220 protein-coding genes, 1 tRNA gene, 1 other RNA gene, 1 pseudogene and 1 riboswitch (1 of these 224 cut by a window edge) are annotated in these 230,686 nt (G+C 31.0%); of the genes and pseudogenes, 136 read left to right on the top strand and 87 right to left on the bottom strand.

The annotated features are described in order from the left end of the window. The 16 genes from prfA to VBY68_RS05430 all read left to right on the top strand — a co-directional run. Nucleotides 1–780, top strand: the 3' portion of a protein-coding gene (gene prfA / locus VBY68_RS05505; protein WP_099215258.1) for a peptide chain release factor 1. Its footprint begins 297 nt before the window's first position; the window shows 780 of its 1,077 coding nt (coding positions 298–1,077); its start codon lies off the left edge, out of view; its stop codon occupies nucleotides 778–780. A 300-nt stretch (nucleotides 781–1,080) separates the two neighbouring features. Beyond that, nucleotides 1,081–1,269: a 30S ribosomal protein S21 gene (gene rpsU / locus VBY68_RS05500; protein WP_099215259.1), complete on the top strand. Its 189-nt coding sequence runs from the start codon at nucleotides 1,081–1,083 to the stop codon at nucleotides 1,267–1,269. 405 nt (nucleotides 1,270–1,674) lie between these two features. Beyond that, the gene (locus tag VBY68_RS05495; RefSeq protein ID WP_415269140.1) at nucleotides 1,675–2,919 is read left to right on the top strand and encodes a tyrosine-type recombinase/integrase; all 1,245 of its coding nucleotides are present in this window, start codon (nucleotides 1,675–1,677) and stop codon (nucleotides 2,917–2,919) included. Between the two features lie 14 nt (nucleotides 2,920–2,933). Next, nucleotides 2,934–3,845, top strand: a complete 912-nt coding sequence (locus VBY68_RS05490) for a hypothetical protein (RefSeq protein WP_115900373.1) — start codon at nucleotides 2,934–2,936, stop codon at nucleotides 3,843–3,845. A 230-nt stretch (nucleotides 3,846–4,075) separates the two neighbouring features. After that, a complete protein-coding gene (locus VBY68_RS05485; RefSeq protein WP_415269139.1) occupies nucleotides 4,076–4,372 on the top strand; it encodes a helix-turn-helix domain-containing protein in 297 nt (98 codons plus the stop codon). A 1-nt stretch (nucleotide 4,373) separates the two neighbouring features. After that, a complete protein-coding gene (locus VBY68_RS05480) occupies nucleotides 4,374–4,694 on the top strand; it encodes a hypothetical protein (protein ID WP_415269138.1) in 321 nt (106 codons plus the stop codon). A 6-nt stretch (nucleotides 4,695–4,700) separates the two neighbouring features. Next, nucleotides 4,701–5,891: a primase-helicase family protein gene (locus VBY68_RS05475; RefSeq protein ID WP_415269137.1), complete on the top strand. Its 1,191-nt coding sequence runs from the start codon at nucleotides 4,701–4,703 to the stop codon at nucleotides 5,889–5,891. A gap of 863 nt (nucleotides 5,892–6,754) precedes the next feature. Further along, nucleotides 6,755–7,312: a JAB domain-containing protein gene (locus VBY68_RS05470; RefSeq protein ID WP_415269136.1), complete on the top strand. Its 558-nt coding sequence runs from the start codon at nucleotides 6,755–6,757 to the stop codon at nucleotides 7,310–7,312. Nucleotides 7,313–7,568: 256 nt separating this feature from the next. Continuing rightward, the gene (locus VBY68_RS05465; RefSeq protein ID WP_415269135.1) at nucleotides 7,569–9,338 is read left to right on the top strand and encodes a T9SS type A sorting domain-containing protein; all 1,770 of its coding nucleotides are present in this window, start codon (nucleotides 7,569–7,571) and stop codon (nucleotides 9,336–9,338) included. Nucleotides 9,339–9,350: 12 nt separating this feature from the next. After that, nucleotides 9,351–15,899 carry an RHS repeat-associated core domain-containing protein gene (locus VBY68_RS05460; protein ID WP_415269134.1) on the top strand — a complete coding sequence of 2,183 codons (6,549 nt, stop codon included), beginning with the start codon at nucleotides 9,351–9,353 and terminating at the stop codon, nucleotides 15,897–15,899. 15 nt (nucleotides 15,900–15,914) lie between these two features. Continuing rightward, the gene (locus tag VBY68_RS05455; protein WP_415269133.1) at nucleotides 15,915–16,430 is read left to right on the top strand and encodes a TPM domain-containing protein; all 516 of its coding nucleotides are present in this window, start codon (nucleotides 15,915–15,917) and stop codon (nucleotides 16,428–16,430) included. A 68-nt stretch (nucleotides 16,431–16,498) separates the two neighbouring features. Next, nucleotides 16,499–16,876 (top strand): hypothetical protein, encoded by a 378-nt coding sequence (locus VBY68_RS05450; protein WP_415269132.1) that lies wholly within the window; start codon nucleotides 16,499–16,501, stop codon nucleotides 16,874–16,876. A gap of 22 nt (nucleotides 16,877–16,898) precedes the next feature. Beyond that, nucleotides 16,899–17,180: a hypothetical protein gene (locus VBY68_RS05445; protein WP_415269131.1), complete on the top strand. Its 282-nt coding sequence runs from the start codon at nucleotides 16,899–16,901 to the stop codon at nucleotides 17,178–17,180. A gap of 244 nt (nucleotides 17,181–17,424) precedes the next feature. Beyond that, nucleotides 17,425–18,123 (top strand): hypothetical protein, encoded by a 699-nt coding sequence (locus tag VBY68_RS05440; protein WP_415269130.1) that lies wholly within the window; start codon nucleotides 17,425–17,427, stop codon nucleotides 18,121–18,123. Between the two features lie 1,108 nt (nucleotides 18,124–19,231). Further along, the gene (locus VBY68_RS05435) at nucleotides 19,232–20,191 is read left to right on the top strand and encodes a phospholipase D family protein (protein WP_415269129.1); all 960 of its coding nucleotides are present in this window, start codon (nucleotides 19,232–19,234) and stop codon (nucleotides 20,189–20,191) included. Nucleotides 20,192–20,474: 283 nt separating this feature from the next. Beyond that, a complete protein-coding gene (locus tag VBY68_RS05430) occupies nucleotides 20,475–22,070 on the top strand; it encodes a hypothetical protein (protein WP_415269128.1) in 1,596 nt (531 codons plus the stop codon). A 23-nt stretch (nucleotides 22,071–22,093) separates the two neighbouring features. On the opposite strand, the gene VBY68_RS05425 is transcribed toward VBY68_RS05430, so the two are convergent. Both VBY68_RS05425 and VBY68_RS05420 read right to left on the bottom strand, forming a co-directional pair. Further along, a complete protein-coding gene (locus tag VBY68_RS05425) occupies nucleotides 22,094–22,285 on the bottom strand; it encodes a hypothetical protein (RefSeq protein ID WP_415269127.1) in 192 nt (63 codons plus the stop codon). After that, a complete protein-coding gene (locus VBY68_RS05420; RefSeq protein WP_415269126.1) occupies nucleotides 22,282–23,778 on the bottom strand; it encodes a cysteine peptidase family C39 domain-containing protein in 1,497 nt (498 codons plus the stop codon). The genes VBY68_RS05425 and VBY68_RS05420 overlap by 4 nt, the downstream gene beginning before the upstream one ends. A 288-nt stretch (nucleotides 23,779–24,066) precedes the next feature. On the opposite strand from VBY68_RS05420, the gene VBY68_RS05415 reads away from it, so the two are divergent. From VBY68_RS05415 to VBY68_RS05375, 9 genes are all read left to right on the top strand, one after another. Continuing rightward, entirely contained in the window at nucleotides 24,067–25,341 is a 1,275-nt protein-coding gene (locus tag VBY68_RS05415; RefSeq protein ID WP_415269125.1) for a phage integrase SAM-like domain-containing protein, read from the top strand. Between the two features lie 124 nt (nucleotides 25,342–25,465). Continuing rightward, the gene (locus VBY68_RS05410; RefSeq protein WP_415269124.1) at nucleotides 25,466–25,612 is read left to right on the top strand and encodes a hypothetical protein; all 147 of its coding nucleotides are present in this window, start codon (nucleotides 25,466–25,468) and stop codon (nucleotides 25,610–25,612) included. 26 nt (nucleotides 25,613–25,638) lie between these two features. Next, nucleotides 25,639–25,809: a hypothetical protein gene (locus VBY68_RS05405; protein ID WP_415269123.1), complete on the top strand. Its 171-nt coding sequence runs from the start codon at nucleotides 25,639–25,641 to the stop codon at nucleotides 25,807–25,809. 522 nt (nucleotides 25,810–26,331) lie between these two features. Then, complete coding sequence (locus VBY68_RS05400) at nucleotides 26,332–26,988, top strand: SLATT domain-containing protein (protein WP_415269122.1); 657 nt, start codon at nucleotides 26,332–26,334, stop codon at nucleotides 26,986–26,988. A 24-nt stretch (nucleotides 26,989–27,012) separates the two neighbouring features. Then, complete coding sequence (locus VBY68_RS05395; RefSeq protein ID WP_415269121.1) at nucleotides 27,013–29,154, top strand: ATP-dependent nuclease; 2,142 nt, start codon at nucleotides 27,013–27,015, stop codon at nucleotides 29,152–29,154. A 1-nt stretch (nucleotide 29,155) separates the two neighbouring features. Then, nucleotides 29,156–30,964, top strand: coding sequence for a UvrD-helicase domain-containing protein (locus VBY68_RS05390; RefSeq protein WP_415269120.1), 1,809 nt, complete (start codon nucleotides 29,156–29,158; stop codon nucleotides 30,962–30,964). A gap of 51 nt (nucleotides 30,965–31,015) precedes the next feature. After that, nucleotides 31,016–31,837: a hypothetical protein gene (locus VBY68_RS05385; RefSeq protein ID WP_415269119.1), complete on the top strand. Its 822-nt coding sequence runs from the start codon at nucleotides 31,016–31,018 to the stop codon at nucleotides 31,835–31,837. An 84-nt stretch (nucleotides 31,838–31,921) separates the two neighbouring features. Continuing rightward, nucleotides 31,922–32,437: a lecithin retinol acyltransferase family protein gene (locus VBY68_RS05380; RefSeq protein WP_415269118.1), complete on the top strand. Its 516-nt coding sequence runs from the start codon at nucleotides 31,922–31,924 to the stop codon at nucleotides 32,435–32,437. A 356-nt stretch (nucleotides 32,438–32,793) separates the two neighbouring features. Then, a complete protein-coding gene (locus VBY68_RS05375) occupies nucleotides 32,794–33,147 on the top strand; it encodes a DUF7222 domain-containing protein (protein ID WP_274639341.1) in 354 nt (117 codons plus the stop codon). An 86-nt stretch (nucleotides 33,148–33,233) separates the two neighbouring features. Here VBY68_RS05375 and VBY68_RS05370 read toward each other — a convergent pair whose 3' ends face one another. Then, nucleotides 33,234–33,485, bottom strand: coding sequence for a helix-turn-helix domain-containing protein (locus VBY68_RS05370; protein WP_415269117.1), 252 nt, complete (start codon nucleotides 33,483–33,485; stop codon nucleotides 33,234–33,236). 87 nt (nucleotides 33,486–33,572) lie between these two features. Here VBY68_RS05370 and VBY68_RS05365 point away from each other — a divergent pair, with 87 nt between their 5' ends. After that, nucleotides 33,573–34,325, top strand: a complete 753-nt coding sequence (locus VBY68_RS05365) for a hypothetical protein (RefSeq protein ID WP_415269116.1) — start codon at nucleotides 33,573–33,575, stop codon at nucleotides 34,323–34,325. A 756-nt stretch (nucleotides 34,326–35,081) separates the two neighbouring features. Here the strand turns inward: VBY68_RS05365 and VBY68_RS05360 are convergent. After that, nucleotides 35,082–36,143: a M12 family metallopeptidase gene (locus VBY68_RS05360; protein ID WP_415269115.1), complete on the bottom strand. Its 1,062-nt coding sequence runs from the start codon at nucleotides 36,141–36,143 to the stop codon at nucleotides 35,082–35,084. Nucleotides 36,144–36,817: 674 nt separating this feature from the next. After that, nucleotides 36,818–37,375 carry a tyrosine-type recombinase/integrase gene (locus tag VBY68_RS05355; RefSeq protein WP_415269114.1) on the bottom strand — a complete coding sequence of 186 codons (558 nt, stop codon included), beginning with the start codon at nucleotides 37,373–37,375 and terminating at the stop codon, nucleotides 36,818–36,820. A 416-nt stretch (nucleotides 37,376–37,791) separates the two neighbouring features. On the opposite strand from VBY68_RS05355, the gene VBY68_RS05350 reads away from it, so the two are divergent. Next, nucleotides 37,792–37,998 (top strand): hypothetical protein, encoded by a 207-nt coding sequence (locus VBY68_RS05350; protein ID WP_415269113.1) that lies wholly within the window; start codon nucleotides 37,792–37,794, stop codon nucleotides 37,996–37,998. A 247-nt stretch (nucleotides 37,999–38,245) separates the two neighbouring features. Then, nucleotides 38,246–38,818, top strand: a complete 573-nt coding sequence (locus VBY68_RS05345; protein WP_415269112.1) for a sce7726 family protein — start codon at nucleotides 38,246–38,248, stop codon at nucleotides 38,816–38,818. Here the strand turns inward: VBY68_RS05345 and VBY68_RS05340 are convergent. From VBY68_RS05340 to VBY68_RS05330, 3 genes are all read right to left on the bottom strand, one after another. After that, nucleotides 38,796–39,851 carry a beta family protein gene (locus VBY68_RS05340; RefSeq protein WP_415269111.1) on the bottom strand — a complete coding sequence of 352 codons (1,056 nt, stop codon included), beginning with the start codon at nucleotides 39,849–39,851 and terminating at the stop codon, nucleotides 38,796–38,798. The genes VBY68_RS05345 and VBY68_RS05340 overlap by 23 nt on opposite strands. Nucleotides 39,852–39,885: 34 nt before the next feature. After that, nucleotides 39,886–40,626, bottom strand: a complete 741-nt coding sequence (locus tag VBY68_RS05335) for a DUF3800 domain-containing protein (RefSeq protein ID WP_415269110.1) — start codon at nucleotides 40,624–40,626, stop codon at nucleotides 39,886–39,888. A gap of 736 nt (nucleotides 40,627–41,362) precedes the next feature. Then, nucleotides 41,363–41,551: a hypothetical protein gene (locus VBY68_RS05330; protein WP_415269109.1), complete on the bottom strand. Its 189-nt coding sequence runs from the start codon at nucleotides 41,549–41,551 to the stop codon at nucleotides 41,363–41,365. 136 nt (nucleotides 41,552–41,687) lie between these two features. On the opposite strand from VBY68_RS05330, the gene VBY68_RS05325 reads away from it, so the two are divergent. Continuing rightward, nucleotides 41,688–42,458 (top strand): helix-turn-helix domain-containing protein, encoded by a 771-nt coding sequence (locus tag VBY68_RS05325; RefSeq protein WP_415269108.1) that lies wholly within the window; start codon nucleotides 41,688–41,690, stop codon nucleotides 42,456–42,458. Between the two features lie 89 nt (nucleotides 42,459–42,547). Here VBY68_RS05325 and ssrA read toward each other — a convergent pair. Then, nucleotides 42,548–42,942: a transfer-messenger RNA gene (gene ssrA / locus VBY68_RS05320) on the bottom strand. Between the two features lie 229 nt (nucleotides 42,943–43,171). On the opposite strand from ssrA, the gene VBY68_RS05315 reads away from it, so the two are divergent. Together VBY68_RS05315 and VBY68_RS05310 are read left to right on the top strand one after the other, a co-directional pair. Continuing rightward, nucleotides 43,172–44,380, top strand: coding sequence for an NAD(P)-dependent oxidoreductase (locus tag VBY68_RS05315; RefSeq protein WP_415269107.1), 1,209 nt, complete (start codon nucleotides 43,172–43,174; stop codon nucleotides 44,378–44,380). A gap of 41 nt (nucleotides 44,381–44,421) precedes the next feature. Next, the gene (locus tag VBY68_RS05310; protein ID WP_099215263.1) at nucleotides 44,422–44,637 is read left to right on the top strand and encodes a DUF3820 family protein; all 216 of its coding nucleotides are present in this window, start codon (nucleotides 44,422–44,424) and stop codon (nucleotides 44,635–44,637) included. On the opposite strand, the gene VBY68_RS05305 is transcribed toward VBY68_RS05310, so the two are convergent. The 4 genes from VBY68_RS05305 to VBY68_RS05290 form a co-directional block, all read right to left on the bottom strand. Further along, nucleotides 44,617–44,997 carry a ribosomal maturation YjgA family protein gene (locus tag VBY68_RS05305; protein ID WP_099215264.1) on the bottom strand — a complete coding sequence of 127 codons (381 nt, stop codon included), beginning with the start codon at nucleotides 44,995–44,997 and terminating at the stop codon, nucleotides 44,617–44,619. The two genes, VBY68_RS05310 and VBY68_RS05305, sit on opposite strands and share 21 nt — an antisense overlap. A 62-nt stretch (nucleotides 44,998–45,059) precedes the next feature. Then, a complete protein-coding gene (gene creD / locus VBY68_RS05300) occupies nucleotides 45,060–46,445 on the bottom strand; it encodes a cell envelope integrity protein CreD (protein ID WP_415269106.1) in 1,386 nt (461 codons plus the stop codon). Between the two features lie 57 nt (nucleotides 46,446–46,502). After that, the gene (locus tag VBY68_RS05295; protein WP_047789877.1) at nucleotides 46,503–46,799 is read right to left on the bottom strand and encodes a winged helix-turn-helix domain-containing protein; all 297 of its coding nucleotides are present in this window, start codon (nucleotides 46,797–46,799) and stop codon (nucleotides 46,503–46,505) included. Nucleotides 46,800–46,831: 32 nt separating this feature from the next. After that, the gene (locus VBY68_RS05290; RefSeq protein WP_124591241.1) at nucleotides 46,832–47,440 is read right to left on the bottom strand and encodes a hypothetical protein; all 609 of its coding nucleotides are present in this window, start codon (nucleotides 47,438–47,440) and stop codon (nucleotides 46,832–46,834) included. Nucleotides 47,441–47,518: 78 nt separating this feature from the next. Here VBY68_RS05290 and VBY68_RS05285 point away from each other — a divergent pair, with 78 nt between their 5' ends. Beyond that, a complete protein-coding gene (locus VBY68_RS05285; protein ID WP_273694011.1) occupies nucleotides 47,519–47,893 on the top strand; it encodes a DUF1801 domain-containing protein in 375 nt (124 codons plus the stop codon). Nucleotides 47,894–48,200: 307 nt separating this feature from the next. On the opposite strand, the gene VBY68_RS05280 is transcribed toward VBY68_RS05285, so the two are convergent. The 3 genes from VBY68_RS05280 to kdsA are packed head-to-tail and all read right to left on the bottom strand — an operon-like array spanning nucleotide 48,201 to nucleotide 50,703. Then, the gene (locus VBY68_RS05280; RefSeq protein WP_415269105.1) at nucleotides 48,201–48,848 is read right to left on the bottom strand and encodes a transglutaminase domain-containing protein; all 648 of its coding nucleotides are present in this window, start codon (nucleotides 48,846–48,848) and stop codon (nucleotides 48,201–48,203) included. Nucleotides 48,849–48,893: 45 nt separating this feature from the next. Then, the gene (locus VBY68_RS05275) at nucleotides 48,894–49,844 is read right to left on the bottom strand and encodes a transglutaminase domain-containing protein (RefSeq protein ID WP_415269104.1); all 951 of its coding nucleotides are present in this window, start codon (nucleotides 49,842–49,844) and stop codon (nucleotides 48,894–48,896) included. A 40-nt stretch (nucleotides 49,845–49,884) separates the two neighbouring features. Then, a complete protein-coding gene (kdsA, locus tag VBY68_RS05270) occupies nucleotides 49,885–50,703 on the bottom strand; it encodes a 3-deoxy-8-phosphooctulonate synthase (RefSeq protein WP_415269103.1) in 819 nt (272 codons plus the stop codon). Between the two features lie 67 nt (nucleotides 50,704–50,770). On the opposite strand from kdsA, the gene VBY68_RS05265 reads away from it, so the two are divergent. From VBY68_RS05265 to VBY68_RS05225, 9 genes are all read left to right on the top strand, one after another. Further along, the gene (locus VBY68_RS05265; RefSeq protein ID WP_415269102.1) at nucleotides 50,771–51,769 is read left to right on the top strand and encodes a M28 family peptidase; all 999 of its coding nucleotides are present in this window, start codon (nucleotides 50,771–50,773) and stop codon (nucleotides 51,767–51,769) included. Nucleotides 51,770–51,947: 178 nt separating this feature from the next. Further along, nucleotides 51,948–53,432 carry a S8 family peptidase gene (locus VBY68_RS05260; protein WP_121145891.1) on the top strand — a complete coding sequence of 495 codons (1,485 nt, stop codon included), beginning with the start codon at nucleotides 51,948–51,950 and terminating at the stop codon, nucleotides 53,430–53,432. Between the two features lie 102 nt (nucleotides 53,433–53,534). Further along, the gene (locus tag VBY68_RS05255; RefSeq protein WP_124591235.1) at nucleotides 53,535–54,050 is read left to right on the top strand and encodes a DUF4136 domain-containing protein; all 516 of its coding nucleotides are present in this window, start codon (nucleotides 53,535–53,537) and stop codon (nucleotides 54,048–54,050) included. Nucleotides 54,051–54,335: 285 nt separating this feature from the next. Beyond that, the gene (locus tag VBY68_RS05250) at nucleotides 54,336–56,051 is read left to right on the top strand and encodes a hypothetical protein (protein WP_415269101.1); all 1,716 of its coding nucleotides are present in this window, start codon (nucleotides 54,336–54,338) and stop codon (nucleotides 56,049–56,051) included. A 76-nt stretch (nucleotides 56,052–56,127) separates the two neighbouring features. Beyond that, the gene (locus VBY68_RS05245) at nucleotides 56,128–56,706 is read left to right on the top strand and encodes a hypothetical protein (protein WP_415269100.1); all 579 of its coding nucleotides are present in this window, start codon (nucleotides 56,128–56,130) and stop codon (nucleotides 56,704–56,706) included. Nucleotides 56,707–56,731: 25 nt separating this feature from the next. Continuing rightward, nucleotides 56,732–57,208, top strand: coding sequence for a hypothetical protein (locus VBY68_RS05240; protein WP_415269099.1), 477 nt, complete (start codon nucleotides 56,732–56,734; stop codon nucleotides 57,206–57,208). 60 nt (nucleotides 57,209–57,268) lie between these two features. After that, nucleotides 57,269–57,859, top strand: coding sequence for a hypothetical protein (locus tag VBY68_RS05235; protein ID WP_415269098.1), 591 nt, complete (start codon nucleotides 57,269–57,271; stop codon nucleotides 57,857–57,859). Between the two features lie 3 nt (nucleotides 57,860–57,862). Continuing rightward, the gene (locus VBY68_RS05230) at nucleotides 57,863–58,378 is read left to right on the top strand and encodes a hypothetical protein (protein WP_415269097.1); all 516 of its coding nucleotides are present in this window, start codon (nucleotides 57,863–57,865) and stop codon (nucleotides 58,376–58,378) included. Nucleotides 58,379–58,394: 16 nt separating this feature from the next. After that, nucleotides 58,395–58,751, top strand: a complete 357-nt coding sequence (locus VBY68_RS05225; protein WP_415269096.1) for a hypothetical protein — start codon at nucleotides 58,395–58,397, stop codon at nucleotides 58,749–58,751. A gap of 45 nt (nucleotides 58,752–58,796) precedes the next feature. On the opposite strand, the gene VBY68_RS05220 is transcribed toward VBY68_RS05225, so the two are convergent. From VBY68_RS05220 to VBY68_RS05200, 5 genes are all read right to left on the bottom strand, one after another. After that, nucleotides 58,797–59,180, bottom strand: a complete 384-nt coding sequence (locus tag VBY68_RS05220; protein WP_124591174.1) for an HU family DNA-binding protein — start codon at nucleotides 59,178–59,180, stop codon at nucleotides 58,797–58,799. 226 nt (nucleotides 59,181–59,406) lie between these two features. After that, nucleotides 59,407–60,480 (bottom strand): phytase, encoded by a 1,074-nt coding sequence (locus VBY68_RS05215; RefSeq protein ID WP_415269095.1) that lies wholly within the window; start codon nucleotides 60,478–60,480, stop codon nucleotides 59,407–59,409. A 2-nt stretch (nucleotides 60,481–60,482) separates the two neighbouring features. Continuing rightward, nucleotides 60,483–63,230, bottom strand: coding sequence for a TonB-dependent receptor (locus tag VBY68_RS05210; protein WP_415269094.1), 2,748 nt, complete (start codon nucleotides 63,228–63,230; stop codon nucleotides 60,483–60,485). 265 nt (nucleotides 63,231–63,495) lie between these two features. Next, complete coding sequence (locus VBY68_RS05205; protein ID WP_121145882.1) at nucleotides 63,496–63,969, bottom strand: hypothetical protein; 474 nt, start codon at nucleotides 63,967–63,969, stop codon at nucleotides 63,496–63,498. Nucleotides 63,970–64,009: 40 nt separating this feature from the next. Then, nucleotides 64,010–70,075, bottom strand: coding sequence for an alpha-2-macroglobulin family protein (locus VBY68_RS05200; protein ID WP_415269093.1), 6,066 nt, complete (start codon nucleotides 70,073–70,075; stop codon nucleotides 64,010–64,012). Between the two features lie 235 nt (nucleotides 70,076–70,310). On the opposite strand from VBY68_RS05200, the gene VBY68_RS05195 reads away from it, so the two are divergent. Beyond that, nucleotides 70,311–71,666: a UDP-N-acetylmuramate--L-alanine ligase gene (locus tag VBY68_RS05195; RefSeq protein ID WP_415269092.1), complete on the top strand. Its 1,356-nt coding sequence runs from the start codon at nucleotides 70,311–70,313 to the stop codon at nucleotides 71,664–71,666. On the opposite strand, the gene VBY68_RS05190 is transcribed toward VBY68_RS05195, so the two are convergent. The 7 genes from VBY68_RS05190 to trkA all read right to left on the bottom strand — a co-directional run bounded on the left by VBY68_RS05190 (nucleotide 71,647) and on the right by trkA (nucleotide 81,599). Further along, nucleotides 71,647–72,714: a nucleotidyltransferase domain-containing protein gene (locus tag VBY68_RS05190; protein WP_415269091.1), complete on the bottom strand. Its 1,068-nt coding sequence runs from the start codon at nucleotides 72,712–72,714 to the stop codon at nucleotides 71,647–71,649. The genes VBY68_RS05195 and VBY68_RS05190 overlap by 20 nt on opposite strands. Further along, on the bottom strand, nucleotides 72,704–73,810 hold the full coding sequence (locus VBY68_RS05185; RefSeq protein WP_415269090.1) for a hypothetical protein: 1,107 nt from the start codon (nucleotides 73,808–73,810) through the stop codon (nucleotides 72,704–72,706). Before VBY68_RS05185 ends, VBY68_RS05190 begins: the two co-directional genes overlap by 11 nt. Nucleotides 73,811–73,876: 66 nt before the next feature. Continuing rightward, nucleotides 73,877–74,056 carry a hypothetical protein gene (locus tag VBY68_RS05180; protein WP_124591181.1) on the bottom strand — a complete coding sequence of 60 codons (180 nt, stop codon included), beginning with the start codon at nucleotides 74,054–74,056 and terminating at the stop codon, nucleotides 73,877–73,879. 24 nt (nucleotides 74,057–74,080) lie between these two features. Beyond that, complete coding sequence (locus VBY68_RS05175; RefSeq protein ID WP_415269089.1) at nucleotides 74,081–77,809, bottom strand: T9SS type A sorting domain-containing protein; 3,729 nt, start codon at nucleotides 77,807–77,809, stop codon at nucleotides 74,081–74,083. A 74-nt stretch (nucleotides 77,810–77,883) separates the two neighbouring features. After that, nucleotides 77,884–78,474, bottom strand: coding sequence for a phage tail protein (locus VBY68_RS05170; RefSeq protein ID WP_415269088.1), 591 nt, complete (start codon nucleotides 78,472–78,474; stop codon nucleotides 77,884–77,886). Nucleotides 78,475–78,753: 279 nt separating this feature from the next. Next, nucleotides 78,754–80,253 (bottom strand): TrkH family potassium uptake protein, encoded by a 1,500-nt coding sequence (locus VBY68_RS05165; protein ID WP_415269087.1) that lies wholly within the window; start codon nucleotides 80,251–80,253, stop codon nucleotides 78,754–78,756. Continuing rightward, on the bottom strand, nucleotides 80,253–81,599 hold the full coding sequence (trkA, locus tag VBY68_RS05160; protein ID WP_099215288.1) for a Trk system potassium transporter TrkA: 1,347 nt from the start codon (nucleotides 81,597–81,599) through the stop codon (nucleotides 80,253–80,255). The genes VBY68_RS05165 and trkA overlap by 1 nt, the downstream gene beginning before the upstream one ends. Before the next feature lie 166 nt (nucleotides 81,600–81,765). Between trkA and radC the strand changes: the two genes are divergently transcribed. From radC to VBY68_RS05140, 4 genes are read left to right on the top strand one after another with little or no spacing between them, the layout of a single operon-like run. Next, nucleotides 81,766–82,452, top strand: a complete 687-nt coding sequence (gene radC / locus VBY68_RS05155; RefSeq protein ID WP_099215289.1) for a RadC family protein — start codon at nucleotides 81,766–81,768, stop codon at nucleotides 82,450–82,452. Nucleotides 82,453–82,479: 27 nt separating this feature from the next. Beyond that, nucleotides 82,480–83,787 (top strand): polysaccharide deacetylase family protein, encoded by a 1,308-nt coding sequence (locus tag VBY68_RS05150; RefSeq protein WP_415269086.1) that lies wholly within the window; start codon nucleotides 82,480–82,482, stop codon nucleotides 83,785–83,787. Then, complete coding sequence (locus tag VBY68_RS05145; protein ID WP_415269085.1) at nucleotides 83,780–84,469, top strand: YjjG family noncanonical pyrimidine nucleotidase; 690 nt, start codon at nucleotides 83,780–83,782, stop codon at nucleotides 84,467–84,469. Before VBY68_RS05150 ends, VBY68_RS05145 begins: the two co-directional genes overlap by 8 nt. A 34-nt stretch (nucleotides 84,470–84,503) precedes the next feature. Continuing rightward, on the top strand, nucleotides 84,504–85,250 hold the full coding sequence (locus tag VBY68_RS05140; RefSeq protein WP_415269084.1) for a hypothetical protein: 747 nt from the start codon (nucleotides 84,504–84,506) through the stop codon (nucleotides 85,248–85,250). Between the two features lie 37 nt (nucleotides 85,251–85,287). On the opposite strand, the gene VBY68_RS05135 is transcribed toward VBY68_RS05140, so the two are convergent. Further along, nucleotides 85,288–86,559: a replication-associated recombination protein A gene (locus VBY68_RS05135; protein ID WP_415269083.1), complete on the bottom strand. Its 1,272-nt coding sequence runs from the start codon at nucleotides 86,557–86,559 to the stop codon at nucleotides 85,288–85,290. Between the two features lie 22 nt (nucleotides 86,560–86,581). Here VBY68_RS05135 and VBY68_RS05130 point away from each other — a divergent pair, with 22 nt between their 5' ends. After that, entirely contained in the window at nucleotides 86,582–87,346 is a 765-nt protein-coding gene (locus tag VBY68_RS05130) for a rhomboid family intramembrane serine protease (RefSeq protein ID WP_244174699.1), read from the top strand. A 32-nt stretch (nucleotides 87,347–87,378) separates the two neighbouring features. Here the strand turns inward: VBY68_RS05130 and rlmB are convergent, their stop codons facing one another. From rlmB to VBY68_RS05105, 5 genes are all read right to left on the bottom strand, one after another. Next, nucleotides 87,379–88,116, bottom strand: a complete 738-nt coding sequence (rlmB, locus tag VBY68_RS05125; RefSeq protein ID WP_415269082.1) for a 23S rRNA (guanosine(2251)-2'-O)-methyltransferase RlmB — start codon at nucleotides 88,114–88,116, stop codon at nucleotides 87,379–87,381. Between the two features lie 73 nt (nucleotides 88,117–88,189). Continuing rightward, nucleotides 88,190–89,557, bottom strand: coding sequence for a RagB/SusD family nutrient uptake outer membrane protein (locus VBY68_RS05120; protein WP_415269081.1), 1,368 nt, complete (start codon nucleotides 89,555–89,557; stop codon nucleotides 88,190–88,192). Between the two features lie 4 nt (nucleotides 89,558–89,561). Continuing rightward, nucleotides 89,562–92,651, bottom strand: a complete 3,090-nt coding sequence (locus tag VBY68_RS05115) for a SusC/RagA family TonB-linked outer membrane protein (RefSeq protein WP_415269080.1) — start codon at nucleotides 92,649–92,651, stop codon at nucleotides 89,562–89,564. Nucleotides 92,652–92,784: 133 nt separating this feature from the next. Further along, the gene (locus VBY68_RS05110; RefSeq protein ID WP_415269079.1) at nucleotides 92,785–94,290 is read right to left on the bottom strand and encodes a SusD/RagB family nutrient-binding outer membrane lipoprotein; all 1,506 of its coding nucleotides are present in this window, start codon (nucleotides 94,288–94,290) and stop codon (nucleotides 92,785–92,787) included. A 13-nt stretch (nucleotides 94,291–94,303) separates the two neighbouring features. Further along, nucleotides 94,304–97,531 carry a SusC/RagA family TonB-linked outer membrane protein gene (locus VBY68_RS05105; RefSeq protein WP_415269078.1) on the bottom strand — a complete coding sequence of 1,076 codons (3,228 nt, stop codon included), beginning with the start codon at nucleotides 97,529–97,531 and terminating at the stop codon, nucleotides 94,304–94,306. Between the two features lie 342 nt (nucleotides 97,532–97,873). On the opposite strand from VBY68_RS05105, the gene rpsL reads away from it, so the two are divergent. From rpsL to VBY68_RS04930, 35 genes are all read left to right on the top strand, one after another. Then, a complete protein-coding gene (rpsL, locus tag VBY68_RS05100; RefSeq protein WP_028890722.1) occupies nucleotides 97,874–98,254 on the top strand; it encodes a 30S ribosomal protein S12 in 381 nt (126 codons plus the stop codon). Between the two features lie 32 nt (nucleotides 98,255–98,286). Then, complete coding sequence (gene rpsG, locus VBY68_RS05095) at nucleotides 98,287–98,763, top strand: 30S ribosomal protein S7 (RefSeq protein ID WP_028890723.1); 477 nt, start codon at nucleotides 98,287–98,289, stop codon at nucleotides 98,761–98,763. A 6-nt stretch (nucleotides 98,764–98,769) separates the two neighbouring features. Continuing rightward, on the top strand, nucleotides 98,770–100,887 hold the full coding sequence (gene fusA, locus VBY68_RS05090) for an elongation factor G (protein ID WP_124591190.1): 2,118 nt from the start codon (nucleotides 98,770–98,772) through the stop codon (nucleotides 100,885–100,887). 5 nt (nucleotides 100,888–100,892) lie between these two features. Then, nucleotides 100,893–101,198 (top strand): 30S ribosomal protein S10, encoded by a 306-nt coding sequence (gene rpsJ / locus VBY68_RS05085; RefSeq protein ID WP_024740605.1) that lies wholly within the window; start codon nucleotides 100,893–100,895, stop codon nucleotides 101,196–101,198. Nucleotides 101,199–101,487: 289 nt separating this feature from the next. Beyond that, nucleotides 101,488–102,105: a 50S ribosomal protein L3 gene (rplC, locus tag VBY68_RS05080; RefSeq protein ID WP_047789835.1), complete on the top strand. Its 618-nt coding sequence runs from the start codon at nucleotides 101,488–101,490 to the stop codon at nucleotides 102,103–102,105. Next, complete coding sequence (rplD, locus tag VBY68_RS05075; protein WP_099215301.1) at nucleotides 102,105–102,734, top strand: 50S ribosomal protein L4; 630 nt, start codon at nucleotides 102,105–102,107, stop codon at nucleotides 102,732–102,734. The genes rplC and rplD overlap by 1 nt, the downstream gene beginning before the upstream one ends. An 8-nt stretch (nucleotides 102,735–102,742) precedes the next feature. After that, complete coding sequence (gene rplW, locus VBY68_RS05070; protein ID WP_047789833.1) at nucleotides 102,743–103,033, top strand: 50S ribosomal protein L23; 291 nt, start codon at nucleotides 102,743–102,745, stop codon at nucleotides 103,031–103,033. 11 nt (nucleotides 103,034–103,044) lie between these two features. Then, the gene (gene rplB / locus VBY68_RS05065) at nucleotides 103,045–103,869 is read left to right on the top strand and encodes a 50S ribosomal protein L2 (RefSeq protein ID WP_099215302.1); all 825 of its coding nucleotides are present in this window, start codon (nucleotides 103,045–103,047) and stop codon (nucleotides 103,867–103,869) included. Nucleotides 103,870–103,875: 6 nt separating this feature from the next. Next, the gene (gene rpsS, locus VBY68_RS05060; RefSeq protein ID WP_028890729.1) at nucleotides 103,876–104,154 is read left to right on the top strand and encodes a 30S ribosomal protein S19; all 279 of its coding nucleotides are present in this window, start codon (nucleotides 103,876–103,878) and stop codon (nucleotides 104,152–104,154) included. Nucleotides 104,155–104,163: 9 nt separating this feature from the next. After that, nucleotides 104,164–104,568 carry a 50S ribosomal protein L22 gene (rplV, locus tag VBY68_RS05055; RefSeq protein ID WP_028890730.1) on the top strand — a complete coding sequence of 135 codons (405 nt, stop codon included), beginning with the start codon at nucleotides 104,164–104,166 and terminating at the stop codon, nucleotides 104,566–104,568. An 11-nt stretch (nucleotides 104,569–104,579) separates the two neighbouring features. After that, nucleotides 104,580–105,296 (top strand): 30S ribosomal protein S3, encoded by a 717-nt coding sequence (gene rpsC, locus VBY68_RS05050; protein WP_099215303.1) that lies wholly within the window; start codon nucleotides 104,580–104,582, stop codon nucleotides 105,294–105,296. 19 nt (nucleotides 105,297–105,315) lie between these two features. After that, on the top strand, nucleotides 105,316–105,747 hold the full coding sequence (gene rplP, locus VBY68_RS05045; protein ID WP_047789830.1) for a 50S ribosomal protein L16: 432 nt from the start codon (nucleotides 105,316–105,318) through the stop codon (nucleotides 105,745–105,747). Between the two features lie 12 nt (nucleotides 105,748–105,759). Next, complete coding sequence (gene rpmC, locus VBY68_RS05040) at nucleotides 105,760–105,951, top strand: 50S ribosomal protein L29 (RefSeq protein ID WP_028890733.1); 192 nt, start codon at nucleotides 105,760–105,762, stop codon at nucleotides 105,949–105,951. 18 nt (nucleotides 105,952–105,969) lie between these two features. Next, complete coding sequence (rpsQ, locus tag VBY68_RS05035) at nucleotides 105,970–106,227, top strand: 30S ribosomal protein S17 (protein ID WP_099215304.1); 258 nt, start codon at nucleotides 105,970–105,972, stop codon at nucleotides 106,225–106,227. 1 nt (nucleotide 106,228) lies between these two features. Then, the gene (gene rplN / locus VBY68_RS05030) at nucleotides 106,229–106,597 is read left to right on the top strand and encodes a 50S ribosomal protein L14 (protein ID WP_099215305.1); all 369 of its coding nucleotides are present in this window, start codon (nucleotides 106,229–106,231) and stop codon (nucleotides 106,595–106,597) included. Nucleotides 106,598–106,611: 14 nt separating this feature from the next. Next, nucleotides 106,612–106,920: a 50S ribosomal protein L24 gene (gene rplX / locus VBY68_RS05025; protein WP_099215306.1), complete on the top strand. Its 309-nt coding sequence runs from the start codon at nucleotides 106,612–106,614 to the stop codon at nucleotides 106,918–106,920. A 2-nt stretch (nucleotides 106,921–106,922) separates the two neighbouring features. Then, a complete protein-coding gene (rplE, locus tag VBY68_RS05020; protein ID WP_028890737.1) occupies nucleotides 106,923–107,474 on the top strand; it encodes a 50S ribosomal protein L5 in 552 nt (183 codons plus the stop codon). 4 nt (nucleotides 107,475–107,478) lie between these two features. Next, complete coding sequence (gene rpsN, locus VBY68_RS05015) at nucleotides 107,479–107,748, top strand: 30S ribosomal protein S14 (protein WP_028890738.1); 270 nt, start codon at nucleotides 107,479–107,481, stop codon at nucleotides 107,746–107,748. A gap of 366 nt (nucleotides 107,749–108,114) precedes the next feature. Beyond that, nucleotides 108,115–108,513 (top strand): 30S ribosomal protein S8, encoded by a 399-nt coding sequence (gene rpsH, locus VBY68_RS05010; RefSeq protein WP_099215307.1) that lies wholly within the window; start codon nucleotides 108,115–108,117, stop codon nucleotides 108,511–108,513. Between the two features lie 15 nt (nucleotides 108,514–108,528). Then, entirely contained in the window at nucleotides 108,529–109,074 is a 546-nt protein-coding gene (gene rplF, locus VBY68_RS05005; RefSeq protein ID WP_099215308.1) for a 50S ribosomal protein L6, read from the top strand. Nucleotides 109,075–109,092: 18 nt separating this feature from the next. Further along, a complete protein-coding gene (gene rplR, locus VBY68_RS05000; protein WP_047789824.1) occupies nucleotides 109,093–109,443 on the top strand; it encodes a 50S ribosomal protein L18 in 351 nt (116 codons plus the stop codon). Nucleotides 109,444–109,451: 8 nt separating this feature from the next. Next, nucleotides 109,452–109,976 carry a 30S ribosomal protein S5 gene (gene rpsE / locus VBY68_RS04995; protein WP_099215310.1) on the top strand — a complete coding sequence of 175 codons (525 nt, stop codon included), beginning with the start codon at nucleotides 109,452–109,454 and terminating at the stop codon, nucleotides 109,974–109,976. An 11-nt stretch (nucleotides 109,977–109,987) separates the two neighbouring features. Continuing rightward, nucleotides 109,988–110,170 (top strand): 50S ribosomal protein L30, encoded by a 183-nt coding sequence (gene rpmD / locus VBY68_RS04990; protein WP_047789822.1) that lies wholly within the window; start codon nucleotides 109,988–109,990, stop codon nucleotides 110,168–110,170. Nucleotides 110,171–110,182: 12 nt separating this feature from the next. Then, a complete protein-coding gene (gene rplO / locus VBY68_RS04985; RefSeq protein WP_047789821.1) occupies nucleotides 110,183–110,632 on the top strand; it encodes a 50S ribosomal protein L15 in 450 nt (149 codons plus the stop codon). Between the two features lie 12 nt (nucleotides 110,633–110,644). Beyond that, entirely contained in the window at nucleotides 110,645–111,964 is a 1,320-nt protein-coding gene (gene secY, locus VBY68_RS04980) for a preprotein translocase subunit SecY (RefSeq protein ID WP_099215311.1), read from the top strand. Nucleotide 111,965: 1 nt separating this feature from the next. Then, nucleotides 111,966–112,181 (top strand): translation initiation factor IF-1, encoded by a 216-nt coding sequence (infA, locus tag VBY68_RS04975; RefSeq protein ID WP_024740627.1) that lies wholly within the window; start codon nucleotides 111,966–111,968, stop codon nucleotides 112,179–112,181. Between the two features lie 12 nt (nucleotides 112,182–112,193). Continuing rightward, complete coding sequence (ykgO, locus tag VBY68_RS04970; protein ID WP_010181906.1) at nucleotides 112,194–112,310, top strand: type B 50S ribosomal protein L36; 117 nt, start codon at nucleotides 112,194–112,196, stop codon at nucleotides 112,308–112,310. Nucleotides 112,311–112,312: 2 nt separating this feature from the next. Next, the gene (rpsM, locus tag VBY68_RS04965) at nucleotides 112,313–112,678 is read left to right on the top strand and encodes a 30S ribosomal protein S13 (RefSeq protein WP_047789819.1); all 366 of its coding nucleotides are present in this window, start codon (nucleotides 112,313–112,315) and stop codon (nucleotides 112,676–112,678) included. 33 nt (nucleotides 112,679–112,711) lie between these two features. Continuing rightward, nucleotides 112,712–113,098, top strand: coding sequence for a 30S ribosomal protein S11 (gene rpsK, locus VBY68_RS04960; protein ID WP_068703467.1), 387 nt, complete (start codon nucleotides 112,712–112,714; stop codon nucleotides 113,096–113,098). A 133-nt stretch (nucleotides 113,099–113,231) separates the two neighbouring features. Further along, nucleotides 113,232–113,837 (top strand): 30S ribosomal protein S4, encoded by a 606-nt coding sequence (rpsD, locus tag VBY68_RS04955; RefSeq protein WP_099215312.1) that lies wholly within the window; start codon nucleotides 113,232–113,234, stop codon nucleotides 113,835–113,837. Between the two features lie 97 nt (nucleotides 113,838–113,934). Beyond that, nucleotides 113,935–114,927, top strand: coding sequence for a DNA-directed RNA polymerase subunit alpha (locus tag VBY68_RS04950; protein WP_099215313.1), 993 nt, complete (start codon nucleotides 113,935–113,937; stop codon nucleotides 114,925–114,927). Between the two features lie 62 nt (nucleotides 114,928–114,989). Further along, a complete protein-coding gene (gene rplQ / locus VBY68_RS04945) occupies nucleotides 114,990–115,466 on the top strand; it encodes a 50S ribosomal protein L17 (protein ID WP_047789815.1) in 477 nt (158 codons plus the stop codon). 96 nt (nucleotides 115,467–115,562) lie between these two features. Further along, nucleotides 115,563–116,672, top strand: coding sequence for a glutamine-hydrolyzing carbamoyl-phosphate synthase small subunit (carA, locus tag VBY68_RS04940; RefSeq protein WP_415269077.1), 1,110 nt, complete (start codon nucleotides 115,563–115,565; stop codon nucleotides 116,670–116,672). 110 nt (nucleotides 116,673–116,782) lie between these two features. After that, nucleotides 116,783–118,072 carry a phosphopyruvate hydratase gene (eno, locus tag VBY68_RS04935; RefSeq protein WP_415269076.1) on the top strand — a complete coding sequence of 430 codons (1,290 nt, stop codon included), beginning with the start codon at nucleotides 116,783–116,785 and terminating at the stop codon, nucleotides 118,070–118,072. Nucleotides 118,073–118,179: 107 nt separating this feature from the next. Further along, nucleotides 118,180–118,773, top strand: a complete 594-nt coding sequence (locus tag VBY68_RS04930) for a hypothetical protein (protein ID WP_124591193.1) — start codon at nucleotides 118,180–118,182, stop codon at nucleotides 118,771–118,773. A 90-nt stretch (nucleotides 118,774–118,863) separates the two neighbouring features. On the opposite strand, the gene VBY68_RS04925 is transcribed toward VBY68_RS04930, so the two are convergent. Further along, complete coding sequence (locus VBY68_RS04925; protein ID WP_415269075.1) at nucleotides 118,864–119,718, bottom strand: neutral zinc metallopeptidase; 855 nt, start codon at nucleotides 119,716–119,718, stop codon at nucleotides 118,864–118,866. A 433-nt stretch (nucleotides 119,719–120,151) separates the two neighbouring features. Here VBY68_RS04925 and VBY68_RS04920 point away from each other — a divergent pair, with 433 nt between their 5' ends. The 20 genes from VBY68_RS04920 to VBY68_RS04825 all read left to right on the top strand — a co-directional run bounded on the left by VBY68_RS04920 (nucleotide 120,152) and on the right by VBY68_RS04825 (nucleotide 154,669). Next, entirely contained in the window at nucleotides 120,152–121,438 is a 1,287-nt protein-coding gene (locus tag VBY68_RS04920; RefSeq protein WP_121145828.1) for a citrate synthase, read from the top strand. Nucleotides 121,439–121,501: 63 nt separating this feature from the next. After that, nucleotides 121,502–122,455, top strand: coding sequence for an arginase (locus VBY68_RS04915; protein ID WP_415269074.1), 954 nt, complete (start codon nucleotides 121,502–121,504; stop codon nucleotides 122,453–122,455). 96 nt (nucleotides 122,456–122,551) lie between these two features. Next, a riboswitch (TPP riboswitch) is annotated at nucleotides 122,552–122,646 on the top strand. Between the two features lie 71 nt (nucleotides 122,647–122,717). After that, a complete protein-coding gene (gene thiS / locus VBY68_RS04910; protein ID WP_120186517.1) occupies nucleotides 122,718–122,921 on the top strand; it encodes a sulfur carrier protein ThiS in 204 nt (67 codons plus the stop codon). A 46-nt stretch (nucleotides 122,922–122,967) separates the two neighbouring features. Next, complete coding sequence (gene thiC, locus VBY68_RS04905) at nucleotides 122,968–124,827, top strand: phosphomethylpyrimidine synthase ThiC (RefSeq protein WP_028890760.1); 1,860 nt, start codon at nucleotides 122,968–122,970, stop codon at nucleotides 124,825–124,827. A 73-nt stretch (nucleotides 124,828–124,900) separates the two neighbouring features. Further along, entirely contained in the window at nucleotides 124,901–125,500 is a 600-nt protein-coding gene (locus VBY68_RS04900) for a thiamine phosphate synthase (RefSeq protein ID WP_415269073.1), read from the top strand. Continuing rightward, nucleotides 125,501–126,256, top strand: a complete 756-nt coding sequence (locus VBY68_RS04895) for a hydroxymethylpyrimidine/phosphomethylpyrimidine kinase (protein ID WP_415269072.1) — start codon at nucleotides 125,501–125,503, stop codon at nucleotides 126,254–126,256. Continuing rightward, nucleotides 126,253–126,903, top strand: coding sequence for a thiamine phosphate synthase (thiE, locus tag VBY68_RS04890; RefSeq protein WP_415269071.1), 651 nt, complete (start codon nucleotides 126,253–126,255; stop codon nucleotides 126,901–126,903). Before VBY68_RS04895 ends, thiE begins: the two co-directional genes overlap by 4 nt. Nucleotides 126,904–126,908: 5 nt before the next feature. Continuing rightward, nucleotides 126,909–127,679, top strand: coding sequence for a thiazole synthase (locus VBY68_RS04885; protein ID WP_415269070.1), 771 nt, complete (start codon nucleotides 126,909–126,911; stop codon nucleotides 127,677–127,679). 22 nt (nucleotides 127,680–127,701) lie between these two features. Then, nucleotides 127,702–128,811 (top strand): 2-iminoacetate synthase ThiH, encoded by a 1,110-nt coding sequence (gene thiH / locus VBY68_RS04880; RefSeq protein WP_415269069.1) that lies wholly within the window; start codon nucleotides 127,702–127,704, stop codon nucleotides 128,809–128,811. Nucleotides 128,812–128,868: 57 nt separating this feature from the next. Next, complete coding sequence (locus tag VBY68_RS04875; protein ID WP_415269068.1) at nucleotides 128,869–129,534, top strand: hypothetical protein; 666 nt, start codon at nucleotides 128,869–128,871, stop codon at nucleotides 129,532–129,534. Between the two features lie 3 nt (nucleotides 129,535–129,537). Continuing rightward, complete coding sequence (moeB, locus tag VBY68_RS04870) at nucleotides 129,538–130,587, top strand: molybdopterin-synthase adenylyltransferase MoeB (RefSeq protein WP_415269067.1); 1,050 nt, start codon at nucleotides 129,538–129,540, stop codon at nucleotides 130,585–130,587. Nucleotides 130,588–130,976: 389 nt separating this feature from the next. After that, nucleotides 130,977–135,797 carry a hypothetical protein gene (locus tag VBY68_RS04865; protein ID WP_415269066.1) on the top strand — a complete coding sequence of 1,607 codons (4,821 nt, stop codon included), beginning with the start codon at nucleotides 130,977–130,979 and terminating at the stop codon, nucleotides 135,795–135,797. Between the two features lie 44 nt (nucleotides 135,798–135,841). Beyond that, complete coding sequence (locus tag VBY68_RS04860) at nucleotides 135,842–137,935, top strand: fibronectin type III domain-containing protein (protein WP_415269065.1); 2,094 nt, start codon at nucleotides 135,842–135,844, stop codon at nucleotides 137,933–137,935. Nucleotides 137,936–137,977: 42 nt separating this feature from the next. Continuing rightward, nucleotides 137,978–143,029 (top strand): T9SS type A sorting domain-containing protein, encoded by a 5,052-nt coding sequence (locus VBY68_RS04855; RefSeq protein ID WP_415269064.1) that lies wholly within the window; start codon nucleotides 137,978–137,980, stop codon nucleotides 143,027–143,029. Between the two features lie 4 nt (nucleotides 143,030–143,033). After that, a complete protein-coding gene (locus tag VBY68_RS04850; protein ID WP_415269063.1) occupies nucleotides 143,034–144,398 on the top strand; it encodes a PKD domain-containing protein in 1,365 nt (454 codons plus the stop codon). A gap of 1 nt (nucleotide 144,399) precedes the next feature. Further along, entirely contained in the window at nucleotides 144,400–150,357 is a 5,958-nt protein-coding gene (locus VBY68_RS04845; protein ID WP_415269062.1) for a DNA/RNA non-specific endonuclease, read from the top strand. 11 nt (nucleotides 150,358–150,368) lie between these two features. Beyond that, entirely contained in the window at nucleotides 150,369–151,085 is a 717-nt protein-coding gene (locus VBY68_RS04840; protein WP_415269061.1) for a hypothetical protein, read from the top strand. Beyond that, nucleotides 151,069–151,509: a DNA/RNA non-specific endonuclease gene (locus VBY68_RS04835; protein ID WP_415269309.1), complete on the top strand. Its 441-nt coding sequence runs from the start codon at nucleotides 151,069–151,071 to the stop codon at nucleotides 151,507–151,509. Before VBY68_RS04840 ends, VBY68_RS04835 begins: the two co-directional genes overlap by 17 nt. A gap of 4 nt (nucleotides 151,510–151,513) precedes the next feature. Next, nucleotides 151,514–152,230 (top strand): hypothetical protein, encoded by a 717-nt coding sequence (locus VBY68_RS04830; protein ID WP_415269060.1) that lies wholly within the window; start codon nucleotides 151,514–151,516, stop codon nucleotides 152,228–152,230. A 30-nt stretch (nucleotides 152,231–152,260) separates the two neighbouring features. Beyond that, entirely contained in the window at nucleotides 152,261–154,669 is a 2,409-nt protein-coding gene (locus VBY68_RS04825; RefSeq protein ID WP_415269059.1) for a hypothetical protein, read from the top strand. Between the two features lie 22 nt (nucleotides 154,670–154,691). Here the strand turns inward: VBY68_RS04825 and VBY68_RS04820 are convergent, their stop codons facing one another. Genes VBY68_RS04820 through meaB form a run of 3 tightly spaced genes read right to left on the bottom strand, consistent with a single transcriptional unit; the run spans nucleotide 154,692 to nucleotide 156,670 of the window. Continuing rightward, on the bottom strand, nucleotides 154,692–155,222 hold the full coding sequence (locus tag VBY68_RS04820) for a hypothetical protein (protein ID WP_415269058.1): 531 nt from the start codon (nucleotides 155,220–155,222) through the stop codon (nucleotides 154,692–154,694). Nucleotides 155,223–155,253: 31 nt separating this feature from the next. Then, nucleotides 155,254–155,598, bottom strand: a complete 345-nt coding sequence (locus VBY68_RS04815; protein ID WP_121145817.1) for a tRNA-binding protein — start codon at nucleotides 155,596–155,598, stop codon at nucleotides 155,254–155,256. After that, nucleotides 155,585–156,670 (bottom strand): methylmalonyl Co-A mutase-associated GTPase MeaB, encoded by a 1,086-nt coding sequence (gene meaB / locus VBY68_RS04810; RefSeq protein WP_415269057.1) that lies wholly within the window; start codon nucleotides 156,668–156,670, stop codon nucleotides 155,585–155,587. Before meaB ends, VBY68_RS04815 begins: the two co-directional genes overlap by 14 nt. Nucleotides 156,671–156,770: 100 nt before the next feature. On the opposite strand from meaB, the gene VBY68_RS04805 reads away from it, so the two are divergent. From VBY68_RS04805 to lgt, 6 genes are all read left to right on the top strand, one after another. Then, nucleotides 156,771–157,319: an RNA polymerase sigma factor gene (locus VBY68_RS04805; RefSeq protein WP_099215331.1), complete on the top strand. Its 549-nt coding sequence runs from the start codon at nucleotides 156,771–156,773 to the stop codon at nucleotides 157,317–157,319. Beyond that, nucleotides 157,312–157,878 carry a hypothetical protein gene (locus tag VBY68_RS04800; protein WP_415269056.1) on the top strand — a complete coding sequence of 189 codons (567 nt, stop codon included), beginning with the start codon at nucleotides 157,312–157,314 and terminating at the stop codon, nucleotides 157,876–157,878. Before VBY68_RS04805 ends, VBY68_RS04800 begins: the two co-directional genes overlap by 8 nt. Continuing rightward, on the top strand, nucleotides 157,859–159,325 hold the full coding sequence (locus VBY68_RS04795) for a hypothetical protein (RefSeq protein ID WP_415269055.1): 1,467 nt from the start codon (nucleotides 157,859–157,861) through the stop codon (nucleotides 159,323–159,325). Before VBY68_RS04800 ends, VBY68_RS04795 begins: the two co-directional genes overlap by 20 nt. A 108-nt stretch (nucleotides 159,326–159,433) precedes the next feature. Beyond that, entirely contained in the window at nucleotides 159,434–160,915 is a 1,482-nt protein-coding gene (gene cysS, locus VBY68_RS04790) for a cysteine--tRNA ligase (RefSeq protein WP_415269054.1), read from the top strand. Beyond that, nucleotides 160,916–161,152 (top strand): membrane protein insertion efficiency factor YidD, encoded by a 237-nt coding sequence (gene yidD / locus VBY68_RS04785; protein WP_073181389.1) that lies wholly within the window; start codon nucleotides 160,916–160,918, stop codon nucleotides 161,150–161,152. 112 nt (nucleotides 161,153–161,264) lie between these two features. Beyond that, nucleotides 161,265–162,125 (top strand): prolipoprotein diacylglyceryl transferase, encoded by an 861-nt coding sequence (gene lgt, locus VBY68_RS04780; RefSeq protein ID WP_099215335.1) that lies wholly within the window; start codon nucleotides 161,265–161,267, stop codon nucleotides 162,123–162,125. Between the two features lie 59 nt (nucleotides 162,126–162,184). Here the strand turns inward: lgt and VBY68_RS04775 are convergent, their stop codons facing one another. The 20 genes from VBY68_RS04775 to VBY68_RS04680 form a co-directional block, all read right to left on the bottom strand. Continuing rightward, complete coding sequence (locus tag VBY68_RS04775; protein WP_415269053.1) at nucleotides 162,185–163,468, bottom strand: glycosyl hydrolase family 18 protein; 1,284 nt, start codon at nucleotides 163,466–163,468, stop codon at nucleotides 162,185–162,187. Nucleotides 163,469–163,638: 170 nt separating this feature from the next. After that, the gene (locus tag VBY68_RS04770) at nucleotides 163,639–164,499 is read right to left on the bottom strand and encodes a coiled-coil domain-containing protein (RefSeq protein ID WP_273694256.1); all 861 of its coding nucleotides are present in this window, start codon (nucleotides 164,497–164,499) and stop codon (nucleotides 163,639–163,641) included. A 165-nt stretch (nucleotides 164,500–164,664) separates the two neighbouring features. Then, nucleotides 164,665–165,138: a 23S rRNA (pseudouridine(1915)-N(3))-methyltransferase RlmH gene (gene rlmH / locus VBY68_RS04765; RefSeq protein WP_415269052.1), complete on the bottom strand. Its 474-nt coding sequence runs from the start codon at nucleotides 165,136–165,138 to the stop codon at nucleotides 164,665–164,667. A 139-nt stretch (nucleotides 165,139–165,277) separates the two neighbouring features. Then, entirely contained in the window at nucleotides 165,278–165,763 is a 486-nt protein-coding gene (locus VBY68_RS04760) for a DinB family protein (RefSeq protein WP_415269051.1), read from the bottom strand. Between the two features lie 201 nt (nucleotides 165,764–165,964). After that, nucleotides 165,965–166,717, bottom strand: a complete 753-nt coding sequence (locus VBY68_RS04755; protein ID WP_415269050.1) for a hypothetical protein — start codon at nucleotides 166,715–166,717, stop codon at nucleotides 165,965–165,967. 246 nt (nucleotides 166,718–166,963) lie between these two features. Next, entirely contained in the window at nucleotides 166,964–167,674 is a 711-nt protein-coding gene (locus VBY68_RS04750; RefSeq protein WP_415269049.1) for an aromatic aminobenezylarsenical efflux permease ArsG family transporter, read from the bottom strand. Beyond that, nucleotides 167,675–168,112 carry a nitrophenyl compound nitroreductase subunit ArsF family protein gene (locus VBY68_RS04745; protein ID WP_415269048.1) on the bottom strand — a complete coding sequence of 146 codons (438 nt, stop codon included), beginning with the start codon at nucleotides 168,110–168,112 and terminating at the stop codon, nucleotides 167,675–167,677. Between the two features lie 12 nt (nucleotides 168,113–168,124). After that, nucleotides 168,125–169,102, bottom strand: coding sequence for a permease (locus VBY68_RS04740; protein ID WP_273694260.1), 978 nt, complete (start codon nucleotides 169,100–169,102; stop codon nucleotides 168,125–168,127). After that, complete coding sequence (locus VBY68_RS04735; protein ID WP_415269047.1) at nucleotides 169,095–169,502, bottom strand: OsmC family protein; 408 nt, start codon at nucleotides 169,500–169,502, stop codon at nucleotides 169,095–169,097. The genes VBY68_RS04740 and VBY68_RS04735 overlap by 8 nt, the downstream gene beginning before the upstream one ends. A gap of 12 nt (nucleotides 169,503–169,514) precedes the next feature. Continuing rightward, on the bottom strand, nucleotides 169,515–169,751 hold the full coding sequence (locus VBY68_RS04730; RefSeq protein ID WP_121145785.1) for a thioredoxin family protein: 237 nt from the start codon (nucleotides 169,749–169,751) through the stop codon (nucleotides 169,515–169,517). 50 nt (nucleotides 169,752–169,801) lie between these two features. Continuing rightward, complete coding sequence (locus VBY68_RS04725; RefSeq protein WP_273694261.1) at nucleotides 169,802–170,107, bottom strand: ArsR/SmtB family transcription factor; 306 nt, start codon at nucleotides 170,105–170,107, stop codon at nucleotides 169,802–169,804. A 148-nt stretch (nucleotides 170,108–170,255) separates the two neighbouring features. Beyond that, complete coding sequence (locus tag VBY68_RS04720; RefSeq protein WP_415269046.1) at nucleotides 170,256–170,678, bottom strand: VOC family protein; 423 nt, start codon at nucleotides 170,676–170,678, stop codon at nucleotides 170,256–170,258. A gap of 125 nt (nucleotides 170,679–170,803) precedes the next feature. Further along, nucleotides 170,804–172,117, bottom strand: a complete 1,314-nt coding sequence (locus tag VBY68_RS04715) for an APC family permease (protein WP_121145779.1) — start codon at nucleotides 172,115–172,117, stop codon at nucleotides 170,804–170,806. A 155-nt stretch (nucleotides 172,118–172,272) separates the two neighbouring features. After that, the gene (locus VBY68_RS04710) at nucleotides 172,273–172,611 is read right to left on the bottom strand and encodes a GIY-YIG nuclease family protein (RefSeq protein WP_274639420.1); all 339 of its coding nucleotides are present in this window, start codon (nucleotides 172,609–172,611) and stop codon (nucleotides 172,273–172,275) included. A gap of 1 nt (nucleotide 172,612) precedes the next feature. Continuing rightward, complete coding sequence (locus VBY68_RS04705) at nucleotides 172,613–173,026, bottom strand: ester cyclase (protein ID WP_415269045.1); 414 nt, start codon at nucleotides 173,024–173,026, stop codon at nucleotides 172,613–172,615. Between the two features lie 88 nt (nucleotides 173,027–173,114). Further along, the gene (locus tag VBY68_RS04700; RefSeq protein ID WP_415269044.1) at nucleotides 173,115–175,550 is read right to left on the bottom strand and encodes a PI-PLC domain-containing protein; all 2,436 of its coding nucleotides are present in this window, start codon (nucleotides 175,548–175,550) and stop codon (nucleotides 173,115–173,117) included. A gap of 17 nt (nucleotides 175,551–175,567) precedes the next feature. Beyond that, nucleotides 175,568–175,975: a hypothetical protein gene (locus VBY68_RS04695; protein ID WP_415269043.1), complete on the bottom strand. Its 408-nt coding sequence runs from the start codon at nucleotides 175,973–175,975 to the stop codon at nucleotides 175,568–175,570. A 109-nt stretch (nucleotides 175,976–176,084) separates the two neighbouring features. Continuing rightward, a complete protein-coding gene (locus tag VBY68_RS04690; RefSeq protein WP_415269042.1) occupies nucleotides 176,085–177,632 on the bottom strand; it encodes a DUF4041 domain-containing protein in 1,548 nt (515 codons plus the stop codon). Between the two features lie 124 nt (nucleotides 177,633–177,756). After that, nucleotides 177,757–178,503, bottom strand: coding sequence for a hypothetical protein (locus VBY68_RS04685; protein ID WP_415269041.1), 747 nt, complete (start codon nucleotides 178,501–178,503; stop codon nucleotides 177,757–177,759). A gap of 687 nt (nucleotides 178,504–179,190) precedes the next feature. Continuing rightward, nucleotides 179,191–179,778 carry a 2OG-Fe(II) oxygenase gene (locus VBY68_RS04680; RefSeq protein ID WP_121145758.1) on the bottom strand — a complete coding sequence of 196 codons (588 nt, stop codon included), beginning with the start codon at nucleotides 179,776–179,778 and terminating at the stop codon, nucleotides 179,191–179,193. A gap of 363 nt (nucleotides 179,779–180,141) precedes the next feature. Between VBY68_RS04680 and nadC the strand changes: the two genes are divergently transcribed. From nadC to folE, 7 genes are all read left to right on the top strand, one after another. Next, nucleotides 180,142–181,002 carry a carboxylating nicotinate-nucleotide diphosphorylase gene (gene nadC, locus VBY68_RS04675; RefSeq protein WP_273694542.1) on the top strand — a complete coding sequence of 287 codons (861 nt, stop codon included), beginning with the start codon at nucleotides 180,142–180,144 and terminating at the stop codon, nucleotides 181,000–181,002. A gap of 16 nt (nucleotides 181,003–181,018) precedes the next feature. Continuing rightward, a complete protein-coding gene (locus VBY68_RS04670) occupies nucleotides 181,019–183,121 on the top strand; it encodes a M3 family metallopeptidase (protein ID WP_415269040.1) in 2,103 nt (700 codons plus the stop codon). Next, nucleotides 183,122–183,691, top strand: coding sequence for a pentapeptide repeat-containing protein (locus VBY68_RS04665; protein WP_415269039.1), 570 nt, complete (start codon nucleotides 183,122–183,124; stop codon nucleotides 183,689–183,691). Between the two features lies 1 nt (nucleotide 183,692). Continuing rightward, nucleotides 183,693–183,842: a four helix bundle protein gene (locus tag VBY68_RS04660; RefSeq protein ID WP_415269038.1), complete on the top strand. Its 150-nt coding sequence runs from the start codon at nucleotides 183,693–183,695 to the stop codon at nucleotides 183,840–183,842. Between the two features lie 72 nt (nucleotides 183,843–183,914). Then, nucleotides 183,915–184,850 (top strand): YihY/virulence factor BrkB family protein, encoded by a 936-nt coding sequence (locus tag VBY68_RS04655; RefSeq protein ID WP_099215354.1) that lies wholly within the window; start codon nucleotides 183,915–183,917, stop codon nucleotides 184,848–184,850. A gap of 123 nt (nucleotides 184,851–184,973) precedes the next feature. Next, nucleotides 184,974–186,338: a histidine--tRNA ligase gene (gene hisS / locus VBY68_RS04650; RefSeq protein ID WP_415269037.1), complete on the top strand. Its 1,365-nt coding sequence runs from the start codon at nucleotides 184,974–184,976 to the stop codon at nucleotides 186,336–186,338. 71 nt (nucleotides 186,339–186,409) lie between these two features. Next, nucleotides 186,410–187,078 (top strand): GTP cyclohydrolase I FolE, encoded by a 669-nt coding sequence (gene folE / locus VBY68_RS04645; protein WP_394342531.1) that lies wholly within the window; start codon nucleotides 186,410–186,412, stop codon nucleotides 187,076–187,078. A 268-nt stretch (nucleotides 187,079–187,346) separates the two neighbouring features. Here folE and VBY68_RS04640 read toward each other — a convergent pair whose 3' ends face one another. The 4 genes from VBY68_RS04640 to mtaB are packed head-to-tail and all read right to left on the bottom strand — an operon-like array spanning nucleotide 187,347 to nucleotide 191,067. After that, nucleotides 187,347–188,249, bottom strand: a complete 903-nt coding sequence (locus VBY68_RS04640) for a lytic transglycosylase domain-containing protein (RefSeq protein ID WP_099215404.1) — start codon at nucleotides 188,247–188,249, stop codon at nucleotides 187,347–187,349. Between the two features lie 35 nt (nucleotides 188,250–188,284). Then, complete coding sequence (locus VBY68_RS04635) at nucleotides 188,285–188,950, bottom strand: lipase family protein (RefSeq protein ID WP_415269036.1); 666 nt, start codon at nucleotides 188,948–188,950, stop codon at nucleotides 188,285–188,287. Continuing rightward, nucleotides 188,950–189,696 carry a DUF6438 domain-containing protein gene (locus VBY68_RS04630; protein WP_121145745.1) on the bottom strand — a complete coding sequence of 249 codons (747 nt, stop codon included), beginning with the start codon at nucleotides 189,694–189,696 and terminating at the stop codon, nucleotides 188,950–188,952. Before VBY68_RS04630 ends, VBY68_RS04635 begins: the two co-directional genes overlap by 1 nt. A gap of 36 nt (nucleotides 189,697–189,732) precedes the next feature. Next, complete coding sequence (mtaB, locus tag VBY68_RS04625) at nucleotides 189,733–191,067, bottom strand: tRNA (N(6)-L-threonylcarbamoyladenosine(37)-C(2))-methylthiotransferase MtaB (protein ID WP_415269035.1); 1,335 nt, start codon at nucleotides 191,065–191,067, stop codon at nucleotides 189,733–189,735. A 127-nt stretch (nucleotides 191,068–191,194) separates the two neighbouring features. Between mtaB and VBY68_RS04620 the strand changes: the two genes are divergently transcribed. From VBY68_RS04620 to VBY68_RS04605, 4 genes are read left to right on the top strand one after another with little or no spacing between them, the layout of a single operon-like run. After that, the gene (locus VBY68_RS04620; RefSeq protein ID WP_124591210.1) at nucleotides 191,195–191,695 is read left to right on the top strand and encodes a GNAT family N-acetyltransferase; all 501 of its coding nucleotides are present in this window, start codon (nucleotides 191,195–191,197) and stop codon (nucleotides 191,693–191,695) included. Continuing rightward, nucleotides 191,692–192,012 (top strand): antibiotic biosynthesis monooxygenase family protein, encoded by a 321-nt coding sequence (locus VBY68_RS04615; protein WP_415269034.1) that lies wholly within the window; start codon nucleotides 191,692–191,694, stop codon nucleotides 192,010–192,012. Before VBY68_RS04620 ends, VBY68_RS04615 begins: the two co-directional genes overlap by 4 nt. Nucleotides 192,013–192,031: 19 nt before the next feature. Beyond that, nucleotides 192,032–192,544 (top strand): DUF4442 domain-containing protein, encoded by a 513-nt coding sequence (locus VBY68_RS04610; RefSeq protein WP_028892963.1) that lies wholly within the window; start codon nucleotides 192,032–192,034, stop codon nucleotides 192,542–192,544. Further along, nucleotides 192,501–194,135, top strand: coding sequence for an ABC transporter substrate-binding protein (locus tag VBY68_RS04605; protein ID WP_415269033.1), 1,635 nt, complete (start codon nucleotides 192,501–192,503; stop codon nucleotides 194,133–194,135). The genes VBY68_RS04610 and VBY68_RS04605 overlap by 44 nt, the downstream gene beginning before the upstream one ends. Here VBY68_RS04605 and VBY68_RS04600 read toward each other — a convergent pair. The 5 genes from VBY68_RS04600 to VBY68_RS04580 all read right to left on the bottom strand — a co-directional run bounded on the left by VBY68_RS04600 (nucleotide 194,132) and on the right by VBY68_RS04580 (nucleotide 196,842). Next, the gene (locus tag VBY68_RS04600; RefSeq protein ID WP_415269032.1) at nucleotides 194,132–194,866 is read right to left on the bottom strand and encodes a YggS family pyridoxal phosphate-dependent enzyme; all 735 of its coding nucleotides are present in this window, start codon (nucleotides 194,864–194,866) and stop codon (nucleotides 194,132–194,134) included. The genes VBY68_RS04605 and VBY68_RS04600 overlap by 4 nt on opposite strands. After that, the gene (locus tag VBY68_RS04595) at nucleotides 194,859–195,584 is read right to left on the bottom strand and encodes an AAA family ATPase (protein ID WP_273694555.1); all 726 of its coding nucleotides are present in this window, start codon (nucleotides 195,582–195,584) and stop codon (nucleotides 194,859–194,861) included. The genes VBY68_RS04600 and VBY68_RS04595 overlap by 8 nt, the downstream gene beginning before the upstream one ends. 91 nt (nucleotides 195,585–195,675) lie before the next feature. Further along, on the bottom strand, nucleotides 195,676–196,278 hold the full coding sequence (locus VBY68_RS04590; protein WP_415269031.1) for a MarR family winged helix-turn-helix transcriptional regulator: 603 nt from the start codon (nucleotides 196,276–196,278) through the stop codon (nucleotides 195,676–195,678). Next, entirely contained in the window at nucleotides 196,278–196,541 is a 264-nt protein-coding gene (locus tag VBY68_RS04585; protein ID WP_121145731.1) for a DUF2024 family protein, read from the bottom strand. Before VBY68_RS04585 ends, VBY68_RS04590 begins: the two co-directional genes overlap by 1 nt. A gap of 67 nt (nucleotides 196,542–196,608) precedes the next feature. Next, nucleotides 196,609–196,842 carry a thioredoxin domain-containing protein gene (locus VBY68_RS04580; protein WP_099215373.1) on the bottom strand — a complete coding sequence of 78 codons (234 nt, stop codon included), beginning with the start codon at nucleotides 196,840–196,842 and terminating at the stop codon, nucleotides 196,609–196,611. A 310-nt stretch (nucleotides 196,843–197,152) separates the two neighbouring features. Here VBY68_RS04580 and VBY68_RS04575 point away from each other — a divergent pair, with 310 nt between their 5' ends. From VBY68_RS04575 to VBY68_RS04555, 5 genes are all read left to right on the top strand, one after another. Then, nucleotides 197,153–198,943: an ATP-binding protein gene (locus tag VBY68_RS04575; RefSeq protein ID WP_415269030.1), complete on the top strand. Its 1,791-nt coding sequence runs from the start codon at nucleotides 197,153–197,155 to the stop codon at nucleotides 198,941–198,943. A gap of 3 nt (nucleotides 198,944–198,946) precedes the next feature. Next, on the top strand, nucleotides 198,947–199,591 hold the full coding sequence (locus tag VBY68_RS04570; RefSeq protein ID WP_274641361.1) for a response regulator: 645 nt from the start codon (nucleotides 198,947–198,949) through the stop codon (nucleotides 199,589–199,591). Between the two features lie 109 nt (nucleotides 199,592–199,700). Next, a complete protein-coding gene (locus VBY68_RS04565; RefSeq protein ID WP_099215376.1) occupies nucleotides 199,701–200,042 on the top strand; it encodes a zinc ribbon domain-containing protein in 342 nt (113 codons plus the stop codon). A gap of 36 nt (nucleotides 200,043–200,078) precedes the next feature. After that, nucleotides 200,079–200,498, top strand: coding sequence for a hypothetical protein (locus VBY68_RS04560; RefSeq protein ID WP_124591213.1), 420 nt, complete (start codon nucleotides 200,079–200,081; stop codon nucleotides 200,496–200,498). A gap of 162 nt (nucleotides 200,499–200,660) precedes the next feature. Then, nucleotides 200,661–201,203: a hypothetical protein gene (locus VBY68_RS04555; RefSeq protein ID WP_099215378.1), complete on the top strand. Its 543-nt coding sequence runs from the start codon at nucleotides 200,661–200,663 to the stop codon at nucleotides 201,201–201,203. Here the strand turns inward: VBY68_RS04555 and VBY68_RS04550 are convergent. The 10 genes from VBY68_RS04550 to VBY68_RS04505 all read right to left on the bottom strand — a co-directional run bounded on the left by VBY68_RS04550 (nucleotide 201,200) and on the right by VBY68_RS04505 (nucleotide 210,561). Beyond that, nucleotides 201,200–202,198: an SAM-dependent methyltransferase gene (locus VBY68_RS04550; RefSeq protein ID WP_415269029.1), complete on the bottom strand. Its 999-nt coding sequence runs from the start codon at nucleotides 202,196–202,198 to the stop codon at nucleotides 201,200–201,202. The genes VBY68_RS04555 and VBY68_RS04550 overlap by 4 nt on opposite strands. Nucleotides 202,199–202,217: 19 nt before the next feature. Next, nucleotides 202,218–202,943 carry an aspartyl/asparaginyl beta-hydroxylase domain-containing protein gene (locus VBY68_RS04545; protein WP_099215380.1) on the bottom strand — a complete coding sequence of 242 codons (726 nt, stop codon included), beginning with the start codon at nucleotides 202,941–202,943 and terminating at the stop codon, nucleotides 202,218–202,220. Between the two features lie 155 nt (nucleotides 202,944–203,098). Then, on the bottom strand, nucleotides 203,099–204,241 hold the full coding sequence (locus VBY68_RS04540; protein WP_415269028.1) for a geranylgeranyl reductase family protein: 1,143 nt from the start codon (nucleotides 204,239–204,241) through the stop codon (nucleotides 203,099–203,101). 55 nt (nucleotides 204,242–204,296) lie between these two features. Next, nucleotides 204,297–205,310, bottom strand: a complete 1,014-nt coding sequence (locus VBY68_RS04535; RefSeq protein WP_415269027.1) for an endonuclease/exonuclease/phosphatase family protein — start codon at nucleotides 205,308–205,310, stop codon at nucleotides 204,297–204,299. Then, a complete protein-coding gene (locus VBY68_RS04530) occupies nucleotides 205,311–206,171 on the bottom strand; it encodes a rhomboid family intramembrane serine protease (RefSeq protein ID WP_099215383.1) in 861 nt (286 codons plus the stop codon). It abuts the gene before it with no gap. 41 nt (nucleotides 206,172–206,212) lie between these two features. Then, on the bottom strand, nucleotides 206,213–206,950 hold the full coding sequence (locus VBY68_RS04525) for a rhomboid family intramembrane serine protease (protein WP_099215384.1): 738 nt from the start codon (nucleotides 206,948–206,950) through the stop codon (nucleotides 206,213–206,215). Between the two features lie 8 nt (nucleotides 206,951–206,958). Beyond that, complete coding sequence (mutL, locus tag VBY68_RS04520; protein WP_099215385.1) at nucleotides 206,959–208,812, bottom strand: DNA mismatch repair endonuclease MutL; 1,854 nt, start codon at nucleotides 208,810–208,812, stop codon at nucleotides 206,959–206,961. Between the two features lie 4 nt (nucleotides 208,813–208,816). Then, nucleotides 208,817–209,095, bottom strand: a complete 279-nt coding sequence (locus VBY68_RS04515; RefSeq protein WP_121145717.1) for a riboflavin synthase subunit beta — start codon at nucleotides 209,093–209,095, stop codon at nucleotides 208,817–208,819. A gap of 177 nt (nucleotides 209,096–209,272) precedes the next feature. After that, entirely contained in the window at nucleotides 209,273–209,779 is a 507-nt protein-coding gene (gene ribH / locus VBY68_RS04510; RefSeq protein WP_121145715.1) for a 6,7-dimethyl-8-ribityllumazine synthase, read from the bottom strand. Further along, a complete protein-coding gene (locus tag VBY68_RS04505) occupies nucleotides 209,779–210,561 on the bottom strand; it encodes a tetratricopeptide repeat protein (protein ID WP_124591222.1) in 783 nt (260 codons plus the stop codon). The genes ribH and VBY68_RS04505 overlap by 1 nt, the downstream gene beginning before the upstream one ends. Before the next feature lie 114 nt (nucleotides 210,562–210,675). Between VBY68_RS04505 and recF (VBY68_RS04500) the strand changes: the two genes are divergently transcribed. After that, nucleotides 210,676–211,755 carry a DNA replication/repair protein RecF gene (recF, locus tag VBY68_RS04500; protein ID WP_121145711.1) on the top strand — a complete coding sequence of 360 codons (1,080 nt, stop codon included), beginning with the start codon at nucleotides 210,676–210,678 and terminating at the stop codon, nucleotides 211,753–211,755. A gap of 34 nt (nucleotides 211,756–211,789) precedes the next feature. After that, nucleotides 211,790–212,089, top strand: coding sequence for a DciA family protein (locus tag VBY68_RS04495; protein ID WP_099215390.1), 300 nt, complete (start codon nucleotides 211,790–211,792; stop codon nucleotides 212,087–212,089). A 100-nt stretch (nucleotides 212,090–212,189) separates the two neighbouring features. Here the strand turns inward: VBY68_RS04495 and gwsS are convergent, their stop codons facing one another. The 4 genes from gwsS to VBY68_RS04475 all read right to left on the bottom strand — a co-directional run bounded on the left by gwsS (nucleotide 212,190) and on the right by VBY68_RS04475 (nucleotide 214,631). Then, nucleotides 212,190–213,203 carry a grasp-with-spasm system SPASM domain peptide maturase gene (gene gwsS / locus VBY68_RS04490; protein WP_415269026.1) on the bottom strand — a complete coding sequence of 338 codons (1,014 nt, stop codon included), beginning with the start codon at nucleotides 213,201–213,203 and terminating at the stop codon, nucleotides 212,190–212,192. 5 nt (nucleotides 213,204–213,208) lie between these two features. Then, nucleotides 213,209–213,406 carry a hypothetical protein gene (locus VBY68_RS04485; protein WP_415269025.1) on the bottom strand — a complete coding sequence of 66 codons (198 nt, stop codon included), beginning with the start codon at nucleotides 213,404–213,406 and terminating at the stop codon, nucleotides 213,209–213,211. Then, nucleotides 213,397–214,371, bottom strand: a complete 975-nt coding sequence (gwsG, locus tag VBY68_RS04480; protein WP_415269024.1) for a grasp-with-spasm system ATP-grasp peptide maturase — start codon at nucleotides 214,369–214,371, stop codon at nucleotides 213,397–213,399. Before gwsG ends, VBY68_RS04485 begins: the two co-directional genes overlap by 10 nt. Nucleotides 214,372–214,433: 62 nt before the next feature. Next, nucleotides 214,434–214,631 (bottom strand): hypothetical protein, encoded by a 198-nt coding sequence (locus tag VBY68_RS04475; protein WP_415269023.1) that lies wholly within the window; start codon nucleotides 214,629–214,631, stop codon nucleotides 214,434–214,436. Nucleotides 214,632–215,179: 548 nt separating this feature from the next. Here VBY68_RS04475 and recF (VBY68_RS04470) point away from each other — a divergent pair. Further along, nucleotides 215,180–215,800, top strand: a pseudogene (gene recF / locus VBY68_RS04470) (DNA replication/repair protein RecF); the annotation flags it as partial. Between the two features lie 36 nt (nucleotides 215,801–215,836). Then, a complete protein-coding gene (locus VBY68_RS04465; protein WP_099215390.1) occupies nucleotides 215,837–216,136 on the top strand; it encodes a DciA family protein in 300 nt (99 codons plus the stop codon). Between the two features lie 185 nt (nucleotides 216,137–216,321). Here VBY68_RS04465 and VBY68_RS04460 read toward each other — a convergent pair whose 3' ends face one another. The 4 genes from VBY68_RS04460 to VBY68_RS04445 form a co-directional block, all read right to left on the bottom strand. Continuing rightward, complete coding sequence (locus VBY68_RS04460) at nucleotides 216,322–217,146, bottom strand: alpha/beta hydrolase (RefSeq protein WP_415269022.1); 825 nt, start codon at nucleotides 217,144–217,146, stop codon at nucleotides 216,322–216,324. Nucleotides 217,147–217,322: 176 nt separating this feature from the next. Then, on the bottom strand, nucleotides 217,323–217,730 hold the full coding sequence (locus tag VBY68_RS04455; RefSeq protein ID WP_415269021.1) for a hypothetical protein: 408 nt from the start codon (nucleotides 217,728–217,730) through the stop codon (nucleotides 217,323–217,325). A gap of 261 nt (nucleotides 217,731–217,991) precedes the next feature. Continuing rightward, entirely contained in the window at nucleotides 217,992–218,411 is a 420-nt protein-coding gene (locus VBY68_RS04450; RefSeq protein WP_028892988.1) for a nucleoside-diphosphate kinase, read from the bottom strand. A 108-nt stretch (nucleotides 218,412–218,519) separates the two neighbouring features. After that, entirely contained in the window at nucleotides 218,520–219,518 is a 999-nt protein-coding gene (locus VBY68_RS04445; RefSeq protein ID WP_121145709.1) for an alkaline phosphatase D family protein, read from the bottom strand. A 90-nt stretch (nucleotides 219,519–219,608) separates the two neighbouring features. On the opposite strand from VBY68_RS04445, the gene VBY68_RS04440 reads away from it, so the two are divergent. The 5 genes from VBY68_RS04440 to VBY68_RS04420 all read left to right on the top strand — a co-directional run bounded on the left by VBY68_RS04440 (nucleotide 219,609) and on the right by VBY68_RS04420 (nucleotide 223,595). Continuing rightward, the gene (locus VBY68_RS04440; RefSeq protein WP_124591226.1) at nucleotides 219,609–220,637 is read left to right on the top strand and encodes a DHH family phosphoesterase; all 1,029 of its coding nucleotides are present in this window, start codon (nucleotides 219,609–219,611) and stop codon (nucleotides 220,635–220,637) included. Beyond that, nucleotides 220,627–221,166 (top strand): gliding motility-associated peptidyl-prolyl isomerase GldI, encoded by a 540-nt coding sequence (gene gldI / locus VBY68_RS04435; RefSeq protein WP_415269020.1) that lies wholly within the window; start codon nucleotides 220,627–220,629, stop codon nucleotides 221,164–221,166. The genes VBY68_RS04440 and gldI overlap by 11 nt, the downstream gene beginning before the upstream one ends. Further along, entirely contained in the window at nucleotides 221,163–221,888 is a 726-nt protein-coding gene (locus VBY68_RS04430; protein ID WP_415269019.1) for an FKBP-type peptidyl-prolyl cis-trans isomerase N-terminal domain-containing protein, read from the top strand. Before gldI ends, VBY68_RS04430 begins: the two co-directional genes overlap by 4 nt. An 82-nt stretch (nucleotides 221,889–221,970) precedes the next feature. Beyond that, a complete protein-coding gene (locus VBY68_RS04425; protein WP_415269018.1) occupies nucleotides 221,971–223,020 on the top strand; it encodes a peptidylprolyl isomerase in 1,050 nt (349 codons plus the stop codon). 2 nt (nucleotides 223,021–223,022) lie between these two features. After that, nucleotides 223,023–223,595, top strand: coding sequence for a phosphatase PAP2 family protein (locus VBY68_RS04420; protein WP_415269017.1), 573 nt, complete (start codon nucleotides 223,023–223,025; stop codon nucleotides 223,593–223,595). A 117-nt stretch (nucleotides 223,596–223,712) separates the two neighbouring features. On the opposite strand, the gene VBY68_RS04415 is transcribed toward VBY68_RS04420, so the two are convergent. Then, a tRNA-Ser gene (locus VBY68_RS04415) sits at nucleotides 223,713–223,797 on the bottom strand. A gap of 295 nt (nucleotides 223,798–224,092) precedes the next feature. Here VBY68_RS04415 and aroC point away from each other — a divergent pair. Next, entirely contained in the window at nucleotides 224,093–225,154 is a 1,062-nt protein-coding gene (aroC, locus tag VBY68_RS04410) for a chorismate synthase (protein WP_415269016.1), read from the top strand. 59 nt (nucleotides 225,155–225,213) lie between these two features. On the opposite strand, the gene VBY68_RS04405 is transcribed toward aroC, so the two are convergent. Beyond that, nucleotides 225,214–226,053 (bottom strand): M57 family metalloprotease, encoded by an 840-nt coding sequence (locus VBY68_RS04405; RefSeq protein ID WP_121145701.1) that lies wholly within the window; start codon nucleotides 226,051–226,053, stop codon nucleotides 225,214–225,216. Between the two features lie 146 nt (nucleotides 226,054–226,199). On the opposite strand from VBY68_RS04405, the gene VBY68_RS04400 reads away from it, so the two are divergent. Together VBY68_RS04400 and VBY68_RS04395 are read left to right on the top strand one after the other, a co-directional pair. Beyond that, on the top strand, nucleotides 226,200–228,950 hold the full coding sequence (locus VBY68_RS04400; RefSeq protein ID WP_415269015.1) for a S8 family serine peptidase: 2,751 nt from the start codon (nucleotides 226,200–226,202) through the stop codon (nucleotides 228,948–228,950). 176 nt (nucleotides 228,951–229,126) lie between these two features. Next, nucleotides 229,127–230,191: a PA0069 family radical SAM protein gene (locus VBY68_RS04395; RefSeq protein ID WP_415269014.1), complete on the top strand. Its 1,065-nt coding sequence runs from the start codon at nucleotides 229,127–229,129 to the stop codon at nucleotides 230,189–230,191. Nucleotides 230,192–230,686 lie beyond the last annotated feature (495 nt).

Genomic DNA, 230,686 nt, shown 5'->3' with positions numbered 1-230,686 from the left:
ATTCCAAAAGATCCAGAAGATTCAAAAAATGCAGTAGTAGAATTACGTGCGGGTACTGGTGGAGATGAAGCGAGTATTTTTGCAGGTGATTTGTTTAGAATGTACACCAAATACTGTGAAAGTAAAGGGTGGAAAGTTTCTACAGTAGATTTTTCTGAAGGAACTAATGGTGGATTTAAAGAAATTCAGTTTGAAGTTACAGGAGAAGATGTATACGGAACGTTAAAGTTTGAAGCAGGTGTACACCGTGTACAACGTGTACCTCAAACAGAAACTCAAGGACGTGTACATACATCGGCAGCAACTTGTATGGTATTTCCAGAAGCAGAAGAGTTTGATGTAGAAATCAACCCAAAAGATGTACGTATCGATTTTTTCTGTTCATCAGGACCAGGAGGTCAGTCGGTAAACACTACGTATTCAGCAGTACGTTTAACCCATATCCCAACAGGATTAGTGGCGCAATGTCAAGATCAAAAGTCGCAGCATAAAAACAAAGAGAAAGCGTTTAAGGTATTACGTTCTCGTTTATACGATATGGAGTTGGCGAAGAAGCAGGAAGCAGATGCTGCAAAACGTGGTTCGATGGTAACTTCAGGAGACCGTTCTGCAAAAATTAGAACGTATAACTATCCTCAAGGACGTGTAACAGACCACAGAATAGGATTGACCTTATACGATTTATCAAACATCGTAAATGGAGATATTCAGAAAATTATAGACGAGTTAATGCTCGCAGAAAATACTTCTAAGTTAAAAGAACTGGGAGAAACTATTTAATTAAAAGGCGTTACTATTTTAGTAACGTCTTTTTTAATGTCTCAAATTCTTGTAGAGCCGATAAATAAAACATACCTTTGCATAATATTAATGTTCTGTCCTTTTAGGAGAAAATCTACAAGTCTTTATACTATTTTTCTGTAACCATCAGATTCTATAGTCTTCAGTTGCTTTACAAAGCGTTTTCAATAGAATTTTTAATCTAAAATAAATATCATGTAAATCATAGTTCATGCTATGTGTAGTATTGCGCTGTAATTTATATGACTTAAAGTATGTCTAATAATAAAACCTTATAGTATGTTAAGAATAGTTGTAAAAGAAGGTGAAAATATCGATAGAGCCTTAAAGCGTTACAAGCGTAAATTTAGAAACGTAAAAGTTTTACAAGAATTAAGAGAAAGAAAGCAATACACTAAGCCTTCTGTAACAAGAAGAGCACAAATTCAAAAAGCAGCTTATAAAGAGCAGTTATTTAAAGAAGAATAGTAGTATAGCTACATAAAATACAAAAGCGCAACCAAATTGGTTGCGCTTTTTGTTTGTATAAACTTAATAGTTATTTCGTTTTCTTTTTAAAAAGTTAGTTAAACCGATAGCAATTGCAAAAGCTATTAATGATATGAGTATAGATTTGAATTGAAACATTTAATAAACGCTGATTTTTGGATATAAAACTATAGTAAATGAAAAATCTCAACTAGTTAGTTAAAAATAGTTGAGATTTTTAAAAAGTGGAGACGCCGAGAATAGACCTTCTTTTATCTTGTTATAGCTAAACCCTTACTGTGTCTACTGAAAACAATGGGTTACTGAAATTTTTATAATTTATTTTATGGTAAATTATATATCAAATACTACCTTTACTGACACCTAAATTGACACCCATTTGCTATGACATGTACATTTAACCTTAAGGATAAAAAGAAAGATGGATTAACCTTAATTTATTTAAAAGCTTATTTTAAAAAAGAAGGAAAAAGATTTGTTTACTCAACAGGTGAGTCTATTCATCCAAAGGAATGGGATTTTAAAAATAGACAGCCTAGTAATTTAACAGGAAGAACTTCGCAAGCAGATAGTCATAGGACTATAAAAAGACAATTAGATAGGTATTCTAATTTGTTTTTGCTCATTACGGAAACTTATAAGAATACAAATCAAGAGTTAACCGTTGAGAAAATTAGACAAGAATTTGATAAAGAATTTAAAAGAGTTACTGCTGGAAAAAATAAATTTTATGAAGCCTATGATGAGTTCATGTCTTTTAAGCAAAAAAATCAAGAATGGTCTAAAGCAACGATAAAAAGATATAATAATATCAAAGCTTTACTAGAAGATTTTGAAAAAACAAAAAAGTACAAAATCACATTTGACACGATTAACCAAAAATTTTATACTGAGTTTACCGATTTTTGTATGGTAAACAGAGGGCATATTAATAATACATTTACCAGAAACGTTGGGTTGGTTAAAACTTTTCTTTTTTGGGCTTTGAAAAATGGTCATACCTATAAAGCAGATTTTATAAGTTTTAAGAAGAAGCCTAAAGTTATTACAAATCAGATAGCTCTTAGAAAAGAAGATTTAGAGATTTTGTTAAAATCTGAGATGCCTTCTAAGAAATTAGAACGTGTGAAGGATGTTTTTATCTTTTCATGTGTTACAGGTATGAGGTTTGGTGAATTAAAGTTTGTTTCTAAAAATATTATAGACGGGAAAACATTATTACTTAAAGAAGAAAAAGGGTCAGGTAAAAAGAGTAGAGAGATTCCTTTGAGTAGTATTGCTTTACATGTTTTAGATAAATATGATTATACTTTGCCAATAATTGCTAATCAGAAATACAATGATTATATAAAAGATGTTTTTGAAGAAGCGGGCTATACTCATAATGTTATGAAAACTTCTACTAGAGGTAAAGAAGTAATACGAGAAGAAATGCCTTTTTACAAGAGAATAAGTTCTCATACAGCTAGAAGAACCTTTATTACTATGATGAAAAGAAATGGTAAGAGTGATAAACTAATAGCGGAAATTTCTGGACATAATGATATGAAAACACTAAATCAATATTACCAAGTTTCAAATGAAGATGTTAAAGATGCTGTAAATGAAACTTTTGATATAAAATTTTAAAAGAATAGTAAATAATGAATTACGGAAAAGAGTTTATAAAACTATACAATGAAGAACTTTCTGCTTTTAAAAAAGTTATTACAGAAAGAATTGAAAAAGACTATGGATCTCCTGAAATGGCAAATGATTTATACTCTAAGTATAACAGCGAAATTCAAAGAAGGGTTAATGATCTTAAAGAAAAGGATAATATAGGTATGAAGGAATCATCTTTAACTGGTATATCCTTAGGTTATATGTATGGTAAAGAGTATAAATTTAATAGAGTAGAAAATATAATAAACAGAGATGTGTATCAATATTTTTTAAGTAATGGAAAATGTTCTCAGTATAAAAACTTTAGTCATTTCATTCAGTGTTTTTCAAAGTCCTTAACTCTTCATAGTTATAGAAGCTTTTTGAACGAAAACAGAAAGCTTTTTTATTCTTTATTAGATGAAGAAAAAGCAAATGAATTTTTTAATATAAAGTATATTAAAGATGATTTAAATGTATTGACTATAAGTAAAAAGCATTTAGAAACTTCTGAAAATAAAAATAAAGAAAACTTTACTTCACAAGAAGTTGATAAAAAAGCAGAAACAAAGAATGTTAACTTGAATAAAGAAAAACATGAAAATCCTTTTACCGAAGAGGAAAAATTTATTTTAATACATTATTTGTTTAAACATGAAAGATCACAAGAAAAGAAGTTATCAGTTTATGAATTAACTCTAATTTTAAAAATTTCTTGTGGGGTATTTACAGATAAAAGACTCGAAAAAGTTAAAGATACTGTTTATGAAAAATATCATAAAGGGTATGATTACTATAGTGTCTCGAAGAAAGAAAAGAGAAATAAATTAAATATTTTAATAGATAAATGTGAAGCCTATGAACTGAAAGTATTTTCACAATATTTATACAATCAGCTTTCAAAAATATAATTTTTTACTCCAAAAGTTACTGATTTTATTAATTAAATATTGTTTAAGTTATTGAAATTTAATTTGTTGTTTTACTCCAAGCTTCCCCCGAGCTTACTCCATCTTCTTTAATTTTACCATTAAACCAATAATCTTTGCGGTAATAAAACATAAATATTCAATCCATGGATATTAGTAATTACTGAATATGATATGTTTTTAAATATTAATTTAAATAAAAAAAGCATATTATGAAAAGTAGTATAATTGTAACAACACCAGAAGAACTTATAGGTTTAATTGATACAGCAGTATCAACAAGAATCAATCCATTAGAAGATTTAATCAACAGTAAGTTAAATCCAAAAAAAGAAAATGTAACGGTTAAAGAAGCAGCAAAAAGGTTAAACGTTACAGAACTTACGATAAGAAACTACATTAAAAAAGGAGTGATTGATGCCTCAAAAATTGGAAGAAGAATTGTTATAAACCTTGAAGCTTTGGAGAATACATTAAAGGAGGTTAAATCTTTAAAATATCGTAGATAGTATGGAAGATTTTAATATGCAAAGTGAATCCTTTAATAATAATTTGATTCTTATCGCTGATAATCTTCAGTCAGAAATGTACAAATTGAAAGTTAACAGAGTATCAGACTTTCTGTTAGGTAAGCATTTAGATTTTTATACTAATGAAATAGATAAGGTTAAAGGTTTGATAGCAAATAATCCGAGGTTTAAATGGCAACTTTTAGAACAAGAAATTGATTCTAATTTTAAAAAAGATAAGTCATTAACGGGAGCAAATATTTTTTTTGACTGGAAACATGATGTAAGTCCTAATAGGGTAGTGTTAAACTTTAAACTATAGGTTGTTATGGATTATGTTAGAATAGGTACAGATTATTACAAGATTTGTAGTGTACCGCTTTATAGTGGAGACGCAATTAGAACATTGCTTAAATGGTCAAAAGGTGAAATAATAACAGATAAGGGCAAAGACTTTTTACAATTAATCAAGAAGTATGATGGCTTTATTACTATACCAAATCATCAAAATTATAAACAAGAGATAAATTCTTTTTATAATCAATATGAGAAGATAGAGCATAATTTAGAAGAGGGTAAGTTTGACAAAACTGAGGAGTTTTTGAAGCATATTTTTGGAGAGCAATATGAGTTGGGTTTGGATTACTTGACAATACTATGGCAAATTCCAACGCAAATTTTACCTATTTTATGTTTAGTGAGTGATTCTCGAAATACAGGAAAAACATCATTCTTGAATTGGTTAAAATTATTATTTCAAGGCAACATGACTATTAATAAAAATGAGGATTTTAGAAGTCGATTTAACAGTGATTGGGCATCTAAATTAATTATTTCTGTTGATGAAGTTCTTTTAGATAGAAGAGAAGATAGTGAGCGAATTAAAAATCTTTCAACAGCTGGTTCTTACAAAGTTGAATCAAAAGGGAAAGATAAAGTTGAAACTAATTTTTTCGGGAAGTTTATTTTATGCTCAAATAATGAAGAAAATTTTATTCAAATAGATGAAAACGAAATTCGCTATTGGGTAATTAAAGTAAACTCTTTTCAAGTAGAAGATGTAGATATGTTGAAGAAGTTAAAAAGTGAAATTCCATATTTTTTACACTTTTTAAATAAACGAAAGATTGTTTCGGAAAGAAAAACAAGAATGTGGTTTACAAAACAACAGATTTACACACCTGCTTTAGATAAAGTTGTAAAAGGAAACAAAACATATTTAAGTAAGGAGATTAAAGAGATTATAATTGATGACTTTATTGTGTTTGAAGTTGATGTTTTGCGTTACACCGCAACAGATTTATTTGAAAAGTTAAGTAAAGGATTAAGAACCACTCGGTCAAAAATATCAAAAAGTTTGAAAGATGATTATAAGTTAGAACCTTTTAATGGAAGTTATAGAAAATACTTTTTAACTCTAAATATTTCACAAAAAACAATAGTCGATTTTGAAACAAAAAAAGGTAGATACTATGAGTTTTTAAAAAGTGATTTTTTAGATAGTTCGTTGATTGGTTGACAAAGCAACCCATTCGTGAGCAAAATAGCAACATTCAGAGGTAAACAAGAGTTCAACAGTTGGTCAACACAAAACGCAAAAAATGCATGTTGACCAACTGTTGATTTTTTGTTGAGCCTGCACCCCTTCATTTCACTTACAGTTATTGTTATTCTTCAACAAGGCAACAGAAATTTAATTATTTTGTTTTTGCATAAAGGTAAATTATTACGTTTTGCGTTAATTGCGTTAATTGCGTAAATTGAATAAAAAACGCAAGAAAGCGCAAAGTCACCTATCAAAAGAAAATTACAACGGCTATCAAGAAATATAAAAAGGACAATTATACTGCAAAAGAACTATACATCTATTTGTGGGTTAACTTGTTGTAAATATATTTCAGGATTAAGCAAAAAAGCGCAACGACAAACGCAAAACTGTAAATTATATTTTTAAAATATATGTAATGTGCTTGTTTATAGTTTTTTAAATGGTGTAAGCTATACTTTTGATGGTTTTTAGAGCAACACAAAAGAGCATACACGGAAAAACGCAAGAAAACATAAAAGTTATATTATCTCATATGTAAACTAGCTTACGGAATAGTTTCTATGATAAATGATATTAATATACTTAATGTAAGAGTATAAATAAAATGATGCAATCCTAAGAAAAAAAATGACTTTTAAGAGACGCAAAAAAATAGCAATAATTAATTCTTGTGATAAGAGTGGCGCTATTATACACAATATTTAATATATAATTAATGAGTGTAATTTACATTAAAAAGAAACAAAATAAAATCTTATTTTTGTTTTTATGGATATAAAATTGACAGAACAAGAAAGATAAAAATCTTAAATTCCGATGATATTTACGGAATAATGCAAAAAATATTACTTCGTGAAAGTAAGATAGACCAAAACCGTGAACACTTTTGGGTTATAGGGCTAGAAAATAACAACCGTATTCTTTTTATTGAGTTAATAAGCTTAGGTACTATCAATGCTACTTTGGTAGAACCTATGGAAGTTTTTAGTCTTGCATTGCAAAAAAGGGCTGTAAAAATTATGTTATGTCATAACCACCCAAGTGGTGAATTAACTCCGTCAGACAATGACAAAAACCTAACAGATAGGTTAATACAAGTAGGTGTTATAGTAAATACACGTGTAATAGACCATTTAATTATTTCTGATAAAAGCTATTTGAGTTTTGCTAATACTGGTCTTTTACAAGAGTTAGAGAAAAGCAAAAAGTATGTCCCTAAATATGTTTTGGAAGAACAGATAAAAAAGGACATGGCTAAAATAATTGAGAGAAATAGAAATATTGAAATAGCTAAATCTTTAAAAAGAAAAGGTATTGATACGAGTACCATTGCAGACTCCACAGGTCTTACTGTTGAAGAGGTGGAGAAGTTGCGTGTTAAAAAGAAATAATAAATTACTTCAATGAGTTAAAAATTATCTTTTAAGAGTTATACTACAATTTAATATACCTTCCTTTACTGTAACGTTAAAACATCTCTATTTGGTTTAAAATAGTAGATGTAGCTAAAAGTATGAATCTCTTTGTTTTTCATGATTACAAATACCTTTATAGTGTGTCTTGTTGGTAAGTTGCTGTTTATCATGAAAATAAGTTTGTTTTTTTTGAAAATAATATTACATTTATACGATTTTTAAAAAAAATTCTATGAAAACAAGACTACCTTATGTGGTTATACTTTGTTGTATAACTTTTTTTACTGCAAATTCTCAAAATTTACTGAATACTAGTTCGTGGACAGTTGGTACAGGTTCTGTATCTGGTTTTAGTCAGAATGGTACTACTTCAGAAAATAGTAGAGAATATGGAATTGGACCTGAAGGAGCAAGTGTATTACTATGGAAAGCTACCCCTGATGCTTCTAGTAACGCAGATGGTGGTTGGAACACATCTCACTATACAATAGACCACACGAAAACCTATCGATTAGTTATTTGGTTAAAAAAGACTAATTCTAATGACGGAAACTCCTATTTTGGATTTCACAGTTACGATGGTACACATCACTCTTTATATCTAAATGGATCTCCTAATAATAACCCCTATTTTTGGTCAGGGGATTTACCTGAGTTAAATAAGTGGTATATGTTAGTAGGCTATGTACATGGAAGTAACCACAGTTCAACTATCAATTATGGAGCTATGTACGATGGAGTTACAGGAGAAAAAATCAGATCTATCACAGACTTTAAGTTTAAGAGCTCAGCAACAAAATTAAGGCATCGAACATATTTATATTATGATACAAATACTTCAGATAGGCAGTATTTTTATAAGCCAAGAATGGAGTTAGTAGATGGAAAAGAACCATCTGTTCAAGAATTGTTAGGATTAAATAAAAGTAATGATCCATCAAATATGTTAGATTATTCTACGTGGGCTGTAGGAACAGGTAGTACTTCAGGGTTTACTAGAAATGGAGCTGAAAATGAAAATGTAAGAGAGTTAGGAAAAAATCATGTAGGAGAAGAAGTTGTATTATGGAAAGCTGTTCCTGGATCGGCTAGCGATGCTGATGGTGGTTGGAGTACTGGATGGATTAATGCATCAGATGATGTGTCTTATCGTTTTAGTGTATGGATAAAAAAAACAAATTCTAATTATGGGTCAACTTATTTAGGTTTTTACGCCAATAATGAAGGTTCTTTAAAACTTGATGGGACATATAATAAAAACCCTTATTTCTGGTCTGGTGATTTACCTAAATTAAATAGATGGTATTTAATTGTAGGCTACGTTCATAAAAGTAGTCATACAGGAACAACAAATACAGGTGGTATTTATGACGGTACTACAGGAGAAAAAATAAGAACAATAACTGATTATAAGCTTAAAAATACAGTAACAGCTTTAAGACACCGTTCATATTTGTATTATGATACAAATATACTAGATAGACAATATTTTTATGCCCCTAGAATAGATAGAATAACAGGTAATGAACCAACAATCGAAGATTTATTAAGAATAAACAATGAATCAAAATTAATTGTAGCTTATGATGTAGCTGGAAATCAAACACAAACTTTTTATTGTGGGGACCCTTCATATTGTTCGCCTCCAGCTGCTAAAAAAGTAAAAGAAGAGGATGAAACTCCTTCTTCAATAATTGTGAGTAATGATGAAGAGAAAGAAGAGAAAGAAGATGTAGAAAAGGAAAAAGAGGTATTTAATAATGATGTACATATTTATCCGAATCCAACATCAGATTATGCCACTCTAAATTTAAGTGATGATTTGTTAAATAATCTACACTCTATAAAACTATACAATTCAAATTCAGTTTTATTAAAAAACATTAAAGTAACAAGTAATAGCATTCAATTAGATATGAGTACTATAGCAGTAGGAATGTATTTTGTTCATATTCATTTGAATAAAGGAAAAAGTATTACAAAAAAAATTGTTAAAAAGTAAAAGTTTAAGAAAATGAAAAGAAATTTATATACCTGTGTTCTATTTTTATTGTTTGTAGGAATACAATTTTCTAATGCACAAGACCCTAATGTAGTAGGAGGCAACTCTTCTGTTAAAATAAAGTATAAAAAGATAAAATTAAAAACAAAGAAAAGTCCTAATGAGCTATTAAATTCCAATAACATAAGGATAGAAGAACCTTGTCTTGTAGATCCCGATACGGGAGAATGTGTTGATCCCGACCCAATAGATCCCGACCCTGTAATTACAACAGAAGCAGGAAGCACCGCAGGTAGTTTATCTGTTTCTTTAACAGGTGCAGCAAGTTACTCAATACCTATAATGGTACCTCCTGGCATTAAAGATGTAGTACCTAATATTAGTGTTAGTTATTCAAGTCAAGGAGCCAATGGTTTAGCTGGATGGGGGTGGAATGTGTCAGGGTTGTCCACAATTAGTAGAATACCCGCCACAAAGTATTATGATGATAAACATGACGGAATTGATTTTAAAAGTGATCGTTTTTCTTTTGATGGACAACGATTAATTTTAAAATCGGGCACTTATGGAGCAAATGGTTCTGTGTACCAAACAGAAAATTATTCAAACATCAAAGTAGTTGCTTATGGAACATCCCCTTACGGAGTTTCTTATGGTCCTGAATACTTTATTGTATATTATCCAAACGGAACTAGAACTTGGTATGGAAAATCAGGAAATTCAAGGAGTAGATTAGAATGGGCTGTTTTTAGATCGCGTGATCCACAAGGTAATTATATAGATTATAATTACCAATCAGATAATGGATTATTAAGCATAAAAACAATTAATTATGGAGGAAGAGTTGGTGGGACATCACCAATGAATCAAATAAACTTCACATATACTACGAGAACTAGATCAGAAAGTGTTTATGTAGGAGGAAATCATTTTAAGAGAACCAATTTGTTAAAAAATATTCAAGTTACTTCTAGTGGTAACCAATATAGAAAATATGAACTGAATCATAGTTCAACATCTTTAGGTTACCAACGGTTAACCTCAGTGAAAGAATACAATTCTGAAAATAAAGGTTTAAACCCTATTACCTTTAATTATGAGAGTACATCAAATACATTAGATATTTATAGTTCTAAATTATATTCAACTACTTCAATAGATATAAAAAAATCAAAAATGGTTGGAGGTGATTTTGATGGTGACTTGAAATCAGATTTTCTAATTTTTGACCCGACTAAAAAAGATAAATTATATGTTTATCAAGATGTGTTTAAGAACTCAAGCCATAACTTGGCATATGAAATAGCTACAGGAAAGTTTGAAGATGTGTTTTCTAACACTATCTTATCTCATAATAATAAAATCTTAACTCAACAAGCTATCACAACAGTTAGTGAAACAGCGAGCTCTACTTCTACTAACTCATCGATAAGGTTTAGAACTTTTGCTATGGCTGCTTATGGACCTGTTCATCAATATGATAAAGTTTGGAATACAAATAAATATAGAAGTGATAGCTATTGTGGAAGTACTCATTATTACACTATTCCTAAAAAATATGTAACAGGAGATTTTAATGGAGATGGGCTAACAGACGTTATTGCAATTGATAAACCTTACACCTCAAGAACATGTTATCAAAAAAGAGATTGTGGAGGTGGTTTAGACGAACCTATTCCTTTGAAGACTTCAGAGGAAAAAGAAAAAATAGAGAATAGTAATGTAGAAGAAGCTAGGTTGCCTATTGAAGAGTGTTGTGAGTGTGATACTTATACTCAAAATAAATATAATGCAAAAGTTCATTTTATTGATTTAAAAAGAGATGTAAATTCAAATTTCGCAAAAGTTTCAGGATACTTAAGAAAAGGAGTAGGTTTAAATGACTTAATAATACCAGGAGATTATAATGGGGATGGTAAAGTAGATATAATTCATGTTTCTGATGGTAAAATTTATGTTTACACATTAAATGATAATAATAATTTAGAGTTATTATATGAGGAATCAGACCCAATAATTAATACTGATTATTCCATTTTACCAGGAGACTATAATGGAGATGGAAAAACAGATTTTGCAATACCAACTAAAGATAAAACTAGTACTTGGAAATTTTTTATTTCAAAAGGTGAAAATGGATTTTATAAGTATGAAAAAGATGTTGTATATTATTTTAAAACTTATGTAGGAGAAGTAAAAACGATTGTTAACGGTTGGTTGATTATTAACCCTTTATATATTGGAAAGTATTATGCTAACGATTTTAATAATGATGGAAAGTCTGATATAATGCAACATTATACTATTTCTCCTTATAATTCAAATATAATAAAACAAGTTCCTGTTCCTGGAAAGCCTCAAAAGTCATATTTGCATTATCATGAAAATTCAGGAAATGAAAATTTCAAAAAGATTCTTACGAAAGAGTTAGATGAAGATTTTTATAGCAAAGATGATGTTAGTTTATACCTAGATATAGATGGGGTTGATGATAAATCTGAGTATTCGTATATTTATGGAAATACATTATATGCATATAAATATTTGAAAGACCACCGAAAAGATGTTTTATTAAAGAGTGTAACAAATAATGGTGTTAAAACAACTGTGGAATATGAACGTTTAGGAATGCCAGAAAATAATTATGGACCAATAATTTATACTGAAAGTTATAATCAAATTTATCCTTACATAAATGTTAATAAATCACCTTCATTTCAGTTGGTAAAAAAACTAACAGAGGAAGGTGCTGGTGTTAAGCGTTATCAAGATTTTAGGTATGAAGGTGCAGTATCTAATGTAGATATAGGGTTTCAGGGTTTTATAAAAACAAAACGGAGTAATTGGTATGGAAATGGTGTAAGTACGTTATGGACAATTTCAAAATACAACCCTTTAAAAAAAGGAGCACTCACAGAACAATGGGTTTCTACTTCCTATAACGAAGGAAGTAATTACATGTCTAAAACCACAAATACCTACAGTTCAAATTTAGCAAGCAATAAGGTGTTTACCATAACTCCTACAAAAATAGTACAACACAATGCTTTAACAGGAGTAACCACAACAAAAATATTAACCTATAATTCCTATAAAAACCTATTAACAGAACATATAACTTATAACGGAGGTAGTGAAAATATTACATATACATACAGTAATAATAGTTCTGTAAACAATGAATATTATCATGTAGGTAGGCTTGTCAAAAAAGTAAAAACCAATACTATTGGAGGGAATGCTTTTACAACTGAAGAAGAATATGTATATAGTAACAATCTTTTAACGCAACAAAAAGTAAAAGGAAATGGCACTTCTTGGAATACAGAAAATTTTACCTACGATGCTTACGGTAATGTGACTGAAAAAACACTAATTCCAAGCGGAGATGTTGTAGCAAGAAAAGAAGAATTCAAGTATGATGCGACGAAGCGTTTTTTAACTGAATCAACTGATATAGAACGACAAGTAACTAAGTTTACTTATGATGTTTTTGGTAACCCATTAACGACAACTAATCCGTACAATCAAATTACTACATTTACCTATGATGGCTGGAATCGTTTAATTTCAGAAAAAAATTACCTTGGAAAAACAACAACTTTTTCTTATACCAAACTAAGTGGAGGTGGGTTGAAAAAAACAACCAACTATCCGCAAGGAGCTGATGATATTGAAGAATATAATGCTTTGGGTTGGGTTACCAAAAGAGGTAGGTTAGGGCTTAATAATAAGTGGACATACAAAAGTGTGCAATATGATGTTGTTGGAAGAGTCATAAAGGAAAGTGAACCATATTTCAGCTTTCCAAGTCAATGGAATACCACTTCATATGATGATTATGGTCGAGCAATAGCTAGAACTAGTTTTAACGGTTTAGTAGCTAACATTAGTTATAGTGGTTTAAGAACTACAGTTGATGATGGAATTAAAACCGTAAAAACAACCAAAGATGGTAGTGGTAATATTGTTAAAATGGAAGACCCTGGCGGAACTATTACTTATTCATATTATGGTAATGGAGTTATGAAATCTGCTAACTATGGTAGCCATGTAGTAAGCACTGAAATAGATGGTTGGGGAAGAAAAACAAAACTAATAGATCCCTCTGCTGGTGTATACACTTATGAATACAACAGTATTGGGGAAGTTTTAAAGGAAACCACTCCAAAAGGATATACAAAATACGATTATGATGAGTATGGTAAGATTATAACAAAGGATATAAAAGGAGATGAAACAAACATATCTCTGAAGTATGAATACAATGCCGATAAGTTGTTAGAATATATACGAGGAAAAAATGTTAAAACTAATGAAGATTACTTATACACTTACCTATATGATAGTCAGAAAAGACCTTATAAAACTAAAGAACAAAACGGCAAAGCATACTTCGAACATCAAGTAATAAGGGATTCATATGGTAGAGTAAATGCTGAGACTTATATTAGTAAAAACTTAGGAAACAACATAAGTAGTACAGTTAAAGTTAAAAACGTATATGATGCAAACTCAGGTGTTTTAACAGAAATACAAGACTTTAATGCGACTACTACCCTTTGGAAAATTAAAGAAGTAAATGAAAGAGGACAAGCCAAAGAGGTGCTATTAGGTAATGGCATGATTAAGAAAAGAACCTATGACCAATATGGTTTTTTGACAAAAATATTAGACCAAACTTCTGATGCATCAAAAAAAGCCTTACATCTTGATTATAGCTTCAACGCAGTTCGAGGGAATTTAAACAGTAGAAAAAACAATAATTTAGGCTGGAATGAAAACTTTAGTTATGATAACTTAGATCGTTTAACCAATATTTCTGGTTCGGTAAGTAGAGCACAAGAATACGATGGTCGAGGTCGTATTACTTCCAATTCAACAATAGGAACGTATAATTATGGCAGTACTACTTCGTATCGTTTACAAGAAGTAGACTTAAATACTCAAGGAGATTTATATTATCAAAATCACCCTTTACAAAAAATTAAATACAATGCTTATAAAAAGCCTATATCAATTTCAGTAAAGGATAAAGCCAAAGTAGATTTTGAATACGGTTTGTTACAGAATAGAAGTCACGCCTATTACGGAGGCAATGAAACTAATAAATTAGATCGTAGGTATCAAAAACACTATTCAGCAATAACTCCAGTTGAAATAGAAGTAGATAAACAAGGAAACACTAAAATAATTACCTACATAGGAGGAGATGCCTATTCAGCCCCTCTAATGCATGTAAAACAAACTGCTTCGGGTAAGGTTAATGGCTATCATTATATACATAGAGACTATCTAAGTAGTATTTTAGCAATATCTGATAGTACAGGCACTGTACAAGAACAGCGACAATTTGGAGCTTGGGGAGAAGTAGATAAATTTAAGAGTTTAAATAGTGAAATTGATTATGAACACGATACAACTTTACTAAGTAGAGGCTATACAGGACACGAACACTTTATGGGAGTGGCTTTAATACATATGAATGGGCGTATGTATGATGCGAAGTTAGGTCGTTTTTTGTCTCCTGATAATTACATACAAGAACCTTTTAGTACGCAAAGTTTTAATCGTTTTGGGTATGTTTGGAATAATCCACTTAAATTCACTGATCCTAGTGGGGAGTTTTTTATAGCAGCTTTAATTGGAGCTTTTATTAGTGTGGCTACCAATGGAATAATAAATATAATAGAAGGGAGATCTTTCTTCCAAGGTGCTGGTTTAGCTGCTATAACAGGAGCAATTGGAGGAGCTTTTGCTAAGATAATAGGTAATGCAGCTCAAGGGCTTAAAGGGATTTTAAAAGTTGGTGTACAAGCTGTAGCACACGGGCATTTAGGAGGCATGATGTCAGCAGTAATGGGAGGAGATTATTTTAGCGGTTTTGCAGCTGGGGCTGTTGGTTCTGTGGTTGCTTCTGGTGCACAAGCGGTATTTAAATCTTCAAGTAACTTTTGGAAAGCAGCAGGAACTATTACTGCAGGTTCTTTATCTGGTGGTACAGGTAGTATAATTGCTGGTGGAAAATTCTGGGATGGTTTTAGAAATGGGGCTATAAGCGCTTCGCTAAATCATGTCGCTCACATGATTCAAAGCAAAAATATAGATATAGAAAAAATAATAGAGAAATATGAAAAGAATGATAAAAAAATGATTAATAATACTATAAAGATAGATGTTTTACGAAACTTAACAAAATATGGTCAATTAGGTAAATTTATAGAGGCTTCTGTGACAGAATGGGGTAATATGGGAGTTGAAACGGATACTGCCAATCAAATATTATCTGACTTAAGTAATGAACTATTAGCCTTAGGTATTTCAGCTACTTCTAGTATTCCTCAAATAAAAATTGTTGCAGGAGGGTTGGCATCCACATATATGGCGGAAAATTTCTACCTTACCTATATAAATGCAAGTTATAAACCTTTAATTGTTCGATATGCCCCTTATTATGCATTAAATAATAAAATGATGTCTTATGAACAAGAACAAAACTATTATAGAAACTGCAATTGTGGAGGAGGTTCTAGTGGAGCTGGATCTGGTGAAAGCTGGTAAAATAAATAAATTAAAATGAAGATAAATAGATTGTTTTTTGTGCTGATAGTTTTTGTCAGTTCTTGTAAATTAGAAAGTAGTAAGAAAGTTAATTTCAGTGATGAAATAAATAGGTATAACTATTTAGATAAACCTCATAAACTTAAGTTTATATATGATTTTGAAAATATTTTTTCTGAAGCACAATCCCAAAACTTATATAATAAAGTATTAGATATATATAGTAAAGATAGCTTAGTCTTTATTTTTATTTCGGATAAAAAACCGTTAAGAAGAAGTTTTAGTGAAAGTACTATAATTATTAACGATATTTTTAAAGAAAAATATGACTTAGACAAAATTATAACTTTAAAAATGAGTAAAAAAACCAGAGAAGTTGCTCTCGCTTATTCTGAGAGTTTATCTCCAAAAATAAACGATAGCATATGTCTTTTAGTTATAAAAAATGTTATAAAACCTAATTTTAAGAAAAATAAATATTTTGATGGTATTAATAATTCAATAGATTCAATCATTAAACACACAAAATAATATGTTTTTAGATTTTATACTTACTCTGTATGATTTCTTTAGAGAAATAAAAAAGTATTTAAAAAAAAATGAAAAATGAGACCTTAATAGTAGTTCTTATTTTGCTAGCTATTTCTTTTATATCCTGCTCATCAAGACAAGAAACGATAGAAGTGAAAATTCAAGCAATTGATATAGTGAAAAATCAACCTAGGAAAAATATAAAAGTTGAAGTGTTAAAGGTCAAGAACCCTCTGTTTTCAATGAGGAGGTTTATTTTACTTCATACGCTAAGAACAAACGATGAAGGCTTTGTTAGTTTTAAAACCAGTGAAAAAGGAGATTATAGTATTCGTTTTTTTAGAGATACTATCCGTACAGACAGAGATTATGTTTCTTTTTACAGGATAGATACGTTAAATATTAAGGATTTAGAAGAAGACAAAGTGTTCAAGTTACGTTGGTAAGACTTCAAATATAATTTGTTCTTTGAAATATTATTCAAATTTATTTGTACAATTAAGTAGCGAAGAAATTGAATTAAATAGATATATAATTAAACCTATTATTAATACAGATAAATATATTGTTCTTAAACCAAATCAAACTATTTCATTTACTTATGAGAAAAAAATAAAGGAAATATATGCAAACATTAAAAACTCACAATCATATGAACTTAAAATTAAGTTTATGGGGAAAATATGCATAGACAACGAAAAGGTAATATTGCCTAACGAGTATATTCTAATTCAACAAATAAAATTATAAAACTTAAGGAATGAGAAATGTCCATAGTAGAACAGGATTATAATGATAATTTTGGGGTTATAATATATCTATAAAGAGAACGAGAAAGCGGATATCGGAATAAAACCTTAATTTTAAGAAAAATAAATATTTTGATGGTATTAATATTTCAATAGATTCAATGATTAAACACACAAAATAATATGTTTTTAGATTTTATACTTATTTTACATGATTTCTTTAGAGAAGTAAAAAAACATTTACCATGATAAAAAAAGTTTTTCTAATATTTTTTTGTGTTATAAACTCTTTAGGGTATTCACAAAATTATACTATCTTTCATAATAATTTTATCTCTTTTCGTCAACCTTTACCTGATAATTTTAATCTAGTTAAAAATGAAATACCTACAGAAATCAATATTTTTCTTATAGAAGATAAAGTTAATGTTCCTGTTTTAATATCAATACACGTTAGAGATGATAAATTCATTAATGGGAAGAAAAAAATTAATGACCAAAAAATAGCATCCTTAAAATCAATTTATGGAGAAAATAGAATTGATAAGGTTTATTCTTATTTTAAATCAATCCCTAGTAAAGGAAATGCTTTTGTTCATGGAAGAGAAAAAATTAAAAATAATCTTTTTCTCTATTTATATTCTAAAGAGTTTAGAGGTCTAACAGAAGGTTTTTTATTATTGGCTAACTCCAATTATATTTTGGGTTATGTTAAAGTTTTTGAAAGCATGGATGAGAATCCTTATTTCTTTAAGACATACTTTATAGATAACAATATTGTTAATGTTCTAGTGTATGATGAAGGTTATGATATAGATGATGGGACAGATGATTCTAAATATTCTTATTCTGTTTTGTCTATAAGTGAAAAAGGTGTTATAACTAATCTTGATAAAGAAAAATCAATTAAAGTTCTTAAGAAGAATAAAAAGTATATTAATTGATTTTTTAGTAGATGGTTTGTATGATCTCTATAATTTAAAAAAAGAAATCAATTATAAATTAGAGATCAGTTATACTGGGTATGTTAGAATAAGTAATAAGCAAAGGAAAGCAGACCTAAAATCGGAGTTTATAATAAATACAAAATAAGATATTTGTTCCGTAAGAATATTCTCATATGAAAAATACCTAAAGATAAAGTATGTAGTAAACAGTTCTACTGTAACTATTGAGAAGATTCTTTTAGTGTAAAAGGAGAAAATAGTTAATTTTGAAACTATGAAAGTGAGGTGTTATGGGGTTGAAAAAGAAAGATTTTATAGAAATACTGTTGATTATTGACAAATCTATTTATTAACTAGTGATACGGTAATATTCAGAGGTAAACAATAGTTGAACAGTTGGTCAACATAAAACGCAAAAAACGGATGTTGACCAACTGTTGATTTTTTGTAGAACCTGTAACCTCTCTTTTACATAGGGTTATAGTTATTATTCAACACAGCAACGAAAATTTAACTATTAGTTTCTTTCTTTCTTAATTAAGTAAATTATTGCGTTTTGCGTTATTTACGCAAATTGAAGAAAAAAGACATTCAATCATCACTATAAGCTACAATTACCTTTCTTTGGTATGGGTAACACGTATTCTTATTAGTTCATAATACTTTTTGCGTTTTTGTTTTTTTTTTGCGCTTTTAACGCAAAAAAGTTAAAGATGTGAAAAGAGTTGAATTATAATGTGTTGCGGTTATTGTAATGCACTTTTTTGTTAATTCCGTTTTTATAAAAAAGCGCAAAACTCATGTGAAGAATTTGACTAAAAGTAAAAAGAGTTGCTTAATTACCAGAAGACTCCAATTGTCAAAGGTTTAAACAACTCTTAATGGTGTAAAATTAGTGATTTTATTTTAGATTATGGGAATTAAGTAAACCTGTTTAATTCATTACTTTATTACCAAAATAAGTTGTTATGTTTATAATAAAGGGCATAGGTTTTTATCTGTCAGAAAGAATAAAAATAATACCATAAATAACTTATTTTTAATAATAATTGCACATTGTTTTTTTTAAAGTAATTTTAGAGGTAATAAAAATAGCTAAAAAAAAATGAGTAGATTTTTAACAGGAAAACAATTAGAAGATAAACTAACAGATATAATCTGGAATGCAAAAAAGTACATTGTTATAGTATCGCCATTCATTAAGTTAGATGATTATGTAAAAAACATATTAGAAAAGGTAAAAAGCCACCACGACATTAAGTTCTACCTTTTGTTTGGTAAAAATGAAAATAGTCGCAACCGCAGTATAAGTAAAGAAGATTTTAAATACTTCACAGAGTTTAAAAATATAACCATTCTTTATAACAAAGATTTACACGCTAAACATTATTGTAATGAAAATGAGGGGTTAATAACTTCATTAAATTTATACGATTATTCTATGATAAATAATGTAGAATATGGAGTGCATTTTACAGATAGTCTTATAAGTACAGATAAACTTTTTCGAGAAACAGAAGCATTTACAGATGAATTGATGTATGCAAAGTCAAATGTTATTTATCTGAAAAAACCGCAATATTCTAAGGGGCTTTTAGGTTTAGGTAAAAAGTATCAAGATTCTAAAATTATATATGATATTTCAGAAGATTTCTTTGCAAACAATGAAAATTATGAAAAAAGAATTCTTGATAGCTTTGATTTAGAGGTTGAATCTATAGTTGAAAAGAAATTTAGCATTAAACCTACTAGAGAAGTTAAAAAAGAAAAGGTCTCAGAAGAAAATATAAACTCTAATGAGAATTTAAAAGAAACAATTGAAGTTGATAAAGAGTTGCAATTTTCAAAAACAACAAATGATTATAAAGAAGAAGTAGGTTACTGTATAAGAACAGGTAGAGAAATACCTTTTAATCCAGATAAACCATTTTCTTTAAGTGCTTACCGTATGTGGGATGTTTATGGGAATTATGATTACCCAGAAAATTATTGTCATAAAACAGGGAAAGAATCGTACGGTAAAACTAGTATGGCAAGTCCAATATTAAAAGGGATTTATAAATAAAGAAGTCAAAGTAAAAACAAAATGAGTTTGAAAATTCTGGACAGAAGAATGATAAAAGGAACATATTCTTATTAATGGAAAGGGTAGTTGAAAATAGTATTAGTTTTGTGTGTCTGTGACAAAATCTATATTAAAAAGCGTTTTTTATTAATGAAAAACAAACTTGTTTGTTTTTTTAATACATTGATATGCAGGTGTTTGTAATTTAAGAATTCAATTGAGATTAAAAATTTAACTTGCCTAACTTTAATTTTAAATATATAAGTGCAGTGTGACATTTGCTATGGCTAAATTAAATAAATATGAATTTTTTATTCTGCAAAATCTTCAAGATAAGAGTATAAAAGTAAGTAGTGAATTGTGCCAACTTTTGGAAGATTCATTTCAAGTAACAAATAGTTATGCACGCAAATTATTAGAACGTGCAACTAAAAAAGAGATTATAAAATCTTCAAGCCCTCTAACTTTTGGTAAAGGTCAATACGCTTATTGTAAGCCTAGTACCAATTTTACAAAAGATAGAATTAAAATGCTTTGTAAAAAGCATAGACCTACACTTTATCGATTATTAGTAGCACTAGATGTGAATAACGGTATTTTATCATACTATGAAGCTTTAAAAATAACAGCTTCACCTCTTTTAAATGGTATATCAAAAGTTGATTATCTCGATGATTTAATTTCGTTATTGTTGAAGTTTGAAATTGCATACCAAAAAATAGATAAGAATTTAGTTAAGTATATTATACTAAAAAGAAATGAAGAAGATGAAGAGAGTCTAATGGACTCTCATTTTGCTAAAATGAATACAGACACAGCATTTATAAAGGATATTATTGATTGGATAGTTAAATCCAATTTGATTGATAATAAGAATATTATTTATAGAAATAAAAGAAATCCTTCAAAAGGAGCTAAGCATAACAATTTAGTTTGGGATGCTTTTGGTTATACAAAGACTACAGGTATAAACACTTCTCTTGCTAAAGACTCCAATACGACAGAGAAGCAAACTTTAGTCGTACTGGATATATTAATAAGTAGAGATTATGAACAAATTGATTTAGATGGTTTTTTAAATCGCATACAGATTAATCTTAACTCAGTTTCTAAAGGAAAGCGTAAAGTTGTGCCAATAATTGTGTATAAGAAGTGTTCGGGTTTAATTTTAAACAAGATTAAAAAATTAGGTTTTTTAAGTTATGATGTTGGGTCAATATACGGTTCTAACATATTTAGTGTTTTAGAGAATATATCAAAACTTCAAATAAGTAAAAAATTGTTAGAGGAAGATGATTTTGAAAAAATTATTGAAGACACTCTAAAAACAATAGATGTTTCAGGTCAAGGTGATCAGTTGAAAGCTCTTAAAGGAACTCTATTTGAAGTGATTATGTATCAGGTATTAAAGTATCAGTATCCAAGTGCAGAGATAAAGCCTAATTTTTATTTCTCTAGAGATATTACTAATAAAGAAGATAATACAATTACAACTGAAGGTTATGAGTATGATTATGTAATTAAATCCTCAAATCCTAAAGAAATAATAGTTGTTGAGTTAAAAGGGTATAAATCAAATTATGAAATACCATTAGGTGATTATAAGACAAAAAATACCACAAATTGGTTTTTTAAGAGAACATTACCATTTCTAAAAGAGAGATTTAAAATGGATATTGGTGAAGGTTATGCTTTTAAAGGTTGTTATATAACATCAAGTGAATATACTAAAGAAGCTATTGAAGATTTAGATAAATTAAAAGAAGGTAGTTTTAAGCCAAAGAAATTAGATATTTATTACAATAGGCAAAAACTGTTTGATTTTCTAATTGAAAATGACTTTAAAAATTTGAAAAGTATAATTGAAAAATTTTATTAATTAGAAAGGTTTAGATTAAATAATTATCCGTTAAGAACAATATTTGAAGCCTTTTCAATAGATATTTTTTGTTTCTTTTGAAAATCTCTATTAACAGATTTCATAGTATTAGTAACTCTTATGTTAAAATCAGTGACAGATTGAGCAGGCATTATACTGTAGTTTGCTCCTATACTTATGCTACTTTTTACGATATGTGATTTTCTTTGACTCAACTTAGATTGTTATTAAACCTATAATAGGTTTTAAAACCTTTATGCAAACATATGAATTTTTCTCCAATTTTAAAAATACATTGATTTGGATAAGCAGTAAATAAAATAGCATTCTTTTTTGTTTCACTTGCTTCGGTCGCATCTAATACAACTATTCCATCTGCAATATCCTTGCTATAATTGCCTTTGGTGTAGATTTCTGAAATCCAAACAAACTTAGGCATTTTGGTGGCAATTATATTGTTTGCTATTTCATTATCAATTTCTTGTAAATTGGATATATGTGCTTTAAATGATCTACTTGATGTAAGAAAAAATCTAAAAACAAAGTCATTGTCAAAATTATAGCCAAAATTTACATCGCTAATTATTTCTAGAGAAAGTCTTTTAGCCATTTCAGCTTCTAAATAAATTTTTCTGTATAGAGGCACAACTAATGAGTTAACTTTGCATTTTTGCCATTCAGGAAAATCATCTGCATCATAATGAACTGTTGGGTTATTAAGTTTTATTTGCATTTGAGGTGTTGTATTATCGTCTTGTATGATATAACTTCTTTCGACATCTGAATAATCTATATAGTTATAAGTTTGATTATTGTGACTTATATCTCGTTTTTTTTGGGTATTAAAATCAATGTATTCTTCTCTTTTATATCCAATTGCAATTATAGCGTGTCCAATAGTATCATTTTCTAATGCTACTATAGTAGGTATCCCACTTTCTATATATATTGATAAAATATTTTCAATTTCATTTTCGTAAGCTTCATCTCTTGAATATATATATGTTCCAAAACCAAACTCTTTCAGAGCGTAGCTTATTTGGTCTACTGTTAATCCTCCAGAGGGGAGCATTCTTTTTTTTGAATATTTTGTTAATGCAGTTATAATACTTGAAATGGCTACAGGTCTATAATCTGGGTACTTACTTCCAAAGTATTCCATAATAGCCCATATAGTAGTTTCTGCACATTTAATTGATTCACCATCTTGCGAACTATGAGGAAACCCCATTACTTCAAGCTTTATTCCGTTAAGCAATATGTTTGATTTATACTCACATATTTGATAACCATTTTCAATAAACGCATTTTTAGCAATAATGGAACGCCCAAATATATTGGGGATTGTAGGTCTTAAAATTGAATAACCAAGAAATTTATCTTGTAGTTCTTTAAATAAATCATTGTCTCTGAAATGTTCTGGAGTAATTTCATTTGAAAAAAAAGAAATTCTTATACAATCTTTAGAATATTCTCTATGTTTTGAAGCGAAATAAGTATAATAACTATCTCTATAGAATTTATCTACATAAGGTGTTTCGATTACGATGTATAGTTCTTCCTTAAGCTCATCTAATAAACCATCAATATGATTTTGTAATTCGTTTATTCCCTCATCTTTTTCAAGCTTAAAAGTATCAGTCAGAGTTTGTAATATTGCCTTAGAGGCATATTCTATTGGTATTATTTGTATTTCAATTAAGTCCATTTGGCTAATATAATATTTAGTAATGAATATTATTAATTGATACCAAAACTGACACCTTGAAATAAAAACCCATATAAACACTGGGTTTATATGGGTTAATAGTGGAGACGCCGAGACTACAATACTTTGTTTTATTTAATTCTATTTTATTATTGAAAAACATTAACACTAATAAGTACGGGGTTTTTGGTGCTTTTTGTTTACTTATTTATTAAATAAGATAAAATAGAATAAATGATTGGCTGACTAAATGCTGACTAAATATTCTTATCTTTGTTTAAAAATGATATGGCAAAGATTAAGTTTATTCTACAGGGGAAATCTAATAATTCTCAAATCTATTTAAGATTGTCTCTGAGTAAGAGTATTTCTTTCAAGAGAAAGACAGGATATTTTATTGATTCTAAAGAATGGAGTAAAGCAACAGGATATCCAAAGACGAACAATCCTTTTAATAAGAACTTAAAAGTAGACCTTAAGAATTTAGAGGTTTATATAGAAAAAGAGCTTAACACGAGTAATACAAAAGGAGTAGAGGTGACTTCTTTATGGTTGCAAGAATCAATCGCTAAATTTTTAGGGAAGTCAGAGATAAAGGAAATAGATTATTTAATTGCTTATACCGAGCAATATATTGAGAGGCTTAAATATAATGCTAATAAAGACGGTAAGAAAGGAGTTTCGGAATCTACTATAAAGAAGAGAACTACAATTCTTAATAAGTTGATTAAGTTTCAAGAAAAGAAGAAAATAAAGTTTAGAGTAAAAGATGTTGATTTAAGATTTAGGGAAGATTTTATAGATTTCTTAGATGAAGAAGAGAAATTATCGGAAGGAACAATAGGTAGGTATTTGAAGGAGGTTAAAACGATTTGTACAGATGCTCAAAAGAATAATATTGAAGTAAGTTCACAATTAATACATTTTAAAGGTTTTACTTCAAAATCTTACAAAGTAACATTGACCTTTGAAGAAATCGAAGAGATTCAGAAAGTAAAGTTTAAAGAAGATGCTTTATCTGTTGCTAGAGATTGGTTAGTTATTGGTTGTTTTACTGGTCAAAGAGTTTCTGATTTAATGAGGATGAATAAATCCATGATAGAAGAGCATCATGGGTTTGAATTCATAGTGTTAACTCAAAAGAAAACAGGTAAAATTGTTCAGATACCTGTTCATAAGAAAGTGAAAGCTATTTTAGATGCTCGTGAGGGTAATTTTCCTCCTGTATTTAGTAATAATGAAAGTAGTAATTCAGCTTTGTTTAATAGATATCTTAAACTAGTTTGCAAAGAAGCTAAGTTAACTTATTTAATAGAGGGAAAGCTTAGAAATGAAGAGACAGGAAGGCTAGAAGAAGGAAAATTTTCGAAGTACAAATTAGTTTCCTCTCATATCTGTAGGAGGTCATTTGCGACTAACTTCTATGCGCAAAAGAAATATCCTACCCCTCTATTAATGAATATTACAGCTCATGGAACAGAAAAAATGTTTTTGAGTTATATAGGGAAGAAGCCTATTGACTACGGAGTGCAATTAGCTAAAATTTGGTCGGAAGAAATTTAATAAAGATAGGTGTAATTTATTTTACTTTGGTGATCAATAGTTAAAACCTATTTATTTAAGGGTTTTGTTTTCTTTTTAAGTATAATTACCTAAAACCATGTAAAGTCGCTTAAAAGCGCTTAAAATGACTTTTAGGAACAGGTACAGTATAGGTTCTATTTCTATGTATAATTTAACATTAAGTATGTTTGCTGATCAGTTTGGTGTATGGAATAATTATATGAAATTTCTCAATTTAGGATTAGATAGAATAAGTAAGAGCTTATCGTAAGAGTTATCCCATAAGAGTATGATAACATGGGTTTACTGATTTATGAAGATATTAGAAGTAAAGTCGATAAAGGCTTTCCTTGTGGTGATCGATTTAAAATGATAACGTATTGGTTGTTTAAAAAGCATAGAAGAATCAATCATAATTTAAAAAACTCCAAACAGATTAGAGCTTCTGTTATTACTCATTGGTTGTAACATCATAATATTAGAGAAGTTCAATATATGGTGGGACATCGTTGTATTTCTTCTACTGAACGTTATGTTTAAGATAACCTTGAAAATCTACAGGAGGTTATTGAGAGTTTGCATCCAATAAATTAAAACATGAATGAGCTCTTCTTTTTGCGGAAAAACACATTTTGAATTACGGATATCCCATTTTTTTATTTATTTGAAATAGTATAAGTTTACAGTTGGTGAACTGTAAACTGCTAAACATGAAAAAAACTACTATTGTTTTCAAATTACTCAAGAATTATAAATATAGATTCTTATAAGAGTAAACTTATCCATAGCACCTCCTTGATCACTTTTACTTTTTAAAATAAGTGTATGTGGAGTTGTGGTTTTCCGTAATGAAAAAAATGGTAAATCTAATATATTTAAAGGAATTAAATGATAGTATTTCTAGGTTGTTTATCTGTTTGTTAACTAAGTTTTTAGTGTTTGTGGTTTTAAGGGAAATTAAATCAAATTGAACTTTTATAAGTAAAATACATGGAAGGAAAAAAGAAAAGAATTAAATCCAAAGAGTATTTAGATAAAACATTTTTAGAAGAGTTAAATCATAAAATTTGGAGCACAAAAGGGACAAGGTTTAGCGCCGATAGTAGGTTCAAGAAAAAATCAAAATGGTCGAATATCAGTATTTCATTTTTGTCTGCATACTTAATCATTGCTAGTTTAATTTCTGTTTATAATATTAATCAAAATTCAGATCATAATATAATTAACTACTTGGTTACCGCTTTATCTATATTATTACTGGTAGTTAGCATGCATGAAAATAATCAAGATTATAAACTTAGAGCTTCTAACCATCATAATTGTGGTCTTGAATTGTCTAAAATCTATAATAGATTAAGGACTTTCAAGACTTTAAAAAAGGAGAAAGGCGAAAAAGAAATAGAAGATTTTTGTACTGAAATAAATAGAGAGTACCAGCTTATTTTAAATAAATATAGTAATCATGATGATATCGATTATGATACATTTAGAATTAAAAATTTAGATTATTTCAGGGAGGAATTCACAGATAAAGAAATAACGAAAATAAAAAGGAAATTATATTGGAATATTTATGGGTGGTATTTATTGATGATTGCAGGCACACCAATTATGATAGTTTCTCTAATCATATTTACTTCAAAATAAAAATATTTTAAATAAATCATATAAATGTATATTTCTAAAGTAAGTCTTATTAATTATAAGAATTTTTCCAACGCAAAATTTTTATTCAATAAAGGAATTAATACTATCATAGGTGAAAATGGATCAGGGAAAACGAATGTTTTCAAAGCTATTAGATTACTCCTTGAAGATACTTCTTTACATTACTCCTATAAATTAAAAGAAAATGATTTTAATAGAACATTATCTGGTGATTCGTGGAAAGGACATTGGATAATTATAAGTATAGAATTTTCAGATTTAACTAATGAAGAAGCTATTCAATCATTATTTATTCATGGAGCAGGAATAGCCGAAGAAGATTATGTGAAAAATGCTTCTTATAATTTATTTTTTAGACCTAAAGCAGATATTAGACAAAGCCTTTCTGAATTAGAAAGAGGTGATAAAGCAGGTTTAAATAGAATACTAGATGAAATATCAATAGAAGAAAATTATGAAACTTTTTTTACGGGTAAAAGTACTGCTGACTTTAATGATCCAGAAGTTTATAAGGAATTAGTAGGAGATTTTGATAATGTTGTTTTTCCTGCGAAAATAGATTCTTCAAAATTTGGAACAAAAATACCTCATCAACTTTCTATATCAAAAGAAGTGTCATTTACTTTTATACAAGCGTTGAGAGATGTGGTAAGCGATTTTCATAATAACAGAACTAACCCTTTATTAACCCTCTTAAAAAATAAAAGTGGAGAAATAAAAGATGAAGATTATAAACCAATTAGTGAGTTGGTTGAGAGTTTAAATAAAGAGATTGAAGAGTTGAATGATGTACAAAACATAAGAAGAGATATAAAAAGTACTATTCAAGATGCAGTTGGCTTAACTTACTCTCCTTCTTCTTTGTCTATCAAATCTAATTTACCTAGTGAAGCGGATAAATTACTTCAATCATTGAAATTATATATCGGAGAACCCAATGAAGAGTATGAGGGAGGAATACACGAGCTTAGCTTAGGGGGAGCTAATTTGATTTTTTTAACACTTAAATTATTAGAGTTTAAATATCAAAAATCAAAAGATACGTTTGCTAATTTTTTAATAATAGAGGAGCCAGAAGCTCATATTCATAATCACATTCAAAAAACATTATTTGATAAATTAGACTATGGAGATACTCAAATTATTTATTCTACACATTCAACTCAAATTTCTGAAGTTAGTAATGTAGATAATATTAATATTCTTGCTAAAAAATTAAACTTTGCTGAAGTCTATCAGCCATCTAAAGGTCTATCTCCAAAAGAAATAAATCAAATTCAAAGGTACTTAGACGCAATAAGAACCAATTTATTATTTGCTAAAGGTGTAATTCTAGTTGAAGGAGATGCAGAAGAAATATTAATTCCACAAATGATAAAGGAAGTATATGGAGTAAGTCTTGATGAATTAGGGATTAGTCTTATAAATATTAGAAGTACTGGTTTTAAAAATGTAGCCCAATTATTTCATGATAATAGGATCAGAAGAAAATGTAGTATACTAACAGATTTAGATAAGGCTATTTGTGACACGACCATAAATGATGGAGACAGTAAATCTTTAGTAAAGTATAAGAAAAAAGTAGAGAAATCTCAAAAAAGTGGTTTAGAGAGAAAGAAAATTCTCGATGAATTTGAAAAAGATAATGATTGGATTAAAACTTTTTATGCAGAATATACCTTTGAAGTAGATTTTTTATATGAAGATAACGAAGAAGAAGTATGCGCAATAGTTGATGATGTTTATTCTGATAAAAATACCATAAAAAAATCTAAAAAAGAGTTGAAAAATACTGATGTATCTATTTTTGGAAAAAGAATTTTAACGATGGCAAAGCAAGAAGGTAAAGGATGGTTTGCTATAATGTTAGGAAAATATGTTTCTTATAAAACTATAATTCCAGAGTATATCGTTGATGCAATATTATTTGCCAAAAAATCATATCCGAATAATGTAATTGCGAATATAATTGAATATAGAATATCTAAATATTCTGAAGACAACGATAAACTTGACTTTAATTCTTTAGAGGAAATTCTTGTTAGATATAGAGGGAGTGATGCATCAATTAATGATGTAATTATAGAAGTTAAAGCTGTAATACCTGATGATCAAGTATTAACTTTTCTAAATAAGGTAAAATAAAATGTTTATTTGGGATAAAGGAGACTTAAATGAAGAACAAGAGCAAGCGGTTCTTGATGATGAAAGTATTTTATTAATTGCTTGCCCTGGAAGTGGAAAAACAAGAACGTTAACTTATAAAATAGCTTATGAGTTAACGAGATTAAAGTCGAATAAAGAATTTATTATAGCAATAACCTACACTAATAATGCAGCGGATGAAATAAAAGATAGAGTTGAATTGTTAGGTGTTGATACTAGTCAATTATGGATTGGAACTATACATTCCTTTTGTATGGAATGGATTTTAAAGCCTTATCATTTATACTCTGATCGATTAAAAAATGGATTTAGAGTTATTAACTCATATGAATCTGAGGAAATTCTAACAGAGTTATGTAAACCATATAAAAAAGAAGAAATCACTTATTGGGATTGTGGTTTGCTAGCTAAACCTGATAAGTTTTATTTAACCTGTTTAGATAGTAAGAAACATGAATCTCTTTTTAAAATAATGCCAGAGTACTTTTCTATTTTAGAAAAAAACAATCAAATTGATTTTGAACAAATACTCTTCTTTAGTTATCAAATATTAAAAACTAAACCTATTATATCTAATATTTTATGTAAACTTTTTCCATTTATATTAATCGATGAATATCAAGACACAAAAGAAATTCAATATCATATAATTTCTACTATACTTAAATCTAACAAGGGAGTTACTAAAGCATTGATTGTAGGTGACCCTAACCAATCCATTTATGATTCATTAGGTGGGTATCCTATGGAAAAAGAAGATCTAGAGAAGTTATTGGGGTTTAAATTAAGTCAAAGAAGTCTAACAAATAATTATCGCTCTTCATCTAAAATTATTGATTACTTTGATAATTACAGAACATTTGATAGTGAAATTAACCCAAGTGGATCTTATAAAGATTATCCTAGTAAGATAACTTTTAATTCAAGTATTACTGTCAAGAATCTAATTGATGAATTAGTCAAGTTAATTAAATATAATGTTGTTGAAGAAAATATCTCTCCAAATGAAATTTGTATAGTTGCCCCTCAGTGGATTCATTTAGCGGCTATTACAAGACAGTTAATGATAAAAATGCCCGATTATAGTTTTGATGGTCCAGGAATGGCACCATTTTCTAGAGATATAGAAAATTTCTGGTATAAATTATCTAGAATAGTTTTAACAGAGCCTTCTCCTTATATGTATATGAGAAGATTAAGATGGAGTAAGGAGATTATAAATAGCTTAGAATCATCTGGAGTAGATGTTTCTAATTTAACTAGTAAACAACTTTTAAAAATTTGTAATTCAATAGAGGTTGAAGAGCAACAAGGGTTAGTTTACTTAGAGAAGTTCTTTTATAAAATATGTACTTATCTATCAATCGATATAAATAGATATCCTTCACTATTAGAGCATCATACTTCTTTTTTTCAAAGCTCTGAGAAAAGAATTAGAAAGTTAGAGAAAGAAGGAAATGAATTTATAGGAGAAATTGAAAATTTTAGAAAAGTTTTTAAGCAAAGAGAAGGAATTACAGTTTCTACTATCCATGGAGTAAAAGGAGAAGAATACGATACAATGATTGGTTTTGCTCTTCTTGATGATTATATTCCTCACTTCAATGATGATAATGGAGATTTGAATTCAAAAAAACTTCTCTATGTCTTAGCTTCTAGAGCAAGAAAAAATTTACATTTGATTTCAGAAAAAAATAGAGCTATACATGAATATTATGCGCCTGAAGGGAAAATACCAACTCCACATTTATCGAATTACCACTATAAATATGATAATTTAGATTTTTAGAAAGGTACTTAGTTTTTTAGACATAAATAATATTTCAACTTATTACTATTAATGAAGGTAGATACATTGTCCCCAATAGAGCAAATTTTAGAAGAGATCTATTCTAATGATATTAAACTTGCTGTAGAGTCTCTTAAAAAATATCAGCTTTATGAAATTATTCAAAAAAGTACATCCATATTAGAAGAGAAAAAAGAAAAACCTGTTAAGGTTATAACACACTTGGCTGGAGTTTTTCTTAGTTCCGTAAATAAAAAAATAATTAATATTGATAATTTAGAAGATAAGATGTTTTTAAAATGTCTTATTTCTGATATAGGTGTTTATTTAATTAAAGATCAATTTAAAAAGAATAAAATTGATAAGTTTGATATAAAAGAGATAAACAATCAATTAAAAACAGTTTGTGAATTAGAAAATTATGATTTTTATGAATTGAAAAGTCTTCTTAATCTTGAACATATTTATGATTTTCTCGAGGTTTCTGATGAAAAATCAGTAGGGCAAACATCATATTATGAATGGTTAGCTGATCCTAATGTTTTTCACGAAGTAATAGGTAATTTAAAAAGTGAAAAAATGATTGACTCAGTAAAAGATTTTAAAAAACTTTTTACTAGTAATCCTGTCAAAATAAAATTTAATGTTCAGCACAAAGACTTTTTAGTAGTATTTATTGATTATTTGTTTCAAAAAAAATATTTAAAAACTAAAATTAAAAGAGGGCATTTTACACCTATTAAAAACTTTGTAGTTGACCATGAAAATAATTTTTTATTCAATGGTAAGGTTAAATATGATAAAGCTAGAATTAAAAAAAATGAAGAGTTAAATAACCAATTGTTGAGGAAAGTAAAGAATTGGGTTGAATAAGAGTTTTGACTTTTACTAGACCTTTGTGAAGGTCATTAGGAGACGCTTGTGTCTTTAATCTATTTTTGAAGAAAAATTTTATATATGATATTAAGTCAATTTGTTAAACAAAACCAATTACGACCAGCCGATGCTATCGTTTTAAGAAAAAAATTCATGGGTATGGTAGATCATTATGCTATTTATTTAGGAGATAATCCACAGTCAGGAAGCCCTGAGTTTGTAGCAAATTTCACTAAAGGTGTTCAAATAATACCTGAAAAAGAAATTGTAAATCAATTAAAAACTTATGTTCCTAAAAAAATAGAAAGATTTGAAGGAACAACACACCAAAGAAGAAGTGCAATAGAAAGAGCTTGGCTCAAAATAGGAGATGAAGCCTATAATCTTTTAGGAAATAATTGCGAGCATTTTAAAAATTGGGTTCACTATGGCAAGGAAATAAGTGGACAAGTTAATAAGGCAGGTAATATATCAGCTGTTTTAGGCACAGGGGTAACAATTGCTGGATTAGTTTCAAATAATAATAAAAATGTATTCAAAGGTTTGGGATTACTAACCTTAGGGTTAATTTTAAAAAATTTATCAAAAAAAGAATAGAATTAAAAAGAGGAAAAATAAAAACATAATCTTTTTCATAAGGTTGTGTTTTTATTTGTGAAACAATTAGAGTATAAATATCCAAAGAATTACTTTAGTTCGTAGTTTAACGAAAGTTCATTGAAATAGTCCTCCTGAAAAAAAACAAGTCATTGATAGAAAAAGTTAAAAAGGTGTAAAAAATTACGGGTAGTTACTATCCCTTCAGTTTAAAATATAGTAAAGGGAATAATATCTAGATTGTTACAAGTATTAGTTACAGCAAATAACTCAGAAGATGGTAAGTGTGATAAAACTCTTTTCAATTTCCTAAGGTCTTATTTATAGATGATTAGCCTTATAAGAAATCGAAAAGTATGTCTAAATTTAAAAAGAAAAATTTTTTAGAAAACTTCAGTTCCTTCCCTTATTTCCATATAAAACTTTTAGAACAAGGAAATGTTGAGTGGTCTTTATTAATAAATAACCCTGATGATTATTATTCTGCAAATAATGGTTCTATTCCTGGCTTAATTTATTATAGTGATACTGTATCCTTTGCAAAAAGATATCATTTATCCATTTTGCAAATTTTAGATGAATTTGAAGTAAATTGTGGGAAGATAAAAAATAAACCTAGCCCACATGATGAAACGCAATATTTTAATTGGCTTTCTTGGTTTGCTTGGGAGAATATGATGGGAGAGATTATATCATTTTCAGAATATTGAACGAGATTCAATGTATTAGAAATAATAAGCACTTACAATAATTGTAGGTGTTTATTTGTTTGCTCATAAGCTAAATAAAAAGACATTTAAATTTCAATATTGAAGAACTCCTTTAGGGGAACTTCCATAGCTATTGCTAATGCTGATATTGTTACTACGTTAGGTGTAACTACAGCTTTCTCTATTTTATATAGGTATTGTCTATCTTTTCCTACTAATTCAGCAAGTTGTGTCTGGGTTAAGCCTTTTTGTTTTCTAATTTCTTTAACACGGTTACCAATTTTTATTGGTATCTCAGATTTTAATGCCTCTAATTTTTTTTCTGATAACTCTATCATATTGTAAATGTCCAATATGATAAATGATATTTTGTAACCTTAAATAACTGCATTTTTGTATATTTGACCGAATTAAAATAAAATCTTATGAAAAAATATTTAGCAAGTATTATGATTGCTTTTCTAGTGTCGTGTGGAACAACAACTAAAGAAGAAACCCCTAAGGAGAACTCTGAGAAAGATAACTCAACAGAGAAGGTTATTCAAGCTGAAAAGGAAGAAGAATTAGCAAAGGAAAAGAGAGAGGAAAAGAAGTTGGAAAAGCTTCGCTATTACATGAATAACTCTTCTGTAACAGATGAAAATGGGATTTCTTACAAGCTAGAGGTTGTTAAAACTATTATTGGTCAGGAAAATATGTATACTTCTAAAAAGATGTATGTTACTGAAGGGGATATAGGCTTTGATAAATATGTTGTAGTAAGTTCTTATCGTATTAAAACTCTTTTTAAACTTAAATCTAATGGAAAAGCTATTGATAACATTGAGCTAGAAGGTTTTTTAGTTAAATCTCAACTCAATGGAGATACTAAATACAATTTTTGGGATTCAAAATTGAATAAATGGGTTGTTAAAACTAAACAAGATGTAATAATGTTACGTAATATGAGCTGTAATGATAGTTTTATATATTATCCTCAACTCGATTCAAAAAAACACAGAAAAAATAGAATTACTGAATTTACAAGTGTTTGGTGTAATTTTGGTATTGGTGATGATGTAAAGAATGCAAAAATAGAAGCAATAAATAAATGCGGAATGCTTGAAGATAATCTTAAAAATATTGAATATACAACTGATAATCTTTTGGATATTAATAATGTTTTTAAAAGTAATTAGTTTAGATGAGTCTAATGAATAAGCTAAAGCAAAATCATTTAAATTAACAGTTGAGAATGTAAGTTTTAAGCTCTCTAATTATTTGCAAAAGTTGTCACTCTGTATTTTTATTATTATAAGTAAAAGAACATTATGACAACTTTTGCAATGATAAAATTAACTTTTGAAAATTTTGAAATGATCCGAAAAGGGTCATTTTTTTATTTAGTGAGTTAATTCTAATTCTTTAAATAGTTTTGCAAAATCTGTCACTCTGTATTTTTATTATTATAAGTAAAAGAACATTATGACAACTTTTGTAATAAAAAAATTAACCTTTGAAACCTTAAAATGATCCGTTTGAGGTCTGATAATGTTTTTATATTTTTAAGGTCACAAAAAATTACACTACACAAAAAACATCTATGAATATAAAAGCCAAACTCTTTAAAGTTTTTTCTATAATTGAAAACTCTTTGATAAAATACTATAATTTAACTGTATATTAATTACTACTCTTTTACTAATACTTCCTTTTTCAAAACTTGAAAACCATCTATATCTGTCTTGCTATCTTGTGCTTACTCAAAATTTAAATTATTAAAAGGTTTTCATAACCTAACTGTTTTTTTAGTGTGTGTTTTGGTATGTTAAAGTTATATCCCATTTTATTTATTTTAATGTAACTATTATAACCATCTAGAAACGTGCTTAATAAAAAAAAACCAGTGAATTAATTCACTGGTAAAAATATTAAACAAAAAGAAATTTATTTACTTAGGCATAATACCATTGATTATCTCTATATACTACTTGTAGCCATTGGCCATTGTTGTCTTTTACCCACCAAAGGTCGTGGTATCTGTATACACGAAGCCCTTGAACAGTGTACCAAAGCCCATTTGTGTAAGTTGGGGTTTCGCTGTCTGTTCCAGTGGCAGGGTACATTTTATTTATACCTTGTATGTCTAGATTAGATAGTCCATCTCTTTGGCTTTGATATAATTCTCCATTTAATTTAGTAATTGTAGGGTTACCATTTTTTGAAAAAGAGTAAGGATGGTACATCATGATTGAATTAAAATCAAAAGTTGTATTTTCCTGCCCTCGGTATCCTCTATCAAAGTATGTGTAAAAATTATATTTAGAATTAGGGATAATGTTTTGTTCATGAATTAATACATAATTATCTCTATCTGTTCTAGATTGTTCGTGAAAAAGTCCTATTGCATGTCCTATTTCATGAATTGCGGCACCAGTAGGACAACCATCTGCTAAAGAAATTTCTTGCTTTCCTCCTTGCATCCCAACACTAGAACTACAACCAGACCCTCTGTAAAAGTAAATGTAATTAGGTTGATTGGTTCTTTCTATAAAATTTAAATTTGTGTTATTTTGCCAGTGCTGTATTGCTTCCGTAGCTCTATGTTTAGAAGGTAAATTAGGATCAATAGAGTAATAAACAGTATTATTAGGCCACTTTCCATAAGTTATACCAGCACTTCTTTTAGAAGAAGATTTTTGACCAGGTTGCAAAATTACATTTTCCATTGAGCTATATACTTGATTTTTAGGAAGTATAATATCTCCGTCAATGATGTATTGATCATCAATTACTTCATAAGTAACAGGTACTCCTAAATAATAACCTTTTTTAATTTCACCCGATTTGTTAGGGTATGCTAATTCAGTGTTATTAAGGTTTTGTTCATCTATATTTGTGTTTTCAATATGCTCTTTCTCATTACAAGATATAATTAATAAATTTATAAAAAAGACAAAAAGCCACTTGAATTGTGTCGACATTATTTGTTTTTGAAGGGATTTACTTTTTTTCATTGTTGTTTGTTTTTGAAGGGATATACTTTTTTTCATTGTTGTTTGTTTTTTCGTGTAAAATCACATATTTGTTTAATATTTAACATGTAGAACGATAGTTGTATGTAGTTATTGTATATTTATTTTTTTTTATTATATAGGTAGAAATTTAAAAGCCAGTATTGATTTAGTTTTAATAAACAGAGGAGCTAGGAAATAAAGAACCCTGCTAATTTGTATGTTATTTTATTGTAAATGTTTTTAAGACTAAAGTTTCCAGTTATTCTAAGAAATCAATTAATTTATTACCTAAAAGGTTTTCTGTTAGAGTCTAAAAAGAAGCAATATAGAAGATGTTTTTACGTATTGTAATAATAGTTATACGTATTACAAGATATTGAAAACAAGGGTATTAGAAAGCGTAAAATCTCAAAATTTACAGAGTTAATTGTGGTTTAGGGAAGGAGATTAACAATAAAGTAAGAAACGTAAGGATTAAAGCGGTAGAAGCTTGTGGAATGCTTAAATAAAGAATATCTTTATTCCTATTTAAGCTCTCTAATTATTTGCAAAAGTTGTCACTCTGTATTTTTATTATTATAAGTAAAAGAACATTATGACAACTTTTGTAATCAAAAAAATAACCTTTGAAAACCTTGAAATGACCCGAAAGGGGTCATTTTTTATTTAGTGGGTTAATTCTGATTCTTTGAATACATTTCTTTAAATTGTTTAGCGTAATCATATGAGGTTTTACCAATATAACCTAGAAAGGTTTTCTCGCTAGAATGTCCTGTAACACTCATAATTAAATAATTTGGAAGCCTTCCGAAGTTGTTCGTACAGAAGGTTCTTCTACAGGTATGAGTTGAAATTAATTTCCATTTCTCATACTTACCATATTCTTTACTTTTAGTATCTTTATTAAATAGAAATCCTTCCGTTAATTGATTAATTCCAGCAAGCTTACATACTTCTTTCATATACTGATTAAACTTCTGTTGGTTAATCTTATGAGGAAACCCATTAGATATAATTTCTTTTACTTCTTCAAGTACAGGAATAGTAACTAAATTACCCGTTTTTTGTTGCTTTAATTCGATAACTTCTAGGTCATTTCTAGTATGAAAATTATCTAAAGTTATGTTGAGTAAATCTCCTGCTCTTTGACCTGTATAACAGCCTAAAAGAAGCCATTTACGGACGTTTTTAAGGCTTTTTAAAGGAAGTTCTATCTCTTTTATAGATTCCAATTCTTCTGGTCTTAAAACGATTATATATTCGTTTTTTGTTTTATGTCCTGATACTTTAAGTAGCTGTGAATGTGTTTCTAAACCGTTAGATGATGAATTATAAACAGTATTTGAGATTAGAAGGTTATTCAGAAGCTAGTGTAAGCAGATTTAACAAGAGAATTGAACATTTTGTACTTGGTGTAAGAACAAGGGTTTAAAGGCAAATAAAGTCAGTTATAAAGACTTGATAAGTCTGGGAAAGATTACAAGAAAAGAAGGTTAAAAGACAGTACAATAAATATTGAACTAAATAGTATTAGCAGGTATTTTGAATATTTAATTGCTTGTGAGAAGGGGAAAGATAAACTAGTTAAAAATTTAAAGATTAAACCCCTTCACATAGGTAACTGTATAAACTATTAACTGAGTTAGAATTGGAAGATTTATATCATAGCTATGAAGTAAAAGGGCAAGATGAATATATCAGAGCGACAGCTTTTAGGAATAAGATAATTACAGGACTAATGGTGTTTCAAGGAGTAAATAATGCAGGATTAGAAGCACTAAAATTAGCCCATTTAAAGATGAATAAAGGCAAGATATACATTCCATCTACTACGGGACTAAAGCAAGAAATTTAGAGTTTAAAAGCGCTCAAATCATGGATTTAACACACTGTAAAAAGGAGGTGATTCCAATACTGTATTAGTGTAAAAAGACCATATTGAGAAGCTACAAAATATGATAGATAAGTTTCATCCGTTGGGTGATTTTTAAACGGGTGTATCTATAACCTAAATTAGACTTAAAAACACGTATAAGTATTTTTTTATTATTTTTATTAAATCAATTGCTTATAATTTTGAATTATAAAAATATATTTGCCCCATGAAAGATGCTGAAATTCGTGATGTTTTAAGAGGAAGTCTCTTGAAGAAATATATAGATGATTCTGATTCTAAAGTTGTAGATGAATTGACTATTTCTGTAACTAATTCAAGAGTTGATATTGCAGTTGTTAATGGTCATCTACATGGATATGAAATAAAAGGAGCTAATGATACATTAAAAAGAATTACTCATCAGATAGAAGGCTACAAACAAGTTTTTGATTATGTTACTGTAGTAACAGAAAGTAATCACCTAGAAAAATTAGAAAAAAAAATACCTGATTGGGTTGGAATTGTTTTATGTATTGAAGGTAAAAAAAGAATAAAAACATATAGAAAACCTAGATTTAATAGAGAGAAAAGAGGATTTCATTTAGCTCGTCTATTATGGAAAGATGAAATAAAGGAGGTCTTAAGAGAAAATTCTATACCATTCCGTACTAAAAATACTGTCTGGCAATTAAGTGAAGTGGTGGAAAAAAATATATCTGTTCCTAAGCTTTCAAAAATTGTAAGAGAAAAACTTAAGAACAGATTAGATTGGAAAGTTAAAGATTATTATGTATCATAGTGATATGATGATTTTGACTTATTTGTACCCAAGTGGTTGCATTTCCTGTTTTATTATCTGGGTTGTTTTCATCAAGCCTTGAGTATTTGTAATAATTTAAGTCACCCCAACTAAAATCTCTTCCATAAAATAAATTATCATCAATTAAATTTTTGCAATGAACAATAAATTGCCTATGCCCCAATCTGTGATTTTGGGTTAGTTCACCTCTATAAAAAACAAACTCATCTTTAAAACTATATTTTAAACTTACTGTTCCTGGGAAGTTTATTCTCTCATATTTTGCAGACTTTGTACCATAATCACTATACTTGACTTTATCAGAAAAATTATGTTTTTTAATTGCACTCCACAATTTTTCTTCTAACCTTTCTAATTTTTGTACAGGAGGTGATAGAGCTATGTTACCTAGATTACTAGGAAAAGAACTAGAAGAAACAAAAATATCATGATAACTGACCTCTTCAAGCTTTAGCAAATCTATAGCAGATGTAGTATTAATAGAAATTCTAGGAAAATCATCCTCAATTATATCTCCATAATCTAAATGGATTATTACATTTTCTTCTTTAGTTTTAAATTTCCTTAAAAAAAACTCTATATCATGATTTAAATCATTGAAACCTGCTATTCTGCCAGAGAGCTTAAAGCAAATATTTAAATTATAAGTTTGTGTTAAATCAATGACTAAGTCAGAATAAATTTTTGGAGAATTATTATTTACTGACAGAACTACGTTTACATTATTATAGATAAGTTCTTCAGTTAATCTTTTGATACCATCAAAATAATAATCCCAATTTTCAAGATATGTGAAGTCTAATATTAGTTGATTTCCGAAAAAAGACCAATGCCTAATGAAGAAATTTTCTAGGAAATTGTTATAAACAGGTTGCCCTTTTACTTTTTTTTCGAGATTTAAACCTAAAACTTGTATAACTGGTGTTATTTCTTCTTTTACTTTTTGCTCCAAATGTTGAAGAGCCACAATTTCACCTTTTTTAGAAACTAAAATTGGAAAGTATTTTTTCATAATTTATTTTTATTAAATTGGTTACATATTTTTTTTAAGGAAAATATTTCAACCCCCATCCTTCTTTTTTTCCATATTTATTAGCAAATATTTTGTCTTGAATAACATTATATGTTTTCTGTTCTAGTTCTGGGTGGATTGATTTTCTTGCTATTGGGTAAGCAATTAAATCTGCTAATTGCAATCCATTGATGTTTTGATTTTTGCCTCTAAAAAATAATTTAGGATTGCATACTAAGAAATCACTTGTAGACTTATAATCTGTACCAAATCTAACTATTTCAGTATATGATTTTCTTAATGATAAATCTTTTTTCTTTCCTCTCTTTTCAACACAAAAGAAAAGAGAATTTCTTTTGTTTGATGCATTAATACATGACATTGACCTTTCTACAATAAATTTTAGACAATCTTCATATACTTCATCTACACCTTTATATCTAGATTTATATTTCTCTTTATCTATTATGCTAGAAATAATAACATAATTTGAATTTCTTAATAAATTTTCTATATCTACATAGAAATTCATCAATACTTTTTTGTCTTTGAAAATTTCAAATACACCTAAACTTTTCCTCATTTCGTAAGAATGAAGAATTACATCTGAACAGTTGAAATATTTTAATTTCAAATTTTTCAGCATTTCATCGAAGTTTAAATAACTTCTCTCATCAAAAAGAACTGCTCCTAAAACAAATACGTTATGTCTAGGGTCATTGTTTTTCATGCTTGCATCACCTGATTCATCAATGAATACAAAATATTTACTCATCTATAAATATCTATAGCTTATAAAATAATAAGTTAGAAAAGAGAAAAAATTAGCAATTATTTTTTCATGTAGTTTTCCTATACACTCTAAAATTAGAAATATTTTCCTAATATTAAAGTTTTAAGAAAAGATATTTTTCTTCTTTATTAATTATATTTTTTCAATAGTATACTTTAAGTTTTAAATTATATTACTGAAACCTGTAATATTCTTTAATAAAAATTTTTGAAACTTATTTTTAGACTATCTATTTGGTTAAAAGTTCATTGAAAAAAATTGCATGAAGATTTACAAGAGTTTCAACGGAAAAGTTGACTAACACCTTACAATTCTTTAACCACCGAAGATAATCTTTAGGATATTAATAATGTTTTTAAAAGTAATTAGTTTAGGTGAGTCTAATTAATAAGCTAAAGCAAAATCATTTAAATTAACAGTTGAGAATGTAAGTTTTAAGCTCTCTAATTATTTGCAAAAGTTGTCACTCTGTATTTTTATTATTATAAGTAAAAGAACATTATGACAACTTTTGCAATCAAAAAATAACCTTTGAAACATTAAAGTTATCCTTTTGTGATAGAATTTACAAATTAGAAAACAATAGTATTCTAAGCTAGAGAAAGCCAATTATTTTGATTTTATATGAACTATGTCTGAGTTTTGAAAAACTTTTTTCGTTTCATTTTGTATGGAAGTTTTGTTCAACTTTTTAGGTCTAATTAGTTTAGGAAAGACCTTAGTTGTAACTTAATAATATATCACCAAATATGAATGAAGAAAAAAATAAAGCAAGTGCAGTTATCACAATGGTTAGTGCGTCTGGTGCATCAGTTGGATTCGGTTTAGCGGTTGCGGTAGGAATTCCTTTAACAGTTCCTATGGCAATAGGAGCAGGAATTAGTTGTTTAGCTTTTAGTATAATCAAGGTTTGCAGAAAGAATTAAAGTAGTTGAATATTCAACTACTTTAATTTAATTTTTAATTAGCTCTCTTATAAGTAAAAATAGGGAGTTATAGTGCTTGAAAAATACTTTACTTTTGTTTGTATATTTATAAAACAAATGAAGTCTAATAAAAGTAATATTAAATCAATAAACAGTATAATTTTTAAGGAGAATAAGTTTTCTGCTGAAGAGGAAGAAGGATGGTGTAGAGTCTATGTTGATTTATTAGAATATAAGAATTCGAAAACAATATGGACGGTGTATTTTAGCCATGTATATTGTGATTTGTTATATAAGATTGGTGAGGCTTTAGGTATGTCGCATCTTTTTTCTTTTGTTCCTCATGATTCAGTTATTGATAACATCATATTTTATGGTGAAAAAACAAAAAAAATTAAGAATAAAGAATTAATAATTAGACAAAGTGCATATTTACAGTATATAGTAAAAACTTACGAAAATAATAATTATGATATTTTTAATTCTAGTTCGATTCATGCGATTTTTGCTTATGATGATATCAAAATTATTGAAATAGTTAGGAATGTTATTGTAGAGTTCTTAATAAAGAGCTCAAGTTTAGGGATTTCAGAAAGAGTCAGGATTTTTATTGAGATTACAGGAGAAGCACTAAAAGTAAAGAAAGAGAATGATTTTTTAATACAAGATAAATCTTCAAGTAAAGAAAAAGTTGAGGTTGTTAAAAATGTTCAACCTATTATAGATAAAGATTTATTAACTCGAAATGAAGCAAAAGACTTTCTTAATATATCTTTACCAACGTTAAATAATTGGACAAAGAAAGGAATGATTAAATCATACGGAATAGGAGGTAGGGTATACTATAAGAAAAACGAAATATTAGAGTTACTTGAAGAATTGAAGTAGTATTTATTTTATAAAGCTGACTAAATACTGGCTAAAAAATAAATTAAAAAACCTCAATTTACTGTTTTGCAGTTGGTTGAGGTTTTTAATTGTGGAGACGCCGAGAATCGAACTCGGGTCCAAACAAGTAGCTCAAAAGCTTTCTACATACTTAGTTTTTGTTTAATTTTCGATTAAGACCTGACCAAAAACTGCCCAATCTTAACTTATCTTCTTTAGTTTCGAAAACCTATCGAAGCTCTAAGTTCTCTATGTTTACTTTTACGATGCCCAAAAATGAAACGCCGTAAACCAAGGCTTTTCGTGGACATTTAGCTTGCGCACCTTGTGCGCCGAGGCAAATCTTACTGTTAATTCAGATTATGCAGCTAAAGCGTAGTTATCTTCGCCGTTTAAATGTTTGAAATAAGTTTAACGAGTTATCATTTCACTCCTCGGTATGCTTACATTTTCACTAATCTCGCTGTCAAAACCAGTCGTCCCCAATATGTCAAAGATGCTATAAATATCTCTGCAAAAAATATACCAGATAATCTTTGCAATTCTATGCAATTTAGTTTGGCAGTACTATAAAGATATACTACTTAAACAAGAGAATGCAAATATAAAAAAATACTACTTGTACAATCATTTTAAAACGAGTATTTTCGCTGCAATTGTTATAAACTATAACATTATATGTGAAATTGTTTAATTTTAATACAAAATCAATTATGAAATTCGGAATTATAAAAGAGCGTAAAAACCCACCTGATAGAAGAGTCGTATTTTCTCCAGAAAAACTGCAAGAGTTTAAACAACAGTTTCCTCAAGCAGAAATAGTGGTAGAAAGTTCAGATATCCGAGTTTTTTCTGATGAGGCTTACGCAAAAGCAGGTTTTGAAGTAACAAATGATGTTTCTGATTGTGATGTATTATTAGGAGTAAAAGAAGTTCCTGTAGACAATTTAATACCAAATAAAAAATACTTTTTCTTTAGTCATACTATAAAAAAGCAACCATACAATCGTAAGTTGTTAAAAGCTATGTTAGAAAAAAATATTGAAATGTTCGATCATGAAACTATTATAAAAGAAAACGGAGCTCGTTTAATTGGTTTTGGTCGTTATGCAGGTTTAGTAGGTGCATATAATGGTTTCAGAGCTTTGGGCTTACGTGAAGGTTTATTCAATTTACCTAAAGTAGAAACCTTAGCCGATTTAGATGCGGTAAAAGCTGAATTAGATAAAATAAGCTTACCAAACATTAAAATATTATTAACAGGAACAGGAAAAGTAGCTAAGGGGGCTCAAGAAATATTAGACCATCTAAAAATTAAACAAGTAAGTGATGCTTTGTATTTAACAAGTGAGTTTACTGAGCCAGTATATTGTATAGCTGATGTAATGGAATATGCAAAACGTAAAGATGGTAAAGTAGGAGATAAGTTTGAGTTTTATAAAGATCCAACTGGTTACGAAAGTAATTTTATGGCGTATGCTAAACAAACTGATTTCTTTATAGCGGGACATTTTTATGGAGATGGAGCACCGTATTTATTTACACGTGAAGATGCTAAACATCCTGAGTTTAGAATAAAGTATGTAGCTGATATTTCATGTGATATTGATGGACCTGTGGCATCAACATTAAGAGCTTCTACAATAGCTGATCCTATTTATGGTTACAATCCAGAAACGGAATCAGAAATTGATTATAAAGATGAAAAAGCAATCACGGTAATGGCTGTAGATAATTTACCTTGTGAGTTACCAAAAGATGCTAGTGAAGGTTTTGGAGAAATGTTTTTAGAGCATGTAATTCCTGCATTTTATAACAATGATAAAGATGGAATTTTAGCTAGATCAAAAATGACAACTAATACTGGTAAATTAACCGAACGTTATGCATATTTGCAAGATTACGTAGACGGAAAAGAATAATATAAATTAACTCCCGCTTCGGCGGGATTTTTTATTTACATATGATACCAGACAAACAATTTTTAATTGATACAGCAAACATGAGAATGCCTTTTGGTAAATATAAAGGAACGTATTTAATTGAAATTCCTGAATATTATATTGTTTGGTATAAAAATAAAGGCTTTCCTAAAGGTAAGTTAGGTACGATGCTAGAGTTGGTTTATGAATTGAAATTAAACGGACTAGAAGACATCTTACGAAAGATTAGAAGATAATTTATGAGTTAAAATTTTTTCTAAAAGTAGAATAGTGCCAACTCCCAGCGTATAAGCTATTAAATCACCAATACTAAAAGTAGCACCAAATATAATTATAGCCAATCGGTTATTTTCTAAACCGAGAAATTCTAAGAGGGGAGTTAATTGTAAAAACTCTACGATATAAGCAAACATTAGTACTGAAATTCCGACAGTTTTATTAGAGAGATTAAAGAAAGCTTTTACTAAATAAAAGAGTAAGATAACTACTAAAAAGTCACCAAAAGTATGTCTTATAAACCCTGAAGTTTGAGCTATTGCAATTTCTAGTAGTAAAAGAAAAGCAAAAACAAGAAAGTTTTTCAAACTAAATTTCATAGTTGTTTATGTAAAAGCAAACTACCATAAAGTATGATAGTTTGCTTATTAAGTATTATTAATTAATCGTTTTGCCAGTCTATTTTTCTTGAGGTATACATTACTGAAGCAAGAATAATAAATAGTCCAACACTACCTACTAATAGAGCATAATTTTCTAGCTGAATAATTACAAAAATAAAGACGTATAATGTGGTAAGAGAAGCTCCAACAAATAATGGGAATTTAATACTTTTTAAAATGGATTTAGAATACAACGTAATCAATAGCACTACTGCTATAGAAGCAATTAAATATGCCTTTAAGAAGCTGCTATGTTCAGAGATTGATATTAGTAAGGTATAAAACATAGTTAAGGCAACACCAATCATTAAATATTGAAATGGATGAATGGATATTTTACTCATTGTTTGAATTAAAAAGAAGATTAAAAAGGTAAGCCCAATCACCAAGAATCCATATTTAGCCGATCGTTCACTTTTTTGATATTCGTCTACAGGAATCATAAAGTTTACACCAAAAGCATATTCTTTTAAGTTAGGAATTCCATTAAAAGATTGTTGAGAAAATGGTCTGTTGATATCTAGTATTTTCCATTTAGCATCAAAACCATTATCAGAGATTTTGTCAGAGTTAAAAGGAAGATATTCTCCAATAAAATTAGCAGTTTTCCAGTCAGAGTTTATATGAACGGATGTCTCTTTTCCAATAGGAATAAAACGAATTTGTTTACTTCCATTAATACTTAGTGATAGACTAAAGTTTGTATCTGATTTTTTAGGGAGGTCTTCTTCATTTAAAAATTTACTTTCTAATTTATGAAGGTTTAAATAGTTGTAGTATGCTTTTTCATTACTAGCATCACCTTCATATTTAGAAGTAAAAGCGTAGGTGTTTTTATGCAGTTTTATTTCAACTAAATTGTTAACTCCTTTTAAATTAGAAGTTTTTATAATTAATCGAGTTTTGTTCCAAAGTATGTCTTCTTCATTAATATCTTTTTCACTAAAATCAGGCTTAGTAAAGCTTCCATCAATATCTATGTTGCTATTATACACAGCTGTTTTATAAATACCACGTTTTTTCTCTTCAGGATTTATAGATGATTTAATATTTAATTTCTTCGGAAAAAAGTAAGCATATTTAATTTTTTCTTCAATCTCGGTTTGAGTTTCTTTTGTTTTTTGATTTCTAACAAATTTCTCTTTATATGTTTTGTACGGAACTTTTAAAATAGGACCGTATAACAATACTTCTTTACCCCATTTTTGATTGATTTCTTGTACAACTTCTTGCTGTCGATTCATTCGCTCAACAATTAAGCTCTTAATGAAGGATAAAGGAATTAAAAGTATGAGAATTAAAAATCCAATCATTAACATTCTAGCTGTGATTGATGTTTTTACCCACTTTCCGAACCTTCCGCTTTGTTTGTTTGATGTTTCCATAGTTTGTTATTTTAAAAGAACTTTGAATTTCAAAGTTAAATAATAAAAAAATTAGTGTTATTTATTTTTAATCAGTTTTTCTAAAGCGTCAATATGTTTTTTAAATTCTTGTTTGCCAAGCTCTGTAGCGTAGTATCTAGTATTGGGTTTTCTACCAATAAATTGTTTTTCTATCCTAATAAATTCAACTTTTTCTAATGCTTTAGTATGGCTTGCTAAATTACCATCTGTAGCACCTAATAATTCTTTTAGGGTAGTAAATTCAGCATATTCATTTACCATAAGAACAGACATAATTCCCAGTCTAATTCTATGATCAAAAGCTTTATTTATATTTAGAATAATGTTTTTCAAAAAAGGTAAATTTTAAAGTACGAAAATAGTTCTTATTTTCTATCATGTTTAAAATACATAAGTGTACCGTAAACAATATGCATGATTCCAAACCCTATAACCCAAAACCAAAAACCATAACCAGGTAACATTGCAGCAGTAAGTCCTAAAACAACTTCAGTATAGCCTAAATACTTAATATCTCCAACAGTATATTTTGAAGCATTAATCAACGCTAAGCCATAAAAAAGTAACATTAATGCACCCGTTTGCCCATATTTTTGATGTCCTAGTATGATAATGATATAGATTGCACCAGAAACTAGAGGGATAAGGAAATTTAAGAGTAACCTTCTTGTGGTGGCATCCCAAATTTTTTCTCCATTCTTTTTAGCTTTTCTTGTGGTTAAAAAGATAGCTGTAGCAATACTTAAAAAGCCAACTAACAATAAATCAAAGATGACCATTTGGAAAATTTTTCCATCTAGCATCAAATAACCATTAGAATTGTTGTTAACTAACCAATATGCATAAGCTGCACCAATTAGTGCATATATTCCTGCTAAAACACCAGATAAACCACTTAATGATATAAATCGAGAGGATTTACTCATTAGGTTCTTAATTTCTGATATGTCTTTTAAATAATCTTCTGAACTCATTTTTAAAGAACTTTGAAAAACAAAGTAAAAGTAATTTTATGAAACAGACAAATAAAATTTTAATGTATTTTTGAAATAATGAAACCAGCTGAAGAATATATACTCAAACAACCAGAACCATTCAAGTCTATTTTACTGCATCTGCAGGTATTGATAGAAAGTAATTTTCAGGATTTAGAACTAAAGTATAAGTGGAAAATACCAGTATATTATATTAACGGAAAACAACTGTGCTATATGAATGCATCCCATAAAAAAGGTTTTGTTGATGTTGGGTTTTGGGCAAAAGGTATTTTAGAAGATTTTGATGCTTTTTTAGTTTCAGAAGGAAGAGCAGTTGTAAAATCACTTCGCTATTCATCAATAGAAGAAATTAACGAAGAAATACTACTACAAGTTTTAGAAGAAGTAGCAAAACACAATCATAAAGGTTTTTGGAGGAAAGCTAATTAACTTTAACTTTATATTCTAACGATAGTTCATTATTTACATATATATGTAAAGTTGTGTTCTTTTTGGGAGGTTTAAGATAAATTGAAGAGAAAGTTTCTTTATTAATAATCTTTGCATTATGTATTTTGTAGTTGCTAGAAAATAAATATTTCACATCTCTTATTTTGTCTGTCTTTTTAAGTTTTATATGAATTCTGTTGCTATTACTTGTGACAATTTTACCTGATTTAGGAGTTAAAACTTCTAGTTTGTTTTTTAGAAAACCTTTTTTGTATAGAGGAGCATAACAGAATTCCTTTAAAGGTTTTTACTTTAAGAATTGTCGCCATTTAATATCAACAGGAAAATGAGTTAGTTTAAGTTTACTTCTTTTTACATTAAAATACTCTAAGTTAAGATGCCTTTGCCAGACATCTTTGTATAAGTACCCAGAACCAAAAGTAACATCCATTAGAAGCCATTTGTTGTTTATTTTGACAGCATTCCATACATGATTTTTTTCTTTGGGAATTATCCCAATTCTGTCAGCAGAAGTTTTTGTATAACCATAAATTAACTCACTTTTAATATTAATTAGGTCACATATGTTATGAAAGAGATAAGCAAAACCTATGCAAACCCCTTTTTTTGTTCTAAATGTTTTTTGTGCTGCATGCTTTATTTTTCTCTGTTGTATTCTTTTTAAATCACCATCATTATTATAGACAAAAAGGTCAGGAGATTTTAATAGCCTAGAAGGAAAATAATCATACTCAATATTTAGAGCAATCCATGTATAAATAGCCCTTACTTTTTCTATATCAGTTTTAAAATCATAATCTATTCTTTCAGATAATTCCTTTATTGAAGTTATTCCGTTGTAAGAATACATAATCTTATCAACCTTAGTTAAGTCTTGAGAAAATGAAGCATTACTAAAGAAAAGAAATAAAACAAGAAAGGATAAAGTTTTCATTATAGAACAATTTATTGCAATATAAACAATAAAAGTAGAAAATAATTACTGAATCAAGAATTCAAGCACGACCTCTTTATCTATAATTAAAAATAGCCGTTTGCTATTTTCAAGAGGAGAGGTTGTAATTGTAGCAACATTATTTTTGATAGATATGCTGTGTGGTTTTACTGCATATCGGTATCCACTATATCCAAAGGAAACTGATTGATTAGGACGTAGATTTTTTATTTTTAATTCAATAATAGAATCTTTTTCTAACAGCCCTTTAGAAGGAGTTATTAATTCTAAATCTGATTTTAAAAAGGCAGCATCATAAATTGGTTGGTTGTAAAAATCTTTTTTATCCATTCTACCAACTCTTAACTGCCAAAGTTTTTTTTCAGGAAAATGTGTTTTAAAATATTTTTCTTTTGGAAAGTTGAAGTAGTATGCATTAAATAAAGGTTGCCATCTGTTATTATTTACAACTCCAGCTGCCCAAGTAGCATCAATATAAATCCATTTACCATTTAATTTAACAGCATTCCAAGCATGATTTGAGTTGGTTTTAGGATTAGCTATATCGTTTGAGGAATTTCTGATATATCCTTTTATAACTTTATTCTCAATTTGAAGCATAGAGCATATTTTCGCAAAAGTTTGCGCATATCCCTCACAAATGGCTTTTCGAGTCAATAAAGTTTCGTTAACAATATTATCTTTTATAGCCTGTAATTTTTCTAATCTTTCTTGCTCGTTCCTGTACCTAAAAGAAATTCTTTTTTGCTTTGGATTGTAATACTCGTCTAAATCATATCTGATATTATGAGCTAGCCAATAAAAAGCGGCTTTTACTTGCTGTTCTTCAATTTTAAAGTCGCTTGCTATCTGTTGAGCTAAATTTTCTACTTTATTAAATTTAGGGTAACTATTAACTTTTTTTTCAACTAAAGAAAAGTTTTGCGCGCTAACAAGGTTAGTTATTAGAAAGAATAAAAAAAGAAGTTGTTTCATATATGAGTTTAAAAACAACTTTATAAAACAAAAATTGTGCCTATAAATTATTAATGGTTTTTCTAATTGTTACTAAGTTGGTAAGTAAACCTTCTAAATAATCAAGGTGTAACATGTTTGCTCCATCACTCTTTGCATTGGCAGGATCAAAATGAGTTTCAATAAATAATCCGTCAACATTGTTAACCACACCTGCACGAGCAATAGTTTCAATCATATCTGGACGCCCACCAGTAACACCACTTGATTGGTTAGGTTGTTGTAATGAGTGTGTAACATCCAATACCGTAGGAGCGTATTCACGCATAGTAGGAATTCCGCGGAAATCAACAATCATATCTTGGTATCCAAACATAGTACCTCTATCAGTTATCCATGCTTTTTGGTTACCAGCATCATGTACTTTTTTTACCGCATGTTGCATAGCTTCAGGACTCATAAATTGTCCTTTTTTCAAATTCACAACTTTACCAGTTTTTGCAGCAGCAACTACTAAATCGGTTTGACGAACTAAGAAAGCAGGTATCTGTAATACATCTACATATTGAGCTGCTTTTTCTGCATCAGAAACTTCATGAATGTCGGTTACGGTAGGAATATTAAAAGTTTCAGAAACTTTACGTAAAATTTTTAATGCTTTTTCGTCACCAATTCCTGTAAAACTATCAATTCTACTGCGATTTGCTTTTTTAAAACTTCCTTTAAATACGTAAGGGATTTCTAATTTGTCGGTAATAGAAATTGCTCTTTCAGCAATTCGCATAGCCATATCTTCTCCTTCAATGGCACAAGGACCAGCAAGTAAGAAAAAATTGTTTGAATTAGTATGTTTTATGTTTGGAATATCAGTTAAAGCCATCCTTAAAAATTTTCAACAAAATTAAGAAATTAAATTGGCTATATTTAGGCTTTTAAATAAATAAAGAATGAAAAAAGTTTTATATCCATTAGCACTTGTAAGTGTATCAGTTTTACTGTCGTGTAAGCAAACTAAAAATACTAGTAGCGAGGTTGCTATGAATACTGTTGAGGTAACTCAGAAAAAAGAAAATAAAGAAGAGTTAATTGATTCTATTTTAGTAAGAAAACACTTATATACACTTGCTTCAGATGAAATGGAAGGTAGGAAACCAGGAACTGAGGGAATGGAAAAAGCAACTCAGTATATAGAAAATGAATACAAAAGAATTGGTTTAAAAACTTTTGATACATTAACTACGTATCGTCAAAATTTTGAATACAAGGGTATTAAAATGAGCAATATTATAGGTTTATTAGAAGGAAAGTCTAAAAAAGATGAGTTTGTTATTGTATCTGCACATCATGATCATTTAGGGGTAAAGAAAGACGGAGAAGGGGATAGAATTTTTAATGGTGCGAATGATGATGCTTCTGGTGTTACCGGTGTATTATCATTAGCTGAATATTATGCTAAAAAGGGAAATAATGAACGTAGTATTTTGTTTGTATGTTTTACAGCTGAAGAAATGGGATTGGTAGGCTCTGAATACTTTGGAAAAGGAATTGATGCTAGTAAATTTGTAGCTGGAATTAATTTAGAGTTAATAGGAAAACAACCAAAAACAGGACCTAAAACTGCATGGTTAACTGGTTTTGATAAATCAGATTTTGGTAAAATAATTCAGAAGAACTTAGAAGGATCAGGATACAAGTTATTTCCAGATCCATACCCTAAATTTCAATTGTTCTTACGATCAGATAATGCTTCTTTAGCACGTTTAGGTGTGCCGTCTCATACATTTTCAACCACTCCAATTGATATTGATGCTGATTATCATAAAGTAACAGATGAGGCTGAAACGTTAAATATGACTGTTTTAACAGAAACTGTAAAAGCAGTTGCTAGAGGTACTCAAAGTATTATTGAAGGAAAAGATACACCCACTAGAGTAAATATGGAGTAAACATATTGAAAACTTAAAGTAAAGAAGGAGCTATAGGCTCCTTTTTTTATTGGCTTTCTATATGTAGGTTTTAAGATAATGTTAATTATCGTGAGCTTTAATTGTGTTAAGTGTTAAAATTATATTAAAATTTTAGTATATTCGAAAAAATAAATTTAATCTTTAACCCCTTCAGAAAATGAAAAAAACACTTTTAAGCCTAACGGTTGTTTTAACTATGATCTCATGTTCTAATAATGATGAAACATTAGACATAAAACAAGATCAAGATTTACTTACCAAAAAAGAGATCAATTCAAAAATCAAGGAATCTTTACAAAAGACAGGAGATTTTAAATGGATGTCACAAGATGCTCATACAATATGGAGTGCAGTGAATCATGGAGAGAATATCTTGACTATAGGCTACGGTACTTCAAAAAATAACTATGCGAAGAGTGAAGAAAGCGCTAATATTAAAAATGAGTTACTAGCCTTAGTAAGAAGTTTTGAACCTACTTCAGCAAAAGGAGAAACGGAATTATATGTAAACGAAAGTATTAATGTATTAGACATTAAAGTTACCAACAAGGAAACAATAAATGTTTTATTAAAAGACAGCAGAGTTCGTTATATAGAACCAGGAGGATATAGTTTTTTAGAGTCAACTGCTCAAGCTAAATCAGATTCATCAGGTTCTTCAGGATGTGGGTATGGTACAGCAACTTTAAATACGAGTGATTATCGTACAGTATCACCAGGTGCTAGGTTACCATGGTCTTTCGATGCACACAATATTTCACAAGCTTGGAATTACAGTACAGGTTCAGGAGTAACTGTAGCTGTAGTTGATTCTGGTTTATCACCAGAGCAAAAATGGATGAATCAATATTTTAATGATGGATATTCATCAGGAAGAACAGTTCAGAAATATGGAACGTTTGTAGATTCTTGGTGGGCTTGGTCTAATAATTATGATGGAGTAAATGACAAGTGTGGTCATGGAACTAAAATGGCAGCAGTAGCTACTGCTCCAAGAAATAATGATAATTTACCTGTAGGTGTTGCTTATAACGCAAACTTAGTAACGTATAGAGCTGTTGAAAATGTAGTAATTGACGATTACCATGAAAAAAGAGGTGTTGTTGAAGCATTAACAGCATTGGCAAATAGGAGTGATGTGAAAGTTATTTCTATGTCATTAGGTTCTCCGTTTAGTATTGGTAATGTATCAGATGCAGTAAAGTATGCACATAGCAAAGGAAAGATGATTTTAGCAGCAGGAGGAACTTCTACTTCATTTACTACTTGGTATGGAGTAATTTTTCCAGCAAGTATGTCTGAAACTGTTGCGGTAACAGGTGTTAAAGAAGGACAATATAGCAAGTGTGATGTATGTCATACAGGATCACAAATTGATTTTACTGTACAAATGCAACGTACTAACGGAACGGATAATAAAATACCTGTATTAAGTTATTATGACGGGCAGGAAAATTATATTGGAGGTTCATCTGTAGCTACAGCTACTACAGCAGGTATTGCTGCATTGGTATGGGCAAAAAATCCTTCTTGGTCAAGAGAACAAGTTTTACAAAAAATGAAAGAGTCTGCTGATTTTTATCCAAACAAGCATTCAGAGTTTGGATATGGAAATATTGATGCTTTAAAAGCGGTTCAATAAAAAATCAACTAACTAACCTTAGAAAAAGTCTCGTTTACGCGAGGCTTTTTGTATTTTTATAAGGTATAGTTTTTGATTAAATACACCGTAAAGAATTTATATATGAAGTATTACAAATATTTTTTTCTGCTAGTTATTATTGGGTGCTCCTCTTCTAAAGTAGTATATGACTACGATAGTCAAACAGATTTTAGTCAGTATAAAACCTTTAATTTTTTTGAAGATGCTGGTAAAGGTTTAAATGAGTTGGATATAAAAAGGGTTACTTACGAAGTAACAGTAGCTTTGGAAGCTAAAGGAATGCAATTGACTGAAAACCCAGATATGTATATTAATATTTTATCTGAAGAAAGAGAGTCTCTTAATAGAAATACGATAGGTGTTGGCTTAGGAAGTGGAGGAAGAAATGTTGGATTTGGAATTTCAGGGGGTATACCTATTGAGAGTAGAAAAATAAATCAGCAATTAACCATTGATTTTGTTGAGAGTAAAGACAATCAGTTAATATGGCAAGGAATTGTTACTAGCGAATTAAGAGAAAAAGCGACTCCAGAACAAAAGAAATTACATTTTCAAAAAGTAGTTGGTAAAGTAATCAATAATTATCCGCCGAAATAGCCTCCTCTTTTTGTTTTAAAATACTGATTACCGTACAGTTGACGTACTGAAAAAGTAAGTCAGTGACTTACTAAAAGTAGGTCACTGACTTACCTTTTTCTAATTTTTTATGCTTTACTTTGAATTCAAGTATCAGATTATTAGATTTTTATACTAAAATGTTAAAGAAAACTCAGGGTTATCCCTGAGAAGAACTTAAAATGACTAGGGAAAACCCTTATTGTGCAAAAAACCATGAACAACTACTTTTAAATAAAAATTGTAATTAATTTAAATTTATATACCATGAAAAAAAGAAAAAGACTAAACCTTTTAAAACTAGGTGTTTTCTTGTTTGGGATTTCACTGTTGTTGTGGAATTGTGAAAAGCAAGAAGAAGTTAATCACGGATTAGAAAATGAACATTTTGGAATTCCTCAAAAATACTTTAAAAAGAAAATAACATTAGAGGAAGTTTTATCAAATGAAGAATTATACAATGTACTTGAAAAAAACTTTATAAGGAGTGGTGAGCAAAAAAAGGTAAATGAGTTTATACCTTATAATTATATATTAAAGGTGTATACCTCACAAGGAATTTTATTTTATAATGATACGATAAAAACCTATACTTTTCCTATAATTACTAATTTAGAGAAAGAAGAACATAGTTTTTTTAATTTGTTACTTCAAGAATATAAAGGAAAATTATATGTAGGTGTGATTAAGTATATACCGTCTTCTAATTGGTTATCAAATAAAAATGAGAAGTATGAAGGAAGTTTTGAGTTAATAGATAAAGAAGGGCATTCCAAAAAGAGTTATGCTTCAAAATCGTCTTGTGAAACTATATTAAAAGCTTTTTATGCACCTTGTGGCTGTGGTGGAAGTGCCAATGGTCATGCTCCTTCAGGAGCATGGTGTTGTAAAGGAAGTCCTTTGTTAGGGTACGATATGGAGTTTAGTTGTAGTGGAGGAGGCAGTAATGGGGAACCTGGAGATTTAGATGGAGTAAGTGGAGGGTTAGATTCAGGAGGCTCATCAGGTTCAGCACAAACTGATCCTACGGAAGCTATTTATACAGATACAGCATTAGGAATAAATAAATCTTTAGGAGGTACATTAAGTGATTCAGAATTAGAATGGATAGATACACATCCACTAGAGTCTTTTAAAATAGTAAACTTTATTATAGCAAATGAAGATGAAAATAAACAACTTACCTCAGAAGCCAAAACATTTGCTGAACAAGCTATTAAAGCTATAAAAGATGGTGGTGAAGTAGATTTTGATGATAGAATTATTAATAAACTTATAAATAAATGCGCCAAGACAATTTTTTCTGAACTTGAATATGGAATTTTTGAAAATGACCCTATTAAGCCTGAAGTACAAGTAACAACTGAAAATTTCACTAAATTGAACTTTTCTGAATCAATATTAAAATTGTTTGATGATAGTACTAAAACCGATTATACTATACAAAATGGAGCAACGAATGGTTCAGCAGCTACAACTCTAGGAGCAACTACAACCATATCTGATAATTATTTATCTAACGCAACAAAACTTTCCATTGCTCGAACAATGATACATGAATCGGTTCATGCTTACATAAATGCTTTATATTCTAACGTTATTCAGTTCAATAGCTTTACTTTCAGGCAAAAGATAGAGGAATATGCAAAAAATAATGGTTATACGATAGGAACAAATAGGTTTCATCATGAATTTATGGGGCAGTATGTGAATGCTATGGCATATTCTTTATATGAATGGGATATGCGTTATGGTTCAGGTAAAGGAAAAATGAATATTACAAAACCAGATGATTTACTGGGGTGGGATTATTATTATGCAATGGCTTTTGGAGGACTTTTTTATAAGGACTCAAGTGGTAATTTAATAGAAACAGACTCATTTAAAAAACTAATTCCTAATCAATCGGATAGAGATAAAATAAAACAAATACTAAAAAATGAACAAAATGGAAACTCGAGCGCTAAAGGTCAAAAATGCTAATAAAGTAATATTACTTTGTTTTTTTATAATATCTAGTTTTCATTGTTTTTCGCAAAGCAAATTAACAGGAGCTTATTTGCGTGACTATTCAATGGATGATTTTTATGAACATTATGAGTTTAAAGCAAATAATGTGTTCGAGTACCATTCCGGAGGTCATTTAGGAGATTCAGAATATGGTAAAGGGCATTATTATATAAAAAAAGATAGTTTAATTTTAAATTATGATTTAACAGAACTGAAAGAGAATAGTTTTCATAAAGAAAAACTATATAAAAATTCTAAAAATATTATTCAAGTAAAATTAAATATTTATGATTTAGATGAAAAACCTTTATCAGATATAACAGTAATTGGAAATCTAAAAGAGCATTATGGAAAAACATCGGATAAAAACGGAGAGGTATTATTAATGTTTGATAAAGAAAAAGGAAAACGAGAAATAGAGGTTTCTGATGTATGTTGTGGTAACTATTCTTTTGTATTAAATGGTGAGTTTAATTATGAAATTAAAGTGTTTTTAAAAAAGAGGTTTAACAATCCAATAGCTGTGAAAAACGAGATAAAGAAATTTAAAATAATTACTTTAAAGAAAGAAGAAATTAAGCTAAAAACAAAAACAGGTATGGTAGTTTTTAAAAAGAAAATACATTAACGATTATATTAAACATATAATGGCAATGAATATAATTAGTTATAAACTCATAATAACTTTATTTTTCTTTTCATCTATACTATACTCCCAAACAAATAATGATGATGCTTATTATATATTGAATGAAAATCATGAAGAATATATCTTGAAAACTAATGGAAAAAATAACAAGATTAGTAGATTTAGCTTGTATAATAGAATTGAGTACGAGAAAAGAGAACAACAAGTATTAAAAGATAAAAAAGAAGGAAAGTTTTATAATTATCAGCTTTACAAAAGACCACAAGAGTTTATTTTTAGCAAAGTATATGGAAGTAAGGTAGAAACAATTAATCATTGTGATACACATTTTTTAAATTTAGTTAATTATGAATGGTTAGTTCAAAATAGTTGGAAACAAAACAATCCTAATATTTTATTTAAAGATTTATATTTTTTACTTAAAGTTGAAAAAGATAAATATTTGAAATTTAAAGTAAGAAGAACTGTAATTGCGCGTTAAATGAAAGTAAACTATTTTTTAATCATAATTTTTCTTCTGACTTTTTCATCTTGTAAAAAAATGAAAACAAGAAATTACGAAGAAGAAAACACCTATCAAATTATTACTTTTTTAACTGAGGATGCTAAAGATTTTTTAGTTATGCCCCCAGTTCTTTCTATACCTCCATTACCAAATGCTAAAAACTATAATGTTAGAACAATGACATGTCAAGATAGTGTAAGAGGCTATGAATATCATTACAAACAATTAACTAAAAAGAAAACTATTGCTATAATTGATAGTTTATTTAGCTTAAAAAAAACGCATAGTTTTAGAGGTGAATGTGATTTGGTTGATAATCAATTGCTAAAGGAGTTTAATAATTTAAGAGTAAGTAAAAAACTAGATATTTCAAAAGTTACTGTTTACGATAAAGATACATTAATACAATACAAAGAGGAATTTAGAAAGTTACCTTGGAAAGGTTTTGATAAAATGGACTTATTATTAAGTTTTTCAAGAATAGCTTTTAATGATAATTTTGATAAAGCAATTGTAACTGTAGGGATGAGTAAAGGTAGTTTAGACGGTGTTTCAATTTTAGTATATTTAGAAAAAGAAAATTACCACTGGACAATAAAATGTGAAAAAGTGTTATCTATTTCCTAAAGAATGAAAAAAATATTATTTATAACTAGTTTTTTAACCTGTTTCATATGTTCATCATGTAAAACAGATAAGAAAAGTGAAGTAAAAGAAGTAAATAGCGGATACTTTTATGATATAATTCTCAATGAAATTAGAGAAGTTGATACTGACAAGTATTTGATAGAGTATTTAATAAATAGTGATTATGAAAAAGAGAATAGTTTTAAGTTAAAAAGCACTAATAGTTATTTAAAATTAGATTCTTGTAAAGTATATAAATTCTTTTCTAAAGAAATTTCCTCAGAAAATAAGAACATAATAGATCAATCCACAAAAGAAAAAAAGGATAAAGAAAAAATAATATATGAATTTTCATTGCCTTGCAAGGTTAATGAAGATCAGGTATTGGTCTTTAACAAAATTAAGTTTGTTTCTTCAAATACTAATAGAGTTAAAGGAGGAGGAGAAAGAGTTTTTCATTTTATTAAAAATAATAATAAATGGGAAATTAATGAAACCATCCAATTAGAAGATTATTAGTTTAATAAGATAAATAATGAAAAAAACAATAATTCCTATTTTAATACTAGTACTTATACTTTGTATTGGTTGTTACAGTGATAATGTAAAACTTATTGTAGTTAATAAATCGATAGTGGAATTAGACAGTATAAAAATAGGCTCTTCTAAAGAAAATCAAACTTTAGTAACAAAATTAGCTCAAGGACAAAAAGTAAGTAAGAAAATAACTTTTAATGGTATAGAAGGTGATGGAAACTATTTTTTAGAAGTTTATAATAAGGGTGAGTTAATTCAATCTAAAAGATTTGGTTATTACACGAACGGTTCTCCACTAAACAATTCATTTAAAATAAAAATATATAAGGATTCTACATTAATTGTTCATCATTAAAAACAAAAATCCCTATCATAAAAAATGATAGGGATTTTTTACGGCTTACGCTTTCTTTTCAAAAGTAGCCAACTTTAAAGCATTTTTAATGAGTTTACCAGGTCTAAAAATAGTACGGACACTTTTTATGTTACTAGCAGTTACCTTATCGGCAGTTTCACTACCTTCACTACTACCACCTGCTTGTAAGGTAAAATAATCGCCAGCATATACAATTTTACCATCAGCTACATCATTAGCTATTTTAGTAAATACTGTTTCTAGCACAGCAAGAATATCTCCCTTGCTAACCGTAGAGGTTTCAGAAGCATATTTAGCTAAGTCATTTAACGAGGTTTTACCATTTCCTACAATATTTGCATAAAACTTTTCAGGTACTTGAGGGTCTCTTGGATTTCTTCTTTTTACTACAGTGAATTTCACAGCCATAATTTTTAATTTTTTAAGTTATTATTGTTTTGAAAATAACAAAAGTCATACCAAAATAACAGCTACTTTTCTAATACTTAACAACCTATAAAAACAAAACACTAAGAAGACTTACAAAAAAGACCTTGACGTTTTTACAAAAACATCAAGGTCTTTTCATCAAAACATCAAGGTCTTTTTTAAAGACTATATTTTAAGCTACTTTTTTAATTACACAACAAATACACTAATTTGACGAATCTAAATGTAGACTTTTAGAAATTTTTTGCCAATCCACCAGTTTAAAATTTTGATGTAAGCTGTCTTTGTCTTGGGTATTTGCACCATCTTGCGCAATAAAGAATCCTTTAGGATATTTTGTGCCAAAATTAACAGAGGTTACATCAATTCCGTCCGTATCGTAGGTACCATCAATCACACCATCTTTTAATGAGAAACTTCCTAGGTATTGATTGCTAATTCTATCAAAAACAGCATAACTGTTATTTCCTTGTGACGATAAAATAATATATCCTTTTCCATTTCCAGCATCGTATAAGGTAACGCCTTCAAAATCATCTTTCATATTCAAACCGTTGGTGCTGATAACCTTTACACGGTTGTTTTCAGCATTGGGTTCTGCATCATATTTCCATAAGGCTTTATCTTCTTCACCAATATATACCTTAGCATGTACATCATCGGCAACAATACCTTCACCTTGACTTCCTAATGAAAATTCACGGACTAACTTGGCGTCAATTTGAGTATTGTTTTCAAACAATTCCCATTGCTCAACACCGCCTTTTTTACCAACCATAAAAACATATAATTTGTTAGTTTTAGGGCTTTTATACATTCCTAAACCGTATACTTCTTTTAAGTTAGAAGATATTTTTCGTGCAGCAGCATCTTCTAATTCACCTGTAGGTCTTACAATCAATATAGAAATAGTATTGTGTGTTCTATTACTAGCAGTAACAACCGAAACTTCTTTTCCGTTTAATGAAAATCCGTCACGAATATCAACATTGTTTACACGTCCTATTTTATAAGAATACAAACGTTCTCCTTCTAAATTATAAACTTCTAAACCTTCTTTTTTGTTTGTACCAATTATGGTTGATTTTGTTACATCAGTAGGGTTTACCCACACACACGGATCATCAGCAGCGTCGTCAAAAGAAGTAACGGGTTCTGTTTCAGCGTCAGCAACTAAAGCTACTACTGGTTTAGTTTGTGGGTTTTGATGTACTATTTTTTCAACCTTACAAGCACTTAAAACAAGGCAAGTAAGTGTTATTTTATATAAATTATTCATTCTTAAAAATTGTATTTTAAACCAGCATTCCAATTATAGTTATAAAACTCAGCTTGCATTGTTTGGTGTTTTGTACCTTGGTAAAAACGTAATTCTTGATTGGTTAAGTTTTTTGCTTCAGCAAAGACTTGTAAGTTTTTAGTAATACGGTAAGAAGCATTTAAGTCTACAAACAATTGTTCGTCATAAAACACATCTGTAAAAGCATCGTCTCCGTATTCAAAAATATAATCATCAGCAAAGTTTAAAGAGGCTCTAATTGATAGTTTAGAACTTTCATAGGCCAACGATCCGTTAAACATGTTTTTAACAGCACCAGCCAAAGGCAATCCATCTTCTCTATCGGCAATACCATCTGTTTTAGAATCAGTGTAGGTATAGTTACCATATACTGTTAAGTTTCTTAAGAAACCTGGTAAGAAGTTTAATTTGCGTTGTAAAGAAACTTCAAAACCATAAATTTCTGCAGTACCTCCGTTGAAAGGCCTTGTTACATCATAAGTTTCTGTAACATCCCCAACGGTAATTGGTTCGTCAGTAACTGAATTGTAAATAAATTTATCTAAATCTTTGTAAAAAACTCCTGCTGATATAATTCCTACATTGCTAAAGTAGTGTTCAAACATTAAATCAAAGTTCATAGCCTCAGTAGGGTCTAAATTTGGGTTTCCATACTCAGCTTCAATATCATCACTATTAATGTTTCTATAAGGTACTAAATCGTAATAATTAGGCCTAGCAATTGTGTTTGTCCAAGCAGCTCTAACAATGGTGTTTTTATCAATATTGTATTTTGCTTGTAAGTTTGGTAACCAGTTTGTGTAGTTTCTAGTTCCTGATGTTTTAGTTACATCGCTTAAATCTTCAGCAGTTTCAACATCAATAGCAAAACCATTGTAGTCAGTTGTTGTTTTTTCAACTCTTACACCTGCAATAAAAGAAAAGTTATTATTAATGTTTTGTTGCAACATTCCGTAAAAAGCATAAATATTTTCTTTAGCATTGTAGTTTTCAGGAACAAATTCATCTAGTACAAGTTCACCTCCTGTTAAGTTTAAACTCCCTAAAAATTCTTTTGAAACAAAAAGCCCTGATTTATAATCATCACCTGCTAAATAACCATTAATAGTATAATCTTTAGTAGTGGTGGTATTCATGGTTGGAAATTGATTTTCTAAATCATACTCATAAAAATTATTGTCTCTTACTTTTTCTTTGTATTTGTGCTTAAATCCAAATTTTAAAGAGTTTTTATAAGCTCCTGTAGCATTAATTGGAACTAAAACATCAAAATTAGAACTGATTTTACGTTCTTGTGTAAACCCTTGCTGTTGGGTTACTTCTTTATATTCAAAAGTTGAAGGATCGTTAAAATCATTATTTGTTGGTCGTAATACAGGGAAGTTTGTTCGCGAAAAGTCTTGCATAACTTCAATATCATCATTCTCAAAGCTTATGTAACGTTCGTCTGGACGCTCTTCTTTTGCTTTGGCAGTTCCTGTTTTCCAGTTCAACTTAATGTTTCCCAAAATAATATGTTCTCCACCTACAGATATATTGTAAGTACTTTGACGCTCTAAACGCGTGTTGTCGTTTGTATTGTTGTTGATACCACCTTTAGTTTGACGACGTACTTCAGCTTTTGATAATCCAGTAGCATCAGGTTCATCTATTTTTCTAAAACGCACTCTGTAACGATTTTCATAATCGTTTCGTTGGTTGTACATAGACTTGAAGAAAATTGTATTGTTGTTGTCTGGTGTCCAGTCTAAGTTAGCAGAAACGCTCATTCTATTTCTTTTTACGTCGTAGCGTCTAATATCGTGTTCACCAATGTAGACTTTACCATTTTCTTTTTCCCATTCAAACTCAACATTATCTGAACCATAATCATTAGAGTTATAAGAAGCATTGATAACATACCCTAGTTTGTCTTTAAAAGTTCTGTTGGCAACTAATGCAGAAACATTATAGTTAGGTGTGTTTCTTACAGGGTTTTGTCCGTAAGAACCAGCAACGAAAGCTCTAAAAGTAGTAGGAGCAGAGCGTGTAACTAAATTAACAGAGCCACCAATAGCGTCTCCTTCCATATCTGGAGTTACTGCTTTGTTAACTTCAATAGTTTGAATCATGTCAGAAGGAATTAAATCCATTTGAACTCTACGATTATCTCCTTCAGCAGAAGGAATTCTGTCACCATTTAAAGTTACCGAGTTTAATTGAGGTGCTAATCCACGAATAACAATATCTCTAGCTTCTCCTTGATCATTTTGCATAGAAATACCAGGAACACGCTTTAAGGCATCACCAATATTTGCGTCTGGAAACTTTCCTACTTGATCTGCAGAAATAATATTAGTTATATTCTCTTTGTTTTTTTGTTGGTTAAGGGCTTTGGCTTGTCCTTTACCAATACTTCCTTTAATAACAACTTCATCTAATCTATCTATTTTAGGTGTTAGAGAAAAGTTTTTAGATTGAATGTTGTTTGTAAGTGTAATGGTTTCTGTTAAGGTCTGATAACCTAAGAAAGATATTTGAACTTCATAATTTCCCATTGGTAGATTTAAAAGTTCGTAGTTTCCATTAAAGTCGGTAGAAAATCCAACTTGTAAAGAAGGGATACTAATTGTAGCTCCGGGTAAAGGTTGATTTGTTTCGTCTAAAACTCTTCCTTTTAATCCAGATTTACTTTGTGAGTATCCTAAAATACTAACAAAGTATAAAGTAATTAAAATTATTTTTTTCATTTTGAAATCTTTAGTGAATTATCCACGGCGAAATTATTTATGATAACTAGCAACCAGATTTCAAATTTGTTAGTAAAAAATTATTAAAATGTATTTATAAAGTTGATTATACGTTAATTAGTTAAGGTTTTAATGATGTTTTGGTGTTTTTGAATTAAAGTAAAAATTACTTTATAAAAACATTTAACGTTTAAATTATAAGGGTATAAAAAGAAAAACCTCCAAGTTAACTTGGAGGTTTTTTATAAATTTTATTACTGTCTTTTTAGAATTGGTAACGGATACCTAAACCGAAGTCAGAGTTAAAGTCTTTATAATAATCACCGAATCCTATGTCAGGTCTGTAATCTAAAGAAATCATTAAAGGGATATCAAAACTATATTCGATTCCAATTACACCAGAAACAAAAACGTATGTTTCTGACACATCTACATTCTTTGCATTCCAGTGACCTAAACCACCACCAGCACCAGCGAACCAGTTAAAGCGGTTTTCTAATTGCCATACCCATTGGTATAAAGCAGTAGCTTTAAATCCATCATAGCCACTACCATTTCTTAAACCTAAATCAAGTTCTAAACGATTGTTATCGCTTAATCTACGTTGGTAAGAGATTTCAGCTCCAAAACCATCATTATCTCCTAAACGAAGACCAATAGCGTTGTCAGAGATTTCTTGGGCATTAGCTGTAAAAAACGAAAGGGTTAAAAATCCGATAAATAAAAAGATTTTTTTCATAATTTTTAATTTAATGTTATGTGTTGCTAAGATAGTTATTTTATTTAATTAGTAATCTTTCTCCTTTTGAATGACTAGTAAACTCAGGGGCATACATACTTTGAATTGTTGTAATACCATTGCTGAAATTTCCTGCATTATTTACACGAACATCATATTCAAATACATATATTCCTTTAGGTAAACGCTCAAAAAAGAAATTTGTTGCAGCATCTTTTGTGCTTTCATAATAGCCTAGTCCATCTTGCCACTTGTATTGTGATAATACATTAATCGGTTCAACTCCGCTTGCTCTCATATCTTTCATGTGTACAAATTCCATATCTCTATCAGAGCGAAGTTCAATCCTAACAGTAATTAAATCTCCAACATTTAACTGTGTGTTTTCTGTAACTTCTTGGAGTTGCTTACCAGTATTAGTATTAACTTTTTTAAATAGTTTTTTATTTAATTGTAAAGGAGTTTTAGCAGAAGTAATTTTATCTAGGTCCTCAAAATACTGCCAATACAATCCACCCCAAGCGATACCTTTTCCTTTTTTACGAATACTAACAGTACTCATATTAGGAGTAATTTCAGAACCATTCCATGAGGTTTTAAAATAACCAGTACCCGCCTCAACTTTTGTGTTTTCTAATTTTGTTGGATTGATAGTCTGGTTTCCTATTTTAATATCTAACATATCAGTTACTGAAATCCAATCACTACCTTGTAATAATAATGCATATACAGCTTCAGTAGTTGCTTTGGTAGTTTTCCAACGGTTGGTTTGCTTATTTTTTAGTAGCCATATTTTTAAGTTATCAATCGTTTCTGTGTTATTTTCAATTTCAGAAAAAGCTTCAATTAATAACGATTGTGTTTCAATAGGGGCTTGGTACCAGTACCAACTCGGTTGGTTTTCTTTCCAGTACATTCCTAATTCATCAGAAGTAATACTGTTCTCTCTTAAAGATTTTAAAATTTTAGAAGAAATTTGTGTATTATCATTTCTAAACTGTAGCAGGGCAATTTGTCCTTTTCCGTATAAACTAAACTCTTTCCAATAAGTTGCTGTTTGACTTTTATAGTATTCAAAAGCGGTTTTTGTCGTATCGTTAATTTCAATATTAGTATAAAAAGAACGCATGTATAAATACTGAATAATGAAATAGTTTAGATGGTTTTTCTTTAAGTACTCAGTATATTTTTTTTGACCTTTTTCAGCTTTAATACGTTCAGCGCTTTCTAATAATTTCTTGTAGGTATGTTCAATTTCAGTATCTAAAAAGTGAATAGCATCCACAAGCATTTTTTGTAAAGAATCATCTTTATTATCAATACCTAATTTTTGTAAATGTCCAAAACCAGTAGCAATATGATTCGTGATATAAACATTAGGATTATCATTCCCTTTAAACCAAGGGAACCCTCCATTGTTTAATTGCATTTGCAATAGTTTATTAATGGCGTTTTGTTGCTCGTTTTTCATTTTGTTTAAATCAAATAACAAAGCAATACGCTTCTTTTGTTCGGTTTCAGATTGAGCATCACGTAACCAAGGAGTCTCTTGGATAATCAATGATTTTATTTCTTGATTTTTTTCTAAGTTACTCAACAAAGCATCTGAAGATTTCCAAGTATTGAATACCTCTTGTATTCTTGGATTTGAATTTGCAATATGACTAGCTAATGTGTTTGCATAATAACGTGCAAAGGTTTGTTCACTACATTCGTATGGATATTCCATTAAATACGGTAAAGCTTGCACAGCATACCATGCAGGGTTTGAGGTAACTTCTAACGTTAATTTATGGTGACTGAGCGTAGTCGAAGTTTGATTTTTAAGCTTATCTAATGTAAATGTTTTGGTTTGATTTGAACGAATCCACATAGGTAGCGTTTCTGTAACCAACATTCGGTTTGATAATACTGGTAACACATTTTGTTCACCGTCTGAAAAATCTCCTGCCTTGGCAATTACTTTATATTGAATTGCTTGATAAGTATCAGGAATTGATAAGTTCCAAGAAACCTGAGTGTTTCCGTTAGAACCAACACTGAAAGATTGATTTTTCGTAGAATTGTCTAACAAGTTGATTTCTTTTCCTGTAATAGCATCAGTTAATATAAGTAACGCTGTCCCTTGTAAGTTTTTATCAGAGATGTTAGCTATTTTGGTATTTAATGTAATTTGATCTCCTTCTCTTAAAAATCTTGGAGCGTTAGGGATTACCATCAACTCTTTTTGAGTTACAGTAGTTAATGTCTTGGTAGTCGACTGTAATTCTTTTGTATGTGCTAGTAACTGCAGTTTCCAGCGTGTTAAAGCTTCTGGAGTGGTAAAATTAAACGTAATATTACCTTCTTTATCAGTTTGTAAATGCGGATAGAAAAAGGCAGTTTCTTGTAGGTTTTTACGAATTTGTACTCCGTCTAAAGAAACTTTTTCTTCCTTTTTTTCTTTTATACCTAGAGCAGTTACAACCGTTTCATTCAGTGAGTCAGCTTGAGTATCTAGAAGAGCTTCTTCTTCAACAATCTCTCTTTCAGGTGAAGGTTGCATTTTAGAACTCATAGCTAAGCCTCTTAAACGAATATTTCTATTTATTCCGAAGTAAAAACCAAACCAATTTAATTGGTCGTATCGTTGAGTTTTAAATGAAGCAGGGTAGTTATTATTAAAAACTCTGAAACGTTCATTACCAAAACTTTGATAAGCATTAGCGTTACCACTATAAGAGTAATATGTAGAAGTTGAGATAGGTGAAAACATCCAATTATGAGGTTTAAACTCATCTAAAGAAGCATCATACATACTCGCTAACACCTCTGCAGCTACTTTGTTGTTTTTATCGTTTTTAATGGTAAAACTCCAGGTTTCTTGGGTTCCAGGTTGTAATTTATCTCTAAATGTATTGGTTTCTATAGTAATGCTATTTTGTTCATTTGGAACAGAAATAGGAATTATTCCACTAACGAAACTGTTGTAATTCACAAAGTAATATTTGATAACAAACCCGCCAACATCTTGTTTCGTAACAGGAACTTCAATTGTTTTGATTTTGTTATTTAAATGAATAAGCTCTGTGTTTACGATGGTATGATTCTTTTCTATTTGAACTATAACCGTAACATTTTTTGAAGCAGAACCAATTTGTAACTTAGCAATGTCATTTGGTTTATAAGTTGTTTTATTTGTGTTATACGTGAACAACTGATTGTCGGTTACACTTTTTTCTTTGTTATCAATTATTGTAAAAAGAGCTTTGTCTGTAACATCTTGTCCAAACTTATCTTTAGAACTTAATACGGTTATGTATTTACCAGAAGCCCATTTTTTATAGTTATTAAGTATAATTTGTTTAGATTCTTCTGTATTGAAATTTTGCTCAAATACTAATTTTTCTTTTTTCCAATTATGAGGATTTTGTTCTTCCGAAGTGTAAGCTTCATGAGGAAATAAGTTTCTAAAATCACTTTCTGAAATATCTTGATAATCTGGAGTATCCCAAGGTCTTTTACGTAACGGATTTTTATGAGCTTGTAATTTGTATATTTTAATGCTTCCTTTAGCAGGTGCAAATTCCCCGTTTAAATTTTTACTTGATATTTCAATTGTTGTTTCCTTGTCCGATTTATGTATTGTAGAAGGAATTTGTAAAGTAGCAAGTAATGCATGATACCCAACTTTTACAATAGAGGTTGCTGAGCGAGTTTCTCCATTAACATCGGTAACATCAGCTGTGATTTCATATTCAAAAACAGGTAAGTTTTCTTTGTTTACACTTTCATCAGGTAAGGCTTTGAAAGTAATTGAAAAGTTACCTTGTGCATCAGTTGTTAATTCACCGTGTGTAATTTCTTGTGCTTCTGAAGTAAACTGAGGTTTACGCCAGTACCACCAAATAGGGTATTGTACTTTACGATGCACGCGATATACTACTTTAGCATCTGTGATAGTTGAACCAGCAAAAGCTTTTGCAAATCCGTTTACTGTAATGCTGTCATGTAACTTATAGGTTTTTGTTACAGGTTTAAATTCTGTTTTAAACTTAGGACGTTTATATTCTTCTACTTGAAAAGGGAAAAAGTTTAGTTGATTTTCTACACTAGTTCTAATAGAAAATTCGCCAGTTAACCCATTGTTGGGAATAACAAATGTTCCAGAAAAAGAACCAAAATCATTAGTTTTTAATTTTAGGTCTGTAACATTATTTCTAGAGGCATCGACAACTTTTATATTTACATCTTTATTAGATAAAGCATTAGAGTTGTTTTTAGAAAATTTTATAGAAATTCCTTTAAAGTATACAGTTTGTCCTGGTCGATAAATGCTTCTATCAGTAAAAATAAAAGATTTAATATTTATACGATTATCATTTGTAGTAGGAGAGGCTTGTTTTTGATATTTATTCAGGTAATAGTTACCAAAAACTGCTGAATCGTTTTTGTGAGTTACAGTAACGTACACATTACCATAACTAACATCACTTTTAAAAGAAGCAAATCCGTTTTTATCAGTTGTTAGTTTTTTATGAATCGATTTTCCATACCTATGTTGCTTGTTTTGTAATAATAATTCAGCGTCTTTAACAGGCTTTCCAGTATTTCTATCAACAACTTGGTAGGTTTTTACACCATCATTATTATTTTCTACTAAAACTAAATTGGTTGCTTGTAAATGAGCAGTAGCATATAAATCTTTAGAATTAAAAGTAGTGTTTTGGTGCGCTACAATTAAATAATTCCCTTGAGTTAATTGGGGAACTACTACTTCAGTTGTGTGTAATAAATAATCTTTTTCATTTCGTAAATTACTGTTCCATGAAGTAGCTTTTGTAAGTTTTTTTATAAAGCTAAAGCGTTCTTCTGCTTTATAAATTTTTTGAAGTTCTTCTAATTGTTTTTGGTCAATTTTATAAGCAGAAAAGTACAGTTTATCAATATTGTTATAGGTAACTAGTAATCTAGAGTGAGATTGAATAGGGACAAATTTTTCAGAAAGAATACTTAGCGATGTAGTTTTGATTTGTTGTTGTAAGTACTCAGATTTTTCAGCAGCTAAGCTTTTAGGGAATTGTTCAATAACCTTTTTACAAATAGCAAGTGCCTCTCTGTTTTTAAAACGAAACTCTTCATTTTTTCCAGCTTTATAAGATCCAGCTTGTTGATTATAAATTCTAGCTATTTCATAGCTATATAATCCAGAAATTTCATTGTTTTTATAATTACTAACTGATGCTTTTAGCGTTTGTAAGAGTAATTCTTGTTTGTTATTTAAAGTTATATGTTGCTTAACAAACTGTAATCGTTGAATATCTACATCAGCAAAGGCATCGAGGTTATTGTTTTTTAAATGAAAGGTTATTAATTTTTGATAAATTTTCAAGGCATTAAACTGTAATGATAAATCATCTTTCGTGGTAAGGTTTAATCCAGAAAACTTGTTAGCTTCACTAAGGTATAAAGTGTCATCAATTTTAAATTGATAAGTAGGTTTTGTAATGTTAGTTTCTGTAGTTTTATAAAATTCTAAGGCATTATGTGCTAAGAAATCAAATAGGGTAGGACGGTATTTTTTTGAATCCTTTTTTGTTTGGATAATATCTTTAAAAGTATGAATAGCTATTTTTTGTAATTGAGTTTCATTATCCAAAGAATTTTGATAATGGCAATGAATTTCTGCAAATAGCGTATTTAAATCCCATGTTCTAAAATCATTTTCATCAACTTTTTGTTGAGTTTGAGTACGATTGTAAAATTTCCATCTGTTCTGATTAAAATATTGCCAGTATAAGTTAGCTAATACATTTTCTAGCACATTTTTTGTTGGAAAATCACTTTGATTAATTTGTTGTTTAAACTCATCAATAATTTTTAATTGAGCATTTTCTTCTAAAGTTAAAGAGTACTTACTTTTATAAAATAATGATTTTATAATCTGAGGAGCATTATTACTTTTTTCAGCTTTATCGTAAATAGTGTTTACTATTTTTAAAGCAGATTTAGGTAAGTTGTCTGACTCAAACTTGTGAACTTTTTCCCATAGGCTGTTATAATTTTCTTGGGCGTGTACTAATGTTGAAAATAAAATCATTAGTAAAACGGGGGTTATTCTTTTCATCTATCTAAATTTTATATTTTTTTGAATAGTTCAATAATCTTAATTTTTTGATACTAGTCGTGAGTGTACTTATATGAACAAAGCACTAAAAAATAGTGGTTTTTTACAAGTTGAAGTTTGTAAAGGTACTATTTGAGTGAGTGAACATAGCTATTTAAAGAGTTTCGATTTAAAGATACTTAAAATTCTCACTTGGTTTTGTATTTTTGACGCTTATATCACAGATAACAACACTATGAAAATTCACTTTATAGCTATCGGCGGTAGCGCAATGCACAACTTAGCAATCGCATTACAACAAAAAGGATACCAAATTACGGGTAGTGACGATACGATTCATGATCCGTCAAAAACCCGTTTAGCAAACAAAGGTTTGTTGCCAGAAGAGTTTGGATGGTATCCAGAAAAAATAACTACCGATTTAGATGCTGTAATTTTAGGAATGCATGCAAAAAAAGACAATCCTGAGTTATTAAAGGCGCAGGAACTTGGAGTGAAAATTTATTCGTATCCAGAGTTTTTGTATGAACAATCTAAAGATAAAACACGTGTGGTTATAGGTGGTTCTCATGGGAAAACAACTATAACGTCAATGATTCTACATGTGTTAAATTATCATGATAGAGAAGTGGATTACATGGTAGGTGCACAGTTGGAAGGTTTTGATACTATGGTGCATTTAACAGAAGAAAATGAGTTTATTGTTTTAGAAGGGGATGAGTATTTGAGTTCTCCTGTAGATATGCGTCCGAAGTTTCATCTGTACAAACCGAATATAGCGTTGTTAAGTGGAATTGCCTGGGATCATATCAATGTGTTTCCAACGTTTGAAAATTATGTAGAACAATTTTCAATTTTTACTGATTCTTTGACGAATGGTGGAATTATGGTGTATAATGAGGAAGATGAGGAGTTAAAAGAGGTTGTTGAAAGTTCAAATCACCCAATAAAAAAATACCCTTATAATACTCCTGATTGTTTTATTGATAACGGAATTACTTATCTGGAAACAGAAGAAGGTGATTTACCATTAGAAATTTTCGGGAATCATAATTTACAAAATCTAGCAGGGGCAAAATGGATTTGTCAGCATATGGGAATTGATGAAGATGAGTTTTATGAGGCGATTGCTAGCTTTAAAGGCGCTAGTAAGCGTTTAGAAAAGATTGCTGAAAATTCTTCAACAGTTGTGTTTAAAGATTTTGCACATTCACCATCTAAAGTTGAAGCAACTACAGCTGCGGTTAAAGATCAATATTCAAATAGAACTTTGTTAGCATGTTTAGAGCTACATACTTATTCGAGCTTAAATGCTGAGTTTTTATCAGAATACAAAGGAGCTTTAGATAAAGCAGATAAAGCAGTAGTTTTTTATTCTCCACACGCTGTAAAAATTAAACAGTTGGAAGAAGTTTCAGAAGAACAAATAGCTAAAGCGTTTGAACGTAACGATTTGATTATTTACACAAATCCAGAAAAGTTTAAAGAGTTTTTATTCAATGAGAACCTTGAAAATACAGCTTTGTTATTAATGAGTTCTGGTAACTACGGAGGGTTAGATTTTGATGAGGTTAAGGCTTTGGTTGATTAAAAAACTTATCAAATAAATATTTTCTATACTTTTTTAAATAAAAAGATTTTAAAATAACAGAAAAGCGATGTTTATATAAAAAATATAGGTCCCATTTTTTTTTGTTATCAGCACTTTCTTTTGGGTTGTTAATGAAAAAAAGTACTTTTTTGATGTAGCTCTCAGTCTTATGTGTTTTTACATATTCGAGTGATTCAGGAGAGCCAAAAATATAATTAGTAATAGCAAGAAAGTTTTTTAAATAGTCAGATTCAGAATGATAAAACTTGTTTAAAACTGTCTTAATCGAAGCTCTTTTAGATAACATATAAAGATCATAAGAGTTTCTTAGAGAGATTGTTTTAGTCCATTGAGCTTTCTCGTTAATTTGCTTGTTAAAACAAGTTAAAAGAACTTGATTTTCATACGAAAGGATATTTATGTTATTCGTCAATTTTTTTAGGCTATTTTCAACAAAATTATAGTCGAATCCTTTTTCATTTGTAATCATTTTATAATGTACTTCAACGGCAGCAATTTTTTCTTTTTTGGTTATTTTGGGGTAATGCCTATTTAAAACTGTATTATCTAAATAATCAGAAGTCTTCTCTTTATACCCATTTTCTTTGAGAATATTAACAGTAAGCTTAAACTTTTCTGGATTGACTAAAAAATCAATATCACCCACCATACGTTCAGCGATATCTTCGTATAGTCCTTCTAGTAAATTACCTGTTCCTTTTAAAAAAATAGGGATAATATTATTTGAGAGTAGCAATTCGTTAATTTCTTTGGCTTCTGCAATAATTTGTTGATTACGCTCTCTGTTTAAGTCAGTAATATGTTTCATATACTCGACTAAATCTGTAGGTAGGAATTGCAAAAAATTTACACATTTTAAGTTGCAATATAATGCGGGGAAAACATAGTGGGTTGTACTTACTTTAACTACAGCTTCCCAATCGACTAAACCGGATTTTATTTTTTGTTCAACTAAATTTCGATTCTTTACTTCATGGGTTATAGTTAAACACTTACTAATAAATAATAATGTTTCTTTATAATTCATCCGCAAATATTTTTTTTACAGTTTCAGTCATTTTTTCATTATTAGAATAGGTTAGTTGGTAGCAAGGTAATTTTTCAAACCAATCTAAAAAGAGTTCAGCATTTTGAGGTATTGGAGATAACCAAGAATCAGGAACCAATTGTTCAAAAGCTGTAATGTTTGAAATTTTATTAATGATTAAGTCACTATCTTTTTGATATTTAATAAAAATTAGAGCTTTGCAAGGAGTTTTTAGCGAGTAATCATGGTTATTTGTAGGTAAGTAGCGAACAATTTTATTTAGCTTTTTAAAATGATATTCAGCAGATGTTTTTAATTCAGGATAAATTGGAAGTAGCGTTTCTAAACTATTTTTTTTAATAGATATAGCAGAAGGAAAGCTATGTACATTTAAAGAATTATCAACAGGTACAAAATCATCGGCTAAACAAGTAAAACCATTGGCTTGTAATAATGCTAAAGAAGTACTCTTTCCATTTCCAGAATCACCTAAAAATAAAATAGAATTATTGTTCTTACTAACTGCGGAAGCATGAAAAACTCCTATCCATTCATTTTCATTTTTTTGATGTATTTTTTGCACTAGTTCCATTGAGAATTTTCCTTGAAAGTAATGCACTTCTTTTAAACTCCATGTACCAATAAGGCTATCGTCAACAGAAAAAGAAATAGATTTAGAATCATTATACACTTCAAAATGATGATGTGTTTTGACTGTTTCCTGAATTTCTAAATGAGCAAATTTTGGGTGTATTAAAAAGGCTTCAGTATTAGATGCATAACTTACTTTAAAATATAAACTATTTATACTATAGTATTTTACAACTTCAAAAGTCTTAGGCTTAGTTACAGGTATTAGCTTTTTATTGTTTTTATTTTCTGAAGAAATAAGTAAAGCTTCAATATCAGTAACAAGTTCTACTGCTTGTTGGTAAGGAATGCTAACTTGCTTAATTACTTGATTAATAATTTCTTTTTTGTCAATTTTTTTATTTAAAAGAGATAGTGTTTCTGCTATCAAAGGGTCTACAACAAGATATTCATTATTGTCTTGAAACCAAATAACTTGCTTATTCTCTATTTGTTTATTAGTCATGTACTTATAAAAGTAATAAAACCTCGAGATATTCTCGAGGTTTTAGAGTGAAATAATTTTTTGATATTAAAAATCTAGTCCTGGATCTTCAGGGCTCTGTGCCTGTGCTTTTTGCGGATTTAAGATCATATAAGTTCCTAATGCTGTTAAAGCTGCATATTTACCATAACTCCCTATTTTTTTTATAGCCTCTTTACGAGTAATGTCTTTAGAACTTTTATCAGTGTTTTTTATGTCTTTTTTCATGATTGCTCGATTTTGATAGCTTACTTATTTTAAAATTACTTTTTTAGAAACCTCTCCTAAATTAGAATTTAGTTTTACAATGTATACTCCGGAAGCTACGCTAGGGATACTTACTTTACTAACTCCGTTAGAAATTATGTTTCGATTTATAATTTCTTTACCTAAGATTGAATATACAGCTATATTCGCTTCTGTTTGTAAACCAGTAATGGTTATTTCATTATTAGAAGAGCTGTAAATGCTAATATTATCTAAAGAAGGTTCAATGATTGATGTTGGTTTTTTTGAATCTTTATACAAGTAAAATTGCCCAATACCGTTGGAATCTTTATTAAGAGTAGCAGTATAGTTTTCTTCAGATAAATTGGTGAATTCTCCAGTATTTTTATCTTCTAAATAGATGTTTAAACCATCAGGTAACTGTAATTTTTTTATAGAAAAGGTTAACTTGCTACCTGCTTTGGCAGTGATACCCACTGGTATTGCTGAGGTATTATCTTTAGGTAACGTTTGAATTGCTAAGTTTTCACCTTCGTTTTCAGTAATAAGTTGTGTAAAAACAGAAAAATTATGATCTACACCACTAAACATTTTTGAATCATATCCATAATCAAAACCAGTAGATTTACCTTCAATATAAAACACACTTGTAGAATATGAATTTTCTCCATTACTAACCTGTAACTCAAAATTAGTTTTAGGTTCTTGTTTCATAAAAGTATCAGAACCTTGGTGACTCTGGTTTGATGTAAAAAATATAACATTACTATTTGAATTAGCTTCTACGAAAAAACCTTGTGAAGGAGCTATTTCTATTGGGTTAGCATTGTTATGTGTTATGTACTTAGTACCATCCCAAAGCCAAAAAGTTGCATTATTAATTACAGGGTTACTTCCAGCCAAAGTAGCTGAATTTATATAATTAGTATATGGATTACCTAATAAGTTATAGTTAGTCCTGGTACCAGTACCTATTGGAACTCCATAATTAGTTGTAACCAAGTTTCCAGTAATCGAAACATCACCAGGAGCAGCAAGTTTTATAGAAAAACCATAGCCAGGTATTGTACTTCCAGTTAAAATAGGGGTAGCATACGACCAAGGACTAGCTCCATTGTTATCATATGAACCAATACCTAAATTACTTCCAGATCCACTAGCAAATGTATGATTAGCAATAATATCTTCCAGTGTTTCTCCAGAAACAGCAGGGCCAAATAAGTGCCAATTAGTGTCAGCTATATTTCTTTTATAAGTAACACTTGCAGTAACACTTGAAGTTGCAATTAATGATGCTCCAGAATTAATAGTGATACTGTTAACAGTAATTGGAGATGAAATTGTTGGGTAGTTTGTTACACCAGAAGGAATTACAACATCTGCATTTGTTGGAGGAGTTACACTAGGACTCCAGTTTGATGCTGTATTCCAATCGTTATTCATAGACCCTGTCCAAGTAACGGTTTCTATACCAACTAGAACATTGGTGGTACTACCTACACTGTTTAATGTCAAAACAGCATCGTTAGAAGCGGCATCTTTTAACGTCCCTCCATTTGCAGCTAATGTACCAACAGCTATACCATCAGTATCTGAATCACCTGATTGTACTGTGTATCTAAAAACTAAGGCATTTGTCCCACTTCCACTTTGGTAAGCTGCTTGATGAGTAGTGGCTCCAATAGTGATAGCTATTTGAGGAGTTCCCCCTGTAGTGTTTACAGTTATATTCTCATCAAAATTTACAGTAAAGTCCAAGTTTTGACCTGTGAGATAATTACTGTTTATAGGAACACTAACACTTGTAACAGTTGGAGAAACAGCATCTACTAAAACAGAGGCTGTAGAACCTACACTATTTAAAGTTAGATTAGCATCGTTAGAAGCAGCATCTTTTAACGTCCCTCCATTTGCAGCTAATGTACCAACAGTAATACCGTCGGTATCTAAATCGCCAGATTGTAAGGTATATCTAAAAACTAAGGCAGTTGTTCCACTTCCACTTAGGTAAGTTGCTTGACGCGTAGTTGCTCCAATAGTAATAGCTATTTGGGGAGTTCCTCCAGTGGTGTTAACAGTAACATTTTCATTAAAGTTAACGGTAAAATCTAAATTTTGTCCTGCACTATAGGTGCCATTAGCGGGTACACTAACATTTGTTACCGTTGGAGCAACAGCATCTACTAAAACACCAGTGGTACTACCTACACTGTTTAATGTCAAAACAGCATCGTTAGAAGCGGCATCTTTTAATGTTCCTCCATTTGCAGCTAATGTACCAACAGCTATACCATCAGTATCTGAATCACCTGATTGTACTGTGTATCTAAAAACTAAGGCACTAGTTCCGCTTCCGCTTTGGTAAACTGCTTGACGCGTAGTTGCTCCAATAGTGATAGCTATTTGAGGAGTTCCCCCTGTAGTATTTACAGTTATATTCTCATCAAAATTTACAGTAAAGTCCAAGTTTTGACCTGTAAGATAATTACCGTTTGCAGGAACACTAACACTTGTTACAGTTGGAGCAGCAGCATCTACTAAAACAGCGGCTGTAGAACCTACACTATTTAAAGTTAGGTTTGCATCTTTTCCTCCAGCATCTTTTAAAGTGCTTCCATTTGCAGCTAACGAACCAACAGCAATACCGTCAGTATCAAGATCTCCTGTAAGAACAGTATGTCTAAAAACTAAAGCACTTGTTCCGCTACCGCTAATATAAGTTGCTTGGCGTGTGGTAGCTCCGATAGTAATAGCTATTTGCGGTATTCCTCCTGTAGTATTTACAGTTATATTTTCATCAAAGTTTACGGTAAAATCTAAATTTTCCCCTGTTACATAAGTGGCATTGGCAGGTACACTTACACTAGAAACAGTAGGTGCAACTGCATTTGAAATTACAGTTGTAGTGTTATCCGTATCATCAGTGGTACCATCATTAATAACTACTGTAAAAGTGGTGGTTTCTGAGGTTGCTGTTCTGTTATCTGTAGGGTTAAAAGATAATGCACTTAGTTTTGATTGTAAATCACCAGGTGTGGTACTCGCTATGGTATAAGGACCAGAACCAGAAAGCCCTGTACCCGATAAAACACCTTTTGCATTATTATCTAAAGTAATAGTTGCAGATAAGTTATCTCCATCAGCATCAGTTGTTGTAATAGATGAAAAAGGAGAAATAGTGCTATTATCATTTACACTTTGACCAGCGGTTGTTCCTCCAATTATTGGAGCTGTGTTTGCTACGCCAGCGGTAGTAATATCAAAAACAACTGTTCCCATATTTCCAAGTCCATAATCTTGGGCAAAGTCTTTATCTTGTATGCCAGATATAGTAACACTGGTAGCCGTAAAAGATGCTGAGACACCACTAGTATTTGTTCCTGTAGAAGCTCCAGAATTAAATGAAGCTCCTATTATACTGCTAAAAGTTCCCCCAGAAAAGTTAAAAGTTATTGAGTTTACAGCAGATATTACAGTACCATTTCTAGCTCCAATAATTATTTTATCACCATCTACATCGACATAATAATTTTCTCCTGAAACTTTAAATTCTACATCATATGTTGCCTGTGCTGGAGTTGCATCAAGTGATTGATCAGAACCATTAACAGTTTTTGTTTGACTTAATTCTACAAACTCGACTGAAGCGCCTGAAAGAGTTTGTGAAAAACAAGGAACTGACATTAGACAAAGCATAATAAAAAAAGCAGGATATAGCCTTTTTATATAGAAAACATAAGTAGTTTTTTTCATAATTTCCAGATTGATTCAATAAGATAAATAGATAAAAAAATACTCTTATCATGAATAAGAGTACTTGTAGACGTTTAATTTCTAGAAGGAAAAATACCTACCAAAGCAATAATATAATTAACAGCTAAATAAGGCTGTACATTAGTATGTGGTAGATTTCCACCTGTATTAAGTATGTTTAAACCAGCGTTAGCACTAATGGTTTGTCCATTTACTGTATTTGTTGCAGGACCAAAGTTTTTTACTTTTTGGGTAGTTACCCCATCAGCAAAATTTCCTATAGCAGGAACATCTCCTGGAGCAGGTGTTTCATTTACAGCATCATCAGCACTTAATTGAATATGTTGGTCAGCAGCTGTGTTGTTTTGAGTTGCATGATTATGACTTGGCATTTGAGTAATGTTTAAGGTAACCGTTTCTACACCTCCTCTTTGTCCTAATCTATAATCAGATAAACCAGGTCCCTGTCTAGGACCTATTGGGGCTCTACCTCTTAAATCAGGTAAAGCAAAAGTTGTTCTCCCGTCCCCACCATAAGTGGTTCCTAAAATTGAAAATAAAGCAGTGTTTTGTGCAATTGATAATAATTGGCCATCGCAAAATGCCCAACCTCTTGGAGCGAAGTTTCCTCCGAACATAACAATTTCTCCGATAAATGGATCCATAAATAATAAAGTTTAGTAGTTAATGTTTAGAACAACAATTTAGTAAAAAAAACAATATGCTTGGTGTAACTGTTTAATTATTTGTTGATTACAGTGTTGGTGCAAACTTGTGAAATTACTAAATGTTGAATATTTGTTTTCTAAAATCAAATTTAAAAACAAACTAAGCTAAACTTTAATTCTATTGTTTAAGCGTGTTTGATTGATATGCGAACGTGTATTTTTAAGGTATATACGTTTAAGGAGAAATGTTATTTATTGGTAAGTGTATTAGCTAAGTTAGTTTTTTCTCCAGAAGAAAGGAGTCAATAAAATTAATACGGTAAATAGTTCTAAACGGCCAATTAACATTAAAAAAGAACAAAACCATTTTGCGCCTGCTGATAAATGGTTAAAGTTGTCAACAGGACTAACACTACCTATTGCAGGTCCAATGTTTCCTAATGAAGAAGCACATGCACCTAAAGCAGACTTTATATCTAAACCTAAAAGGGCTAGTACAACAGTACCAATTATAAAAATTAACATATACAGTACAAAAAACGAAAGTATATTAAATATAATAGTTTGGTTTACTGCTTTGCCATCATAACGAACAGGTATTATAGCATTTGGATGTAGTGATTTTTTGAATTCTAAAAAGCTATTTTTTAGCATGATTATATGACGAACAACTTTTACACCTCCTGATGTAGACCCCGCTGACCCTCCTAAGAAAAATAAAGAGAAAAATATAGCAGTAACAAAAAAGCTCCACATAGTAAAATCAGCAGTAACAAAACCAGTGGTTGTTACTACAGAAATAACAGAGAATAAAGAATGTCTTATAGCACTTTCTATTTCTCCCCATACTTTAGGGTGTTCTATACTGGTTTGGAGGTTTGGATCCTGAAAGAAGATAATCATTAAAGCTACTATGGTTGATATTCCAATAATTCCGAAGAAATAGTATTTGAATTCTTCACTTTGTATAACCTTTCTAACTTTTCCTTTTAAAGCAAAGTATGTAAGTACAAAATTGGTTCCTGCAATAAACATAAAGAAAATGATTATGTATTGAATTAAAGGAGTCCCATTCCAATGAGCTACACTAGCATTTTTGGTAGAAAAACCACCAGTACTTACGGTTGCCATTGCATGATTAATAGCATCAAACCAAGTCATACCAGCTACTTTTAGTAGTAAAAATTCAACAGCAGTTAATAATACATAAATTAACCATAAACGTTTTGCAGTATCAGTAATTCTTGGGTGTAATTTATCTGCTGAAGGTCCAGGAGCTTCTGCCATAAAAAGTTGCATTCCTCCAATACCTAATAAAGGTAAAATAGCTATGGTAAGTACAATAATTCCCATACCACCAATCCAATGAGTACAGCTACGCCAAAATAAAATACCTTTTGGCATTGATTCAATATCCGTTAAAATAGATGATCCTGTTGTTGAGTACCCTGAAATAGTTTCAAAAAAGGCATTGGTAACATTTGGAATACTTTCTGTGAGTAAATAAGGAAGCATTCCTGTAAATGATAAGATAAGCCATCCTAAAGTAACAATAAGGTATCCTTCTTTTTTATGTATGTTTTTATTATCAGGTTTGTTAAAAAAAAATAACAAAGACCCAATTGCAATAGTAATAATACCAGCATTTAATATTCCTAACTTTGCTGAATCATCATAATAAAAACTTAGGGGTAGAGCAAGCCACATAAATAACCCGTTAAGGATGGCTGTAACTCCTAAAAATCGATAAACTAATTTAAGGTTGAGATTTTCCATTATTTGAATAAATCTTCTACAGTATTTATGGCTTCAGGTAAACAAAAAACTATGGCTTTATCGCCGCTTTGCATCTGAAAATCACCAAAAGACATTAATGCTTCTCCGTTTCTAATTACACCACCAATAATAGCCTCTCTAGGAAAACGTAATTCTCTAATTATTTTTTGAGTTACTTTAGCACCAGGATGTACTTCAAATTCAAAAACTTCAGCATCAACATTATGTAGATTGGCTAAGGCTACAATTTCTCCTTTTCTAATATGACGGAAAATATTACTTGCAGCAATTAACTTTTTATTAATTAAAGTATCAATACCAATAGTTTGAGAAATATTGATGTAATCCATGTTCTCCACTAAAGCTACTGTTTTTTTTACACCTTTAGATTTTGCTACTAAACAAGACATGATATTAGTTTCAGAGTCTCCCGTAACAGCTACAAAAGCATCCATTTCTCTAATACTTTCTTCCTCTAATAATTCTAAATCTCTACCATCACCATAAATGACTAATGTATTACGTAGGTCTTCAGCAAGTTGTAAAGCTTTATCTTTATCTTTTTCTATTAGTTTTACTTTAAAATTATCTTTACAAAGCTTTCTCGCTGTTTTTCTTCCAACACGGCTTCCTCCTAAAATCATCACATTTGTAATGTCGATATATTCTTTCCCGATGATAGGATATAGTTTATCAATACTGTATTTAGGAACAGAGAAATATACTTGATCGTTTATTTTATACTCAGTATCTCCACGAGGAATAATTGTTTGAGAAGTTCCTTCGCGTTTTATAGCAATGGTAATAAAGTCTACTAAACAAAACTTTTCTTTAGTTTCTTTAACTGTTAGGTCAAGAATAGGAGATTTATACCCAAGAGTTGTACCCATGATATTGAAAACCCCATTTTCAAAGGCAACTGTATCATTAAAAGAAGATTGGTTAAGTAGTGATTTAATTTCTTCAGCAGCTAATTCTTCTGGAGAAATCATAAAGTCTACACCATAGTCTTTAAAGTTGATACAAGGGTTGTTTAAGAATTCAGGGTTACTAATTCGAGCAATTGTTTTCTTTACACCCAATGCTTTACCTATTACAGAAATAGTAAAGTTTGTATTAGGACTTTCAGTTACTGCTAATAATAAATCTGCAGAGCTTACACCTATTTCTTTCAATAGTTTTATAGAGGTAGCGTCTCCTTTTTTGGTGATAACATCTAAATGATTATTTAGATATTCTAATTTTTCACCATCAAAATCGACTACATATGTGTCTTGTGCTTCGTAAGAAAGGAGTTTAGCCAAATGAAAACCAACGTCTCCAGCCCCGGCTATAATAATCTTCATATTAAAAATTAAAAAAGATAGGAGGCAAAGATACTGTGCTTCTTTTGGTTGTGCAAAAAATGAATTATATTTATAAATCTATAAGAAAAAGTAATTAAAAACTCATAGTCAAACGACCAAATTTATACACGAAGAGTTTTGTAAGGCTGTGAAAAAGAAAACAAATATGAATAAGATTTCTATTAAATCATGGGCATTAGATGATAGGCCAAGAGAAAAACTAATGTCTAAAGGAAAGACAGTATTATCAGATGCTGAGTTAGTCGCTATTTTAATAGGTTCTGGAAACAGAGATGAAAGTGCAGTTGCTTTAGCTAAAAGAATATTACTATCAGTAAATAATGATCTAAATACACTGGCAAAATTATCGGTAGAGGAGTTGATGAAATTTAAAGGAATAGGAGAGGCAAAAGCGATATCGGTAGTAACTGCTTTAGAATTTGGAAAAAGAAGACAATTTGAAGATAGAGCAAGTGTACCCAAAATAAAGAGTTCTAAAGATGTAGCAAAAATTATGCAACCACTTATAGGTGATTTGCAGTACGAAGAGTTTTGGGTATTGTATCTTAATAACTCAAATAAAGTATTAGCAAAACATCAGTTAAGTAAAGGTGGCTTTACAGCTACATTGGTAGATGTAAGATTGTTATATAAAAGAGCCTTAGAACTTTCTGCAGTAGGAATAATTGTTTGTCATAATCATCCTTCAGGAAAATTATCACCAAGTAAATCAGATGTTGATATAACTGAGAAGATTAAACAAGCAGGCGTTACTTTAGATATTAAATTATTAGATCACTTAATAGTTACTGAAAAAGCTTATTTTAGCTTTGCAGATGAAGGAATTTTATAATCGTTTTACGATTACTAGTTAATGTTTATGATACTTATTTACACCCACAAAGTTACTCCGAGAGTACGTTATATTTTCAAACACATTTTTACTCGTATTTTACAAGTTCAAATTGATTTTACAGGTAAAGTAGAAGAGTTTGTAGCTTATAATGGGCCTAAGTTTTCATATACAAATGTCCCTTTAGGAAAAGAATTCTTTGTTCAGAGTAATGAGTTGTTGTTTCAGCAAGGAATAAAAGATGTAGAGGTAGTTATTCAAAAATGGGATGAGATTCCTTGTTTCTTTCCAACTGTTGAAGCTTCTGAAATTCCGTTTGATATTTTTGCTGCAAGCTTCTTCTTAGTTTCAAGATATGAAGAATATTTGCCACATATAAAAGATAAGCATGGACGTTTTACGGCAAGTGAAAGTATAGCTTATAAAAATGGTTTTTTAGAGAAACCCTTGGTTGATATTTGGTCCTATAAATTTTTGGAGACTTTGAAACAAAAATTCCCTGATTTTGAAAATACTACAAGAAAATTTGAATATATATCTACAATTGATGTTGACAATGCATACGCATATAAGCATAAAAGTTTTATTAGAACAATTGGAGGCTTTTTAAAGGACGCTTCTCAGTTCAAGGTTTTTACTATTTGGGATAGGTTTGCTGTACTTTTTAATATTAAAAAAGACCCTTTTGATACATTTGAAAAAGCTATTGAATTAAAGAAAACCCATAATGTAAGAACCATATTTTTCTTTTTAATAGGTGATTATACTACATTTGATACCAATGTGTCAGCTTCAAAAAGAAAATTCAAATTACTAATAAAAGATATGGTTGATTACGCTCGTGTAGGATTACATCCGTCATATTACACGATGAATGATTCCCTAATGTTGAAAAAAGAAAAAGAACGTTTGGAGGCGATAACGAATATGCCTATTAAACGATCAAGACAACATTATTTAAGAGTGTCTTTACCGGAAACCTATCAACAGTTAATAGATTTAGAAATAGAAGAGGATTATTCTATGGGGTATGCAACGCATGTGGGTTTCCGTGCAAGTACTTGTACACCTTTTTACTTTTACGATTTAGATTTTGAAATTCAAACACCCTTAAAAATATTTCCATTTGCTTTGATGGATACAACGTTAAACGATTATATGAAGTTGACACCAAAGCAATCTTTAGGGAAAATTAGAGATTTAAAAAATGAAGTAAAGGCAGTAAATGGTACTTTAATAACAGTGTTTCATAATGAAAGTTTGAGTAATTATTTAAGATGGAGAGGATGGAATAGATTATATAACTCAATGCTTAAAATAGTAGGAAATGTTTAGAGAAGAAATGGAAATAAAGCATTTGTTTTTTGATTTAGATCACACGTTATGGGATTTTGATAGAAATTCTAAATTAACCTTTCAACAGATTTTCGAAGAACAAAAAATTAATATACCAATACATGACTTTTTAGAAGCGTATATTCCTGTGAATTTAAAATACTGGAAACTCTATAGGGAAGATAAAGTAGAAAAATCAGCACTAAGATATCATAGGTTAAAAGAAACATTTGATAGTTTAGAGTATAGAGTTTCTGATAATTTAATTAATCTAATATCTGAAGATTACATTCGTTATTTACCTAATTTCAACTATCTGTTTGATGATGCTATTGAGGTTTTACAGTATTTAGAGAAAAAGTATCATTTACATATTATTACAAACGGTTTTGAAGAAGTACAAAATTTGAAATTAGAAAAATCAGGAATTCATACTTTTTTTAGAGAAATAATTACATCTGAATGTGTCGGAGTTAAAAAGCCAAACCCTAAAGTTTTTGAATTCGCATTAGGCAAAGCAGGAGCAAAGGCACATCAATCGGTTATGATTGGAGATAGTTATGAGGCAGATGTGATGGGGGCGATAAATTCTGGTATGAGAGCTATTCACTTTTCACAAGAAAATAAAGGTGCTGAAGGACAACGAGTAACTACCTTGGTAGAGTTAAAAAAATATTTATAGTTTTAAAGATACATTTAATAAAAAACAACAAGAAATGAAAAAAACACTTTTTATAGCGTTATTTATAACAACAGCAAGTTTTGCGCAAAAAGCAATTAATAATTATAAGTACGTTATAGTTCCAACTAAGTTTGATTTTGTAAAAGAAAAAGATAAGTATCAAACAAGTTCATTAACAAAATTCTTATTTAATAAGTACGGTTTTAAAGCTTTTTTAGAAGATGAAAAATTACCAGAAGAGACTGAAAACAATAGATGTTTGGTTTTAACAGGGGTAGTTAAAGATGATTCTGGGTTGTTTACAACAAAAAGTATTGTAGAATTAAGAGACTGTTATAATAAGGTGGTGTTTACTTCGCAAGTAGGAAGAAGTAAAGAAAAAGAATATAAAAAAGCGTATCATGAAGCCATTCGTAATGCTTTTAAATCGATTGAAGCTTTAAAGTATAAATATGTTCCGTTACAAGAAGGTGTTGTAACTAAAGCCCAAGAAGTACCAGCGGTAACTGTCGTGCCAACTGTAGTTGAAAGCAAAATAGCTGAGGTTATTAAAAAACCAGCCAATACTAAAGAACAATTATTTGCACAGCCTGTAGCTAGTGGATTTCAATTAGTAAACATGAAACCAGAGGTTGTTTTTCAAGTATTAAAAACCAATGTAGAGGGCGTTTTTATCATCAAAAATAAAAATGGAATTCTATATAAAAACAGAAACTCTTGGTTTGCTGAATATTATAATAAAGGTGATAAAATTGAAAAACAATATCAGATAAAGTTTTAAAAATAGTATTAAAAGAGAGTTTGTAAAACTCTCTTTTTTAATAATTATACTTGTCTTTCCAACGTTGTTTTAACAATTCTCTAAACTGATTTTCACGAACGTTATTTCCAGGTTCGTACAATTTAGTGTTTTTTATTTCATCAGGTAAAAATTCTTGGTTCACAAAATTCCCCGCATAGTTGTGCGAGTACTGATACTCTTTTCCGTAGTCTAAATCTTTCATTAGTTTAGTAGGAGCATTTCTTAAGTGAAGAGGAACGGACAAATCTCCTGTAGTTTTTACCAAGTTTTGAGCTTCGCCAATCGCCATATAAGAAGCATTACTTTTAGCTGAATTAGCTAAATAAACAGCACATTGACTTAAAATAATCCTAGATTCTGGATAACCAATAACTGAAACAGCTTGAAACGTATTATTAGCTAGAATCAAAGCCGTAGGATTTGCATTGCCAATATCTTCAGAAGCTGCAATTAACATTCTTCTAGCAATAAATTTCACATCTTCACCTCCTTCAATCATTCGTGCCAACCAGTATACAGCAGCATTGGGGTCACTACCTCTTATAGATTTTATAAAGGCAGAAACAATATCGTAATGTTGTTCGCCAGTCTTATCATAACGAACAGTATTTTTTTGAATTTTAGATAACACTAATTCATTAGTAACCTCAATTTCATCATCAGCAGCGACCAATAACTCAAAAATATTCAGAAGTTTTCTGGCATCACCACCAGAAACCTGAAGAAGTGCGTCGGTTTCCTTTAAATTGATTTTTTTTTGAGAAATGATTTCATCTTTTTCCATAGCTCTATGTAAAAGAGCAATCAAGTCATTTTTATCAAAAGAATTTAATATATAAACTTGGCATCGAGAGAGTAGGGCAGGTATAACTTCAAAACTTGGATTCTCAGTAGTTGCACCAACCAAAGTTACCCAACCTTTTTCAACAGCACCTAATAAAGAATCTTGTTGTGATTTACTAAATCGGTGAATTTCATCAATAAATAAAATTGGATTTTTCTGAGTAAATAGTCCCCCGCTTTTTTTAGCTTTTTCAATAACTTCACGAACATCTTTTACTCCTGAGCTAATAGCGCTTAAAGTATAGAAAGGACGTCCAGATTCATTAGCAATAATATTTGCTAAAGTAGTTTTACCAATTCCTGGAGGACCCCATAAAATTAAGGAAGGAATAATTCCTTGTTTAATATGATTAGTTAAAATGCCATTTTCACCCACCAAATGTTGTTGACTAATATAGTCACCTAAACTTTGTGGACGAATTCTTTCTGCCAAAGGTTGATTCATAATGTAAAAATAGCAAAGATTTATGACAGAAGTTCATAAATACTACTTTGGATTTATTTTTGTTATTTTCAGCATTATGAAAACTGAACAACAACTAAAATTTTCTCCGACTGTCTTTACAATTCCACTTCTATTTGTATTTGTAATATGGTTTGTATACTGGTTGGAAATAAAATTTGGATGGAATTTTAACAAGTTAGGTGTGTATCCAAGAAATTTTAGTGGTTTAAAAGGGGTTTTTTGCTCTCCTTTCATTCATAGTGATACTAATCATCTTTTTAATAATTCTGTTCCGTTATTTGTACTCTCTGCGTGTATTTTTTATTTTTATAAAGAAGTAGCAGTAAAAGTTTTGTTGTATGGAGGAGTTATAACTGGATTATTAACTTGGATAATTGCTCGTGAGTCATATCACATTGGTGCAAGTGGAATTGTATATTTACTTTTTAGTTTTGTGCTTTTTAGTGGGATAATAAAAAAGAATTATAGATTAGTAGCTGTTTCATTTATTACTATTTTTTTATATGGAAGTATGGTTTGGTATGTATTACCTATTAAAGAAGGTATGTCTTGGGAAGGTCATTTATCAGGTTTAATCACTGGAATAATATTGGCTTTGTTATATAGAAATAAAGGAATAGTTAAGGAAAGATTTGAATTTTCCAAAACAGAATTTGATGATATGTTTGATGAAGATGGGAACTATGTTCCACCAATTGTTGAAGAAGAAGAGATTGAGTTAAAGGAAATAAAGTACCGTTATATTTATAAAAAAGAAGAGGAATAAAAAATCCCGCTATTAAGCAGGATTTTTAAATTTTATAAACGTTGTCTTACGGCTTCGTATAAAAATGCGCCACATGCAACCGATACATTAAGAGATTCTATTTCTCCTAGTAATGGCAATTTAGCTTTATAGTCCGCCATTTTTAAAACAGAGTTACTTACTCCTTTGTGTTCTGACCCCATAACAATTGCAATAGGTTGATTAAAATCAATATCAAAAACCGAATCTTCAGTTTTTTCAGTAGCAGCAGCTAATTTAATATCAGCAGCTTTTAGTTGAAAAATAGCGTCTTTTATATGATCTACTTTACAAATAGGTACTTTAAAAGCAGCCCCAGCTGAAGTTTTGATAGTTTCAGCATTTACAGGAGCACTACCACTCTTTTGAATAATAATTCCATTTACACCAGTACATTCTGCAGTTCTAATAATAGCTCCAAAGTTTCTTACGTCTGATACTTGATCAAGTAATAGGAATAAAGGAGTATTGTCTGATTCTAATGTTTCTTCAATTAAGCTTTCTAAATCATAAAAGTCAATAGGAGAGATCTTAGCAACAGCACCTTGATGGTTATTATGTTTAGATAAACGGTCTAACTTCTCTGTAGGAACTACACTAGTTGAAATCTTATTTTTTTTCAAGAGCTTATCTAATTGAAAAAATAAGTCTCCTCTTAAGCCTTTCTGAAGGTATACTTTATTAATAGAAGCTCCACTTTCTATGGCTTCAATAATGGCTCTAATACCAAAAATGTTTGTGTTTTGTTCCATGCTGCAAATGTAGTTGATTTTATGGTATAAAAAAACCACCTCGAAAAGAGGTGGTTTAAATCATAAGAAAACCTTATTGATTATAACCGGTATTTTGAACCATGTTAGAATTGGCATCCATTTCATCAATAGGAATTGGCATTGCCAATTTATGATCTCCATAAGGTATTGTAGCTTCAATATTTTGTAAAATAGAAATCTTTTCTATCCCTTTCCCTGTTCTTAATAAGTCATCATATCTGAAACCTTCAAAGATTAACTCTTTCCTTCTTTCATTTAAAATATCTTCCTTAGTCACTGTAGTATAAGGATCAGCATTTCTATTTGAAGTTATTTTATTTAACTCAGTTAAGGCATCACCACCTGTTTCAAATAAAGCTTCGGCGTAATTTAAAATAACTTCTTCAAAACGAATTATGGCAACATTATCATAACCATTTAATTCAGGATATTTACCTAGGTTTCTTAGTTTAGATCCTTCATAACCTAAAATATCAGCTCTAACATCACCTGCTGTGTAAATATTTTCTACTTCAGGTAAAACTTGTATATCTCCATAAGTATCACCTTTATACATAAAACCTAAACTATTACCTGCAAGATTATCTACATTACTAAAAGCAAGCTCAAAGATAGAGTTTTGAGACCCGTCTGAAGCAAAAGAAGCTACATAATTAGAAGCGGGAATTATAGAGTAAACACCTGAATCTATAACCGCTTTAGCTGCAGCTTTAGCTTCTTCCCACATACCAAAATATATAGCAACCTTAGATTCTAAAGCTTTAGCTGTAAATTTAGATACAGTTTGTTTTGATGAGTCAAAATAATTATTTTGCATCATGTTAAAAGCAGTTTGTAAATCTTCAATAATGAAAGATTTAACCTCTTCAATAGTATTTCTAGAAGGGGAAGTAGCTTCACTTGAGAACTCTTTAATGTAAGGTACACCTAGAGTACCTCCCGTATGCTGCTGACCATAATTACGTAATAAGTCAAAATGAGCTAAAGCTCTAATAGCATAAGCTTCTCCTTGTAAATGTTTAGCAAAGTCCTTATCACCAGATAAAGAAGTAATATCTGTGCCAATAACTATGTTGGCAGAGGCTATTACAGCATAAGCTGGTGTCCATACACCATCAGAAGTAGAAGGGAGGTAACCAAAAGCTCCTTGAGTTAAGAAACGACCAGAATTACCATTTGCAAATGTATTATCTGTTCTTACTTCGTTATTAATTATAAAATCTCTACCATAATAATTAGACTGAGTCATTTGATCATAGGCACCAAACATAATACCTTGTAGGTCATTAACAGTGTTTATATTTCCGGTAAGATCTTTATCCTGAGCTAGTGTTGGGTCCAAATCTTCAGTTCCACATGAAGAAAGAAACACTAAAAAAACAAAGGAAAATGTATATAGTATTTTATTCAAATTTTTCATAATATTAAAATTTAAAATTAAATCCAACAGATATAGTTTTAACTGGAGGAGTTGTTAAACTTGTAAAACCATTAGCTTGAACTTCAGGGTCATACTTTAAGTTTTTGTCTTTAACCCATGTATATAAATTAGTACCTCTTAAAAATACTCTAGCACCATCTAAAAAACCAACATTATCTAATATTTGAGGAGCGAAATCATAACCAAAAGTTACATTTTTAAGTCTTATATAATCTCCATCATACAAATATTTTGTGTGCTGTTGTTGTGGCCAACTTTTAGTTCCATAAATAACCTTTGAAACTCTTGTAATATCCCCAGGCTCTTGCCATCTGTCAAGAACAGTGTTTATTGCATTAAATAAATCTAATCCATACCTGTCATTACCATTTGTATATCTAGTCCAATCTTCAAACACTTGATGACCTCCAGCATAATAAGCATTAGCATCTAAGAAGAATCCTTTATAATCTAAATGAATATTCATACCAGCCGTTAATGTAGGTAAAGCTGAAGTACCCTGAAAAGCTCTTTCTGCTTCAGAAATATTCATAGTTGTAGCACCATCCTTTCCATTTACGTAAAATGTATCTTCACCAGTAGCAGGGTCAACACCAGCAAACTTACGCATATACCACTCGTATACTGTATGGCCTGATTGAACTCTTCTAGTACCTGTAACAATATTAATTTCTTCTCCATTTCCATCTACAGCCATCTCTAATACTTCGTTATCAACAGTAGCTAAATTACCACCGATACTAAAGTTAAAATTATCAGAACGTATGATTTCATAGTTTAATTCAAATTCTAAACCAGAGTTTTCCATTTTACCAATGTTTCTAGTTTGAACAACATCGCCATTAGCATCAACAATACCAGTAGTTATAGAAAGAGGAACATCTAGTAATAAATCTTCAGTATTTCGTTTGTAATATGATACACTACCAGATAATCTGTTTTGGAAAAAACCAAAGTCAATACCTGTGTCAAAAGTACTTGCTGTTTCCCAAGATAAATCAGGGTTACCTAATGTGCTTACATAAGGAGCAGGCTGATCGGCATAACCTCCATCAAAACTTAACTTTGATTGAAATGTATTTAATCCAATATTAGCATTACCAGAAACCCCGTATGATGCACGGACTTTAAGATTATTTATAACATTACTGTCTGCAGCAAAAGCTTCATTATGAATATTCCAAGCTACACCAGCAGACCAAAAGTTACCCCATCTACCTTTTCTAGGGAATCTAGAATTTCCTTCTCTTCTAAATGTAAGGTTAGTTATATATCTATTATCATAAGAGTAATTAAGCATAGCTAGATAAGAAGCAACACTCCAATCAGTAAATTGAGCATCAGCATCTTTATTACTTGAAGCAGAATTAATATTAGTTAAGCCGTCAGCACCAAAATTTTCTGCATATGCATATAAATAGTTACGTTTGTTTTCTTGATATTCTTGCAATAACTTAACATCAAATTTATGAGATCCTCCTAATATGAAATTATAATCTAAAGAATTTTGATATACTGTATTTGTAATAGTTCTGTTAGTTCTAGTTCCGCTACCATTAACGTCCATACCATCACCGTGAACTCTGTTTTGATATTCTTTATAATCAAAAACTTGATAATCAACATTGATTCTTGTGGTAAAAGACAAGTTTTCAATAGGAGTTTCCCATGTCAATGAATTGTTAGATATAAACCTTGCTAATTTAGTTTCATTAATATCATTTTCAGCAATCCATAAAGGGTTTCTAACATTAGTATAGCTTAAAATATCTTGAGTATTTATTGAACCGTCAGCGTTATAAGGATTAACTAAAGGACTCATAAAATATTTAGCGGTCCTAGGAGAAGAGAAATACGCACTTTGTTCTAATAGTCCATCTTGAATAGTATTAGAAAAACTATTATTAGTACTTAATTTAAGTTTACTGGTTAAATCTCTATCATATTTAAAAGAAGCAGATAATCTCTCAAAATCAGATCCAATTACCGTAGCTTCAGATTGGTATAAACCTAAAGAAGCATAAAACCTAGAAACATCATCACCTCCAGTAGCAGATAAGTTATATTCTTTTGTTACAGCATCTTTATTTTTAATAACATCAGCCCAATTATAAACTTGTCTACCAGCATTGTTCCAGTCAGTATATTCAGTACCAAAAGCACCAGGGTTAGACTGATAAAAATCCTTAGCCTCATCTTTACTAAACCCATAATCTGCACCATAAGTATTGTAAAGAGATTCATAGTAAAGCATCTCTCTTTCAGCTGCGGTAAGCATAACAGGACCTTCGACTGCGTCATTTGAAAAACCAACAGAAGTGTTAAAGTTAAAAGAGGTTTTTCCACTTTTACCTTTTTTAGTTGTAATAACTATTACACCGTTAGCACCTCTTGCACCATAAGCTGCAGTAGCAGAAGCGTCTTTCAAAACAGTAATGCTTTGAATATCATTGCTGTTTATACTAGAAAGTGTAGAGAAAGTTGAGGTAGCCGTTGATGCAGCAAGATCAGTGTTAGTTAAAGGTACTCCATCAACAACATATAAAGGTTGGTTACCAGCAGTAATTGAACTAATACCTCTAATTCTGATATCTTGAGTAGAACCAGGGGTACCAGAAGTACCTGAAATAGCTAAACCAGCTACTTTTCCTTGAAGTACTTGGTCAACTGACGCAACAGGGACTTGAGATATTTCATCTGAGTTGATCTGTACTGTAGATCCCGTCAACTCGCTTTTACTTTTGCTACCATACCCTAGTACAACTACTTCTTCAAGTAAATTATCACCTTTTAAAAGTGCGTTTATTTGATTTGAGTTACCAACAGTTTTTTCAATAGTTTGCATACCTACAAAACTAAAAACTAAAACATCTCCTGTTTTTGCTTGAATAGAGTAATTTCCATCAAAATCTGTTTCAGTACCCTGAGTAGTACCCTTTTTTAAAATTGTAACTCCAGGTAGAGGACCTGTCTCATCTGAAACAGTACCTGAAATTGTTCTTTCTTGTGCAAAGGATATTTGCACAATTAACGCTAGGAATAGCGTTAAAATTCCATTAAACTTTGTTCTCATTATGTAATTATTTGAATTAATTAGCTGCTAAAATCATAAATATATCTTAAATAAACAATTTTTTAACATAAAAAAGTGCCTTGATATCAAGACACTTTTAAAGTTACAGTTTATGTTCAGTTATGTGTAAATATTAATTTACATCCCAAAACAATTTTGATATCATGGTATCACCATCAGAGAACCCCTGTCTAGCAGCATCCCAATTAGATCGATTTAATAATTGTTCTTTTTGTGGGTAACTTACTCTATTAGGTATAGTGTTTAATCCTGGAACTAAAGTAGTGAAAGTAGCAGACCCAAAAGTATCTCCAGGTACAGATAAAGTATTAGGGTACCCAGTTCTTCTATATTCAGTCCAAGCTTCCAATCCATCCATATATAGAGCAATATACTTTTGAGTTAAGACATTTTCTTCATTAGCAACAGGTAACATTGCTACATAGTTGTCAGCATTAGATGAAGGAACTCCCCAAGATTCCATTGAAGCTTTTACTCCGTTTTCATAATTTGTTTGATCCCAGCCATTGAATTCAGACCTTATAAATTCTATTTCAGCGTAAGATAATAGAATTTGGTTGTAGTCTGGTTTGATTATTTCAGAACTAGGTATACTTTCATTTTCAACAGCTCGGGCAACAGCATTACCAAAACCATAAGGAATACCAACAATTTCAGTTGTACCTAATCGTGTATCAAAATATTTAGTAACTCTAGGGTCTTCTTCAGTAATTGTAGAGAATGGTCCAACACGGTTGTATAATAAATCTGTAAAAGATAATGCAGGAGCAAAATCTCTTCGAGATTCAACTGTAAATGCATTATGCCAAGGTCCACCAGTTATGTCATCGGTGCCATATTTAAAAGTGGCATTGTCTGCATTAGAAGTAAAAGCTTTGGAGTTAGATTCATTAAATACCGTCATAGCTAAAGCATTATTGTAATTGTAAATATGGCTAGCTAATCTTAATCTTATAGAATGGGCAAACTTAACCCATAAAGTAGGTTCTCCACTATAAATGTTATCTCCTGAAGTAAATACAGTTTTAGAAGTATCCATTTTATTTGCAGCATCTAATAATTCAGTCAATAAGTCTTCATAAATAGTTTCAGCATCAGTATATGCTGGACTATTTATTCCTTCTTCTAGGCGTAAAGCTTCAAAAGCAGTATTATCCTTTTGTCCATAACTCCAGTAAGGTACGTTCCCAAAAGTGTCAACTAATTTAGAGAAAGTGAATGCCATCATTATTCTTGAAGCCTGTATCTGATTATTGTTATCGCCATAAGCAGACATTAAAACAGCAGTTTGAGAGTCTTCATTCAATTCGATAACTTTTTTTAAGTCAGTTAAAATTAAATAAGGATCCTGCCATAGATCATTTATTTGTGAAATTCTTAGAGCATATCTGTTTTCGTCAGTGTAAAATTCACCAGCCCAGTATTGAGCAAACCCTAACATACCTCTTCCACCAGTCCATTGGTCATTTAGCTCATAGGCTAAATTAAATTGAGCACTTGTTACTAGTTGAGTTGAAGGAGCTATCTCAGGATTGTCAGGATCGTTAATGTAATCTGTATCACATGCTAAAAAAGAACTTAGCAAAAGTGAAGCGAATATATATTTTATTTTTTTCATCTTATAATTAGTTTTAGAAAGATAAGTTTAAGTTCATACCAAAAGATCTAACAGAAGGTTGTAAACCTCCTTCTAAACCTTGAATATTCCCTGAACCTGTTGATACTGTTTCTGGGTCAATTCCATCGTAATCAAGTCCCCAAGTATATAGATTTCTACCGAATAAACTAACTCTAGCTTTATCAAAAACTTTCAAAAATTCTCCTTTAAAAGTATAACCTAGAGATACCTCTCTTATTTTGTAAAAGTCAGCATCAAACACATTTTGGGCATCAGGTGTTCCAAAACCACCGTAGTGTGAAGTACCATAAGTTTGACCAGATATTCTAGTTGTGTTAGGAGCGGTATTAGTAACAGTATAGCTTCCATCGTCATTATAAGTTACAGTACCAGTAACTCCAGGTAATACAATACCATCTTCTCTTATGTTATTATCAACTGTTTTTTGTAGCATACCAGAGTACATACCCCACATGTGTGAAGTAGAAAAGTATTTTCCTCCTTTACTCATTTCTAGTAATATACCTAAATCAAAGTTTTTATATTTAAAACTATTTCTTAACCCAGCACTGAAGTCAGGGTTAGCTGAACCTAAAGCAACTAAATCATTAGTCGCTGCATACGTACCATCACTAGTAATTACTTTATTTCCTTGATCATCATAAATAAAGTCAGTACCCATAATTGAACCGTAAGCTTTACCTACAGTAGCAGCTAATTGAGCTTGGAAAGGAGCGTTTGTTAAAAGAACAGAACTTAAGCCTTCTTTTAATTCAACCAATTCATTTTCATTTTTAGCGAAATTTACATCAATGTTCCAAGTAAAGTTTTCATTAACTATTGGTTTCAAACCTAGTTGAATCTCAACCCCTTTGTTAGTCATTTTACCAGCGTTAATCCATTGAGAACCATAACCTGTACCATAAGAAAGATCTACAGGTATAATTTGATCTGTTGTTTCATTGTTGTAATACGTAACATCTAAGTTTACTCTTCTGTTTAAAAAGTTTAATTCAGTTCCAACCTCCCATGTGGTAGTTGTTTCATTAACTAAGTCAGAATTTAAAAGACTAGAAGGAACTGTAACTCTACCATCACCTTTAAAAGGAGTGTCTAAAGTTAAGGTACTGATAACTCTATATGGATCAGTATCATTTCCTACTTGCGCCCAACCAAATCTTAGTTTACCATAGTTGAACCAGTTTGATTCAGGGAATAAAACATCGTTGAATACCCATGCAACAGAAGCAGAAGGGTAAAAATATGAGTTGTTGTCTTCAGGCAAAGTAGAAGACCAGTCGTTTCTACCTGTTAAATCAATGAATAATTGATTTGCAAAAGATAAGCTAACACTTCCAAATAAACTATTTACTACTTTGTCTATGTTATCAACATTTTTTTCTAAAGGTCCCTTACCATTGTTAATATTGTAAATGTTTGGAACCGATAAACCACCAGTAGTTTGATTGAATCGGTAATTTAAGGTATGATTTCTTTTATTAGCTCCAAATAAAGCAGATAGTTTAAAATTGTCTGAAAAATCTTTCTTATAATTAGCTGTAAATTCGTAGTTGTACTCTTTAAAATTGTATGCTCTTTCTAAGAATTCAGACTGAGCTTGAGATCCCTCAGCAACTTGTTCTGTGTTTCTAAAATTATATGTGTCAGCATATATGCTACCTTTAATGTTTAAATCATCTGTTATTTGATAATTTAAACTAGCATTTCCATATACGCGAGTTCTTCGGTCGGTAGGTAAGTTTTCGTTTACAGTCCAGTAAGGGTTATCAGAGTATTTAGGTTTAGGATTGTCCCATGAATTTCTATTCCAAGTTCTTTGGGTTCCGTCATCATTTTTATAATTCTGTAGTCTTTTATAGTCTAATTGTCTTTGCCCCCATTGAAAAAACTTTTGGGTAACACTATTGTCATCATAACCAATAACAGGTCTAGATCCAGATGTTTGAACATAATTTATACTACTAACAGCAGTTAAATCATCAGATAGTTTTTGATTGATGCTAAACTTTGCAAAATGACGATTAACTTCTGTGTTTGGTACTATACCACTGTTTTCTTGAATACCAGCAGAAAAAAGAACATTTCCTTTGTCGCTTGCAGAAGTTAATGTTAATGTGTTATTTGTAGAGATACCAGTTTTGAAAAATGAATCTACATCATTTTCAGGAGCTACCCAAGCTCTTGGTTTTAAATAGTCATCGGGGAAACTAGCTTGATCAAAAGCATCCCAGTGTAGTACTTTTAAGTTAGGGTTGTATTTAGGACCCCAGCTTTCGTCAGTATTGTATTGAACTAACATGTATTCAGTTCCACCGATGTTTTGTACAGCAAAACCATTGCGACCTATTCTGTTTCCATCATCATCAAAATCAGGAATTATAGATCCTCCACCATATTCTCTTTGAAGATTAGGTAAGATTGCTACTTCGGAAAAAGTGATTGAAGAGCTAACACTTACTCCTAGTTTTTTTGAGTTTTTACCAGTCTTAGTTGTGATTAAAACAACACCGTTAGAAGCTCTAGAGCCATACAGAGCTGCTGCTGCTCCTTTTAAAACGGTAACAGTTTCGATATTACTAGGATCAATATCATTAATAGTACTACCAAAGTCAACACCACCAGCACCTCTTTGAGCGTTAGAACTATTAAAATTTGAGTTGTCCATAGGGATTCCATCAATAACGAATAAAGGTTGGTTTTCACCAGTAACAGAATTTGATCCTCTAATTAAAATTCTTTGAGAACCACCGATGTTACCAGAAGGAGAATTAATTTTTAAACCAGCTACTTTTCCAGACAAAGCGCTTATGGCATTGTCATTTTGAGCAGCATTTAATTCAGCAGCTTTTACTTTAGGGGCAGCAAAAGCTAAAGCTCTTTCACTCCTTGATTGTCCAAGTGCGGTAACAACAACTTCATCAAGTAGGCTGTCAGTAGTCATTGTTAGATTAATTGTGTTAGAATTTGTAACTGTTCTTTCAGTAGTTTTCATACCAACAAAACTAAAAACAAGAATGTCTCCGATTTTTGCCTTAATAGAAAATTTACCGTCAAAATCTGTTTCTACTCCAGAAGTAGTTCCCTTTATTAATACATTAACTCCAGGTAGTGGACCTGTTCCGTCGGAAACAGTACCTGAAATCATTTTTTCTTGCGCAAAGGATACTTGCACAATCAACGCTAAGAGTAGCGTTAAAATTCCATTAAACTTTGTTTTCATTATGTAATTATTTGAATTAATTGAGCCAAAAATCATAAATAAAACTTAAAAAAACAAGGTATTTGTTAAAATATTCTAAAAATAAGTGATTAAGTTTGATGTAAAATTGGTGTTTGTTGTTTTGTTTTAGTAAATATTTAGTTTTTTAACGAGTTGAGGTTGGTTTGTGTATTTTTTTTAAATAAAGGAGAGGTTGAGAAGAGGTGAAGTATTCAGGGTGGTTTTTAAATGTTGTTAAAAATAACTTCTTGATATTTGAATAAATAGAAAATTATCGTACATTTGCACACTCTTAAAATTAGAGTAATTTAAGTACAAATTAAAAACAAGTAATAATTTAGTATGCCAACTATTCAACAATTAGTTCGTAAAGGAAGAGCCAAAATAACTAAGAAGAGTAAATCGGCTGCTTTACAAGCATGTCCACAAAGACGTGGAGTTTGTACGCGTGTGTATACCACTACACCTAAGAAACCTAACTCAGCAATGCGTAAGGTAGCAAGGGTTCGTTTAACAAATGGTAACGAAATCAACGCGTATATTCCAGGTGAGGGGCACAACTTGCAAGAGCACTCGATAGTATTAGTTAGAGGTGGAAGGGTAAAAGATTTACCAGGTGTTAAATATCACGTGGTACGTGGAGCATTAGATACTGCAGGAGTTGAGGGTAGAACCCAACGTAGATCTAAGTACGGTGCAAAACGCCCAAAAGACAAAAAGTAAAAATTAATTAGTAACTTTTTTAATGTAAAGACATGAGGAAAAGAAGAGCTAAAAAAAGAGTTTTGTTACCGGATCCTAGATTCAACGATCAATTAGTTACACGTTTTGTGAATAACTTAATGTGGGACGGTAAGAAATCTGTAGCGTTCAAAGTGTTTTACGATGCAATGGATATCGTAAATGAAAAGAAAACTGACGAAGAAAAGTCGGCTTTAGAAGTGTGGAAAGATGGTTTATCTAACGTGATGCCTCACGTAGAAGTTCGTTCTCGCCGTGTTGGTGGTGCAACTTTCCAAATTCCAATGCAAATTCGTCCAGACCGTAAAGTGTCTATGGCGATTAAATGGATGATCTCTTATGCGCGTAAGCGTAATGAAAAAACAATGGCACAACGATTAGCTGCAGAGATTTTAGCTGCTGCTAAAGAGGAAGGAGCTGCTGTTAAGAAAAGAGTTGATACTCATAAGATGGCTGAAGCAAATAAAGCATTCTCACACTTTAGATTTTAATAAGAAATGGCAAGAGATTTAAAATATACAAGAAATATAGGTATTGCTGCTCATATTGATGCTGGTAAAACAACAACAACTGAGCGTATCCTTTTCTATACAGGAGTGTCTCATAAAATTGGAGAAGTACACGATGGAGCTTCTACAATGGACTGGATGGAGCAAGAGGCAGAGAGAGGTATTACAATTACTTCTGCTGCAACTACTTGTACTTGGCAATTTCCTTTGGAAAATGCAAAGCCATTACCTGAAACAAAAGGATATCATTTTAATATTATTGATACTCCAGGTCACGTTGATTTTACCGTAGAGGTAAATCGTTCATTACGTGTATTAGATGGGTTAGTGTTCTTATTCTCTGCAGTTGATGGAGTTGAGCCACAGTCTGAAACTAACTGGAGATTAGCTGATAACTATAAAGTGCCTCGTATCGGTTTCGTTAACAAAATGGATCGTCAAGGAGCTAACTTTTTAGCGGTTTGTCAGCAAGTAAAAGACATGTTAAAGTCTAATGCAGTGCCAATCGTATTAAATATTGGTGATGAAGCAGATTTTAAAGGGATTGTTGATTTAGTTAAAAACCGTGCTATTGTATGGCATGATGATAATTATGGATCAACTTTCGATGTTGTAGATATTCCAGAAGAATTAAAAGAAGAAGCTCGTGAGTTACGTGGTAAGTTAATCGAAGAGGTTGCTGCTTATGACGAAAACTTATTAGAGAAGTACATGGAAGATGAAGATTCAATTACAGAAGAAGAAGTGCATGCTGCATTAAGAGCTGCTGTAATGGATATGTCTATCATTCCAATGGTATGTGGGTCTTCATTTAAAAATAAAGGTGTACAGTTCTTATTAGATGCTGTATGTCGTTACTTACCTTCTCCTGTAGATAGAGATAATATCATCGGTACTAACCCTGATACAGGTGAAGAAGAAATGCGTAAGCCAGATGCAAAAGCACCATTCTCAGCTTTAGCATTTAAAATTGCTACCGATCCTTTCGTAGGTCGTTTAGCGTTCTTCCGTGCTTATTCTGGTCACTTAGATGCAGGTTCTTATGTGTTAAATAACCGTTCAGGTAAAAAAGAACGTATTTCACGTATTTACCAAATGCACTCTAATAAGCAAAACGCAATCGATTTTATCGAAGCTGGAGATATTGGAGCAGCAGTAGGATTTAAAGATATTAAAACAGGTGATACGTTATCTGACGAAAAACACCCAATCGTTTTAGAATCTATGGATTTCCCAGATCCAGTAATCGGTATCGCTGTTGAGCCTAAAACTAAGGCTGATGTAGATAAGCTAGGTATGGCTTTAGCTAAATTAGCCGAAGAAGATCCAACGTTTACTGTAAAAACAGATGAAGCTTCAGGGCAAACTGTTATTTCAGGAATGGGTGAGTTACACTTAGATATTATTGTAGACCGTTTAAAGCGTGAGTTTAAGGTTGAAGTAAATCAAGGACAACCACAAGTAGAGTACAAAGAAGCTTTAACTGCTACTGCAGATCACAGAGAGGTTTACAAAAAGCAATCTGGTGGACGTGGTAAGTTTGCTGATATTGTATTTACTATGGAGCCTGCTGATGAAGGTGTAACAGGATTACAATTTGAGTCTATTATTAAAGGTGGTAACGTTCCTAAGGAATTTGTACCGTCAGTAGAAAAAGGATTCAAAGAAGCAATGAAAAATGGTCCTTTAGCTGGTTACGAAATGGATTCGATGAAGATTACTTTAAAGGATGGATCTTTCCACCCTGTAGATTCTGATCAATTATCATTCGAATTAGCGGCTAAGTTAGGTTATAAAGCTGCTGCAAAAGCTGCAAGAGCTGTAATCATGGAACCAATGATGAAATTAGAAGTGTTAACTCCAGAGGAGAACATGGGAGATATCGTTGGAGACTTAAACAGAAGAAGAGGACAAGTAAACGATATGAGCGATCGTGCTGGATCTAAAGTAGTTAGAGCAATCGTTCCTTTATCAGAAATGTTTGGATATGTTACTTCTTTAAGAACATTATCTTCAGGTAGAGCAACTTCTACAATGGAATTTTCTCACTATGCAGAAACTCCAAGCAACATTTCAGAAGAAGTAATCGCAAACGCTAAAGGTTAATTAAGATGAGTCAAAAAATTAGAATAAAGTTAAAATCTTACGATTATAATTTAGTAGACAAGTCTGCTGAGAAAATCGTAAAGACAGTAAAGAGTACTGGAGCTGTAGTAAACGGTCCAATTCCTTTACCAACAAATAAAAAGATTTTTACAGTGTTACGTTCACCACACGTAAACAAAAAATCTAGAGAGCAATTTCAATTATCTGCTTACAAGAGATTATTAGACATTTATAGTTCTTCTTCAAAAACTATTGATGCGTTAATGAAACTTGAGTTACCAAGTGGAGTTGAAGTTGAGATCAAAGTATAAGTAAATCAATAACTTTCGGTTTAATTTTGTTAAGCCGAAAGTTTTTTATACTTTTGCACACCGAAATTTTAGTTTTCGGAGTGTGTAAATTTCTGGAAAGTATTCAGAAATGACATGTCCTGAGGGTTTCGCGAAGGAAAAACGGTAAAACAAATTCAAAGAGTGAAGATGTTTTTCGCTCTTTTTTTTTGAGAAATTTGAAGGAAAACAAGAAACATTTGTTTCAAAAATTTATTTTATTAATAGACGCGCTGGATAAATTAAATCTATCGTCTGAAAATTAACAAATATGTCTGGGTTAATAGGAAGAAAAGTAGGAATGACCAGCTTATTCGATGAAAACGGGAAGAATATTCCTTGTACTGTAATCGAAGCAGGTCCTTGCGTTGTTACCCAAGTCAGAACCGAAGAGGTTGACGGCTATAACGCGTTACAACTTGGTTTCGATGACAAAAAAGCAAAAAGCTCTAATAAAGCTTTAGATGGTCACTTTAAAAAAGCTGGTACATCTGCTAAGAGAAAAGTCGTTGAGTTCCAAGGATTCGAAGGTGAGTACAAATTAGGTGACTCAATTACTGTTGAACACTTTGCTGAAGGAGAATTCGTTGATGTATCAGGAGTTTCTAAAGGTAAAGGTTTTCAAGGTGTTGTTAAACGTCATGGTTTTGGCGGGGTTGGACAAGCAACTCACGGTCAACATAACCGTTTAAGAGCTCCAGGTTCAATTGGTGCAGCATCATACCCTGCAAGAGTATTCAAAGGAATGCGTATGGCAGGTCGTATGGGTGGAGACAAAGTAAAAGTTCAAAATTTAAGAGTTTTAAAAGTGGTTGCAGATAAGAATCTTATCGTTGTAAAAGGAGCGATTCCTGGTCACAAAAACTCTTATGTAACTATCGAGAAATAATGAAAGTAGCAGTATTAGATATTACAGGAAAAGATACTGGTAGAAAAGTTGAACTTTCTAGCGAGGTATTCGGAATTGAGCCAAATGATCACGCGATTTATTTAGATGTAAAGCAGTATTTGGCTAATCAAAGACAAGGTACTCATAAATCGAAAGAAAGAGCTGAGATTGCTGGTAGTACAAGAAAGATAAAAAAACAAAAAGGAACTGGTACAGCTCGTGCGGGTAGTATCAAGTCTGGTGTTTTTAGAGGTGGTGGACGTATGTTTGGTCCAAGACCAAGAAACTATTCTTTTAAGTTAAATAAAAACTTAAAGCGTTTAGCACGTAAGTCAGCTTTAAGTATTCAAGCAAAAGAAAACAATTTAGTAGTTGTAGAAGACTTCAATTTTGAAGCTCCAAAAACTAAAGAGTTTATCAATGTATTAAAAGCTTTAGAATTAGACGCTAAAAAGTCTTTATTCGTATTAGGTGAAGAAAGTAAGAACGTTTACTTATCATCTCGTAACTTAAAAGGTTCTAAAGTAGTAGATGCTTCAGGTATTAACACATATAGCGTTTTAAATGCTAATAAAGTTGTTATTTCTGAAAGCTCTCTAGAAGGAATTGAGTCTAATTTAAGTAAATAGGGAACAAGATGAGTATTTTAATTAAACCTATTATTACAGAAAAAGCTACAAATGATAGCGAGTTAAACAACCGTTATACATTTGTTGTAAATAAGAAAGCTAACAAATTAGAAATCAAAGGAGCTGTAGAAGCTGCTTATGGTGTAGCGATTGAATCTGTAAAAACAATGAATTATCCAGCACAAAGAAAAACTAAATACACTAAAAAAGGTTTAGTTACTGGATTAACAGGTGGATACAAGAAAGCAATCGTTCAGTTAGCTGAAGGAGAAACTATTGATTTTTATAACAATCTTTAAGAAAAGACAGAATGTCAGTTAGAAAATTAAAACCAATAACACCAGGTCAGCGTTTTAGAGTTGTAAATGGGTTCGACACCATTACTACTGATAAGCCGGAGAAATCTTTATTAGCTCCGAAAAAACGATCTGGAGGTCGAAACAACCAGGGTAGAATGACTACACGTAATATCGGTGGAGGTCATAAACAAAAATACCGTATTATCGATTTTAAAAGAGATAAGCAAGGTGTTCCTGCAACAGTAAAAACTATTGAGTACGATCCAAACCGTACTGCATTTATTGCATTAGTTAGTTATGCTGATGGTGAGAAGCGTTATGTAATTGCGCAAAACGGATTAAAAGTAGGTCAAACAATCATTTCAGGAAAAGAAGCGTCTCCAGAAGTTGGAAATGCTATGTACTTAAGTGAAATTCCATTAGGTACTACAATTTCTTGTATTGAATTACACCCAGGTCAAGGAGCTGTTATGGCTCGTTCTGCTGGAGCTTTTGCTCAGTTAGTTGCAAAAGAAGGTAAATATGCAACAGTTAAATTACCTTCTGGAGAAACAAGATTTATCTTATTAACTTGTATGGCTACAATTGGAGTAGTGTCTAACTCAGACCACCAGTTATTAGTTTCAGGTAAAGCAGGTAGAAGTAGATGGTTAGGAAGAAGACCAAGAACAAATGCTGTTAGAATGAACCCAGTTGATCACCCAATGGGAGGTGGTGAAGGACGTTCTTCTGGAGGGCATCCAAGATCTAGAAACGGTATTCCTGCTAAAGGATTTAAGACTAGATCAAAGACCAAAGCTAGTAATAAGTATATCGTAGAACGTAGAAAGAAATAATAAACCATGGCAAGATCATTAAAAAAAGGACCTTACGTTCACTATAAGTTAGAGAAAAAAGTGTTAGCTAACGTAGAAGCAGGTAGTAAGTCAGTTATCAAAACTTGGTCTAGAGCAAGTATGATTACTCCTGATTTCGTAGGGCAAACAATTGCAGTTCACAACGGACGTCAGTTTGTACCAGTTTACGTTACTGAAAACATGGTAGGTCATAAATTAGGCGAATTTTCACCAACACGCTCATTTAGAGGACATGCTGGTGCAAAAAATAAAGGTAAAAAATAGTAGGAAATTATGGGAAGTCGTAAACATAACATGGCAACACAGTTAAAAGAAGCTAGAAAGTCTAGAGCTTTCGCTAAGTTAACTAATTGTCCTACATCACCAAGAAAAATGCGCTTGGTAGCAGATTTAGTAAGAGGAGTTGAAGTTGAAAAAGCTTTACAAATCTTAAAGTTCAGTCCAAAAGAAGCATCACGTAACTTAGAAAAGTTATTATTATCAGCTATTGCTAACTGGCAAGCTAAAAATGAAGATGCAAGTATCGAAGATGCTGGATTATACGTAAAATCAATTTGTGTTGATAGCGCAGGTATGTTAAAAAGGTTAAGACCAGCTCCACAAGGTCGTGCACACAGAATTCGTAAGCGTTCTAATCACGTAACTTTAGAGTTAGGAACTAAAAATAACAGTAATTAATCAAAGTAGAAATGGGACAAAAGACAAATCCAATAGGAAATCGTTTAGGAATTATCAGAGGATGGGAATCTAACTGGTATGGTGGAAATGACTACGGAGATAAGATTGCTGAAGATGATAAGATAAGAAAGTATTTATACGCTAGATTATCTAAAGCAAGTGTATCAAGAGTTATTATTGAGCGTACTTTAAAACTTGTAACCGTTACTATCACTACTGCACGTCCAGGTATCATTATTGGTAAAGGAGGTCAAGAGGTAGACAAGTTAAAAGAAGAGCTTAAGAAAATTACTGGTAAAGAAGTTCAAATTAACATTTTCGAAATTAAACGTCCAGAATTAGATGCAAAATTAGTTGCAGCTAGTATTGCACGTCAAATCGAAAACAGAATTTCTTATAAGAGAGCTACTAAAATGGCTATTGCTGCTGCAATGAGAATGAATGCAGAAGGAATTAAAGTGCAATTATCAGGTCGTTTAAACGGAGCTGAAATGGCACGTTCTGAGCATTACAAAGAAGGAAGAATTCCTCTTTCTACCTTCAGAGCAGATATCGATTATGCACTTGTTGAAGCACATACTACATACGGAAGAATCGGTGTGAAAGTATGGATTATGAAAGGTGAGGTTTATGGAAAACGTGAATTATCTCCATTAGTTGGACTATCTAAGCAAAAAGGTAGTGGAAACAAAGGTGGTGGTAAACGTCAACCTCGCAGAAGAAAATAATTTTTAAAAGAAATTAACAATGTTACAGCCAAAAAGAGTAAAATACCGTAAGGTACAGAAGGCGAAAGGAAATATGAAAGGTAACTCTGGTAGAGGTACTCAACTTTCTAACGGAATGTTTGGTATCAAATCATTAGACCAGAACTTACTTACCTCTCGTCAAATAGAGGCAGCTCGTATTGCGGCAACTCGTTATATGAAAAGAGAGGGGCAACTTTGGATTAAAATTTTCCCAGACAAACCAATAACTAAGAAACCTTTAGAGGTACGTATGGGTAAAGGTAAAGGTGCGCCAGACCACTTTGTAGCAGTTGTAAAACCAGGTAGAATTTTGTTTGAAATTGGTGGTGTACCAATGGAAGTAGCAAAAGAAGCTTTACGTTTAGCAGCGCAAAAACTTCCTGTAAAAACGAAGTTTGTAATAGCAAGAGATTTTGATTATAACGCTTAATTCTATTAGATCATGAAACAATCAGAAATTAAAGAATTATCAACAGCTGACTTACAAGAAAAGCTAGGGGCGTTGAAGAAAAATTATACTGATCTTAAGATGGCTCACGCCATAACTCCATTGGAAAACCCATTAGAGTTACGTAGCTTAAGAAAAACTGTAGCAAGAATTGCTACAGAGTTAACTAAAAGAGAATTACAATAATTCTAGTCAGTTTTAAAGATGGAAAAAAGAAATCTTAGAAAAGAGAGAATCGGTGTAGTATCTAGTAACAAAATGGAGAAATCTATTGTTGTAAACGAGGTAAAAAGAGTAAAGCACCCAATGTACGGAAAGTTCGTATTAAAGACTAAGAAGTACGTTGCACATGACGAGAATAACGATTGCAACGAAGGTGATACTGTAAGGATCATGGAAACACGTCCTATGAGTAAATCTAAACGTTGGAGATTAGTAGAAATCCTAGAAAGAGCTAAATAATATGTTACAGACAGAATCAAGATTAAAAGTCGCAGATAACACTGGAGCAAAAGAAGTTTTAGTGATTAGAGTTTTAGGAGGAACAAAAAAGCGTTACGCTAGCGTTGGAGATAAAATCGTAGTATCGGTAAAATCTGCAACTCCAAACGGAACTGTAAAGAAAGGTCAAGTATCTCGTGCAGTTGTTGTTCGTACTAAGAAAGAAGTTAGACGTAAAGACGGATCATATATCAGATTTGATGATAATGCTTGTGTACTTTTAAATCCTACTGAGGAAATGAGAGGAACTCGTGTATTCGGACCTGTGGCTCGTGAATTACGTGAGAAACAATTTATGAAAATAGTATCATTAGCACCTGAGGTGTTATAAAATCAGATTTTAAAATGAAAAAATTTAAAATTAAATCAGGAGATACTGTTAAAGTTATAGCAGGAGATCACAAAGGATCTGAAGGAAAAGTTTTACAAATTCTTAAAGATAAGGATAGAGTAGTAGTAGAAGGTGTAAACATGGTGTCTAAACACACTAAACCAAGCGCTGCAAATCCACAAGGAGGAATTGTAAAGAAAGAAGCTCCATTACACGTATCAAACGTTGCTTTAATCGAAAACGGTGAAGCAGTAAGAGTTGGATATAAAGTAGAAGGAGATAAGAAAGTAAGAGTTTCAAGAAAATCAGATAAAGCAATATAACAATGAGTTACGTACCAAGATTAAAAGAAGAGTACAAGAGCAGAGTTATCAAAGCTCTTACTGATGAATTTGGTTATAGCAATGTAATGCAAGTACCTAAATTACAAAAGATCGTTGTAAGTAAAGGTGTTGGTGCAGCTATAGCAGATAAGAAATTAATAGAATACGCTATTGACGAGTTAACTACTATTACAGGTCAAAAAGCAGTATCTACAATCTCTAAAAAAGACGTTGCAAACTTCAAATTACGTAAAGGAATGCCAATTGGTGCAAAAGTTACGTTAAGAGGTGATAAAATGTATGAATTTTTAGATAGATTAGTTACAGCTTCTTTACCACGTGTAAGAGACTTTAACGGAATCAAAGCAAATGGTTTTGATGGTAGAGGTAATTACAATTTAGGTATTACTGAACAAATCATCTACCCAGAGATTAATATTGATCAAGTGAAAAAAATTAGTGGTATGGATATTACATTTGTAACATCTGCAAACACTGATAAAGAAGCTAAATCATTATTAGGAGAATTAGGATTACCATTTAAAAAGAATTAATAAGATGGCTAAAGAATCAATGAAAGCGCGTGAGCGCAAAAGAGCTAAAATGGTTGCTAAGTATGCTGAAAAGAGAAAAGCTTTAAAAGAAGCTGGAGACTATGAAGCATTACAAAAGTTACCAAAAAACGCATCACCAATTAGAATGCACAACCGTTGTAAACTAACTGGACGTCCAAAAGGATATATGCGTCAGTTCGGAATTTCACGTGTTACTTTCCGTGAAATGGCTAACCAAGGATTAATTCCAGGAGTAAAAAAGGCAAGCTGGTAACAGCTCTTTAATATGTAAACAAAAGGTGTATAACTATAAAATGTTATACGCCTTTTTTGCTTATAAAGGTAATAGTTGCCGAATATGTAAACTTTATTTTAGATTAAAATAGGCTTACTTAAACGTAATATTTTGATACTAAAAATGATAATGATTAAAAAGGTTTGATTTTTAAAAAGTTTATGTATATTTGCACACTGTTTTTATAGGGTAAATTATGCCTTGTAAGTAAATACCAATCAAACGGTATAATGCCTACGAGATTTTATTCAAAAAACAATTAAATAAATATTAACTGGTTTCAGGTTTAGTATTTGTATTGATAAAATAAAGATACTAAAAACCAAAACCGAAAATTAATTAACTATGTATACAGATCCAATCGCGGATTTTCTTACTCGAGTGAGAAATGCTATTGCAGCAAATCACAGAGTAGTTGAAGTTCCTGCTTCAAAGTTGAAGAAGGAAATGACGAAGATTTTGTTCGATCAAGGTTACATTTTAAGTTATCAGTTCAATGAAGATAAAGTTCAAGGAACTATTAAGATAGCTTTAAAATACGATCGTGATACGAAAGAATCAGTAATCAGAAAGATTCAAAGAATTTCAACACCAGGTTTACGTAGATACGTTGGCGCTAAAGAAATGCCAAGAGTATTAAACGGATTAGGTATTGCTATTGTTTCTACATCAAAAGGTGTAATGACAAACAAAAAAGCAAGACAAGAGAACGTTGGTGGAGAAGTATTATGTTACGTTTACTAAAAAACATTTTGTAAGATGAGTAGAATAGGAAAGAATCCAATCGCATTGCCACAAGGTGTTGAAGTAAAAGTAGACGGAAATGTGGTTACAGTAAAAGGAAAATTAGGAGAGTTAACTCAAGAAATTAAGTCTGGAATTACTGTAAAAGTTGAAGATGGTACTGTCACTTTAGAAAGACCATCAGAAAGTAAAGATCATAGAGCTGCACATGGTTTATACCGTGCTTTAATCAATAATATGGTTGAAGGAGTAAGCAAAGGATTTACTAAAGAGTTAGAGTTAGTAGGTGTTGGTTATAGAGCATCTAACCAAGGTCAAAAGTTAGATTTAGCCTTAGGTTTCTCTCACAATATTGTAATAGATTTAGCTCCAGAAGTTAAGGTTGAAACAGTATCTGAAAAAGGTAAGAATCCAATCGTAAAATTAACTTCACATGACAAACAATTAGTTGGTCAAGTTGCAGCAAAAATTCGTTCATTCCGTAAGCCAGAACCTTACAAAGGAAAAGGAATTAAGTTTGTAGGAGAAGTATTAAGAAGAAAAGCAGGTAAATCTGCATAATAAATAAGAGAAATTATTATGGCATTATCAAAGCTTGAAAGAAGACAACGAATTAAGCATAGAATTAGAAAGATTGTTACAGGTACAGCTGAAAAACCAAGGTTATCAGTTTTTAGAAGTAACAAAGAAATCTATGCTCAGTTAATCGATGACGTTGCTGGTGTTACATTAGCATCTGCATCATCAAGAGATAAAGAAATTACATCTAGTTCTAAAGCAGAAGCGGCTACAGCTGTAGGTAAAGCTATTGCTGAAAAAGCTGTAAAGGCTGGTGTTGATACTGTTGCTTTTGACCGTAACGGATATTTATACCACGGAAGAGTTAAAGTATTAGCAGACGCTGCAAGAGAAGCTGGTTTAAAATTTTAAGAAATTATATTATGTTAGGATATAAAAACGTAGAAAGAGTAAAACCAAGCGGATTAGAGCTTGTAGATAAATTAGTAGGTGTACAACGTGTTACCAAAGTAACTAAAGGGGGTAGAGCATTCGGATTCTCTGCAATCGTAGTAGTAGGAGATGGTAACGGTGTTGTAGGTCACGGATTAGGAAAGTCTAAAGACGTTTCTTCTGCAATTGCTAAAGCAGTAGAAGATGCAAAGAAAAATTTAGTACGTATCCCTATTTTAGAAGGAACATTACCACACGAACAAAAAGGTAAATTTGGTGGAGCAAAAGTATTCATCAAGCCTGCTTCACACGGTACCGGGGTTATTGCCGGTGGTGCTGTACGTTTAGTATTAGAAGCTGTAGGTATTAAAGACGTATTATCAAAGTCTCAAGGATCATCAAACCCTCACAACGTAGTAAAAGCAACTTTTGATGCTTTATTACAATTACGTAGTGCTGCTACTATTGCTAAGCAAAGAGGTATATCTTTAGAGAAAGTTTTTAACGGTTAAAATTTAAGACGATGAGTAAAATTAGAGTTACACAAGTAAAAAGTCAAATCGGTCGCCTTAAAAATCAAAAAAGAACGTTAGAGGCGTTAGGTTTACGTAAAATGAACCAAACTGTAGAACATGAAGCATCAGCTACAATTTTGGGTATGGTAAGTAAAGTTTCACACTTAGTTTCTGTAGAAGAAATTAAATAAGACAATATAAAGATGAGTTTACACAACTTAAAACCAGCAGCAGGATCTACAAAAAGCGGTAAAAGAATCGCTCGTGGAGAAGGTTCTGGTCACGGAGGTACCTCTACAAGAGGACATAAAGGAGCTAAATCTCGTTCTGGTTATTCTCGTAAAATAGGATTTGAAGGAGGACAAATGCCACTTCAAAGACGTGTGCCTAAATTTGGTTTCACTAACATTAATCGTAAAGAGTATGTTGGTGTAAATTTAGACAAGTTACAATCATTAGTAGATAACGGAAAGATAACAGATACAGTAAATTTAGATGTTTTAGTAGAAAACAGATTAGCTCGTAAAAACGACTTAGTAAAAATATTAGGTGGTGGAGAGTTAAAAGCTAAATTAAATATAACTGTACATAAATTTACAGCATCAGCTAAAGCAGCTATCGAAGCAGCAGGAGGTGAAGCAGTAACATTATAAGAATTGTAAATGATGAATTTTATAAATACTTTAAAAGACATTTGGAAGATTGAAGAGTTAAAAGAGAAATTACTTTTAACCTTAGGTTTAATCGCTGTTTACCGTTTCATGGCAGCAGTTCCATTACCAGGAATTGATCCTACTCAGTTAGCAGCATTAAAAGACAGTACTGACGGTGGACTTTTAGGTTTATTAAACGCATTTACAGGTGGGGCATTTGCTAGAGCGTCAGTTATGGCACTTGGTATAATGCCTTATATTTCTGCTTCTATTGTAGTTCAGTTAATGGGTATTGCGGTACCATATTTACAAAAATTACAAAAGGATGGAGAAAGTGGACGTAAGAAGATTACGCAAATAACAAGATGGCTTACGATTGCTATTACTTTGTTTCAAGCGCCAACCTATATTGGAGTAATCCAAAATCAAATGGGATTGCCGCAAGAAGCATTTTTAGTAACAGGAGCAACATTTTGGATATCATCAATTATTCTTTTAAGTGCAGGAACAATTTTTGCGATGTGGTTAGGAGAGCGTATTACTGATAAAGGTGTTGGTAATGGAATATCATTATTAATTACTGTAGGTATCATCGCGAACTTCCCAGCAGCATTTATCCAAGAATTAGTTTCAAAGCAAACTGCAGGTGCTGGAGGAATTATGATGATTTTAATCGAATTAATAGTTTGGTTTGTAGTAATCTTGTTAACCGTATTATTAGTTACAGCAGTACGTAAAGTAGCCGTTCAATACGCACGTCGTACAGCAGTTACAAACATTAAAGATGTTGATGGCGCAAGACAGTACATTCCATTAAAGTTGAATGCAGCTGGAGTAATGCCAATTATTTTTGCACAAGCTATTATGTTTTTACCAATAGCATTAGGTCAAAAGTATCCAGCATTAAACAGTTTAACTGATAATTTCGGTTTATGGTATAACGTTATATTTGCTTTATTAATTATTGTCTTTAGTTACTTTTATACTGCGATTACTATTCCAACGAATAAAATGGCAGAAGACTTAAAGAGAAGTAATGGTTTTGTTCCAGGATATAAACCAGGTGAAGAAACAGCGAACTTTTTAGATTCAGTATTGTCGAAAATTACATTACCAGGATCTATATTCTTAGCTGCTTTATCTATTTTACCTGCAATTGTTGTAAAGTTTGGAGTTACTCAAAACTGGGCAATGTTTTATGGAGGAACATCATTAATCATTATGGTAGGGGTAGCAATAGACACTATTCAGCAAATAAACTCGTATTTATTAAACAGTCGTTATGATGGTTTAATGAAAACAGGTAACAGTAACAGAAAATCATTAAAATAATATGGCTAAACAACCAGCAATTCAACAAGACGGAACCATTACAGAAGCATTATCAAATGCAATGTTTCGAGTAGAATTAGAGAACGGACATATTGTTACGGCTCACATTTCAGGAAAAATGCGTATGCATTATATCAAACTATTACCAGGAGATAAGGTAAAGTTAGAAATGAGTCCGTATGATTTATCAAAGGCAAGAATTACTTACAGATATTAAAAACACACACTGATGAAAGTAAGAGCATCATTAAAGAAAAGAAGTGCCGACTGCAAAATTGTACGCAGAAAAGGCAGATTATATGTAATTAACAAAAAGAATCCTAGATTTAAACAAAGACAAGGGTAGTTATGGCAAGAATCGCAGGTATAGATATTCCAAAGAATAAAAGAGGTGTTATCGCTTTAACTTACATCTTTGGTATAGGAAGAAGCAGAGCTAAAGAAGTTTTAGCTGCTGCCAATATAGATGAAAGTATCAAAGTTCAAGACTGGACTGATGATCAAATTGCAGCAATTCGTGAGCAAGTTGGAACTTACACTATTGAAGGTGAGTTACGTTCTGAGGTTCAATTAAGCATTAAACGTTTAATGGACATCGGATGTCAAAGAGGTATTCGTCACAGACTTGGTTTACCATTACGTGGACAAAGAACAAAGAATAACTCTCGTACAAGAAAAGGTAAGAGAAAAACTGTAGCTAACAAGAAAAAATAATCAATGATTATTTTTTACTAATAGTAAAGAATTATGGCAAAGTCTAAAGTAACAAAAAAACGTAAAGTTGTAATAGAGTCAGTTGGTGAAGCGCACGTAACTGCATCTTTCAACAATATTATTATTTCTTTAACAAACAAAAAAGGTGACGTTATTTCTTGGTCATCTGCAGGGAAAATGGGCTTCAGAGGTTCTAAAAAGAACACTCCTTACGCAGCTCAGTTAGCGGCAGAAGATTGTGCAAACGTTGCTAAAGAAGCAGGTTTACGTAAAGTAAAAGTGTATGTTAAAGGACCAGGTAACGGTAGAGAATCTGCAATCAGATCTATCCACAATGCTGGTATCGAAGTAACAGAAATCATTGATGTTACTCCAATTCCTCACAACGGATGTCGTCCACCTAAAAGAAGAAGAGTATAAGTTGAATTAATTCAACTTATACTTTATTTGGCGTACTTTTGTGCGCAAAAAATAAGTATTTTAACACAGTAGGATTTAAAGATTATCGAAGGAGTAAGCCTTAATTCATAATCCCTACTAATTTTTATTAGAAATGGCAAGATATACAGGACCAAAAACTAAAATTGCTCGTAAATTTGGCGAGGCAATTTTCGGAGACGATAAGAACTTCGAAAAAAGAAATTACCCTCCAGGACAACATGGAGTTGGTAAAAGAAGAGGTAAAAAATCAGAATATGCAATCCAGTTAATGGAGAAGCAAAAAGCTAAATATACCTATGGTATTTTAGAGCGTCAGTTCCGTAACCTTTTCAAAAAAGCATCAGCTTCTCAAGGAGTAACAGGTGAAATCTTATTACAATTATGTGAATCTCGTTTAGATAACGTAGTATACCGTTTAGGAGTTGCTAATTCACGTAGAGCTGCACGTCAGTTAGTATCTCACCGTCACATTACAGTTAACGGAGATATCGTTAACATTCCATCTTATAGATTAAAAGAGGGAGATGTAGTAGCAGTAAGAGAAAAATCTAAGTCGTTAGAAGCTATTGAAAATGCTTTAGCAGCTAATAGTAATGTTTACGAATGGTTAACTTGGAACGCTGATCAAAAATCTGGAACATTTGTAAAAGTACCAGAAAGATTACAAATTCCTGAGAATATCAAAGAGCAGTTAATCGTAGAATTATACTCTAAGTAATAAATTAATAATATTGGTATTCAGCCAAAGGGTTTATTCGTATTTCTTCACACTTATAAACCGCGCAACTGGATAACAATTAAAACGAAGAAAAAATATGGCAATTTTAAATTTTCAAAAGCCTGATAAAGTAATAATGATTGAATCTACTGATTTTTCAGGGAGATTCGAGTTCAGACCTCTTGAACCAGGTTTTGGATTAACAGTTGGTAACGCTTTAAGAAGAGTATTATTATCTTCTCTAGAAGGATTTGCCATTACATCATTACGTATTGACGGAGTTGATCATGAGTTTTCAACAATTCAAGGTGTTGTAGAAGATGTAACTGAAATCATCTTAAACTTAAAGCAAGTACGTTTTAAGAAACAGATTGAAGAATCAGATAGAGAAACAGTTTCTATAGCAATATCAGGGCAAGAGCAATTAACAGCTGGTGACTTACAAAAGTTCATTTCAGGTTTCCAAGTACTAAATCCAGATTTAGTAATTTGTAACATGGATAAATCGGTAACGTTAAATGCTGAAATTACCATTGAAAAAGGTAGAGGTTTTGTACCAGCAGAAGAAAACAAAAGAGCTGGTGCTCCTTTAGGAACAATTTTTACAGATTCTATTTACACTCCAATAAAGAATGTAAAATATGCTGTTGAAAATTTCCGTGTAGAACAAAAGACCGATTACGAAAAATTAGTTTTCGATATCGATACTGATGGATCTATCAATCCTAAAGATGCCTTAACTGAAGCAGCTAAGATTTTAATCCACCACTTTATGTTATTCTCTGACGAGCGTATCACTTTAGAGGCAGATGAAATCGCACAAACTGAAACATATGATGAAGAATCATTACATATGCGTCAGTTATTAAAGACGAAATTAGTTGATATGGATTTATCTGTTCGTGCTTTAAACTGTTTAAAAGCTGCAGAAGTAGATACTTTAGGAGATTTAGTATCATTCAACAAAAGCGATTTAATGAAGTTCAGAAACTTTGGTAAAAAATCATTAACTGAATTAGATGAGTTAGTGGCTAACAAAGGTTTAAGTTTCGGAATGGATTTAAGCAAATACAAATTAGATAAAGATTAACCTTTCATAGTTTGCTCCTCTAAAATAGGGTAGTAGCAAGATGAGAGCTAAAACCAAATGTCATGAGACACGGAAAGAAATTTAATCATTTAGGAAGAAAAACAGCGCACAGAAAAGCGATGTTATCTAACATGGCTTGTTCTTTAATCGAGCACAAGCGAATTAATACTACTGAAGCTAAAGCGAAAGCTTTACGTAAGTTTGTAGAGCCTTTAATTACAAAATCTAAAGACGATACAACTCACAACCGTCGTGTAGTATTTAGTTACTTACGTAGCAAGGAAGCTGTTACAGAATTATTCAAAGAAATTTCTGTAAAAGTAGCAGACAGACCAGGAGGATATGTTCGTATTATCAAGTTAGGAAACCGTCAAGGAGATAACGCTCCTATGGCAATGGTAGAATTAGTTGATTACAACGAGTTATACAATCCAAAAGGAAACAAAGCTAAAAAGAGTACTCGTCGTAGCCGTCGTGGTGGAGCGAAGAAAACTGAAGCTGCAGCTGTTGAAACTCAAACTTCACAAGAAGAAGAATAAAAATGAGAATTTTTATAAATTATATCAAAGGGATAAACATTTAATGTTTGTCCCTTTTTTTATATATTTTTGCAAACAAATTACACAACACACTAAATGAAATATCAAACACGTAAAAAAGCACTAGTTTTGTTAGCAGACGGAACTATTTTCTACGGGAAATCTATTGGAATAGAAGGAACCGCAACAGGAGAAATTTGTTTTAATACCGGTATGACAGGATACCAAGAAATTTTCACAGATCCTTCTTACTTCGGACAATTAATGGTAGCTACTAATGCTCATATTGGTAATTACGGAGTTAATAATGAAGAAGTAGAATCAGACGGAATCAAAATTTCAGGTTTAATTTGTCGTAACTTTAGTTTTACACATTCTCGTGTAGATTCTGACGGTAACTTATTCGATTGGTTTGAAAAGCACAATTTAGTAGCTATTTCAGATGTTGATACACGTGCGTTAGTATCTTACATTAGAGATAATGGAGCTATGAACGCTATTATATCAACAGAAGTAGATAAAATTGATGAACTTAAGAAGCAATTAGCTGAGATTCCTAATATGGAAGGGTTAGAGTTAGCTTCAAAAGTATCAACCAAAGAACCTTATTTTGTAGGTGACAAAAATGCTCCAATTAAAATATCAGCCTTAGATATAGGTATTAAGAAAAATATCTTACGAAATTTAGCAAAAAGAGGAGCATACATTAAAGTATATCCATACAATGCAAGTTTCGATCAAATGAGCGATTTTAATCCAGATGGATATTTTATTTCTAACGGTCCTGGTGACCCTGAGCCTTTAGAAGAAGCTCAAAAGACAGCAAAAGAGATTATAGATAAAGATTTACCATTGTTCGGAATCTGTTTAGGGCATCAAGTTATTGCATTAGCTAATGGTATTTCAACATATAAAATGCACAATGGTCACAGAGGAATTAATCATCCTGTTAAAAATTTATTGACAGGAAAAGGAGAAATTACTTCTCAAAACCACGGTTTTGCTATCAATAGAGAAGAAACAGAAGCGCATTCTGATGTGGAAATTACACATGTACATTTAAATGATAATACAGTAGCAGGTATTAGAATGAAATCTAAAAATGTATTTTCGGTACAATATCACCCGGAAGCAAGTCCAGGTCCACACGATGCAGAATACTTATTTGATCAGTTTATAGAAAACATCAAAAAAGTAAAAGCTTAAAATAAATAAAAAATAAAGAAATTCCCGTGAATATTAGTTCACGGGAATCTATAATTAAAAATAAATTTCACACCACTCTTAGCTTAGTACAAGAGTAAAAAATAAACACTATGAGTATCATAATAAACATTCATGCACGTCAAATTTTTGATTCAAGAGGAAATCCAACAGTTGAAGTAGATGTAACTACTGAAAACGGTGTTGTAGGTAGAGCAGCGGTACCATCAGGAGCTTCTACAGGAGAACATGAAGCTGTTGAGTTACGTGATGGAGGTGATAGTTATATGGGTAAAGGTGTACTAAAGGCAGTTGAAAACGTAAACACTGTTATAGCACAAGAGTTATTAGGAGTATCAGTATTTGAACAAAACATGATCGATCAATTAATGATTGATTTAGATGGAACTCCAAATAAATCAGTTTTAGGAGCAAATGCTATTTTAGGTGTTTCATTAGCAGCAGCAAAAGCAGCAGCAAATGAATTAGGATTACCTTTATATCGATATGTTGGTGGAGTTTCAGCAAATACATTACCAGTTCCTATGATGAACATCATCAATGGAGGTTCACATTCAGATGCTCCGATTGCATTCCAAGAATTTATGGTTATGCCAGTAAAGGCTCAAAACTTTACTGAAGCAATGCAAGTTGGTTCTGAAATTTTCCATAATTTAAAGAAGGTATTGCATGATCGTAACTTGTCTACAGCAGTAGGTGATGAAGGAGGTTTTGCCCCAACTTTAGAAGGAACTGAAGATGCTATTGAAACGATTGCTTTGGCAACTAAAAATGCAGGATATAAATTTGGAGAAGAAGTTATGATTGCATTGGATTGTGCTTCAGCTGAATTTTTTGTAGATGGAAAATACGACTACACCAAGTTTGAAGGAAACAAAGGAGCAGTTAGAACTTTTGAAGAACAAGCAACTTATTTAGCAGAGTTATGTGAGAAATATCCTATTATTTCTATTGAAGATGGAATGGATGAAAATGATTGGGATGGATGGAAAATGTTAACGGAGAAAGTAGGAAATAAAGTTCAGTTAGTAGGAGACGATTTATTTGTTACTAATGTTGAGCGTTTGTCAAAAGGAATTGAAAATGGTATTGCAAATTCAATTTTAATTAAAGTAAATCAAATAGGTACCTTAACAGAAACAATTGCAGCAGTAAACATGGCACATAATGCAGGGTATACTTCTGTAATGAGTCACCGCTCAGGAGAAACAGAAGATAATACCATTGCAGATTTAGCAGTAGCATTAAACTGTGGGCAAATCAAAACAGGTTCAGCTTCACGTTCAGATCGTATGGCAAAATACAATCAATTATTACGTATTGAAGAAGAATTAGCGGATGTAGCTTATTATCCACAAGAAAAAGCATTTAAAGTAAAATAATACTTTTTAATATAGTCTTTAAAGCCCGTACTTTTAAGTACGGGCTTTTTTAGTTATAAAATGGTATCTTTTTTGATAAGAAAAGAAAAAATATAAACTTAGCTACTATGAAAAAGACATTATTGTTGTCTTTCAGTCTAATTACAATAATTTTGACTTCTTGCCATTCAACAAAGTTTACGCATTCAGGAAATGTAAATTCAAGATTAAATCTAATGAAAGGTAAATGGCTACTAAATAGAATAGATGCACCTTTAGGAGTTAGATATGACCTAAATGAAATTGTAGTAAAAGAATTTAGGTCAATGTTTGGAGATAGATTTTTAGTTATTAATACTACTTCAGGAATACTGACTCCAGACAATATTTCTAACAATCCTAGTAAAGCTGTTTTAAGTGATATTAAAAATGGAACAGGTTATGATTTTTTAATAAACATTAGTGTAAAAATAATAGCTGATGAAATACAGATTTTAGAATTAGGAGGTAGAGATATTCCTGCTGAGAACAAAGGTGAAGTAATAGTTGATATTTATGATTTAAACTTACTCGAAAAGTCATACTCTCATTCAGTTACAGGGAAAGTGTATGCTACTAAAAATTCACAAGACGTGGTTTTTACAAAAACCACCAAAATGATCATTATAAGTGGTTTTGAGAAAATTATAAAAAAGATTAAAAGAAATCAGATTGAAGACTAATTAGATTTATAATAGTTATTAAAACAAAGGCTGTCTTACATTTTAAGACAGCCTTTTAAATTCAATTCGTAATTTTTTAGTTAGTTGTTTTTAATTTAAGTTTAAGAATTCCTCTTCAGAAATTTCACCTGTATAAATTTTATGTAATTCTTCTAGGTGAGCAACAATATTCTCATGTTGATTTTGTTCTATAGACGCTGGCTTTTTTAACTCTAATTTTAGTCTACCACCTACAACATAATAGTCATAGTAATAAAAAAAGTTTCTGTCAAAATTTCTGTTGCTATAAGTTCCGTTATCTCCTAATAAATATCCTAATCTAAAAGCAGATCTTCTTTGAGAAGCAGTACCGTGAGAGCTTCCATTAGGTCCAGCTAAAGTTTGTGAAAAATTATAAGCACTAGCAGCAGTATTCCAGTTACTAGTATAAGTTCTTCGGATAAAATATCCTCCAAATCCATCAGCTTCTAATTCAGTAGCACTTACATGATTACCACTAGGTATAGTATTATCTCTAAATTGTACCTGATGTCCCATTTCATGTGCAGCAACGTAAGCAATGGCAGCATTACCATAACTTAAAGCACTTGCTAACAATTCCTCTCCCCATACAATATAACCGTTTGAAAAAGAAAGAGCATTGAAAGTTCCGTCACCACCTGCTAAGTATAAAGGTACATTACCCATTCCAAAAAAGCTTGCAGCTTCGTTGTGTTCAGTCTTTAAAAAATTAGTAGTAGATTGGTTAACTATATATTCAGCCCAATAAGAGTTAGGACCAAAACCATCAACTGTGTAGTGATCAGCGTCGTTAACATCTAGCATACTTGGTGAACTAATACCTGTAGGAGCATTGTCATTTGTAAGGTTATTTTCTTCTTGGGTACATTGTACAGTAAGAAAGGATATGCATAATAATGCAATAATAAATTTGATTTTTTTCATTGTGAAAGGGTTTTATGAATTGAATTTATTTTTCCGAAAAATATACACTAACTGACTATTAATAAAATAATAACAAAAAATTAACATTTTATTTTATAATGTTATTTTTTGTTAAAGAGGGAGATCATTAAATAATATTAATCCTTTTTTCAAGGAAAAAGCATGTATCTAAAACTAAGAAGATGTTTTTTGAGGAAAGAATAAGAAAGTATAATGGTCAATAAGTTAGAAAGAATCCAAGGGAAATAAAAGAAATCAGATAAAGAAAATTTGCATATAAACCTTACATTATAGATAAGCGAGGCTTTAGTTTATTTTATATAAGATAAACTGATTTTTTTATATTAAAAATCTATCTATTCGCTCTTTTAAAATAATTCAAAAAATGGTATCTTCGCAACTCACTTCAATCATAAAAAATTATAGTTAAAAAATGTCAGATATAGCAAAATTACAAATTGGCGAAAATACGTATGAGTTTCCTTTAGTAAAAGGAACAGAAAATGAAACTGCAATTGATATTAAAGCCTTAAGAGGAGTCACGGATGGAGTTATAACCATTGATCCAGGATACAAGAATACAGGCTCATGCCAAAGTGCTATAACATTTTTAAATGGTGAAGAAGGTATTTTAAGATACCGTGGATATTCAATTGAAGAATTAGCAGAAAAAGCAGACTTTTTAGAAGTTGCTTATGCTTTAATCTTTGGAGAATTACCAACTAAGGAACAATTAGAAAAATTTTATGGTGATATCTTAGATGAAGCTATAGTTGATGATGACATCAAAAAAATAATTGATGCTTTTCCAAAGAATGCGCATCCAATGGGAGTGTTATCATCATTAACGTCTGCATTAACAGCTTTTAATCCATCTTCTGTAAATGTTGATTCAGAAGAAGATATGTATAAAGCTATAGTTAAAATTATGGGGAAATTCCCTGTATTGGTAGCTTGGACTTTGCGTAAGAAACAAGGTTTACCATTAAATTATGGGTCTCGTAAATTAGGTTATGTTGAAAATATCTTAACAATGATGTTTCAAAAGCCAAACGATGAGTATGAGTTAAACCCAATAGTAAAAGATGCTTTAGATAAATTATTAATCTTACATGCAGATCATGAACAAAACTGTTCTACTTCTACAGTACGTATTGTAGGATCATCACATGCAGGTTTATTCGCATCATTATCAGCAGGTATTTCTGCTTTATGGGGACCTTTACATGGAGGAGCTAACCAAGCGGTACTTGAAATGTTAGAAGCTATTAAAGAAGATGGAGGAGATACTAAAAAGTACATGGCTAAAGCTAAAGATAAAAATGATCCTTTTCGTTTAATGGGATTCGGACACCGTGTATATAAAAACTTCGATCCAAGAGCAAGAATTATTAAAAAAGCAGCTGATGAAGTGTTAAATGACTTAGGTGTTGAAGACCCAATTTTAGATATCGCAAAAGGATTAGAACAAGAAGCATTAAATGATCCATATTTTGTTGAAAGAAAATTATATCCAAACGTAGATTTCTATTCAGGAATTATTTATAGAGCTATGGGAATTCCTGTAGAAATGTTTACAGTTATGTTTGCTTTAGGACGTTTACCAGGATGGATAGCACAATGGAGAGAAATGCGTTTAAACAAAGAACCAATAGGTCGTCCACGTCAAGTTTACGTTGGAGAGAACTTAAGGGAGTTCGTAGAATTAGACAAGAGATAAACTATTTAAAAAGTGTCATTTAAAATAATTAAATGACATTTTTTTTATGTAAAATAACTGATGATGAAAGAAATTAAAATTATCAAAAACAGATCAGATATTGGAGCAGGAACTCGGGGATCTGATATGGGGGTTGATGCAATTGAAATTGCAGCAATAAATAAAAAAAGTAATTATTTCGATTCTTATGATTTTGAAGATGTAATTACAGAAAATGAATCTATTTATAATAAAGTAAATAACTCATTTGCAAAACGAATTGATAGCGTTTTTAATCAATGTAAACGTTTAAGCAATCATGTAAAAGTTAATTTACAAGAAGGAAAGTTCCCAATAGTTTTGTCAGGAGATCATTCTTCAGCGTTAGGAACTATCAGTGGAGTAAAAGCAGCAAACCCAACTAAAAGAGTTGGAGTAGTTTGGATTGATGCTCACGGAGACTTACATTCACCTTATACGTCGCCATCTGGGAATATTCACGGTATGCCTTTGTCTGCTGCAATTTCAGATGACAATTTAGATTGTCAAATTAATGATGTAGACAGAGAAACGTCAGAGTTATGGGAACGTATGAAAAATATAGGTACTCCAGGACAAAAAGTTTTACCAGAAGACATCATTTTCTTTGGGGTTCGTGATACAGAAGAGCCAGAAGACAAACAAATGGAAAAATATGGTATTAAAAACTATATGGTTGCTGAAGTTCGTTATCGAGGATTAGATGTTTGTGTAAACGAAGCTTTAGATAAACTTTCTAATTGTGATGTTATTTATGTGTCGTTTGATGTAGATTCAATGGATTGTGATATGATTTCTTATGGAACAGGAACACCTGTGCCTAAAGGATTTGATCAATATGAAATCATTAATATTATCAATGGATTATTAGCAAGTAAAAAAGTAGCTTGTGTAGAATTTGTTGAAGTAAATCCGTTATTAGATTTCAAAGGAAATAAAATGGCTGAAACTGCTTTTGAAGTACTTGAAGAAGTAACTAAAAAAGTAAAGACCTTATAAAAAAATATAAAACAAAATAAAAAAGCGAGTATGTACATACTCGCTTTTTTATTTTTATAAAGGAAGTTTAGAAAAATAAACACTTATATTTGCTTCAGTAAACTTTAGGAGTAGCTAGTTCACTAGTTTGAGAAACATCCTTAGAACCTGATATGGTTAACACCAGCGTAGGGAAAAGTTGTAATATTTTATTCAGTGTCGTTTTTCTTTTAAAGAAACGATTCTGAACTTCTTCTACAGTTTACTTTAAAATAAGTTTTATATGATAACCTTAAAAGTAAACGACACTCAAAAAGAATTTTCTAGAACACTTTCGTTACAAGATTTAGTTAATGAGCTAAAAGTTAAAACGAATGGTATTGCTATTGCAGTTAATAGTAACGTAGTGAAAAAGGAAGAGTGGACTTCACGTATGCTCCAAAATAATGATAATATTTTAATCATTAAATCTACACAAGGAGGTTAATATTTTCAGCAAACAAAATTCACAAGAATAAACAAACAACCCTAAAATGAAGAAAAAAGATACAGCACCAAAACAAGATGGTGTAACAAGGCAACCGTTTCCGAATTCAAAAAAAATATATGTTCAAGGAAAAATCCACCCGCAGATAAAAGTAGCAATGCGTGAAATTGAATTGAGCGACACTGTGGATTCGATGACTAAAAAAAGAACACCAAACGAACCCGTAACAGTGTATGATACTTCTGGACCATATACAGATCCAACAAAAGAAATTAATATTCATAATGGATTAGAGCGTATTCGTGAACAGTGGATTTTAGATAGAGGTGATGTAGAAGAGCTTAATGAATTTACTTCGGAGTATTGCAACGAACGATTAAATGATAAAAGTTTAGACCATTTACGTTTCAACTTAAAAAGTAAACCAAAAAGAGCTAAAAAAGGACATAATGTAACACAGTTACATTATGCAAAAAAAGGAATTATTACTCCAGAAATGGAATATATTGCTATTCGTGAAAATCAGCGAATAGATGAAATGACACGTTTGTCAGAGCAGCATCCAGGACAAGATTTCGGAGCGAGTATTCCTGCAAAAATTACTCCAGAATTTGTTAGAGAAGAGGTTGCTAGAGGACGTGCGGTAATTCCTTCGAATATAAACCACCCAGAAGCCGAACCTATGATTTTAGGACGTAATTTCTTGGTGAAGATAAATGCGAATATTGGTAATTCAGCCACCACCTCATCAATAGAAGAAGAAGTAGAAAAAGCAGTTTGGGCATGTCGTTGGGGAGCAGATAATATCATGGATTTATCTACAGGAAAAAATATTCATGAAACTCGTGAATGGATTATCCGTAATTCACCAGTACCAGTAGGAACTGTACCTATTTATCAAGCCTTAGAAAAAGTAAATGGAGTTGCTGAAGATTTAACTTGGGAAATATTTAGAGACACATTAATAGAACAAGCAGAGCAAGGAGTAGATTACTTTACGATTCATGCAGGAGTTCGTTTGCGTTATGTACCTATGACGGCAAAACGTATTACAGGAATTGTATCAAGAGGAGGATCTATCATGGCAAAATGGTGTTTAGCACATCATAAAGAGAGCTTTTTATACACACATTTTGAAGAGATTTGTGAAATTATGAAAGCTTATGATGTCGCTTTTTCATTAGGAGATGGTTTACGTCCTGGCTCAATTGCAGATGCAAATGACGAAGCACAGTTTGCTGAATTAGAAACCTTAGGGGAGTTAACAAAAATAGCACGTAAACATGAAGTACAATGTTTTATTGAAGGGCCTGGTCACGTACCGATGCATATGATTAAAGCGAATATGGATAAACAATTAGAAGCTTGTGATGAAGCTCCGTTTTATACCTTAGGACCTTTAACTACGGATATTGCACCAGGATACGATCATATTACCTCAGGTATTGGAGCGGCGATGATTGGATGGTTTGGTTGTGCTATGTTGTGTTATGTTACGCCAAAAGAACATTTAGGTTTGCCAAATAAAGAAGATGTACGTACAGGAGTAGTTACTTATAAATTAGCAGCTCATGCAGCTGATTTAGCAAAAGGACACCCAGGAGCGCAACACAGAGATGATGCTTTAAGTAAAGCACGTTTTGAATTCCGCTGGGAAGATCAATTCAATTTAGGATTGGATCCAGAACTAGCAAGAGAGTATCACGATGAAACCTTACCTGCTGAGGGAGCTAAAATTGCGCATTTTTGCTCGATGTGTGGCCCAAAATTTTGTTCTATGAAAATATCACAAGAAGTACGTGATTTTGCAGCTGAGAATAAAGTAGAAGGAGATGAAGTATTTGCAAAAGGAATGGAGGAAAAGTCTAAAGAATTTAAAGATAAAGGATCAGAAGTATACCTATAAATTCTGAACATAGAATTATGAATTACGAGTTGACAATTTCTAAATTCGTAATTCATAATTTAAAACCGATTATATGATTGTTTTAATAGCTCCAGAAAAAGACATTCCGAATGAAATTGAAATCCTTCAGCAATTATTTGAAGAAGGATTGGAATATTATCATTTCAGAAAACCTGACAAGAATTATGAAGAGCATGTAGCTTATTTGAATCAGATAGATGAAAAGTATCATGACAGAATAGTCACTCATTATTTTCATGAGCTCATCAATGAATTCAATTTAAAAGGCATTCATTTTCAAGAACAAAAAAGAATTGATGCTTTAGAGAATGGAAATGAATATTTTATAGGGTTAGATATGATAGGAAAAACAATGAGTAGTTCCTTTCATGAGCCTTCGGCATTAGAAAATTGTGATATTGAATTTGATTATCATTTATTAAGCCCTGTTTTTTCATCTATTTCAAAGAAAGGCTATGAAGGAAGAGGTTTTGATGTAAATCATATAGATAAAACGATTATAGGAATGGGAGGAATCAATATCGATACCATTGAAAAAACGTTAGCATTAGGTTTTCAAGGAATAGGAGTTTTAGGTGGAGTTTGGAATGCAGAAAAAACTGTTGAAAGTTTTAAAAATATTAAACGTCATTACGAAATTCATAATTCATAATTGAAAAATAAGACATACATATTAACGATTGCAGGTCATGACCCGTCGGGAGGAGCAGGATTGACTTCTGATGTCAAAACTTTTGAAGCACATGGTTTATATGGACTTTCGGTATGTACAGCAGTAACAGTCCAAAATGATGTGGACTTTAAAGAATGTGTTTGGATTGAAAAAGAAGTAATCATCAACCAAATTACATCTCTATTTGAACGCTTTGAAATATCAGTAGTAAAAATAGGAATCATCCAGTCTTGGAAAGTATTATTAGAAGTCGTTCATGTTCTAAAAAAACATAATCCATCCATAAAAATAGTAGTAGACCCTGTTTTAAAAGCGAGTGCAGGGTTTGATTTTCATTCTAAAGAAGAGGTAAAGGTGTTTGAAGAAGTATTACAACATTGTGACTTTATCACTCCAAATTATGATGAAATCAAGGCTTTATTTCCTGACAAATCCGTTGAAGAAACCATTGATTTTATTTCAGAAAAGACTAATGTTTATTTAAAAGGTGGACACAGAGAAGACAAAAAAGGATGGGATGAAGTATATCATAGTAAGATAGTACAGTTGAATATTCCACCGAAAGCTACATCCGTTTTTGAAAAACACGGAAGTGGTTGTGTGTTGTCTTCCGCTTTAGCTTCAAACATAGCAAAAAAACTTTCTTTAGAAGATGCATGTATACATGCGAAATGGTATACAGAACAATTTTTAAACTCTAATAAAACGCTCTTAGGAGAGCATAACTATAAATGATAAGTAAATTACATTATATAACTCAAGGGAAAACTCCAGAAGAACATTTAGAAAATATTCAAAAAGCATGTGCTTCTGGAGCAGAGTGGGTACAACTTCGATTAAAGAATCTGGATCCGAAAACTGTTTTAGAAACAGCACAAAAAGCGAGAGAAATTACGAGTCACTTTCAAACACGGTTAATTATAAACGATTACTACAAAGTAGCTAAAGAAGTCAATGCAGATGGAGTTCATTTAGGAAAAACCGATACATGTCCGTTAAAAGCTCGTGAGTATTTAGGGAAATGGTATTCCATTGGTGGGACTGCTAATACTTTAGAAGATTGTAAAATTCTATTAGAGAAAAAAGTAGATTATATTGGTTTGGGGCCTTTTCAATTTACAGAAACTAAAAAGAATTTGAGTCCTGTTTTAGGAGCTGTCGGATATCAAGTAATTTTAGAAGCGTTAAATACAACTACTCCCATCATAGCTATTGGGGGAATTACTATAGAAAATGTACCTGAAATTATAAATACAGGAGTGTATGGTGTTGCTGTGTCAGGAGCGATTACTCAAAATTTTAACTCGATTTCTACATTTCATAAAATATTAAAAGCACCTAGTACCAACGAACAAGTGTATAAGTTAGGTGATAACAAATAGTAAAAATGAACACAAAATTAACAATAGCCGATAAAATATTTACCTCTCGATTATTTACAGGAACAGGAAAATTCAGTTCTTCTGAATTAATGAGAGAAGCTTTGTTAGCTTCAGAAAGTGAACTGATAACAGTTGCTTTAAAAAGAGTAGATGTTCAAGATGAAGAAGATGATATTTTATCACATTTAAATCATTCTCGAATTAACTTATTACCGAATACCTCAGGAGTAAGAACTGCAAAGGAAGCTGTTTTTGCCGCAGAGTTATCTAGAGAAGCTTTGGAAACAAATTGGGTGAAGTTAGAAATACATCCAGATCCGAGGTATTTATTACCTGATCCTATTGAAACTTTAAAAGCGGCAGAAGAGTTAGTAAAAAAAGGATTTGTGGTAATGCCTTATATACATGCTGACCCAGTTTTATGTAAACGATTAGAAGAAGTAGGAACGCAATGTGTGATGCCTTTAGGAGCTCCCATTGGAAGTAACAAAGGATTAAAAACGTTGGAGTTTTTAGAAATTATTATTGAGCAATCAAATGTTCCAGTAGTAGTAGATGCGGGTATTGGAGCGCCTTCTCATGCAGCGTATGCTATGGAATTAGGAGCCGATGCTGTTTTGGTAAATACCGCTATTGCCGTCTCACAAAATCCAGTAGCCATGGCAAAAGCTTTTAAAAAGGCAGTAAAAGCAGGAAGAATGGCGTACGAAGCAAAACTAGCACCTGTAAGAACACAAGCAGAAGCAAGTAGTCCGTTAACGAGTTTTTTAAGTTAGCTAATAAAACTAACAATATATTATGAGTAGTTTCAAAACAGTATTCAATCAATACAATTGGGATGATACGTTGCAAAGCATTTTTAATAAAACAGCTGCAGATGTAGAAAATGCTTTATCAAAGAATAAACTTGATTTGGAAGATTTTAAAGCGCTCATTTCACCTGCAGCAAAACCTTTTTTAGAACAGATGGCTCAAAAAAGTCGTATGTTGACTAAAAAGCGCTTTGGAAATACCATTCAAATGTATGCTCCGATGTATTTGAGTAATGAATGTCAGAACATATGTACCTATTGTGGATTCAGTTTTACAAACAAGATTCCGAGGAGAACCTTAACTGATACTGAAATATTGAAAGAAGTTGCCTTTTTAAAAGAGAAAGGTTACGATCATATTTTATTGGTAACAGGTGAAGCCAATAGAACAGTAGGGGTTGATTATATTAAAAATGTAATTCAGTTGATTCGTTCTCAATTTTCAAATATTACCATTGAAGTTCAACCTTTGGATCAGGATGAATATGAATTACTAATTGAAAGTGGATTGTATGCTGTATTGGTATATCAGGAAACCTATCATCAACAAGAATATAAAAAGCATCATCCGAAAGGTAAAAAGTCAAATTTTGAGTACCGTTTGGAAACGCCTGACAGGTTAGGAAAAGCAGGAATTCATAAAATTGGTTTAGGGGCTTTGTTTGGATTAGAAGATTGGCGAGCTGATAGCTTTTTTACCGCATTACATTTGAAATATTTACAGAAAACCTATTGGAAAACGAAGTATTCAATTTCATTTCCACGATTAAGACCTCATTCAGGAGGATTAGAACCTAAGGTTGAAATGACAGATGCAGATTTGGTGCAATTAATCTGTGCATTTAGAATGCTGGATGAAGATGTAGAGTTGTCTATGTCGACCCGAGAAAGTGAAGTTTTTAGAAATAATATTGTTAATTTAGGGGCTACCTCAATGAGTGCAGAATCTAAAACAAACCCTGGGGGATATAGCGTTGAACCTCAATCGTTAGAACAATTTGAAATTTCAGACGAACGAAGTACCAAAGAAATTGTAGTAATGTTAAAAGGTCAAGGACTGGAAGTAGTTTGGAAAGATTGGGAGCATTTTAATTAAGGTAAATATACTTGTCTTGTTTTTGAATTGAAATGTAGGGAATAAAGGAATGATTAGATGAATCAGAAAATTAATAAAGTAATAAACTTAAATAGTTCAGAGTTTAAATATGATCTTATATTTATACCTATAAGATCTTATATATCTCATACAGAGAAAGCTTTAAACGAATATAAAAAGAAACTTAAAGAAGAATCTGAAATATTAGAGGCAGAAAAAGGACATAATCCAAAATCTTTAGAGATATACATTTGTAATTACTTTTCTAATATTCAATTAGAATCAATTTTCACAACTCTCTTTTCTATGCTTGAACAAGAATTAAAAAAAATTTGCGAGCTGGCTCAATCTATTAAATTATATAATTTAAAATTAAAAGATTTATCAGGGAATAATGATGTTGAAAAAGCAAGAAAATATATAGTGAAAGTTATGGATGTTAATCTTGATAGGTTTAATGATGATTGGATATTAATAAAAAAGCATCAAGAAATAAGAAATTCATTTACACATAGACAAGGCAAATTAAGAGAAAATAATGAAATAGAAAAGTTTAGAAGACAATATGAAAAATTAAAAATTTCTATAAATGAAGATCGGGTTTTTATTATTGAATCTTCAAAATTCCTTTTAGAATTTATAGATTTAACAGTTCGTTTTTTATATAGGGTGTGTGATGAAATTGTTGATAAGAATGAGGATTTAATGTTATTAAGAGAATAATAAATGTTAACCAAAGAAGAACAAAAACAATACAATCGTCATTTAATTCTCGATAAAATAGGAGAAGAAGGGCAACTAAAACTAAAACAAGCCAAGGTATTAGTAATAGGAGCAGGTGGACTGGGTTGTCCTGTACTACAATATTTAACAGCAGCTGGTATCGGAACGATTGGAATTATAGATGATGATGTAATAGATCAAAGTAATTTACAGCGTCAGGTTTTATATACGATAGATGATATAGGAAAGTCAAAAGCGCAAACAGCGGCAAATAGGTTATCAAAATTAAATCCGTTTGTTCAGTTTCATGTCTATCAAGAGAAATTAACCAATCAGAACGCCATTTCTTTATTTGAAAAATATGATGTAATTGTAGATGGGAGCGATAATTTTGCTACTCGTTATTTAACCAACGATGCCGCAGTACTTACTCAAAAACCATTAGTATATGGAGCTATTTTTAAATTTGAAGGACAAGTAAGTGTGTTCAATTATCAAGGAAGTGCTACGTATCGATGTTTATATCCAACGCCACCCAAACCAGAAGAATCACCCAATTGTTCAGAAATTGGTGTTATAGGAGTGTTACCCGGAATTATAGGGAGTTTACAAGCCAATGAAACCATTAAAATTATTTGTGGAATAGGAGAAGTGTTAGCAAACAAATTATTGATGTATGATACCTTAAGCATGCGTCAAATGATCTTAAAATTTGAAAAGACTGATAAAGCAGAGGTTAATGAGTTAGATAAAGATTATGAATTCTTTTGCGGAATTAAATCAACTACCCATGAAATAACTTTGGAAGAACTACAAAAGAATCAGTCAGCATATAATTTACTAGATGTTCGGGAAGATTGGGAACGAGAACAACATCATATTGGTGGACAACATATTCCGTTAGGAGAACTTTCTAATAGATATCAAGAAATAGCAACAGACAAACCTGTAGTGGTTTATTGCAAATCAGGAGTACGTAGCCAACGAGCGATTGAATTTTTAGAGGAAAAATACGATATTGTTACTTTTATAAACTTAAAGGGAGGGCTATAAGTTTTATTGCGTATGGTTTATCGCAAGTAGTGACGCTTTATTTTGAAAGATCTGCCTTGCTACTGAGCAAATGCTTTTAATTGCTTCGCAAGGTTTATTATAGTATATAAAAAATTCCTACCACTAAAATAATGAGTAAAATCTATTGGAGTTGTATCTAAATGCAAAATAAATTTCTGTTTTTTTTAAGTTAATAATTTTATTCTACAATAAAGGCTTAAAATTATTTATGTACAGAATTATTTTGTCAATAGAAATTAACAGTATTTTAAGTAATTTTTATATAAAAAAGTATTATAAAGTAATAAAGCTTTGTTGTGATTACATTTTTCACTTAATTTGCAGACTATTAAAGGGGAATAAAAGATTAAGTCTACTATATAAAAACTATGTTAAAGAAAATTGCTGTTTTCTTTCTTTTGTGGTTGTTTACTATTCAGGTAACGATTGCATCAGAAGGCCATAATGCTGTTAAAGAAACAATTAAAGATAGCTTAAAAGTTAAGCGAGTAATAAACTCTTTTTCTAATTCTTTATTAAAAGAAACTTATGAAATAGAGACTTCACAAAAAGTAAAAGAATTTTCTTGGCCCAATATTAAAAAGTGGTATCCAACTTCTTCACTTGTAGTTAATGATAGAGATAAAGCGTTAGCTTCATTTGAACAAATTGAAAAACATGAATCTTGGGTAGACAATTTTTCTAATGAAGATATAAAAGAACTTCCTGTTGGTGTTAAGCATACTAGAGAGAATATTCAATATGCCATAGGAATAACACAAGCTAATATTTATAAAGACTATACAGAGTTAACTGTTTTTGCAAGGGTGCGTTTGCCGCAAACTAATGAAAACGGTTATCCTGTAGAGCTATTTTTTGGAGCTAATAATGTGAAGTTATCCCATGATGGAGGTATTGTCGGAGACGCCAACTTAGTATTGTTAGGAGATATGCATATACCTTTTAATGGAGGCAAATGGATGCTAACTTTAAAAGGAGGGTTTGATTATAGAACAGGTGTAACACAAAATAAAACATATGTAACAATTAATTGTGATGGTGTTAAAGAGCTGGGGATAGAAGGAGAGGTCGAGTTTTCAAGAGAATTGATTGTACCTTTAGAGGAAAATGGAGAAGTAAACGAAGGTAAAACAAAAGTTCCTTATAAAGTAGAAACAGAAAACGGAACGCAAACCCTCCAGGTACCTTATCGTGTAAAAGGAGCTTTTAAAGCTATTGCTTCAGATTGGAATGATTTATTGGTTGGAATAAGTTTACAACCTTTTGTTTTAGCTAAAAAGAGAAATAAAAAAGATTATGATGGTAATTTTCAATTCTATTTAAATGAAGCTGTTTTAGATTTTAGTGACTTACGAAATTCTCCTAGTGTTAAATTCCCTGAACATTATCATAAAAACGGATTATTACTACCAAATCAAAATATTTGGAGAGGAGTTTATGTAAACACCTTAGATGTAAAACTACCTAAAGAGTTTAAAACTTCAAAAACTATTTCTAAAGGAGATAAGAGAATAGCTTTCGGAGCTCATAACTTATTAATTGACGGTCATGGAGTTTCAGGTTCTTTTTATGCAGAAAACATTTTTCCATTAAATGAAGGAAGAACAAATAAAGAAAAAGCTTGGGCATACTCTTTAGATAAAATAGAAATATCGTTAGCAGCAAATAAATTAATTGGGGCGTCTTTTGATGGACGTATTCAGTTACCCATTTCAAAATCTGAAAAGAAAAATGAAAAATTAGGTTTAAGATATACGGGTATTATCTCTGAAGAAGAATACCTATTGAATGTACGTAATGATTCTGTTATTGATTTTAATATATGGAAAGCTAAAGGGGAGCTATTACCCAACAGTGCTATTGAATTAAAAATAAAAGAAGGAGAGTTCAAGCCAAAAGCAACGTTACATGGTCGTTTAGCAATTAGTGCAAATCAAGTAAAAAGTCTAGAGAACGAAGGAGACTCGTTAGTAGATAGTTTAGGTAAAAAGAAATTAGTTGAGTTTAAAGGAATAGTTTTTCAAAACTTAGTTTTACAGACTGAAAGTCCAGTCTTTTCGGTTGATTATATGGGGTATCGAGATAAGGTAGCTCTAGCTGGATTCCCAGTTTCTATAGAAAATATAGGAATTACAGCAAATAAAACAAATGCAAACTTATATTTTGACCTAGGGATTAACCTAATGGGAGAAAGTAATGGTTTTGCAGCAAAAACTAGTTTAGGTATTATAGGGGCTTATGAGGAAGAAAATTACAGACAAAAATGGAAGTTTCAGCAAATAGAACTTAATGCTATAGCCTTAAAAGCTGACTTAGGAGGCTTCTCTATGGAAGGAAACCTAACATTAATGAATGACGACCCAGAGTATGGTAACGGTTTTGCAGCTAATTTGAAGGCTGAGTTTAAGTCAGGAAATGGGATCAAGGTAGGGGCTAAAGGAGTTTTCGGAAAAACTACTTTTAGGTATTGGCAATTTGAAGCGATGGTGGATAATTTACCTCCTGGGACAGGGTCAGGAATATTGAATTTAGAAGGTTTTTCAGGGGGGGCTTCTTATCGAATGAAGCGTACAGATTTTTCATCTTCTTTTTCACCTTCAGGTATAGGTTATGTTCCAGATAGCAAGGTTGGTTTAGGAGTTAAAGCTATGGTAATGTTTAATGCAGTTAAGAAAGAATTAGTAAAAGGAGGAGCGGGGTTTGAAATAGTTTTTAACAGCAAAGGAGGTGTTGATTTTTTAGGTTTTTATGGGCAAGCAACGCTTATGGGAGTGGAGATTCCAGGAATGGGAAAAGTAAGTGAGTTAATGTCAAAGCTGAAGGAAAATACTGTAGCCAAAGAAAAATTTTTAGGGGTAACTAAAGAGAATATAGATAATTCTTGGACAGGAAGAAATCTCTTAAATAAAGCATCAGGAGATTTCCCACAGGTGCCAACAGATAAGATGGCCATTAGTGCCAAAGTTGGAATTACCTATGACTTTCAAAATGATGTACTTCACGGTGAGTTAGATGCTTATGTAAATGTAGCTGGTGGTTTTGTAGAAGGAAGAGGAACTGGTGGTAGAGCAGGTTGGGCGGTGTTACACTTTTCACCAGAAGATTGGTATATATATGTAGGTACACCCGAGGATCGTTTAGGTTTACGTATAGGCGTTGGCCCTGTAAGTGTAGAGTCAGGAGGGTACTTTATGGTAGGGTCTAAATTACCGGGATCGCCACCACCTCCACCTATAGTTGCTGAAATTTTAGGAGTTGATGCCAATGAACTTGATTACATGCGAGATGAAAATAGTTTAAGTAATGGGGGAGGTTTTGCTTTTGGAGCAGATATATCGATAGATACAGGAGATTTACGCTTTTTAATCTTTTATGCTCGTTTTCAGGCCGGAGCAGGTTTTGATATTATGTTAAAAGATTATAAAGAAGCTCGATGTTCTAATACAGGTGATCAGGTTGGAATTAATGGGTGGTATGCTAATGGACAAGCGTATGTATACTTACAAGGAGAATTAGGTATTCATGTTAAATTATTTTTTGTCAATAAAAAAATTCCAATAATTAAAGCAGGAGCTGCTGTTTTACTTCAAGCAAAAGCTCCAAACCCTGTATGGATGAGAGGGTATGTTGGTGGACATTTCAGTGTACTAGGAGGTTTAGTAAAGGGAAGGTTTAGATTCAAATTAACATTAGGAGAAGAATGTGTATTTGAAAATGCATCGCCGTTAGGTGGACTCAAAATAATTACAGATGTAACACCAGATGATGGAGGCAAAGATGTAGATGTATTTGCTATACCTCAGGCTACTTTTAGTATGAAGGTTGGGGAGCCAATTGTTATACCAGAAGACGAAGGAGATAAAACGTATAAAATCATTCTTGAAAAATACAGAATACTACATAAAGGGAAAGAGATACCGGGAGTAATAGAATGGTCTAATTATAAAGATAGAGCCAACTTTATTTCTACTGATATTTTACCACCTAATGAAGAATTAACTGTTGAAGTGGAAGTAAGTTTTAAAGAAAAAGTAAAAGGAATCTTTAAAACAATAATGATTGATGGTAAAAAAGCTATTGAAATAGAAGAAAGAACCTTTGTTACAGGAGGAGCACCAACAGTAATTCCACTACATAATATTACATATGCATATCCTGTTTTAGATCAAAAGTATTTTTTAGAGAAAGAATATGATAAAGGGTATATCCAATTAAAAAGAGGACAAGACTATCTATTCGATGATACGCAATGGAAGAGTCATATAGCGTATGAAAAAGAAGGAGAATTACCCGTGAAAAATGAGTTTAATTACAATACATCAGATAATGTACTTACATACGATTTACCTAATGTAGTACAATCATCTAAATATCATTTAAGTATTGTAAGTGAGCCAAAAGGTGCTATATCTAGCACCAAGGTTGCATCAAAAGAGAATAATACTTCTGAAAATGAAAGCTCTTATAATAATAATGTAGAAAGTACTGAAGTAGAAGTTAAACAAAGTAAAGCTGAAAATATTTCAAAGGATGGAGAGATAGAAAGATTAGCTTATGATTTTAGTACTTCGAAATATAAAACGTTCAAGGATAAAATAAACTCAATAAATACAAAGGAATATAACTGGGGAAAACTTTATTCAGATGTTATTTATTTAAGTAATAGAATAGAGAGCCATGAACCATTTGATATAGTAGAACTGTTAGGAACAAGCTACACAGATAATGTTCCTTTAGTAACTATAGAAGCAACTTTACAAGACGATTATTTTGAAGAAGATATAAATCCACCATTGTATGCAAAATATCCTTTAGGAGGTTACCGAGTAAAAAGACGTGACGAAAGCGAATTGGGAGCGCCTCCAAAATATGCACTTCCATTATTAAACAGCTATGTAAGTAATGCAGAGTATGAAGTAAATAAAAAGATGCTAGAAACGACGTTTCCTTTCAGATATAATTTAGGGTACGTATATAAACAAGACTGGATAGATATACAATCACAAATAGTAAATGATTACAGTGACGGAATTATAAACGATGGAAATTCAGTATTGGAATTTTTAGATAAGAATTATCTATTTATGAGGTATGGAGAGTATAAAATAAAACTGATCTATACATTACCAAGTGGTATTAAAGGAACCAATACTATTTATAAGTTTAAAAACCCTAATAAGTTTAGGTAGTAATTTAAAATATTAATTAGAGGCTTTAAAAAAGATAAAAGAACATGAAAAAACAGTTTATTGTTTGTAAGATATTGTTTTTCGTAGCTATGAGTTTTTTGTTTCCTATGAGTTCTTTAGCTCAAATAAATGAAACAAATGTACAAATACTTGCTAGAGTGCAAAAAGATAAAGTTTTATTACGATGGGCGGCAACTACAGCAAATGCATGGAAGAAGACAAACAAGAGTGGTTTTACATTAGAAAAATACGTGCTTTCTCGTGATGGTAAACGATTACCAAGTCTAGAAAAAGTATGGGCAAAAAACATACAAGCAGACCCTATTGAAACTTGGCAAGAAATTGTAGAAAAAGATAACAATGCAGCAATCATAGCACAAGCATTATTCGGTGAAAGTTTTTTTATACAAGGAGGAAGTGAAGGGCAATTGGCAGATATTTACAATTTAGTGAATGAAAATGAACAACGTTTTTCATTTTCTTTATTAGCGGCTGATATGAGTTTTGAAGCAGCAAAAAAAGCAGGTTGGGGGTTTGAAGACACGGATGTAAAGCTTCATGAGAAATATGTGTACAAGATTAAACCAGCAATTATAGAAAGCGCTTCAAAAACTATTAAAATAAAAGGGACAGCTGCTATAGCTAGTATTAAAGATTATGAACCGCTACCAGCCCCTATAGATTTTCAGGGGATTTTTGGAGATAAAAATGTAATTCTAACATGGGAATACCAACTGTTTAAAACTATATATACCTCCTATAATTTAGAGCGTTCAGAAGATGGTGTAAATTTCAGACCTTTAAGCAAAGAACCTTTGGTGAACTTGAATGATAAACCTGAAGCTCCAGCAAAACGTATGTTTTATATTGATTCCTTAGCAAATAATACAAAGGCGTATTATTATAGAGTTAACGGAATTTCCCCGTTTGGAGAAAAAGGATTGTATTCTAAAATAATTTCAGGAGAAGGAAAACCTATTTTGCCTTACACGCCTAGAGTTTTTGATGTACAACTTACCAAAAATACCAATGAAGCAATAATTACATGGGAGTTTCCCAAAAAAGGAGAAACATTGCTAGAAAAATTCCAACTACTAATCGCCCCAATGGATAAAGGTCCTTACATCGTGGCTGTAGATAACATTTCTCCGCAACAACGTAAACTTACCTATTCCAAACTACAAGCTTCAAACTATGTTAAAATAAAAGCAATAGGAAAAGATCCAAAACAAGAAAAAACATCGTTTTCAACACTGATACAACCTTTAGATAGGACTCCTCCAGCTATACCTACAGAATTAAGCGGAAAGATAGATAGTTTAGGTGTGGTTCACATAACTTGGAAACAAAATATAGAACCTGATTTCTTAGGGTATAGAGTTTTTAGAGGTTTCTTAAAAGATGAAGAACCTTCTCAAATAACAGTATCACCTATAACTCAAAACAGTTTTATTGATACAGTAAAAGTGAAAAATTTAAATTCAGAGGTTTTTTACAGTATAGTAGCTGTTGATAAACGTTACAATCACTCCGAAAAATCAGAGGTGTTAATATTAGAAAAGCCTGATTTAATACCACCAACAGCTCCAGTTTTTTCAGGATATAAAATAAAAGAAGGAAAAATCATAATAGAATGGATACCTTCTTCAGAAGAAAAAGCAACACATGTTTTACTAAGAGAAAACCTTACTGAAAATAAGGAACGAGAAACTGTATTTAGTACTAATGACTCAGTTCGTCAATACATAGATACTAAATTGAAACCTAATAATAGATATCGATATCATATCAAAGCCATTGATAAAAGTGGGTTGACTTCACTTCCTTCAACTCCTTTAACTATTGAAATGGTCAACTTAGTACCAAAAGAATATGTACGAGGGTTAGATTACGTGGTGAATAGAGAAACAAATCATATAGAACTTTTTTGGAGAGCAAATAAAGAGGAAATAGCTGAATACACTATTTATAAACAGTTAAAAGAGAAACAACCGAGTACCTGGCGTATTTTACCAGCTAACATTAAAACAGTTATAGATAAAGAAGTAAGCCCTAATGAAACTTACGTTTATTACATAAGAGCAACACTGAAACAAGGTGGTTATGCAAAAGTTAAAAAAATTGAAGTAAAATTTTAGAAGATGAAAAGGATTTTGTTTTTTATATTCTGCTTAGTTTCTATGAATTCTCTTCTAGGACAAGAATATAGGTTAAGAATTAATGGTAATATTACGACAATAGGAGCGTCAGCTACATGTAGACATCAGTTTTTAATACAGAAAAAATCAAATAATGGTAAAAAAGAAACCATTTTAGATAAATATTTAGAGAAAAAAAGAAATCATACTTTTGAGATTGATGTTACTAAAACTTATCCTATAGGCGAAATAAGAAATTTGAAAACCATTGTTTTTTCTGCTAAGAGAGGAAGACGAGGTTTTTGGGGTGGATGTAAAAATTATGGTAGCTCTTATCAAGAATATACAACAGACTCGAAATGTGATTTATATACAATAAATGATGTTTTTAAAGGAGACAGAGATCCTCTTACTACAAACAATACGCTAACAGTTTCTTTAAATCCTATAATTAACATAAAGCAATCTATTAATGATTTAATAGGTTACGAAGATAATGTAACTGTAAGTGTAGAAACTAATTCCGTAGGTTTTGACTCATCGGTATACAATTGGCAATATCAAGTAGTAGCAAGCGGTCCTATAAATAATAATGCGTGGATAAACATGTCTGCTCATACTAATGTAAATGGAAAATCATCATTTACAATAAAACCATCGTCATTTTTACCTGCAGATGCTATAGGTAAAAAAATATATTTTAGAATTACCACTTGTAATTCTCAAGAGTCAGAAAATATTATTTTTTATAGACTAACAAAGTCTGCACCTCACTTTGAAAATGCATTAACAAAAGATGTGACATGTTTCGAAGAGACAGATGGAAATGTAACTTTCTTATTTGACAGGAATCCTAGTTCAAATGAAAAATTGAGTATAAGTGTAAAGAATATTACTGAAAATACAGATCATAGTGTTTCTAATATTGAAAATGATATTCTAAATAAAGAGTATAGTATAAACAATTTACCTCCAGGTGACTATGAAGCAGAAGTAATAGGTGGAGGAATATTAGCTTATAATGGTGAACTCTGGAATACTTTTAGTGAGTCCTCAACTCATAAAATTAATTTTACTGTACGAGAACCTAAACCAGTAGAATTTTCTGTTACTCCAACCAATGTTTGGTGTCATGGAGGTAGTGATGGTGCTATAATTATAAAAGCTAAAGGAGGGCAAGACAGAGCAAAATACAAATACTTACTGAGAGAAACAGGAGATATAAGTCCGGTAGTAGAAAGTGATTGGGTTGAATTTACAAATTTGGCAACATTTACAGGAACATTTCCAAATGTTACTTTTGAAGCTACAGAAGTAATTACTGGAAAACTAGCGGGCAATTACACCTTACAAATAAAAGATGCCAATAATTGTATAGCCAAAAGAATTGTTAGAGACGGTGCAGGGAATATTATTGGTTTAGCAGAAGAAAAAATTGAAATTATAGAAATTAAGCAGCCTGAAAAACCTGTAAGCATAGATTTTGTATATGAAAAGCAACCCACAGCTTTTGGGTTTTCTGATGGAGAAATTCGTGCACAAATAACAGGAGGAACTTCATTACCTAATGGGAAGTACAATTATACGTGGAAACACGAAAATGGTACCACATGGAACACCTTTAGTGATATTGTAAATGCAGATGGTTGGTATTTAACGTTAACAAATGCTATTGCAGGAAAATATAGTCTAACTATAACAGATGCAAATTATAATAGTGCTACAAATAAAGAAGGTTGTACAGTAGCAAATGCAGAGTATGTATTGCAAGAACCACCAAAGTTAATGTTGAAAATAGAAGAAACTAATTTCATTTCTTGTAATAGTAGCAATACTTATGGAGATCCATCTAGTGATGGAGAACTTACAGCTATAGCTTCAGGAGGAGTCCATTTTAGCCCACTTATACAAGGTGAGTACAAATATAAATACACATGGAAAAAGAAAGACGCATCTGGTGTTTATCAAATCATACCTGGAGAAATAGGAAACGTACTTGAAAATAGAGGAGCAGGAGAATATGCAGTTAATATTGAAGATGCTAATGGAATTATTATAGGAAGTTATAACAAAAATACATTAGTGAGTCCAACAGATAAAGAATACGAGCTACAGCAGCCAGAGTTATTAAAAATAACATACACTAAACAAGATGTATTTTGTCATAAAGGAACTGACGGAGCTATTAATGCAACAATAACAGGAGGAACGGGGAACTATACCATCTCTTGGAATACAGGAGAAACTATAGAAGATATATCTAATCTAGTAGCTGGAGACTATACTATTGAAGTAACTGATGAAAGAGGTTGTCAAGTTCAAGAAACAATAACAATTGAAGAACCTCAGAATCCTATTAATATAAATTATAACTTTTTTGAACCAACATTCGCTGGTGCTACAAACGGATGGATTAAAGCAACAATAACAGGCGGTACTCCTCTAAACGATGGCTCTTATACTTATACATGGCAAGATGCGAATGGAAATAATTTAAATACTCAGGTAACTGCAAGATTTAATGCTGGGAGTTATGAATTAACACTCAATAATATTGGTGAAGGAACGTATAAGTTAACAATTCAAGATAAAAACTACTCTTTAGCAGTTGATAAAAAAGGGTGTACTGTAATAGAAAGTGAATATTATATTGAAGATCCTGAACCGTTAAAAGCAAGTATTGAATTAAGAAAACCAATTTCATGTAATAGTAGTAATAGTTACGGAGACCCTTTTTCTGATGGCGTTTTAGAAGTAATAGCTGAAGGAGGAATAAAACTACAACCCAATGAAAATAATGGTTTACCTTATTACTATACTTGGAAAAAAGAAACAAGTCCAGGAGTATGGACAATATTGACTACACAAACATCAAATATAGCAAGCGGTTTAGATGCAGGAAATTATGCAGTAAATATAAAAGATGCTAATGGAATTATTTTAGGTGTATATAAAAATAATGTATTAGAAACCCCAACAGATGTAACATATAATTTTGAAGAACCACCATTGCTGGAATTAACTTTTGAAAAGCAAGATGTGTATTGTTACGAAGGTAGTGATGGTTGGGCAAAAGCAATCATTAAAGGAGGAATACCTCCATATAACATCGAGTGGGAAAGAGGAAACAAAGTAGCACAAATAAATTCCTTAACAAAAGGAGAGTATAGTGTAACGGTTACAGATACTAGAGGTTGTCAAGTAACGGGGAGTATTTTAATAAAACAACCAGAGAATCCAATAAGTATAGATTTTACAGCTTTTGCTACGCCTTCTACTGGAGGAGCATCTGATGGTTGGATACAAGCAGAGATAGAAGGAGGAACCTCTTTTACAGATGGTAGTTATACTTACTATTGGCAAGATGAAAAAGGAACAATATTGAATGGACAAACTGAAACAAGTATTGTAAACGGTAAATTTCAAATAAAAATGAATAACATACCGAAGGGGATTTATCATTTAACGATTGAAGATGCAAATTATGTTTCAGCTACTACAAAAGAAGGGTGTACCCATATAGAAGAAGAGTTTATTTTATACGATCCCATAGAAGCTACTATTAGTATTGAAAATCCTATTTCATGTAATCAGAATAATAAGTTTAACAATCCTTATGCCGATGGGGCTTTGAAGGCGAGTGTAACTGGAGGTTTACCTTTTAGTACAGGACAGTCGTACATATATTATTGGAAAAAGAAAAACAGTAGTGGAGTATATGAAGATTTTAATCAAAATAATCCAATAGCTACTGATTTATCAACAGGAGAATATGCTTTAAATGTAGAAGATAGCAGAGGAGTTATAATAGGTGTTTATGAAAGTTTACAGTTAATCAATCCATCAGATGTATTGTTTAGCTTTGAAGAACCAGAATTACTTGCACTATCGTTATCTGCTACAGAAATTTCTTGTGATACAGGAAATGATGGAACAGCAACTGTAGCTATTTCAGGAGGAATACCTCCTTATAATATACAGTGGTCTAATGGAGCAACAACAGCAACAGCAGAACATTTAATAGCAGGAAACCATTTGGTATTTGTTACTGATGCTAGAGGTTGTGAAGTAACAGGAAGTATTACAATCGGACAGCCAGGAGGATTAAAAATTGAAGTAAATAAAAAGAATCCTACTTGTTATGGAGCAAATGATGGAACCATTTATCTTGATATTTCAGGAGGAGAAGCGCCATATACTTACATGTGGGACACAGGAGAAAAAGCTACAAGCTTACTGAATTTGATAGAAGGAATTTATAAGTTTTCATTAATAGATGCTAATGGATGTAAAGCTTTTGCAGAAGTAAAATTAGAGAATCCTGAAAAATTAATTATGGACTTGGGGAGTGACAAGACCTTATGTATAGATCAAACCTATGTTTTAGATGCTAGTATTGATGATGAAAATGCAACATACAGTTGGATATCAAGTAATGGGTTTAACTCAAAAGAAGCATCAATAACTATAACAAAAGAAGGGACTTATACTGCTACTGTAACATCTTCATTGGGTTGTGTGGCAACTGATACCATAATAATTAATTACAGTAACCAAGAAATAAACGCTGAGTTTTTAATGTCGTCACAAGCGTATATTAATGAAGAAGTGGTTGTGTTTCATACAAGTAATCCTACTCCTGAATCTTTTGAATGGATGTTGCCAGACGAAGCAAAAGTAGTAGAAGAGAAGGAAAATACAGTAGTTCTTAGTTTTTCTAAAGCAGGAGCCTATGAAGTTGGATTATTAACAAAAGTTGGCGACTGTGTACAAGAAATATACAAAAAAGTAGTAGTTGAAGAGGAAAGTAGTTTAGTCGACCCAGGAGATACAGAAACTCCATTTATTGAAGCGTTTAGTATTTCTCCAAATCCAAATAAAGGAAGTTTTTCGGTTAGTATAGATTTAGTAGAAGCGACACCTATTTCTCTCCGTATTTTTAACACACAAGGGCAATTTATAACGAAGTATATACCTAATGAGACATTAGAAGAATATAGTATTCCGTTTACAATGAATTTAGCTTCAGGAATGTATGTTGTAGTGTTAGAAACAGCAAAGCAAACACAGGTAAAAAGAATGATTGTAGATTAAAAGAATGAAGAAAGCTTACAACTATACATATATTTTACTAGCAGTAGTTTTTGTGATGACTGCATGTTATAAAGAGACTCCAATTTTTATAAAAACGGATTTTGAAACTTCTTTTGTTAATGATGATGAGTCTGTGCCTGTACAAATAAGTATTCGAAACAAAACTGAAGGGGCAGATACTTATGAATGGGTTTTTGAAGGAGCAACAGTAGCTTCTTCATCAGATAAAAACCCAGGAGGTATTGAATATACGAAAGCAGGAACATACACAATAACCTTAAAAGCCTCTAATGTTGACGGTTTGGAAGAAACGTTAACAAAAGAGATTACTATTGTAGAAGGAATAGATATACAGTTTTCAACAGAAATAATTAAAAGTAATTATCCTCCAGTAGAAGTAAAACTAACAAATAATACAATTGGAGAAGATTTAACGTATCAATGGACCTTTGAAGGAGGAAAACCAGCAAATTCATCTGATAAAAATCCGACTAATGTAGTATTTGAAACCCCAGGAGATCACCGTATACAAGTTGAGGTGTCAAATGGTTTTGAAATTATTACCAAAGAAGAAACTATAACAGTTTTACCAGATATTGATATAGATTTTGGATGGGAAGTTGATTTTTTTGATGATGATTATCAAGCTCCAGTAACTATTACTTTACAAAATAAAACAACCGATGCTTTAAGTTATCAATGGGCTTTTGAAGGTGGAACACCTAGTAACAGTATAGAAGAAAATCCAGAGATTACTTTTCAAAATGTAGGGACATATACAATTAAGTTGATTGCTTCTAATGGGAAGGCAGAAAAAACAATAACAAAAACTATACAGGTTAAACCAAATACAAATTTAAGAACATTCACAGATGTTAAGTTAGGAATTAACTCTGCTCATAGTAGCAATAATGTGGGCGCCTTTTTTTCAACAGAATTAAGAAAAATAGTTACAGCAAGTGAAGTTACTGAAGAAAACGGATCTAAAATAGATCTCGTTTTTCTGGGACTTAGTAATGGTTTTACCTATAATAAATTTCTGTCACCAACCGAAGCAGGTTCCAATGGTTTTGTAGCAATCCCTAATGCACAACACACGAAATTAATTAACTCTCAAGAAACCTGTAGCTGTGGGGTAAGTTTTAGTGTTGCTCAATTTGATGCAATGAAAAATGACATTCCTTTACAAACTATAACAATTACGGAAACTCCAAACGGATTATTACATTTTGATAGTACCATGAAACCAAGAATTGTACTGTTTCAAACTGCTGATGGAAGAAAAGGAGCCATAAAAATAAAGGAGTTTGTAGATAACGGAAGTAACTCATACATCCTTTGTGATATTAAAGTTCAAAAATTGCCTTAGAATGAATTTATCGAAATTAAAATATAGATTAAAACAAGCATTATTTTTTTATTGCTTACTTCTAGTTGTAGGAGTATATGCGCAACGTTATCCAGTACAAGTAACTCAAACCATTATTCCACCATATTCAACAAAATTAAGTGACTATGCAACGGCAAGCGATGTTAAGTTTCGTTTAAACCTATTGTTAACCGATGTGGTAGCTAATAACAAACAAGTACGATTAAAGCTACGTATAAAAGGAAATGGTTTTGATATTCAATCAACAGACTTTGTTGCAGGAGCTTCGCAGGTAATTTTGAATGGAGGAGTACTACAGCAGTTTACAAATATAGATTTAGCTGCTTACTTTCAACCTAATAATTTAATAGGTATTTCACCTCAGCAGTATAATAAACCTTTGCCAGAAGGAATGTACTCCTTTTGTTGGGAAGTGTACGATGCATATTCAAATCAACAATTAAATCATCCAACAGCAGGCTGCTCTAATGTATATTTATTATTAAACGATCCACCGTTTTTAAATTTACCATATAAAGGAGACCAAATAGTGGCGCAAGATCCGATGAATATTATTTTTCAATGGACGCCAAGACATACCAATGCTACTAATGTATCGTACGAATTTGAGTTACGAGAATTATGGGATACACAAATAAATCCGCAAGCAGCTTTTTTAGCATCGCCTAACTATTACTCAGAAACTACGTATACAACTACTTTATTATACAATATAGGAAAACCTACTTTATTACCTAATAGAAGATATGGTTGGCGAGTAAAAGCCAAATCTACTACAGGAGTTAGTGAAAACTCAATTTTTAAAAATGATGGTTATAGCGAAATTTATTACTTTACCTATACCAATGCCTGTTATCCACCAACTTTTGTATTGTCAGAAGTAGTAGCCAAAGATAGAGTTAAACTTACTTGGCAAGGACACCCAGACCATAAAAAATACCATGTACAATATAAAAGAGCAGATATACCCGATGCTGAATGGTTTGAAGTATATACTTATAACACACAAGCACAAATAAGTAATTTACGAGAAGGAAAAACGTATATGTTTCGAGTTGGAGGTACTTGTAATGAACTGACAGATTTTGACCAAAACTATTCATACAGTCATATGAGTCAGTTTACCATGCCTGCAAAAGACGAAATGGGGAGTAGTTATAACTGCGGAATTATTCCAGAAATACAAATTGATAATAACGATCCACTAAAAAATATAGGGATAAATGAAACCTTCACCGCAGGTGATTTTCCTGTAACAGTTAAACAAGTACAAGGAGGAAACGGAATCTTTACAGGAGTAGGGTACATCGTAGTTCCTTATTTAGGGGACACTAAAATAGCGGTAACCTTTGATGCTATAAGTATCAATACCGATTATCAATTGATAGAAGGTGTAGTAAAAACGACCTACGACCCAACTTGGGGAGACATGGAAGATACTAATGACTGGACTCATGGTGGAACCGGAAACTCAGAATCAACTAAGGTAGATTTCCCAGTTTCAGATGTACAGATAGATCCGAATGGAGATATATTAGTTATAGGAGAAAATGGAGAAGTGGTAGAGTTACCTGGAGGGGAAGATATTGTAATAACAGATAGTAACGGACAAGTTTGGGCGGTTGATGAAGAAGGTAATGTAACTCCGCAAGGAACACAAGCGGAAGGGGGAGCTAGCAATCCAGAAAATACCAATGGTGTTAATACCAATGGTCAAGCTACTGCCATATCAGCCAAAGGAGTAATAGTAACCTTTAAAAAAGCATCCAATAGTAAATATGGGTTTGATAGCTACGAAAGTAACTATAGTGCTACGAAAGATTTATACAAAAAATTAGGTAACAATTATTATGTTCCTTATAAAGCTGTTGCAAAAAACGATACAGAAACTATTGTAGCGAATTTAGCTATTACAGATAGCAAAATTAAACCTCAAGACATTGTTTTTAAAACAAAAGAAGGAGTAGCTATTACAAAAATAGATAGTACAGCTACTTCTTACACCTTACAATTAAAAGGAATTTTTGACGATGCTGAAATAGAAACCCAAGCCTTAGTAAAACAAGGAACTAAATATGAGGTTGCAGGTGCTCTTATACAATACCAAGCAACTTCTAAAAACGTAAAAGTAGTTTTAGTCAATACAAGTAATAGTAATACAAGGAACATAAAAGAATCGTTACAAAACATATATCAACAAGCAATGGTAAACCTTACCATTACTGAAATTAACGATTTTAAAAACGATTTAGAAACCTTAACTCCAAACGGAATCATACAAAGTGGAGAAAGTGGTTTCGCAGCACAATATACCGAACAACAACGTCAAATAAATAATAAGCTAAAGCAGCATCCACAATACCAGCAAGATGCTTATTATTTGATTGTAACAGACAAAACACCTTCTTCTACTAGCGAAAAAGGATTAATGCCTTTAGGTAGGCAGTTTGGGTATGTGTATACTACCAACTGTTCAACTGTAGACTGTGTAGCATTGACTGCTGCTCACGAGTTAGGGCACGGAGCTTTCCAATTAAAGCACCCGTTCTCTTCACATAGCTATCAATATGCGCAAAAAGCTACTAATTGGTTACTTGATTATAAAGATGGAACAAAACTTCCTTTTGTACATTGGCAAGCCATACACAACCCTAAATTACGTATCGGAGTTTTTGATAGAGATAGTGAGGGGCAAAATACAGTTATATCAGGTATTCCAAAAGAATTTGCAAACCCTGATGGTACTTTTACTTTCTTAACTATGAATGGAAGTTATGTAACACTTCCTAAAAAAGTTAGAAAATTGAGTTTTGTGACTGGTGTGGATAAGTTAAATCCTTATGTGCACTATCCTACAGGTGCATTACAATCTTTTGAAATAGATAGTGTAAAGTATTCTGCGAGTATAGATAAAATAACGACTCAAGGTGAATACACTATTGAGGATTTTGGGTTTGTTTATAAAGGTTTTAAAGAGTATGATGTTGAAAAAAGAAAAGAATACCATAAAAATATAATTACAGTAGTTCCTGATGGAGATTCAAGACGACTCTTAAAGTCAAAAGTTGAAGCCTTAAGCTTTAAAGAGAACGAAGAGGTAAATATACTTAAACCTAGTACTTATAATAAATTACAGACTGTAACAAATAGATCATTTAAAATATATGAAAAGAACTATAAGTATGGAGTTACTACTCCTTATGATGAATCTTACAAGTTAAATCAAGAATTAGTACAACAATTTTTTGGGGAGCATATAGATTGGGGTACTAAATATTTTATAGTATCGAAACTTGCATTTTTAAATAATTCATATCCAGATATTGTTAAAGTAAAGTTTCCTCAGTTAGCTTTAAAAAAAGATAGCACTCAATCTCATATTCCTTCTGATAAAGCATATGTGGTTTTAAAAGAGTTAGATGAACAAAAATTAATTGATGTTTATGTTAAACTAATAAATGGAGTTAAGAGTGGATTAGGTAACTGTAAAGAAACATTAGATAATTTAACAGAAAACTCTTCATTTAGCAGAGTTAAGAACTGTATTGATAATTTATCCAATCAAGAGTTAAAAGAAGTTAGTGTTGCTAACAAAATAATAGCTATAAGTATTTTAACTCAACGAGGTATATCAACAAATAATAGTGCGGAGATAGAAATTATCAGGTTGTTGAAATTTACAAAAAATGAGGATGTAGATAATTTACTTACAGCTTTATTAGGTAAATCTAAAATTAACACTGAAGACTTTTTATTAAAGAGGTTAGCATATAAAATAGACAATGATCATACATGGTTAACAGACGATAACTACAAAAAATTTGTTGAAGTACTGATTGGTTTATCGTCAAAATCAGATTTATTTAAACAGAAAGCTTTAGAGTATACAGATGAAGAGTTTGCAGACCGAATTATAAACTTTTATCATAGAGGTTTTTGGGATTTTATGAAAGAAGTGGGCTCAAATGTGCCAACAGCTTTTTTCTATACTTGTACTTTAGATACTAAAGTAGATTGGGATTCGGAAAAAACAGTTGACATTTCTATACATAATGAAATGAGTTGTAATGCTCAAAATGTTTATAAAGAAACCCCAGTTCCTTTATCGCCTTTAGATCCTATATGGTTTGTTAATAAATCATCACTAAGCATGCTTAGTGATTATAACAAAGAAACTCCAGTAATTGCTCCAGCAATGCTTGCGTATTATGCAAATGATGTTGGAGATACTAAAAATACCATAGATGGAATTGAAGCAGCAATAGACGTAGTAAGTTTAGCTACTGGAGCTGGAGCATTAGCTAAAGCACCTTCAACCTTACGTAAAGTTTATATAATTGCTGATATGGTAGGGTCTGGTGTTAATATTACATTAACATCGTCGTCGAAAAATTTATCTCCTAACGCAAAAATATTTTTAGAATCATTAAATATTTTAACAGCAACAATTGCTATTGATGAGTTTTTAAAAGATGGTGTAAAGAGTATTAACAAACTGTATAAAAAAGTAGCTAAGCAGAATACCAAACCTTTACCATCTAAACAACAAGTTAATGATTTTATTGATAATATCTTAACCGAAGATTTAACAGCAACTCAAATTGCCGAGATAGGAGCTAATAAATTAAGAGAATCTGAAAAATGGTTAGATAATATTATAGCAGAAGGAAAAATTAATAGTGAATTAACAAATTTAGCAGTAAGAGCTAGAAGTGCTAAAGCAAAAATATTAGCAGTTAAGAAGTTATTAAAGATTGATGCAAAACATCTAAAAAACAGTATTATTGATTTAGTAGGCCCACCACCAGTGGATATAAACAAAGTAAAGAGTTTTATTAATGAAGGAGATAACTATATAGATATTATAGTCCATTCAGATGATGCAGGGGAAAATTTTTCGATGTTGATTGAGGTTGCAGGAAAAGTAGAAAATACAACTTTAACAGCTAGTGAATTTGCAAATGCATTGCGAAATGTATCAAAAGAAAAGCAAATACGTTTATTAAGTTGTAATAATGCTGAAAGTGCACAAGAAATAGCTGCTGTTATAGGAAGAAATGTTATAGGCTCTAATGGAGAAATGAGGATTTATGAAAACGGAGTTGTAAAAGCAGAAGATTGGTATAATGCTAAACCTAACGGACAAATTGATGAACTTACCATAAATTCTGGTACACCATCAGGAGAGTCGGTATTATTAAAACAAAAGTTTGTTGATAACTTATCTCCGCAGATTAAAGATGACCTTGTAAAAATGTTTAAAGGCACAGAAGGTAGGTATAAAGAATTTGAAGAAATGCTTACACGAAGTAATTTACCAGGTACATGGAAATTAGAAAAAGTAGGAGAGAAAATACAATTGGTAGATAAAAAAGGAACTGTATGGGCAACGATTACAGATGGTAAAATTGTAGCCAAAGCAGGAGGTAAAGGAGATGGATGGAACCACCTATTAAATGTAGACCCACCACTTATGAAAGGGTTTAATTATGAAGTAGATAACGGACGCTTTATATTTGAAACAGATGAATTGGGTCGAGTAAAAAAGATAACAGACAATGATGTTCGATACGATGCAGGTTATAAAAGAAACGAACCAGCCCAACAAAGAGCGAAAGAGGTAAAAGATGGAGTAAATCCTGGAGATGATGGAGGGCACATGGCAAGTGCAGAAAGTGGAGGACCAGCAGAACAAATTAATTACTTTCCACAGAATCCAAAATATAATCAGCCTGGAGACCCTGGTACTTGGAGAAAAATGGAGGTATATATACAAAACTTAAAACAAAGTAGCCCCAATGATAAGATTAAATTGGAAATTAGACCAAATTTTATAGGAAATTCAAAAAGGCCAGATAGTTTTGATGTAAGAGTAACCATTAATGGAAAGTTACATGAACTTCCAGAAAAATTTATAAGCATACCTAATCCTTTATAGAGTGTAAAAAAATGAATTATTTAGAGCTAGTAGAATATTTAAAAAATCAGGTAGAAAACCAAAAGTGGGAAGAAATAAAAGCTACTATTATTTTTGGAATTGGGAACAGTTTTGGGTGCAGTAGCATGATATACAAAAATGTCGATAAACAAGAGAAGATAGTTTTAGATAGCTTTGATGTTTCTCCTATTTTGAGAGGAATTTTTCAAGATTATATAAAAGGAATAAAAAAAAGAGATTTTAACAAAGTAATTATAACCATTACAAAAGAAGACTATTCAGTAGAATATGAGATGGAAGAAGAAAAGGTAATAGAAGAAAAACAAAGCAGTGCACTTCTTTTTTCTAATTATTTATACGAACGCATGCGTTCTCAAATTTTTGAGTATGAACAAGCCAATAATTTGCTTATACCTACTTATAATGAAGATGGAGAGTTTTTAGAGTATAAAGACACATGGGATAAGGGAATTTTTACATTTATAGTAAATAGTAAAACGGAAGAAATAAAATATACAATAGAATTATTTAAAAATGGTATTAAGCGTTTGGTTCCTATAGAATTAAATAAAGATTATAAAGAATCTATTTTATATCATCATAAGTTAACACATAATGAATTAAAAAAATATTGGGAACCGTGGAATAAAATAATATTAAAAGCTCCAGGAGATTTCATTCCTTTAGGTAAAGAACAAGAGTATATAGAGTATTCACAAGAAGTTTAATTTTTTTGTTCAATTAGGTAGAGTATTTAAAGCAAAAATGTACCCTGTTACTATTGATAAATCTGTAAAAAGAAGTGAATCTTTTCAGGTAAAAACAAAAGAAGTAAAAGATGGTTCTAAAGTGAATACTGATGATGGAGGACATATTTTTAGAAATGAATGGAATGGTCCCAGCGAGCAAATTAATTACTTTCCTCAGGCAAAATCTCAAAATCAGCCGCCAGGAGAATGGTATACGATGGAAAAATTCGTATCTCAATTAAAAAATGATAATCCTACAAAAAAAAATGATGTGGATGTTTTTCCTGATTTCAATGGTTCATCAAAAAGACCAATCGGCTTTGAAGTAGAAGTAAGAGTTGATGGAGAGTTAATAAAATTACCTAATAATAATCAAACCTATTTTCCTAACCCAAAAATTTAATTAAATGGATAATAAAGAACTTTTTAATAAGGTCAGTGAATTAACAGAAAAATATGAATGGGATTCAATTAAACTGATAATAAGCTTTACAGAAAGTGGGGGTTATGGTTTAGAACTATTTTATAAATATAGTAGTGATGAATATAAAGAAATTATTGTATCTACAAGAGAATTAAGAACTAATATAGAAGGTATAGTAAGTAAATATCATGTTTTAAAAAATTCGAAAGAAAAATTTAACAAGGTATTTATTCTAATTAATAAAAATTGTCAAATAGATATAACTTATAAATATGATTTAGAAAAGCTAAGAGTAGAAAAACTTAATAATTCATTGGTTTTTTATCAATGGGCAAATGAAACTTTGATGAACCGTATTTTTGATTATGAAAAAGAACATAATTTATTAAAACCAATTTATGATGAAGATGATGATTTAGTAGATTATGAAAACTCTTGGGATTCGGGGGTATTTACATTCAAGATTGTAAATAATAAGTTAGATTATAATATAGAGTTAATCAAAGATGGTATTTCTAGAAACTTACCCATGCCATTACCAGAATATTTTATCAAAGGGCTATTAGAACATTATAAAATAACCAATGAAGAATTAAAAGAAGAGTGGCAACCATGGAATACCCTAGTAATAAAATCACCAAACAATGATATTCCTTATAATAGTTGGGAAGAGTATGTAACCTATAGTTTAGAGAGATAGAAAAACTACAGAAGAAGAAAAAAAGAAGTATTGAAAAGGGGGAAACAGTACATATTAGTAAGCTTGCTATGTTTAGTAAGTAGTATAAGTTTAGCGCAAAATTTAGATATAGAAACCATTACAAAATCTACCAAGGTTAAAGTAAGTGGTAATGTTAATGCCAATATGGTGTATTACAATTCAAATACTCGTAATGCACGTATTCCATTCACGTATTTTTTACAAGGAACTGTGAATGTAAGTTGGTTAAGTTTTAACCTCCCTTTTACCTATAGTTTTTCTAATCAAGGAGATAACTTTGATTATCAATTACCTTTTAAGTTTAACAGGTTGAGCTTACACCCAAAATACAAATGGATACAAGCGCATATTGGAGATGTTACTATGAATTTTTCTCCTTATACCTTAAACGGGCATCAATTTACAGGGGGAGGTATAGAGTTAACTCCTAATAAGCCAATAAAGTTTAGTGCCATGTATGGACGTTTATTAAAAGCAACAGAAGATGATGGAAATCCACAAACTTTACCAGCTTTTGAGCGCACAGGGTATGGAGCAAGAGTAGCTTGGGAAAAACCAAATTATAAGTTAGGACTAATAGGTTTTTATGCAAAGGATGCAGAAAACTCTATTGCAGCAATACCAGAAGAAAGAAATATCAAGCCCAAAGAAAATTTAGTGATAAGTCTTACGGGAGAAACCACTATTGCAAAAAAATACACCATAAGAGCAGAATACGCATCAACTGCCATTACACAAGATTTAAGAGCAGATAAAAGTAGTAATACCTCTAACAATTTAGCAGGTTTTTTATTTAACAATCGTACATCAACCGAGTATTACAATGCGATTAAAGCAGATTTAGATGTAAAATTAGGACAAATGAAAGTTGGTTTGGGCTATGAACGTATTGATCCTAATTATGAAACCTTAGGAGCCTATTATTTTAATAATGACTTTGAGAACATCACACTAAATATGGCTCGATCATTATTTAAAAACAAGTTGAACTTATCGTTTAATATAGGATACCAAAGAGATAATTTAAACAATCAAAAAGCACAATCTACAGGGAGAAATATAGGGAGCGTTAATGCAACGTATCAAATGACAGATGCGATTACTTTATCAGGGATGTATTCTAATTTCACCACGTTTACGAACAAAAGTTTAAATCAGTTTGACGATATTAACGACAATGATTTAACTGATGAAGAACAAGAAGCATTAAATTTTAAACAATTGTCACAAAATGCCAATATAAACTTGAATTGGATGTTGGTTAAAAAGAAAAATGTTACACAGAATGTTAATCTAAACTATTCATTAGCATCTTCAGCAAATAAAGAGAATGGTATTATTAGAATTGGTCAAGCGAATAATTTTCATAATGGAAATGTAGTTTATACATTAGGATTTCCTGAAAAAGCGCTAACAATTTCGCCTTCACTTAACTATAACTATAGCGATATTGGTAGAGATGATAGCAAAGCATATGGAGCGTCTTTAAATATGAATAAACTATTTTTTAAAAACGTATTAAATACCACCCTAGGAGCTTCGTATAATAGTAATGTAAACAAAGAAATTACAAGTAATGTTTTAAATTTTAGGGCAAGTGCTTCTACAACTATTGCACAAAACCATAATTTAAATTTAAATGCAATACAGTTATTCAGAGAATCTACACAGCAAGAAAAACTAGGTGAATTAACTATAACTTTCGGTTATAGTTATAGCTTCGGCTTGAAAAAACCGAAATTCAGATTTGAAAAAAGAGAAAGAAACAAAAAAGTAAAAGAATTTTCATTCTCGTATAAAGAGCATACTTTTAGTGGAGAACATTCTAAAATTACCTCAGAGATTAAACAGTTATTAAAAGATCCTGTTTTCGCAAGTATAAAAAGTATAGAAAAAGTAAGAAATGATTTAAATTTATTAGAAACAGATGTTGTAAATAATGAAAATGTAAGTAATAAACATTATAAGAAGGCAGCAGTAAATTATTTAGACTATTTATATAAACACAAAGATTTTATAGATACGTATCATAAATTAGCGTTTAAAAGTTTAAAGAAGCTTTACGATCAAGCAGTCTTACTAGATGAAGAAGTAAAAGCTAGTTATAATCGTTTACTACACTTGATGAAACAAGAAGCAAAAAGAGGAAACTTTATATCTAAAAGTGATAAAAAAGATTTACAAACTAGAAAAATAAAAATGGAGGCGCATCAATGGATGCAATTAGAATTGCAAAAGTTAACATATCAGGATGTAGTGACTAATAATGGAATCCTCAATGAGTTTAAAAATAATCATATATCAACTATTTTTAAAATGATAGAAGAAAAGAAAACAGAAGAAGAAATTGAAAACTTTTTAGCTTTAGAATTCGCTAAATTCTATCATAAAAAAAGTATTAAGAAATCGCAAAAGTAATTTTTTTATTTGGGATGATTAGTTAAGCTAAACATATAGTGATACATTCTTTAAGAAAAATAAGATCACTTTTTAGAAACTGATGTTCATCATTTGTAAAAGTGATAAGTTTTTTATGTCCTTTTATGGTTATTATTTCCAAATACCCAGTACAGTTGATACTTTCATCGTATTCAATTTTATAAATTGTTTTCAAAATTTCGTTTTTAGAGAAAAATTGATTGTTGATAGTAATTCCGTTTGATGATATAATTTTTTTATCATCATTTTCTTTTAAGTTGTAGTATATGATAAGGTTTTTAATCCCAAAAGCACCGATTCCTCCAGATAAGAAATAATTGATTACTCTTCCGAATGGAATATTAAGAAAAACTAAGGAAAATAAGCTAGCCAAAGAAAGAACTACCCCTGTTATACCAATGAATAATTTTGAGCTAGTATTTTTGGATTTTCCAATTATAAGTTCCCTAGTATTTTTATTGTACGCAAAATTTATTTTATGTCTTGTTAATTTAAGTTCTAATGTTCTTAAATCAGCTTCAGTTAAATTCATTTATAAGAATAATAGGTGAAGTTTAGATATGTTACGCAATCTTCGTCCCATTTTTAACGGTACGTTCAGCAGTTAATAAGGTTACTTCTTTATCATCACCTAAGCCACCTAATACTAAGCATTCGCTCATCATATTCGCAATTTGTTTTTTTGGAAAGTTTACCACAGCAACCACTTGTTTTCCTATTAAATCTTCAGGTTGATACAGTTTAGTAATCTGAGCTGAGGTTTTTTTAATTCCGTAGTCGCCAAAATCAACTTGCATTTTATAGGCAGGGTTTTTAACCTCTTTAAAAATTTCCGCAGAAATAATGGTGCCAATACGCATTTCTACTTTCGTAAAATCGTTCCAAGTTAAATTGTTATTGTCTTCCATAGTTTTTATTTAATAATCGTTTCGCAGCAGTAAATGGAGTAGTTTTCCCGTTTTCCAGTTTAGTTACTTCCTGCTGTAAGCGTTCTTTAATTTTTGGATTATTGTAAAAGTTATTTTTCAATTGTTGATTAATGGTTTCTAACAACCAATAATTATTTTGTTCATTTCTTTTCTGTTGAAAGTAGCCAGATTTTTTTACTAAGTTCATGTACTCTTCAATCATAGCGTAAATAGCGTCAATTCCTTGATGATTTAGCGCACTTGCTAATAAAACTTTAGGTTGCCAACCACTTTCTTTAGCAGGGTATAAGTGTAAGGCTCTATTGAACTCTACTTTTGCTAGTTTAGCATTTTTCTCATTACCACTATCAGCTTTATTAATCACAATAGCATCTGCCATTTCAATAATTCCGCGTTTAATACCTTGTAATTCGTCACCAGCTCCAGCCAATTTCAATAATAAAAAGAAATCAGTCATAGAATGTACAGCAGTTTCCGACTGTCCCACACCCACCGTTTCAATAATAATAGTATCAAAACCAGCAGCTTCACATAAAATAATACTTTCACGTGTTTTTTGAGCAACACCACCCAACGAAGTTCCAGAAGGAGAAGGACGAATAAAAGCGTTCTCATCGGTTACTAACTCTTCCATACGTGTTTTATCTCCTAAAATACTTCCTTTGTTAACAGAACTACTCGGGTCTACAGCTAAAACAGCAACTTTTTTACCTAATGAAGTTAAATGCTTACCAAAAGATTCAATAAATGTACTTTTTCCTACACCAGGAACACCTGTAATTCCAATTCTAACCGATTTATTGGCATGAGGTAAACAAGCTTCTAAAATTTCATTGGCTTGTTGTTGATGTTTTGGATTGGTACTTTCCACTAACGTAATAGCTCTACTTAAAAAAGGAATATTTCCAGCTATTATTTGAGTAACAAAATCTTCGGTAGAGGTAGTTTTTCTTCTATTACGTTTTATTTTTTCTGCAGATGATTTACTAGTGGTTTCAGGCTGGGAAACCCCGTCTTTTTCAGAGAGTGCAGATGTGTCTTTATTGGTCATTATGTAGGTAAAACAAAATAATAACGTAAATTTAGAAATAAAAATGCAGGAAAATGCAACACGAAGGAAAAAGTGTCGTATTTAGGGTAAGAAATCAATAATGAAATCAACTAAACAGTTACATCAATCGGTAATAGATGCCTGTAAAAACAATGATGCAAAAGCACAAATGCAATTGTATGACTTGTATTGTGACGCCATGTATACAGTGGCATTACGCTACGTGAAAGATTCATTTATAGCAGAAGATGTTATGCAAGAAGCATTTATAAAAGCATTTAAAAATATTGATTCATATAAAGAAGGAGTAGCGTTTGGAGCTTGGTTAAAAAGAATTGTCATCAATCAAAGTATTGATTATTTAAAAAAGAAGAAACTAGAACTGGTTTCTATTAACGAAGAAATTACCACAGTAGCAGACGATGATAATTGGAATGTAGCATCTACTATATCGTATCAAGATATTGTAAACTGCATTCAGCAATTAAAAGAAAAATATAGAGTTGTGTTAACCCTGTTTTTGTTAGAAGGGTATGATCATGGAGAGATTTCGCAAATATTAGGAATTTCTGAAGTGAGTTCAAGAACACATTTATTAAGAGGGAAAAGACAAGTGCAGGAACAATTAAAAGCAGTACATCATGTCTAAAGATATTAGAGAAATACTAAAAAACAATGTTGAAAACACGGAGAGGTTATCAACAAATCACAGACAACGTTTTCAACAAAGGTTGCAAGATGAATTGCATTCAACACCATCAACAAAAAAATCATACCAATGGCTGTATATAGCAGCATCAATAGTGTTGTTCGTGAGTTTGGGAATTCAATTTTATCCAACAAATACTTTAGATCCAATAATAACTGAGCTTCCAAAAGAAACTCAAAATCAAATTAGTTTAGGAGCAATTTCACCTGAATTAAAAACAGTAGAAGATTATTATGTAAACACCATTAATTACGAATTAAGTCAGTTAGAATTAACTGACGATAATAAAGAACTTTTTGATGGTTACTTGAACAAAATAGGAGAATTAACCAAAGAATATAAATCGTTAACCGAAGAGCTCAATACAAAAGGAATTAACGACGATACTATCAATGCATTGATTGGAAACCTGCAATTACGTTTACAGCTGTTAAAACGTATGCAAAAACAATTACAAGAATTTAAAAATCCAACTCAAAATGACATTCAAACAATTTAAAATCAGTGTTTTTTTACTGTTAGTAACTGGCGTTGTATCTGCACAGAAATACAACAAAAAGTTTAGTGAAAATTTTAAAACAAATAAAGACGTAGTAGTTAATATTAATGCATCTAATGCAGATGTAGATGTGACTACATGGAATAAAAACGAAGTTTCAGTAGAAGCAGTTGTAGAAGTTGAAGGGCTAGATAAAAAAGAAGCTCAAAAATATTTAGACAACTGGAAATTTGAAGCTTTAGGGAATAAAAGTAAGGTACAAATTAATGCCAATAAAAATAGCTTTAGAATAGGAGGAGACAATATTGTGTTCTTTAATTCATCAGACAATAATTATCCAAGAGTATTTCAATTTGATGGTGATGATGAAGTTGTCGTAATTCCAGAAGTAAGAATACCAGAGATTCCTGAAATACCTGAACTTCCAGAAATAAAAATCCCTGAAGTTAACTTTGAAGAAATAGTAACAGGTTTAGAGGATATTGAATTTGACTTTGATAAGTATGCAAAAGATGGAGGAAACTACTTTTTTCAATGGAAAGATGGTGTGAATGATATTACCATTAAGTCGAAAAAAGAATGGGAAGAATTTAAGAAAACAGATAAGTATAAAGAGTTTAAAAAACACCAAGAAGAACGAAAAAGAGAAATTAAAAAAGAATTAGAAAGAGTTAAAAAAGAGCGAATAAATGAAAGTGAGTTAAGAAGAGAAATGGCTAAAGCAAGAGCAGAAATAAGAAAAATTAATAGAGAAGAAATAAGAAAAGAACTTGCCAAAGCTAGAAAAGAAATGCACAAGGCAAGAAAAGAGATGAGAAAAGTTCGTATGAATTATTCTTACTCTTCTGATAGTGATAATCTTATGATTAATGGAAAAAAAGTAAAAATCACAAAGAAGATTATTATAAAGGTTCCAAAATCAGCAACCTTTGACTTAAACACCCGTCACTGTAAAGTAAAACTACCAAAAACTAAAGCTTCAGGAAAGGTAAGTTATGGAACCTTTAAAGCTGATGCACTTGACGGAGGAAAGTTAAATATTTCATATTCGCCAGTAAACATAAGCTCATTAAACGCTTGTACCTTGTTCTTAAATAATGTAACCGATGCTCAATTAGCATCGGTTACCAATACAATAGTAAACTCTAATTCATCAGGATTGGTAGTAAGTAATGTGCATAATAATGTGGAGGTGAATAATAAATTTGGAAATTTAACTATTGTAAAAGTACATCCAAACCATAATAATTTAAAAGTGTTTTTAAGTTATTCTGACGCTGGAGTTGATTTAAAAGGAGTTAATAAGAAATTTAATATTCAAGGAGACAAGGCTAAGAAATTAAAAGATGGAACTGTAGAATATAATGGTGAGTTTATTTTAATTTCAAATGATAAAAAAATTGAAATAGATGGTAAATACAGCCAATTAAAAGTTAAAAATCAATAAGAAATACAAACAAAATTACTTTTTATTTCTACGAAATTGCTACCAAATTCTTTTTCTATATTCCTTATAAAGTGCCTATATTAGCGATTGCAAATAGTCACTTTTACTATGGAATTATACAAAGAAAATCAACTTAAAATATATAACTCTTTAACCAAATCAAAAGAGCTTTTTAAACCAGTAATTGAAGGACGCGTAGGTATGTACGTATGTGGTCCTACAGTATATAGCAACGCCCATTTAGGAAACGTAAGAACTTTTATGTTTTTTGATGTGGTGTATCGTTATTTATTACACCTTGGGTATAAAGTACGTTATGTACGTAATATTACAGATGCTGGTCACTTAGAAAATGATGCTGATGAGGGTGAAGACAGAATTGCAAAAAAAGCACGACTAGAGGAAATTGAACCTATGGAAGTGGTGCAACGTTATACAGTTGATTTCCATAATGTATTAAATAACTATAATTTTTTACCACCAAGTATAGAACCTACCGCAACCGGTCATATTGTAGAGCAGATTGAAATGATTAAAGAAATCATGGATAAAGGTTTTGCTTATGAAGTAAACGGTTCTGTATATTTTGATGTGTTAAAATATAACGAAACAGGTAACTACGGAATCTTATCTGGAAGAAAAATAGAAGACGCTATTCACAATACAAGAGCTTTGGATGGACAGTCAGACAAAAGAAATCCACAAGACTTTGCACTTTGGAAAAAAGCCGATGAACGTCATATCATGCGTTGGCCTTCTCCTTGGAGTGATGGTTTCCCAGGTTGGCATTTAGAATGTTCAGTAATGAGTACAAAGTATTTGGGCGAACAATTCGATATTCATGGTGGAGGAATGGACTTAAAATTCCCGCATCACGAGTGTGAAATTGCACAATCACAAACTTGTAGTGGTGTAAAGCCAGTAAACTACTGGATGCATACCAACATGCTATTGTTGAACAGTCAAAAAATGGCAAAATCAACAGGTAACTTTATTTTACCAAATGAAATTTTAACAGGAGAAAATAACATTTTAGGGAAAGCGTTTTCTGCAAGTGTAGTTCGTTTTTTCAATATGCAAGCTAACTATAGAAGCATTTTAGATTTTTCTGGAGAAGCTTTAGAGGCTGCTGAAAAAGGACATGCAAAGTTGATGGAAGCTGTAGATTTCTTAGATAAAATAGAAGCAGGTAGTTCTTCTTCATTTGATGTTGAAAAATGGAGACAAGATTGCTACGATGCTATGAATGATGATTTTAATACACCAATTTTAATATCACATTTATTTGAAGCTGTAAGAGTTATCAATCAAATAAAAGAAGGAAAAGCGATTTTAACTACTGAAGATCTAGAAGTATTTAAAAATACAATCAATGCATTTGTTTTTGATGTATTAGGATTAATGAATGAAACTTCAGAAGGAAACAATTCTGATAAATTAAGTGGTGTAGTTGAAATGTTAATTAGCATGCGTAAAGAAGCACGTGAAAATAAAGACTGGGCATTATCTGATGAAATTCGTGATAGATTATTGGAGTTAGGTATTCAATTAAAAGACGGTAGGGAAGGAACAACATTTACAGTTAACTAATTGAAAAAAATATTAACATATCCATTTATATTGTTAGTTCGATTTTATCAAACAGCAATATCTCCGTTTACACCAGCAACATGTAGATATTCACCAACGTGTTCAAGCTATACAATTGAAGCATTGCAAAAGCATGGATTGTTTTACGGTGGTTGGTTGGCATTAAAAAGAATTTTTAGTTGTCACCCATGGGGCGGAAGTGGTTACGATCCTGTTCCAGAGAAAAAAGAAAAATAATAATTGTCATTAAGGAGCTTATTAAGTAGTAATCTTAGAGATTATTTCATTTTAACTTGTCTTTAGCGACAGCCGAAAGGTTCGTAATGGCACAAAAACTAAATTAAAGTAGATGAATTTTTTATCCATAGTGTGGGATTGGAACCCAGAAATAATAAATTTAGGAGGTTTTGGTATTCGTTGGTACAGTTTAATGTTTGTAGCAGCGTTTATTTTAGGACTTCAATTAATGAAAAAGATATACATTAACGACAATATTTCTGTAGAGAAACTAGATCCGTTATTTATGTACGTGTTTGTTTCTATGTTGGTAGGAATGCGTTTAGGAGACGTTTTCTTTTATAGTTGGGATTATTATCAAAACCATTTATTGGAAATCATATTACCATTTAAAAAACAAGAAGGAGCTTCGGCTTTATTCGGATTGTTAGATGGATGGAAATTTACAGGGTTTACAGGATTCGCAAGTCACGGAGCAGCAATAGCAATTCCAATTGCAATGTATTTTTACGCTAAGAAACACTTACAAAAACCATGGTTGTTTATTTTAGATAGATTAGGAATTATGGTGGCCTTAGCAGGATTTTTTATCCGTTTCGGAAACTTCTTTAATTCTGAAATTTACGGAAAACCAACGGGAAGCAGCTTTGGTGTAATCTTTAAAAGAGCAGGAGAGACGGTACCACGTCACCCAACCCAATTATATGAAGCATTTAGTTACTTAGTATTGTTCTTTGCTTTATGGTATTTTTATTGGAAAACAGACAAGAAAAACCAAACAGGATTTTTATTCGGACTGTTTATGGTAGTATTGTGGTCGTTACGTTTTGTAATAGAATTCTTAAAAGAAGCACAAGTAGAAGGAAGAGAAGATTGGGTGTTTAATACCTTAAATACAGGTCAAGTATTAAGTATTCCGTTAGTATTAATCGGTTTTTGGTTAATGTTTAGAAAACCCAAAGCAACTGCATAAAAATAATAAAAAACTCCAAGTGTACACTTGGAGTTTTTTATTATTAAAAAGTAACTGTTTTACTCTTTAGAAAACTTTTCAGCTAGCAAATCCCATAGCTGAGAATAGCCATTGTCATAACCCAACGCCCAAATACCTACACCGCCTATTTTATTGTGTTTTATCCAGTCGTATTTCAAAGCAAGAGATTGTACGTCTTCAAAAAACAACTGTCTATACTCTTGGTTACTATCTTTAATAATTATATAGCTAGAAGCACTTTTAGGATCAAATTTAACGGGGATTTGTAAAGAATCAATGTAAATATCTCGTATGGTATGGTAACGAGGATGCGATTTGAACTTGGTTACTTTAGCACCCATTTCAGATTTTTTTGTATACCATTCAGCACCGTAATAAGGGAGTCCGGCAATTAATTTATGTAGCGGAACACCTTTATTTTTATAATAATTAACGGAAGCTTTTAAACCATTTCCGAATTTTTCACTGTATTTAAAAGGAGTTACAGGTCCAGTAGTTTTGCTAAAACTACCGTAGTAATCGTACCCCATTAGCGTGTAAAAATCAATATGCGGATTGATAGTAGGAATATCAAAAACATTGTTCCAGTCAATAGCATACAAACATAAAGAAACCATATAATTAGGATTTTTCTCTTTTAGTTTTTTAGAAACGTTAATGATAAATTGTGTAAACTGATTCCTGTCTTCTTTAGCAACACCTTCAAAATCTATATTAATTCCATTAGCATTTCTTAACGCAAGTAACTCAGCTAGGTTCTCTATTAATCTTGTTTGAGCTTTTGAGTTTTTTAAAAATACAGCATTGTTTTTGCTTCCAAAGCTAGTAACAGACAAAAAGACTTTACAACCTTTTGTTTTTGCGCTGTCAATTAACGGAGTAGTTTTCCATTGATGTATACTTTTATAATTACCTGTTTTGGGTTCAACAGAATATGAAAAATATGAAATTCCCCAGAGCATGGAAAAATTATAACTTTTATAAGCAGAACCATTTGAGTATACGTGCCATCCAAATGTGCGATATTTTGGATGTACGGTTCCTTTTTTATGAGTTATAGGTTTGTAAGAAATATTGTTTAAACTATCCCATTGACGCTCGGTAGAAAAGTTGAGGTTACCATACTTTTGCTCGTGTAAATGACGTTGGCTTATGAATTCACGGCTGTCAGAAATTCTAGCTGTTTTTTCATGTTTTAATGATGGTTGATTATTGTTATTAGGGGGTGTCTTCTCTTTCTTATTTGAACAAGAAGTAATTAATACGATTAAAAACAAGAGGCTAGTTAATAACCTAATTTGTTTATTTTGGGGGTGCTTCATTTTTAACAAAAAGATAGATTAGTCAAATTCATAGTTTATTACAAACTATAAGAGTTACTAAAATACAATAAGTTTTCTAAGCAAGTTTTTGTTTAAAAGTAGATGTTTAGAAAAATAAAAAACTCCAAGCTTTTCGCTTGGAGTTTTTTATTGTATTAAGACAGGATTTTTTATCCTTTAATTTTAGCTAACTCTTGTTTTTTAGCATCAATTTCATTCTCAATTTTTAACAAGCGATTTTCAATTTTATTAACAATAGCTTGTTTTCTTTCAATGCTTTCTTTTGAATTAGAAGGATCTTTTTTAGCCTCTTCTAATTTAGACTTCATTCTAGCTAACCCTTCCTTACCACTAATTAAAATTTCTTCATTAATACTAATATCATCTTCAAGGTCGCTAATTAAAGTGTTTTTCTCTTTACTAATGTTTTTTTCTTTAGCTTTAATTTGGTTACTTAATTGTTTAAGTTTTTCTTCTTCTAAACGTAAAGCTTCTTGCTCTTTTAAATAAGCAAGCTCTCTAGCTTTTCTTTCTTCGTCTAATTTTTTACGAGCCTCTTCAAGCTTTTGTTTTTGTAAAAGAACCTCTTTCTGCTCATCACTTATATTATCTTCATACACAACAAGACCAGTGTTAGCAGCAGTAGATTTAGCTTTAGCCTCTTCTTTAGGCTGTTCTTTCTTTTCTTTTCTAGCTAATTTTCTTTCTAAAGAAGCTAAATCTTTTTTATGCAAATCAATTTGATTGTTAAGCTTGCTAAGTCTTTGTTGCATGTTAGCAACAATTTTCTCTTTTCTCTCTACTTCTTGTTTTGTAGCTTTTTTACTATTTTTAAAACGTTCTAAGTTTCCTTTTACACGTTTTAAAGCATCAACACCACTAATTAAAATCTCTTCATTAGCACTAATTTGATCTTTCTTATTCTTTACCTGAATCTTTAAAGTTTTAATATCATTTTGAGCATTTACCTGTTGTAGGGAAGCAAACGTTATGAAAAAAGTTAAAGTAACTAAGAATCTTAATGTTTTCATTTTAATCTATGTTATTAAGTATATGTTTTTTTGGGGCGCAAAAGTATGGCTAATTGCAAAAAAAAAATAACTTTTTAACATGTTTTTTATCATGTTTTTCAGGAAATTAAAAACATAATGCTTTGAGTAACATAAAATTTGATGTAAATAAAAGTTTTAGAGTTTTTACTCGTGATGATAAGGTTCGTTTCTAAGAATAGTAAACCCGCGGTAAACTTGTTCAACTATAAATAAGCGAATCATTTGGTGAGAAAATGTCATTTTAGATAACGATAACTTTCCTTGTGCTTTATTGTATACAGCATCAGAAAAACCATAGGGACCTCCAATAACCAACACTAGTTGTTTAATACCAGAGTTCATTTTCTTTTGTAAATATTTTGAAAATTCTACTGAAGTATGCTGTTTTCCTTTATCATCCAATAAAACTAATTGATCTGTAGGTTGTAGTTTAGATAGAATTAACTCTCCTTCTTTTTCTTTTTGTTGCACTTCGCTCAAGTTTTTAACGTTTTTTATATCTGGAATAATTTCCAACTCAAACTTTACGTAATGTTTTAATCGGTTTTGATATTCGTCAATTAATTGCTGTAACTGTTTATTGTCAGTTTTGCCTATGGCGAGTAATTTTATTTTCATAGGACAAAATTACGAATGTTTTATAAACTCTTAAAGGGATAGGTTTAAGTGTAAGAAACAAGTTTTTGTATAGATAATACTGAGAGAAATAGAAGAGTAGTCGAACCTATCATAATTGTGGTTACACATTGTTGAGCTTTTATTTTTTTAATGCTTTCAAGTACAAGTTTTCTATTGTTTTAATATGATGTAATTCGTGTCCGAGAATATGATATCCCAGAGCTCTTGCACTTGCTCTATTTCCGTTTGCAATCCCGATACGTTTTAATGATTTGTCAGATAACGCATTAAACAAAGCAATTGTAGACAATCTTAAAGCTTCGTATTCCTCTAATATATTCTCAATTGTTCTTTCCGATGTGTCAGAATAATAATTATAATCTTCTTGTTCAAATCCTGGGAGATTTGTTTTATCATTTCTAGCAAATGAAAGAGCCCTATATCCATATATTCTTTCGTCATCAATTATGTGAACTAAAACTTCTTTAATTGACCACTTATTCTTTTCATACCTATAGTCTAATTCATCATTCGATAAGTTATTTATTAAAGACTTTGTTTTATGTAAACTCGATTTCAATTGTTCAATAAGACTTCCATCTTTTTTAACTAGTTTCATGTACATTCCGGCATAACTAGGATATTCATTTTCTAATGGAAATTCAATATATTTAATCATATAGCTTTTTTTATGTTGTTGTCAACGATCTTGACTATGAGTAGTTAGGTGCTTAAGCAATTAATTTAGCAAATACTAACCCGAATAGAAAACTTGAGAGGATTTTAGTAAGGTAGTTAGAACTATATATATTGTGCTAGCTACTGTTTATTTATAAGTTACCAATTTTATTTTATTATCCTTTATTTCGATATACTCATCTTTCTGGAAATTTCTTCTCAAATATAAAAAAATATGATTATCGCTAATCTTATCTAATGTATGATGACTCCATATTCTATTTGTTGAAAATTTATCCACAACAACTATTTTTGAATTCTTAATTGTTGTTATAAATATGTCATCATTAATGTCCATTATATGATATAGAGTATTTTTATATAAAAAACTTAAAATTGTCAAAATCCCTTGTTTACTCCAAATTACATTGACTCCAATTCTTGATTTAGACTCTAATTCTCGAACAGATAAAAGAGAATATCCTTTTTTATCTTTTCGTACTGAAGACTTTTTGTGTTGCTCTAGTTTTTTTGGGTCATCAATTATAATTATTTCTGAATACCCGTTCATATGGGATAATGAATTTGTAATTAGATACTTTCCATTGATTTTATTTATTGATTTTACACAAGTGGATTGGCATGAATAAACTATCCCGCTTTTTTTACTTTTAAACCAAATTGAACCACCCCATTCACCAGAACAACTTTTAGTTATCAAATAACTTTCGTCTTCTAATAATTTTTCTTTCTCTACAAATTCAACTTTATGATATTTTCTAGTTTTTGGTCTCTCAATTAGAATTTCTTTTATCTCAAAGACACTTTTATTTTGAGTATATATAAAATTATACTTAAGGAGCATAATAGTAAATATGAGTAAAGTTATTTTTCTTTTCATTTCAAAATTGTAGCTAACTCGTTTTATACCAAACTTTACTTCTTTTACAACGATAAAAGCATATGATATAATAAAGCTTAGCAATTTTTTACGCTATCAAATATATAAAAAACGAATACTTTATCTAAGGTAAAGTTATCAATGATTTTTGATGTCGCTTTTAAGTCGTTGCTATCAGGCATGCTTTTAAACACCTAATTTAACAAATACTAACTGAATTGTAAATATGTGTTTTTTTAGTGTTGGTTATTGTAATATTCCCACAAAAATGAAAGCATAATACAGTCCTGTTAATATAAAAACAATACCTGCAATTGTTCGCATTACTTTTTCGATTTTCGTAATTCTTTTATAGAATACTCCCACTTTTCCTACTGTAAAAGCTATTAAATAAGTGAAGAGAATTACAGGTAAACCTGTTCCAAGTGCAAATACAATTGGTAAATAAAGTCCGTTTACAGAAGCAATGGTCATTGGAATTAACATTCCAAAAAATAAAGCACCACTATAAGGGCAAAATGCCAAAGCAAAAATAATCCCTATTAAAAAAGAGCCTATAAGACCTTTATTTTTAAATTTTTCGGATAGTTTTTCTTGAAAATTTGATTTACTTAAAAAATTAAGCTTGATAATATTTAGCATTATTAAACCAATAATTATCAATAAAGGTCCTAGGTATTTCTCTCCATTCTGATTGAAAAATCGAGCGATATGGAATTTACTAGCCCCAAAATATAATATCAAGCCAATTGCTGTATAACTAAAACCTCTACCTAAAGAGTATAGCAATCCGCTTAAAAACACTTTACGTTTACTCGAAATGTTTTTAGAAATAAAAGCAGTTGCAGTTATGTTGGTTGCCAAAGGACACGGACTAATAGCTGTCATTAGCCCAAGAACAAATGCCGATAAAATGGGAATATTGTAACTTTCTAAAAGCGATTGTAAAAAATCCATTTAGAGTTTTTTTAATTCCGTTTCGATTTTTGTTTTCAATTCTTTAGAAAATTCCTCTTGATTGTTTCCATTCATAAAAGCAAAATTGGTTAAATTTATTTGTGTTTCCTTTCCATTTTTAATCACATTTAAAAACAAAGCTGTTCCTGTTGCTTCAAATTTTTCTGCAATTTTTTCGTTTTCCTTTTTATCTACATTAACTACCTGAAACGTAATTTTTTCTTCTTTTAGTTCAGGTGCAAAATAAGTGTTCAACGTATACTTTGTGTTTGCTTCAATTGCATTGCAGGTCATACACCTGTGAGTAGAGTGAAAATCGAACACCTCAATTTTAGAAACAGATTTATCTATAGAAGTTGATTTGTTTTTATTTTGATTGTTACACGAAATAAGTATAAAACTAATAGCCAAAGCTGTTAAAAATTTAATTGCTTTCATTTTGTTTTTGATTTATATAATAATGTTAAATAAGTAGCCTGAAATGATAATACAAAGTGTAACGACACTAAAAAAGATGGCAATTAACTTAAAGGTCATTACTTTTTTTAAAAGCATAGCTTCGGGTAACGAAAGCCCAACTACTCCCATCATAAATGCAATTGCAGTTCCTAATGGAATACCTTTAGCAACCAATACCTGGACTACTGGGAGTATTCCTGATGCGTTTGAATACATTGGTACTGCAAGAATGGTAGCTATAGGAACAGCAAAAAGATTGTCTTTGTTCATATATTTCTCAAAAAAACCTTCTGGAATATAGCCGTGCATTAGTCCGCCAATTGCAATTCCTACAATTACATATAAAATAATGCCTTTAAGAATTTGTATAACTTCAGACCAAATAATTGGCAAGCGTTGTTGTAATGTTTGTTTTTCTTCTTTAAATATTTCTTGTTCTCTCTGAGCGTTTTTTAAAACTTCTTTTACCCAAGGTGTTAAATAAGTTTCTAATTTTAATTTTTGAAGAATAACCCCTGAAATGGTACCTAATAAAACACCACTAATTACATAAATTAAAGTTGTTTTAATACCAAACAAGCCAACAAAAAGACCAATCGCAACTTCATTTACCAATGGGGAAGTGATTAAGAAAGAAAAAGTTACACCTAAAGGAATACCACCTCTTACAAAACCAATAAATAGCGGAACAGATGAACAAGAACAAAAAGGTGTTACCACACCAAAAAGGCTCGCTATAAGGTATTCCAAGCCATATAATTTATGACGAGATAAATAGTTTTTAACCTTGTCTATAGGAAAATAACTATTCACAATTCCCATAAAAAAGATGACAACAAAAAGTAGTATTAAAATTTTAGTAGTATCATAAATAAAGAAATTTAAGGCTTTTGCTAAGTGTTGACCTTTTTCTAAATTCAAAACATCAAAAACCAACCAATCTGCTATGTTTTGTATCCAATCAAACATTTTCAACAGTGTTAATAGTACCTGAAATTGAACACGATAGTTTTACCGTATTATAAATAGTACCAAACTTTTCAATGTTCTTCTTAAGTAAATTTGAATTCAGTTTTTTATCATTGCTGTAAATTGTCAGATTGTAAGAGATGTTTTCCATTCTTGGCGGACTCTCAAGGCGTGTGGCAGTAACCTCAATAGTTGCTTTAGAGTACGAGAATTTCATCATGCCCGAAAATCGTTCTAGGTTTTTCAATATACAAGAAGCGAATGCACCTAAGAATATTTCAGCAGGATTTGGCAAGGTTTCGGCAGTTTTTAAAGTTGTACCAAAATCTATATTCGATTGCTTTATTTGTAAAACAGCATCTTCATTAGAAATGGAAGAGGCTTTTATTTGATAGTACATAGTAGGTTCTAATTAGTTTAAAAGCTCCAATACTTCATCTTTAGAAGGCACTCTACCTTTTATTGTTATCACATCGTCTATTACCAAAGCTGGTGTAGTCATTACGTTAAATTTTATAATTTCCATTATATCTTCCACTTTTTCAATAGTTGCATCTATGTTGTTTGCTGAAACTACATCTTTAACTACGCCAGCCATTGATTGGCATTTTGGACATCCTGTTCCTAAAATTTTAATTACTCTAGTCATGTTATTTCTGTTTGTTTATCGCAACAAGCGATAAGGTTATTGAGAAAATATCAATCAAAAAATTGTTGAAATAATGTTTTAGCTATTTTCCAGTTTTCTTGATTGATACAATATTTTATTTTTGGGGGTTTTAATTCGCCTTGAATTAAACCTACATTTTTTAATTCTTTTAAATGTTGAGAAACTGTTGATTGAGAAATGGGCAATACATCAACCAAATCTCCAGTAAAACAACACGATTGATTTTCGAGATGCTTTAAAATTGCAATGCGAGTGGGATGTCCTAGCGCTTTAGCAAATTTTGCTAAAAGTTCGGTGTCCTCTTTATATTCTATTTGTTCTAAAGTTCTTTTCATATTGTTTATCGCAAATTTACGATTGGTTTTTAGATTGAAATATGATTTTTATCATGTTCTATTATTTAGTGTGTTAGTGTTTTATGTTTGTGAAAAAATGTACTGTTTGTATGGTAAGCTTAGTATGCAGATAATATATGTATAGCTTTTACTTATAAAAATCTTCTTCACTTACTTTAATAGTAGTCAGTTCAACCGTATGCCCATCAAGGTCTTTAGTATATATTGAATCAAAATAATAATGATCTTGAATAGTAAATTTCAAATTTAGTTCGGTATATCTTTTTTTAGCTTTTTCAAAGTTTTCATTAGTCACATTAAATGCAAAATGGTCAATTTTTACATTTTTTGAACTTGAATCAAGTTTAGTGTTAGCTGTATTTGCAGGAAACAATGCAATACCTGATTTCCCAGAAAGTAAAAAGATAGGGAAGTCTCCCCATTCTGGTAATTGATATCGCTTTAATCCTAATACTTTTTCATACCATCTTGCAGATGCTTCCAAATCGGTAACTCTAATTGCAACGTGGTCTAAAAACTCAATTTCTATGGTATGCTCTTTATCTGCCATATCTTAAATTACACACAACTTATTTGTGTATGATTTCGTTGCGTGTTTCTGCAACTAATTTAGCAAATACAAACCGAATAGAAAATCCGAGAAGATTTTGCAGGGTAACTAGAACTAGCAATAAATTATGCACGTTGTTGGGCGTTCGTTTTCTTCTTTGAATAAAAAAAAGCTCCTATTCCAAGTAGAATGTAAATGATAATTATATAAATAAATTGCTCTTTGTTTTCGGTGAATTCAAAATATATTATTAGCAAACCTGCGAGTAATAATCCCAGGAATGAAGTAGCAGTTATTATTAGAGATGAATTTGTTTCAACACGTTTTCTGTAATTGGTATAAGCCATTAACATTGAAACAATAATAAAGGTGATACTTCCAAATTCTAATATAACCTGTAAACCACCAGTAGCTAATAATACATAAGCAAAAACACTCATTGTTATTATAGCTTTGTTTGGAATATGAGTTTTAATCTTTTGGCCTAATTGTTTTGGAAAGTAGCCATCATTGGCTATTACTGCCATTAGGCGTGAGGCACCAAAAAGCGTTCCACTTATGGCACTTGAAGTAGCTAACAATGCCCCAAAGATTACGATAAACTGTCCGAATTGCCCCAGATAGGTTTTAGTACCAGCAGCAAGGGCGTATTCTTTATCTGCAATAATTATTTCTTTTGGAATGGCAGATAATGCAGCGATTGAAAGAATTACATAAAGCAAAGTGGCAATCACAATTGATGAATAAATAGCTCTTGGAATATTTTTTTGAGGATTATCCATTTCATTATAGGCATGAATAACCAATTGAAATCCTTCATAGGCTACAAAAGTTATAGCTGATACAATTAATATTTGAGTGAGTGTGGTTTGATTTTCAAATACAGGAATTAGATTTTGAATATCTCCTTTTCCTGCTAGTAAGCCAGATATAAATAACAAAATCACAATTTTTGAATAGACTAATATATCTTCCAATTTGCCCATTCCTTTTACGCTAACTAAATTGATTATCGCAAAAAAGGTAATAATAAGTCCTGCGATTATTTTTTGCCAGATTGGATGATTTAGGGTATCAAATTGACTACAGAAATAGGATGCAAACGTAAAGGCATACAAAGCTAAGGTGCTGATGTATCCAAAAACAATTAACCACCCGATTACCGATGAAGCAAGCTCACTATTTGGAAAAGATTTTTTGAAAAATGAATACGTTGCCCCTTCGTCTTTATAAAGCAGTGCTAGCTTTACATAAGAATAAGCTGCACACAATGCCAGAACACCTCCAATCAGGATTGCATAAGGTGTTGCGTTTCCTATATTTTCTGTAGCTATACCTAAAATTGAGAAAATGCCCCCACCAACCATTCCGCCCAAGGCAATTGCAATTAACTCTCCCAATCCAAGCTCCTTATTCCTTTGTCGTGTGAGTTTATTCATCTTTTATTCTAGTGACGTTCAGCATGATTGTATATGGTTAGGTACATGTTTAAACATTAAATTTAGCAAATAAAAACCGAACAGAGAATCCGTAAGGATTTTCGTAAGCAAGCCAGAACTAACAAAAAAATATATGCGATGTTAGCACCTGCTTTTTATTTATATATGTTTTCAATATTCAACTCTTCCATTACCAGATTTTGAAGAGTTTTCAATTCTTTATTGTAGTTAATATTTTCCTCTTCACTTTTTTTTAATTCGGATAAAACGTCAAAAACAAAATTTTCTTCTCCATATTCATTCCATTCTTTTTGGAAGCTTCTATTCCTATGGTTTCCGAATTTGAGTTCCATTTTATGTCTGTTCCATTTAGATTCCATATCAATACTATGGTCAATCAGAAATTTATTGTTTTTAATGTTTTTTATTTGAAAAACTCCCATTGGAATTTTCATTTGTTTGTATTCTTCTTTAAGTTCTTTTTTTGTTTTCATATTACATAAATCCTAATTGTTTCATAACTGTTATTCTGTCAAAAACTTGAGTATGTCCATTAATCAAATTGTCTTTAAAATGATAAATTGTTAAGCCTTTTGTATTTATAGATTTTTTAGTTGGTGGATATCCTCCAATCATACCAAGGTTTGTTCCAGTTAAAATCCAAGTTATAGCAACATGATTTTCTTCAGGAATTGCAGATGTTATTTCAAAATTCATATCAGGAAATGAATTGAATGAAAAACTTAATCGTTCTATGAATTCAGAATGAGATAAGGTTTTTCCCTCCCAAGGGTCAGTTGTGTCAAGGTGAATTGTATATTCTGGATGAACGTATTGCTCAATTTTATCAAAATTCTTTTTATTCCAAATTTCAGTCATAAATTCCCGTAGGAAAGATTCTTTATTCATTGTCTTTTTTTAAGTTGGTGCTAACGTTCCGTGTAAAATGCGTTTTAATACATTTTAAAAAGTGTTGGATAACGTTTATATCTAGCGTTTATAAAAAAAGTCCTTTCTTCCATTCAACAGTATCTGTTGATTCAATTAACCAAATTCTACCATCTCCATTTAATATTTGCAATTGTGTAATGCCACCTGATGTTTTTTTACTTTTATATATTCCAACACTATGAGCAGTTTCAATAAATTTCGGAGACAATTTTGTATTTAATGTAGTGTTTTCTTCTAAGTTTTTTTTGATTAACCATACTTCTCCATTTTTATCCACAGCTGTAATAATTATACCGCTATTACTTGCGGTTATGCCTGCTTTATGATAGGTTTTCCACTCTCGGTCCTTTAAAAGGTGACGCCTAGAATAGTTCTTCTCGTCTGTAGTCGATAATATAAAGATCCTTTTGCTATACTTGCCAATAGCCGTTAGATAAATTTTATTCTTCCTTGTAGTAATACCTATTGGATAAAAGGTTTGAAAATCAGAAACAGCATTTTTTTCAAAATCCTTTCCATTCTTAGTGGATAATAGCCAAATTTTACCATCATCTGTTGCAGTGGTTAGATATAATTTATCCTTGGTCGAACTTATGCCAATTTCATGATTTGTACGCCATTTTTCTTTCTTAAGAACCCTATGAGAGGTGAAATTCTTACCATCTTCTGAGGACAAAATCCATACTTTTCCTGAATTATACCCAAACACGCTTAGGTATAGTTTATTTTTCCAGACATGAATTCCAACGGGTCGGTTGGTTTTCCATTCAGCCCTGCCAATAATTATTTGATGATTTGTATAATTAACCCCATCAGATGAACTAAGTACCCTTATTTTCTTATCAGTTCCTACGAATGACAGATATTGTTTGTCATTGAAGTAACAACCATTTACAGTTAATCTTGTTTTCCATCCTTTTTGGCCATTTACTGTTAAATTAATAATATCCTCTTTTTCTTCTGGTATTTGAATCTTATTTTGGCGGATGCAAGTTTGAATAAAATCTCCGTACTGTACAAAATCAGCGTGAACAATTCCTATGTTAGATTGCCACATTTCATTGCGTACTAATCTTTCGGCCATGAATACTGAACCATTTCCATTATTTTTTCCACTGTTAGAAGTAGGGTCGTTCGGTTTTTGATCTTCGTTGCTAACAGCATATCCTTTTACTCCAGTTCCTATCCCATCTGGAGTTAAAAGCATTTCTTTAATTAAGAATAGTTTAAATTGAATTTTTGGTTTTCTAAACTTTCCAAATTGAGTAGCCTTAAGTTCCCTGTCAACTAGATCTACCATACTTGTAGACATAGGATAAGCCACAGCTGCAATGTCATTCTTTGACCACGCATATCTATAAATACCCATATCCTTAAGCCCTAAGTATTTGGATTTTTCAATATATAAGGAAAGTAATACCCTTTGATTATTTTTTATGTATTCTTCAAAGGGTTGTTCAGACAGATTAACTCCCTTTTGTTTCTGTTTGTCACATTCCCATGTTGGATTCACAAAATAGGAATCAAAGTACTTTTTGAGTATTTTGTCAAACTTTCTATTAATATTGTCTGTCCATTCATTGAGTACAGTAGAAGTGGTTGTTCCATCATTTGCCATTGAGTTAAACCACACAAATACAAATTCCTTAGGTTGTTTTTTTAGGAAGTCTGAGATATCCTTTAGCATGGGTTCAATTTTGGCATCTGAATCTGATTGGCCATGATACACATAGAAATCCAAATCGTCATTATTTTTCTGGTATTTGACTCGAAAATCAAAGGACCTGATACCATAATCTAATTGTTCTTTAATATTCAGAGATTGGCATTGTGATATCCCGTTTTTGCTAAAAATTCCACCAATCCTATGAAAGGGAACGTAAGTGGCAGCATCATGTGCTCCAGGAATACATATTTGGGGTAATGTTTTATTTTTAATCAATTCAAAATTATACTTCATCCAAGATGGGTTTCGTGGTATTGATTTTTGCTGTAACCCTTCAGATTCGGCAAAGCCATACCTACTTGCAGGATACCATTGAGGATCTTCCCACCAGCCCGAACTTTGGCTAAAGACTTGATAATATAATTTTAGGTTATGAGGAGACTCTCCACTATACTTATGATAACTCCTCAAACCAGTCAATTCACTGCCTTCTGCTTTAAGTCCATATCCAGTAAAATTGTCATACCAATTTTGATAAAACCCAAAACGCATTTTAATTTTCTTCCCACTCTTAAATAAGTTATCTGTTTCATAAACCAGACCAGCAGGGTCATCATCTGTTAAAACGAACGAGGCTTTTTCTCTTGCTGGAATTGATGTAGGTAATTTTTTACCCTTCCAATAATCATAAATATCATGGTTCAATACTTTACCATTTTCCCAATCTTTATCATTGTCGTGCCAAATTTCTTTGATTGTTAGTTCACTTGGATTTAGTGAATTATCTATTACTATAGTTACTCTTCCTTCACTCACAATATTTTCTTTTTTATTTAATTATCAAAACATTTTAACTCCGGAAAAACCTTATCTCCTTCTTCCCAGCAGGCTTTGTTAGGTTCTCCTATTTTATAGTGAACCTTAAAAGTTTCTCCACCCCATCTGTCATAATGCTGAAGACCACAAAATTCACTACCTTGAGCTTTTGAAGCCGAAGAAGGATTTATAAAAGCCATTTTTAAATTTAATGCTCTACCATTTCCATAAGGGTACATGATATAATGCAATCCCCCTCGTTCATCACTGTTTAAAATAATGTCAATTTTTTCTCCTGGTTCTATGTCTTTAACGCTATTATTGCTTTGCCAAGAAGCATCACCGTTATAAGACCATCGCCCTACATACTTTAGTTTAAACTTACAATTACTATTATCTATTGTGACTATTACTTTTCTGCTCATGTATGTTTTTTTATATTCTTATTCTATTTCTAATACAGATTATTATAAGTTTCTTATCTCAATTTCGCGCCGGAATCACCCAAATGTTGCCTAACGTGTTTGTATATGGTTAGTTATTTATTTTTTCTAAATGTCTTTTTTTCATTTCTACACTTTCTCTGTATTCTAAAGCTTCTGCTTTCATTGTCCAATGTGTTTCTAATTCAAATGAGTCAACTTTAGCCTTAATTTCGCTAATAGGAATTGAGAAAAATTCCTTTCTGTAATTTACTTTATTAACTCTTTCTGAGTTAAATGTTTCGTGTAATTCTTTTTCTAATTTTGGCGCATCTTCTGAATGAATCATTGCGTGAACATCAAATGTAAAAGGAACAGAAGCATCTCCTAATTCTTTAACTCTGTCTAAAGGTTCTAGTCTTCTTGTAAGTCCAATTTTAAACACATTTTCTCCAAATGAACCAACATTGGAAATTATGTAAACGTGCCCTCTTTTTGTTTGTTGAGCCATTGACATAGCTCTTTGTCCTTTCTCCTCCGCAATTAATAGTTTTTGCTTAATATTTTCTAGTTCTTGCTCAAATTTTGCTCTGTCTTCGTCTGCAACTTTTAATAATTTGGCTTCAATTTCCTTTCTTGCTTTTTCAAGCATTTTTTCCTCTTTTTCAGCTTCTTTTCTTGCTCTTTCAAAATCTCGTCTTGCCTTTTCTTCTTCTCGAATAGCTTCTCTTATTGCTCTTTGCTCTTCCAAATCGCGTTTCTTTATTTCGTGTACAGTAACCGCAAGTTTTAATTGTTCTAAGACGACATCAAAATATCTATTCGTAATTCTTGCATTTCTAAAAGCTTTACCGTTGTGGTTTACTAGGCGGAAAGCATCTTTTAAGGCTTGTAATAACTTTCCATAGTTGTCGTGTTTGACTTTAGACATTATAGTATCAACTTTTCCATTAAATGCATCTAAAACAAATTCAATTGCAGTTGTTTTTCTATGAGTTTCAACATAGTCACAATCTGCAACTTCATTGTTTTTAATCATAGATTTTATAAGTGTCCTAACTTGCGCAAGTTCCTGCCCTGCTTTTTTGTGATTATATTCTTCTGCTAAATCGTCTAAAAGTGAATGATTGGGGATTAAATATTCGTCTCCATATCCTTTTATAATGTTTTTCATTGCTTTCACAGTTTTTTGATACTGTTCAGCGTTATTTTTTGCTTCCCAAGCCTCACCAGCTATATTTTCTGCTTTTGCATTAGCTTCATTTTCAATTTTCGTTGCAATTTGATGGGCATTTTCTAAAATAGTTTCAGCCCTATTTTTGGTTTCTGTAGCTTTTTCGCGAGCTTCTTTTTTTATTGCATTAGCTTCTGATTTTGAAGTTTTAATAACTTCTTCCATTTCAATCGCAGTTTTTGCAATCTTTTCTTCAATTTCGCTAGAAACTCTTTTCAGTTCTTCTTCAATGTTTCTAATTGGCTCATATTTCTTTAAATATTCTGTAGAATCTTTATAAACTGAAAAGTCATTTTTTTCTTTTTCTAATTCTTGATTTAAGTTTAAGTTTTCCTTCTCCTTTTTATCTCTTTCTTTTTTTATTTTAGAGTTTTTCGAGAGTAAAACAATAATAATTATAATGCAAATAATAAGTAAAAATGTCATTTCTATTTCGTTTTTTTAATTAACTACAACGGTCGCGGCTATGAACAGTTGCGTGGTTTAGCACTTAACTTCACAAGTAGGCAAGAAGCCAGCAATAAATTATATATGGTGTTGTACATAGTGCTTATTCTTCTTTCCATCTTTTAATATAATATTTCAATCCTGTTTTTTCTCCGCCTTGAAAATATCCTCCAGAATTTACTTTGTCAATTAATTTAATTACATCATTCGCATTATCAGAATCCCAATTCAATTCTGCTGTTAGAAAAGAGAATATTTCCTGCGAATTCAAATCATAATCATACTTTTTCAACGCTCGTATGTAAGTTTTACATCTATTATTGTCGTCCGATTGAACAATTCCTGTTGACATATTAATAGCATTGGTTAAGTCTTGAAATGCTTTTTGAATTACTAAACCAGGTTTTTTTGTTTTCTCAATTTCTTGATTTGTGTCAATATCAATTGCTCCATAAGTTTTTGCCCAATTTTTAACATCAGGTTCAACCCATTGATGAGCAACAATTCCAATTACACTTTCAAAATCCTCGTATTTATATATTTCTTCAGAACGAAGTCCAAAAGTAACAACTACATATTTTGATTGATGATTGTCGTTAAAAGTCTTTAAAGTTTCTATACGAATTGGTGGATAATTTGGGTCAATTTTTATTCCACTAAATAATTTTTTTATATTCCTTGTGTCAAAAATTCGCTCAATATAACCTGTATTATTTTTTGTGTGAATTAATAAAATTATAGAATCAACATCTTTTTCAGAATTGCAAATACTCAATGCTTTTTGAAATGCTTTTATTTCATTTTCCTTTATTGGACCTGTATTATTATTAAAAAATCTATATTTTGTCATTTTCTCTTTGTTTTTCATGCATTATGTACAACTTATTTATATAGATGTATAATACACCGTTATACAACTACTTTAGTAAGGCTATAATTGTATTCTGTGTTTATATCCCTGCTAACCTAACACAAAGCATGTATACATTCTTACGGAATCCCATAAGTCCAACTATTTAAGTAATAAAAGTAGTTTTAGGTGTCATTAACGATTTCAGATGTAGTAGTCAAGGTCGCTAACATCACGGCATGCTCCGAAGACACCACGGTACGGGTCGCTAATATTACGGCATGCTCCGCAGACACCACGGCACGGGTCGCTGATATCACGGCATGCTCCGAAGATACCACGGCATGGGTCGCTGATATCACGGCATGCTCCGCAGACACCACGGCACGGGTCGCTGATATCACGGCGTGCTCCGAAGACACCGCGGCACGGGTCGCTAATATCACGGCATGCTCCGCAGACACCACGGCACGGGTCGCTGATATCACGGCATGCTCCGCAGACACCGCGGCACGGGTCGCTAATATCACGGTATGCTCCGCAGACACTACGGCGCAGACCTTTTTATCAAAAGTAATTGCCGTAACATCATAAGAACTTTGCATAGAAATAAACCGCTAACTCCCAAGAACTAACAACTAAGCATTAAAAACTAAAAACTAATAACTAACAACTAGCGATTAACCACTACCTGTACGGAGGACCCGCAACCCAACCAACAATAGACTTACGAACCCCTTTAGTAATAGGAGTAACACGATGCATCATAAAAGAAGGAAAAACAATGATGGTACCTTTCTCTCTAGGAGCACTTACAATTTTCTGATTAAACATAAACTGTAAATCACCACCCTCATACTCATCTGGGTCAGATAACTGCATAGAAATACTCAACTTTCTATCAGAAATTTCACCCGCACCAAAATCCAAATGCCAATCAAAAAAATCACCCTCAGTATAGCTAGCCAATTGCAAACAATTATGAAACCCCAATAAATCAAACCAATACCGTTCGTTATTACATTTAATAGCCAAACCAGCCAATCGGTTGTAAATCCATTCGTTTTCAGGAGTATTATCAATAAACATCACATCACTTTTTCGAAGCTCATCATCATAAGTGTCTGCTCCGCTCAGCGTAGCTTTAATTTTTTCATTATCATCCCATAAATTAAGAATTCGTTCCGTTTCATGCGGAAGAAATAACCCATTATAATGCACAAATTCAGCAAAATTATGTTTCAACGGAAGACCAAAAGGATAGTTTATTGCCATAGTATTTAAGTAGTTAAAAGCGAAGAAAAAGTAAGTTTCTCGTTATAAAAATTAGGTTTTTAACAGCAAAGTATAAAAAAACAACCAATAACCATAAAAAGCATTCCGTAAAAGCAAGTATTTTAACCAAGAGTGTCAAGTAGTAAGTAATAGCTCTCAGTTTTTTTAAAATAATGGCAACCCTATTAGCCCAAAAAACAAGAGTCATTTTAATAATTATAAAGCTATTAAACATTAGAAAAAAACTGTAGAAGTTGTAGAACTTTGTTAGCAAAGGAGTGATGAAAATTATCAAACAATAAACTAATAACTCAAAACGGAGAACTAAAAATAGTTGTATTTTTACGTCAATAATTCAAAACTATGATTTCAAAAGAACAATTTAATAAAGAGTTAGATTTAATTATAGCCAATGCTATTAGAGAAGATATAGGAGACGGAGATCATACCTCTTTATCATGTATTCCTGCCGATGCAAAAGGTAAAGCAAAGCTATTAGTAAAAGACGAAGGAGTAATTGCTGGGGTAGAATTTGCTAAAATGGTGTTTAATTATGTTGATCCAGAATTAGAAGTTGAAACCTTAATAAATGATGGAGAAGAAGTGAAGTATGGAGACATTGTTTTTTACGTATCAGGAAAATCACAATCCATATTAATGGCAGAACGTTTGGTACTAAATGCCATGCAACGTATGAGTGCTATAGCAACCAAAACCAAGTTTTTTGCAGACCTGTTAGAAGGAACCAAAACTAAGGTGTTAGACACCCGTAAAACAACACCAGGAATCCGTGCTTTAGAAAAATGGGCAGTAAAAATAGGGGGTGGAGAAAACCATCGATTTGCCTTATACGATATGGTAATGATTAAAGACAATCATATTGATTTTGCAGGCGGAATTACACAAGCAATAACCAAGACTAAGAAATACCTAGCGGAAAAAGGACTAGATATTAAAATTATTGTTGAAGCACGCAGTTTAGAAGAAATTGAAGAAATTTTACAAAACGAAGGGGTGTATAGAATTTTGATAGATAATTTTAACTATGAAGATACCCGAAAGGCGGTAGCAATGATAGGAGATACATGTTTAACAGAATCTTCTGGAGGAATTAACGAAAAGACTATTAGAGAGTATGCAGAGTGTGGTGTTGATTTTATTTCGTCTGGAGCCTTAACACATTCAGTATATAATATGGATTTAAGCTTAAAAGCAGTCGATTAATATAACTTACTACATCATGAAAAAACAACTATTACTCATAGCAACGCTAGTAGTAGCTATGTCGTGTAAAACAGAGCAAACTAAAAAAGAAACCACTTCAAACATGGTAGAAAACCCATTATTAGTAAAAAGCAGTTTACCTTATGGTGCACCTGATTTTACCAAAATAAAAAACGAACACTTTATGCCTGCAATTTTAAAAGGTATGGAAGTTCAAAATGAAGAAATTGCTAAAATTATAGCAAATACAGAAACTCCAACATTTGAAAATACAATTATAGCTTTTGAAGAAAGTAGCAAAACGTTAGATAATGTTGAGGCAGTTTTTTATGCTTTAGCAGGTGCACATACGAACGATACAATTAAAGACAATCAAAAAGAATTAGCTCCAAAGTTTTCTAAACACAACGATGAAATTTTATTAAACACCAAGTTGTTTGAAAAAATAAAAGCGGTACACGATAATTTAGACAACTTAGAGTTGGATGCAGAGTCTAAACACTTGGTAAAAGAACAATATAAAAAGTTTGTAAAAGCAGGTGCTAACTTATCTGAAGAAAAGAAAAACGAGTTAAAAGAAATTAATGCAGAGTTAGCAAGCTTATCTAACGACTTCGGAAAAAAGTTATTAGATGCTAGTAAAAAAGGAGGTTTAACGGTTACGGATAAAGAACAGTTAAAAGGACTTTCAGAAGAAACAATTAAAGGATTAGAGAAAGACGGAAAGTACGAAATCCAATTAATCAATACTACGCAACAACCTTTATTACAAACTTTAGAAAATAGAGAAGTTCGTAAACAATTGTTCGAAAAATCTATTCACAGAACAGATGCAGGTGAGTACGATACAAGTGATTTAGTAAAGAAAATGGCTTCGTTGCGTGCTAAGAAAGCACAAATTTTAGGTTTTGACAACTTTGCTAGTTGGAGCTTACAAGGAACAATGGCTTCTACACCAGATAAAGTTTTTGAAATGTTCAACGGATTAATTCCTGGTTCATTAGAAAAAGTAGCTGCTGAAACAAAAGAAATTCAAGCAGAAATCAACAAAGAAGGAAACGATTTTACTTTAGCTCCATACGATTGGAATCATTTTGCTGAAAAAGTACGTAAGTCTAAGTACAACTTAAATGAAGATGAGGTAAAACCATACTTTGAGTTAACCAACGTGTTAGAAAAAGGAGTGTTTTATGCGGCAACAAAATTATACGGAATTACCTTTAAAAAGCGCACAGATATTCCAACATATCACCCAGATGTGGTAGTGTATGAAATTTTTGAAGAAGATGGTAGTAAGTTAGGATTGTTCTACGGAGACTTCTTTGCAAGAGATAGTAAAAGAGGAGGAGCGTGGATGAGTGCTTTTGTAAAGCAATCTAAATTAAGAGGTCAAAAGCCAGTAATCTACAACGTTTGTAATTATCCAAAACCAGCAGAAGGAGAACCAGCATTAATTAGTTTTGATAATGTAGAAACTACCTTCCATGAGTTCGGACATGCGTTACACGGTTTATTCGGAAATCAAAAATATGCATCAATTTCAGGAACAAGTACGGCAAGAGATTTTGTAGAGTTCCCGTCGCAGTTTAACGAAAACTGGGCAACACATCCAGAGGTATTAAACAACTATGCATTGCATTATAAAACAGGAGAAGTAATTCCTGATGCATTATTACAAAAAATTAAAGATGCAGGAACGTTCAATCAAGGATATTCAATTATAGAAAACTTAGCATCTTCTAATTTAGATATGCAATGGCACACTATTTCAGCAGACACTACTATTGAAGATGTAGCTAAATTTGAAGAAGAAGCTTTGGCTAAAATGAAGTTAAAGATTGATGAGGTACCACCAAGATATCGTTCAACGTATTTTGCACATATTTTTAGTGGAGGATATGGAGCAGGATATTACTCGTATTTATGGACAGAAATGTTAAGTCACGATGCGTACGATTGGTTTAAAAACAACGGATTGTTAACTAGAGAAAACGGTCAGAAGTTTAGAGAGCAAATCTTATCGAAAGGAAACACGATGGATTATGCAGAAATGTATAGAGTTTTTGCAGGAAGAGATCCACAGGCAGAACCAATGCTAAAAGCAAGAGGGTTACAATAAATGAATGATTTCTTTGACAACGAAACATTTACAAAAGTTGATTTTACAGTAACAAAAATCAACAAAGGAGAATATGACAGCTGTACGTTCGAGAATTGCAATTTCGAGAACGTACATGCTTCAAATATTGAATTTTTAGAGTGTGAGTTTATCAACTGTAATTTTAGTAATACAGTGGTAAACCACACTTTTTTTAAAGATTGCACTTTTGAAAATTGTAAAATGGTTGGGGTAAAGTTTAATGAATGCAACAACTTTTTGCTAGAAATGAGCTTTCATAACTGCCAGCTAAACTTATCTTCTTTTTACCAATTAAAAATTCCCACTACAAAATTTATAAGTTGTAATTTGCAAGAAGTAGATTTTGTTGAAGCTGACTTAAGTAGAGGTCTCTTTAAAGATTGTGATTTAAAAGGAGCAATTTTTGATCAGACGAATTTAGAAAAAGCAGATTTTACAACTGCTACTAATTTTGCAATTGATCCTGAAAATAATAGAGTAAAAAAAACGAAATTTTCCAAAGAGAATATTGCTGGACTATTGTATAAATATGATATTGTAGTGGAGTAATGTGGTAGCCTCGTTGTTTGAATTACAAACGCAACTTGAAATTTCTTCAAACTTAGAGTATATTTCAAAGGAATCTTTTGACAGACTTTATGGGGAATCAAGAGAGAGAATGCTATCAAGTTTAATAAGAAAGCTAAAAGAAAAACGATAAAAATTTTGCAACTAAAAACACTTAGCATCTTTGAGTCTCATAAATTAGAAACACTTTGCAACTAAAAAGAAAATGACTAAACAGATAGAAGAAAACCTTGAGAAAATTCCAGTAATTAACTGGCTCGTGGCCTTTGGAAAGAAAATTAAAATTCCGGGGTTAGAAGGAATGTCTTTGTACGATGTACTTGAAATGTATGTTATTGGTATTGTAAAAGGAGCATTAACTACAAGGGCAGGAGGTATTGCTTTTAGTTTCTTTATGGCAATCTTTCCATTCTTATTATTCATTTTAACATTGATTCCTTACATCCCGATTGATGGATTTCAAGACGGGTTACTTTCATTAATGCAAGAAGCATTACCACCAAAAACCTTTGAGGCGGTAGATTTTGTTATAAAAGATATTATTAACAATCAATACGGTGGATTATTGTCATTCGGTTTCTTAGCCTCTATTTTTTTAATGACCAATGGTGTAAATGCAATATTTGGTGGGTTTGAATATTCTTATCATGTAACCGAAGTAAGAAATGTTTTAAGAGCCTATTTTATTTCGTTAGCAGTATCGTTGCTAATGTCATTTTTCTTAATCGTAACGGTAACACTCATTATTTTTTATCAAATAGCCTTAACAAGAATTCACAAAATTGGATGGTTAAACACAGGAGATTTAGACTTGTTTTACTACGGAAGAGGTTTCTTGTTTTTAGTAATGATTTTTACCATTGTATCTTTACTCTTTAGGTACGGAACCAAACAAGGTAAAGATGTGAAATTCTTTTCTCCAGGTGCTATTTTAACTACAGTAGTATCTATGTTTACCTTTTACTTATTTGGAATTTATGTAGTTAAGTTTGCTCAATACAATCAACTATACGGCTCAATTGGTACCCTGTTAATTTTAATGTTGTTCGTATGGTTAAATGCTATTATTTTACTCTTAGGTTTTGAGTTAAACGCCACGATTTATCGTTTAAAACGTAAAAATAAAGCGACCGCTAAATAACATTATTCTTCATATTTTTTCGGATATTTGCAGGCTAAAACGCAAATCAAATTACGAATTAATAATTACGAATTATCAATAAATTCATAATTAAAAATTCATAATTAAAAATTCATAAAAAAAATGAAACCAGGAATCCCAAAAGGAACAAGAGATTTTTCATCAACAGAAGTAGCAAAAAGAAACTATATTTTCAATACAATTAAACATTCGTTTGAAAATTTCGGATTTCAACCTATTGAAACACCAAGTTTTGAAAACTCTTCTACATTGATGGGGAAATATGGTGAAGAAGGGGATAGATTGATTTTTAAAATCTTGAATTCTGGTGATTATTTAAAGAAAGTAGATGAAAACTTATTGGCAGATAAAGACAGTCAAAAAGTTACTTCAAAAATTTCTGAAAAAGCATTGCGTTACGATTTAACAGTTCCGTTTGCACGTTACGTAGTACAACACCAAAACGAAATTACATTTCCATTTAAACGTTACCAAATTCAACCAGTTTGGAGAGCAGATAGACCACAAAAAGGACGTTTCCGTGAGTTTTATCAATGTGATGCCGATGTGGTAGGAAGTACTTCGTTATGGCAAGAAGTTGAGTTTGTGCAATTATATGATACTGTTTTTAGTAAGTTAGGATTAAAAGGTACGACTATCAAAATCAACAACCGAAAAATCTTATCAGGAATTGCTGAGGTAATTGGTGCATCAGACAAACTGATTGATTTTACAGTGGCTTTAGATAAGTTAGATAAAATAGGAAAAGACGGTGTAGTTAAGGAGATGTTGGAGAAAGGAATTTCTGCTGAAGCGATAGAAAAAGTTGATCCGTTATTTAATTTTTCTGGAAGTAATCAAGATAAGTTAGCTTCTTTAGAGGCTATGTTACAAGGTTCGGAAGAAGGATTACAAGGTGTAGCTGATTTGAGAACCGTAGTTAATAACGTAGAAAGTTTAGGACTAGATTCAGCAAGCTTAGAATTAGATGTAACCTTAGCTAGAGGACTGAACTATTACACAGGGGCTATTTATGAAGTAACAGCTCCAGAAGGTGTAAAAATGGGTTCTATTGGTGGTGGAGGTCGTTATGACGACTTGACAGGTATTTTTGGTTTAAAAGATGTTTCTGGAGTAGGAATTTCTTTTGGATTGGATAGAATTTACTTGGTAATGGAAGAGTTAGGATTGTTTGAAGCAGTAGAATTACCAAAGCCTAAAGTATTGTTTTTAAATTTTGAAGAAAGCGAGAGTTTAGATAAAGTAAAAGCCATAAAAACATTAAGACAAAACAACATAAAGTCAGAAATGTATCCAGATGTGGCAAGCAGTAACAACCAGCAAAAAAAGCAGTGGAAATATGCTACAAATAGAGAAATTGAGTTTGTAGTGACAACTGTTGAAAATGGTACGCTTGTTGTTAAAAATATGTCGACGGGAGAGCAAACTACTTGTTCTTTAGACGAATTGATAAATAAAGTGCAGTAAATTACCAACAATGTTGTAAATTTGCGCCCTACTAATTTTAGATAGAAATGTTTGAAGTGAACAACAACAAAATGAATGACGATAGCATAGATGAAATAGGAGAGAACCACATTGGTACGTCGGCCAAAACGCCTTTACGTGCGGATGCTTTCGATATTTCTGACAAAGAAAAAATTGAAAAAATTCAAGAGAACGTTAAAGAAATTCTTGAAACGTTAGGAATGGATTTAACTGACGATAGCATGCAAGGTACTCCTAAAAGGGTTGCAAAAGCTTTCGTAAATGAGTTGTTTATGGGGTTAAACCCACAAAATAAACCAGAAGCGTCAACATTTGACAATACTTATAAGTATGGTGAAATGTTAGTTGAAAAAAACATTATTGTATATTCAACATGTGAGCATCACTTATTACCAATTATTGGTAGAGCTCACGTTGCGTATATTTCTAATGGTAAAGTAATCGGTTTATCTAAGATGAATCGTATTGTTGAGTATTATGCTAAGCGCCCACAAGTACAAGAGCGTTTAACTATGCAGGTAGTACAAGCAATGCAAGAAGCTTTAGGAACTCAAGATGTTGCATGTGTTATAGATGCAAAACATTTATGTGTTAACTCAAGAGGTATTAAAGATATTGAAAGTAGTACAGTTACTGCTGAGTTTGGTGGAGCATTTAAAAACAAAGAAACCAAACGTGAATTCTTAGATTACATAAAATTAAATACTGATTTTCAATAGAAAATAAAGTTTAAATAAATAAAAAAGCTCATTCGAAAGAATGAGCTTTTTTATTATGATTCGGTTTTATTTTGTTTCAATTTTTTAACGCCATCAACTATAAACCAAGAAGCAAACAAAACTCTAACGAGTAAGAAAACATATTGGTTTTCGGTTGTGAAGTTGAATAGGAGTCGATACACTTCTCTTTTTTGAGAAAAGGCAGAAAACGTATTAATTAAAATAAATATACCTATAAATAGATATATATAAGGAAGTGCTTTTTTCACTATTTAACTGGAATTTTAATTTCGTATAGTTTTCTACTACGGTTGTTTAATTTGTTTTCTCGTAACCAAGAGTTATGTAGCTTAAGCTCTTTGTAGGTAATTCCGAATTTTTTAGCAAATAAGGCGATATTACTAATAGCAGTATCTACTTTAACAGTATAGGTTTCAGGAAGGGTATATAAATCTTCTTGATCGAAAACAAAACCATACTCTTTTGGGTTAGTTATAATTTCTTTTAAAGCTAAGATTCTAAAAACGTAACGCTCGGTTTCATCAGGTAACAATGCATCGTAATAGCTGGTTACACCTTGAGCATCTAATCTTTTAGAAATACCATAGTTACCCGCATTATAAGCCGCAGCGGCAAGCGTCCAAGAACCAAAACGTTCTTTCGATTTTTTTAAATACTCAGCAGCTACTTTAGTAGATTTTTCTATATGATAACGTTCATCAACATTACTATTAATTTCTAAACCATATTCTTTACCTGTTTGTTTCATAAAGTGCCACATACCAGCTGCACCAACATGGGATGTTTCATCAATAAAACCACTTTCAGCTAAGGCTAAGAATTTGAAATCGTCAGGTAAACCATATTTTTCTAACAAAGGCTCTAAAATAGGAAAGTATTTATTTGCACGTTTTATAAGTAACAATCCATTAGACTGCCAATAGGTGTTTACTAATAACTCGCGGTCCATTCGTTCTCTAATGTCAGGTTTTTCAATAGGAACTCGTTCTCCTGCTAAATTTAAATCGTTAGGTAATTTTAGAGCTTTAACCTCGTAACTTTCCGCTACATTTTTAATGGTTGGTTCGTTTGATTTGCTTATAGTATTGGTAAATAAAATTCCAACAAATACTATAGTTAAGATAGATAAGAAGCGGATTGATTTGTTCATTTCTCTTTTAGTTTTTGTCAAGTTGTGTAATGATGTTAATCCATCAAAAAACATTCCTTTTTTAGTATTTCAGAAATTGTTTTTGCTTTGTTCAAAATCATTACATGCGTGCCATTTTCAATTTCAATTGAATTTTTAATATATTTTATAGGAAAAACTTCATCTTTTTTTCCGTGAATGTGAATTATATCGGGAATAGATTCTTTTTGTTTCCAGTGTAATACGTTGTATATAGCCCATTGCAAATATTCTTTGTTTCTAACTGATAGGTATATTTTATATAACTCAGCTCGTTTTTTTAAATAATCATTAAAAAAATAGCGTTCGTAACTTTCAATATTTGAAATAACTTTTGAAGGGAAAAGTTTATAGGCTTTTGTTACTTGTACTAGTTTAAAACGTTTAGGAAACTCTTTATTGCTTTTAACACTTGATATTATGATTATTTTTTTGCAATCAATAATTTTACTCATTTCCTGTACCATAATACCTCCAAAAGAAACTCCAATTAACACAGGGTTTTTGTGTTGAATTTTAGCACACATTCGTTGAGCATATTCTTCAATGCTTTCGTTAATAGAGGTTGGTAGCATCCAATCTAAAAAGTGCAGTTCAAAATGTTCTTCAGGTAAAGAAATACGCTCAAATATTTTGGTATTGGCAGCTAAACCAGGGACAAAATACAAGTGAGTTTTAGGCATTATTCAATAAACTTTTTGTCTAATAAAATACCGTCAATATATTCGTGTACGTCAATAAGCTCATCAGGAATATCTTTCCATAAACGAATTAAGATTTGTTTTCCATCATGAACTATATAAGTACTAGATAAATCTGGAATTTTAGGGTTGCTATAAACATCTTTAAAACTAGCAAAATCCTTTTTGTTAAGCTTATTGTTTAGCTCTTGCAGTTGTTTTTCTGATAGTGTAAATTTTTGTGTTCCTTTTACTAATACATATTCAATTCCGTTGTAAAGAACATTTCCTTCTTTATCAATAGAAACAGAATATACGGGACAGTCACCAAAACAAGGAGTTTTGATAATTCTTAAAAGGTTATTTTTTTCTTCGGAAATAATGTTAGTTAATTTTTCTTCGGAGTTGGCATCAACCAATCTAAACTCTCCGCTTTCCTGAAGTTTATCAATCCAAAAATCACGCTTTCCTTCAGGAACTTCAACAATACCTATTTTTGAAGCATCTGTTTCATAAGCCATTTTACTCCAAGTTAAGCCGCTATTTTTTATAAGTGATTTTACATCATCAATGCTTTTAGCGTTTTTAAGAACAATAATTAACTCATTTTGAGAAGCTATAGGTTTTATAACTTCTTCTTCAATAATTGTTTCTTTTTCTATTGGCTCTGTTAATTTGGTTTCAGAACTTTTTTTAGGAATACCACAAGAGATTCCTAAGGCTAAAAAAGAGTATAATAGGTACTTCATAAATGAGTTTTTTGATTGTGTGAACTAGTTGACAAGTTAAGCAATAACTCCAGCATCCACAAAATCAAAACGAACTAAACCGTCTTCATCTATTTTTGTTAACGTAACAGTATGTAATGTATTTACCAATTTAGGATTCCAAGGAGCCTTAACTTTTACATAGTTTTCTGTAAAACCGTGGATATATCCTTCTTTATTTTCACTTTCAAATAAAACTGTTAAGGTATTACCTAACTGACTTTCATAAAAAGCTCTACGTTTTTTAACAGATAATCCGCGTAGCATTTTACTACGTTTTGCACGTGTTTTCTTAGGTACCACACCGTCCATTTCAACAGCTTCTGTGTTTGGTCTTTCAGAATAAGTGAAAACGTGTAAGTAAGAAATATCTAAGTCTGCTAAATAGTTGTAGGTTTCTAAAAATAATTCATCTGTTTCACCAGGAAAACCAACAATAACATCTACACCAATACAAGCGTTAGGCATTACTTCTTTAATCTTAGCAACTCTATCAGTATATACTTTACGTAAATAACGACGCTTCATTTTCTTTAACAGTTCATCACTACCAGATTGTAGTGGAATGTGAAAATGTGGAACAAATGTGTTTGAGTTTGAAACAAAATCAATCGTTTCATCTTTTAATAAATTAGGTTCAATAGAAGAGATTCGTAAACGATTAATTCCCTCAACTTTATCAAGTGCTTGTACCAACTCTAAAAAAGTATGTTCGTGCTTTTTGTTACCGAATTCTCCTTTTCCGTAGTCACCAATATTTACTCCTGTTAAAACAATTTCTTTAATTCCTTTCTCAGAAATTTCTTTAGCGTTTTTTAATACGTTTTCTAACGTATCACTTCGTGAAATTCCACGTGCTAACGGAATGGTACAATAAGTACACTTATAATCACATCCATCTTGTACTTTTAAGAAAGCACGAGTACGATCTCCAATAGAATAAGAACCTACATAAAAATCGGCATCTTCAATCTCACAAGAATGTACTTCACCAATATCATTTTTGGTTAAGTCGTTAATATAGCTAGTTACATTAAACTTTTCAGTAGCACCCAATACTAAGTCTACACCATCAACAGCAGCTAATTCTTCAGGTTTTAATTGCGCATAACAACCTACACCAATAACAAAAGCCTCTTCATTTTTCTTTAATGCAGATTTTACAATACTTTTAAAACGTTTATCAGCATTGTCTGTTACCGAACAGGTGTTAATTACATATATGTCTGCTTTTTCTTCAAACTCAACACGCTCAAACCCTTCATTAACAAAGTTTCTGGCAATGGTTGAGGTTTCTGAAAAATTTAATTTACAACCTAATGTGTAAAAAGCTACTTTCTTATCTACATTCATCTTTTCTCTGTCCTAAATAAAAAACAAAAGCCTTGTACAAGTCTTTAATTTTTTAGAAGTTCGTATAGTTTATTTAATCTACTACTGCCTAAAGCAGTTTTGGGTTTGCAAAAGTACGATAATATTCATGATTTTTGAAACGAAAAGATTACTTATTCGAAAGCTTCAAGTTGTTGATATAGAACCTTTTTATGAGTTAGAAAGTAACCCTAAAGTATTGCAATATGCAACTGGAGAACCTAAAAATTTAGAAGAAAGTAAAGAGGATTTAAAACAGCTGATAGCACGATACACTAATAAAAAAAATGATTTTTGGATATATGCCATAGAACGTAAATCAGACAATGAATTTGTAGGTACGGTTGCTTTGGTAAAAGATGAAGAGGGAAATGATGAAATAGGATATCGGTTTATAGAACGATACTGGGGTAATGGCTTTGCAACTGAACTTTGTGAAGGATTAATACAGTACTGTAAATCGGTAGGAATGAAAAAACTTATTGGGTGTGTGGTGGATGAAAATATAGCTTCCGCTAAAATATTAGAACGATTTAACTTTGTTGTGATAGAGAAATTTATAAGTGACGATATTGGCTTACCAGAAACAAAATATGAACTAATTTTATGATAGTAGATAATTTAAAACCTCCGTATTACGCAGTAATTTTTAGCACAACTCTTTCAGATGATACAGAAGGATATTATGAAATGGCTGAAAAAATGGACAATTTAGCTAAAGAACAAGAAGGGTATTTAGGAGTAGAATCAGCGAGAAGTGATGTAGGGATTACGGTTTCTTATTGGGAAAGTTTGGATGCTATCTTAAAATGGAAAAATAATATAGAGCATGCTGAAGCTAGAAATATAGGAAGAGAGAGATGGTATAAAAAATATCAACTTCGAATAAGCAAAGTAGAAAGAGAGTATGGATTTGATAAAGGTTAATAGATAAGGTAGTAAATTTATGTACGCAGCACTAAATAAGTTTTTAAGTAAGTTTTTTAAGAAAAGTACCATATTTAAGTATGGGTTTAACTTATCTCCAATGTACAAAAGGTCTACAGGAAAAATAATATATGTATCTGATGACTTATTGAATGTGAAAGTGAAAATTCCTGTTAGTTATAAAAACAAGAACTATGTAGGATCTATATTTGGTGGAAGTTTATTTTCGGCAACAGATCCAATTTATATGATTCAATTAATTAATATTTTAGGAAATGATTATGTTGTTTGGGATAAAAGTTCATCTATTAAGTTTATAAAACCTGTTTATGAAGATGGCTTTATAGATTTTATTTTTTCTACTGATGAAATTGAAGAAATAAAGAAGAGAATAGAAGTAGAGAAAAAAATAGATTTAATTAAAGAGCTAGAAATAGTAAGTAAAGATAAATCTACTGTTTTTACAAAAATTGATAAAACCATATACATTGCAGATAAAACGTACTATAAAAATAGACGAAAGAATAAATAATTTTTTATTAGTTCTTATAGTTTTATTAGTTATAACTTCTTGTAAAAAAGAAAAAAGTAATTTTACTGATAAACAAGTTTTTCGCTATAACGAGCATTCAAATATTACTTCATTAGATCCTGCTTTTGCAAAAGACCAACGAAATATTTGGGCTGTAAATCAATTGTATAATGGATTGGTAGAGTTGGATGATAGTTTACAAGTACAACCTTCAATAGCTAAGAATTGGACAATTTCTGAAGATGGAAAAACCTATCAGTTTCATTTAAGGAATGATGTATTATTTCACAAACACGAACTGTTTGGAAAAGACTCTACAAGAAATGTAATAGCCAAAGATTTTGAATATTCTTTTAATAGATTGCTCGATAAGAATGTGGCGTCTCCAGGAGGCTGGGTATTACAAAATGTTGCTAATTTCAAAGCAGAGAGTGATTCTGTTTTTACAATCAATTTAAAGCAACCTTTTCCACCTTTTTTAGGATTGTTAGCCATGAAGTATTGTTCTGTAGTTCCAAAAGAAGCAGTTGATTATTTTGGAAATGAGTTTAGAGCAAACCCGATAGGAACTGGTCCTTTTCATTTTAAACTTTGGGTAGAAAATACCAAGTTGGTATTGAGAAAAAATCCACTATTTTTTGAAAAGGACGAGAATGGAAATCAACTTCCGTATTTAGAAGCAGTAGCTGTAACTTTTTTACCAGATAAACAAAGTGAGTTTTTACAGTTTATTCAAGGAAATATCGATTTTATGAAAAGTTTAGATGCTTCGTATAAAGATGACATTCTAAATACTGATGGAACCTTAAAAGAGAAGTATGTTTCTAAAATCAATATGAAAACAGGGGCGTATTTAAACACAGAATATTTAGGGATTTATTTAGATGGAGAAGATGAGCACCCAACAAAATCGAAATTGATACGACAAGCTATAAATTTTGGTTTTGATAGGGAGAAGATGATTAAGTTTTTGAGAAACGGAATCGGGAGTCCTGCTACAAGTGGATTTATCCCGAAAGGATTGCCTTCATTCAATAATCAACAAGGATATTCATACAATCCTGAAGAAGCAAAGAAGTTGGTAGCAGAATACAAAGAAGAGACAGGAGATGAGAATCCGCAAATAGCAATTACAACGAACAGCAACTATTTAGATTTGTGTGAGTTTATTCAACGTGAATTACAAAAAATAGGAATAGTAACTAAAGTAGATGTAATTCCACCTTCAACGTTACGCCAAGGAAAAGCAAATGGTAAGTTACCTATTTTTAGAGCAAGTTGGATTGCAGATTATCCTGATGCTGAAAATTATTTATCGCTTTTTTATAGCAAAAATTTTACACCAAACGGCCCTAATTATACACACTTTAAAAATGATTTTTTTGATAGGTTGTATGAACAATCCATTAAAGAAGTAAATGTAAAAAAGCGTTATACCCTATACCAAAAAATGGATAGTATTATTATTGCTGAGGCTCCAATTGTACCATTATATTATGATGAGGTAATCCGCTTTACACAAAAGAATGTTACAGGTTTAGGAATTAACCCTATTGATTTATTGAATTTAAAAAGAGTACAGAAAAATTAAGAGCTACTTTTTGCTTCATTCCAGTAGTAGCTATCAGGGTAGATACGTTCTCCAAAAATAGCTGTTCCAACTCGTACAATAGTAGCACCTTCTTCAATAGCGATTTCTAAATCACCACTCATTCCCATGGAGAGTTCTTTCATAGCTACATTAGGAATTTGTAGTGCTTTTATTTCTTCTTGAAGCTGTTTTAAAAGGCGAAAACATTTTCGAACTTCATCGGATTCTGAGCTTAGTAAACCAATGGTCATTAATCCCTTTATATGAATGTTTTTAAACTTAGATATTTCTTTTACAAGCTCAATCGTTTCCTCTGGATTGGCTCCGAATTTACTTTCTTCAAAAGAGGTGTTTACTTGTATGTATACATCAATTTCTTTTTCTTCAAAAATCAACCGTTGATGTAATTTTTCAGCAACTGATAAACGATCGATAGATTCAATACAACTAGCCCATTTTATAACTTCTTTAATCTTGTTACTTTGTAAATGACCTATAAAATGTACTTCAGGTTGTAAGTGCTTTATTGCATTACATTTTTGCTTTAATTCTTGTACTTTATTTTCACCCACAAGAGTTTCACCTTGTTCTAAAGCAAAATTTATTTTATCAGTATTTACTGTTTTTGTAGCTAGTAACAATCGAACATCTTTTGGGTTTCTGTTAGCTTTCTTACAAGCAAATTGTATTCTTTGATGAATAATGCTAAGGTTGTTTTGAATATTATCCATTTATGAATTGATTGTTCAGTTCTTCTTTTTCAATAATTTTATTTTTTACAGCTCTAAAAGTAATGTCTTTTGCTTCTGCATATGATATATCGTACACACGATTTACTTTTCTAAACTCTTCTGGGAATTGTTGCAGTAACGTTTCGTAATAGCTGTCTAAGTCTGATTCACTAGGTGCTTCGAATTTAAGTTTTAACTGAAAACGTCTTAAAAGTGCGGTATCAATAACACTAGAGTGATTGGTAGCAGCAATTAATAAAACATCGTTAGGTAATTGATCTATTAATTGAATTACAGTATTAACTAATCGTTTCATCTCGCTAGAGTCTTTGCTGTCATAATCACGAGCTTTACCGATGTAATCAAATTCATCTAAAAATAACACAGCACTTTCTCTTGTAGCTTTTTTAAAAACTTCGGAAATATTTTTAGCGGTTTCTCCTAGTTTTGAAGAAACAATGCTACCCAAATTAAGTATGATAATTTTTTTATCAAGCTTTTTGGCAATAGCTCTAGCGGTGGTAGTTTTACCACAACCAGTATGTCCGAATAATAAGATTTTATTATCAACGGGGAGTTTGTATTGATTCAAAACAGCTACGTGTTTAAATTCTTTTAGTAGTTGCTGTAGCGTATTTTTGTTTTCATTACTAAGATGAACTTCATCTAGTTCTATAGTTGTTTCTTTCGTTTGAAGAATCAAGTTATGTATAGCCATTTTATAATTTTTTGTCAAAAATAAAAGGTTATAGGTAATAAAGTAAACCTTTTAACATACAGTTAAGAAGTAGGGTTGATGTTTTAAAATATTAACTCTTAAATTCATGTTCAGGACAATCAATTCTCAACTCTTTAGAAGCTAATTTAGATTGTAAAAGTTTACAAAAATGTTCGTTGTTTTCATTTTGGTAATAAGAGCAAGTAAAGCACATCCTTTGAATAGTTATAACTCCTGCTTTATTTAGTTGGTATATTACTTTTAAAAGCCCTGCTAGTATATCTTTCTTCTGGTCTTCAGGTAATGAACTTAAAGGTTGCTCTATATTAAGTGTAAAATTAGCTGATTTCTCTGCTATTTGTTTTCCTTGATTGGTTAAACCAATAATATAACTTCTAGTATCGCTAGGGTTATGAAACTTTTGAACTAATTCTTTTTTTAATAAAACTCTAATACTATCACTAATGGTAGCTTTAGTCATATTGAACTCTTCAGCTAAATAACTCACTTTGCATTTTTCTTCTGAATGAAACAGTAAAAAAATTAGAATTTGAATTTGGATAGGGCTTAAAGAGTTCTCCTTACTTTCGCTCCAAAGAAGTACTCTGAAAGCTTCAGAAATTCGCTCTAAAGCCACAACTATTTTACTTTCAATTTTTGTGTTTTGCTGATTTAAGTCAAAAGGAGATTTCATTAATTACAGTTTTCCATTTCGTATATAAAATACCCTTTTTTATGTATAGAGTCTTCCCATTCGGGTTTGAGTATTTCAATATGGCAAAATACACATTCTTTTGAAGATATTTCCAGGTTTTCTAGACCTTTAGTTCTTAAATATTCTTTACCATAATTAAAAATTATGGTAGTGTCTTTATTGTTAGAAGGTGCAATAATATCAAAATGCATTATTTTACCATCTTTCTTAGTTACATAAGTATCCCAAACAGCTACTTCCATTTTTATATAATTTAAAATATTAAAAGCTCTACAAAATTAGGATTCCTAACTTTATAGAGCAAAAAAATTACCCTTTCACTTCTTCCATTGAAGCTCCAAAATTAATATGAAGTACATTGCCAGTAGGAGTTACCAAAGCAGGGACAGATTTTACACCAGCATTTTCTGCTTCTAAAATTCGATTTTTGTCTTCACCGAAGTGAACTACTTCAACATTGTCTAAACCAATTAGATTTATAATGTCTTGTTCTGCACTAACACAAACAGGGCAACCTGCGTGATAAAAAATAGATTTACTCATAATTATATAGATTTTAAATTTCATTGCAAATATAGTTAGGTTTCCTAACTAATAAAAATTATCAAGAATAAATTTTAAAATGAAGTACTAACAAAAGAGTTTTGTTTCTTTTATAAGGTTGTATGGTAAAGAATAAAATCGCTAATAGTTAATTAAGAAATAAAAATGTTATGTAATTTTAGCGGTTCTAATTGTTTAGAGAAAAGATTTAATAATTGAGATGAGAATAGGTTACTTAAAAAAAGGAACAAGGTTGTTATTTGTAAAACAAGTTATAATCACAGTCCTTTTGTTTTTTACTTTTAAAGCAATGTCACAGTCGGAAGGTGTGCAAGGGTTTAAAGCTTTTGGAGTAAACCCTACAATACCTAACGATTCTCTTTTTTTTAAAATTAATACTGCAGAAAATTTTAAAGCTAAATATGACGCCACATTTGATCTTATAGAATTTCATAGAGAAAAAGGAAACTTAGATTCTATAATATACTATGGGAATAAACTGTATACAGAAACAACTAAGAATAAATTAATAGACAAAGAAAATCATTTATCAAAGGTTTCAAGTATAGTTGCTGAAGGAAAGTTAGAAAAAGGACTTTTTGACGAGGCTTTGAAGTGGTTTTTTAAAGGAATAGAACATTCAAATAGTGAGTTGAATGATGAGTTGTTTATCAAAAATAGAATAGGACTAGGAATAGTAAAATATGTTAGAGGAAAAGAAGAGGAAGGAAAAGCAATCTTAGAAGAATGTATTGAAAATGCTCCAAACGAAAAGCTAAAGCACGATGCTATTTTTGAGCTAGGTTTTATTTATTACACAAGAAAAGAGTTTGAAAAAGCAAAGGAAAACTATGAGAGAGCAAGATTATTTTATGTAGCAGAAGGCTTTGTAAAAGAAGCATTGAAAACTGACTTATGGCTTGGTAGAATATTACAAAAGGAAGGTAAAATAGATGAGGCATTAGATCTTTGTTATAATGTTTTTAACAAATCGTTATCCAGAGGCTTCTATACCTTATATGCTAAAGCAGGGAATGTAGTAGGTAATTTTTATTTAAAAGAGAAAGACTATGAAAATGCCAAAACTATATTATCTACAGTATATATAAACTCTATTCAGTGGAGAAATTTAGAAATAGAAAGAAGAGCTATTTTAGGTCTTCAAAATGCTTATGCTGAAACAGGAGATTATAAAAACGCACATGCTTTAATGACACAATTAAACCGTGTAAACAATGAAATTTTAGTAAGCCAAAATAAACAGCAAGTCAATGAGCTGGAAGTACAGTATAAAACACTAGAGCAAAAACAAGAAATAGAGCGACAAAAAACAATGAAAGCGTATATTTTAATAGTCTTTCTTATTGTATTAATACCTGTACTTGCTCTATTATATGTTTACTATCAAAAGCTTCAAACACAAAGTAAACTTAATAAGACTTTAGAAGAAGTAAACCAACAAAAAATAACTACGTTACTTAAAGATCAAGAGTTAAAGTTGGTAAAAGCTTCACTGGAAGGGCAGAATAATGAAAGAAAGCGTATTGCTAGAGAGTTACATGACAGTATTGGAGGGAACTTAGCAACCATAAAATTGCAACTATCTAATAAGAGTAAATTAGAACAAGAAAGTCTTATTAAACAAGTAGATGAAACGTATAATCAGGTAAGAGAATTGTCTCATAATTTAATGCCTAAAAAGTTTAAAGATTCCGCTTTTACAACAATTATAACAGAGTATATAAACAATGTTAAAGAGCTATCTAAAGAACGAATAACGCTACAAATTCATCCGGCAGATGAGGTGGATCAAATAGATGAGAACTTGAAAGTAGAACTTTATAAAATAATTCAAGAATTATTGACTAATGCATTAAAGCATGCCAAGGCAACACAAATAGATATTCAACTTTCCGTATTTAATAATATAATACAATTACTTTTTGAAGATGATGGTGTTGGGTTTGATCAAGAAAAAGTAAGGTACGGACTTGGGTTTCAAAATTTAAAAGATAGATTAAAAACAATTAAGGGAAATATTTTAATTAACTCTTTTCCAACTAGAGGAACAGTGATAGATATTGATGTACCTTTAAATTAATATATGATGACTTATAATATTATTTTAGTTGATGACCATAAAATGTTTTTAGACGGATTGTTGAACATTTTTAATAATGAAGATGTTTACAATATCTTATTAACGGCAAACAGTGGTGAAAATGTAATAAAGTACATAAAAACAAATCCAGATCAACATATAGATATTGTTATTAGTGATATTTCTATGCCAGATATAGATGGTATTACATTGAACGATTATATAAAAAAAGAACGTTCAGATATCAAAACATTAATTGTTAGTATGCATACAGATACAGGGATGATAGATGCATTAATAAAGAATAATGTTGACGGATACCTGTCTAAAAATGCAACACAATCTGAATTGCTACAAGCAGTACAAACTATTCTTAATGGTGAAAAGTACTTCTCACAATCTGTACGAGAAGCTTACATGGAAAATGTTTTTAATAAAAGAAAAGAAACGTCTGTAATGTTAACGGCAAGAGAAAAAGACGTACTTAAATTAATTGCTGAAGAATATACTACACAAGAAATAGCAGATAAACTCTTTTTAAGTAAGCATACTATTGAAAGTTACAGGAAGAATTTAATATCAAAACTCAACGTAAAAAACCTAGCAGGATTAACAAAATACGCAATAAAACTAGGGCTTGTAGAGTAATAATTTAGCATACCCCCTGAAAACAGGGTAATAACTTTCACTAGTTTCAGTCTATTTAAATAATAGATACTCCCTCATCTTTGTACCGTAATTAATAAGTAATAAAGTTATGGTCATTTTTGGATGGCGAGAAGCCAAAATAAACATACAACCAGTAAACAATCATAGTTGCAATTATTGTAATACACCAGAACGATTGTTTATACAAGTAAACAGACTGTATGCACATATATTTTGGATTCCTGTTTTTCCATTATTCAAAAAAACATACAGTATTTGCGGACATTGTAAATTAGAAATGAGCAAAAGTCAAATGCCACCAGATTTACAGCGAAAAGCAAAAGAATATAAGCAAACCAGTAAAACTCCTTGGTGGATGTTTTCAGGGCTTATCATCGCAACTTTTTTAATGCTGTTTATGTTTTCTTCAGCACTTTTAATTCATAAATAATAAAATCAATATAAACCATTTAAATTTTAATTAAACATGATTTACGGAATCTCATTAGTATTTTTAAGTATTGTGGCAGTGCCATCTTTAATCTTATCAAAAAAACCAAATGCTAAAGAATTATTAGAAAAAATAGAGCCTTACCAAGGATGGATTGGTCTTATCTTCTGTATTTGGGGAATTTGGGGAATTATTTCAGCTATTTTAAACATAGGTTGGTTAACTACGGCACCAATATGGTGGGGAACTTTCTTAGCAGGTAGTATTGTTGAGGCAGGGTTAGGTTTTATGTTAGGATACGGAATGATAAACAAATTATTATTATCAAAAAATCCTGAAGCTAGAGAAAAAGCAGAAATATTGAGAGGGAAGATTGCACCGAAACAAGGAAAGTTAGGGTTATTAGGAATAGCTGTAGGAGTGTGGATGATTGTTGCTTCATTCATCTTTATATAAGCTAACTAAAATAAAGAAAGAGAAAAAATATAACATTGTAAACTAAGGCTTAAATAAGGTAGGGGTGTGGGGTTTCTATCAAAAAATCAAAAAAGCCTTGTTTGCAATGTTTTTACATAAACGTCAAGAATTTATTTTATAACCTGATAAAAGATATTTGAAATGAAAAGGGTAAATAATATTTTAGGGGTAATTGTAGTATTTATAATGTTTGCAAGTTGTCAGAAAGAAACTCCGCAAAAAGTTGTTGAAAAAACAGTACTAAAAGCCAATCTATTGATGGCTAATTATGGTATAGGGTATTTTGAGCAACTTAAAGAATTACAAAAAAATGAATATCTAAAGTACTATGATAATGATGGAGAAGAATATGCAGCAACATATTCTCAATATCTTCATAAAGTCACCATACCAGACCTTGAAAGAAGTTTAAGAGATATTCAGAATTTAGAGGTAAATGAAGATTCAAAAGAGTTAATAAATGCTTCAATTGAATTATTTGAGTTTTGTATAGACTTTTATAAAAAGGACTATGCAGAAATAGCATATATGTATGATGAGGGAAAATCTCAACAAGAAATTAACCAGTTAATCAAAGAGTTTAAAGCCAAGAGCCTAGAAGAGTTTGAAGAAAAAAACTTAGAACTAGACGAGGCAGCAAAGAAATATGCTGAGAAAAAAGGAGTAAGCTTGAAGTTTGTTTAAACAATTTTTAAATCAAGCTTAGGATTAACACCAATTACATATTGAGATTTAATAGTTAAGGATTCTTTTTTGTTGTTGGAAACATCCTTAATATACTTAGGAATAGTTAAGCCACTTTCATTTATAATAAGTTCCTCATTTTTATAAATTGTAATTTCTGTCATCACCACAATTTCACTAGCTGTAGAAAGTTCTTTCTCTTTTAAAACCGTATGCTTTTTAGTAAAACTTAATTTGTTTGAAGTTTTTTCAAACAACCAATCATTCGAGTTCATGGCTTCTTTACTAACTTCAAAAACCTTGTCATGTTCGCGATAATATTTTTGTTGAATGTCGGGTTTAATATTTTCAGAAGAGCTTGTACCAATAGCTAACGTAATTTTCTCAGGAATAAAAACAGTATCTGAATTAGACTGACTCATTAAGTTATAAAAAACAGAAACTTGTTGCTCACTATCCAATGCACGTTGCATAGTTTCACTCACAATAATATCTGGAGAAAAGTTTTTAGGGAATTGGTATTTTGTAGCGTCTTGATTTATAAAGTTGATATTATTGGTTTCTAAACCTAACTTTTTAATTGTACTTTTCAAAACTTCAAAACTTAGAGGATTTACCTCTAAAAGTGTGTATGTTATATTCCAATCAGCATACTTCAATATAAAAGGAAGTATAAGCGAAGCAAAAGGGCCAGTACCAGCATAAAGAATATGTAGTGAGTCTTTTTGATAGATTTTCTCTTGAATAGCAACCTCAATTCCTCTAATAAACTTATAGGTTCTTACCAAATCATCAAGACAATTTGCAGCCCATAAAGTGCCTATCGCTACACCATTTTCAAGTTGAACATTATTTCGATGTTCTACATTATTTATAGCTTCATTTGAAATTCTAAAGAGTAATTGTTTATACTCTTTTAAAGCAGAAGAATAATCAGACGTTTCTTCAAAGAATTGAGAGGTAATATGTAGTAACTCTTTTTTAAAATTTATCATAAGCTATTATAAGAGTAGTTTATTTTGATGTAAGTTTTAATAACTTCTGTTCCATTTCCATAATAAGTTTTTCTGAAGCAGGCTCATTGTTACGCTTTAGTTCGTTTAAGATAAGACGTATTGTTTCTGGTGAGTCAATTTCTTCTTGTATAGGTTGAAAGCTATCTTTTGGAGCAAGTGAAAAGAACAAAGAATCTGACCACTCGTTCCTTTCTGCATCAATAACTAAGTGTACACGATCTTTATTTCCTTTGTTGGCAACAGAATGCACATAATTTACATTCGTATACCAACATTCTCCAGGTAACATATTCAGTTGCTTATCATTTAAAATAAATTCAACCTTGTTATTTGTAATAATCGGAATATGTAAGCGAAAGTTGCCATCTTCATAACCAAGTTTGTAATCACGATGAGGTTTTATTTCTGCACCAACATTCAAACGAAGCAAGCGAGCAGATAAAATAGGGCATTGAAAAGAGTTAATGACCTCTCTAAAATAATTACAATTATTCATTATGGGAGTTTCCTGGATAGTACCATTATCATTTTGAAAAGCAAAAATGTTAGAAGTGTCACCATTATTAGTATATAAAGGAATTGCTTTCCACTCACCTTCATATCCAGATTTGTTAAAATGAGGAATCCAATGTTGATTTACAACTAAAGAATAATCATGTAATAATTTATCTGCATCAAACAGAAAAGGAAGTTTTAAAGATGTAGTAGTTTTAATTTCTTTCACTAGAATGTAAAATTTAGAGATGTAATAGTTTTACAGCAAGTTAAAGTAAAAAAAGCAGACAAAATATTTTTTGAGAATAAGTGCTAACTTTTTAAGTATAAATGAAAGAATATTAAAAATAAAAAAAGCAACCTTTTTAGGGTTGCTCTCTATTTTTAAGAAACTAAATCTTTAATTCGTTTCGTAATTGTTTTTTTAATGTCTTTAGGATAACTTCTATCCCCGTGAAAAACATCAGCCATAGCTTCGCTAAACTGTTGACCGTATTTTTTTAACACAATATTTCGAATACTTTTTTGTTCGTAAAACCACTTAGAAAGCCATAAGCCAGTTTTTATTTCAGGAAGTAGGTTTTCAGATATTTTTTCTAGGTATAATTTTGCAGCTAATTCAGGCTCTTTTTTACTCTCAATTATAGCTTCAGCAGCCAATTTACCACTGTAAATAGCATTAGAAATTCCTTCTGCAGTAATAGGATCAGCAAAACCAGCAGCATCACCAATTAAAAACACATTGTTTTTAACAAATCCGTCTGTTCGAGGAGAAACAGGAATTTGAAATCCATGCTGAGATTCGCTAACAATATTTGTAATATTTAAAGTTTTTAAATATTGTTGATAGTGTTCCTTTAAGTTAATTTTAGTTCTTCTAGCGGAAGCAACTCCGATAGACAAATGTTTTTTCTTCGGAAAATTCCAAGCATAACCATAAGGAATAGCATCAATATCAAAACGAACTTCTTTAGATAAACGTTCAAAGTCTTCATCAGAAACCTCTACTTCATATTCTAAAGCAGGAATTAATTTACGAGTATCTTCTTTCCATCCAGCCATTTTTGCGGTTGGACTTAAAGCTCCGTCTGCAGCAATAACAAAATTAGCAGTAAAATTCCCCTGAGAAGTTTCTAGAGTAATAATATCATCAGAAAAAGATAATCCTTTTAATTTATGATTTTCTAATAACGTAGCTCCAAATTCTTTTGCTTTTTGAGTAATTAGATTGTCAAAAGAATCACGCATAATCATAGAAATAGTTGGTTTTTCTCTATGCGTTTTAAAATGAAGTTTTTCTCCAAGATAAATATCAACAGTATGGAACTCTTTTTCAACTACCTCCTTAATATCAAAAGGTAGATTTTTACGTCCTCTAAAAACAAAACCTCCTCCGCATGTTTTATAGCGAGGTAAAGTTTCTTTTTCAATAATAACAGTTGAAATACCTTTTTGTGCTAAATAAAAGGCTGTTGAAGCTCCTGATGGTCCGCTGCCAATAACAGCAACATCGTAATGTTGTTTCATAGGTTAGTTTTTAAATCGGTTAAAAATACACTTTTATACCGAAATAAAAATAAAATTACCAATGTAAGCGAGCCATAACAGGGTAGTGGTCTGAAAGTTTTATGTCTCCGTAAGTTTTAAATTGGTTAATGGTAGCTTCTTTATCCGTTAAAACAAAGTCGATACGCATAGGGTAGATGTATCGGAAAGATTTACCTAAACCAATTCCACATTCAATAAAAGCATCTTTTTTATCAGTAGCCAATTGTTTATACGCCCAAGAATAAGCTGTGTTATTAAAGTCGCCACAAACAATTTTTTTGCCTTTCCAAGAATACTCATGTTGTTGGATTAATTCAACCTGACTTACTTGTTTTACAAAACCATTTTCTAAACGTTTAAATAAACGCTCTGAACTTTTTTCTCCAAAATTTTCTTTTTTCGGGTTCAGTTTTAACGATTCCAAATGTACATTGTATACACGAATAGTGTCATTTTTAACAAGAATATCAGCAAAAATAGTGTTGTTAGCACTTTGTTTAAAATCAAGAGAACCGGAATTTATAATTGGGTGTTTAGAGTAAATAGCTAGTCCGAATTTATTCGTTTTCGTCTTTGTTTTTATGTATTTGTACGGAAGTTTAATATCTAACATTTTAGAGTTGTAAAATTCCTGTACAGCAATAACGTCCGGATTCTCATTATTTATGAATTCGTAAATTTTCTGTTCGGTAGTTACATCATCTTCATGCTTGTAATGATTAAATAAATGAACATTATAACTCATTATTTTTAAATCATCATTTAAGATTACTTCTTTGTTAGAAAATTTAACCAGTGGAGTAGAAATAAACCATCCTAAAGCTAAAACAAGTAGTGGTAAAAAAGCATTTTTATGCATTTTAATAAGCCAATACACAAAGAAACCAATGTTAACGATAACTAAAAATGGAACAAACAACCCAAAAACAGAGAGAAAGGGAATTGTTTGCGGAGATACGTACGGAAGTACATATGATAGCAATAAAACAGCTGCAAAAACTGAATTGATAAAGAATAAAAACTTATTAGCTATCGAAAACTTTTTCATCTAATTTTTTCCTTGTTTAAATAAAAACTCTTTTTCACTTTTACTTAACGTGTCGTACCCAGATTTACTAATTTTATCTAAAATAGCATCTACTTCTTCTTGGTTTCTTGTTTTATCAACGTTTGGTTTAGGTGTTTTATTACCAGATTTATAAACTGTTTTGAGTTTTCTTTCTCTTTTAGAAAAAAGTTTGTTTATCGATTTAAAAATATCCAGTTCCTTGTTACTAGCACTACGAACGTAGAAAAAACCTAATAATGCACCTCCAAGGTGTGCTAAATGTCCGCCAGCATTACCAGCAGGAATTTGAATAATATCAATAGCAATCCAAATACAAGCCAATACCCACAGTTTTACAAAGCCTATTAGCGGAAACTTTAATTCGTAATTAGGTATATAGGTAGCAATACCAATAAAGATGGCAGAGATACCTGCCGAAGCACCTAATAAAACACTATTATGTGCTACATCTTGTAAGGCAGGGAAAAAATTATAGCTAGCTATGAAAATAATACCTCCAAAGAGAGTTCCTAATAAATAAAAACTAAGTAACTGCTTAGGAGTAAAATATTGTTGAAATAAATGCCCAATATAAAATAAAGCAATCAGATTGAATAGAATGTGTAAAAAACTAGTGTGTAAAAAACCATAGGTAATAATAGTCCATGGTTTAACAATAAAATCATCAAAGTTGGCAGGTAACGCAAGCCATTCTACTAAAAAGTTAGTTTTAGATTGAAAAAGAAATCCAAAAGTATTGGTAACAAAAACAAGTAAGAAAACAGCTAAGTTTACGTAAATTAATTGCTCAACAATTCCTGCATGTTTAAATCTATATTTTAAGTTATCGAGTATATTCATGTTTTATGACTTCTTGAATAAAGACAAGTTAAGTTACTAAATTAACGAAATTTAAATTGATTTTTTTTCCAATACCATGCAATAATAAAACCTATTATAGCACCACCAATATGAGCGAAATGTGCAATGTTACCAATAGAATAGCTTGTCATACCAAAGAATAAATCACTTAAAATAATCAAAGGAATAAAGTATTTGGCAGCAATAGGAACAGGGAAGAAAATCAACGCTAATTTTGCATCAGGATAAGTTAATCCAAACGCAACTAAAATTCCATAAATAGCACCTGAGGCACCAACGGCAGGAGTGTGGTATAAACTATAAAATTCACTCATAGTTTTATTTGATAAAGTAATTAAACTATCGTTATACTGTCCTGAACTTAAAATATTTTGAATTTCAGCAGGAGAAACTCCCATGCCAACTAGTTGTTCATAAATTCCATTAAATTGATAATAATTTGCAAAAGTGTAAATTAAACCCGCACCAATCCCCGCAGAAAAATAAAAGAATAAAAATTTATTTCGTCCCCACATTTGCTCAAGCGGAGTACCGAAAGCCCACAAACCATACATATTAAAAAGTAAATGAGCAGGACCACCATGCATAAACATGTGTGTAATGTATTGCCAAACCCCAAAATGTTCATTTTTAGGATAATGCAAAGCAAATAGATTGGTTAAAATATCAGTAGAATCTAAATTTAATAGCTGAGGAGCAAAAAATAGAATCACGTTAATGATTATTAAATGCTTTATGGCTTGCGTTAATCTAGGCATATTACTTTTTATTTATTAAAAATGGCATCTATTTCATTTAAAGCTAATGTTTTAAACGTAGGCTTACCAAATGGTGAAATATTAGGTTCTTTACAAGAAAACAAGTTGTTTACTAAATTTTCTTGCTCTTTTGGGCTTAATGAAGTTCCTGTTTTTATAGCTAGTGATTTAGCAAATGATTTAGCCATTACGTCAAAGTGACTAAAGCTAGTGTCAGGTACTTCAAGTTTAATATCATCTAATAACTGCTCTAAAATAAGTGTAATTTGACTTTCACTTATTGAGGTTGGAATTCCTGCAATTACTACACTTTCTTTGGTGAACTCATCAAACATAAAGCCAGCACTCTCTAAATCAGACTTTATGCTATATATCATTTCTATATCAGACGAAGAAAAAGAAATATTTACAGGAAACAGCAGTTGTTGACTGCTTGCTTCTTTAACAGTAATGTTTTCTAAAAATTCTTCATACAATACACGTTGATGTGCTAAAGATTGGTGAATTAATACGACTCCTGATTTTATAGAACTCAACAAGTATTTTTTTTGAATCTGGAAGGTTTTTCCAGTCTCAGTTTCTTGCTCAGGTTCAAAGAGTTGTTCTTGTTGAACAGGCTCAATAGTTTCAGTATTTGTATATAAAGCTTCCCAACTTCCAGTATCTTTTTTAAAGTTGGATTGATAACTGTGTGTTGTACTACTTTTTGGTGAACTACTTGTATTAGAAGGCTCTTTATAACTAGTTTCAGTTTTAAAAGGGTTAAATGTAGGATCTACAGTTATTGGAGGAACTGAAGAGTTACTTTTTTTACTATAATCGTAAGGAGTATCTAAAGTAGAGTCTCTATCAAAATCCAAAACAGGAGCTACATTGTATTGCCCTAAACTATGTTTAACTGTAGCACGTAAAATAGCATATAACGCTTTTTCGTTATCAAACTTAATTTCTGTTTTTGTTGGATGAATGTTAATGTCAATCGTGTTAGCAGGTACTTCTAAATATAAAAAATATGAAGGATGTGAACCACTTTCTAATAAACCTTCAAAAGCATTTACTACAGCATGATTTAAGTACGAGCTTTTTATAAAACGGTCATTCACAAAAAAGAATTGTTCACCACGTTTTTTCTTAGCAAACTCTGGTTTAGCCACAAACCCATTAACAGTAATAATATCGGTTTGCTCATTAATAGGAACAAGTTTTTCATTCATTTTAGTTCCAAAAATAGCTACGATACGTTTACGTAAATTACTTTTCTTTAAATGATAAACTTCGTTGTTATTATGATGTAATAAAAAAGAAATGTTTGGGTGTGCTAGAGCTACACGTTGAAATTCATCAACAATATGGCGAGTTTCAACAGTGTCGGATTTTAAAAAGTTACGACGAGCAGGAATGTTAAAAAATAAGTTTTTAACAGCAATACTGGTACCCTTAGCAGTTGTAACTACTTCTTGAGAAGTTATTTCACTACCTTCAATTTTTATTTGTGTACCTAACTCATCATCTTCTTGCTTTGTTTTTAGCTCAACATGTGCAATGGCAGCAATAGAAGCTAAAGCTTCACCACGAAACCCTTTGGTGTTTAGGTTGAATAAATCTTGTGCATCTTTAATTTTTGAAGTAGCGTGACGTTCAAAACTTAAACGAGCATCGGTAGCACTCATTCCTTTACCGTCGTCAATTACTTGGATTAAAGTTTTTCCAGCATCTTTTAACAATAGGGTAATAGAAGTAGCACCAGCATCAATAGAGTTTTCAATCAACTCTTTTACTACAGAAGCAGGGCGTTGAACGACTTCTCCAGCAGCAATTTGATTAGCAACATGATCAGGTAGTAACTGTATAATATCTGACATTTAATTATTTTTTTGGGAAAAAGATTGAAAGGTCAAAATCAATAATAAATAAAAATATTAGTGTTAAAACCAAGGCTATAACTACTATAGTTTTATTCAGTTTATAACCAGAATCTTTAAACTCGTCAAAAGCAGCATTAAACTTTCCCTTTAAACTTTTTCTTTTTCCAACAGTAGTTCTATACTCATCAAATTTATGTTTTACTTGATAAGGATTACTGTCCCCTTTATAATAACGAGGTTTGTAATCGAACTTTTTATTTTCTCTTTTGATAAATCCCATAAAATTGTTGCTTCTTTAATAGCTTAAGTGGAACAAAAATCACACCAAATAAGACGAGTTCCAAAGTTACTGAATTATAGAGAGGTGGTCAAAAAAAGTGTATAAATTAAAGTTAAAAAGCGTCTAGATTGTGTAACCTAGACGCTTTTTAATAATGTTTATCTAAAAGAGAATAAATTAAAAACCTAATGAACTTGATGGACGTTCTTGATTTTTAATTGCTGCCATTTTAACAGCTGCTACTGCACATTCAATTCCTTTATTTCCTAGTTTACCGCCCGAACGATCAATAGATTGTTGCTTAGTGTTATCAGTTAATACACAGAAGATCACAGGAACATCATACTTAATGTTTAAATCTACAATTCCTTGCGTTACACCTTCACAGACAAAATCGAAATGTTTGGTTTCACCTTGAATCACATTCCCAATGGCTATGATAGCGTCAAGTTTTTGTGTTTCGATCATTTTTTTGCATCCATATACTAATTCGAAACTACCAGGAACATCCCATGAGACGATGTTTTCTTCAGTAGCTCCACAATCTAGTAAAGTTTCAATAGCACCTTTGTGAAGGTTTTTAGTGATTTCAGGATTCCATTCTGAAACAACAATCCCAAATCGAAAAGGTTTCGCATTTGGGATTGTTGCTTTATCGTAATAAGATAAATTTGTTGTTGCCATTATTGAGCGTATTTTGCACTGTTGATATATTTTTCAATATCTCTTCCTTGATCAGAATCAGCGTATTTTTCTTTAATGGTTGTATAAAATTTTTCAGCTTTACCATACTCTTTTAAGTTCATTGCAACTTGAGCTGCTTTGAATAAAAATAGAGGAGTAGTAAATTGATTGTCTTTTTTGTTCGCTGCTTTTTGATAGTAATCTAAAGCATCTTCAGGCTGGTTAATATCAGCAAAAGCATCACCAATAGCTCCTAAAGCAGTAGGTCCTAATAACTCATCGTCAGAACTAAAATCACTTAAATACTCGATAGCTTCTTCGTATTTTTTCATTTTTAAGTAAGAAATACCTGCATAGTAGTTTGCTAAGTTTCCTGCTTTTGTTCCTCCAAATTGATCAGCAATATCAATAAAACCATATTTACCATCACCGCCCTCTAAGCCTAATGTGTACAATGAGTCAGCAATAGCACCTGCAGATGTACTTGCTTTTTCAAAGAAAGTACGAGGATAAGCTAGTTCGTTAGAAGCTTCTTGTTGTGTTGGCTCAGCAATAAATTTATTGTAAGCTAAGTACACTAAAATTAAAGCTGCAACAGCTACTAATCCGTAAAATAATGGCTTGCTATTTTTTTCAATCCATTCCTCTGATTTATTCGCAGTATCATCTAAAGTGTTAAATACTTCAGCTGTAGTACTTTGTGTTTCATCAAATGTTTCTTCTACTTCTTTTGTAACCTTTTCTTTCTTAGGTTTGTAACCTCTTTTCTTGTATGTAGCCATAGTTGCTTAAAAAATTAGTGGCGACAAAAATAGTTTTTTTAATTGGATTTTAAAAGTCGTTTTTTCGTAAATTTTCGATAATTTGCGCTTTCTTTATAGTAACAAGGCTTATTCATGTATTTGCAAAAACTATCTTTGGTTAATTTTAAGAATATTGAATCGCAAACTTTTGATTTTCAAAAGAAAATTAACTGCTTTGTGGGAAATAATGGTATTGGAAAAACCAATGTGTTAGATGCAATTTATTATCTGTCATTTGCTAAAAGTTACTTTAATTCGATAGCTGGACAGAATATTCGTCATGGTCAAGACTTTTTTATGGTAGAAGGAGATTATTTGTTAAATAATCGACAAGAAAAAATTATTTGCTCCTTAAAAAGAGGTCAAAAAAAAGTATTGAAACGTAATGGGAAAGCCTATGAAAAGTTTTCTGAACATATAGGACAGTTGCCGTTGGTGATTATTTCTCCTGCGGATAGGGATTTAATTGTTGAAGGAAGCGAAACTCGTCGTAAATTTATTGACGGAGTAATTTCTCAACAGGACAAAAAATACTTACAAACTTTAATTTCGTATACTAAAACTGTGAGTCAGCGAAATGCATTGTTGAAGTATTTTGCTGCAAATAGAACATTTGATGCGTTAAATTTAAAAGTATACGATGAGCAACTAATTGAGTATGGAACGGTTATTTATAACAAAAGAAAAACTTTTTTAGAAGAGTTTGTGCCTATTTTTAATGATAAGCATAAAATTATTTCTGGAGCAAATGAAGAAGTAAATTTGCGTTATAAAAGTCAATTACACGATGTGTCTTTAGAAGTTTTGTTGCAACAAAATTTAGAGAAAGATAAGATGCTGCAGTATACATCTGTTGGAATTCATAAGGATGATTTAAATTTTGAAATAGAAGAGCATCCAATCAAAAAATTTGGTTCACAAGGACAACAAAAATCGTATTTAATAGCATTAAAATTAGCGCAGTTTGAATTTATTAAAAAGCAATCTAACGTAACTCCTATTTTGTTATTGGATGATATTTTTGATAAGTTAGATGAAAATAGGGTTGCTCAAATTGTTGATTTAGTGAATAGTGATGAATTTGGACAAATTTTTATTACTGATACGCATGCTGATAGAACAGAAGAGGTGATAAAAAAGAGTAATCAAGAATATCAGATTTTTAAATTATAATGTTGCTATATAAGTAAGACAAAAAATAAAACTAATGGCTAAAAGAGAAAATGATAGTTTTTCATTAAAAGACTTGATGGGAAGTTTTATCCAAGAGAACAATAAGCTAAAAAAAGGTTTTCAAAAAATTCATATTGACGAAGCTTGGGAAAAGTTGATGGGTGCAGGAGTAGCTTCGTATACCAGTGAAGTAAAACTACAAAACGGCACATTGATTGTTCGATTATCATCTTCAGTTTTACGAGAAGAATTGAGTTACGGTAAGGATAAGATAATACGCATGATTAATGAGGAAATAGGAGAGGAGCTTGTTAAAAAGCTGATGTTGGTGTAGGTTATGCTTTTGTGAAAATTGTTTATGCTGGTATTGCAATTAGTTTTTTAGAAATTGTATAGAGTCATAATTGCGAATAAAGATGGTTATATTCATTCTATTATATAACATCCCATTTTGCTTCGTATGGATTATATGAGCATTTTGTGTCAAAATACCACTCATTTTTTTTGTCATCTTTTACAGGGGTTCTATTATCTACACACATGTAACGAAATTCACAATCTTTACAAATTTTTATAGAGTCCTTGTTAGAAAACCAATTTTCTCTAAATTTATCAGTATGAATGACTTTTGTAAGAGAGTCTTTGTGTAGCCACCATTTGTGTCTGTTGTTTTTAATGGAGTTAGTGAAAAAACCTAAACTTGAAACAATAAGCTTTCTATTAAAGAATGTGTTATGTTTTTGAGATTCCATAAATAAATTCATGTCTACATGGAAGTTAAATGTTTCTTTTTTATCAGAAAGATATTTGTTGTGTGGTTGGTATGTTAGTCTTGTGTTAGTGTTTTTCAGTCTTGATTTTTTTTCATAAGGAGAATTGTAAAAGTTAACTTCTGAAACATTTAGATTACCCTGACAAAAAATATTAAAGAGATTTATATTTATATCCTTATCGAAAGGAATGCTAATTTCTATAGACTTGAAGGGAGAACGATTAATTATAGAAATGATATTTATGAGTTGATCCATTTCAAAGAGAGAGGTTTTGTAAAATAAATGTATATGATTACAACCAAGACTTTTTAAATTTGTAATCAAGGTTTTTATATCGATAGAAAATGAATCTTCAATCTCAAAAATACAATTACTTATTTCTCCAGGATAATCCCATGTGTAATTCAATTTAGGAAAACGTTTTATCTCTTTTTCTTTACAAAAAAATATATAATCATTTTCCAAAAGAAAATTAAAGTATTCGTCAATTGTAGAGCCGTGATCTTTGTATTTTTCTTTTATGAAATTTATAGATTTTCCATTAAAATTATTTAAAATATCATAAAGAGAATTTGGAATAAATTGATATTCAAACCTTGTTAGGTCGTATATTATACTTCTCCTAAAGCCCTTTATGGGTATACAATTTGAAAATAAACAAAAAACTGTATTCATTACCTCTAAAAAAATGATTTATATAAACTTTCAACCATATAATAATTGGTATGATGGATTTCACTATCTACCATAGGTGCAGATGTACGATTATAGTATAAGTTACATTCGGCATAGCGATAAAAGAATGGTAACTGATTTAATAACTCTTGTTTAGTTAAGTTATTTTTCATTTGTAATATTTCTATTTGATCTAATTGCATAAATGTTTGGCTATTTTTTTATGTAAATAATAGTTACAAGGAAAAGAGGTCATACCGAACTGTCCGACAGGGTTTATTTCTAAAAAAACAAACTCATCGTCAGTAGTGACAATCATATCAATTGAGCCTGTTTTAAATTTTTTCTTTTCAATAAATAAAGAGATTTTTTTTCTTACTTTCTTAGGAAGGATGAATGGGACACATCTGTTAGGTCTATTTCTATCATATCTTCTAAAATCAACTTCTGTTTTTTTATTGTTTTGTGAGAATATAGCCATAGGGTAAAACTCTTCTTCTAAAAAAAAAACTCTTAACTCATATTTTTTATTTAGCATTTTTTGGAATAACGAAGGGAATATATTGTTGTCATATTTATCTATATCTTCATTACTAACCTTACTTGTGTATGCTTGTATAGAACCTTCTTTTGGTTTAGAAAACATTATAGTCTGAGATAATGCTTTAGTAATTATTTCTTCTTTCTCCCTAACATAAAAACTTTTAATTTGTTTTTTTTTAGAGGATATAATTGTTTCAGGAACAGATAAACCACATAGCTTAGCTGTTCTCAGGTTGCTTAATTTATTAGTGAAATTGTCAAAATACCTACCTAAACTCCTTTTGTTATCTAAAAAAATATTTACGAACTCAACGATAGTAATAATTTCTTCATTCGTATTTTTATTTATTTTGCTTTCAAAAATAGCTGTTTCATTATTTGCTAAAAATTTAGGAATTTTTATCTTAAATTGACCTCTTCTATACCAATAAGAGGACACTTCATTAAGATCAATAACCTTATTGTTAATCTTAATTAAAATTCTATTAATTGAACCAATACTAATTTCTACAATTTCACATAAGTCATTTTCATTAATTCTAAAAAAAGGTACATTAAAGTACTTAAGCCAATCAATAACTACATTTGTTGATTGGTCAAATTGATCAGATAATATTAAAATCAAAAGTTATTTATATTATTTAAAAGTAAGGATAGGTCTTGAAACCTATCCTTAGAGATTAGTTACTAGTAAAAGACCACAGGATCACATGTTTTACCACGATAATCTGTTCCACATTCAACATAATCTCCATTTTCGCCACCTATGAAGGTTTCGTATTTTTCATAGGTAATTTGGATACCTCCTCTGATTTCGGAAGTTTGATTTTTGTCAAGTTTATACTTGAATAATTCATCTGACAATTTTTCAAATTTTGTCTTCATAAATAGAAATTTTTAAATTTTGCCTACTCTGTAGTGTTAAAATGGTCAAAAGATTTTCGGCTTCCTCTTTTTTTTGTAGTACCTCGTGAAATATTAATGTGACTTTGATTTTAAATAGCTTATAGCCGTACAAGTTACTATAATGCAATATTAAATTAAGCTTTTAAGTTTTATAGAGACAACAATTTTTTAACTAAAGCTAATATATAAAAAAAACATAATAGTTTATGCTTTTTTTTAATTTAAAATAAACCACCATTAATCTATGTTGTATAACTTTCTAAGTATAATCAAATTAAAAAAAATCGTACTGTATAAATAGCTAAAATATTAAATATAGAGTTTAAAAAGTATAGCTGTTAATTGGATGCCTAATTCTACAAATAGTGTGAGTAACTAAATTTTAAGTATGTAGTATTAGCATTCGGTAGTTTAGAAGCTATTATGCAAAATCCAAAAGAAGGTTGAATAATAAATTAAGGAGAGTCTACCAGACTTATTATAATTGCATGTTGTAGTGTTGGTACATTAAACCAATTTTTTTTTCGTACACTAAAACGGTGAGTCAGCGAAATGCATTGCTGAAATATTTTGCTGCAAATAGAACATTTGATGCTTTAAATTTAAAAGTATACGATGAGCAATTAATTGAATACGGAACGATTATTTATAATAAAAGAAAGACTTTTTTAGAAGAGTTTGTGCCTATTTTTAATGATAAGCATAAAATTATTTCTGGAGCAAATGAAGAAGTAAATTTGCGTTATAAAAGTCAATTACACGATGTGTCTTTAGAAGTTTTGTTGCAACAAAATTTAGAGAAAGATAAGATGCTGCAGTATACATCTGTTGGAATTCATAAAGATGATTTAAATTTTGAAATAGAGGAACATCCTATTAAAAAATTTGGTTCACAAGGACAGCAAAAATCGTATTTAATAGCATTAAAGTTAGCACAGTTTGAGTTTATTAAAAAGCAGTCTAACGTTACTCCAATTTTATTATTGGATGATATTTTTGATAAGTTAGATGAAAACCGAGTTGCTCAAATCGTTGATTTAGTAAATAGTGATGAATTTGGACAGATTTTTATTACAGATACGCATGCTGATAGAACAGAGGAGGTGATAAAAAAGAGTAACCAAGAATATCAGATTTTTAAGTTATAATGTTGTTGCTTATAAGTAAGACAAAAAATAAAACTAATGGCTAAAAGAGAAAATGATAGTTTTTCATTAAAAGACTTGATGGGAAGTTTTATCCAAGAGAACAATAAACTAAAAAAGGGTTTTCAAAAAATTCATATTGACGAAGCTTGGGAAAAACTGATGGGTGCAGGAGTAGCTTCTTATACAAGTGAGGTAAAATTACAAAACGGAACCTTAATTGTTCGTTTATCTTCTTCTGTATTGAGAGAAGAGTTAAGCTATGGAAAAGATAAGATTATACGTATGATTAATGAGGAAATAGGAGAGGAACTCGTTAAAAAGTTGATGTTAGTTTAGGTTCTTAAATGGTTGATAATTTCGCTAACGTTTTGTGTATGATTTTATTATGTGTTTCAGTAGCTAATTTTAGTAAATACAAATAGAATAGAAAATCCGTGAGATTTTTCGTAAGTAGGTGAATACTAGCAATGAATTATACACGGTGTTACTAAACGTATTTTTTGATATTGCTAGCTTTGAAATCACTCCTCTTGGTTAAGGTATTTTAACCCTTGATACAGAGCTATTAATGGTACAGAGCGATGGTTTTCATTTTCAAAATATTCTATTTCGATATTTAGAGGTTTATCTGATTTCTTTTTTATTAAAGCATAAATAGAGTCGTGTCTTTGTTTATTTCTCTTGTAATTAGCCTCTCCTTGATTGGCAGTAGCGATATAAAGTTTTTTGTCTAATGATATTGGGGAAATAGCATCAACCTTATTTTTCATCATCTCCTCGTTCCACCAAATACTTGGGTCTATAGAAATGTAAGCATTGAATACGCTATTTTTATCCATGTAGGAATTTAGTGTAAGTAGTCCTCCTAAAGAGTGTCCAATGAGAGTTCTAAAAGGTTTTGTCTTGTATTTTTTATCAATATAAGGTAATAGTTCTTTCTCAATGAAATTCAAAAAGATCCTCCCACCTCCCATATTATTAGGTCGTTTGGTCTTAATTTTTGTAACAGTAAAATCCCGTTCACGGTCAACATTCTCTATGGCTATAATAATACTTTCAGGTATTAAATTGTTTTGATTCCTATTAGAACTCATAAAATGTAATATTCCAGATGCTATTTTAAAATGAGTATTTCCATCCAATAATATTATAACTGGATATCTTTTATCAACTTCAGATGATTCATTGTATGAATCAGGAAGGCTTATTAAACAGGTTCTTTCTTCACCTAAAATATTAGATTTAATAACAAACTTACTTCCCATTATAATATCTGTTTCATTCTGTCCAAATGTCGTTTGTAGTCCTGAAAGAATATATAAAATTACAAATGTCAAACTTCTCATAGTTTTCTTTATATGTTTGATAACTTTTTTAAGAATATGAATCCGTTTTAATGATTTATATTCACCGTTAGCGAAGTTATTGTAAATTAAAGAGAGACTCAAGCTAAATTAAAAAGAAAAAACACGTTACAATGCTGTAGCGTGTTTTTTATTGTTATTTCTTTATTGAGTTGAAGCTAAACAATAATGATTGATGATTTTTCGTTAGGATCATACTTGATGTTAATTGTTTCTCCGACTTTAGGTATAGATAGTTTAGATACGTGTGTTGTGGTGCTAATATCAAACTTTTCACCAGATACTGGTTCAACATGAAGGCTTAACAGAATAATAGGATCGAAATTCACTAATGATCCTGTGTTCTGTACTAGAGAAACTTTAGCTTTAGCAGGTATTCCTTCTGTAATTAATCTTTGTTGTTTACCAACTAAATCAATTTGAGCTTCAGAAGCTTCAAGTATGTCGTTTGTTTCATCAACAAAACTTTTACCTAAGAATAATTTTGTTAGCCAGCCAACTATACCTCCTGATACTACTTTTTTTGTTTGTTGAATTGCTTCTTTTGGGTCTTGATCTTTTGCCATTTTTTTAATTTTAAGTTGTAGAATTATTTTTCTGCTTTTTTAAGCGGAAGGCAAAACTAGGTAATATAAAAGCTTTTTAAAAGGAAGTTGCTGGATAAAAGAAAGATTAAATGTTAAGTGTTTGTTTTATGCTTCTTTAATGGAAGGAATGATTGTTTTTTAGAATAAAAGCTAAGTGTTATATATAGAGAGTATTAAACAAAAAAAACTCGTTACAATTATGTAACGAGTTCAATATATAAAGTTTTTTCTTTTTAAGAATTAAAACATTTCTCTACCAGAAAAGTGGAAAGCACCTTCGATAGCTGCGTTTTCATCAGAATCAGAACCATGTACTGCATTTTCACCAATAGAAGTAGCATATAACTGACGGATAGTTCCTTCAGCAGCTTCAGCTGGATTTGTAGCACCGATTAAAGTTCTAAAATCTTCAACAGCGTTGTCTTTTTCTAAGATAGCAGCGATGATTGGTCCGCGAGTCATAAACTCAACTAATTCACCAAAGAAAGGACGCTCACTGTGTACTCCATAAAAAGTCTCAGCATCACGCTTAGTCATCTGTGTTTTTTTCATAGCTACGATTCTGAAACCTGCAGCATTAATTTTTTCTAAAATTGCACCAGTATGTCCGTTTTCTACAGCATCTGGTTTAATCATTGTAAAAGTTCTATTTGTTGCCATTATTAAATGTAATAAATATCAGTAAATGATAAATTTCTTAATTGTTGTTGCTTATGCTAACTTCGCATAAATCGGCGCAAAAATACACTTTTTAATGTTATTAGCAAGTTAAGGATATATTTGGTTGATTTCTTGTAAGATAACCCCGTTTTTGCCTCGCATTTGAAAACTAACTTTTTTAGTTTTTAAATCTAAAAGTAACGTGCCATAGCTTAAAGAGTTAACTACATTACCAATTCTGAAGTTGTTTTTTTCAGAGGTAAATGAAGAAGAGGCATGTGTTAATCCGCTTGAAGTAAAATCAATAATTGGATACTTTACTCCGTCAATGATAGTCTTAGAAAATTCGGAAATATGTCGATCACCAGAAAGAAGAATTACATTTGTATTTGTTGATTTTTGAATCAAACTGAATAATTTGTCTACTTCATGAGGAAAGTTTGCCCATTTTTCAAATCCGTGTTCTTTAGATAGTATTTGAATACTACTAACTATTATAGTGAAGGTTGCGTTAGAGTTTATTAGCTCATTGTTAAGCCACTTCCATTGAGTTTCTCCTAAAATATTACCCTCATTATATTTATTAGGTTTAAAACGTTGCTCGTTTGTTCCTTTGGTAAGCGAAGTTCTAAAATAACGAGTATCTAAAACAACAACTTTAACACTACCATTTTCTGTTTTAAAAGTTTTTGAGTGATAAACACCTTTTTGTTTTCTTCTAGAAGAGTTTTTGGGTACGCCTAAAAAATCTAAAAATAATTGTTGACTTTCATCTTTCATTTTAAATTCTATGCCTCCATCATTTTTACCATAATCATGATCGTCCCATGTAGCAAGAATTGGAATTTTAGAGGTTAACTCTTTATACCCTTTAACCTTTTTTTGAGTTTTATACATACGTTTCATTTTACGCATATTATTGGTGTCTGCATAAATGTTGTCTCCTCCCCATATCCATATATCTGGACTAAGAGATAGAATATCTTCCCAAAAAGGATTGTTAAGTCTCTGATTGTTACAAGAACCAAAAGCAATTGTAAATGTTTCTTGGCTAAAAGAGGATAGAGAAAAGGCTACTAATAATATAAATGAATTAGTAAATTTCATAAAGGTGATTGTAATTTTATTTTTGAGTGAAGGAACAAAAAAAAATACATAAAAAGGTTAATATAGCATTAATTTGTATATTCGCCTTTTATGATTTTGAAACACTTTACAGAACTGCAAGAATTCTTGTCAGAACCTAGAAATGTTGTGATAATTGGGCATAGAAATCCTGATGGAGATGCAATAGGTTCGACGTTAGGATTGAAACATTATTTAGATAAAAAAGGACACACTACTCAGGTGTTAATGCCAAACGAGTACCCTGATTTTTTACATTGGGTTCCTGGGTCAAAAACCGTAAAACGTTTTGATCGTCAAAACAAACAATCCGTCAAAGCCTTATCGAAGTCTGATATTGTTTTTTTATTAGACTTTAATGCATTGCACAGAGTTGGAAATGATATGCAAAACACGTTAGAGCAATATGAGAATGATTTTGCTTTGATAGATCATCATCAACAACCAGATGATTTTATGTATATGTATTCTGATACATCTATGTCTTCAACATGTCAAATGGTATACAACTTTATTGAAATGATGGGAGATGTTGATTTGATAGATGAAAATATAGCTACTTGTTTATATACAGGTATTATGACCGATACAGGTTCTTTCCGTTTTAGGTCTACAACTAGTACTACTCATAGAGTTATTGCAGATTTAATAGATAAAGGAGCTGAAAATGATAGAATTCATAGTAATGTTCATGATGCAAACTCTTACAATAGGTTATTGTTATTAGGGCAAGCTTTGAGTAATATGAAAGTTTTACCAGAATACAAAACAGCTTTTATCACTTTAACTGAAGAAGAGAAAAAACAATTTCACTACGAAAAAGGAGACACAGAAGGAGTTGTGAATTATGCGTTATCTTTGAAAGGAATTGTATTTGCAGCTATTTTTATAGAAGATGAAGAACAGGGGATTGTAAAAATATCTTTCCGCTCAAAAGGGAAGTTTTCTGTAAACCAGTTTGCTCGCAACTATTTTAATGGAGGAGGACATGATAATGCAGCAGGAGGTAGAAGTGATGATAATATGGAAAATACGATAGAGAGATTTAAGTCGTTATTACCTACATACCAACAAGAGTTAGAAAATTCGTATGAAGCATAAAATAACACTTTTTGTTCTTTTGGTTTTGGTAATGGTATCTTGTAAAGAGCCACAGGCGAGAAGACCAAAGCAACACGGTACAACAAATTTTTATAAAGAAGTTCTCAAAGAGAATAAAAAACTAAATGCTTTAGAAAAACAACGTTTAGAAGAATGGGTAACTAAAGATACTGTTAGAGAATATAAAAGTTCGCTTAATGGTTTTTGGTATACTTATGTAACTAAAGATACTTTAAATTCAAATTCTCCACAAGTTGAAGATTTGGTAATGTTGTCATACAATATAACTGACCTTAATGGAGATGTTCTTTATGAAACAAAGGAGAGAAGTTATAAAGTAGATAAAGAAGATTTTATTCCTGCATTACAAGATGGAATAAAGTTGATGAAAAAAGGAGAAACTATTACATTTGTCATTCCATCGTATAGAGCTTTTGGAGTAACAGGAGATGGAAATAAAATAGCTGTAAATCAGCCAATACAAAGTACAGTAACATTAATCGATATAAAATCAAAAAAAGAAGAATGAAATTAACCAACATTTTAGCAGCTACAGTTGTAGGTTTATCAATTGTTTCATGCAGTAACGGTCAGTTTAAACAAAAAAGTTCATTAGCAACAGAAGTAGATTCTGTAAGTTATGCTCTAGGTTTAGATATGGCTAATAAAATTAAAACAAACTTTGACGAAATGGATCAAGATTTGTTTGTACAAGGTTTTAAAAATGGAATGGATTCTACAAACTTATTAGTAGAGTCAAAAGACATAAATAATATCTTAAGAGCATTTTTTCAGAAGAAACAACAAGAAAAAATGAAACAAATGCAAGAAGAGCAAGCTAAAAAAGCAGAAGCTGAATTTGGAGATAATAAAAAAGCAGGAGAAGACTTTTTAGCAGAAAATAAAGCTAAAGATGGAGTAAAAACTACAGAAAGCGGTTTACAGTATGTTGTTTTAAAAGAAGGTGAAGGAGATGCTCCAGTAGGATCTCAAAGAGTAAAGGTTTTATATAAAGGAACGTTAATTGATGGAACTGTTTTTGATTCTAATGAAAATAGAGAGAAACCATCTGAATTCGGAATTACACAAGTTATTAAAGGATGGGCAGAAGGGTTACAGTTGATGAAGCCAGGAGCAAAGTATAAGTTCTTTATTCCACAAGAATTAGCTTATGGTCCACAACAAAGAGGGCAACATATTAAGCCTTTTTCAGCTTTAGTTTTTGAAGTAGAGTTGTTAGAAGTAAAATAAATAAAACTTAAATAATTGATAATTAATTAGGTTAGCACTTGTTGTTAACCTAATTAATTGTTTATAGGAGAAAATAAATTAAATGAAATTATTTAAAATAGTACTTGTTACGCTGATAGTGTTTGTATCGTGTAAATCAGCAAAATATCCTAATTTAGAAAACGGATTATATGCAGATATCCAAACCAATCGAGGTGATATTTTAGTGAAGTTTTTTTATGATAAAGTTCCAATGACGGTCGCGAACTTTGTGGCCTTAAGTGAAGGAACACATCCTAAAATGATAGATTCATTAAAAGGAACACCATTTTATGATGGAACTAAGTTTCATAGAGTTATTAAAGATTTTATGATACAAGGGGGGGATATAACAGGAACTGGTGCTGGTGATGCAGGTTATACATTTGCCGATGAATTCCCAATGGATGAAGAAGGTAATTTATTGTATAAGCATGATGGGCCAGGGGTATTGTCCATGGCAAATTACTCAAGACCAGTTACGAATTCGAGTCAGTTTTTTATAACACATAAAGCTACACCTTGGTTAGATGGTGGACACTCTGTTTTTGGACGTGTTTTACAAGGTCAAGCTATAGTGGATACTATTCAAAAAAATGATTATATAAAGCATATAGAAATTTTAAGGATAGGAGAGGATGCCTCTAAATTTGATGCGCCAGTAGTTTTTGAACAAGAACTAGCAAACGTTGAAAAGAAAGAAGAAGAGAGGAAGAAAAAAATAGAGGAATTAAAACAAAGATACCAAGAAGAGCAAGGAATTAATGATGCGGTTATAACCGATTCAGGATTGAAAATTTTATCTTTACAAAAAGGAAATGGTAAAAAAGTAAATCCAGCATTGCCTACTACAGCACATTATACGTTGTATTTAGCAGATGGAAGAAAAATTGATTCTAGTTTAGATAAAGGTGAGGCTTTTGTTTTTACTGTTGATGATGAAAACTTTCCGTTAATAGCAGGATGGAAAGAAGGTGTGAAGACAATGAGAGAAGGAGATAAAGTACGATTGTTTATACCTTCTTATTTAGGGTATGGCGATCGTAGAGTAGGTCCAATCCCTCCAAAGTCAGATTTAATTTTTGAAATAGAAGTTTTAAAAGTAGGAAAGTAGTTTTGATAGAAAATATTATACAGAAAGATAAAGAGCTTTTAATTTATCTTAACAATTTAGGAAGCGAACAATGGGATGGTTTTTGGTTAATAATAACGAATCAATTTACTTGGACACCTTTGTTTGCTTTTGTGCTGTTTTTAGTGTTTAAACAGTTTGGATGGAAGAAAGGATTGTTTACAGTATTATTTGTAGCAATTATTGTTGCTTTTTCTGATCAATTCACAAATTTAATTAAAAACACTACAGAAAGAATTAGACCTTGCAATACAGAAGGTTTAAAAGAGTATTTAAGGAATTTTACATATAAGCCTAGAGGATACAGCTTTTGGTCTGGTCATGCTTCATTATCTACTACAATAACTACTTTTATGATTTTGTTATTGAGAAAACATTTTAAGTTGATTTATTTAATGATTTTGTTTCCTTTAATTTTTGGATATAGTAGAATATATTTAGGAGTACATTTTCCCGTTGATGTTACAACAGGATATGTTTCAGGAATAATTTTAGGAACATTGTTTTATTTTGCATACTTGGCATTAGAAAAGAGGCTAGGGGTAAGAAAGTGGTAGTTTCATATACATAAGGAAGCATAGTGCTTCTAATAAACTAAAAAAAGCTTACAGTTTTGTAAGCTTTTTTTTCTTTAATCCCCTAAAAAAAAATCCGAAGCTTTCGCTTCGGACTTGCGGAGAAAGAGGGATTCGAACCCCCGGTCCTGTTACAGACAACGGTTTTCAAGACCGCCGCATTCGACCACTCTGCCATTTCTCCTGAGTGCCTCATCAGATGTATTCCCTGATTGCGGGTGCAAATATATGACCTTTTTTCAATTCTAAAAAAGTTTTTTGCTACTTTTTTTAATAAAATTTAAGCATTAAAAAAGTTATGAAACGTAACACTTTTGCTATCAATAAGTTTGGTGTAAAATGCAAGAGTAAAAAAATAAAGATAAAAGTGAGTAGACTTAAATAAAGGGTTATAATAACAAGTTAACCTGTAATTATAAGAATGAAAATTATCGTTTTTAGTAAATAAATTCTACCTTCGTTCTATTAAATAATAAGATATGTTTAATTCATTCGGAAATACTTTAAAGCTAACTACGTTTGGTGAATCTCATGGAATTGCAATTGGGGGTGTAATAGATGGATTCCCTGCAGGAATGAAAGTTGATTTTGATGCTGTTCAGCAAGAATTAGATCGTCGTAAACCAGGACAATCTAAAATTGTAACACAACGTAAAGAGCCAGACACAGTTGAGTTTTTATCAGGTATTTTTGAAGGAGTAACAACTGGGGCATCAATAGGTTTTATGATTAAAAATACAAATCAAAAAAGTAAAGACTATAATCATAATACAGATGTGTACCGTCCTTCACATGCCGATTATACATATGATAAAAAATACGGAATAAGAGATTACAGAGGTGGTGGAAGAACATCTGCAAGAGAAACAGCTAATTGGGTTGTGGCAGGAGCTTTAGCCAAGCAATTAATCAATCATATTAATATCAATGCATTTACATCATCAGTAGGGGATGTTTTCATGATGAAACCGTATCAAGATTTAGACTTTACTAAAACAGAAAGTAATATAGTCCGTTGTCCTGATGAAGTATCAGCGGAAAAAATGATAGCTAAAATTCAAGAAATACGCAAAGCTGGAGATACTATTGGAGGAACAATAACCTGCGTAGCTCAGAATGTACCTGTAGGGTTAGGAGAACCTATTTTTCATAAGTTACATGCAGAACTTGGAAAAGCAATGCTTTCTATTAATGCAGTAAAAGGTTTTGAATTTGGAAGTGGTTTTTGTGGAGCAAAAATGCAAGGTTCAGAGCACAATGATATTTTCAATCCAGACGGAACAACGCAATCTAATTTATCAGGAGGTATTCAAGGAGGAATCTCTAACGGAATGGATATTTACTTTAGAGTAGCTTTTAAACCCGTAGCAACGATAATGAAAAACCAAGCTACGACAAACTCGAAAGGTGAAGCTACAGAAATACATGGAAAAGGACGACATGATCCTTGCGTAGTACCAAGAGCAGTACCTATTGTTGAAGCGTTAACAGCTTTAGTGCTCGCAGATTTTTGGTTAATGAATAAAACTAGAAAAGTTTAAAAAATAAAAAGCCCAGATACATGTATCTGGGCTTTTAAATATCATAAAAATATAAATGTCTAGTAAAGAGTTAACATTGCATTTTTATCATTGTTGTTAAATGTAGTAGCAGGTCCACAAGATTGCATAATAGAAGTATTGTCAGAGCCTGTTGGAGTACCAGCAATATGAATAGCTCCTACACCAGCACTACCTTCATTAACATTTTGTCCACAGCTTTCACGTGTTTGATAATCAGTATGACGGAAACCAATACAGTGTCCAATTTCATGAGCCATAGTACCAGCAAGCTCGCTAGAAGTAGGTGCAATAGATAATTCAAACCATCTACTGTTAATACCAAAACCTTTAGCAGGATCTCCTCTTCTAGTTGGGAAACCAGCAGCTCTACCTAAAGTGATAAACCCACCACTTTCTAATTCGTAAAACTCATTAACTTCAATATCAGCCTTAGATTTACCTTTACCACCATAAGAAACTCTTTGGTAAGTTAATTGAGAACCTAAGTTGTTTAACATAACAATAGTTTTATCTAAAGCATCCGAACCTAAAGTTCCTAAATCAGGAGAAACACTTACAGTAATAACTCTTGGTAAACCTGTTACTAAGTTAGTAGTTCTGTAATGTTCAGTGTTTGGAATGTTAGAACCTTCACCTAACTCATCAATTTGAGCAAAAGTAAAGAACATGTCTTCTACAGCCACACCTTTTTCTCCCATAAAAGTAGTTACTTTAGCTGAAGAAGTTTCAAAATAAGCAGCTTGTAGTTTTGAAACTATTTCAGGAGTAATCTCGCTAGTTTCGTTGTTTGGAATAGTCTCTTCTGAAGAGTTACATGCAGTAAACAAAATAACTGCAAAAGCCAAAAGGCTTAATAGTTGTGAATTTAAATTTTTCATTTTTTTGAAAGGATTTTATTAAAAAATTTTAACGAAAGTATGTTTTTATAATGAAATATGCAAAAAAAGTGTTTTATTTGTGTTAATAATGTATTTTTATGAGATTGTTTTTTCTTTTTATTAGCGGAGTATTTTTAACATTGAATATGTACTCGCAAGTTGATTTTCCTAATTATGTAAAAAAAATAGAGCCAAAAATATTTCAGGAAAAAGTATTGGAAAAAAAATATTATCTAATTAATAAAAAAGATCTGATTTCCAACGATAAAGAAGTAGATGTAATACGGAGATTAGATAAAAACTTTCTAATAATAACTAAAAAAGAAAAAACGAAAGAGATTTCCTTTAAAGGGGAGTTATTTGAGATAAATAATAAATGGAAGCTGTCATATAGATTGTCACAGTTGTTAAATAAAAAGAATAAAGAAGTCAGGATTGTAGTAAAAACAGTAAACTCAAAACTATTCTTGAAAGAAGCGGAAGAAAAGAATGTAAATATTAAAGTAACGCATAGGTACAAGGATGTTTTAACGCTTAATGTATCTCCAACAGAAATAAATAAAATAGCCTCTATGTACCAGGTAGTTTATTTGGATACTCAACTAGCTCCTCGTCCAGAAAAAATACCGATTGAAAAAATAGATTTAAGCGTCAATAATATAAACAAACTTCAAAATGATTTTAAAACAATTAATGGTGAGGGATTAACTGTTTCTGTAAAAGAATTGTTGTTTGATGTAAACGATATAGACTTAAGAAATAGAATAAAACTTTACGGAAATGAAGCAGAAGATGTTTCTAGTCATGCAACTTTAATGGCTACTACAATTGGAGGTGCTGGGAATAGTGCTTATAATTCGAAAGGAGTTGCTTATCATAGTAATTTATCATCTTCAGACTTTAGTACATTATTACCTGATAAAGATACTTACTATGTTGACAATAATATATTTGTTCAAAACCATTCTTACGGAACAGAAATAGAAAATTTTTATGGAGCTGAAGCGAATGCATATGATCAAAGCACAATTGATGTACCTGAATTACTTCATGTATTTTCTTCAGGTAATACAGGAGAAGTAGCATCTAATGAAGGAACTTACCAAGGAATAGAAGGATATGCTAATATGACAGGAAACTATAAAATGGCTAAAAATGTTTTAGTTGTTGGAGGAGTTAATAAAGAACTACTAGTAAATACAAGAAGTTCAAAAGGACCTACTTATGATGGTAGAGTAAAACCTGAATTAGTGGCCCATGGACCAGACGGAACATCGGATGCTGCTGCTATAGTTTCAGGGGTAGCAACGCTACTACAACATAAATACAAAGAGAAAACAAACAAATTTCCTTCTTCGGCATTATTAAAATCTGTATTAATTGCGGGAGCTGATGATATCGGTCCAAAAGGAATAGACTTTAAAAGTGGTTATGGTAATGTGAACAGTTATCAAAGTATGGAAGTTTTAGAAAATGGAACATATATTAATGATGAAATTTCAAGTAATGAAGTTAAAGAATATTCAATCCCTATAAATACAGGGTCAAAAGAAATAAGAATAGCATTAGTTTGGAACGATGTTCCTGCTAATGTTAATGACAATAAAGCGTTGGTAAACGATCTAGATTTAGAAGTGAATAGTGGTGCAAATTCATGGTTACCTTGGGTTTTAGACGCTTCACCATCCAAAAATTCGCTAGAAAAAGAAGCTGTATATGGAGAAGACCACTTAAATAATGTAGAATTAATTACGATTGACAATCCAGAAACAGATACATATAATATAAAGGTAAAGGCAAATTCGTTAGCAACACCAATACAGTCATTTTCGATCGCTTATTTTTATCAATCTAAAAATATTTTTACATGGAACTATCCTAATAAAGATGACAAGTTACCAACTGTAACAGATAAATATGTACGATGGACAAATAACTTGGGTTTTCCAGTAAGTAAGATTGAATACTCTATTAATAAAGGAAGTTGGATAGAAATTGCAAACGCTACAAATGTTACAAAACCATACTTACTTTGGAATACTCCAGAAGTTAACGGAGTCATTCAATTAAGGGCTTTAGTAAATGGAACATATTATAATTCAGAAGAATTTATAATTTCAGATGTTATTACACCAATTGTCGATTTTAACTGTGATGAAAGTATTCAATTTAGCTGGGAGCCAGTTCCGAATGCTACAGCATATAATGTGCAACTGTTGGATGATACTTATATGTATACAAATTCAATAGTAAACGAAACGAATGTTGCTGTTCCGAAAAATACATTTAAAACACCTTATATATCCATAACACCAGTTTTTAATGAAGGAGTAGGAGTTAAAGGACAAACAATAAATTACAACTCGCAAGGAGTAAACTGTTATTATAAGAATTTTTTGGCTTTTGTAAAAAATGAAGATGTAGTAGATGTTCGATTAAGTTTAAGTACTTTGATGAATGTAGCTTCGGTTGCTTTTGAAAAAATACTCAATGGAGAAACGGAAACTATTCAAACTTTTGAAGCTCCTAACGTTCAAGAACTCCAAACGGATGATATCAGTGTTAAAGGAGGAAAAAACGAATATAGAGCTAAAATTATTCTTGATGATGGAACAGAAATTTATACAGATAGTATAAAAATTGATTTTCCTTTTGATAATACCTTAAAAATATATCCAAACCCTGTAATAGCATCAGAAGGAATGTTTGTGTATTCAAGAGGAAACAACTTAGATATAGAAATTGTAGATGTTACAGGAAGAATAATTTATACAAACAAAATTCAAAAAATAAGGCAAACCATTCCTATACCAAATTTTAAAACAGGTTTATTGTTTGTGCGTATACTCAAAGATGGACAACAGGTAGCGGTAAAGAAAATACTAGTAAAACCTTAACAGCTATAAATAATATTTAAGAACACTAAAACCTTTGTGTTGCTTTTTGTAATTTTACAAGGTCACTTCGGATGATTTCGGAACCCTATCGAAATTGTATCGAGAAGTTTATACGAACCTGTTCTCGATAAAGTCATTCTAAAGACAATTTTATAACGTTTTATTTAGATATGATTATGGACTACATTAAAGGACGTGGTGCACAACACAACACACACAATAAATTTACGCAACATCAACACGAAGTGTTGGATGATTTCTTAAACTATTGCGAAGCTGAAAATGAATCAGCAGACAATAATAAAACAACCTATTTAGAAATTTATCCTAAAACAATTCTTAATAAAGTGACAAGTCCAGATATTGGGTTTTCATATTCAATGAATCCATATCAAGGTTGTGAACACGGTTGTGTTTATTGTTATGCGCGAAACACACATGAATATTGGGGGTATTCTGCAGGGTTAGATTTTGAACGTAAAATATTGTACAAAGCAAATGCACCAGAACTATTAGAAAAAAAACTACGAAGTCGTAATTGGCAACCACAAAATATTATGTTTTCTGGAAATACAGACTGTTATCAACCGATAGAAAAGAAACTTGAAATTACCCGAAAAATGCTGCAAGTACTATTAAAATTAAAGCACCCAGTAAGCATGATAACAAAAAATGCATTAATTCTTCGTGATTTAGATATTTTAAAAGAAATGGCATCTTTAAATTTATTAAGGGTAAGTATATCTATCACATCACTATCAGAAGAAACAAGAAGAGTAGTAGAGCCAAGAACAACGACCATCAAAAAAAGATTAGAAACAGTCAAAACCCTATCAGAAAATAACATACCAGTAAATGTAATGATAGCACCAATCATCCCTTCAATTAATAGTCACGAAATATTACCATTAGTAAAAAAGGTAAGTGAGTTAGGTGCAACCTCAGTTGCATATACAATAGTACGTTTAAATGGAGCGATAGGAGAAATTTTTACCAATTGGGTAAGAAAAACATATCCTGATAGAGCGGACAAAATTTTACATCAAATAGAAGATTGTCACGGCGGTTCATTAAATGATTCTCGTTACGCAAGTAGAATGCGAGGAGAAGGTAAGATAGCAGAACAAATAGACATGCAGTTTAAGTTGGCAAAAAAACTGTATTTAAAGGATAAAAAACTTCCTCATTTAGATTTTACCAAATTTGATAAATATCAAACCAATCAAACATCACTATTTTAAATAAGATATTGTAAAAGCGTATTTCATACAATATATATATATAATGTATTTCAAATAATGTGATTTGTTGGAGTAGGCGTTTCACTTTATTGTTTGTTTTCGCTGCGCTATAACATAATAAAGTGTCGGGCTTTCCGCTGTATCTTTTGTTTAGGTTGCTAAAGGCACCCTAAACAAAAGGATGCCGCTTCAATCCCTAACGCGAACAATTACATTATATATAGTAGTATAAAAGGGAAATTTTCTCCATGCTAGAAGTAGTATAATAGTCATAGATATAATAAACAAAGGAAGGAGATGTGTATGGTATAAAAAACTTTTGTATGTAACTAATTAGGATATAGCGTATTAAAAAATAGTTTAAAAAAAAGGTTGGAAAAGTACTTGTTGAATGGAAAAAGGTATCTATATTTGCACCCGCAAACGGATAAGCGGTAAGCTAGGAAGTTAGTGTGAGTTCATTAAAATAGGGTTTAAGATATTTAAAGAAAAGGT

The sequence above is a fragment of the Tenacibaculum ascidiaceicola genome (assembly GCF_047470925.1).
GTDB lineage: Bacteria > Bacteroidota > Bacteroidia > Flavobacteriales > Flavobacteriaceae > Polaribacter > Polaribacter discolor.
This window is presented reverse-complemented; position numbering and strand designations above follow the sequence as displayed.

Excerpts from the sequence above, each read along its gene's own strand:
- rpsU (WP_099215259.1), top strand. The coding sequence starts at position 1,081 with ATGTTAAGAATAGTTGTAAAAGAAGGTGAAAATATCGATAGAGCCTTA.
- VBY68_RS05495 (WP_415269140.1), top strand. The coding sequence starts at position 1,675 with ATGACATGTACATTTAACCTTAAGGATAAAAAGAAAGATGGATTAACC.
- VBY68_RS05490 (WP_115900373.1), top strand. The coding sequence starts at position 2,934 with ATGAATTACGGAAAAGAGTTTATAAAACTATACAATGAAGAACTTTCT.
- VBY68_RS05485 (WP_415269139.1), top strand. The coding sequence starts at position 4,076 with ATGAAAAGTAGTATAATTGTAACAACACCAGAAGAACTTATAGGTTTA.
- VBY68_RS05480 (WP_415269138.1), top strand. The coding sequence starts at position 4,374 with ATGGAAGATTTTAATATGCAAAGTGAATCCTTTAATAATAATTTGATT.
- VBY68_RS05475 (WP_415269137.1), top strand. The coding sequence starts at position 4,701 with ATGGATTATGTTAGAATAGGTACAGATTATTACAAGATTTGTAGTGTA.
- VBY68_RS05470 (WP_415269136.1), top strand. The coding sequence starts at position 6,755 with ATGCAAAAAATATTACTTCGTGAAAGTAAGATAGACCAAAACCGTGAA.
- VBY68_RS05465 (WP_415269135.1), top strand. The coding sequence starts at position 7,569 with ATGAAAACAAGACTACCTTATGTGGTTATACTTTGTTGTATAACTTTT.
- VBY68_RS05460 (WP_415269134.1), top strand. The coding sequence starts at position 9,351 with ATGAAAAGAAATTTATATACCTGTGTTCTATTTTTATTGTTTGTAGGA.
- VBY68_RS05455 (WP_415269133.1), top strand. The coding sequence starts at position 15,915 with ATGAAGATAAATAGATTGTTTTTTGTGCTGATAGTTTTTGTCAGTTCT.
- VBY68_RS05450 (WP_415269132.1), top strand. The coding sequence starts at position 16,499 with ATGAAAAATGAGACCTTAATAGTAGTTCTTATTTTGCTAGCTATTTCT.
- VBY68_RS05440 (WP_415269130.1), top strand. The coding sequence starts at position 17,425 with ATGATAAAAAAAGTTTTTCTAATATTTTTTTGTGTTATAAACTCTTTA.
- VBY68_RS05435 (WP_415269129.1), top strand. The coding sequence starts at position 19,232 with ATGAGTAGATTTTTAACAGGAAAACAATTAGAAGATAAACTAACAGAT.
- VBY68_RS05430 (WP_415269128.1), top strand. The coding sequence starts at position 20,475 with ATGGCTAAATTAAATAAATATGAATTTTTTATTCTGCAAAATCTTCAA.
- VBY68_RS05420 (WP_415269126.1), bottom strand. The coding sequence starts at position 23,778 with ATGGACTTAATTGAAATACAAATAATACCAATAGAATATGCCTCTAAG.
- VBY68_RS05415 (WP_415269125.1), top strand. The coding sequence starts at position 24,067 with ATGGCAAAGATTAAGTTTATTCTACAGGGGAAATCTAATAATTCTCAA.
- VBY68_RS05410 (WP_415269124.1), top strand. The coding sequence starts at position 25,466 with ATGACTTTTAGGAACAGGTACAGTATAGGTTCTATTTCTATGTATAAT.
- VBY68_RS05405 (WP_415269123.1), top strand. The coding sequence starts at position 25,639 with ATGGGTTTACTGATTTATGAAGATATTAGAAGTAAAGTCGATAAAGGC.
- VBY68_RS05400 (WP_415269122.1), top strand. The coding sequence starts at position 26,332 with ATGGAAGGAAAAAAGAAAAGAATTAAATCCAAAGAGTATTTAGATAAA.
- VBY68_RS05395 (WP_415269121.1), top strand. The coding sequence starts at position 27,013 with ATGTATATTTCTAAAGTAAGTCTTATTAATTATAAGAATTTTTCCAAC.
- VBY68_RS05390 (WP_415269120.1), top strand. The coding sequence starts at position 29,156 with ATGTTTATTTGGGATAAAGGAGACTTAAATGAAGAACAAGAGCAAGCG.
- VBY68_RS05385 (WP_415269119.1), top strand. The coding sequence starts at position 31,016 with ATGAAGGTAGATACATTGTCCCCAATAGAGCAAATTTTAGAAGAGATC.
- VBY68_RS05380 (WP_415269118.1), top strand. The coding sequence starts at position 31,922 with ATGATATTAAGTCAATTTGTTAAACAAAACCAATTACGACCAGCCGAT.
- VBY68_RS05375 (WP_274639341.1), top strand. The coding sequence starts at position 32,794 with ATGTCTAAATTTAAAAAGAAAAATTTTTTAGAAAACTTCAGTTCCTTC.
- VBY68_RS05370 (WP_415269117.1), bottom strand. The coding sequence starts at position 33,485 with ATGATAGAGTTATCAGAAAAAAAATTAGAGGCATTAAAATCTGAGATA.
- VBY68_RS05365 (WP_415269116.1), top strand. The coding sequence starts at position 33,573 with ATGAAAAAATATTTAGCAAGTATTATGATTGCTTTTCTAGTGTCGTGT.
- VBY68_RS05360 (WP_415269115.1), bottom strand. The coding sequence starts at position 36,143 with ATGAAAAAAAGTAAATCCCTTCAAAAACAAATAATGTCGACACAATTC.
- VBY68_RS05345 (WP_415269112.1), top strand. The coding sequence starts at position 38,246 with ATGAAAGATGCTGAAATTCGTGATGTTTTAAGAGGAAGTCTCTTGAAG.
- VBY68_RS05340 (WP_415269111.1), bottom strand. The coding sequence starts at position 39,851 with ATGAAAAAATACTTTCCAATTTTAGTTTCTAAAAAAGGTGAAATTGTG.
- VBY68_RS05335 (WP_415269110.1), bottom strand. The coding sequence starts at position 40,626 with ATGAGTAAATATTTTGTATTCATTGATGAATCAGGTGATGCAAGCATG.
- VBY68_RS05325 (WP_415269108.1), top strand. The coding sequence starts at position 41,688 with ATGAAGTCTAATAAAAGTAATATTAAATCAATAAACAGTATAATTTTT.
- VBY68_RS05315 (WP_415269107.1), top strand. The coding sequence starts at position 43,172 with ATGAAATTCGGAATTATAAAAGAGCGTAAAAACCCACCTGATAGAAGA.
- VBY68_RS05310 (WP_099215263.1), top strand. The coding sequence starts at position 44,422 with ATGATACCAGACAAACAATTTTTAATTGATACAGCAAACATGAGAATG.
- VBY68_RS05305 (WP_099215264.1), bottom strand. The coding sequence starts at position 44,997 with ATGAAATTTAGTTTGAAAAACTTTCTTGTTTTTGCTTTTCTTTTACTA.
- creD (WP_415269106.1), bottom strand. The coding sequence starts at position 46,445 with ATGGAAACATCAAACAAACAAAGCGGAAGGTTCGGAAAGTGGGTAAAA.
- VBY68_RS05290 (WP_124591241.1), bottom strand. The coding sequence starts at position 47,440 with ATGAGTTCAGAAGATTATTTAAAAGACATATCAGAAATTAAGAACCTA.
- VBY68_RS05285 (WP_273694011.1), top strand. The coding sequence starts at position 47,519 with ATGAAACCAGCTGAAGAATATATACTCAAACAACCAGAACCATTCAAG.
- VBY68_RS05280 (WP_415269105.1), bottom strand. The coding sequence starts at position 48,848 with ATGAAAACTTTATCCTTTCTTGTTTTATTTCTTTTCTTTAGTAATGCT.
- VBY68_RS05275 (WP_415269104.1), bottom strand. The coding sequence starts at position 49,844 with ATGAAACAACTTCTTTTTTTATTCTTTCTAATAACTAACCTTGTTAGC.
- kdsA (WP_415269103.1), bottom strand. The coding sequence starts at position 50,703 with ATGGCTTTAACTGATATTCCAAACATAAAACATACTAATTCAAACAAT.
- VBY68_RS05265 (WP_415269102.1), top strand. The coding sequence starts at position 50,771 with ATGAAAAAAGTTTTATATCCATTAGCACTTGTAAGTGTATCAGTTTTA.
- VBY68_RS05260 (WP_121145891.1), top strand. The coding sequence starts at position 51,948 with ATGAAAAAAACACTTTTAAGCCTAACGGTTGTTTTAACTATGATCTCA.
- VBY68_RS05255 (WP_124591235.1), top strand. The coding sequence starts at position 53,535 with ATGAAGTATTACAAATATTTTTTTCTGCTAGTTATTATTGGGTGCTCC.
- VBY68_RS05250 (WP_415269101.1), top strand. The coding sequence starts at position 54,336 with ATGAAAAAAAGAAAAAGACTAAACCTTTTAAAACTAGGTGTTTTCTTG.
- VBY68_RS05240 (WP_415269099.1), top strand. The coding sequence starts at position 56,732 with ATGAATATAATTAGTTATAAACTCATAATAACTTTATTTTTCTTTTCA.
- VBY68_RS05235 (WP_415269098.1), top strand. The coding sequence starts at position 57,269 with ATGAAAACAAGAAATTACGAAGAAGAAAACACCTATCAAATTATTACT.
- VBY68_RS05230 (WP_415269097.1), top strand. The coding sequence starts at position 57,863 with ATGAAAAAAATATTATTTATAACTAGTTTTTTAACCTGTTTCATATGT.
- VBY68_RS05225 (WP_415269096.1), top strand. The coding sequence starts at position 58,395 with ATGAAAAAAACAATAATTCCTATTTTAATACTAGTACTTATACTTTGT.
- VBY68_RS05220 (WP_124591174.1), bottom strand. The coding sequence starts at position 59,180 with ATGGCTGTGAAATTCACTGTAGTAAAAAGAAGAAATCCAAGAGACCCT.
- VBY68_RS05215 (WP_415269095.1), bottom strand. The coding sequence starts at position 60,480 with ATGAATAATTTATATAAAATAACACTTACTTGCCTTGTTTTAAGTGCT.
- VBY68_RS05210 (WP_415269094.1), bottom strand. The coding sequence starts at position 63,230 with ATGAAAAAAATAATTTTAATTACTTTATACTTTGTTAGTATTTTAGGA.
- VBY68_RS05205 (WP_121145882.1), bottom strand. The coding sequence starts at position 63,969 with ATGAAAAAAATCTTTTTATTTATCGGATTTTTAACCCTTTCGTTTTTT.
- VBY68_RS05200 (WP_415269093.1), bottom strand. The coding sequence starts at position 70,075 with ATGAAAAGAATAACCCCCGTTTTACTAATGATTTTATTTTCAACATTA.
- VBY68_RS05195 (WP_415269092.1), top strand. The coding sequence starts at position 70,311 with ATGAAAATTCACTTTATAGCTATCGGCGGTAGCGCAATGCACAACTTA.
- VBY68_RS05190 (WP_415269091.1), bottom strand. The coding sequence starts at position 72,714 with ATGAATTATAAAGAAACATTATTATTTATTAGTAAGTGTTTAACTATA.
- VBY68_RS05185 (WP_415269090.1), bottom strand. The coding sequence starts at position 73,810 with ATGACTAATAAACAAATAGAGAATAAGCAAGTTATTTGGTTTCAAGAC.
- VBY68_RS05180 (WP_124591181.1), bottom strand. The coding sequence starts at position 74,056 with ATGAAAAAAGACATAAAAAACACTGATAAAAGTTCTAAAGACATTACT.
- VBY68_RS05175 (WP_415269089.1), bottom strand. The coding sequence starts at position 77,809 with ATGAAAAAAACTACTTATGTTTTCTATATAAAAAGGCTATATCCTGCT.
- VBY68_RS05170 (WP_415269088.1), bottom strand. The coding sequence starts at position 78,474 with ATGGATCCATTTATCGGAGAAATTGTTATGTTCGGAGGAAACTTCGCT.
- VBY68_RS05165 (WP_415269087.1), bottom strand. The coding sequence starts at position 80,253 with ATGGAAAATCTCAACCTTAAATTAGTTTATCGATTTTTAGGAGTTACA.
- trkA (WP_099215288.1), bottom strand. The coding sequence starts at position 81,599 with ATGAAGATTATTATAGCCGGGGCTGGAGACGTTGGTTTTCATTTGGCT.
- radC (WP_099215289.1), top strand. The coding sequence starts at position 81,766 with ATGAATAAGATTTCTATTAAATCATGGGCATTAGATGATAGGCCAAGA.
- VBY68_RS05150 (WP_415269086.1), top strand. The coding sequence starts at position 82,480 with ATGATACTTATTTACACCCACAAAGTTACTCCGAGAGTACGTTATATT.
- VBY68_RS05145 (WP_415269085.1), top strand. The coding sequence starts at position 83,780 with ATGTTTAGAGAAGAAATGGAAATAAAGCATTTGTTTTTTGATTTAGAT.
- VBY68_RS05140 (WP_415269084.1), top strand. The coding sequence starts at position 84,504 with ATGAAAAAAACACTTTTTATAGCGTTATTTATAACAACAGCAAGTTTT.
- VBY68_RS05135 (WP_415269083.1), bottom strand. The coding sequence starts at position 86,559 with ATGAATCAACCTTTGGCAGAAAGAATTCGTCCACAAAGTTTAGGTGAC.
- VBY68_RS05130 (WP_244174699.1), top strand. The coding sequence starts at position 86,582 with ATGACAGAAGTTCATAAATACTACTTTGGATTTATTTTTGTTATTTTC.
- rlmB (WP_415269082.1), bottom strand. The coding sequence starts at position 88,116 with ATGGAACAAAACACAAACATTTTTGGTATTAGAGCCATTATTGAAGCC.
- VBY68_RS05120 (WP_415269081.1), bottom strand. The coding sequence starts at position 89,557 with ATGAAAAATTTGAATAAAATACTATATACATTTTCCTTTGTTTTTTTA.
- VBY68_RS05115 (WP_415269080.1), bottom strand. The coding sequence starts at position 92,651 with ATGAGAACAAAGTTTAATGGAATTTTAACGCTATTCCTAGCGTTAATT.
- VBY68_RS05110 (WP_415269079.1), bottom strand. The coding sequence starts at position 94,290 with ATGAAAAAAATAAAATATATATTCGCTTCACTTTTGCTAAGTTCTTTT.
- VBY68_RS05105 (WP_415269078.1), bottom strand. The coding sequence starts at position 97,531 with ATGAAAACAAAGTTTAATGGAATTTTAACGCTACTCTTAGCGTTGATT.
- rpsL (WP_028890722.1), top strand. The coding sequence starts at position 97,874 with ATGCCAACTATTCAACAATTAGTTCGTAAAGGAAGAGCCAAAATAACT.
- rpsG (WP_028890723.1), top strand. The coding sequence starts at position 98,287 with ATGAGGAAAAGAAGAGCTAAAAAAAGAGTTTTGTTACCGGATCCTAGA.
- fusA (WP_124591190.1), top strand. The coding sequence starts at position 98,770 with ATGGCAAGAGATTTAAAATATACAAGAAATATAGGTATTGCTGCTCAT.
- rpsJ (WP_024740605.1), top strand. The coding sequence starts at position 100,893 with ATGAGTCAAAAAATTAGAATAAAGTTAAAATCTTACGATTATAATTTA.
- rplC (WP_047789835.1), top strand. The coding sequence starts at position 101,488 with ATGTCTGGGTTAATAGGAAGAAAAGTAGGAATGACCAGCTTATTCGAT.
- rplD (WP_099215301.1), top strand. The coding sequence starts at position 102,105 with ATGAAAGTAGCAGTATTAGATATTACAGGAAAAGATACTGGTAGAAAA.
- rplW (WP_047789833.1), top strand. The coding sequence starts at position 102,743 with ATGAGTATTTTAATTAAACCTATTATTACAGAAAAAGCTACAAATGAT.
- rplB (WP_099215302.1), top strand. The coding sequence starts at position 103,045 with ATGTCAGTTAGAAAATTAAAACCAATAACACCAGGTCAGCGTTTTAGA.
- rpsS (WP_028890729.1), top strand. The coding sequence starts at position 103,876 with ATGGCAAGATCATTAAAAAAAGGACCTTACGTTCACTATAAGTTAGAG.
- rplV (WP_028890730.1), top strand. The coding sequence starts at position 104,164 with ATGGGAAGTCGTAAACATAACATGGCAACACAGTTAAAAGAAGCTAGA.
- rpsC (WP_099215303.1), top strand. The coding sequence starts at position 104,580 with ATGGGACAAAAGACAAATCCAATAGGAAATCGTTTAGGAATTATCAGA.
- rplP (WP_047789830.1), top strand. The coding sequence starts at position 105,316 with ATGTTACAGCCAAAAAGAGTAAAATACCGTAAGGTACAGAAGGCGAAA.
- rpmC (WP_028890733.1), top strand. The coding sequence starts at position 105,760 with ATGAAACAATCAGAAATTAAAGAATTATCAACAGCTGACTTACAAGAA.
- rpsQ (WP_099215304.1), top strand. The coding sequence starts at position 105,970 with ATGGAAAAAAGAAATCTTAGAAAAGAGAGAATCGGTGTAGTATCTAGT.
- rplN (WP_099215305.1), top strand. The coding sequence starts at position 106,229 with ATGTTACAGACAGAATCAAGATTAAAAGTCGCAGATAACACTGGAGCA.
- rplX (WP_099215306.1), top strand. The coding sequence starts at position 106,612 with ATGAAAAAATTTAAAATTAAATCAGGAGATACTGTTAAAGTTATAGCA.
- rplE (WP_028890737.1), top strand. The coding sequence starts at position 106,923 with ATGAGTTACGTACCAAGATTAAAAGAAGAGTACAAGAGCAGAGTTATC.
- rpsN (WP_028890738.1), top strand. The coding sequence starts at position 107,479 with ATGGCTAAAGAATCAATGAAAGCGCGTGAGCGCAAAAGAGCTAAAATG.
- rpsH (WP_099215307.1), top strand. The coding sequence starts at position 108,115 with ATGTATACAGATCCAATCGCGGATTTTCTTACTCGAGTGAGAAATGCT.
- rplF (WP_099215308.1), top strand. The coding sequence starts at position 108,529 with ATGAGTAGAATAGGAAAGAATCCAATCGCATTGCCACAAGGTGTTGAA.
- rplR (WP_047789824.1), top strand. The coding sequence starts at position 109,093 with ATGGCATTATCAAAGCTTGAAAGAAGACAACGAATTAAGCATAGAATT.
- rpmD (WP_047789822.1), top strand. The coding sequence starts at position 109,988 with ATGAGTAAAATTAGAGTTACACAAGTAAAAAGTCAAATCGGTCGCCTT.
- rplO (WP_047789821.1), top strand. The coding sequence starts at position 110,183 with ATGAGTTTACACAACTTAAAACCAGCAGCAGGATCTACAAAAAGCGGT.
- secY (WP_099215311.1), top strand. The coding sequence starts at position 110,645 with ATGAATTTTATAAATACTTTAAAAGACATTTGGAAGATTGAAGAGTTA.
- infA (WP_024740627.1), top strand. The coding sequence starts at position 111,966 with ATGGCTAAACAACCAGCAATTCAACAAGACGGAACCATTACAGAAGCA.
- ykgO (WP_010181906.1), top strand. The coding sequence starts at position 112,194 with ATGAAAGTAAGAGCATCATTAAAGAAAAGAAGTGCCGACTGCAAAATT.
- rpsM (WP_047789819.1), top strand. The coding sequence starts at position 112,313 with ATGGCAAGAATCGCAGGTATAGATATTCCAAAGAATAAAAGAGGTGTT.
- rpsK (WP_068703467.1), top strand. The coding sequence starts at position 112,712 with ATGGCAAAGTCTAAAGTAACAAAAAAACGTAAAGTTGTAATAGAGTCA.
- rpsD (WP_099215312.1), top strand. The coding sequence starts at position 113,232 with ATGGCAAGATATACAGGACCAAAAACTAAAATTGCTCGTAAATTTGGC.
- VBY68_RS04950 (WP_099215313.1), top strand. The coding sequence starts at position 113,935 with ATGGCAATTTTAAATTTTCAAAAGCCTGATAAAGTAATAATGATTGAA.
- rplQ (WP_047789815.1), top strand. The coding sequence starts at position 114,990 with ATGAGACACGGAAAGAAATTTAATCATTTAGGAAGAAAAACAGCGCAC.
- carA (WP_415269077.1), top strand. The coding sequence starts at position 115,563 with ATGAAATATCAAACACGTAAAAAAGCACTAGTTTTGTTAGCAGACGGA.
- eno (WP_415269076.1), top strand. The coding sequence starts at position 116,783 with ATGAGTATCATAATAAACATTCATGCACGTCAAATTTTTGATTCAAGA.
- VBY68_RS04930 (WP_124591193.1), top strand. The coding sequence starts at position 118,180 with ATGAAAAAGACATTATTGTTGTCTTTCAGTCTAATTACAATAATTTTG.
- VBY68_RS04925 (WP_415269075.1), bottom strand. The coding sequence starts at position 119,718 with ATGAAAAAAATCAAATTTATTATTGCATTATTATGCATATCCTTTCTT.
- VBY68_RS04920 (WP_121145828.1), top strand. The coding sequence starts at position 120,152 with ATGTCAGATATAGCAAAATTACAAATTGGCGAAAATACGTATGAGTTT.
- VBY68_RS04915 (WP_415269074.1), top strand. The coding sequence starts at position 121,502 with ATGAAAGAAATTAAAATTATCAAAAACAGATCAGATATTGGAGCAGGA.
- thiS (WP_120186517.1), top strand. The coding sequence starts at position 122,718 with ATGATAACCTTAAAAGTAAACGACACTCAAAAAGAATTTTCTAGAACA.
- thiC (WP_028890760.1), top strand. The coding sequence starts at position 122,968 with ATGAAGAAAAAAGATACAGCACCAAAACAAGATGGTGTAACAAGGCAA.
- VBY68_RS04900 (WP_415269073.1), top strand. The coding sequence starts at position 124,901 with ATGATTGTTTTAATAGCTCCAGAAAAAGACATTCCGAATGAAATTGAA.
- thiE (WP_415269071.1), top strand. The coding sequence starts at position 126,253 with ATGATAAGTAAATTACATTATATAACTCAAGGGAAAACTCCAGAAGAA.
- VBY68_RS04885 (WP_415269070.1), top strand. The coding sequence starts at position 126,909 with ATGAACACAAAATTAACAATAGCCGATAAAATATTTACCTCTCGATTA.
- thiH (WP_415269069.1), top strand. The coding sequence starts at position 127,702 with ATGAGTAGTTTCAAAACAGTATTCAATCAATACAATTGGGATGATACG.
- VBY68_RS04875 (WP_415269068.1), top strand. The coding sequence starts at position 128,869 with ATGAATCAGAAAATTAATAAAGTAATAAACTTAAATAGTTCAGAGTTT.
- moeB (WP_415269067.1), top strand. The coding sequence starts at position 129,538 with ATGTTAACCAAAGAAGAACAAAAACAATACAATCGTCATTTAATTCTC.
- VBY68_RS04865 (WP_415269066.1), top strand. The coding sequence starts at position 130,977 with ATGTTAAAGAAAATTGCTGTTTTCTTTCTTTTGTGGTTGTTTACTATT.
- VBY68_RS04860 (WP_415269065.1), top strand. The coding sequence starts at position 135,842 with ATGAAAAAACAGTTTATTGTTTGTAAGATATTGTTTTTCGTAGCTATG.
- VBY68_RS04855 (WP_415269064.1), top strand. The coding sequence starts at position 137,978 with ATGAATTCTCTTCTAGGACAAGAATATAGGTTAAGAATTAATGGTAAT.
- VBY68_RS04850 (WP_415269063.1), top strand. The coding sequence starts at position 143,034 with ATGAAGAAAGCTTACAACTATACATATATTTTACTAGCAGTAGTTTTT.
- VBY68_RS04845 (WP_415269062.1), top strand. The coding sequence starts at position 144,400 with ATGAATTTATCGAAATTAAAATATAGATTAAAACAAGCATTATTTTTT.
- VBY68_RS04840 (WP_415269061.1), top strand. The coding sequence starts at position 150,369 with ATGAATTATTTAGAGCTAGTAGAATATTTAAAAAATCAGGTAGAAAAC.
- VBY68_RS04830 (WP_415269060.1), top strand. The coding sequence starts at position 151,514 with ATGGATAATAAAGAACTTTTTAATAAGGTCAGTGAATTAACAGAAAAA.
- VBY68_RS04820 (WP_415269058.1), bottom strand. The coding sequence starts at position 155,222 with ATGAATTTAACTGAAGCTGATTTAAGAACATTAGAACTTAAATTAACA.
- VBY68_RS04815 (WP_121145817.1), bottom strand. The coding sequence starts at position 155,598 with ATGGAAGACAATAACAATTTAACTTGGAACGATTTTACGAAAGTAGAA.
- meaB (WP_415269057.1), bottom strand. The coding sequence starts at position 156,670 with ATGACCAATAAAGACACATCTGCACTCTCTGAAAAAGACGGGGTTTCC.
- VBY68_RS04805 (WP_099215331.1), top strand. The coding sequence starts at position 156,771 with ATGAAATCAACTAAACAGTTACATCAATCGGTAATAGATGCCTGTAAA.
- VBY68_RS04800 (WP_415269056.1), top strand. The coding sequence starts at position 157,312 with ATGTCTAAAGATATTAGAGAAATACTAAAAAACAATGTTGAAAACACG.
- VBY68_RS04795 (WP_415269055.1), top strand. The coding sequence starts at position 157,859 with ATGACATTCAAACAATTTAAAATCAGTGTTTTTTTACTGTTAGTAACT.
- cysS (WP_415269054.1), top strand. The coding sequence starts at position 159,434 with ATGGAATTATACAAAGAAAATCAACTTAAAATATATAACTCTTTAACC.
- lgt (WP_099215335.1), top strand. The coding sequence starts at position 161,265 with ATGAATTTTTTATCCATAGTGTGGGATTGGAACCCAGAAATAATAAAT.
- VBY68_RS04775 (WP_415269053.1), bottom strand. The coding sequence starts at position 163,468 with ATGAAGCACCCCCAAAATAAACAAATTAGGTTATTAACTAGCCTCTTG.
- VBY68_RS04770 (WP_273694256.1), bottom strand. The coding sequence starts at position 164,499 with ATGAAAACATTAAGATTCTTAGTTACTTTAACTTTTTTCATAACGTTT.
- rlmH (WP_415269052.1), bottom strand. The coding sequence starts at position 165,138 with ATGAAAATAAAATTACTCGCCATAGGCAAAACTGACAATAAACAGTTA.
- VBY68_RS04760 (WP_415269051.1), bottom strand. The coding sequence starts at position 165,763 with ATGTACATGAAACTAGTTAAAAAAGATGGAAGTCTTATTGAACAATTG.
- VBY68_RS04755 (WP_415269050.1), bottom strand. The coding sequence starts at position 166,717 with ATGAAAAGAAAAATAACTTTACTCATATTTACTATTATGCTCCTTAAG.
- VBY68_RS04750 (WP_415269049.1), bottom strand. The coding sequence starts at position 167,674 with ATGGATTTTTTACAATCGCTTTTAGAAAGTTACAATATTCCCATTTTA.
- VBY68_RS04745 (WP_415269048.1), bottom strand. The coding sequence starts at position 168,112 with ATGAAAGCAATTAAATTTTTAACAGCTTTGGCTATTAGTTTTATACTT.
- VBY68_RS04740 (WP_273694260.1), bottom strand. The coding sequence starts at position 169,102 with ATGTTTGATTGGATACAAAACATAGCAGATTGGTTGGTTTTTGATGTT.
- VBY68_RS04735 (WP_415269047.1), bottom strand. The coding sequence starts at position 169,502 with ATGTACTATCAAATAAAAGCCTCTTCCATTTCTAATGAAGATGCTGTT.
- VBY68_RS04730 (WP_121145785.1), bottom strand. The coding sequence starts at position 169,751 with ATGACTAGAGTAATTAAAATTTTAGGAACAGGATGTCCAAAATGCCAA.
- VBY68_RS04725 (WP_273694261.1), bottom strand. The coding sequence starts at position 170,107 with ATGAAAAGAACTTTAGAACAAATAGAATATAAAGAGGACACCGAACTT.
- VBY68_RS04720 (WP_415269046.1), bottom strand. The coding sequence starts at position 170,678 with ATGGCAGATAAAGAGCATACCATAGAAATTGAGTTTTTAGACCACGTT.
- VBY68_RS04715 (WP_121145779.1), bottom strand. The coding sequence starts at position 172,117 with ATGAATAAACTCACACGACAAAGGAATAAGGAGCTTGGATTGGGAGAG.
- VBY68_RS04710 (WP_274639420.1), bottom strand. The coding sequence starts at position 172,611 with ATGAAAACAAAAAAAGAACTTAAAGAAGAATACAAACAAATGAAAATT.
- VBY68_RS04705 (WP_415269045.1), bottom strand. The coding sequence starts at position 173,026 with ATGAATAAAGAATCTTTCCTACGGGAATTTATGACTGAAATTTGGAAT.
- VBY68_RS04695 (WP_415269043.1), bottom strand. The coding sequence starts at position 175,975 with ATGAGCAGAAAAGTAATAGTCACAATAGATAATAGTAATTGTAAGTTT.
- VBY68_RS04690 (WP_415269042.1), bottom strand. The coding sequence starts at position 177,632 with ATGACATTTTTACTTATTATTTGCATTATAATTATTATTGTTTTACTC.
- VBY68_RS04685 (WP_415269041.1), bottom strand. The coding sequence starts at position 178,503 with ATGACAAAATATAGATTTTTTAATAATAATACAGGTCCAATAAAGGAA.
- VBY68_RS04680 (WP_121145758.1), bottom strand. The coding sequence starts at position 179,778 with ATGGCAATAAACTATCCTTTTGGTCTTCCGTTGAAACATAATTTTGCT.
- nadC (WP_273694542.1), top strand. The coding sequence starts at position 180,142 with ATGATTTCAAAAGAACAATTTAATAAAGAGTTAGATTTAATTATAGCC.
- VBY68_RS04670 (WP_415269040.1), top strand. The coding sequence starts at position 181,019 with ATGAAAAAACAACTATTACTCATAGCAACGCTAGTAGTAGCTATGTCG.
- VBY68_RS04665 (WP_415269039.1), top strand. The coding sequence starts at position 183,122 with ATGAATGATTTCTTTGACAACGAAACATTTACAAAAGTTGATTTTACA.
- VBY68_RS04655 (WP_099215354.1), top strand. The coding sequence starts at position 183,915 with ATGACTAAACAGATAGAAGAAAACCTTGAGAAAATTCCAGTAATTAAC.
- hisS (WP_415269037.1), top strand. The coding sequence starts at position 184,974 with ATGAAACCAGGAATCCCAAAAGGAACAAGAGATTTTTCATCAACAGAA.
- folE (WP_394342531.1), top strand. The coding sequence starts at position 186,410 with ATGAATGACGATAGCATAGATGAAATAGGAGAGAACCACATTGGTACG.
- VBY68_RS04640 (WP_099215404.1), bottom strand. The coding sequence starts at position 188,249 with ATGAACAAATCAATCCGCTTCTTATCTATCTTAACTATAGTATTTGTT.
- VBY68_RS04635 (WP_415269036.1), bottom strand. The coding sequence starts at position 188,950 with ATGCCTAAAACTCACTTGTATTTTGTCCCTGGTTTAGCTGCCAATACC.
- VBY68_RS04630 (WP_121145745.1), bottom strand. The coding sequence starts at position 189,696 with ATGAAGTACCTATTATACTCTTTTTTAGCCTTAGGAATCTCTTGTGGT.
- mtaB (WP_415269035.1), bottom strand. The coding sequence starts at position 191,067 with ATGAATGTAGATAAGAAAGTAGCTTTTTACACATTAGGTTGTAAATTA.
- VBY68_RS04620 (WP_124591210.1), top strand. The coding sequence starts at position 191,195 with ATGATTTTTGAAACGAAAAGATTACTTATTCGAAAGCTTCAAGTTGTT.
- VBY68_RS04615 (WP_415269034.1), top strand. The coding sequence starts at position 191,692 with ATGATAGTAGATAATTTAAAACCTCCGTATTACGCAGTAATTTTTAGC.
- VBY68_RS04610 (WP_028892963.1), top strand. The coding sequence starts at position 192,032 with ATGTACGCAGCACTAAATAAGTTTTTAAGTAAGTTTTTTAAGAAAAGT.
- VBY68_RS04600 (WP_415269032.1), bottom strand. The coding sequence starts at position 194,866 with ATGGATAATATTCAAAACAACCTTAGCATTATTCATCAAAGAATACAA.
- VBY68_RS04595 (WP_273694555.1), bottom strand. The coding sequence starts at position 195,584 with ATGGCTATACATAACTTGATTCTTCAAACGAAAGAAACAACTATAGAA.
- VBY68_RS04590 (WP_415269031.1), bottom strand. The coding sequence starts at position 196,278 with ATGAAATCTCCTTTTGACTTAAATCAGCAAAACACAAAAATTGAAAGT.
- VBY68_RS04585 (WP_121145731.1), bottom strand. The coding sequence starts at position 196,541 with ATGGAAGTAGCTGTTTGGGATACTTATGTAACTAAGAAAGATGGTAAA.
- VBY68_RS04580 (WP_099215373.1), bottom strand. The coding sequence starts at position 196,842 with ATGAGTAAATCTATTTTTTATCACGCAGGTTGCCCTGTTTGTGTTAGT.
- VBY68_RS04575 (WP_415269030.1), top strand. The coding sequence starts at position 197,153 with ATGTCACAGTCGGAAGGTGTGCAAGGGTTTAAAGCTTTTGGAGTAAAC.
- VBY68_RS04570 (WP_274641361.1), top strand. The coding sequence starts at position 198,947 with ATGATGACTTATAATATTATTTTAGTTGATGACCATAAAATGTTTTTA.
- VBY68_RS04565 (WP_099215376.1), top strand. The coding sequence starts at position 199,701 with ATGGTCATTTTTGGATGGCGAGAAGCCAAAATAAACATACAACCAGTA.
- VBY68_RS04560 (WP_124591213.1), top strand. The coding sequence starts at position 200,079 with ATGATTTACGGAATCTCATTAGTATTTTTAAGTATTGTGGCAGTGCCA.
- VBY68_RS04555 (WP_099215378.1), top strand. The coding sequence starts at position 200,661 with ATGAAAAGGGTAAATAATATTTTAGGGGTAATTGTAGTATTTATAATG.
- VBY68_RS04550 (WP_415269029.1), bottom strand. The coding sequence starts at position 202,198 with ATGATAAATTTTAAAAAAGAGTTACTACATATTACCTCTCAATTCTTT.
- VBY68_RS04540 (WP_415269028.1), bottom strand. The coding sequence starts at position 204,241 with ATGAAACAACATTACGATGTTGCTGTTATTGGCAGCGGACCATCAGGA.
- VBY68_RS04535 (WP_415269027.1), bottom strand. The coding sequence starts at position 205,310 with ATGAAAAAGTTTTCGATAGCTAATAAGTTTTTATTCTTTATCAATTCA.
- VBY68_RS04530 (WP_099215383.1), bottom strand. The coding sequence starts at position 206,171 with ATGAATATACTCGATAACTTAAAATATAGATTTAAACATGCAGGAATT.
- VBY68_RS04525 (WP_099215384.1), bottom strand. The coding sequence starts at position 206,950 with ATGCCTAGATTAACGCAAGCCATAAAGCATTTAATAATCATTAACGTG.
- mutL (WP_099215385.1), bottom strand. The coding sequence starts at position 208,812 with ATGTCAGATATTATACAGTTACTACCTGATCATGTTGCTAATCAAATT.
- VBY68_RS04515 (WP_121145717.1), bottom strand. The coding sequence starts at position 209,095 with ATGGGATTTATCAAAAGAGAAAATAAAAAGTTCGATTACAAACCTCGT.
- ribH (WP_121145715.1), bottom strand. The coding sequence starts at position 209,779 with ATGGCAACAACAAATTTATCTTATTACGATAAAGCAACAATCCCAAAT.
- VBY68_RS04505 (WP_124591222.1), bottom strand. The coding sequence starts at position 210,561 with ATGGCTACATACAAGAAAAGAGGTTACAAACCTAAGAAAGAAAAGGTT.
- recF (WP_121145711.1), top strand. The coding sequence starts at position 210,676 with ATGTATTTGCAAAAACTATCTTTGGTTAATTTTAAGAATATTGAATCG.
- VBY68_RS04495 (WP_099215390.1), top strand. The coding sequence starts at position 211,790 with ATGGCTAAAAGAGAAAATGATAGTTTTTCATTAAAAGACTTGATGGGA.
- gwsS (WP_415269026.1), bottom strand. The coding sequence starts at position 213,203 with ATGAATACAGTTTTTTGTTTATTTTCAAATTGTATACCCATAAAGGGC.
- VBY68_RS04485 (WP_415269025.1), bottom strand. The coding sequence starts at position 213,406 with ATGCAATTAGATCAAATAGAAATATTACAAATGAAAAATAACTTAACT.
- VBY68_RS04475 (WP_415269023.1), bottom strand. The coding sequence starts at position 214,631 with ATGAAGACAAAATTTGAAAAATTGTCAGATGAATTATTCAAGTATAAA.
- VBY68_RS04465 (WP_099215390.1), top strand. The coding sequence starts at position 215,837 with ATGGCTAAAAGAGAAAATGATAGTTTTTCATTAAAAGACTTGATGGGA.
- VBY68_RS04460 (WP_415269022.1), bottom strand. The coding sequence starts at position 217,146 with ATGAGAAGTTTGACATTTGTAATTTTATATATTCTTTCAGGACTACAA.
- VBY68_RS04455 (WP_415269021.1), bottom strand. The coding sequence starts at position 217,730 with ATGGCAAAAGATCAAGACCCAAAAGAAGCAATTCAACAAACAAAAAAA.
- VBY68_RS04450 (WP_028892988.1), bottom strand. The coding sequence starts at position 218,411 with ATGGCAACAAATAGAACTTTTACAATGATTAAACCAGATGCTGTAGAA.
- VBY68_RS04445 (WP_121145709.1), bottom strand. The coding sequence starts at position 219,518 with ATGAAATTTACTAATTCATTTATATTATTAGTAGCCTTTTCTCTATCC.
- VBY68_RS04440 (WP_124591226.1), top strand. The coding sequence starts at position 219,609 with ATGATTTTGAAACACTTTACAGAACTGCAAGAATTCTTGTCAGAACCT.
- gldI (WP_415269020.1), top strand. The coding sequence starts at position 220,627 with ATGAAGCATAAAATAACACTTTTTGTTCTTTTGGTTTTGGTAATGGTA.
- VBY68_RS04430 (WP_415269019.1), top strand. The coding sequence starts at position 221,163 with ATGAAATTAACCAACATTTTAGCAGCTACAGTTGTAGGTTTATCAATT.
- VBY68_RS04425 (WP_415269018.1), top strand. The coding sequence starts at position 221,971 with ATGAAATTATTTAAAATAGTACTTGTTACGCTGATAGTGTTTGTATCG.
- aroC (WP_415269016.1), top strand. The coding sequence starts at position 224,093 with ATGTTTAATTCATTCGGAAATACTTTAAAGCTAACTACGTTTGGTGAA.
- VBY68_RS04405 (WP_121145701.1), bottom strand. The coding sequence starts at position 226,053 with ATGAAAAATTTAAATTCACAACTATTAAGCCTTTTGGCTTTTGCAGTT.
- VBY68_RS04400 (WP_415269015.1), top strand. The coding sequence starts at position 226,200 with ATGTACTCGCAAGTTGATTTTCCTAATTATGTAAAAAAAATAGAGCCA.
- VBY68_RS04395 (WP_415269014.1), top strand. The coding sequence starts at position 229,127 with ATGGACTACATTAAAGGACGTGGTGCACAACACAACACACACAATAAA.